Below are 192,623 nucleotides of genomic sequence, written 5' to 3' on the forward strand. Positions count from 1 at the left end.
CGATTCATGACTGTCGCGAGCTGATCCAGGAACAGTTGATCGACTATATCCGCGCCACCCTGGTGCATGCGGGCGGCATCACTCATGTGCGGCGTATTGCCGACTTTGCGGCGTTGTATCAGGTACGCACAGGCTTTCATGGTGCTACCGATCTGTCGCCAGTGTGCATGGGTGCAGCACTGCATTTTGATACCTGGGTGCCCAATTTCGGCATCCAGGAACACATGCCGCACGATGAGCGCATCGACGAAGTCTTTCCTCACGCCTACCGATTCGAGGACGGCCATTTTACCCCCGGCGAAACCCCGGGGCATGGCGTCGACATCGACGAGAACCTCGCTTCGAAATACCCCTACAAGCGCGCCAGTCTGCCGGTCAATCGCCTGGAAGACGGCACGCTTTGGCATTGGTAGCACGCGCCATCGACTGTTTGAGCAGGACTGATTAATAACTACAAAAAAACTTGGGCTGCACGCCCTTACAGGAGTTACCCGATGAAAGCTTTTCAGGTAAGAGCACCTTTTGAGTTTGGCCTGGCCCAAGTCGAAGTGCCCCAAGTGGCGCGGGGCGAAGTCAAGGTAGACGTGGCATTCGCCGGTATCTGCGGTTCTGACATGCACATCATTCACGGGCAAAACGCCTTTGTGCGTTTCCCCCGGGTGACCGGGCATGAGTTTTCCGGGGTGATACGCGAAGTAGGCGAGGGCGTCGAACACCTCAAGGCCGGCGACCGTGTGTGCATCGACCCGGTTATCAGTTGCGGCACCTGCTACCCGTGCCGGATCAACCGGCCCAACGTCTGCACCCGGTTACAAGTGATCGGCGTGCATCGTGATGGCGGTTTCAGTGAGCAAGTCTGCGTACCTGCCGCCAATGCGCATCGCCTGCCAGACTCGCTGTCGCTGAGCCATGCGGCGCTGGTAGAACCCTACTCGATTGCCCTCAACGTGCTTGACCGCATGCAGCCCCATCCGGGCGACAGCCTGCTGATTTACGGTGCTGGGGTGATCGGCCTGACGTTGGTGCAAATGGCCCGTGCGCTGGGGCTGACCGACATCACCGTGACCGACGTCATCGATGCCCGCCTGGAGACTGCCAAGGCGCTGGGCGCCAGCCGCACCCTCAACGGCACAAATGTCGACGTCGAGGCGACGCTGCGTGAGTTGACCCACGGCGAAGGCGTGCCATTGATCGTCGATGCAGCCTGCATTCCGGCGCTGATGCCGCAAATGGTGCGCATTGCGTCACCTGCCGGGCGCATCGGATTACTGGGTTTCAACGCGGTGCCGAGTGATCTGGTGCAGCTGGAAATGATCAAAAAAGAACTGACCCTGGTCGGCTCGCGCCTGAACAATCGCAAGTTCCCGCGGGTGATCGAACTGATTGCCAGCGGCAAGTTGCAGGTGCGCGAAATGATCAGCCATCGCGTTCAGTTCGACGACATGCCCGCCGCCATCGAGATGATCGAGAACCACCCGGAACAGACGCGCAAGGTCCTGGTGGAACTGAGTGGCGCTCACCAATAGCGCTGCGTAGATACACGTGCCCACCAAGGCACCCTCACCGAATAAACAAAAGAAACGGGAGGTTCCAATGTTTGGTCAAGGTCGTACGTTAGTCATCATCATGCTGTTCCTGGCAGGCGTCATCAATTACCTGGATCGCTCGGCATTGTCCGTCGCGGCGCCTTTCATCCAGAAAGACTACGGTCTGACGACGGGTGAGATGGGCATGATCTTCAGTAGTTTTTTCGTCGGTTACGCAGTGTTCAACTTCGTCGGTGGCTGGGCTGCCGACCGTTATGGCGCTAAAACCACGCTGTTGCTGGCGATGGTGCTGTGGTCGCTGTTCAGTGGCCTGACGGTGCTCACGATAGGTTTCGCTTCGCTGGTGTTTATCCGCATTCTGTTCGGCATGGGTGAAGGGCCGTTGAGCGTCACCACCAGCAAGATGGTGAATAACTGGTACACGCCAAAACAAAGGGCGAGAGCATTGGGTACGTCGATGTCCGGCACACCCTTGGGCGGCGCGATTTCCGGGCCGGTGGTGGGGTTTATTGCCATCAGCTACGGCTGGAAGGTGTCGTTCATCATCATTATGTTGATGGGCCTGATCTGGGCGGCAGTGTGGTACAAATTCGTCAAGGACAAGCCTGAGGGCAAAGTCGCCGATGAAATCAAGGCAGCCGAAGGGACAAGCGAAATTGCCTCTCTGCCGGTGCACCCGCTGCGTTACTACCTCAAGCAACCAACGGTGTTGTTCACTTCGCTGGCGTTCTTTTCCTATAACTACACGCTGTTCTTTTTCCTGACCTGGTTCCCCAGCTACCTGACCATGGCCCACGGTCTTAACGTCAAGGACATGAGTATCGCCACGGTTATTCCCTGGCTGCTGGGTTTCCTGGGGCTGGCGTTGGGTGGGTTCATTTCCGACTTCGTGTTCAAGAAAACCGGGCGAATGATGTTCTCGCGCAAGGTGGTATTGGTGACCTGCCTGCTGGCTTGCGCCGCTTGCATCGCCTTTGCCGGAATCGTCAAAACCCTGTACCCGGCAGTCATCCTGGTCGCCTTGGCGGTGTTCTTCCTGTACCTCACCGGCGCCATATACTGGGCGATCATCCAGGACACCGTACCTGCCGCTCGGGTCGGTGGCGTCAGCGGTTTCATGCACTTTTTGGCCAATACCTCGGGCATCATCGGTCCGACCCTGACCGGTTTCCTGGTGCAGTTCACCGGCTCGTTCACCAGTGCCTTCCTGCTGGCAGGGCTGTTGACCGTCATCGGTGCGATATGTGTGGCGCGCTATGTAAAACCGCTGTCGCCGGCAGATACCGGTGACTCGGGTGACAACATCCCGCAAACCGCTTCGGCCTTCAGCCAGTCCTGAACAGAAGGAGCTTGTCGATGCCTGTTGTGAAACATATTCCCAGCACCGGTACCGCGCCTGAAATCGGAATCGTACACCTGGGGCTTGGGGCGTTTCATCGCGCCCATCAGGCGATTTACCTGCAACGTCACCTGAATCGTCATGGCGAAAGTGAGTGGGGCTTGTGCAGTGCCAATCTCCGCTCGAATCGGGCAGTGGTCGATCAACTACGTGAGCAGGACGGCCGTTATCACGTGGCCGAATACCGCGACCGCGAGCAGGTGACGTTGCGTGAAATTTCGGTGTTACGCCAGGCCTTGTTCGTGGGTGAAGGTGGGCATGATTTGCAGCTTTTGTTGCAGCGCATGTCAGCGCCAGGCACGCGGATCGTTACGATGACGATCACCGAAAAAGGTTATTGCCTTAGCCCTGCCACTGGGCAATTGCGAGTCGAAGACCCTTTGATTGCGCACGACATTGCTCATCCGCAGGCACCGCGTTCAGCCCCCGGGATTGTGCTGGAAGCCCTGCGCCGCAGACGTGTCGCAGGCATTCCGGCGTTCACCGTGTTGTGCTGCGATAACATGCCGGACAACGGCCGGCGCACGCACCAAGCGGTGAGTGCGTTGGCGGCGTTGCAAGACGAAGCGCTGGCACGGTGGATCGACGAACACGTGGCATTTCCCAATTGCATGGTTGACCGGATTGTCCCTGCCATGGATGAGCAGTCCTTCACTCGGCTGGCGCAGCAACTGGACTGCCACGACCGTGCGGCAGTGGTGTGTGAAAGCTTCAGCCAGTGGGTGATCGAGGATCACTTTCCACTCGGTCGCCCAGACTGGGAAGTGGAGGGCGTGCAGATGGTGGACGATGTGCGTCCATTTGAAACGATGAAACTGCGCATGCTCAATGGCAGCCATTCATTGCTGGCTTACGTCGGGTTACTGGCGGGCCACACCACGGTGTTCGATGCGATCAGCGATAAGGACCTGTCGCCTTTCATCGCGCGTTACATGGCTCAGGAAGCCGCGCCTACCCTGAACATGCCTGCCGGCATCGATCTTGCGGTGTATGCCGCCGACCTGCGGTCACGTTTTGCCAACGACAGCTTGCAACACCGGCTCAGCCAGATTGCCATGGATGGCACGCAGAAACTTCCGCAGCGCTGGTTGCTCGGTGCGCAGCAACTGCTCGACGAGGGACGCAGCATCGCTTGCACCGCACTGGGGATTGCCGCCTGGATTCACTACTGCACGCAGCCATTGCATGGCAGCGTTGCGCCGGTGATTGACGATCCCCTGAGAGCAACGTTCAACGACCTCGCAGGGCGTTTCGAGGGCGCTGCGTTGGTGAATGCCTTTATTGACCTGGCAGAAGTATTCCCGGCCGAGTTGGCTGATCGCGCGGTTTTTCGCGACGCTGTGCAACACGCCTACAGCGCGCTGGTCCGCGATGGCATGGGCCGCCTCTTACACACCTTTGCAGTACACAACTGACAACCCAGGAGAAGCACATGGAACAGACATGGCGTTGGTTTGGCCCTAAAGACCCGATCTCCCTGGCGGACGTCCGCCAAACCGGAGCGACGGGCATTGTCACCGCGTTGCATGAAATCCCCAATGGCGAGGTCTGGCCGGTGGAGACGATCGCTGCGCGCAAACAGATGATCGAAGCGGCCGGTTTGACCTGGTCGGTGGTGGAAAGCATTCCGGTGCACGAAGACATCAAGCGTGGTTGCGGCCGGCGTGACGAGTACATCGCCAACTACCAGCAAAGCGTGCGCAACCTGGCGACCTGCGGTATCGATATTGTCTGCTACAACTTCATGCCGGTATTGGACTGGACCCGTACCGACCTGGCGTGGGAACTGGCGGATGGCGGTTGGGCGCTGCGCTTTGATCAAACGGCGTTTGCGGCGTTCGACCTGTTCATCCTGCAGCGCCCGGGTGCACAGGTGGAATATAGTGCCGAGGATATCCAACAGGCCAAAACCTACTTCGAGCAACTGTCGCCAACCCAGAGCGAAGCCTTGGTCAACACCTTGATCGCAGGTCTTCCTGGCGCCGAAGAGCATTACAGCCTGGAAGATTTTCGGGCCTTGCTGCGTACCTATGCCGACATCGACGAGGCGAGGCTGCGCGAACACCTGGGCTACTTCTTGCGGGCACTGATTCCGGTCGCCGAAGAGGTCGGTGTACGCATGGCGATTCACCCCGATGATCCTCCTCGCGCGTTGCTTGGCTTGCCGCGCATTCTGTCCACTGCCGAAGACGCCCAATGGCTGCTCGATGCAGCGCCAAGTCCGGCCAATGGCCTGACCTTCTGCACCGGTTCCTACGGTGTGCGCGAAGACAATGACCTGGTGGCGATGGCCAAGCACTTTGCGCCGTTCATCTACTTCACACACCTGCGCTCGACCCGCCGCGAAGCAGATCCACGCAGTTTCCACGAAGCGCATCACCTGGACGGCGATGTCGACATGGTCGGGGTCATCGGTGCCCTGGTGGCAGAGGAACGCAGGCGTGAACGCGAAGGTGGCCCTCGACTGCCGCTGCGACCGGACCACGGGCATCAACTGCTGGATGATCAGCACCGTAAAAGTAACCCGGGCTATTCGCTGATCGGTCGTCTCAAGGGCCTGGCAGAAATCCGCGGTGTAGAACTGGCGGCGCGCCGGCAGTTAGGCTGATGGCCTGAACAAACTCAACCCCGTGGCGAGCCGAAGTACCGGCTCGTCAGGGGTTTTGTGGCTATGCGTTTACCGGTAAACCACGACTGGCCAGGCGCGTCGACAGCACCACTGACGTTTCGGTTCTGCCGTAGGCATCGAAGGAGGCGATCAGGGTTTCCAGTGTCACCAATGACGGCGCTACCACCTTGAGCACGAATGAAGCGTCGCCCGTGACGTGATGTGCCTCGCGCACCTCGGGCATTCCCTCTATCACCGACAGCACCTTGGCGTAGTCTTGCGCCGCGACATACAGCCTGATGAATGCGCTCACGGGATAGCCAATGGAGTGGCTGTCGAGTTCGGCTCGATAACCGCGCAGCACGCCTCGCTCTTCGAGCTTGCGCACTCTTTCGGCCGCGGCGGGCGTTGATAAGCCGACACGACGACCCAACTCGGCAAAGCTCAAACGAGCATCTACCTGAAGCTCTGCCAGCAGGCGCCTGTCGAGGCGATCCAGAGGTTTGTCGGTCATGGGTGATCGGTGCCTTAAAAAGATCAATCGTTAAGTTGCGAGGCCTGCGAAGCGTCGAATCGGCATGGAGCCGTTGTGGTCAAGCTATCCAAAATAGCGTATCCACAAAAGAGAGCGCCACCATGTTACTCAAAGGAATATTGCTCGGTTTGGCCATTGCAGCACCCGTCGGACCGATAGGCTTGTTAAGCATCCAGAACACCTTACGCAGGGGATTCAAGGCCGGGTTCATCACCGGGATGGGGGCTGCTACAGCCGATGCCGCCTATGCCGTGGCGGCTTTATTCGGACTGGTCGGCGTCATCGCATTCATTCCGGAACCACGTTATTTACGCGTGGCAGGCGCTATCTTTTTTGCCTGGTTGGCCTGGAAAACCTGGAAAACAAATGATCAAGCCACCGCCGCGCCATCCACTGCGCGTAGCGTGTGGGGAATGTACTCGACAACTTGCCTGCTGACCCTGTCCAACCCGATGACGATGCTGGGTTTCGTCACTCTTTTTGCAGGCCTGGGTGTCGGTCAGTCAGGCACGGCGGCGGGGATGTAGTGGTGGGGGTTTTTCTGGGCTCTTCGCTATGGTGGGCTACGCTGGCAGGAGCCTGTTCGCTGATGTCGAAAAAATTGCCCGCCCGTTGGTTGCGATGCGTTGATTATGCGTCGGCGCTGCTTCTATTGGCTTTCGCAATAGCGCTGTTGTATCAAGCGTTCCGAACGTGACATTTCGTGGCCTGAGCCGTACATTTTCAAGCCGTGTCGCGCATCCCTCGCCTGTTTGGCAAGCATTGCGCCCTGAGAGAGACCGTCATGACTCAAAAGGTATTTTGGGATGATCCCTATCAAACTCAGCTGACGACCCGTGTCAGCGGCGTCAGTGGCCAGCAGGTGCGGCTTGAACACACCATTTTCTTCGCCTTCTCCGGCGGTCAGGAAAGTGACACCGGCACCATTGGTGCGTACGCCGTTCTGGAGGCGAGCAAGCAAGGACTTGATATCGTCTACACGCTCCCCGATACGCATGATCTTTGCGTCGGTGATGTGGTGGAGGTACGCATCGATTGGAGTCGTCGATACCGGCTGATGCGTTTGCATTTTGCGGCTGAAATGATCTTGCAGTATGTCTATCGATATTGCCCGGGCATCGAGCGAATCGGCGCCCACATAGCAGAAGACAAATCGCGTATCGACTTCGCACGGGACGGCAGCATCGCCGAATTTTTCCCTGAATTGCAGCGAGAGGCCGCAGCGCTTGTCGATGCGGCAAGCCCCATTGTCACAGCGTTTGAAGATGAGCCAAACCAGCGCCGATTTTGGAAGGTGGATGGCTTCGCGCAAATGGCCTGTGGCGGCACGCACCCTCGCACCACGGCTGAAATCGGTGAGATAAAACTCAAGCGCAAGAACATTGGCAAAGGCAAGGAAAGAATAGAAATCACGCTGGCCAGTCCTCTCTGAGGAAGGATGTTTTCATGTTGGGTATCGTCCAGTTCCCATTGTTCGTGTTAGCCGTGATTGCCCTCAACGCAACGCCGGGACCGGACGTGGCGTACGTTGCAGGCCAAAGCATGGTGCATGGACGGCGCGCAGGCATTCTTTCGGCGCTGGGTGTGGCGTTGGGCGGATGCTTGCACACGATTTTTTGTGCGGTTGGGCTCACGGCCCTGCTGGCCGCATCACCTTCAGCCTTTATCGCTATCAAGTACCTGGGGGCTATTTACCTGGTTTATCTGGGTGTGCGCACGCTGCTCGCTAAAGCGACTGCGGATGACCTGCGTCCCGTGGCGCTTGAACTGAACAATCGGACACTGCTGTTTCGTGGCTTTTTAACCAACGCCTCCAACCCCAAGGTGTTGTTGTTTTACGTCGCCTTTTTTCCTCAGTTCGTCACGCCTGACAGCGCCGACCGTGCTGCTGCGTTTCTGGTGCTTGGCGTGGTGTTCGTTGTGCTGGGGCTGATCAATGACGTGGCTGTTGCCTGGTTAGCCGCGAGGGCTGCACGCGCGGTTGGTGGCCGGCCACACATCAGGAAGTGGATCGACCGGGTGATCGGTATCACCTTCATCGGATTGGGCGTGAGACTTGCGATGACTCCCAAGTAGCACGCCCAAAACCTCGCAAAGGGTTACGCTGCAGCCAGCCGCCCCAGGCGCAGCCAGCCAATCAGTACCGCTGCAATCAGCAGGAAGCCCAGGTAGCCAAACAGCGGGTAGACCTGTCCCACCAGACTGATGAAGCCGATCAGGCTGCCGACGAAAGCCAGCGCGCCGGCGGCCGCAGAACCGATGCGGAATGCGCGTGTGCCGGCTGGCAGCAGGCGTGCCGAGAACGAGTAGAGCGTGCCGACTGCGGTGTTGAGGATCATGCAGAAGATGATCACCGCCATCAGCAGGCCGAGTGCCGGCGAGATCTCGTTGGCAATGAACAACATCGGCATCGGTAGATCTGCAACGCTGTCCAGACGCGACAACAATCCAAGGCTCATGGCGAGCATCAGCAGCCCAAGCAAGGCTCCGCCGATGATCCCGCCCCAGATTGCTTGTTTTTCCGATTTGGCCGCACCGCCCATGATGGCCAGGATCGGCACCCCGGCGACAATGTTGTACGACACGTACAACAAGGCCCCCAACAACCAATGGCTGGCGCCGGCCTGTTGCTGGCTGGCCAGTTGATTGAGCTCGGCAAAGCTCTGATCACGTGTGGCGGCGCCATAGAGCGCCACGGCCACAGCAGCCAGGATCAAAAAAGGCGTAGCCGCGCCGATGAGGCCGATGACCTTGTGTACGTCCAGGCACACGATGGCGACGACAATAACCGTCACCAGAACGCTGCCAAGCATGGAGGGTATGCCGAACTGCTGCTCCAGCAATGCGCCGCCACCCGCCAACATGACCACGGTCACGGCGAACATGAAGAACGTGATCATCAGGTCGACGAAAATTCCCAGGTGCCGACCGCACAGCGCATACACCACATCTTTATGCGAGTTGGCGCGCAAGCGACTGCCCATGCCTGCCAACGCCATCCCGAGGAAGGTGAAGAGGGCGGCGCTGACCGCTGCCCCGAGCAATCCCCAGACGCCGAAATCGACGAACATCTGCAACAGCTCTCGGCCGGACGCAAACCCCGCGCCGACGATCACGCCAACAAATGCACCGGCTATCTTCAGACTTTCTTTCATGACGATTTCCCTCGAACTGTTTTTGTTATGGGTGGTTGGGAAGGGCGTTGTCCATCGCCCTCCCAGGGCATCGCAGTGGCGGTTGGCAGGGTGCAATCAGCTGTTTTCGCCGACCCACGCCTGAACTTCGATTTCGACGTCGACGTCCAGCGCCAATTTGGCGCTCACCGTCGAGCGCACCGGATAACCGTTTGGAAAATGGCGCGCATACACTTCATTGAAACCGGCGAAATGCTGCATGTCCGACAGCCAGACCGTGGCCTTCACAACGTGATCAAAACCGACGCCGCACTGGGCCAGGGTTTCGCCGATGCGGGCCATGGCCGCTTCGGTTTGCACTCGGATATCACCGCGCACCACTTCACCTTCAGCGGTCATCGGCACCTGTCCCGAAAGAAACAGAAAACCGCCGACACGAATCGCTTTGGAGAACGGGTAAGGCAGGTGGCTTGGGTAACGCTTTAGAGCTTCAGACATGGCAAGGAAACCTCTTGGGGGTTGGATGTTTAGCGCAAACGGGCTGGAAGCAGGCGTCGGGGATCAACCCCTTGGCAACGCAGTTCTTCCGGCAACGGTTGATCGAGTAATTGGGTGCAGGCCAATTGCGAAACGCCCGCAGCGGACTGGATGCCATAACCGCCCTGGGCCGCGAGCCAGAAAAACCCTTCGCACTTGTCGTCCCAGCCGACCACCAGGTCGCCGTCGGCAACGAACGAGCGCAGCCCGGCCCAGCTGTGTCGAGGGCGGCGAATGGTCAGTGAAGTAGCGGCTTCGATGTGATAAATCCCGGTGGCAATGTCCAGCTCCTCCGGCATTACATCCTGCGCAGCAACGGGGTCGGCATTGGCCGGGGAGCCCAGTAGCTGGCCGGCGTCGGGCTTGAAGTAGAAACTTTCGTCAATGCCGATCACCGCAGGCCAGCGGGAGAAATCCACGTCGTTCGGGCCTTCGAAGGTGAAGGCCGTGCGCCGGCAAGGCTGCAGGCCGATGGGCGCTGCGCCACAGACTTGCGCCACGTGATCAGCCCAGGCGCCCGCGGCATTCACCAATTTGCGCGCGTGCAATAGGCGCCCATCGCTGAGTACCAGGTTCCACTGACCGTTGACGCGAGTGGCGCTAGTGAGTTCGGCGTCACAGTGCAGTACGCCGCCCGCACGACGCATGGCCCGCAAAAATCCTTGGTGCAGCGCGTGCACATCGAGGTCGCGGGCGTCGGTCTCCAGCATGGCCCCGGTGATGACCTCCGGGCGCAAGCAGGGCACTAATACCCGGGCTTGTTCGATATCAATCAGGGACACATTTGCCGAATGCGCGCGGTTGGCGTCGAACGTGTTTTTCAGCAAATGCTGCTGCTGTGCGTCGGCGACGTACAGGCAACCACGCGGTTCCAGCAGCGCATGTTCAGTGAACTCTTCGGGAGGTTGTTCGTAGAACGCGCGGCTGGCACGGGTCAGCGCTTGAATCTGTGGCGTGCCATAGGCTTCCATGAACATCGCGGCAGAGCGTCCGGTGGAGTGATAACCCGGTTGTGATTCGCGTTCGAGCACTAATACGCTGGCATGTTCCGCCAAGCGATAGGCCAGCGATGCCCCCGCAATACCGCCACCGATGATCACGAAATCGAACACTTCACTGTGGTGCATGTTCAAGTACCTCCATTAGACGATGGGAAGGAAGCAGGGCTTCTTCGCTGGATTACTAAATTCTCACATAAGAGAAATGTAAGATATGAGAATTTTTCGGTCAACCCATTGCGTGAGGTAATATTCGGTCAGCGTCGGGTCGGGTGCCGCCACCGTCCGCCATTTTTTGCCTGACAGAGAGACCGCATGAGTTCCAGCCCGTCACCATCTGCTTCAAGTGCCCAAGCCCATCCGCTGATTGACCGAGACCAGGTGGGTGCGCGCCTGCGGGCGATTCGCAAGGCTCAGAAACTTACCCTCAAGCAACTCTCTGAACGCTCGGGAGTGGCGCTGTCGACGTTGTCGAAGATGGAGTTGGCGCAAGTGTCGGTGAGCTACGAAAAACTTGCGGCGGCGGCACGCGCCCTGAGTGTCGACATTGCCCAATTGTTTCGCCCGGCAACGATGGCGTTGGATTCCACCCAGCCGACCGTGGTCAGCACCGCCATCGATACCGCCGCCGGTTACAGCACCGGCAACTATGACTATCACCCCATGGCCGGTGACTTTCCGGGGCGCAGCATGACGCCCATGTACGCCCGTATCTTTGCCCGCGAATTGACTCAGTTTGACGACTACATCCGCCACCCCGGCCAGGAGTTTGCGTTGGTGTTGTCGGGCCGCGTGCGTATCCAGTTTGAAACAGGCGAGTCCATCAGCATTGGCTGCCGCGAGACCGCTTATTTCAACAGCAGCATTGGGCATATCTACCTGGCGTTAGGCGATGATGGCGCAGAGGCTGAGGTGATGGTGGTGATGTCGGAGCGTTAAACGTACCGTTGTTCTCGCGGCCTTTGCGTGTTTAATTCGTGTATCGACACTGTTTGAGTCCTGACATAATCTGCCGGCGATTCACATCATTATCGATAGGCTGCGGAAACCATTAATGCGGGATTTCAAGGAACTGTGCGCTTACCTGAAGGAGGAGATTGCCACCAAGGAAGATGGCAGCGTCAAGATGAGCACGCTGTTAAACAGGGTTCTGGCAAAGGAGCGGTATCATTACGTCTTCTGGTTCAGGATTGCCCAGTACCTGCATCACAAACCTCGTGGCTTCTGGAACTACAAAAAGTGGGCGAAGCGGATCAATCGCAAGTTGATTCGAGAGCACAACATTGACGTAGGGTTGTCCGCGCAAATCGGCCCCGGAATCTGTTTTTCCCATCGCATCGGGATTGTGATTACCCACCGCGCAATCATTGGCAGAAACCTTCGGCTACGACAAAACACGACGATTGGCTCGAAGGATTATAAAAACGGCCATTTGCGTATCGGCGACAACGTCGAGATCGGGGCCAACGTCTGTATCGTCGGCGAGATCAACATAGGCAATAACGTGACAATTGGTGCTCAAGCGTTCGTCAATAAAGACATTCCGGACGACACGATTTACTACACCGAATATCGCCCGACCTACAAAAGCAAAAACAAGTAATAGCGCTGGCCAGCGGCCACGGTTGGTGAATGGGCTGAACGTGGGAGCCGGCCTGACGTTCGTCGCATCGGGCGTGTCGATTGCAGCGCTCAGCCAAAAATAAAGGTTGCCGCTCATTCGCCAATGCCTAGGACCTTTCAGCCAGGGTTGAGTGAGTTTTCAATTCTTCTTCGATAAACGCGGCGATCATGGCCCTGTAAACCTGCTCGACGACATTCGCAGAGGCACCGCAATCGTTGGCAATGCTGCGCACCTTGGCGATGACCTGTTCGACGCGGGCCGGCGCGCGAACATCGTCTGTGGTTTTCTTGAAGGCGGCTGCTTGGGTGACGAGATTGCCGCGTTGCGCGAGCAGCGCCACCATATCGCGGTCTATGTGATCGATGCGCAGGCGAACACCTTCGATCGATGTGCAAATTACGTCCATGTGCAACTCCTTGTGATGCGCGCTGCCAACCCGGAACGCGCAGTTGTCATCAAGGATACTCACGCCATTCCGGCCTTTCAACGGCGCGTGTAGACCACCATCAGAATGGCCCCGCTGACCGAGCCCGCACCGTGCACCGCGTCGGGCGCGCGGCAGCAGTAGTCGCCGACGTTCAACGTTCGGTGCTGATCATGGAAAGACCCTTGCAGCACGAACACTTGCTCCAGTTCCCCTGCATGGGTATGGCTGCCGACGTGCGCACCGGCGTCAACTTTCATCAGCAAGGTTCTTTCGCCGCGCTCGCGGTCCTCGAACAGCGGTTTGATCCAGAACCCTTCATCCTCGGTCGGCAACCAGTCGACGGACGAGGAGGGATGATATTGCGAGCCGCTTACCGGCCCCTGGATGCCGGCCTTCACTGAGGCCGGACGCTTATTTTTCTGCATGCGTTTGCCACCTGCGCAAAAGGTTTTTTTACAAGTCCTTGACCAGTCTCAGGGCATCGTAGATCGCCGCGTGAGTGTTACGCGCCGCCACGGCATCGCCGATCCGGAACAGCTGGAATTTACCGTGTGGATGAGTGATGACGTGTTGCGGGTTGCCGACGATCAGGTCCTGCTGTTCAACCACGCCGCCATTGCTGGAGGTGGGTTTGAGCTCGAAATACAACTCATCGAGCGGACGTGTGCCATGGTTGATCACCACTTGATCGACGCGTCTGACCTTGCGTGCACTACCGTAGTCGCTGTCGATGGTGGCCAGCAACTCGTTGCCTTCACGCTCTACGCCAAGCAAGCGGAAAGTCACGGTGAACGTGGTGTCCAACGCTTGCAGCGAGCGCATGTAGGGCACCAGATTCATTGCCATGACTTCGGGGGCAAAGGTGCGGTCCGGGGTCATGATTTCAATTTTTGCGCCACTTTTGGCGATCAGTTCTGCGGCCTGCAGCCCCGCATGATCACCCGCGTCATCGAACAGCAAAACATTACGCCCGAGTTTCACATCGCCTGCAATGATGTCCCAGGCCGACACCACCAACTCATTGCCAGTGGTGAGAATGTCAGTGTGCGGCAGGCCCCCGGTGGCGATGATGACCACGTCCGGGCTTTCGTCATGCACGGTGCTCGACTCGGCCCAGGTATTGAAGTGAAAGGTCACGCCGCGCGCCATGCACTGCGCCATGCGCCAGTCGACGATGCTGATCATCTCGCGTCGCCGCTCAGATTGCGCGGTCAGTCGGACCTGGCCGCCCGCCTGATCAGCCGCCTCGAATACCACCACTTCATGACCGCGTTCGGCGGCGACTCGCGCTGCTTCCAGCCCGGCGACACCGGCACCCACAATCACGATTTTGCGTCGGTTCGCAGCCTTCGGAATGTCATGCGGCATGCTGGTTTCACGCCCGGTCGCCGGGTTGTGAATGCAGTACGCGGCACCGCCCTGATAGATGCGGTCCAGGCAATAGTTGGCGCCGACGCAGGGCCGAATGTCTTCTTCGCGACCCTCGATGATCTTGCGCACGATATGCGGATCGGTCATGTGCGCGCGGGTCATGCCGACCATGTCGACCTTGCCCGAGGCAATCGCGTGACGGGCAGTGGCGACGTCCGGAATCTTTGCGGCGTGGAACGTCGGGAAATCGGTGGCGGCGCGAATTTCCCCGGCGAAATCCAGGTGCGGTGAATTGCGCATGCCCTGGATCGGGATCACATCGGTCAGCCCGGCATCGGTGTCGATATGGCCACGGATAACGTTGAGAAAATCGACCATGCCGCTGTCTTTCAAGCGCCGGGAAATGTCCAGCCCGTCGGCCGGTGTCAGCCCGCCGGGTATTTGTTCGTCGCCGGTATACCGCACACCGACGATGAATTCATGGCCTACACGCTGGCGGATCGCCTTGAGCACCTCAAAGGTAAACCGCAGCCGGTTGTCGATGGACCCGCCGTAAGGCGCGTCGAGGTCGTTGGTCAGCGGCGACCAGAACTGGTCCATCAGGTGCCCGTACGCCTGCAACTCGATGCCGTCCAGGCCTGCAGCTTTCATGCGCTCGGCGGCGTCGGCGTAGTCCTTGATGATGCGTTCCACGTCCCAGTCTTCCATTTTCTTCGGGAAGGAGCGGTGAGAGGCCTCACGCTCGAACGACGGTGACACCACGGGCAGCCAGTCACCCTTGTCCCAGCGTGTGCGGCGCCCCAGGTGGGTGAGCTGGATCATCACCGCAGCGCCATGTTCATGGCAGGCGTCGGTCAGGTCTTTCATCCAGCCGACCACCTCATCCTTGTACGCCAGGATGTTGTTGAATACCGGTGGGCTGTCTCGGGAAACTGCCGCCGACCCGGCCGTCATGGTCAGGGCCACGCCAGCCTTGGCGCGCTCTACGTGATAGGCGCGGTACAACTCCTTGGGCATGCCGTCCACGGGATAAGCCGGTTCGTGAGCAGTGGTCATGATGCGGTTGCGCAGCGTCAGGTGCTTCAACTGATAGGGCTGGAGGAGCGGATCGTTCAACATCGTCAAGACTCTCCGGAACAGGGCATCAGACCACGGGTTGAAATTACGTTAGGGTGAAATGTACACCTGTGTCAACACACTAGACACAGGTGTACATTTTGCTTGCGCAGTGTTTAATGAGCGTCTAGGATCGAGCCATGAACGAACTCACCAAAACAGTAGAAACAGGCTGGAGAGGGTCACTGGAAGGGTGGCTCGACGCGGCCTATGAAAGCCTCACCGAATGTGGCGTCGACACTGTTCGGGTGATGCCACTGGCAAAAAAACTCGGCCTGTCGAGAACCAGTTTTTACTGGTTTTTCAAGGACCGCGAAGAGCTGCTTGCGGCGTTGATCGAGCGTTGGCGGGTGAAGAACAGCGGCAACCTGATCACCCAGACCGAGTGCTATGCCGAGAGCATTGCCGAGGCGATGCTCAACGTGTTCGATTGCTGGTTGAACCCGGAGCTGTTCGATTCACAGTTCGAATTTGCCATGCGCAGTTGGGCCTTGCAGTCCGCCGAGGTGGCGGAGCATATACGGGTCGCGGACATTGCCCGGCGCGAAGCATTGATCCGCATGTTCGTGCGCTTCGATTACGCGTTTGACGCCGCCGATGTACGGGCGCGGACGATTTACCTGACGCAGATTGGCTACATCAGTACCAACACCCGAGAGGATGTCGGGGAACGAATGCGGCGAATTCCCGAGTACGTGAAGATATTCACTGGCCAGGAACCTCTGGAGCGTGAGTTGAAACGCTTTTACTCCCGCCATGGCTACGTGATGGATGACGGCTCATCGGTCACAGCAGACTGAAAAAGGCAGGTTCACATGTTCGAGAAACCCACGGTAGGCATTATCGGTGGATCGGGATGGCTTGGCCGCTCGATAGCCCAGGCCATGCTCGACAAGGCGTTCATTGGCCCGGGTGCATTGGTGCTTTCGAACCGTTGCGCAAGCAATCCATTAGCAAACGGTCAGTGGTCGCAGGTCAGCGTCACCGGCGACAACCAGGCGTTGGTCGACCGCTGTGAAGTGATCATCGTCTCGGTGCGTCCTGAGCAATTTTCCGAGGTGCAGATTGCTGCGCCAAACAAACTGGTCATTTCATTGATGGCCGGTGTGTCGCTGGAGAGTTTGATTGAGCGCACCGGCAGCCGGCAGGTGATTCGCGCCATGGCCAACGCCGCAGCAGAAATTGGCAAGTCCTATACGCCCTGGCTGGCATCGCCGCAGGTCACCACCGAGCAAAAGGCTTTTGCGCAGCGCTTGTTCGAAACGTTTGGCGGTGCCGATCAAGTCTTCAGCGAAAGCCATTTGAACTACCTGACAGCACTCTCGGGAACAGGGCCGGCGTACCCGGCATTGTTGGCGCGCAGCTTGCTCGAACATGCCTTGAACAGTGGCTTGCCGCCCGCCATTGCGCATCGCGCGGTAGATGCGGTGGTCAAGGATGCCAGCCAGTTGATCGGCACTGGACACAGTGTCGACGACCTCTTGCTGGCACTTGTCAGCTATCGCGGTGTGACAGCGGCGGGGCTGGAACAGATGATCACCGACGGCTTCGACAAAACAATAAAAACAGGTATGGATTCGGCGGTGTCGGCCGCGTGTTCCATGCGTTCATTTGCCCATTCTGCTGACACGAAAGAAGGTCCAATGACGCGGTAGTTGACCCTTCTTAACTCTTGCCGCAATCGAGGGTGCGTTTATGAATATAAAGTCTTTCTCGAACACGGGACTGGCGCTCGGAATCGTCGCATTCAGTGGTTGGGTGTCGGCGGCCGAGTGTGGCGACGTCACGATCGCCAACATGAACTGGCAATCGGCCGAGGTGATGGCCAACGTCGATAAGCTGATCCTTAATGCAGGCTACGGTTGTAATGCGGATCTGGTGTCGGGCGATACGGTGCCAACCATCACCTCCATGGCCGAAAAGGGCCGCCCCGATATTGCCCCGGAAGGCTGGATTGACCTGGTGCCCGAGGTCGCGAAAAAGGGCCTTCAAAGCGGTAACCTGGTTCAAGCCGCAAGCTCGCTCTCCGACGGCGGTTCTCAAGGCTGGTGGATTCCCAAGTACATCGCTGACGCTCACCCGGACATCAAGAGTTTTGAGGATGTGAAGAAGCATCCCGAGCTGTTCCCGGCCCCGGATGACAAGAACAAAGGTGCGATCTACAACGGCCCGCAAGGTTGGGGCGGCACGGTGGTCACCAGCCAGTTCTACAAAGCCTACAACTTCGAGAAAGCAGGTTTCGTGCTGGTGGATACCGGCTCGGCAGCGGCGCTGGACGGCTCCATCGCCAAGGCTTACGAGCGCAAGGCGCCCTGGTTGGGTTTCTATTGGGAGCCGACAGCCTTGTTGGGCAAGTACCCCATGGTGAAACTGGACAATGGCTTGCCTGTCGATGCGGCGGAATGGAAACGCTGCAACACGGTGGCCGATTGTCCTGATCCAAAACCCAATGGCTGGCCGATCGACCGGGTTTATACCCTGACGACCAAGTCCTTTGCCGCTCGTTCACCCACCGTCATGGCGTACCTGAACAAACGCGCCTGGTCCAACGAGACGGTGAACAAACTGATTGCCTGGATGACCGATAACCAGGCAACGGGTGAAGAGGGCGCCAAGTACTTCCTGAAAAACAACGAAGCCTTATGGAGTCAGTGGGTCACCCCTGAAGCCAACAGCAGGATCAAGGCTGCGCTTTAGTTCGCCGGGCCAATGCAGTGCTTCGCCAAAGGCTGCATTGACCCTCGCGCAGACAACAATAAAAACACCCAAGTATTGATATGACCTGCCAGCGTTCTACGGTCTTCTACAAAAGGGGAATGTTATGGAGTGGCTATTCAGCTTTCCACACATGGAGGACGAAAACCTTCGGGCTCTGAAAAAGTCCATTGATGGTGCCTTTCGTCACTTCACCAGTACCTACGGCGATAGCTTCGAAGCGTTTTTCCAACCGCTGCAGTATTTCCTGAATCAATCAGAGCGGTTCATGACCACCACGCCGTGGCCGATCATCATTCTGATTGTCGCCCTGATCGCCTGGCTCGCCAGTCGCAGCTGGCGCATCGTCCTGGGTTGCGTGTTCACGCTGATGGCAATCGGTTACCTCGACATGTGGTCCGATACCATGAAAACCCTGTCGATGATTTTCGTTTGTACCGTGATTTCAATCGTCATCGGGTTGCCGACCGGCATTGCCATGGCCCGCTCCAACCGCCTGCAAAACCTTGTCAGCCCGGTGCTGGACGTAATGCAGACGCTGCCCAGTTTTGTGTACTTGATTCCGGTGGTGATGCTGCTCGGTATCGGCAAGGTTGCCGGGTTGATTGCGGTGGTTGTCTACGCCTTGCCGCCGATGATCCGCCTGACCAATCTGGGAATCCGTCACGTCGATGCCGAAATGCTGGAAGCCGCCGACGCCTTTGGCTCGTCCAGTTGGCAGAAGCTGAAAAACGTTCAGCTACCGCTCGCATTGCCGTCGATCATGGCCGGCATCAACCAGACCATCATGATGGCGCTGGCCATGGTGGTCATCGCCTCGATGATCGGTGTTCAAGGTCTGGGACAACCGGTGCTCAAGGCCATTTCCAACCAGTACTTCACCCTTGGCATGTTCAATGGCCTGGCCATTGTCGGCATCGCGGTGATTTTCGATCGGGTCAGCCAGGCCTACGGCAGAAGGTTGCAAAAGCATTTGGAGAGGGTTCATGGCCACTAATATGACCAATGATTTTGGCATCGAAATCAGGCACCTCTACAAGATCTTCGGTTACCAGGCGCACGCCAGCATCGAACGGGTCAAAAAGGGCATGAGCAAGGCCGAACTGTTGAGTAATCACAGCCACGTGCTGGGGTTGAAAGACATCAACATCAGCATGCCGTCGGGCGGTATCCAGGTGATCATGGGGCTTTCCGGGTCTGGCAAGTCGACCTTGATCCGGCATATCAATCGTTTGATCGACCCCACGGCCGGCGAGGTCATTGTCGGTGGCGTCGACGTACTGAAAATGAGCCCCGGTGATTTACGGGAATTTCGCCGGCATCAGATTTCCATGGTCTTTCAGAAATTCGCGCTGCTGCCAAACCGCACTGTCCTCGATAACGCGGTGTATGGCCTGGAAATCCAGGGCTTGCCCCGCAACAAGCAAGTCGATATTGCGATGGGCTGGCTGGATCGAGTCGGGTTGAAAGGCTATGAAAACCACTATCCGAATCAGCTGTCGGGCGGCATGCAACAGCGCGTCGGCCTGGCCCGGGCATTGGCCAGTGATGCGCCAATCTTGTTGATGGACGAAGCCTTCTCGGCACTTGATCCGCTGATCCGTATGGACATGCAATCGGTGCTGCTGGACCTGCAAAAAGAAATCAAAAAAACCATTGTGTTCATTACCCACGATCTCGATGAAGCCCTGCGTATCGGTGATCGCGTGGCCATCCTGCGCGATGGAGAAGTGGTGCAACAGGGCACTCGACAAGAAATCGTCATGAGCCCGGCTGACGATTACATCGCCAACTTCGTCAAGGAAGTGAACCGGGGAAGGGTGATCAACGTGGAAGCGATCATGCGCCCGTTTGTTCGGGTGAAGGCCGGTGCAACGTTGAGCGTGCCGCTTGGGACCTCACTGGAGTCGGCGGTTAAACAATTGGTTGAGGCCAGCCTTGATGAGTTGGTGGTGACTAATGAACAAGGTGTGCCGGTCGGGCAACTGGCGCTCAAGTCGATTATCGCGACAATGGTGACATCGACTGTCAGCGAAGCGCCGCAGGTCGTTCAGCTTAGAGCTGCACCCAAAACGTGACGTCGCGGTTGCAGGATCGTTATCGCGCCGTTCGTCCAAAACGCGGCACTCGTTGTTGAACGCTACCTCTGAACTTAATGCACGGATATTCCGTGCAGCAGAAATGGAGAGTCGGCATGAACATCAATGAGAACGCACCCGGCAATATGTCGCAGAAGGGCGTATCGGGTGGCACGGATAATGAGACTGGCTTTGATTCGGGGCGGGATAAAAAACAGACGCCGCTGCAGGCGGATGACGACGCGGCGATTGATGAAGACATGTCCGATGTGGAGGCCAATAACTCCGTGTCGAGTGAACACCCAGAATCTTGAGCGCCGCGTTTGCTAAAACCCCCGGTTACCGCATCGTAATGTTAAAGGCGATGTCCATTGGTTGTGGCGAGGGGATTCATCCCCGTTGGGTCGCGAAGCGGCCCTTAGCGCTCATAAAAACGAGCCTGATCCTCTATTTTTACGGCTACTTCGCAGCCGATCGGGGATGAACCCCCTCGCCACGTAGAAGTGTATTTTTTTACTGAACGGTACGCGGGCACGGCATTGGGCTTTTTTCAGGGCAACTCCTCCCATCGAACCTTCGTCACGCCCAGTTCCTGCGCGCGCTCGCGAAAGGCATCGAAGCTTTGCTCATGAATGAACGCATATAAAAGCTCAATATTTGCGTGCAGGCAGGCGTAATACCACGCATCGGCATCGGTCATGTGCGAATCCGGTTGTACGAAGACCTGCTTCTTGTCGCTGAGGCAGTATCTGATTTCAAAATGTCGAGGGCGGATCATCCTGATCTCCTGGGTGATGCCACTACGACATTAATGGCTCAGTGCCAGTTCATTTTTATTTCCCGTGAAGTCTGCACAAGCGCATCTTGCGTATTAATCCTCTTGGTCCCTGTCCATTCTCTTTGGTCTTAAACGACCTGTTTACATTGGACGCCGCTATGCGCGCCTGTGATTCTGAGTGTCCGCCTTCAGCGGCATTTCTCGAAGATAAGGACGTCAGGATGCTCGGTTACTACGCTCAATACAGTCATCAGTACATCACCACGCTCATGATTCTCACGACACTGTTTTTCGCACTGCCGATCTTTATCGCGCCGATTGCGTGGGCCCGAGCGATGCGCTGGACGATTCCAGAGCATCAACACCTGGCCATTTACTTTGGCCGCTGCCTGGGAGCGTTTATCCTGGTGGTTGAAGCTGCAGCATTGCGCTCTGCAACCACAGGCACCAGTTACAGTTACGCGTTCGATATTCTGTATTTGGTGTTCGCGTTGATGCTTGCGGTTCATGTTTACGGCGCGGTGAAACGTATCCAGCCCATCACCGAAACCCTGGAAATCGGCTTCTGGATGATTCTTTTGGTGCTCAACACGCTGTTCTATCCGCAGCCGTTTATTACCCTGTGAAGGCAGTCGTGGAAGGCCGCTGTTGCTCCGACGGGTTTTGCCTGATATTCAGGTGGTTTTTCCAGGCCGAATCAAACAGGTGCACCCATGCAGAATTCTCCTCCCGACGGCTTGCCGGTTTATCGGATCCTCACCGGCAAAGATGACGCTTCCTTCTGCCATCGAGTGTCCGAAGCGCTTGCACTGGGCTACCAGTTGTATGGGTCGCCTGCCGCCACCTTCAACGGCGAGTTCGTTGTCGTGGCGCAGGCGTTGATCTGGAATCAGGGTCAATAAGTTGAAGTCATTGCAACGGTATCAAGGCGCATGCGGCCGATGATCAATAGGTTGTAAAGCTTTGCACTACATCGCCCTTGAAACGAATAGGTATCTCGGCGAGGAGGGTCGCCCAGCCATGGCTGGGCGACCTTGGCTTTCAGCCAGTGTGGTGACTTGCCGCAAGGGCGTATACGGAGGTGTCGAGGCCTTCGAAGCGCGCCTTTAACTGCAGCGCCAAGTACAGCGAATAATGCCGTGATTGGTGCAGGTTGCCGCCGTGGAACCACAGGTTTTCCTGCTGTGTTGGCTTCCACATGTTGCGCAGTTCGCCCTCGTACGGGCCAGGATCATTCGTGGTTCCAGAGCCCAGGCCCCAGCAACGGCCAACCTTGTCTGCCACTTCCTGGGAAATCAGCTTCGCCGCCCAGCCATTCATCGAGCCATAGCCCGTGGCGTAGACGATCAAGTCTGCCGGTAGTCGGCTGCCATCATTGAGTACCACGGCATCGGCTTCGATGCGTTCAACACCAAGCCCCGGCGCACTCTTGAGCTTGATCGTGCCGTTGGCGATCAGTTCCGAGGCACCGACGTCGATGTAGTAACCAGACCCACGACGCACGTACTTCATGAAAAGCCCCGAGTCGTCATCACCAAAGTCGAGCATGAAGCCGGCATTGGACAAGCGCTCGTAGAAGACCTTGTCACGCTCCTTGATCATGTCAAAGACTGGCTGATGAAAACCAGGCATCACCTTGTAGGGTATCGAGGCGAACAGCATGTCGGCCTTGTCGGTGGTCAACCCCGTTTCCAGGGCGTCCTCTGAGTAGAGCCCGCCGAAGACGAGATCCATCAAGCTGTCGGAGCGCACGATGTGGGTGCTTGAGCGTTGCACCATGGTCACCTCGGCGCCGTTCTCCACCAGATCGGCGCAGATATCGTGGGCCGAATTGTTAGCGCCGATGACCACCGCGCGTTTGCCACGCCATGCGTCGCCGCCGGGATGGCGACTGGAATGATGTTGCTGGCCGTTGAAAGTCTCGGCACCCGGATAAGTGGGGACGTTAGGTACACCAGACATGCCCGTAGCGAGGATCAACTGGGTCGGCTGTAAGGTGAGGCGCTCGCCATCACGCTGCACTTCAACGCGCCATGTTCCACTGTGTTCGTCGAAGTTGGCGCTCACGCATTCTGTACGCGGCCAGTAATTGAGCTCCATGACTTTGGTGTACATTTCCAGCCAGTCGCCAATCTGGTCTTTAGGGGTGAAAACCGGCCAGTGATCGGGGAAGGGCAGGTAAGGCATATGGTCATACCAGACCGGGTCGTGCAGACACAGCGACTTATAGCGGCCGCGCCACTGATCGCCAGGACGCTCGGCCTTGTCGACGATCAGCGTTGGCACGCCCATTCGTTTAAGCCGCGCGGCAAGTCCCAGCCCACCCTGGCCCCCGCCTACGATCAGGCAGTAGGGTTGGGTCGTGACACCCAGGGACGCTTCTTCATCGCGTCGGCGCTCCAGCCAGTTGCGTTTATCGGCGTAAGCGTGGCCATGATTGGCACCCATCGGACGACGGCGGCCACTGGGTTCTTCAAAACCTTTGAGTTCGCGCAGGGTCGTCAGCAGTGTCCAGCACAGGCCTTCCTTGAGTCGCACGTAGCCTTTACCTCGGGCCGTGGCGGTTTCCACGCTGATCCAGCCTTCGAGTACCCCGTCGTTCAGCGTCGCCTCACCTTCAACTTTCCACTGCTCAGGGCCCGTTTGGTCGAGGCGTGTTTCCAGCATGTCGCGGATGGCGGGCTTGCCTTCAAGGGTGATCAGATTCCAGCTGAAAAGCAGCAGGTCACGCCAGTAGCACTCTTCGGCGAACAGTTCGAGTGCGCCGTCCAGATCACGTTGGGCGAGACGCTCACCGAGGTTGTCGACCCACGCTGCGAGCTGGGCAGTGGGCGTGTGCAGAGGTGTTTCGATAGCGATGTTCATGGGGCTTCTCCCGATCTTGTTGTTTTTGTAACAACTTACCCTTGAGCAAGGCTCGGGCCATCTTCGTCAAAGCCCCGTTGCAGAACGGCTGCAGCCATTTTTATCAGGTTTTGCCCCGGCGCTATGTCACGTTTCCGGGAATGACGGATGACAGAGTGTCACTCGGTGCAAAAAGCGCTCGACGCCTTCTTTTCATATAAGCTGCGAACAATCCCGTGTCCTGACCGTAGCGGAGAACAAGAACAATGAAGCCGGCCTTGATCAACGCCCACGCACAACAAGTGCTACAAGCAGTGCAGGGCAGTCCTGCAAGCCAAGGTCCTGTTGCTGACCTGGCCATCACACGGTCCTGGCGCCGTTGCCTGGATCAGCATCAGCTCGATCCCGCCAGCCGCCGCGCACCTAATGTGGTTGAGCATCCCCGTTTGCAAGACCACCGCGCGCCACTGGAACACATCATGGCCGTGGCTCGCTGGCAGATGAACAGTTTGCATCAACAACTCGGGCGTGACGGGCACGTAGTGCTGCTCACCGATGCTCGCGGTGTGGCAATCGACAGCGTATTCAACGATTCGGAGCGAGCCGAGTTCCAGCGCTCAGGGCTGTGGCTTGGCTCGGTCTGGAGTGAGGATTGCGAGGGCACTAATGGGGTCGGCACCTGCCTGGTCGAGCGCCAGCACGTCACCATCCGTCGCGATGAGCATTTCAGTGGTAAACACGTTGGCTTGACCTGTTCCGCCAGCCCGATATTTGATGCCGCCGGAGAGTTACTTGCCGTGCTCAACCTATCGTCTGTGCGGGAGGAACACAGCCTTCAGCAACACTTCCAGGCGATGGCGTTGACCAATCTGTCGGCCAAGTTGATCGAGAGCTGTTTTTTCCTGGGCCATGATCCGCAGCAATACTTGCTGCGTTTTCACCCTGAGGCAGGCTTCGTTGGGCTGCTGGGTGAAGGCCTGCTCAGTTTCGACGAGAATGCCTGCATTCGTTCAGTCAATCATGTAGCGCTGGATCTGCTGGGCCTCAGTCGCGACCAAGTGGTGGGGCAATCGCTGACGAGGCTTCTGCAAACGCCTATCGAACAGGTGGTGAGTCAGGCCAGCGCGCATCCGAGTGTGTGTTGGCCAATGCGCCTGGTCGACGGGCGTTTGTTCTATGGACAGTTGCGAGAACCCCAACGCCACGCGCCTTTAGCCACGCCTGCAATCCCCACAATCAACGACCTGCGTGTGTGCCTGGAAGACCCTCGCTTACAGCGCGGCTTTGTTCGCGGGTTGCGGGTTCTGGAGCGTGATGTTCCGGTATTTTTACAAGGCGAAACCGGTACCGGCAAAGAAGCTTTTGCAGCGGCACTGCATCGCGCCAGCTCACGGGCAAGCAAGCCTTTTGTGGCGATCAATTGTGCGGCTATTCCAGAAACGCTGATCGAAAGCGAGCTGTTCGGCTATCGCGGCGGTAGTTTCACCGGTGCACGCAAGGACGGGATGATTGGCAAGTTGGAACAGGCCAACGGGGGTATTTTATTCCTTGATGAAATCGCCGACATGCCACTGCCATTACAAACTCGCCTGCTGCGCGTGCTGGAGGAACGGCAGGTGGTGCCGTTAGGCGCCGCGACGCCCATTGCGCTTGATGTACGCCTGATCAGTGCCAGCCACCAGAATTTACAGGACGGTGTCGCCGAAGGGCGCTTTCGCGAAGATCTTTTCTATCGCATTGCCGGGTTCACCGTGCAACTGCCACCGCTGCGTGACCGTACCGACAAAGGCAGTTTGCTCGACATGCTGCTCCGCGAGGAGACAGCAGGTGCCAGGATTCGGCTAGAGGCGGGTGTCAGAGAGCGCTTGCTGGCGCAACCATGGCCGGGCAATGTCCGGCAGTTGCGTACGTGCCTGCGTACATTGGTGGCGTTGGCGCTGGAGGAGCGTGTCACCCTGGATGACTTGGCCGAGTTGCTTGCGCCCGTGCAGGCGCCAGTCGCTCTCGCTGAAAATCCCCTGGGTGTGTCGGAGCGGCAGACGCTGCTCACGTTGATTGAGGCGGAGCACTGGCATATTGCCCATGTTGCTGCCCGCTTGGGGATTAGCCGCAATACGCTTTATCGAAAACTGCGTCATCACGGTATTTCACGACCTGGCTGAACGCTCGAAATCCTCGTTTGCTCGGGGCAGGTGGGCGCGGCGTTACCGGAAAAAGTGCGGCATTCTGCCAAGATCCATTTTAAATTGAATGGCTATGTAGGGAAAAAACATGTCGGTTTACTCAGTTACCATCCCCTGCTTCGCGCAAATGCTACGAGCGTTATCGTCTCTTTTATCCAAGGGCGAGGCCGCAGCGTTAGAGCGCGGTTACGATCCGCAAATTCTGCTTGGGTCTCGGCTGGCACCGGATATGAATGATCTGGCCAAGCAAATTCAGTACGCCTGCACCCAAGCGCAGGAGGCTGTTCAGCGACTGACACAACAGCCGCTGCAATCGCTCACTCCCCCCGAAAATTTGGCAGCCGCGAAGGCGCTGATCGAACGAACATTGGCAATTCTTGATTCGGCAGATCGCGCTCTGATAGAGGAGGGGGCAGAGCGCGTAATCGCCATTGAATTACCCAATGGCATGGCGTTCGATATGACCGGCAATGAATACGCTGTGAACTGGGCCACTCCCCAGTTCTACTTTCACCTGGTCACGGCCTACAACATCCTGCGTCATAACGGTGTGCCTCTCGGCAAAGCCGACTATGTACAACACATGTTTGCCTATTTGCGACAGTAACTTCCCCGCTTGAACTCCGGTAAATCACCCAAGCCCGATGCTGGTGAGGGCTTGGTGGCGAAAAAAACAGGCAAAAGCACGCGCAAACGACCACCGCGGCATGGAACTGATTTCTCAAACCCCAGAAACGACAAAGCCCTGAATAATCAGGGCTTTGGCGGTACAAATATGGCGGAGGCGATGGGATTCGAACTCATGGACCTGTTACAGTCGACGGTTTTCAAGACCGATATTTAAAGCCCCAGAAATCGGGGCCTGTAGCTCATTTTCGTTACATTACTTTTGTTTTGCGGCACCTCTGGACCCCGCATTCTACAAGGGTCGAAGTTTGAGTTTTATAACGCTTTTTCCGCCTATTTTGACGGCTTCGCGATGGCCCCAATTCGACGGTAAACACGCTCGGTGATATCGCCTTTGGTGTGACCCAAGAGCAAGCTTGCGTCACCGACGTCAAGGATTTCAGAAGCGGCTTTTGGCCTGATATCACGGAACTGGAATCCACTGATTTTGGTAGCGAGTAACTCGTCGCCGATTTCAATCGCGGCCAACTTTGCTTTCTCGCGCGCCAGGTCCCAACGTTTTCTCAGCATCGTCGCGCTCATCCGCTTCCCGTGCTTGCTAACAATCAAATAGTTCGAAACGTGATGAGCGTTGCGCGCTGAGATTTCAGCAATCAGACGGCCGAGGCTGTTTGCTTCGGTCCCGGTGGTCATCTGTATACGAAGCTTCTTGTGAGTCTTGTTCTGCTGCACCCTCAGATAGCCGCCCTCAACATCATCCTTTCGCATGACCAAAACATCTGCCGGACGTTGCCCGGTCAGATAAGCAAGGTCCATCGCGTCTTTCAGCTCTTGAGCAGCCTTCTTGTAAACGGCATCCCAAACCACATCATTTGCGTAATAGTCCCGCGGCGTTTCCTTGTTTTTGCGCACACCCTGGCAGGGATTTTCTTTAATCGTCAGGCCCCACTCTCGTGCAATGTTGAAAACATGGGATAGCGTCGCGATCTCGCGGTTCGCTCGGACTTTCGCAGATCGCGCATCTCGGTAGCCGGCAATCGTCGCCGGCGTGATCGAGTCAATGGGGGCGCTGTCGAACATCGGTCGAAGTTGTTTAATCTCCGACAGGTTGTCCCGCTGAGTGCGCGGCGCTTTCTTAGACACGATGTCTCTAATGTACCTGTCGAAGATCCCTTTCATGGTGCGCAGGTCGAGTGGTTTTTCCTTGGCTTCGAGCTCTGCCCATTTGATCCTGGCCAAGTCTAGATCTTTACCCAGAGGGATCGCCTTGCCGGTAAGGTCCAGGTAGTAGTAGGCGATCCAGTCCTTTCCGCTTTTTCGTGGCCGCGTCCACTGGTACATCCGAGGCGGTAAATTGCGTGTTTCGGCCTTGCGGGGGCGCATATCAGTTCACTCGCGAGAAATCAGGCGTCCATACCGGCTCAGCCGGCGGAGGGTTTGGATCAGCAATGGTCGGCGAGATGATGCCCAGTTTCATGCGAGCGTACATCCGGCCAACGAGTGGCCGCTTTCCGCGACTTTCGATAAAGACCCATTGGCGATCCACCAGCCAGCGCCGCTGGTAGGCCCTGGCTTTATAGCCGGTGAGTTCTGCCAGTTCTTCGTCTGAGAGGATTTCAGTTTCCATAGCAATGCTCCATGCCGCGCGTGGCGGCAGAAGGTGGTTATTGGGCGGCGTTAGCGATCGTTTGCTCGAAGCGCGAGGCGAGTCTGGCGTTGACCTCGGCTTTCTCCATGCTTTCGGCGGTGCCCTTGACGCGATGCAACTGCTCGTATCGACGCAGGGTAGCGGCAGCCTCCTGAAGGTCGGCCAGCAATTCGTCGCGCTCGGCTGTAAGCCTGATCGCGTGCTGGCGTAGGTTGTCGGCATCATCCATCCATTCCTGAGCCATGATTTCGAAGTGTTCAGCGGGCTCCCACGGCGAGGGGATTACGTTCGTTATCCAGTCGCTCCACATCTCGACGCTTTCGCCGCGGGCAATACGCTCGGCTTTCATCTGGTCGCCACATTCACGAATTTCTTTCGCGCGCCGCTCTGCATCCTCCCTGTCCATGCAGGGGTATTCTTCTCCTGGCCCTACGCTGTGAATTGCCCAGAGTTGCAGGGCAGGTTCGGCAAGGATGCCGCGCAGTTTGAGGATGTTGCTGGAACACGCGCCCGTTTGTTCGAGCGCTGCTAGGCTTTGCTCCGCCAGGGCGCGGGGAATTGAGACAACCTCAATCGCAGGAGCCGACGGCGCTGTGAGGATCGCGATTTGTTCTTCAATTGTGATCACAAGAATTCCTCGCCCGCCGTTCACCGGCAGGGTGGTAGGGGAATGGAGTAATAGCCTTTTGCCCAGATTCCTTGGGCATCAGAATGGGTGTAAAAGTGAGGGTTCATTCGCTACATCTTCGGTGTACACGTGTCACACAATCTGGATGTGCCGATCCCATATGAATACCGAGGCCAGACAGTTTTCCTCAAGTTCATCTGGAAGAGACCGAACGACCTGGTGCCCGAATCAGCCAAGATCATTGAGCCTGCGCAGGTCGACGGTATGGGCGAAGTAGCTGCTGAGCTGTCAGGCCCTTGGACTGATTATCCGTCAGCCTTGGACGAAGCTATGTCTGCTGCGGAGCGTTGGGTTGATAGTCATTTGCCTTAACGGGTTCACCGCCAGGCTCGTAGTCGAAGGGGGGTTAGATCGATCCGCTACTACGCTCCGCCAGATGCGGAAAAAGTAATTGCGACTGTTTTAGCTTTCTGATCAGGAAAGGGAGTACAACTGGGAGTCAGCCCTTTGATAACTGTGAAACGAAATGCATCCGCTAAAGCAGCGACAGCGAGTTTTCTGGGAGTGGTCGGATTGCGCGCTGCACACCCGTTGTCACGACGGGATCTTCGAAGACGGGGGTCAGCTCGACGTCCAGGTTCGGACATCCCGTACTGGTGTAGTACAGCTTTTTATCGGTGTTTACTTGGGTTCCGGAGCAATGAAGTTCGAGGAGTACTACAAGGATCGTGTGGATGAAACTATGACCCAAGCGCTGGAGTGGGGCATCGAACGTGCATTGACTTTGACTTCCAGCAAATTAATGCCGCTGTCGTCATCGCCGACTCTCAGCGTTTACCACGATGCTTGAGATGTAAGCATTACAGTGGCCCCTTGTAGATGAGCCCGGCCATATAGGCGAGGGCATAGAATAGGATGATCATGGCGCCACATTCCGATTAGGAGTTGTAGCGGTTGATTGGCTGGCGCTTGGGACGATTACTCCGCTGCGCTGGCTGAAGCAATGGCAACCGCTGAGCAGTGGATCGGCAGTCAGCTTCCTTAAATTGAAGTCGATCGTCATTCCAATTGACTCAGACCATACGAGTAATGTCAGAATGCACCAAAAGGAAAATCGGCTCTATTCGGTGCCGGGCCTAGTACAGGTGTGTCGCTCCGATGAGCAACCTAGATGAGTTCCGCTTTCATTCCCATCACCTCCTGCTTGAACTTGACGCAGCTACCAATCGTTTAATGATGTTGGTGTCGGCGCGAGATGTGATCGGCTATCCATGGGATCAGGCTGTTAAGCGCCAAAAGCTGGCTTACGAAAAATGGGCCGCTTTTCTCTGTGCGCCTGCACTTGCGCTTGAACTCGACCCAATGCCGTCTCTTGATGCGCGGGCGGCGGGAAGTTTCGGTCCAGTGGCTGACTGACAATTCACCCATCAATACCTGCTCAAAGGAATTCACAACGGGTGGGCGGGCTTCATTGCCTCATCTGCTTGAACTCGACGGCCCATACCCAGGGGTTGGCGTCCCAGTCGCCGCCGACGGATTGCCATAAGTCGCGGAATGCGGGCACTGGGTACTTGTGACAGGCACCGCCTTCGTCGCTCGCACACCATTCACGCAGCGGACCTCTGTGAACCCCTTCGGCTGCGGCCTGCTCGTAAGTGATGTCCTGCAACCGTTCGACACGCACGTCGGTGATCTCCAGCAGGATGCGGCTGTGCCGGCGGAACATGTGAATGGCTGGCGTCCACTTCTTGACTTGGCAGTGGGCGCCATCATCGGTGTCGGCGCGGTAGGTCAGGCGGCAGCCGATATCGGCATGGGTTTCGCGCACCCACAGACGGTCGCCACGCCGGCCATGCGGACATTGCGCATACACCGGATTACGCGAAAGCGGGCCATCACCTTCAGTCCAGCTTGCTTTGCCGACATCTTTTGAGCGGGTGCTGTCGAGAACCCAGCCTCGCCATTTATGGCCTTCTGGTGGCTGGGCTTTGATGGCGCGCCGCGTGACCGTCTTCCGGCCTTCCAGGATGGCGCGCACCATCGGGCCCGAGAACAAGATCGGCCGTTCCTTTATCTCAGACATGGGAATCCTTTGCCGCTATAGCGGCTGACTTTGAAGGGGGAGTTAGGGAAATTGGTGCGGTGACATGCAATGCGTAAAAGGTCAGCTAACGTTTAATCGTCCACCTCACCCATTGCAGCTCAATCAGTTCGTCCCTGATGCGATCGGTGAGGCGGTTTTTTTTGTTCAATAACCAAGAGCTAATGCGACAAACCCATAGATTAGAGCTAATGTCCTACTGCTCTCCCCGCCAATGAGCCTCCCCCGCTCATTTACCCCCAATGTTTTAATGGCCGGGGAGAGCAACTATTCCTAACTTCATCACCGTGGCCCCGAGTAGATGAGCCAGCCATGTAGGCGAGGGCAGAGACTGAGATGATCATCAGTAATCCCCCCAGCCTAAGCCCTGAATGTATTCGCTCGGTATAGTCACGGCCCCGACCGGAATCGCGCTTTCAACTTCAAGGTTGCCGAAGTAGCCGATAGCCGCCAATGCCCGCTCCGTCGCCAATTTCGCATGCCGAAGCTGCCATGACTTACGCGCCTTGTAAGAGCGCAGTGCCAGTGCCTTGTCGGTGTAGGCGAAGCGGCGCCCCCAGCTTCCACCCTCTTTCAGTACGCGATTGCGCCGCTTCTTCACGGCTTCGGTGGTCCAGCTGTATTGCGGGCCGCTGACCAGGTCGCAGGTATGCTTGTCGCCGATGTAGTAGCACTGGGCTGTCTCGCCGATCACCTTATAGGTGAGGCAGTGCACCTCAAGACCATTGGGCCCAATGGTGTCGATGTAGCGATAGTGCTCCGGCCAAGCCTTCTTCATTTCTTCAGGCATAGCGATTCCTTTGCCGCTATAGCGGCTGACTTTGAAGGGGGAGGAAGTTACAGAAGGGATGTGTGACTTTTGATTATATCTGCGCAGGGATGAGCCAGCTTTTAAGTTGGGAGGTAAAAAGTACCTCCCATTATTAACCTGAAATCAGTGGAATACGCCGCTTTCTTCCGCGCTTTCCAGCTTATCGGCATGCGGGTTCTTTTCGAACTGCGCTACTTTTTTGTAAATTATGCGATTCTTTTCGTTGCTTTCATTTGCATAAGTGAAAACTTCAAGTGTGTCGCTATCAAGAGCTTTAATGTGCATTGCTGATTTGCTTTCATCATCCCAAAACTCAACATAACCGACTCGCTCGCTTTGTCGTGAGTAAAGCTCGTATGGCATGATCCGAACTTGTTCTTTGTCGTATTTGTATTTATTCATTCCAAAGTACAATCCGTTGACTGCGCGGTCGCTTGTCGCAGTTGGAACTGGGTTTGGGATTGCCGTGATGGTGAAGCCAGTCCCATAATCTGCAACCCACTTATAGCCACTAATTATTTTATCAAGCGTTTTGATTTGAGCGCCATAATCTCTGCTGGATCTATCCCGAGGTAGTTCTTGATACTGAAAATCAAGCTTGGCGAAAGCAATACTTGAAACGCCGAGCAGGCAGCTCAGAGCTACAGCAAACTTTAACTTCATTCCATTTTTCCCTGTTGAATGCGGCTGCATCAGAGCGATAGCCAATCGCCATTCTTGCCTATGAGGTGGCGATTTTCAATGTCGATGCCAGATCATGGTTCCCGAACTAGTCCAAGAAGATGCGGTCTCTGAAATCGCTCGTTAAGGTTCATGGCAGAATGCCATAATCTGATACATTCAGACGGGTCGGCGTACTGACATGAACCTACAGGAGTAATTTCGCGTGTTCGACACCAAATACCGGGACCAACGCGGCAAGATTCACGGCAGTGAGCAACACGCCGAGGAAGCCAACACTGGATACGTGCAGGAAGAAAAGCGACTCAATGAGGGTAATTTGTGCCGCGCTGATATTTTCATCGTTATCGCATTGCTGATCCTGTCCCTAGGGATCTTTATTGGGATTCCAAAGGCGATAGGTAGAAATCAGACGATGATGGCATTTCAAATGTTCCTGGTGCTCATCGGCAGTTGGGGCGCATGGGGCTTGATGGTTTGGAAAATCCCTGTGTTTATACGTTTGCCGCTTTACATCGTGGTATTCGTTGGCGGCCTGTTTTACCTGAGCACCCGCTAGGCTCCGCACGAAATTCATCCGAGCTCGCTCATGTCGGGTTGAGCAGGCTCGGAATGCTCATTGACCAGCACCTTTGAGGATGGGGCGTCCTATGCCGGGTCATGCCCGGGCGGTGGAGTAAGTTATGCGGCGAGGCGCTGGTAGAGTTCGATGATGTCGGCGGCGTTTGCTGAGACGAGTGCTTCGGCTTCGTCCGGACAGACGCTGTTGCCGATCAGCCGGACCTGATCTGTCTTGTTGATGTCCCGCCATTCTTCGGCACCGGTTATCGAGTCAACAAACAGCCCTCGGTCGATGATGTAGTCCTTGTGGAAACCTTGCGCCGCTTTCAGCTCCGGCGGTTGCAGCATGCGCAGTGTGATGTCCACCAGCACATAGCCGCCGACCATGACCATCTCGGCCGGGTCCTTAAAGTGCTCGGGCAGGTGTTCGTGCATGAAGGCGGCGCAGCGCCGGGCGCCTTCCATCTGTTCCGGCGTCAGCGTGTCCGGCACCTGCACAACCTCGACCAGTGCAACACGATCTTTCGTTGGCAGGGTATGCATCGGCTCGGTGAGCGAAATACCGTCCTTCTCGTTGCCGTAGTACTTCACCAGGTAGGCGTTGGCCAGTCGCTGATTGGCGCCCGACTGGCAGATGGTCGAGGTTGGTTGATACGCCGATCGACCGTCACCTTTGTAGAAGCCGCCATTCGCCTGCTCGAAGAACGCCGCCGTCACCGCGTGGTGGCCGGTACTGGTGGCGACCACAGCCAGTGGCCCGTCAACATCCGCGCCTACCGAACCCTTGCGCAGCGTGACCATGTTTGCGGCGACTATCCCGTGGCGCGCCGCACCTGCCAGCACAGTCTGCGTAGGATCATCAGGCGAGCTTCCCACGGCGTTCTGCCCGAAGGCGGTCATGTGCCCACAGACGATGGCCTGCTCGCCGCGATTGGCGCCGGTGACCGTGCGCGCAGACTCGTCCGGCGAGTAGCCGCTGCGCTCCCCGTGGTGCGTGAGGTGGGTCAGGTGACACGCTGCCATAGCGAAGTGGCCTCCTTTTACCTGTGCAACCTGAGTCCTGAGCGCCTCTTGCACGTCGAAGTTGCGCTGCGATGATCCGTTGGCGCATTCGGTGAGAAAAGGTGCCGCCACGGGCTGCACCAGGGCGTGATGGGTGCCTCCGGCGCTGATGGTCGAAACCGATTCATCCACGCCGTGGGTGCTGGTATGCGCTTCTGACGTCCCGCGCATCGGCACAATAAATGGCTTCTCACTGGTAATGACGTGGCGCCACATGCCTTTGGCCACCCGGCGTCGGGTATTCAGTGCCATGGGCTTGTCCCTGAAGATCGTCTTGCCCAGGTTGCTCCAGTCAATGCACTCGGCTGCGGGAGGGCGGCGTGATCGTGATTCCGTTCGAGTGGGAATCACAGCGCGGCAAGGAGGGATTTTGATGATCATTATTCCACAAGGATCTGTTTTGCACATTCACTCGCCGCGAGGGATATACGTCGCACAGGTGCGCCGATTGTTCGAGCGAAAGTGGACCCAGGTCGGTGGCGAATTCTCTGAAAAACATCGTGCTCAGGGTATGGCAGCTCAAAACATGGTTGGCGAGTTCAAGCGTGCCCGCGTTCTGTTCTGTGCTGAATGCTACGACCCGATCATTGTCATGGAGGCCTCCGTATGACCGACAAGACCGAACTGAAGCAAAGAGCCGAAGAGCTGATTGAGCTTGAGCGGGTTTCTCCATGCGGCTCGAAGCGCGTGATGCTGATTGATCCCGAAACGGTCGCGGCCCTGATCGCCGAGAATGAAGTCTTGTCCGGCCTCCTCAAGTGCTTCGTGGATGGCGAGCACGATCAGAACGAGAACCAGGCTGAGCGGCACATGTACTTCACCGAAGCCCAGTCGCTGTTGGCGCTGGTGAGTGGCGAACTCGAAGCGCACACCATCGTTCCAGATTCGGCAATCAGGGCAATTCACACCGAGCGCGACCAGCTCAAGGCCGAGAACGAGGCGCTGCGTAACGATGCCGAACGGTATCGATATCTGCGTGATTGTTGTGGGTTGGTGGAATACAAGCGCATCGCCGGCTCTATTGGCCCGGGAATGCTGCCGTCTGGCGAGAGGCTGGATATCACTGTCGATGCGGTTATGGGTAGGAGGGCTCCCCATGGCTGAACTCGCATTGATCCGCACCGCCCAAGGCTTGGTGCCGGCCACAGAAGCTGACCGTGAAACCGTCCAGAAGTGGAAGGCTGGCCAGATCGTTCACGGCAAGTTCACCCGCATGCGAAACGGCAAGTTCCACGGAAAGTTCTTTTCGATGCTCGATCTGGCCTGGGAATACTGGGAGCCCGTCGGCGGCCTGATCCCGCGCCAGGAGATGCGCGGCATTCAGGGGCTGGCCAAGTTCTTCGAAGCGCAGAGCGGAAAGCCTGGTCAGCTATCGGACGCCGTCGCGGCGTACGTCGCAGGCCTTGAGACGACTCGCGCCGAGCGCTTTCCGGCGGTGGACAAGTCTCGTGAAGCTTTCCGTGAGTGGGTGACGATCGAGGCCGGCCACTTTCACCTGGTTCATACGCCTGAGGGAATCCGTAAGGAGGCCAAGTCGATCAGTTGGGCGAACCTGGATGACACTGCGTTCGAACCGCTTTACCGCGACGTCTTCAACGCCTGCTGGCGGCTGGTGCTGTCTGCCCACTTTGAGAATGAAGCTGATGCGCTTTCTGCAGCCGATCAGTTGGGGAGTTATGCATGAGCCTCAGATCGAGTAAGCCGAAACCAAAGAAGTGCAAGAACCCTGCGTGCGGGATCAGCTTCCCGCCGCAGCGACTCGGGCAGGCCGTGTGCAGTCCGACGTGCGGCCTGGCCATCAAAGACGTAAACCGCGAGAGGGCGCGCAAGTCGCTGGCCCAGATCGAGCGCAAAGAGATCAAGGTCCGCAAGGAGAAGCTGAAGAGCAGGGCGGATCAGTTTCCCGCGTTGGGCAGCGAGAAAGGGGAGGAGGCTGCACGCTTCGCCGTCCCAGGGCAGCGCGTCAGCATCAGCGAAACCCGGAGAACATCTGCCGGCCGGTCAACTGCCCGCGCTGCGCACTTGGCAACAATCGGCAAAGTACTGCGGGCCATTGATACGCTTCCATTTCAGGTGCAGCAGTTCGGGCACTACTTGTATCACCCGGCGATGAACATGAAGCACTTGCTGAATGCTGTGCTGCTGATTAACGCGAAGGCTGCGCTGCCAGATCTGACATCAGCCAAGCGCGTAAAGGCGCAGTACTTGGTTACCTTGGCCCTGCAATCGTACAAGGGAGAGGTTGCAGGATCGGCTGAGTGGGGGCCGGCGCGGGTAGCCGCTGAGATGAACGCGTTCTTTGGAGTATCCATCGACCCGAAGAATTGGACACGCGACTGGCTTGATTTGTGGGAATCCCTGAAAAAGGTGATCGCTGAAGTGGATATACAGGCCCAACAACCAATTTGGCAGGTGATCCACTCGGAAAAAGATGAAGAGGCGGCATAATCATATTGACATGACGGGATTTTGCGCGTACTTTCCCCATAGTGCACAAGTAACGCGAAACGCACACGAAACCATGAACCCCGCCACTCAGCCGGGTTTTTGACTTATTAAGTGTGATAAAGCTGTTTTTCCTGCGGCCACTGTATTGACATCACGATTGAGAGTGGCGAAGGTTAGTGAAATCACATTGGATCCATTTATGATCAAGGCAATCGCACTCGCTCTATCTCTTTTCGCTACCTCGGCGCTCGCGGATGATATTACCGGTAAGGTCACTCTTACCGAGGTGCACGTGACCAATAAAGGGTTGATTACGGCAGTCGAAGGTGTGTTGAAGAACACTACTGGGACTACTTTAAAAAACGTGTTCGTGACGTTCAAACTTTATAATACTGAGGGAGAGGTTGTAGGAACCGCCCTCAATCGCGGTCAGGACATTGAGCCCGGCGAGTCGTGGCGGTTCTCTGCGCCGTCTACTGTAAAGTTCGAAAAGGCGAAGCTTTCAAAGGTTGAGATGTACTGATTAACAGGCCCAGCCATCGCGCTGGGCTTTTTCGTTTTCGGCTCTACCGCACACCTTGTTCTGGCTACCCAGCGTTGAACTGGTCACTGCGCTCTTTTTTTCGATCCCCCATCCATCAAGACTGTAATGGAAAATTAACAGGCTAATGGCTACTATTCTGCGGATTGAAACTATCTACCCCATGGATGAGCGCGATGAGTGATCAGAAAAAAATGCATACGGATTTGAACGGGAATGAACACTTTCAAGCTTCAGAGGCGGAATGGGCTGACAGAGACATTCGACGTAAACGCGCGAAGGGAGGAAGTGAAGGCGGTTCAGCAGGCGAAATTATGATTGTAGCCTGTGGGATTCTGGTCTACTCGTGCTACAAACTGATGGGCTATATCACTAAGTCTGTGGAAAATTTTGGACTTTCTCACGGTGTTTCAGATATCGTCGGGAAGGTTATCGCAGGAGCTGTTCTGCTTTTCCTTCTCTCGTCCATCTATTTCGCCGGCAGTCCACGCAACCAGTTTGGGATGTGCCTTTTTTATCTGATCATCGCCGTTACAGTCATTTTCATCTTTTTCTAGTCTGTTGCAGAATCATCATCAACCCGGTCTTTCAGCCGGGTTTTTTGTGCGCGAAAGAAATGTAACTGCAGCCAGGGCGGCCTCACGGAAGGCCTGGACACTGATAGGCGCGAACCCAAGACCATAGCAGCTACCATATTGCTAATAGCGAGTCGTTCGATAATGATGTCGTTTTAGTATCTAACTGGACGAGATATGAACAGGACTGTCTGTTTCGCTGCATTATCGTTGGTTATGGTCAATCTTTCTGGGTGCGTTGACATTTTAGCGGGCGCCATCTCGCAAGCTTCTTCCGAGAATGAAACGCCAGAAAGCGTAGGCTTGGCGCCCGCTAACTTTCGCGGCAAAACTTGTGTTGAGCTTGCCCTTAATCGAGAGCGAGCAGACTCCGAGATCACATATACAGGTGAGTACACTGATTATGTACGAAAACAAGGGCGTTGGCGGCTTGCGTCGGTCGAACAGGTTGAGCAAGAGCAGGGCTGCCTAGCGGGTATCACTTCCAGCCAGGCATCAGCTGTTGAATATGTCGCGAAGCATCCCGAGGCGGCAAAAGAACTCGAGTCTAAGTTACCACCGGCAGCGCGTTCTCGCTCCAGCGATGCTGCCGCGCCTTCAGCCAATTCTAGTTCGCCCGCTGTAACGGCAGATCAACCGAAAACCTCATCTGTGACGTCGCCTCCCAGCTTTGCACCTGGCTTCGGATCAACATCGCTTGTTTCTGGCCTGCCGCAGACATCGCTTGCCCAGTGGATTGCTCAAGAAACACCGGAGAAATATAAAGGTAAGTCCTGTGAATACCTTCGCCAAGCATATGCTCGTAGCAATGAAATGTTAGCTGTAGATACGCCGGAAACGCAGGTTTGGGGAGCTAGCAAGAAAACTGCTATCGATCAGGTTTTGAGCGGTAAAGATTGTCCGCCTCTGGTCACTGCTAGCCGAGGACGAATTGGTGTCACTATCGGAAGCCTTGATCCTGTGAAAGCCGCGCGCCTCGGCATGCCGCTTAAGGGCACATCCATAGAAAAGGTGGCGCCGGGCGGTAACGCTGAAAAAGCCGGTCTGAAATATGCTGACGTGATAGTGAGCGTCGATTCAACCTCCGTAGGCGACGACATTGAATTTTTAATCGCCATGGGCAAGGTCTCGATCGGCTCCAATGTATTGCTTAAAGTCTGGCGCAAGGATGCTTTTATCGATATTCCTGTATTAGTTGGCCCACCTACATAGACGTCCACCCTAGCCAATAACTTCCTGATGGACCATGTAATGAGTGGGGCAGGGTTCGTTATTAGGTGGAGTTTGGCATCAGTACTGGCCTCTACATTTTAAGCCTCGGCATTCGCCGGGGCTTTTTCGTATTCGGCTCCTCCACACCCTTCGCTACGGCTGGGAGTGCTGTGGGGGCTGATCCAAATCAACAGGTTCTGGAGTTGAGCATGAAGAGTGAATACCGCCAGGCCGTTGAGTCGGTCATTGCGCAGGAGGCGAAGCTGGCAAAGGTGGCCAAGCTGCACGCTGATGCAGCGGCCCGTGAGAAGCAACTTTCTGAGGCTCTACGGCTTAACCAAGAGACGCTTGAACTGTACGAGAGCCGAGTTGGTGAGTTGGAGGTGGTCAGCATAGAGACCGCTGAGTCTGGGTTGCAAAGCGAGATCAAGGAGATCAACGCTTCACTGAAGTTTCTGTGCCGTGAGTTCATGCGTCCAGAGGCTTAAAATCCCACCTGCTTTGTGATGAGCTGAACGCCTATCGACAAAGCTTGGTTTAACGCTTCGGATGCTGCGTGCCGTGCTCCGGATTTCGTAGCAGCAGATAGTTTTTCACCAAGGGTTTCCGTTCCTAGGCTGGGTTTTGGGACATGCTTCAACGCCTGAAGTCCATACGTCGTCAGTACATATTTGCGTTTACCACCGTTCGATGGCTTGGGCGAAATGAATCCGGCTTGAGCTAGCCATTCAAGAGTGGAGTAGAAAAACTGAGTCTCTGGATCTATTTGTCCCAAGACTATCTCAGCCTGCCCGGTTGCCGGGTCGTATTCGCCATGTTTGACGACGCTTAACCCAGCAACCTCAGGGCTCACTGATTTATGAATTGGGAAGTTGTCGTAAAGGAAGGCGAGGATATCTGCACGTATCCGAGTTCGGGAAGATCTGCGCCAAGTTTCCCCACAAGGCCAGAGAGATCGTTACCGGCGCCTTCGAGGCTGTCGCCACCGATTGCTTCGTCACGATTGAATCGACGGCGGAGGGCAGGGCGGGCTACTTCTTCGACTACTCACAGAGCGCGGAGCGTCAGCAGCTTGCCGGTGTGCCGCTCGGCCTGCTGGATTGGAAGTTCTTTTTCTTCAGTTGGTGGAAGAACAAGGCCTACTGGCTTGACCCCACTGAGGTGGTTATCCCGCAGCGCCTGACCGACTACTTCAACGAACTGCACGCCAAGCACGGGATCGTCGCTAATGACGGCCAGCGCGCATGGTACGCGGCCAAGGAGAAGACGCTCGGCGATGACATGAAGCGGGAATACCCGTCGATACCGGTCGAAGCCTTCCAGCAGTCAGTCGAGGGTGCTTACTACGCGCAGCAACTGACCAAGCTATACGCCCAGCAGCGTATCGGCGTAATTCCGAACAACAGCCATCTGCCGGTTATGACCTTCTGGGACATCGGCGTCGGCGACTCCACGGCCATTTGGTTCGTGCGCCAGGTTGGCACCGAATACCACGTCATCGATTACTACGAAAACTCGGGCGAAGGCCTGCGGCATTACATGAAGGTGCTCAAGGACAAGGGTTACACCTACTCCGAGCACTGGGGGCCGCACGACATCGACAACCGTGAGTTTGGCAGCGATGCCAAGACCCGCCGCGAACTGGCCCGTGAGGGTTACGACATCGACGGACAGAAGTACTGCATGACGTTTCAGGTCGTCCCGAAGATCGGCATCAACGACGGCATCGAGCAGGTCCGGGAAATCCTCCCTCTCTGCGTGTTTGATGAGTCGAAGTGTGAGCAGGGCATCAACTGCATCGAGAACTACCGCAAGGAATGGGATGACAAGCGCGGCTGCTGGAAAGACAGGCCGCTTCATGACTGGACCTCTCACGGCTCCGACGGTTTCCGGTACTTCGCAGTGGCGAAGAGTGCCAGGAAGCCGGCTACCTCTATCAGAATGGGATACGCCCGATGAGCAACGACGTCTCCTTCAAGCGGGCGGACTACATCGAAGTGCTGGAACGCTGGGCGACCGTCCGCGACGTCTGCGCGGGCCAGCACCGCGTGGTTTCTCGGCTGTCGGCTTAGGCATCGAGAATGTCGACGGAGTACTCCAGAGCCAGTTTCTGGTAAGTGCCGACCGGTTTGCCATCGTCAACACCATTGCAGGCGGGGCGACCTCGGTCCCCTTCGCTGTACAGAACGGCCAGGCATTCCTGAACTCGGCTTTCATATTGGACGGCACCATCACCAACGCCAAGATTGGCAGCTACATCAGCTCGACGAATTACATCCCCGGCCAGCAGGGCTGGATTCTCAACAAGGACGGGACGTTGGAGATCAACGGCATCGTTCCTGGCCAGGGCCGGCTGGTCATCAACTCGCTCAACGTGTCGGTGTACGACGCCAACAATGTGCTGCGTGTGCGGCTTGGATATCTGGGGTAAACCATGGCTTATGGAATGCGGGTCTGGGGCGGCGATGGTGCGCTCCAGATCGATGAGAACTCGTTCACCATGCGAGTTGTGTTATCGACGATTGTGACGTTCCCGACCGCTGGAAAGACGACTCAGGATTTTTCGGCGCCAGGTAGTGATGCTTCGAACTCAGTCGCAATCGTGGTGCCTGTCGGCCCTTATAACGAAAGCAGCGCGCGGCAATTTGAAACAGAAATGTTGTCGGGTGTTGCACGTGTTTACAACTACACGCGCACGTTCGCAGCCAGTCTTGCTACTAGCGGGACCATGCGCTTAATGGTCATAAGGTTTGCCTAAATGAGTTACGGACTGACCTTTATCAACAACAGTAACCAGGTGGTGATCGACTCAGAGTTTGCGCGCCTCAGCGTTATTTGCAGCGGGCGTTACGCGCCGACGCAAGAGTCCGGGCTTGGATCGACAACCTATTTTCCACGCGTCATCACGAGTCAGGAGCCGCCGTTGGTGTTCTGCCGGCCCGATACTGGCGGGATCGCTGGGCTGACGGCAATGCAGGTAATTGGTTCGGCAGGCAACTGGGTGGGGTTCTACGTGCGGGCGTATGACGTAAACACCAATCAGCCTAACGGCCGCTACTTTGCGGCCACGTTTGGCGCTCAGCCTGTCTCCCCTTATGGTATGCGCTTGTGGGATGGGGCCGGAAAGTTGTTGTTCGATTCCGGCACGCCTGCTGCGTTGTTCACAAGAGCATTTCAGAATTGGACCTATGTTCGTTCCGAGACCTCGCAGACCGGTAGCACTCGGAGCTTTTACACAGTTCCGTTCAACTTTCCAGAAAACGAATATCTGCTGATCAATAACTTCGGCATGAACATGGTAACCGGATCGGCTGCCGGTCGACTGCTCAAAACCCTTTGGAGTTTTTCGACCGGAACCCTTTATGCAGTGACTGACGGCTTCTCAAACCCATTCGCTTTTTTCCTGCCTGCAGTCTTCGCAAAGATCGCCGTTTAATCAAACTCAAAAAGGAAGTGATCCATGTCCTGGTACAAATCGGGAACGGTTTCTGTCGCCCAAAATTCGAATGCAGTTATCGGTACAGGCACCGCGTTTATTCTCAATGGGCGGGTTGGGGATGCCTTTGTCGGGCCTGATGGTGAGATGTATGAGGTAGCGAACATCGCCAGCGATACGGCCTTGGCAATCTCTACTCCGTATAAAGGCCCAACAATCGCAGTGGGCCACTTCGCGCTTATACCGATTCAGGGCTACGTGAAGGACACCGCCGATGCACTTCGACAGGCGTCTAATCAGATCGCTGATTCGATTGATGGGCTTGAAGAGAGTGTCCAGGAGGCGGCTGATTCTGCAGCGGCGGCCACGGCTTCGAAGAACGCAGCCGCAACTTCCGAAAGCAATGCCAGCCAGTCGTCGGAAGCGGCTCTTGCTTCAAAAAACGCGGCCAGTACATCCGCTACGAACGCAGGTAATTCAGCCTCCGCGGCATTAGCGTTAAAGAATGCGGCAGGTACGTCGGCAACAAATGCTTCAGACTCGGCCGCTGCAGCGCTCGCGTCGAAAAACGCGGCAGCAATATCTGAGCAGAACACGGCCAACAAGGCAGCGAAGGGTGCTAACAGCGACATCACTTCGATTACTGGCCTAACAACGGCTCTGGCGGTAAATCAGGGCGGCACTGGCGGAAACACTCAAGCGCTGGCGCGGGCAGGCCTCGGGCTGAAATCTGCTTCTACGGCAGACACCATCGGTACAGTTTCCCAAGCGGCGGGAGTTCCAACCGGCGCATTGATGGAATACGGGACCAATGCCAATGGTGAGTTCTGGAAGTACGCCTGCGGGATGATGGTGTGTACCAGACTAGTTGATATAAATTCAACTATCACTACAGGACTCAATGGCGGTTTTTATAACCCCGGCTTGAACAACCTTGGCGTCCCCTCACAAGACATGCCTGCAACTTTTTCCACCCTTCCAAAAATAAACATAACCATTACCTGTGACGACGCTGCAGGCACTACGGCATGGATCGGGGGCGCCAGCGTCCAAACGGTTAGTAAGTGGCCGCGCTGTTATCAGATGGAGTTGTTTTCAAGGACAACCGTACAAGTTTATCGGATTAGCTATACAGCAATAGGGAGGTGGTTCTAATGAATATTTTGTTGAGCCCGTTTAGCAGCGAGTCAGTGCTTGAAGTTAAAAAGAACGGTGACACGCTTGAAATCAATGGCGAGGTCTTCGACTTCTCGCCTATGAAAGATGGTGACACACTGCCTTTTTTCGCGATTACTTCAGAATGGATTACCCAAGATGTAGAACGCGTAGATGGCCAAATTCAAGTCACCTTGCGGTTTCCCAATCCCATCAATGCTAGTCCAGAACAACGCTTCCCGATGCCGCTACTGAATGCCCAGGATGGCCCGGTCGCATTACCTCAACCAATTCCGATGGACGTGTTTATGGCGGACAAAGAGGCAGCTACCAATGAGTAATATCGACTGGAGCAAGCTGATTACCAAAGAGGCCAAGGATGCCGATCGAGCTGCGCAGGTTTTGGATCAGATGGTGGCCGGTGAGCTTTCCTGGCGAGTCGTGGAGCTTGCGGCCATTGCGCGTCAGCTTGAAGCCATCGAAGAAGATGAGGCGGACGAAACACCGTCCGACCTGCTGCCAGGCACTCGCAAGTTGTGGCTGAAGTATCGCGGCCTGGTTAGCAACTGGAAGGAAGGTGCCGAATCATTCCCCGACATCGCTCATCGTCCTGTCCGCCCGTCCTAACGAAACATCTGCACCTGTCGGCCCGCGATTGAGCGGGTATTTTTTTGCCTGGAGAAAAGTGATGCCTGCAAATGAAACTCGCGGGGTTCGCAATCGTAACCCCGGAAACATTGACTACAGTCCGACCAACCAGTGGCAGGGCCAGCTCAAACTAGACCCCGCTATCGAGAAGCGGTTTGCGAGATTCGATGTACCGGAAAACGGTATTCGTGCTTTGGGCAAGGTGCTGCTGACATACAAGCGCAAACACGGGCTGAAGACCGTGAAGGCGATCATAAGCCGCTGGGCGCCCTCGGTAGAGAACGACACCGCCGCTTACGTGCGAGCTGTCGAAGCCAATACCGGCACTAAGCCTGGTGCCGAGATCGATCTGACTAGCCCCACTGTGATGCTGGGTTTTGTCAAAGCCATTATCCATCACGAGAACGCCGGCTATGCCTATCCGGATTCGGTATTGGCCGAAGGTGTGCGGAGGGCGCTGACGTGAGCGGTACCGGCTTTACCAGGTTGTCGCGGGTGCTGGCTCAGGCCAAGGAGGGCGATCTTTTCTTTGAGTGCCCTGGGTGCGACATGGTCCACGGCATTTCCACTGGGGTTGGAACTGGTCCTCGCTGGGGCTACAACGGCAATGCAGAGTCACCGACGTTCACGCCGTCGGTTCTCGTCCGATACAACTGGTCGGACGGCCCGAGGGTTTGCCATTCGTTTGTGACCGACGGCCGCATCCAGTTCTTGGGTGACTGCACGCATGCACTGGCCGGCTATACCGTCGACCTGCCTGATTGGGAGGATGAGGCATGACTTCCATCTGGCTGCGCATCCTTCCTTATGTAGCTGCGCTGCTGATCGGGACGGCTGGCGCATGGATGTGGCAGGCCAACAGCTACCGTCAGATCATCGCGACCAATGAGGCGAGTCGTCAGGCAGATCTAACGAAGATCGCCAATGCTGGCGCCACTCAGGCTAGGCAGGCAGTTGAAAAACAGCAGGCCGCCGAACAAGCACTTGCCGCCCTCGACCAGAAGCACCAAAAGGAAAAAACCGATGATCTCGCCGAAAACGAAAAACTGCGCCGCGCTGCTGCTGACTCTGCTCGCCGGCTGCGCATCGCGGGAAGTTGTCGTGCCAGTAATAGGAACGTGTCCGGCACCGCCAGTGCCGCCAGCCTGGGCGATGCAGGAACCGTCGAACTCTCTGCAGCTTCTGGATCAACTGTTTTCGATATCCGCGCCGGGATCATTGCTGATCAAGCAGCCTTGAAGGCGCTCCAGCGTTACGTGGCCGAAGTCTGCAGTCGGTGAGCGCGAGCTAGGACGGGATTATCGACCGGACTCATTCCGAGCTTCGCGTGCTGCCTTCTCCTTTTTGTGGTTCTTCAAGTCCATTCTGGCGCCTACGGCAACGACGACAACTCCGAAGACGACCAACAAAACCATTAGACTGATAGGCATATTCAGCTCCCTGCAAAGAAACGCCCATTGAACCCGCTACCGCTGTCTGTGCCAAATCGGTGAGGTAACAGAATGTTTCACTGAGGCTTGGGCTATCCTTCTCGATGTTTTGCAGCTGAATCCGCATCTGCAGCCATCAAATCGATCTGGTCCAATGAACAAGCAACTCGCTGGACTCTCGTTCTTGCTGACCCTCACCTGGGTGATCGTCGTAGTATCGGTGATGTATTGGATGTCGCAGTGAAGGTAGGGGAACGCTTCGCGCCGCCAGTGTGCCCACCAATCCCGACTGGGGCATGCGCCGGGAAATGATGAGTCAGAGCTACACGACCAAGCTTGACCAGTTATGGAAGGTGTCATGTGTTTGATGGAGCGCTGCTAGGGCACGACATAATCCGGCTAGTGAACGTTTCCGACCCTTTGTTGACGTTCAATAACTGGCTGAGCGACTAATATTCTGCGGATGAATACAGCTCAATGCGCTGAACGCGTTGGTCTGCAGGAGTGGTGGATCGTCCGCGTAAGCTCTCTTTATTTGGAAAGACAGGCGAACGGTCAGAAATGACCGGCGGTGTGGGTAGGGTTCCTGAATGATTCGCTCGGGGCAGCAATGTCTCAGCCACCACCCCGCATCCGCAAGGAACTTATATAATGGCTATACCCGCCATCCTGCAAGAAGGTCTGCAGATTCCAGTCATTGCCGCGCCAATGTTCCTCGTATCAAGTACTCGGCTGGTAATTGAAACCTGCAAGCAAGGCATCATTGGTACCTTCCCTGCTCTGAATGCCAGGACGCCCACTCAGCTTGACGACTGGCTTAACGAAATCGAGAGCGCGTTGGGCGGAAAGGCTGCCGCCAAATTCGGTGTCATGCTGGTCATGCATAAGTCGAATGAGCGCTTGGAGACAGATCTCAACACCATCATTCGGCACAAGGTACCCTTGGTCATCACTGCCGTGGGCCATAGACCTGAGGTAGTTGCGGCAGTGCATTCGTACGGTGGACTGGTCTTTCACGACGCCATCAATATGAAACATGCGATGAAAGCGATTGAAGCAGGTGTTGATGGCATCATTCCGATTTGCGCGGGCGGTGGCGGCCATGCAGGAACACTCAATCCCTTCACCTTTGTCAGCCAGCTACGGGCGAAATTTAAAGGCTGCATCGCCCTCGGTGGCGCTATGGGCGACGGCCGTCAAGTCCGTGCGGCCAAGGTGCTGGGCGCCGACTTCGCTTACATGGGCACTCGCTTTATTGCCACAGAAGAAGCTAATGCCGACCCGCGTTTCAAGCAGATGATCCTTGATGCGCAATCAACCGATGTAATTTACACCAACAAGGTGACCGGAATTGGGGCTAACTTTTTGCGGGAAAGCCTGATTCGGTCCGAGCTGGACTGGCGTGAAGGAGTGCCTACCCCTGAGATTTCGGTCGAACATGAAGAAAAAATGGTCGCTTGGCGCGACATCTGGTCGGCTGGCCACGGCGTCGGACTAATCGACGATGTGCCCCCGGTTGCCGAGCTGGCGCGGCGCCTGAAAGCTGAGTACGCCGAGGCACTCAAAAGTTGATGAGCATGGGGCTCCACAGAGTTTAGCGGATCTCAGCTCGACATAGCGCAAGGTGCATAAATGCTTGGCGCAGGTCGAAACTGAAAGTAACGCAATGACTGCTTTTGGCCGATTTCTGTCTGTTGCGAAAGGCTAAATCGACCTAGAGCCGCCCTTTGTGAAGCGCGGCTTTGGATTGGAAAACGGCTATACGATGTATCTCATCAGTTACTGCGCAGGTAAGGTTTTCCAAGATCCCAACGCGATTGCCAGTGTGCAATATATTGGCGGGAAACCTCTGGCATATCGCGAATGACTACAACATTTTCGGAGTTGGATGTTTCTGCGGACGTCGCGAAATTGAAGGAGCCCGTTTCGACGATATTTCCGTCGACCACGATTGTCTTATCATGATGAAGGTGAAACTGGTCGTTGGTCCGCAACTCCACTCCTTTGCCGGTCACAAAATTCATGGCCGCTTTGCTTGTCTTGCCTAAGTTGCGTTTCTTGTCGATCACTATGCGTACGTCTACTCCACGGTCCTTTGCCTCCACCAGTGCTTGCATTATGTCGGGAGCCTGAAACGCATAGGCCAGCATCTGGATGCTGTGCTTGGCACTTGTAATCGTTTCAATAACCAGTGTTCTCGCCGTGCCTTCCGGAGAAAAACCAACCTGGATATTGGGTTCTGCACAAGAAAGTGATGGGAAGCTGAGCAGGGCGGTCAGTGCTATGTATTGCCATCTCATTGTTCGAAAAGACCTTGTGTCGTGTGCTCAGGCACCCATTTGTACCTGCTAAACCTGAGGTTACCTGAGTTGCCGCCTGAGGCAAATTGAACGAGTTTTCCAAGTGCGTCCGACTGACTGCTTCTGGCCGCTGCTGGCCGTTCTCTACCTATCGTGACAGGCAGCAGTCGACCCAAAGCGGACATTGATAAGGTGATCTTTTGATTCGTCACTGTCTTTCATATTGCTGCCCTTCAATCAGAATCCATATCCGTGATAGCGCTCAAATTGGAAGCTCCCAGGAAGTAGAACATTCCACCTGCAACAATGAAGAGCGCAAGCATATAGAAGATGTAGTGGGGAGGCTGAGTCGCCAATACGATTCCGCAAAGCACCGGCCCCAGCGCCGCGCCAAGGTTGGACAGGTTTTGTGCTCCGTAATACATGCCGCGCAGGTTGTCCGGAGCGATCTTGTCGATGAACATGTACTCGGCGGGGAATACGATGATCTCGCCGACCGTAAAAATGGCCATGGAAATGACCCAGAGCAGGATAGAGGTCGACAGGGCAAAACCCGCCAACCCCATCATGAACATACTCAGTCCCGCGACCAGCCACAGATTCAGATGCCTGTGAGAGATCTTCCTGCCTATGGAGTATTGCAAACTGATCACCATCAGCGCATTGGTCGCCACAACTGTACTGATGATCTGGTAGGTGGATTCTGGTGTCGTAGTGACCACCAGATACTGCGAGAGGTAAGCGGTGAACTGGCCAAAAACTACCGCACTTAGCAGCCCACCAAGAGTGAAACACACCAACCGATAATCCTGGAGTAACAATTTTCCTACGGCCAGAAACGGTACTGGTTTCTGAGCTGAATCGGTGGCGTTCAGGTCTCTATTGCCCCAAACGAAATAGATGAAGAAGAATCCTGCTCCAAGCCCGGCTGATAACAGGAATGGCAAGCTGATATCCAGTTTGGCCATGCCAGCGCCAAGAAACGGGCCGACGGCATACCCGATGTTGGTCAGCGTATATTTGATCGAGAAAACTTCGCCGCGATCAGTGACGGGAAGCAGGCTGCCAAATCCTGATTTAACCGAGATATCAATGACCGCATAAGCCAGGTTGATCAGTACCAGGCAGCTGTAGAACAGCCAAAGGTCGCGAGCCAGAAACGTCCCGAGAAACCCCAGCGTGAACACGCCACTGAAGGCCAGGATCAGCCGGTAACTGGATATCTTGTCGACCAGAAAACCACCGTAAAGACTCAATAACGACCCAATGATCAGTGTGCTGCCTATAACCAGGCCGACATCGGCGACACTCAGGCTGAAACTGCCGGAAAGGTAAATGACCAGATAGGGTAGGGTGATTGCTCGCGCCAGGGTCAATATCAGGGACGCCGATAGCAGCAAATTTATTGTTGTCGGATAGTTTTTTAGCGTGGTCAGCATCCTTGCCTCATCTTTCAGCAGGTTGTTTTTTATGGTGTTTGTCAGTCGCAAAGTGGTGATTGATGCGCGAGTCAAGCTTACTGGGGAATTATGTTCTCATTTATGATGTTTTTTATCGTATCGACAGAACTCAATTCATGAATGCGGGGCGTCCATGTTTTCCTCCGAACGTTTAAAGGGCATTGATGTATTTGTCTGCGTTGCCGACTCTGGCAGCTTTAGAGGCGCTGCCGAGCGGATGAGTCTGACGGCTTCGGCAGTCAGCAAAGGAATAGCTCGATTGGAGAGCAGGCTTGGGACTCGGTTATTCCATCGAACAACTCGAAGCTTGTCACTGACGGATGCGGGGATTGCGTTCTATCGCACATGCACAGGCGTGCTGGCTGAGCTCGAAGAGGCTGAGCTATCCCTACTTGCCGAAAACACTGAGCCTCGTGGCAGGATCCGCATTGACATTCCAGGTGCATTCGGCCGCCTGCAGGCACTTCCGATTATCCTGCGATTTGCCCAGGAACATGCGCTGCTGCTGCCGCACATTTCTTTTTCCGACCGTTTCATCGACCCTATCGAGGAAGGTGTCGATATCGTCGTGCGCATCGGTGGTTCGGACGTTTGGCCCGCCACATTGGGGCACCGCTATCTGGGCAGTGAGTGGCATATCTTTTGTGCGTCTCCCGCATATTTGAGTAAGCACGGCACGCCCTTGACCGATCGCGACCTGGAACATCATCAGTGCATCGCTTACGGCTGGGCGGATGGTACGGTTAGCCCTTGGAGTTTTTCAGGAAAGCATCCGGGTGAAATTGAACGCAGGGCGATAGCCGCAAAATTCGTTGTTGGAGATGGCGAAGGTCTGGCGATCGCGGTATCGGCGGGATGCGGGATCGCGCAGTTACCGTCATGGTTGATCGAACGTCAGCTTGAAGAGGGGACATTGGTTGAGGTGCTTCCCCAGTTGGCAACCGATGGCCAGGCGATCAATTTGATTTGGCTAAAGAGCCGTCAGGCGCTTCCTAAGGTCAGTGCATTATTGGAAGCTCTTGCCGCTGGTTTGGTGCCGTTTGCTAGAAAAATCCAATGACCGCTTATGGCCGATTTCAGCCTGTCGCGACCGGCTTAAAACGACCCATAGTGGACATCTCGTCTAGGTCACGGTATTCGACGGTGCGGATAGGCAAGGAAAGTATTTTGCCAAATCGGTGTGACTCGACCCTTTAAAGCGGCCGGTTGAGCAGCAGTAAACGGGTCGCCAGCGCTATCATTACCGCAGCGAAGCCATAAGCACCAAGGCGTTTAGATATCATGCCTTTGCTGAGGCGCCCATGCAGCCGTCCGGCGCAAAATCCGATCAGGGAATGGAAGATCAATGCGATCAGCGCAAGCAACAAACCTAAGAACATCAATTGCGAGGTGACGCTGCTGGCACCTACGCTGACGAACTGCGGCAGGAATACCATGAAGAACAACAGCGCCTTAGGGTTTAACAGACTGTTGAGCGTGGCTCGGGCAAGGATCTTCCGAAACGAAGCCTGTATAGCTTGAGTATCAGTGTCCGCAGGAGGGGTCTTCAATGCCTGCCAGGCCAGCCACATCAGATAACAAGCCCCAGCCCACCGTAGCAAGTCAAACGCCGGCGCCCAACTCATCACCAGCGCACCGAGACCTGCGCTAACCATGACGGTCATCAGAACATCGGCCAGGGTTATTCCTAGTGCTGCGGCGAGGCCGGCGCGCCAACCGTGGGCAACTGCATGGCTGCTGACGATAGCCATGTTAGGGCCAGGCACGATCAGTAACATCAAGGCGGCGGCAATGAATAGGTAGAGGTTAGTGGCGTCCGGCATAGAGCAATACTTCCTTGGGTGAGGAGTGATGCTAACCGGTAGTAGTTAGGCAGAAGCAGATACAGTGGGGATGGATTTGGCCGCAACAGTATGGTGTGGAGAGGCAAAATCCGTTCGACAGCATGGTGAAAAAAGTTCGAGCGGCTGCTATTGGCCGATTGCGGCCTGTCGCGAATGGCAGCTATCGACCCAATGATCATGCATTTAAGATGGCAGCCGAGTTTCCCCCGATCACTTTTACTCTCCATTCATCACTGCTAGGATTCTGCCTCATGCACATGAGGAAGCGGGATGCCGACAAAGCATGCTTTAGCAGAAATAATTGAACGCTTGCACACTAACCAACGAGGCTTTGACGGGGCTCTGCAGGGGCTACTGACCATTGTTGAAAAATTTGGTGGAGTTGAAGCTGTCAAGCGCATTCGGGACACGTTAAAGGCTGTTCAGGACATCACTTCGGAGATTGATGAAGCTTATAAACAGGCAAGTGTGACCAGGCAGGCGTCTAGGGAAATTGTCGGAACGGGCCCAAGCACTATTGGCAGTCGGTTACGTGAGGAGCGTGTCAAGCTGAAGATGACTCAACAACATTTTGGAGCCGTTGGTGGCGTGAATATTGATGCTCAGTATAAATATGAGCGAGGAGTGCGAATCCCCAAAGCCGATTATCTGGCAAACATAAATTCCTTGGGGGCTGACATTCACTACATTACTACGGGTGCTCGATTACATACTGCCAATCACATTGAGTGAATGACTTTATGAAGAAAAGTCCGGTCAGTTCCGAAATCAACTCGGAAAAAACAACGCGTATGATTGTATTCAGTAGACCCCTAATTGTCATTGAATCAATTAATTATCAAGGGCTATATCGTCTATCTAGGTTAAAAAATTGGGCTCTGTCTTGGTCGCTGCCATATTCTAAAGACGTTGGAAAATCATTTTATAGCAGGGGTGTAGGGGAGTTTTTATTGGCTGACCTCACAGCCGATATAGTAACTGCTCGTGGAAAAATGCTTAGGCCTAACAAAGGTTCTATAGCAGATAATGGAACGTTTAGTCTTGAAAGCTGGGTCGAAGAGCAAGGCTCAGCAGTTTTCAATGTTTTTGATTGCAAGGGTGATCCAATCATTATAAAAAAGCTGACGGCATCTATTGTAGATAGTGGTGTTTCAAGAAATGGGAGGTTCGCGTTTTGTAAGACCAACTTTAGCGCGGTGAAAGATCTAACCGGGCATGCGGATAAGATTTTTCTTTTCGATCTAGAAAAAGGGGCTGAGTTATTCTGCGTGACACCAGAAATGGATGTCGTGAACAGCTACAGCTTTGATGAGGTAGAAAAACTTCTAATTGCTCATACCAAAGGTGGACGAAAATTAATTTATAATGAAGATGGAGTTCTGGTTACTTAACGAATATTGACAGGAGTGGGTATCGTTTTAGCCACCTACAGTCCTATGTGAATACGCCCGAATGGCCGCTGCTGGCCGTTCTCTAGCTATCGTGACAGGCAGCAGTCGACCCTAAGCGGTCATTCACCGTTAACCGGGCACATGGCCTGGAATGCCTAGGGCAGTCAGCTTGTTCTAGATCAATGGCAACTCAGACATCTCTACCAGCAGTTGCCCAAATGCATCGGCCGCAGGCGTCTTTCCTGCGGTATTCCAGATCAGTCTGAAGTCAGCATCCAACAACGCTGGCAGGCCATATTGACCGTCGATGACGACCATGCCGGGCTCTAGATCTCCCAGCGGTAGTGCAGTGACGGCAAGCCCCGCCAAAACCGCTGCGCGCAGTCCTTTTTGACTGGGAGAGGTAAAGGCGACCCGCCAATCCACGGTGGAATGCTCCAATGCTTCTATGGCCACTTGGCGGTGCACACAGGGCGCGGGTGCAAACGCCAGCGGCAACGGGGAGTCGCCGGTAAAGTCGAAACTCTGCGCCGCGGCCCAGACAAACTGGGTTTCGCGCAACACGGTACCGCCGGCCGGACCGCCGGGTAATGCCATGACCACGGCCAGATCGAGCCCGTCGGCATCGACCAGCGCGCGCAGATCGAGGTAGGTGCCAACGGTTACATCCAGACGTACTGCGGGAAATTGTCTGGCGAACCGACTTAACAACGGCGGCAGGCCGTCGCCGATAAAGTTTTCTGGCACGCCGAAGCGCACGGCCCCGGATACCGATGACGCTTCGAAACGCTTGGAGAGCGCATCTTGCGCTCTGAGGACGTGTTCGGCATGGCGCAGAAAATCTTCGCCATCTTCTGTCAGCGTCAAACGTCGAGTGGTGCGCACCAGTAGCGTGGTACTTGCCTGTTCTTCCAGACGGCGGATCTGATGACTGATCGCTGACTGGCTCAAGTGCAGCCGCTCTGCGGCCCGAGTGAAACTACCGGTTTCCTTGATTGCAACAAAAGCACGCAACAGAGCGGGATCGAAGTCCATTTAGCCAACTCATGACGAATATTAATAAAACTTACGAAATTAAATCACTTCTGTCATTTTTTAATTACTTCCAGAATGCGCCCGGTCACTTGGAATTTATGTCTGGTAACGCTGGCGATGCTGTCGTGTCTGCCCCCTGATAGTGCTCAGAGTGGTCTTGCCGGTGCCCATCAACTTGATCTGGAAGATCACTATGCAGTTCTCTTCTTCGCAAAAAGATGTTTTCACAATAGCCGCCGTTTGCCTGGCATCGCTGATGTTCGGCCTGGAAATCTCGAGCGTGCCGGCAATCCTGCCCACACTTGAATCGGTTCTGGGCAGCGATTTTAACGATATGCAGTGGATCATGAATGCCTACACCATCGCCTGCACCACGGTGCTGATGGCCACCGGCACGCTGGCGGATCGGTATGGGCGCAAGCGGGTTTTTATCATTAGCCTGGTGCTTTTCGGTATGGCCTCTCTGGGCTGTGGCTGGGCGAACAGCGCCGATGTGTTGATCGCCAGCCGATCCCTGCAAGGTATGGCCGGTGGAGCCATGCTGATCTGTCAGGTGGCCGTACTGTCTCACCGATTCCAGTCGGGAGCTGCGCGCAGCAACGCGTTCAGTGCCTGGGGAATCGTGTTCGGTATTGGTTTGGGGTTTGGGCCGATTATCGGCGCTGCCATCGTGGCAATGTCGAGCTGGGAATGGGTGTTTCTGGTGCATGCGCCCATTGCGGTGCTCGCGCTGGTGCTGGTGAGCACCGGTGTCGATGAATCACGCGATCCGCAGCGTCGCAGGCTGGATGTGTTGGGCATTATTTCGCTGTCGCTGGCCGTGCTGGGTCTTTCCTGGTTCATCACTCAGGGAGCCGGAATGGATTTCACCGGCGGTTCGGCGATCACCGGCCTGATTGTGGCAATGGTTAGCTTCATCGTCTTTGTCGTTGCGCAGCGACACTGTGTTGATCCCATGTTCGACTTCTCTGTATTGCGGATACGCCGCTTTTCGGGTGCTTTGCTAGGGTCGGCAGGCATGAACTTCAGCTTCTGGCCATTCATGGTCTACCTGCCTCTGTATTTTCAAAATGGCCTGGGCTACGCCAGTGTCGGCACCGGTCTGGCACTGTTGGCGTATACGTTGCCGACGCTGGTTGTCCCACCGTTAGGCGAACGGCTGGCGTTGCGCCATCGACCTGAAGTGGTGATTCCCGCAGGTTTGTTCACCATAGGTCTGGGGTTCCTGCTGATGAAATGGGGCAGCAGTGTCACGCATGCCAGCTGGCTGACGATGCTTCCCGGCTGCCTGATCGCGGGGATTGGACTGGGGCTGACCAACACGCCTGTTACCAATACCACCACCGGATCAGTACCTAGTGAACGTGCTGGCATGGCCTCCGGCATTGATATCAGCGCCCGTATGATCAGTCTTGCAGTCAATATTGCGCTGATGGGATTCATCTTAGTGGAAGGCATTCTGTCTTCATTACGCAGTCAGTTACCAGGCTCGCCCGATGACGTGCAATTGAGGTCGCTGGCGCAGAGTCTCTCTGCCGGCAACGCTGCCGTGCTAACGCAGACTGGCCAGAGGACTGCGATTGCGGTCGATGTCGCTAATACAGCTTTGGCGCATGGGTTTGGCTGGGTGATGCTTTATGGCGGTATCGCTGCTTGGCTGCTCGTGGCGGCGAGCTGTTGGGTCTTTCATTCGAGCAAGGCCGTTCATTCTCAGTAATGACGGTTATCCGGGCGGCTGCTTTTGGCCGAGCGTGTTGAAAAAGTCGGTCCTTCCAGACTGCCCCCCTTACTGACTGCTGAAAACGCCCTTTTTTTGCGCGCAGCTACGCGAAATCTTAGCTCGGAACCCTCGCTCAAAGTAAAGACTTCAATCTCTAGCGCGTACTTTTCTGCCGTGGAAACCATGGCCGACTTTTTCAACAGAATCGGCCGAAAGCATTCCCTGAGGAACGACAGCTTTCGATATTGTGGCGGACATGGGCGAACTGACCATGTCCGCTCCGAAATGGGCAGCGAATTTTGTGCTACTGAGCACATTACCTACTACAGCATTGGAAGCATTTTCGGATTGAACACGATCTCCCACAAATGCCCATCCGGATCAGCGAAATATGCTGCATATCCTCCATAAAACGTTTCTGCCGGCAGCTTGACTATCTTTGCTCCGGCTTTCCTCGCTTCTTCTAGAACCGTATCGACCTCATCCTTGGAAAACACATTGTGTCCGATCGTTGAGCAAACATTCCCTGCCTGAAGCGGTAATCCGGTATCCGAGGCAATGCTTTTCGTCGGCCACAAGGCAAGTTTAATTCCACCGTGCAGATCGAAAAACGCAACAGCACCGTTCTCGAACTCAGTACCAATAATGCCTTCCGTGGCTAGGCCAAGCCCGTCGCGGTAGAACCTGACGGAGCGTTCGAGATCTTCCACGCCGAGGGTAAGAACAGAAATTCTAGCCTGCATGACGCTCTCCAATTTAAAGGAAGTGAACATCACCAAACGGGGTCGCCGTGGAGCGGACACACGACCACCATCCCGAGCTCGCTAATTTAGGTGAAGGTCGTGGGGTTGGACTAATGCCAACGCAGAACTCCCGAGGGAACAGCCGGACTAACCATACCGGCCCGTCTTTTCGACATTTGGATGCTACATCGCATTTAACACTTTGTATGCTTTTGGCCGATAGCTGCCCGCAGCCCTTTACTCCGGCGTCATCATTACGGCGAGCGTCATTTTGATGAACTCTTCGTTATGACCGATGGTGTACAGGGCGCCTCTTACATTTCCGCCAACCTCTGTCGCGCCGCTTTGCTCGGCCCGAAGCGTCAGCTCCATGATCGCTGCTTCGAGGGCGAGCTGGTTTTCGTAGATCTTGGAGAGCAGGGAAGGGAGTAGGTCTGAATGTGAGTTTGGCAAGGTGAAATCCTCCGTTAAGAGGTGAGGGTAGCATCGAGTTACATGAAGGAGATTTTATGATCGGCAGGACGCCGGGAAGGGGGCAAATCAGAAAAGTTTTGTAACGGTTACCAAAAAGTTTTGTAACGCATGCAAAAAAACATGAATTTCCCCAAACCCCAGAAACGACAAAGCCCTGGATAATCAGGGCTTTGTCGGTACAAATATGGCGGAGGCGATGGGATTCGAACTCATGGACCTGTTACAGTCGACGGTTTTCAAGACCGTTGCCTTAAACCACTCGGCCACACCTCCGTTGCGTTGCGGGCGCCATAATACCTGAATGAAACACACTGTCAAACTCTCTGCATAGCTTGTTACAGAGCGTCTGTTATGATCTTTGCGACTGAACGTTACAAACCAACAGGAGTGTCGCCATGCGCGAACAGGATTACGCAGTTAATAACGGCGTGCAGGCTGAGCAGCTAGAGGTTAGCCGCGTCCTGCGCAACACTTACGGCTTACTCGCTCTCACCCTCGCATTCAGCGGCGTGATGGCGTTCGTGGCCCAGCAGATGCGTGTCGGCTACCCGAATATTTTCGTGGTGCTGATCGGCTTCTACGGGCTTTTCTTCCTTACCAACAAACTTCGCGATTCCGCTTGGGGCCTGGTGTCGGCATTTGCCTTGACCGGTTTCATGGGTTTCTTGCTTGGCCCGATCCTCAACCGCTATTTGGGTATGCAGGGCGGCGCTGAAGTTGTCAGCTCGGCGTTCGCGATGACGGCGCTGGTGTTTGGCGGTCTGTCGGCCTATGTGCTGATTACCCGCAAGGACATGAGCTTCCTCGGCGGTTTCATCACGGCAGGCTTCTTCGTGCTGCTGGGTGCCACGCTGGCGAGCTTCTTCTTCCAGATCAGCGGTCTGCAACTGGCAATCAGCGCAGGTTTTGTGCTGTTTTCCTCGGTCTGCATTTTGTTTCAGACCAGCGCCATCATTCAGGGCGGCGAGCGCAACTACATCATGGCAACCATTAGCCTGTATGTATCGATCTACAACCTGTTCATCAGCTTGTTGCAGATCTTCGGCATCATGAGTCGCGATGACTGATCGACATGCTTGAAATGAAAAACCCGCTTCGGCGGGTTTTTTTTCGTCTGCGATTTGATTATCACTCACGCCATGGGCGGCAATCGTCGTTTAACCGGTGTTTTCTTGACGATGGCGGTGTTGGTTTCCGCGTGGGTATTAAGGCGGTCGAGCAGGGTGTCCAGCTGTTCCATGGAGCGCACATGCAGACGGGCGATGAAACAGTCATCGCCGGTCACCTTGTCGCATTCCGTGAACTGCGGGATGGCCTGAATCTGCCGCTCCACTTCCTGTAACTGCCCCGGCAGTGGACGAATGCGCACGATGGCCTGAAGTTGATAGCCAAAGCTCTTGGGATCGATCTCGACGGTGTAGCCCTTCAATACACCACGCTCCTCGAGGCGACGCAGACGCTCGGCGACACTGGGCGACGACAACCCGCTGACGTGCGCCAGGGCCTTAAGCGAGCGTCGCGAATCTTCCATCAATGCGCTGATCAGCACCTGATCGATGTCGTCAGTCATGGCAAAACCTCTATTAGGCAATTGATCAAAAAAACCTTGATAAAAAAGGCAGAAAACGAGTTTAACCTGATTTTTGCGCTGGAGAACGCTCCGCCCCGATTGTCATACTTTGCGCTCTAAAACAGGAGTCTGAGCAATGGATAACACCTTGCGACGCGGGTCATTCGAGATGACCGCCGCCATGTTGATTTCCGGCACCATCGGCTGGTTTGTGCTGGTGTCCGGGCAGCCGGTGCTGGACGTGGTGTTTTGGCGCTGCGTATTGGGTGCTGGCACTTTATTGCTGATTTGTGCGGCATTCGGTTTTCTGCGCAAGGGTATTTTGACTCGCAGCACGTTCTTGTTGGCCGTGCTCAGCGGCGTGGCGATTGTCGGCAACTGGGTGCTGCTGTTTGCGTCTTACTCCCGAGCCTCGATTGCCATCGGCACCGCGGTCTACAACGTTCAACCGTTCATGCTGGTGGGGCTGGCAGCCGTGTTCCTCAATGAAAAAATAACCCTGCAAAAACTATTCTGGCTGGGCGTTTCATTTGTCGGCATGTTGGCAATTGTCAGTGCCCATGGCGGGCAGGGCGAGAGCGGCGGTGATTACCTGATGGGCATCGCCCTGGCGTTGGGGGCTGCATTTCTTTATGCAATTGCAGCGTTGATGATCAAACGTCTGACCGGCACGCCACCGCATTTGATTGCCCTGATTCAGGTCTGCACCGGTGTTTTGCTGCTCGCGCCGTTTGCGCACTTCTCGCCGTTACCCGAAGCGCCGAGTGCGTGGGCCAGTTTGATCACCCTGGGTGTCGTGCACACAGGTTTGATGTACGTGCTGCTCTACGGCGCAATTCAAAAGCTGCCAACGGCATTGACGGGAGCGCTGTCGTTTATTTACCCGATAGCGGCCATTTTCGTTGATTGGTTTGCGTTCGGTCATCGCCTGCAGCCGCTGCAGTGGATAGGCGTGGCGGCGATCTTGTTGGCTGCCGCCGGCATGCAACAGGGCTGGGGGTTGAAAAGTCGTCGGATTATTGCACCATAATTAGCTGAATGTATGGATGCCAAACGCATTTTCGATGGCGGCCAGTTTGTCCCCGGTGACCCGGTGAGTGGAGTAGTAACCCTCGCTGCCGAGGGCATTGAATACCTGCGCTTTTTCGCTATTGGCGATAAATACGCCACTGGACTCAAGCCATCCTGGAGCGTTCCTGATATCTGTTGGCGCCATGTTCCACTCCGCGGAACAATCTTTTTTGAATAAAAGAAATATTTCTATTTGCTGCTCGTCCAGCACCCGCATGTAAGGGGTTGTGCTGATGTTGTGATGTGCCAGCAGATTCAGGCATACAGCCTGTAGTTGAGCTGCCGCCTGCGGCCAGCAGGCTTGTTGTAAGTCGATGCTTTGTCGGACGGTGGGCAGGTACCAGTTCAGTGAGTCAGCACCGTGGCGCTGATCATGCTCAGGTGCATGGGCAAATAGAGGAAGCGAAACATTGCCCGGAATGTATTGGAAATGAGGCATATTTTTGTCGGAACTGGCTTCGAGTGAGTTCTGCACGATGAAGTCGCCAGGGCTGCCTGATTGACTCAGGTATTCAATCATTTCATTGAAGTACTCCGTGCGGTTATGTGTTCGCATGTCGCTGCGCCGATGGGATTCGTGCGCGTTAACGGAATGGTTATACGACTCCAGCTCCCTGATGGGTTGTTCATCAAAGTAAAGCTCGCTGTCGTCTCTGAATTTGCATTGCAGCAGGTCGAGCTTGATTGCATTTTGTTGATGCTGCGGTCTTAGGAAGTCAGGGGTAATGATTTTTTGATTAAAAAAGTAAGGGCTGGTGGGCTCCTGTTCCATAAAATGCGAGCCGTTTAATAACAGCGGGCGTGGTGCTGTGTGATTGTAAAATCTGGAATTTGATTCTCGATCCGACTGCAGTTTAGTCATGCGTTGTTTTTTCTGTGTGTCATCAATCCCCAAACTATCAAGAAAGCGCTGCCTGGGAGCTTGCAAGACTTTTTCGGCAAATATTACTGCTGATGTTTCGCCTAATAAATCGATCATATACGGTGAAAGGTTATCTGCCTCGCCGGGCGTGGCGAGTGGGTGAGTCATCTTTTCAATGCCTCCTCCCGCGCCTCGCACACTATTCATGGCAGTAAAGCTTTCGTCGCTCTTTTTATGGGTGAGTTTTGCTGTGTGCGGCTGGTCGCTCACGGTAAGTGTATTAAATCCGTTTACAGTATACCTGTAGTGTGTGCTTATCATCGTGTCAAAGTCAGAAGTGTGGAGTGAGCGACCATATTCTAGGGGTTAGTTCGCCTCAGTCGATGAGACTGTCATTCAACAGGCGATGAGTGATGAAATGTTGCAGGATCATTGGTTTTGCGAGATTTATCGAGTTAAGTTGAGTTAAGTCAATGTCGACATTGCTGTCGGACAGCAGTTGAGTGACGCCGGCGAGGTCATCGATCATATAGTAGATAAAGAGCAGAAGTGTTTGGTGAGTCTCCGGCAGAGTCGCCCGTAATGGCAGCTGGCTAATATACTCATTCGCCAATGCTGCCCTGCTGTTAAATAAGTTAATATTTTTGTTTTCAGGGGAGGCTATTTTTAGTTGTGCAGTATGGTCCTCGTAGAAGTCATGAAGATTGCTGACCGTTTTGATAAGCGTGTCCATCGTGAGCAGATAATTGGGGCGGGAACTGAAAACGACCTGCTCAAGATCGCGCCTCAGTGGGCCGTGAAATGCCTCATTGGTCCTTTCTCTGATTTGAGTGCGGGCAGGAAAGGCTTTATTCTCGGAACAGTCCGGTTTTAATTCTGCATTTTGATCGAAGTTCATTAACAGCGGAACGATTTCCAGCACGGTATCTTTACGCCACGCACTGTCCTGGATCAAGCGAGGGATCTGCTCAATGACCTGAGGTAGTTTGTCGTAAGTATTCATTTGCTTTTCAAATAAAGCAGGGTTTTTAACGACGTTACCTGAGCTGTTGAAAAGTGCCGCCGTAATGCTGTCGAGTGCCTTAACGCTGTTGCGGTCGATAAGGTCTCTGATCTGTGAGTTTAACGCTCCCTTTTCTAACGTCATAAACTCCATGAATTTTTCCGGTGTGCTGGCTCTAAATCCACCTAGCACAAAGTTTTGCAAGGGTGAGAGATGGCCAGCGGTTTCAAGTTCCTGAGGTGAGAGAAATGGCTGGCAACGTTCCAGGCCATGAAAAGTCATCAGCTCTGCACTCCTGGACTCACCCGTATCCAGCCCATCCTTATTACTCGCCGAGCGATGATGTGCGATCATTTCGGTACGAATGCCGGTTTCTATCGGTGTATTGCTATCCGGGTTTTTAATAACGATATATCGCGCTCCTGGAACATCACGAAATTCCTGTTCCAGATTTTCCAGGGTCGGAAATTTTGTGGCAGCTTCGGAGCTGGTAAACCGGATGGTTTGGTGAGTTTCATAGGGGAAAGCTGCTAAACACTGTTCTGTGTTTGATTCCAAGGTGCCGGTTATACGTGTGGTAATAAGTTTGAATTCGGCGGCGTAATTACTGTTGTCAACGTGGAACATCCACTCTCTATACTTCCCATCGTCTTTGCTTGCCGGATTGTCCATGAAGCGAAAATTAGAGACGGCGGGAATATCACCCAATTGAAACGCCGCTTTAAATAGTTGCAGTGGCGTTAATTTGGCATCAAGGCAGCGAGGGTCTGTGATGTCAGGTTTTATGTTTTGGGTGGCAAAGTCGACTTTTGAATAATCAGGTTTGACCACGGCGTGGCAGGCCATTACTTCATCGTAAAAAGGCTTGAAAGCGATGTAGGAGGGCATGTCTACTTCGCTTGCGGAGACGCCAAAGGTTTCCCATTCTTTGAGAATTAATTCAACCTGAGGTCTTAGGTCGTGGTCAATGAGCGATGTAAGATTAAGACGCAAGGTTTGTGTTTGATCAAGGTTGGACAGCTGTTTGTAGTGGGTGCGCTCAGAGCTGTTTAAATCAGTTATGGCGCGAAATCGATTAGGGATCGACGTGCTTGAATTGAACTGAGCAATAATGGTGCCGGTAAGGTTGGGGTTTTTTGTCATCTCTGTCGTACAGTGAATCATACGATCCACGCAGCGTATGCCCATTGTTCGCGCCGCATGCATACTCAGTGGTTTAAGTTCAAACAGGGGTGCTGTCGTGTTATGAGTGGCCTGAAGTACATAAAGTATCTTGTTTGTAGCGTCCAGGACAAAACGTTTTTTTTCTTCGGCTGTATGCGCTTCTATATATGTAAATGATCGCGAAGGGGGGGTAAAGCTGCAAATGTTAGTGTTGGGCATCCTTTAATTCCTTTGTGGGTGTTGCTCCTTTCTTGAATGAGTGATTTTAGGGGTTGGTATAAGGTCGGCTATCAGATAAAGCTCATAGCGTTAGTTTAAAATTTTCTTTCAATAAACATTATAGTTTGCTGTGTGTGATCGTATGTTTAGCTTACAGACTCAGATATTCCATCTCGGCGCCGTCTTAGCCAATCGCTGGCGCATCTCGCTGATATTCGCCGCGAACTGCAGGATCAATAAACGGTAACCGTCCAGCGGACTGTAGACCGGTGCGTCCAGACTTGAATCTGGCGGGAGCTCGATCGGGCGATTGAGGCGTTGCGAAGCGCCAGTTTTCAGTGCTCGGGCCATCCCGATCAGTTGCACCCGAATCATTCGGTGTTCGGCTTTGAAGGTCGTTTGCAAATTGGCCATCGCGTCGGGATCGTTGGCGTCCGGTCGGGTGTTGCCGAGAATTTCCAGGGTACTGACGCACATCCGCAGATTGCGTTGAATGGCATCCAACTCGGTCATGGAGATCTTCACTTCCTTGGACACCGACGGCATCAATGATCGCAGTTGCACCATCACCGTATTCAGGCGACCCGTCAGTTTGTGGTGCTCGTCATCGGTCACGGGCTGGCCGTTGATGATGCGTCCATAGAGGGTGGCGCAATCGCGCAATGAGTCGGCCAGGTTGTAGCGCCAGGAATACACCGCGTACAACGGCAAGGCGAACGAAAAGGCCAGGGCGAGGGCGATGCCGATCAGAATATCGACGCTGCGCCACAACCCATCGGTTATCTGATTGTCGCCGTGGCCCGCCACGATAAACACGGTGATTGCTGACAGCAGCGCCGTGTAACCACCCTTGCCGATGGCGTGATAGGAGAAAAATCCGCACACCACTGACATCGCGAAATAAGTCAGCCATGGCATGCCGATCCAGGCTTGTTGCGCTACCAGCAGCAGCCCGACACCGGCACCGATCAAGGTGCCGATGGCGCGCTCGGCAGCTTTTTTGCCGATGTTGCCATGATGTTGCAGACCGCCAATCACCACCAGCATTGTCACCGACGCCCACTCACCGTGAGGCAGATTGATGCCGGTGGTCAGCAGGATTGTGGCCAGCAATCCAAGCGACACGCGCACCGCGTGAATCAATTTGGCGTGGCGATAGCGCCGATACGGGTCCAGCAACGGACGTAATATTCGACGCAGCAGCGGTGGCAGTCGATTGGTTTTGAACATGCTCAGGCGTGGGCCCTCAGAAGATGTAGTCGGTGGTCAGGAACGTTGAGTCGCGCCCGCGAATGATTTCGCTGATCAGCGCTTTGTTGCTTTCCTGGAACTTGGTGGCCACCAGCGTGCGAATCGAAAACACCCGCAATGCATCATGTACCGACAGTGTGCCTTCGGCGGAGTTCTTGCGCCCGTTGAACGGATAGGTGTCCGGGCCGCGCTGGCACTGGGCATTGAGGTTGATGCGTCCGACCTGATTGGCGAACGTATCCACCAGCCTGCCGACTGCGACCGGATTGGTGCCGAAGATACTCAGTTGCTGGCCGAAGTCCGATTCCAGGACGTAATCGATCACTGTGTCCAGGTGACGGTAAGGCACGATCGGCACGACGGGGCCAAATTGCTCTTCCTGGTACACGCGCATCTGCGGCGTCACCGGGTACAGCACGGCGGGGTAGAAGAACGAAGCACGCGCTTCACCTCCGTTCGGGTTGACCACGGTCGCGCCTTTGCTTTCGGCATCGGCCACCAAGGCATGCAAATAGTCGACCTTGCCCGACTCCGGCAATGGCGTCAGCGACACGCCGCTTTCCCACGGCATACCCGGTTTGAGCGTGGCGAGTTTGGCGTTGAATTTCTCGATAAACGACTCGACCACGTCCTCGTGAACAAAAAGGATTTTCAGTGCGGTGCAACGTTGCCCATTGAAGGAAAGAGAACCGGTGACCGCTTCGTTGACCGCATTATCCAGATCCACCTCGGGCAGCACGATGCCGGGATTCTTCGCGTCCAGACCCAATGCGGCACGCAAGCGGTGAGGCTTCGGGTGCAGTTTTTTCAGGTCGCTGGCAGCCTTGTTGGTGCCGATGAACGCAAAGATATCGATTTTGCCACTGGCCATCAGCGCGCTGACCGTCTCGCGGCCGCTGCCGTAGATCACATTGATCACGCCCGGCGGGAAGCTGTCGCGGAACGCTTCCAGCAGCGGACGAATCAGCAGCACGCCGAGCTTCGCCGGTTTGAACACCACGGTATTACCCATGATCAATGCCGGAATCAACGTGGTGAAGGTTTCGTTCAGCGGATAATTGTAAGGCCCCATGCACAACGCCACGCCCAGTGGTACGCGACGGATTTGGCCCAGTGTGTCCTGCTCAAGTTCGAACCGGCTGGAGCGGCGGTCGAGTTCCTTTAGGGCGTTGATGGTGTCGACGATGTAATCGCAAGTACGGTCGAACTCTTTTTCCGAGTCCTTGAGGTTCTTGCCGATTTCCCACATCAGCAACTTGACCACGGCTTCACGTTGTTCGCGCATCCGGCGCAAGAACGCTTCAACGTGCTGAATGCGTTCGGCTACACGCATCGTTGGCCACAAACCCTGGCCTCGATCGTAAGCGCGCACCGCAGCATCGAGTGCGGTGAGGGCGGTGTCGGCATCCAGCAGTGGCGTGCTGCCGAGGATGACTTGTTCATCGCCGTGTTCGCCTCTCAGGTAAACCGGGCTGCGTACTTGGGCGAGCGGCCCGGACCAGGTTCTGAGTTCGCCATCGACCAGGTAGTCACGTTGCTCGGTCTGACCTTCGATACGGTACTGCTGTGGAATGCTGTCGGCGTCAGGAAACAGGTTGCCAAGGATAGGTGCTGTGGTCATCTCGCTACTCCGTGTGATGTAAGCCATACGCTGGCGGCTTGCAGTTCAGAATTCACTTCACAGGTTATACGCCTTATTACCCTGACTTTTTAAGTGCTGAGTCGCTCTACTGCGCGATCTTTTGACCTGGCGACACACAATGGGCAAGGCTGCGGGTAAACTTCGCGCCTTTCTTAAGGAGTTGACATGAGTTATTACCAGCCGGGCATCCTCGCCACACCCGTTCCGCCTCAAGCCCGTCACCTGTTCTTTGCGCTGGAGTCCGTCGAAGCGTTGCCGGCTGCACTCGATAAGCTGCTGCAACTGGTTGACGGAAAATCGGTGGTGGCTGGTTTTGGCGAGTCGCTGGTCAAGGCCATGCACGCTCAAATCGACGGTCTGCGTGCGTTTCCGGCGCTGGTCGGTGTTGGCGTCGATAACCCTTCGACGCAGCACGCGATGTGGTGCTGGTTGCACGGCGACGACCGTGGCGAATTGCTGCATCGCAGTCATGCTATTGAGGCAGCCCTGGCACCGGCTCTGCGATTGGTACAGATGAACGAAACCTTCCGCCACCTCACCGGCCATGACCTGACAGGTTACGAGGACGGCACCGAGAACCCGCACGACGAAGCCGCCGTGGCTGCTGCGTTGTTGAGTGAGGGTCCAGAGGGCCTGGTCGGTGGCAGTTTTGCTGCGATCCAGCAGTGGCAGCACGATTTGAAGGGCTTCAGCGCGATGTCGCCCCATGAGAAGGACAACATCATGGGCCGTCGTCTGATCGACAACGAAGAAATCGACGACGCGCCGATCTCAGCCCACGTCAAACGCACCGCTCAGGAAAGTTTTGCCCCCGAGGCGTTTGTGGTGCGGCGTTCGATGCCGTGGATCGAAGGTGATCGCGCCGGGCTGATGTTCCTCGCGTTCGGTTTTTCGCTTGACGCCTTCGAAGCTCAACTGCGCCGCATGAGCGGTCTGGAAGATGGCATCACCGACGGTTTGTACCGCATGAGCCGCCCGATCACCGGTGGCTATTACTGGTGTCCGCCGCTCAAGGACGGGCGACTGGATTTGCGCGCACTGCGTATTGGCTAACGCGTAGCGGCTGCCGAGCGGGCTCGGCAGCTGCAGCGTTTCTGGCAATCTAACCTTATGCATAAACGGTATTTCTCAAGCGCCAGATCAACGCAATAAGATCACGTCATAACTCGTTATGACAAGTGATCCTCCATGACTGATAACGTTCTTTCCCTCGCCAGCGTCCCGCTGCACACTCAACTGCGAGACGTGCTGCGCGCCCGCATCCTCGATGGTGAATACCCGCAAGACAGCCAGATGCCTTCTGAGAGCGAACTGGGCGCGCTGTTCAAAGTCAGCCGTATCACCGTGCGCCAGGCGCTCGGTGATCTGCAAAAAGAAGGGCTGATCTTCAAAATCCACGGCAAAGGCACGTTTGTCGCCAAGCCAAAAACCTTCCAGAACGTCAGCACGTTGCAGGGCCTCGCCGAGTCCATGACCGGTCGAGGCTATGAAGTAATCAACCGCTTGCGCAGTTTCAAATTCATCGCTGCAGACAAACTCGTTGCTGAACGTTTGCAGGTCGCTGAAGGCGAGATCGTGGCGCAGATCAAGCGAGTGCGGCTGATCAACCGTGAGCCGATATCGCTGGAAATAACCTACCTGCCCAAAGCCATCGGCGAACGCCTGGAGAAGGCTGATCTGGTCACGCGTGACATTTTCCTGATCCTCGAAAACGACTGTGCGCTGGCGCTCGGTCACGCAGACCTGGCGATTGACGCGGTACTCGCCGACAGCGACCTGACCCAGGCCCTGAACGTTGAGGCCGGCTCGCCGATCATGCGCATCGAGCGTCTGACCCATGACGTCGAGGGTCGCCCCGTGGATTTCGAACACCTGTACTACCGTGGCGATGCGTTCCAGTACCGCTTGCGGATCGATCGGCAAAAAGGGGATCAGGCATGACCCACAGCACCGTCACCAACAATTGCATTGATAGAAAGACGCTCGAACAGGAATACGACATCGTTGTGATCGGCGGCGGCACGGCGGGCCCGATGGCCGCAATCAAGGCCAAGGAACGCAATCGCGATCTGCGTGTGCTGCTGATCGACAAGGCCAACGTCAAGCGCAGCGGCGCGATCAGCATGGGCATGGACGGCCTGAACAACGCGATCATTCCGGGCCATTCGACCCCCGAGCAGTACACCAAGGAAATCACCATCGCCAATGACGGCATCGTCAATCAGGCTGCGGTCTACGCCTACGCGACCCACAGTTTCGAAACCATCGAGCAACTGGACCGCTGGGGTGTGAAATTCGAAAAGGACGAGACTGGCGATTATGCGGTGAAAAAAGTCCACCACATGGGTGCCTATGTGCTGCCGATGCCGGAAGGGCATGACATCAAGAAAGTCTTGTATCGCCAGTTGAAACGGGCGCGGGTGAGCATCACCAATCGGCTGGTTTGCACACGCTTGCTCACGGATGAAGCGGGCGCCGTCAACGGCGTGATGGGCTTCGATTGCCGCACCGCTGATTTCCACGTGATCAAGGCCAAAGCGGTAATCCTGTGCTGCGGTGCCGCCGGCCGCCTGGGCCTGCCATCCTCGGGTTACCTGATGGGCACCTACGAAAACCCGACCAATGCTGGCGACGGCTACGCGATGGCGTATCACGCCGGCGCCGAACTCTCAAACCTTGAGTGCTTCCAGATCAACCCGCTGATCAAGGATTACAACGGGCCGGCCTGCGCTTACGTCACCGGCCCCTTGGGTGGTTACACCGCCAACAACAAGGGGGAACGCTTTATCGAGTGCGATTACTGGAGCGGCCAGATGATGTGGGAGTTTCACCAGGAACTCGAAAGCGGTAACGGCCCGGTGTTCCTCAAACTGGACCACTTGGCCGAGGAAACCATTCAGAACATTGAACAGATCCTGCACAGCAACGAACGCCCCAGCCGTGGCCAGTTTCATGCCAATCGCGGTACCGATTACCGCACGCAAATGGTCGAGATGCACATTTCTGAAATCGGCTTTTGCAGCGGGCACTCAGCGTCCGGTGTGTGGGTCAACGAAAAGGCCGAGACCTCGGTCAAGGGCTTGTACTCGGCGGGCGATATGGCGGCAGTGCCGCATAACTACATGCTCGGCGCGTTTACCTATGGCTGGTTTGCCGGTACCAACGCGGCGGATTTTGTCGAGGCGCGTGAGTTTTCAGCACTGGATGCTGCGCAAATCGAAACAGAAAAGGCCCGGGTGTACGCACCGTTGGACCGCGAACATGGACTGCCGCCGGCTCAGGTCGAGTACAAGCTGCGACGCTTTGTGAACGATTACCTGCAACCGCCGAAGGTGACCAAGAAGATGCAGATCGGCCTGCAGCGTTTCAGCGATATCCAGCGTGATCTGGATCAGATCAAGGCGCACAACGCCCACGAGCTGATGCGCGCCATGGAGGTCAGCATGATCCGCGACTGCGCCGAAATGGCCGCGCGAGCGTCGTTGTTCCGTGCTGAAAGTCGCTGGGGGCTTTACCACTATCGGGTCGATCATCCGCAACGCAACGACAGTGACTGGTTCTGCCATTGCCACCTGAAAAAAGATGAAAACGGCCAGATGAGCAGTTTCAAAAAAGCCGTCGAGCCTTACATCATCCCGCTCGATGCCGAAGAAATGCAGGCTTACGACCGGCTTCGGGTCGGCACCTTTGCGGCCTGAGCAACACCTAAACAGAGAGACCGAAAATGGCCTATCAACCTCAGGAAATCTTCTTCCGTTCCAATGCGCCGGTCACCGTCGATGAAGACCTGTGCATCGCCCACAAGGGCTGCACCGTGTGCGTGGATGTTTGCCCCATGGACTTGTTGGCGATCAATCCGGCCACGCAAAAGGCCTACATGGCGTTCGACGAATGCTGGTACTGCATGCCCTGTGAAAAGGACTGCCCGACTGGCGCGGTGAAAGTGGAAATCCCTTATTTACTGCGGTGACTGAAAGGACGCCATCGCTGGCAGGCCAGCTCCCACAGGGGATTTGCAGTGAGACACAATCTTGCTGGCAACCGAGAACCTTGTGGGAGTGAGCCTGCTCGCGATCGCGGTGGGTCAGTCGACATCAATGCTGAAAATTGGATCGCCATCGCTGGCAGGCCAGCTCCCACAGGGGATTTGCAGTGAGACACCCATTTCGCTGGCAACAGAGATTTTTGTGGGAGCTGGCCTGCCAGCGATGAGGCCCGCCCAGGCCCCCCAAAGCCATCCGGCAACCCCGGACGCTTGCTTCAAAACACCCCTCGTTTCCCACCGCGCCCTGATCGTGGCGGAGACGAACATCCTATAAATGATTCGAGGGGATATACCCATGGTTTTGCCTACTTCGCTGCGTGCAGCATTGGCCGGTCTGGTACTGGCTTCATTCACTTTATCGGCCTCGGCCAACACCATCCGCATCGCCATCGGCACCCAGGACACCACCATCAACTGCGCCGCTGGTGGCCTGTTGATCCGCGAGCTGGGCCTGCTGGACAAATACTTGCCTCACGACGGCCAATATAAGGACGCCAAGTACGATGTGCAGTGGAAGAATTTCACCAGCGGTGCGCCACTGACCAACGAGATGGTCGCCGGTAAGCTCGACTTTGGTGCCATGGCCGATTTCCCCGGTGCGTTCAACGGTGTCGCGTTCGAAACAGCCGGCAAGCACAGCCTGTTTATCAGCGTGCTGTCGGGCAGTATCAAAGGCAGTGGTAACGGCATTGTGGTGCCGAGCGCATCGGGCGTGCAGTCGCTGGCCGAGCTCAAGGGCAAGACCATTTCCGTACCCTTTGCCTCGACCGCCCACGGCATGTTGCTACGCGCCGTGGCAGCGCAGGGCTGGGATCCGTTGAAAGACGTGAACATTATTGCGCAGCCGCCGGAAGTTGCGGGCTCTGCGTTGCAGGCTGGAAAAATCGATGCGCATGCCGATTTTGTGCCGTTCGCCGAACTGTTTCCGAGCCGTGGTTTCGCGCGCAAGATCTATGACGGCTCCCAGGCCAATACGCCGACCTTTCATGGTGCCCTGGTGGACCAGGCGTATGCGAAGCAGTACCCGGAAATTGTCGTGGCGTACCTGCGTGCCAGCATCGAAGCCAATCAATTGCTGGCGGCTGAACCTGAGAAGTACAGCGAGCTGATTGCCAAAGTCACCGGGGTCGATGCCGAGGTCAATTACCTGTTCCACGGGCCACTCGGCGTACAAACCCGCGACCTTAGCTGGAAACCTGAATACCGTCAGGCCGTCGGCACCGCCATCGACACCCTGAAGTTGTTGAAGAAGGCTGATCGCGGCCTCGACCTCAACACGTTTATCGATGACCAATACATTCGCGCCGCGTTCAAGGCTTCGAAACTGGATTACACCGCGCAACTGGCCAACTACGGGCAGGCGCCGTTGACGGCCGTCGATGCGCTCAGCGGTAATGCCATCACGGACTTCACACACGTGGCCGAAATCTGGGTACGCGGCGAGCCGAAAGTCCGGCAGTACGCCTCGGCTGAGTCGGCATTCAGCGCACTGGCCGGTTTGAAGGCCGAAGGTAAAAACATTCGGGCGGTGTATGCCCAGGCGAGTGACAGCGGTATCAAGTTGTTGGCGGATCAGGCGTGGTTCGCCAGTGATGCCAAGGGGCGTCTCAGCGCCTTCCTGCTCAAAGGCCAGGCGCAACAGTTTGCCACGGCGCAGGGCGGCAAGGTTCTCGACTTTACCGACGCCACGACCCAGGCCGTTGCCGTCCGCTAACCTCCAACACCGCTCGGTCAACGGTGGGCGCGAGCCTGCTCGCGAAGGCGTACTGACATTCAATATCGATGTCGAGTGACCCACCGCTTTCGCGAGCAGGCTCGCTTGCACCGTGATCGGGTTGAGAGAGAAATTATGTCCAGACCATACATACGCTGGATCCCGCGGGCAGCCTCACTGCTGCTCTGCCTCGTCTTCTGGCAACTTGCCGCCAGCCATCACTGGAACCTTGGCCTGGTCACCTTCGCCAATGTTCCGACCCCGGTGGCCGTGGTTGACGCGGCATTTGGCCTCGGCGACTCCGGCAAACTCGCGCGACATCTAAGCAGCAGCCTCAGCCGGGTGTTCGCCGGTTACCTCGCCGCACTGATCATCGGCATCGCGTTGGGCCTGGCCATCGGGCGCTCAAAATGGGCCGAAGATTTGTTGCTGCCGCCACTGGAAGTGTTGCGCCCGATACCCGCGGTTGCGTGGATACCCTTGGCCATCCTGATGTTCCCGTCCTCTGAACTGTCGATGGTGTTCATCACGTTTACCGGCGCCTTGTTCCCGATTTTGCTTAACACCGTGCACGGCGTCGAAGGCGTCGATCCGCGCCTGATTGCCTCAGCCAGAAGCCTTGGGGCCGGGCGTCGGGCGATTTTGCTGGAGGTGATCCTGCCGGGCGCGGCACCCAGCATCATTACCGGTCTTGCGATCGGCATGGGCACTTCGTGGTTTTGCCTGGTGACCGCTGAAATGATCTCCGGCCAGTACGGCATCGGTTATTACACCTGGGAGTCCTACACCATCCAGAACTACGCCGACATCGTGGTCGGCATGTTGCTGATCGGCGTGCTCGGCATGGGCAGCAGTTGGCTGATCAAACGACTTGGCGCTGTATTCACGCCTTGGCATCGACCACGAGGAAAAGCCTGATGAGCGTTTTTCAACACCCTGAAGGGCGCATCGATATTCATGATTTGTCGATCAGCCTGGGGCAGGGCAGTGCAGCGTTTGAAGCGGTGCAAGGTCTTGACTGCCAAATTGAACCCGGGCAATTCGTGTGCATCCTCGGGCCGTCGGGCTGCGGTAAATCGACGTTGCTCGGTGCGTTGGCCGGGCACCTGCAACCGCGCTCCGGCACGCTCAAAGTCGATGGGGCCGAGGTCTCTGGACCCTCGCCTCAACGCGGCATGGTGTTCCAGCACCACACGTTGTTTCCTTGGCGAACCGTGCGCGACAACGTTGCGTTCGGTCTGAAAATGCACGGTATCGGCAAAGCGGAGCGCCACGCAGCCGCCGACGAAATGCTCGCTTCGGTCGGTCTGCAAGGTTTTGCCGAGCGCTGGCCGGATCAGTTGTCTGGTGGCATGCAGCAACGGGTGGAAATCGCCCGGGTGTTGATCAATCGGCCGCGACTGTTATTGATGGACGAGCCGTTCGGCGCGCTCGATGCACTGACCCGGATGAACATGCAGGAACTGCTGCTGGATATCTGGACCCGAATTCGCACCACCGTGGTGTTCGTCACCCATGACATCGACGAAGCACTGTTCCTGGCTGATCGGCTGCTGGTGATGAGTTCGCGTCCCGGGCGGATCATCGAAGACTTGCGCCTGGACTTCACCCGACCGCGTACGACAGCGCTGGTGACCCGTCCTGAGTTCTCCCATTTGAAACGTCATTGCCTTGAGTTACTGCGTCACGAAGACGGTCGGCAATTACCACGCCTGAACCCTCTCGGACTTCCCCTTGAAAATAAACTGCCGCGATTTGCCTTATGACCTCTCTATTCGATGTAACCGATAACAACGACATTCTTGCTTTGCAGCCGCGCCTGACTGACGAAGATCCTGGCGTGCGTCGCATCGCCTTGATTGAGCTGGCCGATCTTGAAGAACCCGACGGCTTGCTGTGGCTGGTGGACCGACTGGCAGTCGATCCGGCTGAAGAGGTGCGGGCCGAAGCCGCACGACTGCTCGAAGCCTGGGAGGATCAGCCCGTGGTCGAGGCGTTATGCCAGGCGCTGACGGACCCCTCGTTGGCAGTGCAAGCCGCTGCCGCGCAAAGCCTTAGTTTGCTTAAAAGCGAAGCCGCGGGGCGGGTGATTTTGCCGTGGACCGGGCATGCCGACATCAGCGTGCGTATCGCAGCGTTCAGGGCGTTGCGCGAGTTACGATTTGCCGATGCTGCGGCGGCGGCATCTGAGGCATTGAATGATGAAGACGCCGGTGTTCGTCGTGAGGCGGTCGGCGTGCTCGGCTGGCTAAAACAGCTTGATGCCTTGCCGGCACTGGCCAAACTGGCCAGCAACGATCCAGACACCGAGGTGCGTCGTGCAGCCACCGGCGCACTCGGCCTGGCGTGTGACGTGCAGGTCTTGCCGGCGCTGCGTCAGGCACTGCAAGACCGCGCCTGGCAAGTGCGTGAGGAGGCTGCCACCACGCTGGGCAAGGTCGGGCAAGTGGAGGCGGGTTCAGCATTGGTCGCAGCCCTGCGCGACGATTATTGGCAAGTCCGGCTGCGCGCCACCCGCAGTCTGGGTCGTTTGCGCTATGCCCCGGCACTGGAGGCATTGATCGAAACCCTCGGCCACCGCATCAGTAACTTGCGCAAAGAGGCTGCATTGGCCCTCGGCGAATTGAATGATCGAGGCGCCATCGCACCGTTGTTGGCAGCCCAGGACGACGGCGATCCGGAGGTGCGTAAAGCGGTGCGCATTGCCTTGAGCCAATTGCAATGAACCCGGTGGCGATTGGCAATTCTCAACGCAGGCAACAGCTGCGATTGAACTGGCCGGACGGTCGTGAGCAGTTACTGGATCACGTCGAGTTGCGCCGCCAATGCCCCTGTTCGCAATGCCGCGCGTTTCGGCTCAAAGGCTCGGCGCCCCTGGTCGATGCGCGAGTGCGAGTGACGGCACTGAACGACCAGGGTTACGGCTTGCAACTGGTTTTCAGCGACGGCCACGAGCGCGGAATCTACCCGTGGCCCTATCTGTCAGCACTCATCCCGTCGATATAAAGCCTCGCTTGCCTACGATGGCGTCTTCGGAATCGCCATCACCGGCAAGCCGGTTTCCTACGGGATGTGTGTCAATTACATCAATCGCGGTGTCACCACCGATCCGTAGGAGACTGGCTTGCCAGCGATGGCGCCCGTGAGATCGCCATCACCGGCAAGCCGGTTTCCTACGGGATGTGTGTCAATTACATCAATCGCGGTATCACCACCGATCTATAGATGCGCTGGCTTGCCTGCGATGGCGTCAACTTCTGCAGCCCTGGAATATATCCAGCGCGGGCTGATAGACGCCGGTCTTCACCTCAAACAATCCCAGCACCGAATGAAACAGGTTGTCGTGGCTCAAGTCAGGTTGCCCGGTCTTGCCTTGCAGGCAGCCTTGATCTATTCCCAATCCAGGCAGGGTGCCGGCGCCAAACCACATCACCATCGGCACGTGCGTCTGGGCCTGTGGCGCAAGTGCGTACGGCGCCGCGTGCAGGTACAAGCCGTTTTCGCCGAGGGATTCGCCATGGTCGGAAACGTAGAGCATTGAGGTGTCGAGCTTGCCTTCATTGTGTTTAAGCAACGTTACGACCTTGGCCAGGAAGTGGTCGGTGTAGAGAATGGTGTTGTCGTACACGTTAACCAATTCCTGCGTGCTGCAACTGCCCAACTGGTTGGTGTGGCAGATCGGTTTGAAGCGTTCGAGGGCTTTGGGATAGCGCTCATAATATTCCGGGCCGTGGCTGCCATCGGCATGCAGGACGATGATCGCATGGCCCTTGAGACTGTCGATGTAGTCCTGCAGACCGACCAGCAGCGCTTCGTCGAGGCAATTGTTGCCATCGCAAAAGGGTCCCGGCTGATTCTTTGGGATGTCACGGTGCGGCACGCGCAGGCAAGTTCCTTTGCAGTCGCTGTTGTTGTCCAGCCACAGCACTTGCACGCCGGCCCGCTGCAGAATATCCAGCAAGCCCTGGTAGGTTTTGCCCTTTTTGTCGCTGTAATCCTCGCGTGGGAACATCGAGAACATGCACGGCACCGACACTGCGGTCGAGGTGCCACAGGAGTGCACCTGGGTGAAATTCAGGATGTCCAGTCTGCTCAGTTCAGGATTGGTGTCGCGGCCATAGCCGTTCAGCGAAAAATGATCGGCGCGCGCGGTTTCGCCAACCACCAGCACCATCAGCGATTTTTTTTCGCGCCCGGCGGCCTTCGCGCTCATCACCGCGTCTTCGCCAATGGCCTGCACCAGCAGATTCTTTTTGATCCCCAAACGCTGCTTGGTGTATTTGCCGATGGCGTAAATGTAATTGGTCGGGTTGATAAAATGGGTGAGCTTTTCTTCTTCGCGAAAGATCGGTGCGTAGGTTGAGTAAAACGCTCCCACCGAGACGGCGATCACCAGCAGGCAACCGATAATCACCAACACCTTGTTCAACAACCCACGCAAAAATGGTCGATACGCCACAGGCCACCGCCAGATCACCAGTGTCGGCAATACACCGAGCACCAGCACATACACCAGCCATCTTCCATTGAGCAGGGCCGAGGCTTCTTGCGGGTTGGTCTCGAACACGTTTTGCACCATCACGGTGTCGATGGTGATCCCGTATTCGTTCATGAAATACGCCGCGCAGGCCGACACAAGAGCCACCACCGTCAGCGCTGGCTTGAGGGTCCAGCGGAACGAAACCAGCGTCAGCAGCAAGGTAAAAGCGGCCCACAGAAACAGCCCGAACGACAGCATGAAGCCCGCTCTGTACGCGCCTTGCAGGGTGATCAGCGTACCAAGCGCCTTCCAGGTCGCCAGGTTGTACAGCGCGACCAGCGCCAGGGAAAACAACAGCACCAGCCGGGTCGATGTGATGGGTGGAAAACGCAGTCCTTTGCTTGAAATCATTAACGTTGCATCCCTGGTTCAGGTGAGAAGCTCTCGTGGAGTTTTTCTGACAATAAAAGAACATTGGGATAGTGCCGTCAACAACCTCGACATCCTTGTCTTGGCCGCGTCAGAACGATTTGCTGATACTGGCGACTACGGTTGCGCTGCACACGTCTTTGAAGCCCCAGTTGCTTTGGCACTGACTTTTCGACAGGTCGGTATCGATGTAGCTCAGGCCCAGCATGACGCCGGCCAGTTCATGGGTCAGCTTGGCCTCCCATTCGTGGTACGTGTCTTCGGCGTGGCCGTTGGTGGAATAGAGGTGCGGGTCTTTGAAATCCATCTCGCCGTAACGCAGTTTCAGTCCAATGCCGTAGGGCAATTCTTTTTCATAGCCGACATAGCTGTAGAGCGAACTCTGTTTGCTGTCGATGCCTGGCGCATCCGATGAGTAATACGCCGCGAGCTTCACCCCGTAAGCGCTCAGCACCGCATACGTTTCACCTTGGTTGAACTGACTTTCTTTGGGGTAGGCGTATCTGATGTAGCCCACGTCCAGGCTGACCGCATCGGTGGCTTGCCACAGCCAGCCAGCGTAGTAATCGACTTCCTGACGGGTTTTCAGGCCACCGCCAAAATCGACGTTCGAACTCCAGGCACCAAGGTAAAGACCGCTGCTGTGGGCCAGCGTCAAACCGGCCTGCAGCGCCGGGTCGTTCTGGGTTTGCGAAATGCCGCGAGTGCGGTAGTCGCTGGCGAGGGTCACGTCCACCAGCACGGCGAAGTCGTCATTCAAGGGCACCGCTTGGCTGCTCAGCGGCAGCACGCTCAAGGATCCGAGGGCGAACAAAGTGAAAGCTTTCATGGGTAGCGTCCCGATATTGTGGTTGTTATGGGCAGTTTTTTCAGGGCAAAGCTGCGCCGAACCCCGACGACGGACGCGGGGACGGGCAGTGGTTACAGGTGATTTTTGTTAGAGGGCGGGCGCGTAGACTTCGCGACCTGCAAACCAGGTTTGCAGCACTTGGGTGTCGTGCAGGGCTTTGTTATCGACGGTGAATACATCGCGGTCCAGCACGATGAAGTCGGCTTGCTTGCCGGGGCTCAATGAACCGATCTGCTTCTCCAGGCCAATGGTGCGGGCAGCATTCAGGGTGTAGGCGTAGAACATGGTTTCGCGGTCCAGGCGTTCATCGGCATTGAGCACGCCCAATGGGCCGACGCGGGTAATGGCTTGGGCCATGGCATTGAACGGGTTCGGTGACGACACCGGCCAATCACTGGCCCCCGCGATGGTTGCGCCCTGTTTCAACAAGGAATGCGCCGGGTATTGATAACGAAAGGCGAGCGCGCTGACGTACGGCTTGATCATGTCCAGCGTGTAGTCGTCGGCACTGGCCCAAAGCAGTTGCATCGAGGCAATGACGTTCAGCGGCTTGAACCGTGCGAACTCTTTCGGGTTGACGATTTGCAGGTGGGTGATCGAGTGTGTCACGCCGCTCTGGCGATCCTTGCGCGCCTGCTCGATCCCGTTCAGCGATTCGCGTACCGCACGGTCGCCGATGGCGTGAATGTGCACCAGCCAGCCGCGTTGGTCGATGGCACTCACCAGTTCGCCAAAATGCTGGGGGTCGATCAGCAATTCGCCCTGTTTATGCGAATTGGTATACGGGTCGATCATTGCCGCGCTCTGCGCCGGGTATTCGATCACACCGTCGGCGAAGATTTTGATACCAGGCAGGGTCAGGTTCTGAATCCCCTGAAACTGCTGACGAACCTTGTCCAGCGTGTCGAGATCGGCCGGAACACTTTTCGGGTTGGCCACCAGCAGCGCGGCAACGTGCACGCTCATGTCGCCGGTTTCAGACAGTGCTTTATAAGCCGGCAGCACACCCACGGTTTTTTCCGTGGGCTTGAGCGCGAATACCGGTTCACCGGGCGCGGCGTTGGCGGCGGGGTCCATCCAGGCCGTGATGCCCAGGCTGTTGTTGTAGCGCATGGCCGATTGCGCGGCCTTCAACATATCGGCGGCGCTCGGCACTGGCATCTTCGAGGCCACCCGATCCCAGCCCGCATCGACCAGAAAACCGTTAGGGCTGCCGTCGGCGCGTTGGCCGATGGTGTCTTTTTCAGCCGCGGGCAATGACTTCAGCAGCGCCGCATCAATGCCGGCACGTTTGAGCATCACAGTGTTGGCCCACGCGGTGTGGTGATCGCTGCCGGTAAATACCACGGGCACGTCGGCCCATTCACCGCTGTTGAACTTTTTGCCGAGCGCGTCGGCTTGTGCCCAATAGGCCGAACTCATACCGGCCACACTCAGCACGTCGCCATGTTTGGCCTTGCCGTCGTCACGCCATTCACGCAGGCGTTTTTCCAGTTGATCCAGGTCGACAACTTCATCCTCCATGTTCGCCGACGCCATCTCCAGGCCGCCGAAGATGGCGTGGGAATGGCTGTCGATCAGACCGGGCATCAGGGCTTTGCCGCCCAGGTCGACCACTTTGGTGTCGGCGGCGATCAAGGCTTTGATCTGCGCATCGCTGCCCACTTGCAACACTTTGCCGTCTTCTACCGCCAATGCCTGCGCCTTCGGTTGGCTGCGGTCTGCGGTGAAGATCTTGCCATTGAACAGCACCAGATCAGGCGCGGCCATGGCTTCCATCGAGGCAAAACTTACGGCGGCCACCAATAGATTCGGGATGAATCTTTTCATTGAATGTTTCCTTGTTATTGCGTCTGATGGCCAGATTAGTGGCTTGTCACGCCGAGCAGAATGCCCGGGTCACGAAAAACATTTTTGCCTGAATGGAAAAAGAATGGACAAGTTGGGTGCATTGAAAATGTTCGTGGTCACGGCGCAACTGGGCAGTTTCAGTCGTGCCGCCGAGCAACTCGGCAAGACGCCATCGGCCTTGACCAAAGCGGTCAATCATCTGGAGACGGAACTCGGCGCCCGGCTGTTCGAGCGCAGTACCCGACGAATTCGGCTGACGGAGTCCGGTCGGCTTTACCTGGAAACCGCGCGTCAGGTGTTGCAACGGCTGGACGAGGCGGGCGATGAAATCGAACAGCTGCAACATGGCCTGCGCGGCAGCCTGAAAATCACCGCGCCGCTGGCGTATGGGCAGGCTTTTCTGGACCAGGTCTGTGGTGGCTTTCTGGAGCAATACCCGCAGATCAATCTGGAAGTGGACCTGTGCGATGAATTCGTCAACCTGCTGGAAAGTGGCTACGACTTGGCCTTGCGCGAAGGTCATGACGATTTGCCGGGGCTGATTGCACGCGTCGTCGGCAGTAATCGTCTGGCGTTGTGCGGCAGCCCAGAATACCTGGCGCGCAAGGCGTTGCCGGTCACCCCGCAAACCCTTGAAGAGCACGAATGGCTGCTGTACCGCCACCCGTTATTGAGCCGTGAATTTTGGTGGGCTGAACGTGATGGGCAGCGTTTGAGCCTGCCGCAACCCCGGACACCGCGATTGCGCAGCGATAATTACGACCTGTTGCTGGCCAATGCGCTGGCCGGACGCGGTTTGTTGCATACCCCGCTGTGGAGTGCCGCGCCGTACATTGCCGAGGGGCGACTGGTGCGGTTGATGGCCGATTACCAGATCGACCCGGACAGCTTTGGCGAGCACATCCTGGCCGTGTACCCGAGCCATCGGCGGGCGACGGCCAAAGTCGTGGCGTTTATCGATTACATCGCAGGCTTTCTGGCCGCCCGTGGGCTGAGCTGACTGGCGGCGCTTGTCAGGTAAAACGCAAAAGAGTACAAATGTACTCCATGACGACTTTGACTCCCCGCCGTACCGCCATCCTGACGTTTATCCGTGATCGAATCGCGGAGCACGGTCAGTCCCCGAGCCTCGCTGAAATCAGCGAGGCGTTCGGTTTTGCCTCCCGCAGCGTGGCGCGCAAGCATGTGCTGGCGCTGACCGACGCCGGTTTCATTGAGGTCAACCCACATCAGGCTCGTGGCATTCGCTTGCTCGGGCAGCCTGCGCGGCCTGAATTGCTCGACATTCCAGTATTGGGCCGGGTAGCGGCGGGTGCACCGATCGGCGCCGATGCCGAGGTTCACAGCCGCTTGCTGCTTGACCCATCGATCTTCTCCCGGGTGCCGGACTACATGCTGCGGGTGCAGGGTGACTCGATGATCGAGGACGGCATTCTCGATGGCGATCTGGTCGGCGTGCACCATAGTGCCGAAGCGTTGAACGGCCAGATCGTCGTGGCACGGCTCGACGGGGAAGTCACCATCAAACGTTTCGAGCGGGTCGGCGAGGCTGTTCGCCTGCTGCCGCGCAACCCGGCGTATAAGCCGATCATCGTCGAAGCCGATCAGGACCTGGCCATCGAAGGGGTATTTTGCGGTCTGGTGAGGCAAGGGTGATGGGGGCCGTCGTTGCGCTGGACACGCTGTTCAATGGCGGCCAGGTCTGGAAGGGCCGGCCTGCGCCGCCGACTGTCAGCCCGCAACCCACCGGGCATGCGGCGCTGGATGCGGCGTTGCCTACGGGCGGCTGGCCGGAAGCGGCACTCACCGAAATCCTGCTGGCCGGGCAGGGCGTCGGCGAGTTGCAACTGGTATGGCCGGCGCTGGCGCGCTTGTCCGCAGCGGGTGAGCGCATCGTGCTGGTGGCACCGCCGTACGTGCCGTATCCGCACGCCTGGCAGAGCGCCGGGGTTGATTTACGCCAGTTGTCGATCATTCAGGCCAGTGAGCGCGATGCGCTGTGGGCGGCGGAACAATGCCTGCGTTCAGGCAGTTGCGGCGCGGTGTTGTGTTGGCCGCACAAGGCCGATGATCGGGCATTGCGCCGCTTGCAGGTGGCAGCGGAAACCGGTTCGACCCTGGCATTTGCCTATCGCTCGCTCAATGAGGCCATCAATCCTTCGCCAGCGGCGTTGCGCATTGCCATTGATGCCAAACCTGCGCAATTGCGGGTGTTGAAGTGTCGGGGCGGGTTGGCGCGTTCAGCGCCGATTGCCTTTGCCGTGGGGCATTGAGGTTGCCATGCGCTGGGTGTGCATTCTTTTCCCGCAATTGGCGCTGGACGCGGTACTGCGTCAACGCTGCGATCCCGAGGCGCCGCTGGCACTGTTGACCGGCCCGGCCCAGCGTCGGGTGTTGCAAGCGGTCAATGCGTCGGCGCGTGCATTGGGTTTGCGTCCGGGCCAATCGATGACCGCCGCTCAGGCCTTGAGCAAAGGCTTTGTCACGGCTGAATACGACGCCGCTGAAATCGAGCAGTGGCAGCAGTTTCTTGCCGCGTGGGCCTACCGCTTCAGCTCTCAGGTCAGCGTGCATTACCCGCGCGCGGTGGTGTTTGAAATCGAATCCAGTCTTGGCCTGTTCGGGTCGTGGCCACAGTTTGAGGCGCGGTTGCGCACCGAGTTAAGTGAGTTGGGGTTTCGCCATCGAATAGTCGCCGCGCCGAACCCGGTGGCGGCCCGGATACTGGCCAATGCTTATGACGGGCTGGTCGTGCCCGACGATCAAGCCTTGCAGCATCATCTTGGGCAATTGCCCATCGACCGTGTCGGGCTGGAGGCCAATGTCGCCACAGCGCTGTCACGCATGGGGCTGCGTACCCTGAATCAGGTGCAGGCGTTGCCTCGTCATACACTGGCGCGACGTTTCGAGGCCCAGGTGCTCAAGCATCTGGATGCGTTGTTTGGCGCGCGACGCTTGGCGTTGTCGTTCTACTTGCCGCCAGACCGGTTTGACGTGCGCATCGAACTCAATTTTGATGTTCAGTCGCATCAGGCGTTGTTGTTTCCATTACGCCGGTTGACCGGCGACTTGTCGGCATTCCTGTGCGGGCGAGACAGCGGCGTGCAGCGTTTCGACCTGCATCTGGAACACGCAGGCCTGCCGGACAGCGTCATCAAGGTTGGCCTGCTCAGCGCCGAACGCGATCCGGCCATGCTGTTCGAATTGGCACGGGGGCGACTGGAGCACGTCACGGTCGAGGCGCCTGTGCGCGGTTTTCGCCTGTGCGCCGAAGACTTGCCGACCTTCGTTCCGCAATCCCAGGAACTGTTCGACGACCGTCCACAGCAGTCGTTGCCCTGGGAACAGCTGCGCGAACGCTTGCGTGCGCGGCTCGGGGACGAGGCCGTGCACGGTTTGCGCTTCCAGGCCGATCACCGGCCGGAATGTGCGTGGCAGGCGCATGTCGACCCTCAGCTCTGTGCCGGACTACCGGGTACGCAACGTCCGGGCTGGTTGCTGACGGAACCTTTGGCGGTTCATGAAGGCTCGACACGCATCCTGATGGGCCCGGAACGCATCGAATCCGGCTGGTGGGACGGCGCCGACGTGCGCCGCGATTACTACCTGATCGAAACCCGCGCCGGCCAGCAAGGTTGGGCCTATCGTGCGGTGGGTGAGGGCGGCCCATTGTGGCTGCAAGGCTGGTTCGCATGAGCGTCGGGTATGCCGAGCTGCACTGCTTGTCCAACTTCAGTTTCCAACGCGGCGCTTCCAGTGCGCTGGAACTGTTTCAGCGCGCCAAAAAGCAGGGTTATCAGGCCTTGGCGATCACTGATGAATGCACCTTGGCCGGGATTGTCCGTGCCTGGCAAGCCGCAAAATCCGTAGAGCTGCCGCTGATCGTCGGCAGCGAAATCCGCATCGAGAACGGCCCGAAACTGGTGCTGCTGGTGGAAAATCTCGAGGGTTACCAGCACCTGTGCCGACTGATCACCCGAGCCCGGCGGCGCACGCAAAAAGGTCAGTATCAGGTGCTGCGCGAAGACTTTAGCGAGCCTCTGCCGGGGCTATTGGCATTATGGGTGCCGGACACGGTTGATGACCTGGCGAGCGGTCATTGGCTAAAACACGCCTTCACTGAAAAACTCTGGATGGCCGTGCAGTTGCATCGCGGCCAGGACGATACCCGGCGACTGGCTGCGCTACTGGCGCTGGCCGGCACATTGGCGATCCCGGCGGTGGCCAGCGGCGATGTGCACATGCATGCCCGTGGCCGTCGTGCCTTGCAGGACACCATGACCGCCATCCGTCATCACCTGCCGGTGGCCGGCGCCGGTTTGCGCTTGCACCCCAATGGCGAGCGACATGTGCGCAGCCTCGATGTACTGCACTCCATTTATCCGCAAACGCTGCTCGATGAAACGTTGACCATTGCCCGGCGTTGCACGTTCGACCTCAGCCAGTTGCGTTATCAATACCCTCGCGAGTTGGTGCCCTTGGGGCATAACGCCGCATCGTGGCTGAGAGAGTTGACCGAACGCGGCATTCGCGAACGCTGGCCTCAAGGCGCCAGTGACAAGGTGCGCAACCTGATCGACAAGGAACTGAAACTGATCACCGAACTGGGCTACGAAAGCTATTTCCTGACGGTTCAGGACATCGTTGCCTTTGCCCGGCGGCAAAAAATTCTGTGTCAGGGACGGGGTTCGGCGGCCAACTCGGCGGTGTGTTTTGCCTTGGGCATCACCGAGATCGATCCTGACCGGATGAACATGCTGTTCGAGCGCTTTCTTTCCAAGGAGCGCAACGAACCGCCGGATATCGATGTGGATTTCGAGCACGAACGGCGCGAAGAAGTCTTGCAGTACGTATTCCAGCGTTATGGCCGTACCCGTGCGGCGCTGACGGCGGTGGTCAGCACGTATCACGCGGCCGGCGCGGTGCGTGATGTGGCCAAGGCGTTGGGTTTACCGCCGGATCAGATCAACGCCCTGGCTGATTGTTGCGGACACTGGAGCGATGAAACCCCGCCCGTCGAGCGTTTGCGTGAAGGCGGTTTTGATCCCGAGAGCCCGGTACTGCGTCGGGTGCTGAGCCTGACGCAACAGCTGATCGGTTTCCCTAGGCACTTGTCCCAGCATCCTGGCGGCTTCGTCATTTCCGAGCAGCCGCTGGACAGCCTGGTGCCCGTGGAAAACGCCGCCATGGCGGAGCGCACCATCATCCAGTGGGACAAGGACGACCTCGACGCGGTCGGGCTGCTCAAGGTGGATATTCTGGCCTTGGGCATGCTCAGCGCGATTCGCCGCTGTTTCGATTTGCTGCGCCGCCATCGTCATCAGGACCTGAGCCTGGCCACCGTGCCTCCTGAAGATTCGCAAACCTACGACATGATTGGCCGTGCCGACACCATCGGCGTGTTCCAGATCGAATCACGGGCACAGATGTCGATGTTGCCCAGGCTCAAGCCGCGCACCTTTTATGATTTGGTAATCGAGGTCGCCATCGTGCGCCCGGGACCTATCCAGGGCGGCATGGTGCATCCGTATCTGCGACGGCGAAACAAGGAAGAGCCCGAAACCTATCCGTCCCCGGAACTGAAGGAGGTTCTTGAACGTACCTTGGGCGTGCCGCTGTTTCAGGAGCAGGTGATGCAAATCGCTATCGTCGCTGCCGATTACAGCCCCGGTGAGGCCGATCAGTTGCGCCGTTCGATGGCGGCCTGGAAACGCCACGGCGGGCTGGAACCGCACAAGAAGCGGTTGGCTGCCGGAATGGAAAAGAACGGCTACTCGGCTGAATTTGCGGCGCAGATCTTCGAGCAGATCAAAGGCTTTGGCAGCTACGGTTTCCCCGAGTCACATGCCGCCAGTTTTGCGTTGCTGACCTACGCCAGTTGCTGGTTGAAATGCCACGAACCCGCGGCGTTCGCCTGCGCGCTGATCAATAGCTGGCCGATGGGTTTCTATAGCCCCGACCAGATTCTGCAGGACGCGCGCCGGCATCACTTGCAGATTCGCCCGGTGGACGTGCGCGCCAGCGACTGGGATTGCAGCCTGGAACCGATCGCCGGCGCGCAACCAGCGATTCGTATGGGTTTGCGCATGATCAAGGGCTTTCGCGAAGACGATGCCCGGCGTATCGAAGCGGCGCGCTCGCGGGGTGGATTTGTCGACATTGCCGACCTCGGCGAGCGGGCGCAACTCGATGCCCGCGCCCAGGAACAACTGGCCGATGCCGGTGCATTAAGAGGGTTGGCCGGCGACCGTCATCGGGCGCGCTGGGAAGTGGCGGGTGTGCAAAGGCAACTCGGTTTGCTCGCCGGTTTACCGAGCCAGGAAGAAGACGCGGTGTCGTTGCCAAAACCCACGGTGGGCGAAGACTTGCTGGCCGATTACAACAGTGTCGGCACCACGCTCGGGCCGCATCCGCTGGCATTGTTGCGCACTGAATTGAAAGCCCTGCGCTGTCGCAGCTCAAAAGAGTTGATGACGGTCGACCATGGGCGCCCCGTGAGCGTCGCCGGTCTGGTCACTGGCCGACAACGCCCCGGCACCGCCAGTGGCGTGACCTTTGTCACCCTTGAAGACGAGTTCGGCAACATCAACGTCATCGTCTGGCGTGACCTCGCCGAGCGGCAACGGCAGGTGTTGGTTGGCTCGCAATTGCTCAAGGTCGACGGGCGCTGGGAAAAACAAGGCGAAGTCCGGCATTTGATTGCCGGACGCCTGAGCGATTTAAGCCCAATGCTGGACGGCATCAGCGTGCGCAGCCGGGATTTCCATTGAGGGTGTGCTTGTGGAATGCGGTTAACACCGTTTTGGTAGGAGGCTGGCTCCCCAGCGATGGCGTCTTTGGCATCGCCATCACCGGCAAGCCGGTTTCCTACGGGATTTGCGTTAACGACATACATCCGGGGCTCACCACCGATCCGTAGGAGGCTGGCTTGCCAGCGATGGCGTCTTTGGAATCGCCATCACCGGCAAGCCGGTTTCCTACAGGATTTGCGTTAACGACATAAATCCGGGGCTCACCACCGATCCGTAGGAGACTGGCTTGCCAGCGATGGCGTCATTGGAATCGCCATCACCGGCAAGCCGGTTTCCTACGGGATTTGCGTTAGCACCACACATTCCGCATCACCACCGATCCGTAGGAGACTGGCTTGCCAGCGATGGCGTCTTTGAAATCGCCATCACCGGCAAGCCGGTTTCCTACGGGATTTGCGTTAACGACATACATCCGGGACTCACCACCGATCCGTAGGAGGCTGGCTTGCCAGCGATGGCGTCTTTGGAATCGCCATCACCGGCAAGCCGGTTTCCTACGGGTTTGTGTAGGGCTTGGAATTACTTGGGGGCAGGCCAAAACCGTTCGCCGCCGCCAGGCGTTTCCGTCCAGGACTGCAACGAGCGGGTCGGCAAATCAAAATAGTCCCTTGTGCGTGCGTACCCATGCCCACCCATTCGGCCAATCGCGTCGAGCCCTAACTGATCGATGTACAGGGTTTTTGGGTCAATCAACTCGTCCCGCACATGCGCCATTAACACTTCGCCGAAAATAATCTCGCGCGATTGCCCGATGGACAACGCCATCATTCGTCGGCACTCCAGCGCGACCGGCGCTTCACCGATACGCGGGCATTTGACTGCAGTGCCGGGGATGGCCGTCAGGCCCGCGGCCGTGAGCTCGTCGAAACCGGGCGCGAAAGGCACGGCGCACACGTTCATGGCTTCTACCAGGGCATCGCTGACAATGTTGACGGTGAATTCCTGATTAAGCTGGATATTGCGTGTGGTGTCCTTGGGGCTTTGGTCACCGTAGTTTTCGACGCCCAAGGCAAGGATGGGCGGGTCGGCGGACAGCGCATTGAAAAAACTGAACGGTGCGGCGTTGATACGACCTTCGCCATCGATGGTGGTCACCAATGCAATCGGACGAGGCACTACGCTGCCAATCAGAATTTTGTATTTGTCCCGCGCGCTCAGTTTGCTGAAGTCGAAGCTTTGCATAGGCAGAAGTCTCTAAGAAAGTGGATCAATTGCGCTCAGTGGCGCGTGCGCGCTGTAGTCGTCAGCAAAGGGTATGGCCGGTTTGAACAGGCCTTTCCAGTCCGGTTGGCCAAAGGCCCGGTCGCTGTGACTGCGCATCAGTTTTTCGAATTGTTGTTGAGCCTGGCGCTGCAAGGCCGGGTAATCGACGCCTTGCACCTGGCCGTCCTGCATCACGCAGCGGCCGTCGATGTAGCTGGCGATGCAATCATCACCACGACCGGCCAGCATCAGATTTTTCAGCGGGTCGAACAGGGGCCCCAAATGCTGACCTCGAAGGCTGAACACCGTGATGTCAGCCTTGGCTCCCGGTGCGAGTCGGCCGAGGTCATCTCGGCCCAGGGCTTTGGCGCCGCCGAGGGTGGCGGCGTTGTAAAAATCCAGGCTGCTGGTCAAGGCACCGCCGCCCTCCATTAATCGGGCAATGTTCAGGCCTTGGCGCATGTTCTCCAGCAAATCGGCCGGCCAGGTGTCGGTGCCCAAGGCGAAGTTGATGCCCTTGGCGCGGTAACGGCCAAAGGAGTTCAATGCCTCGCCATCACGGGCAAACACGACCGGGCAATGCACCAGGCTCGCGCCGCCGTCCACCAGCCGTTGCAGGTCGTCATCGCCTGTGGTGTAGATGCCATGGGGCAGCAGGCTGCGCGGGGTCAACAGGTCCAGTTGGGCAAGCCAGGCCAAGGGTGAGACGCCGCGAAGCTGCGTCACCATCTCCACCTCGCCCAGCCCTTGGCAGCAATGCAAGCGCATCGGTGCATCCAGCTCCCGGCTGAGCGCAGCGGTGCGTTGCAGCAGCGTCGGGGTGCAGGTTTGAATCCGGTCTGGCAGCAGCGCACCGCGAATCAATCCGGCATGTGCGCCATCAAAATCATTGAAAAACCTGACGGCAGCGTCGAGCCCGGACAGGCCCCGGGGTTCATCCCAGTGATGGCCAAGGGTTCCATTCGCGCGCCAGTAACTCATGCCGCTCATGTAGCAAGGGCCGAGGTACGTTCGCAGGCCCAACTCAGCCGCGACGTCGGCTACGGCGGCAAACTCGTCGTAGGTTTCAGCCCATTCGCGGTAGTACATCGAGGTGATCGGCATCGCTGTGGTGATGCCGTTGCGAATCAATTGGGTGAAGGCGTAGCGGTACTTGAAAACTTCTTCGTCGGCGCTGTAACTCTCCTTCGGGCCGGATCGCAAATAGTCTTCGGACCACATGCGGCCCATGTCGCGCTCATCGCCGTTGTCGAGTGTCAGCACCGTGGAATCGAGATCGCCCAACGCGTCCAGATCAATGAATCCCGGGCCGATCAATGCATTACCGTAGTCAATCCATTGATCAACTGGCGCCGTATAGCCACGGCCGACGAACACGATGCGTGAGCCTTCGAACACCACTTCGCCGTCGCGCCACAGCACATGTTGTGTGCCATCGAAGCCGACGACACACGTGGCTTTAAGGCCAATGCGCTTCACAAACGGCTTTCCAGCAGTCGGCCATTGGCCGCGATCAACTGGCCGCCGCGATAGACCTGGCGCAGCGGACGGGAGACCACAGCTTCGCCCAGCGTTTGCACTGGCATCAACAAAAAGTCTGCGGCGCGCCCGACTTCCAGGCCATAACCCTCACAGCCCAATGCACGTGCACCATTGACCGTCGCCGCTTCGAAGGCAGCGGCCAATTCGTCGTCCTTGTTCAAGTCAAAACGGAACGCCAACAGCATCGCCCGTTCAAGCATGTCGCCATTGCCCATCGGCGACCAGGCGTCACGAATGCCGTCTGAGCCCAGGCACACGTTCACGCCTGCCTCGCGCAGCGCAAGGAAGGGCGGCACGGCGCAGTCGGCGGGGGCGGAACTCATCAAGGAAATTCGCAGTGCCGCCAAGCGTTCCGCCAGTGGTTTGACCTGGCTCCACGGCAGCATTCCCAAGCAGTAGGCGTGGCTGATCATTACCCGGCCCTGAAGCGCAAAGCGTTCGGTGTAGTCGGCAATCAGCGCAATCTGCCACAGGCCCAATTCACCTTTGTCGTGCAGGTGAATATCGACACCTCGGTCGAACTCACTGGCCAGTTTGAACACGAAGTCGAGCTGGGCGACCGGGTCGTTATCGATGCCGCACGGATCCAGGCCACCCACGTTTTCCACGCCCAGCGCCATGGCTTCACGCATCAGTTCGCCGGTGCCAGGACGGCTGATAAGCCCGGTTTGCGGGAACACCACCAATTGCAGGTCGATCAGGTCGCGGTAGGTTTCGCGCAACTGCTGCAGCGCTTCGACGTGACGCAAGCCGAATTCGGGATCGATGTCGACGTGGCAGCGCAGGGTCAAAGAGCCTCTTGCGATGCAGTTTTCCAGCAAGGCACCGGCCCGTTGCGCAATCGGCGACTCGACTTCGCGCAGCACGCGGCGTTCGTTGGCGATGTAATCCTTCAGCATCGGACCGGCACTGTTCGGGCGCCAGGGTTGGCCCCACAGGGTTTTATCGAGGTGGACGTGGCTTTCGACCAGGGCGTCGGTCATCAGCTGGTTCTGGCCGTCGATGTCGGTTGCCGCCAGCGGTGTGCTGGAGGCAGGGCGCCGTTGGGTGAATCGGCCGTTTTCAATCAGCAGGTCTTCGGCGGTGGAATCGTAGGGCCGCACATTGCGCAGCCAGCGGGATTGGGTCATACGAACCTCATTCAGGTCTTCTATGTTGTGTTGCCTGGGCGGGCCCCTTCGCGGGCAAGCCCGGCTCCCACGGGTTTTGTGTGTGGATCACAAGGTCATGACAACCTGTGCTCCCACAGGTTTGTGTGTGGATCACAGGTTCAGGGCAATCCCGATTCCTGTGGGAGCTGGCTTGCCGGCGAAGGCCGTGACCCGGTAGTGGATCAACCCTTGAGCTTCGACCAGATCCGGTCCTGCAGCTCGCGCGCCTTGTTGCTGCATTCCTTTTCCGGGCGCAGGCGCGAGGCGAATTCGTCGGGCATGTTGATGGCGTCCATCACCTTCCATTTCGCGTCGAGCAACTGATCGCTCTGGATGCCATTGGCATACGCGATGGCGTTGGACACCGCTGCGGCGTTCTCCGGCTTCATCATCCAGTCGATGAAAATCTTCGCGTTGCCGGGGTGCGGTGCACTTTTGGGTACGGCGAAGTTGTCCTGGAACATCGCCAGGCCTTCGCGCGGGTAAACATATTTGATGGTGCTCTTCTGCAACGTGGCCCGGGCCGTTGAGCCGTTCCAGTTTTGCATCATGATCACTTCGCCAGAGGCCATGCGGTCGACGGTATTGTCCGAGCTGTACATCTTCAGGAACGGTTTCTGCTTTTGCAGCAATTCAAGAATGCGCTTGGCGTCCTGCGGATTTTCACTGCACTCATCGACATTCAAGTAATGACTGGCGGCGTTGATGACGCTGCTCGACGTATCGAGCGCGGCCAGTTGTCCTTGCAGCTCTTTGCGGGGTTCGAAGAACTCTTTCCACGAATCGTCCAGTTTGCCGCCGGGTACCCGTGCGCTGTCATACGAAAACCCGGTAGTACCCCACAAATACGGCGCAGAGAACTTGCGGCCAGGGTCGAACGTCGGGTCGCGAAAGGCCGGTTTCACGTACTGGAAGTTAGGCAGTGTCGGCGTGTCGATCTCAAGCAACAGATCCTGATTGATCAGGGTGCGCATGATCGACTGCGACGGCACGATCACGTCATACGCCGCGCCACCGGCCTGCAGTTTGGCCAGCAGCGTTTCGTTGCTGTCGTAGCCGTCCATTGTGACCTTGATTCCGGTTTCCTTTTCGAACTTGGCCAGCAGGTCGACCGGGTAGTAATCGGTCCAGTTGTAGAAAAACAACTCTTTGGGCTCGTCGGCGTGTGCAGTGAACACGGCGAAGCAACTGAGGGCCAGACCGGCGACGCCGTAACGCACGTTTTTTATTTTCATAGAGGAACGCTCCAGACTCATTGGTTTTTGCCGCGCTGTCCCAGCCAGAAGGCCAGCACCACCAGCACGATGGAAATCACCAGCATCAAGGTCGAGATCGCATTGATCTCCGGTGTCACGCCGGCCTTGATCGCCGAGAAGATGTACACCGGCAACGTGGTGGAACCGGGGCCGGCCACAAAGAAAGTCATGATGAAATCATCGAGGCTGACCACGAATGCCAGCACCGAGCCGGACAACACCGCCGGCCACAACAGCGGCAACGTCACCCGGCGAAACACCTGCCATGGGTTGGCGTACAAATCGTTGGCTGCCTCCAGCAAACTTTTGTCCAGGTCGTTGAGCCGTGCGCGTATCGGCAAGTAGGCGAAAGGAATGCAGAAGCCGACGTGCGCGACAATCACGGTCAGCAGACCGAGCTTGATCCCAAGCGACATGAACAGCAGGAGCGTGGCCACGGCCGTGACGATTTCCGGCAGGATCAGCGGCAGGTTGATCCCGCCCTCGACCATTTTCTGTCCGTAGAACGGCCGGTAAGTCGCCAATGCGGCCAGCAGCGCAATCGCAGTGGCGCAGACCGTGGCGATGCTGGCGACAATGATCGAGTTCAACGCGGCAGTCTGGATCGACGGGTTTGCCAGGATTCGCCCGTACCAGGCAAAGGAGAACTCGGTCCATACCGTTGCCGAGCGGTTGGCGTTGAAGCTGTAGGCGATCAACACCAAAATCGGCACGTACAGGTACGCCAGGATCAGCAGGCTGACTTCGCGGGTCAGTGGCAGTTTTTTCAGGTGCAGGGCAATCATGTTTTGGCTCCCCGACGCAGGTTTTTGGCGGCATTACGGCTATAGAGGGCGTACAGCACCAGCGACAGCAGCAAAATGCCCAGCAGCAAGAACGACAGCGAACTGCCCAGTGGCCAGTTGCGCGCGGTGCCGAACTGTTGCTGGATCAGGTTGCCGATCATCAGTGTCTTGCCTCCACCCAGGATGGCCGGCGTGATGAAAGCTCCAAGGCTTGGCACGAACACCAGCAACGCGCCGGCAATCACGCCGGGCATCGACAGCGGCAAAATGATCCGCCGCAGTGCGTGCCAGCGGTTGGCGCCCAGGTCATAAGCCGCCTCGACCAGGCGCCAGTCGAGTTTTTCCAGGGTTGAATAGATTGGCAAAATCATGAACGGCAAGAAGCTGTACACCAGCCCGACGCTGACCGCGAAGTCGTTATAGAGCAGGGTGATGCCGCCGGCCTGGGGCAGCAGTGCGTTCAAACCCTGCGCCACCCAGCCTTGTTCACGCAGGATGATCAACCACGCGTAATTGCGGATCAGCAGGTTGGTCCAGAACGGAATCGTGATCAGCAACACCATCAGGTTGCGACGGCGCGGGGTCAGGCTCGACATCCACAGGGCCACCGGGAATCCGAACAGGAAACACAACACGGTGGTGCCACCGGCCTGGAATACCGAGCGCAACAACGCTTGCGCGTAAACCCAATTCAGCTCCAGTTCACCGTCGAATCCTTCCTGATAAAACAGCTGCACGTAGCTTTGCAATTGCCAATTGGCTTGCCAGTCGACGCCGCCATACACATTGCGCGGCAACAGGCTGATGTAGCCCATGATGCCCAGCGGAATAGCGATCAACGCCAGCAAAGTCAGAACCACCGGGCTGAGCAACAGCGCACGGTTGAGGGCGGGAGAAGTGCTGCTGACGCTCATCTCAGGCCTCCATCAGCAAACAGGCGTGAGGCGGCAGGTTGACTGCCACGCGATCACCCACTACCCGGCCATGGTTCAGGCCTTCGTTGTTCTCGCGCAGCATGACTTTGATGTCGTTGTTCAAGCGGCATTGGTACAGCGTCGCGGTGCCGACATACAGCACCGCTTCGATCACCCCACGCAGGTGATGCGGCTGCGTCGGGTCAACCAGTTGCGAGCGCTCGGGGCGGAACGCCAGTTGCACCCGCGCGCCGTCGAAGCCTTGGGCCGGGCAGGGGATTTCGACCGGCATGCCGCTCGGTACAAAGAGGTTTTCGTTCTGTTGGCCGCGTTTCAGGTGCCCGGGAATGAAATTGATATCGCCGATGAACTGCGCGACGAACTGATGCTGTGGCCGTTCATAGATATCGTTCGGGGTACCGATCTGCAGGATTTTGCCAGCGGACATCACGGCAATGCGATCCGACAACGTCAGGGCTTCTTCCTGATCGTGGGTGACAAAAATGAAGGTAATCCCGGCTTCTTTTTGCACGCGCTTGAGTTCGACCTGCATCTCCTTGCGCAGCTTGAGGTCGAGCGCCGACAGAGGTTCATCCAGCAACAGCACCTTCGGTTTCGGCGCCAATGCCCGGGCCAGCGCCACGCGTTGCTGTTGGCCGCCCGACAGCTCGGCCGGTTTGCGCCCGGCCAGGTGCTGCATTTGCACCAGCGCCAGCATCTCATCGACGCGCTGGGCCGTTTGCTTGTGATCAAGACCCTGCATCTCCAGGCCGAAGGCGATATTCTGCGCGACACTCATGTGTGGAAACAGTGCGTAGCTCTGGAATACCGTATTGACCCTCCGCTTGAAGGGCGGCAGGTGATTGACCGGCTCGCCTGCGAGGCGGATCTCGCCTTCGCTGACGTGCTCGAAGCCGGCGATGGTGCGCAGCAAGGTGGTTTTGCCGCAGCCGGAGGGGCCGAGCAGGGTGAAGAATTCGTTATCGGCGATGTCTACCGATACGGTGTCCAGCGCGGGAGCTTGCGCTGGATCGTCGGAATATCGCTTTGAAACATTACGCACTTCGATCGCTATTGGTTGACCCATAATGGTGCAATCCTCTAATTATTGTATGCAATATCTGGATGCAATTTAGAAATACCCGGATTAATCTGCTGGTGCAACCCCCTTTTTCAATGGCCGCACATCGCCAGGGGCTGGTTGTTAAGCGCTAAAGGAGTGTTCAGATGACCGATAAAAAACTCGAAACCACGGTGAATCGCGTCTACCAAGGGGTTTACGAGGCGATCAGCAAGCGTTCATTGCGCCCCGGCATGAAGCTTGGCGAAGCGTCGCTGGCCGAACTTTTTAATGTCAGCCGGACTTCGGTTCGTGCTGCGCTCAAGCAATTGGAGGCTGACGGACTGGTCACTACCGAGCCCAATAAAGGTGCATCGGTGTCATTGCCGAGTGACGAAGAAATTCGTTCGCTGTTCGAAACGCGCCGCTTGATCGAGATCGGTATCGTCAGCGAGCTATGCCGCAGGCGCGATACGGCGGTGACTCAGGACCTGCGCGATCACTTGCTGCTGGAAGATGAAGCGCACCGCAGTGGCGACCATGAACGGCTGATTCATCTGTTGGGCGAGTTCCACATCAAACTGGCGCAAAGCCTTAACAATCCGGTGCTGCTGGACTGGTTTCAAAAACTGATTTCCCGTGCCTCGCTCTACGCTGCCGCGCTCGATGACGACAGCCATGAAGCGTGCCGCGACGACGAACACTTGCGCTTGATCGAGTACATCGAAGCTGGAAATCAAAGCGCCGCGATTGAACTGACGTGCATGCACCTGAACGGCATCGAGAAGGCCATTCTCGACGTCGCCGCCACACTCAAAACTGGTTACCATCCGCTCAAGCACCTGATTGAGGTTTAGCGCGAATCAGCGCGACCTTCATGAAACCATTGGCGTGCGTAATGCTCGAAACAAACGGGTGTCATTACAGGAACACAGAGTCAGCCAATGCAGTTTCTATCTGATAGCCACGGGTGTTCCGGTTGGCGCGGCGAAATGGCCGGGCGCATCTGCGCATTCGACTGGAGTGCCACCGAGCTGGGTGGCATCCAAACCTGGCCCAAAAGCCTGTGCAGCGCGGTGCAGTTGCTGCTGGCCTCGCCGTTGCCGATGGTGATGTTGTGGGGCCGGGCCGGTTACATGATCTATAACGATGCCTATTCGGAGTTCGCCGGCGGCCGTCATCCCTACCTGCTGGGTTCGCCGGTAGAGCTGGGTTGGCCGGAAGTCGCCGAGTTCAATCGGCACGTGGTGGATACCTGCCTTGGCGGCGATACGCTGTCTTTTCGCAATAAAGAACTGGTGCTGTTGCGCGACGGCGTTCCTGAAGACGTGTGGATGGACCTGTATTACAGCCCGGTTGCCAACGACGAAGGGCAACCCGCCGGGGTCATGGCGATGGTGGTGGAAACCACCGACCACGTTATTTCCGAACGCCGACGCCAAGCTGCCGAAGACGCCTACCGAGCCGATAACGAGCGGGTGCGCCTGGCGCTGAATGCCGGCGCCTTGCTGGGTTCGTTCGTGTGGGACGTCAAGTCTGGTGTGTTATCGGGTGATGAGCGTTTCGCCCGGACATTTTCCTATCCCGCCGATCAAGACCTGACGGACCTGCAGGCGTCTGTCGCCGAATCGCGGATTCATCCCGATGATTTGAGCTGGGTGCAGGAGCAGGTTGAACAGTCAGTAAAAAACCGCGAACCCTATAACGCCGAGTATCGCGTGTTGCGCGCTGACGGCAGCTATCTGTGGGTACTGGCCAGCGGCGGTTGCGAGTTCGATGAACAAGGCGAACCGTTCCGGTTTCCGGGTGTGTTGATCGACATCCATGAGCGCAAGATCGCTGAAGAATCGTTGCTCAAGTTCACCCGTAATCTGGAGCGACGCGTTACCGATGAAGTCGAGGCGCGTTTGGCGGCTGAAGAACAACTGCGTCAAGCACAGAAACTGGAAGCCATCGGTGGTTTGACCGGCGGTGTGGCCCACGACTTCAATAATCTGTTGCAGGTGATCGCCGGCAATCTGCACTTGCTGGCACGGCATGAACCCGACAACCCCAACGTGCAGCGCCGGGTCAGCGCGTCGATTGCGGCGGTTGAGCGTGGTGCCAAATTGTCCTCGCAGTTGCTTGCATTTGCCCGTCGCCAACCCTTGTCGCCAGCGGTGTACAACCCACAGCAGATTTTTGAGGGCGTGGGGGAGTTGCTGCAGCGGGCATTGGGCGAAACCATCCAGATTGATGTGCGGATGGCACCTCAGTCGTGGCACATCAACGTGGATCGCAACCAACTGGAAAACGCCATCCTCAATCTGGCGATCAACGCCCGTGACGCGATGCAGGGCGAAGGGATGATCGAGTTGGCTGCCGAAAACGTAGTACTTGACCGCAAATTTTGTGCGGGCAAAGGCATCACGGCCGGCGAATACGTACGCGTCGCGGTGGCCGACAGCGGCGCGGGAATGACTCGCGAGGTGCTGGCGCAGGCGTTCGAACCGTTTTTTACCACCAAGGCCGACGGCCAAGGCACCGGGTTAGGCCTGAGCATGGTGTTCGGCTTCGTCAAGCAAAGCGGCGGCCATATCGACATCTCCAGCGAAGTGGGGCAGGGCACTCGCGTGCAGCTGTATTTCCCACGGTGCCTGCGCCCGCTGCCCGGCGAAACAACTGCGCATGACGGTCAACATCGCGTCGGCCATGAAAAGATTCTGGTGGTCGAAGACAACGAAGCCGTGCGCGGTACCGCCGTAGAGTTGCTGCGCGAGGAAGGCTATCAAGTCCTGACTGCCGCCAATGGCGACGCTGCGATGCAGATGTTGCTGGACGGCGAGCCGGTCGACCTGATTTTCACCGACGTGGTAATGCCTGGCCTGATCAAAAGTTCGGACCTGGCCGCGTGGGCCAAAGTGCAAAACCCACCCGTGGCGGTGCTGTTTACCTCGGGGCACACGCGCGACATCATTTCGCGCAATCACCAACTCAGTCCCGATACCTTCCTGTTGAGTAAACCTTACGGACCGCAAGCCTTATTGAGCATGATCGGTTCCGTGCTTGGCAGCTGAATATCTACCGACCTTTCAAGGCTAACCATGACTTCCAGGCATACGGCAAATCCTCCTTCCAGCATGGTCAGGGTGCGCGGTGCCCGGGAACACAACCTGAAGAATGTTGATGTCGACATTCCCCGGGATGCCTTGGTGGTGTTTACCGGCGTATCCGGTTCGGGCAAGTCGTCACTGGCATTCTCGACCTTGTACGCCGAAGCGCAGCGCCGCTATTTCGAATCGGTGGCGCCGTACGCGCGGCGCCTGATCGATCAGGTCGGCGTGCCGGACGTGGATTCAATCGAAGGCCTGCCGCCCGCGGTGGCGTTGCAGCAACAGCGTGGAACGCCGAGTACGCGATCTTCGGTGGGCAGCGTCACGACCTTGTCGAGCCTGGTCCGCATGCTCTATTCACGCGCCGGCAGTTATCCGCCGGGGCAGCCGATGCTCTACGCCGAAGACTTTTCGCCGAATATGCCGCAAGGCGCTTGCCCTGAATGCCATGGTTTGGGCCGGGTGTATGAGGTTACCGAAGCACTGATGGTCCCGGACCCCAGCCTGACCATTCGCCAGCGCGCGGTCGCTTCGTGGCCGACGGCGTGGCAAGGCCAGAACCTGCGCGACATCCTGGTGACCATGGGCTACGACGTCGACAAGCCGTGGCGCGATTTGCCGAAAAAGCTGCGCGACTGGATTCTGTTTACCGAGGAGACACCGACAGTTCCGGTGTACGCCGGTCTCACGCCGGAAGAAACCAAAGTAGCGCTTAAACGTAAAATGGAGCCCAGTTACCAAGGCACGTTTACCGGTGCCCGGCGCTATATTCTGCATACCTTCAGCCATTCGCAGAGCGCGCTGATGAAGCGGCGTGTCGCGCAGTTCATGCTCGGCAGCCCATGCCCGTTGTGTGACGGTAAACGGCTGACGCGTGCCGCGTTGTCGGTGACATTCGCCGGGTATGACATCGGTGAGTTGTCGCAGATGCCGCTGTTGCAGGTGGCCGAGGTTTTGAAACCGGTGGCGGCTCATCGTTATGTCGAGGACAGCGACCAGGTGAACGGGTCAACCTTGTCGGTGGAAAAACGCCTGGCAGCACAACGCATTGCACAGGACTTGCTGGAGCGGGTCAGCACCCTGACCGATCTGGGGCTTGGCTACCTGGCGCTGGAGCGCAGTACGCCGACGCTGTCTTCCGGCGAGTTGCAACGATTGCGGTTGGCAACTCAATTGGGTTCGCAATTGTTTGGCGTGATTTACGTGCTGGATGAGCCGTCGGCCGGCCTGCACCCCGCCGATGGCGAGGCATTGTTCGACGCGTTGCAACGCCTGAAAGCGGCTGGCAACAGTCTGTTCGTGGTCGAGCACGACCTGCAAACCATGCGCCGCGCCGACTGGCTGATCGACGTTGGCCCGGAGGCGGGGGAGAACGGCGGTCAGATTCTCTACAGCGGTCCGCCCTCCGGTTTGGCTAGCGTGACCCAGTCGCAAACCCGCGCTTACTTGTTTGCCGAGCAAGCCCCGGCGCCTCGCGTGAGCCGTCAACCCAGTGACTGGTTGCGCCTGACGGGCATCACCCGCAACAACCTTAATGACCTGAACGCCGAGTTCCCGCTGGGTTGTTTTACCTCGGTGACCGGCGTTTCGGGATCGGGTAAATCGAGTCTGGTCAGCCAGGCTCTGCTGGAACTGGTGGGTGCGCATCTTGGGCGCACGGCGAGTGAAAGCGAGCCGGAAGAACCGAGCCTTGAGGATGATGCACCGCAAGTCAGCGGTGGCCAGGTGACTGACGGATTGGCGTCGATCAAGCGATTGGTGCAGGTTGATCAGAAACCAATCGGCCGTACGCCTCGTTCGAATCTGGCGACCTACACCGGCCTGTTCGATAGCGTGCGCAAACTGTTTGCCTCCACGCCAGAGGCTCAGGCTGAAGGGTATGACGCTGGCCAGTTTTCTTTCAACGTGGCCAAGGGACGTTGTCCCAATTGTGAAGGTGAAGGCTTTGTCAGCGTTGAATTGCTGTTTATGCCAAGCGTCTACGCGCCGTGCCCAACCTGTCACGGCGCCCGTTATCATCCGCAGACGTTGTCGATTACCTGGCAAGGCCTGAACATCGCTCAAGTATTGCAACTGACGGTGGATGAAGCGGTTGAGGTATTCGCCGCGCAACCCGGCATTTACCGCTCGTTGCAAGTGCTGCACGACATTGGTTTGGGGTACTTGCGACTCGGGCAACCGGCGACGGAATTGTCCGGCGGCGAAGCCCAGCGGATCAAACTGGCCACCGAGCTGCAACGTAATCAACGCGGCGCGACGCTGTATGTGCTGGACGAGCCCACCACGGGTTTGCACCCACGGGATGTGGACCGTTTGCTGGCACAGTTGAATTCGCTGGTGGCGGCGGGGCACACGGTCATCGTCGTCGAACATGAAATGCGCGTGGTGGCGCAAAGTGACTGGGTGATCGATATCGGGCCCGGTGCGGGCGATCAGGGCGGTAAAATTGTGGTGGCGGGAACACCGCAGAAAGTGGCAAAAAGCAAAAAAAGCCGCACCGCACCGTTCCTCGCCCAAACCCTTGGTATGGTGTGAACCGGGGGAGCAGCACATTCAACATTCACGTTGCTGACACTCCCCTATCGCGAGCAGGCTCGCTCCCACAGTTGATTGGTGTCTGTCACAAAACCAGGTAATGGCGAATATTCCCGATGGGAGCGAGCCTGTTCCGGGCGGCATTCTGACGATAGGGGAGTGTCATACCCCATCGAGCGTGCGCCGTACCTTTTCCAGCAGTTCGTTGATCTGGAACGGTTTGACCAGCATTTCCATACCTTCGCCAAGAAACACCTGACGGTTGATGGCCGTTTCGGCGTAACCGGTCATGAACAGGATCGGCAGCTTTTCTCGCCAGCCTCGCGCTATATCGGCAAGTTCACGGCCGTTCATGCGGGGCAGGCCGACGTCGGTCAGCAACAATTCGATCGTGTTGTCGTTCTGCAAGCGCTCCAGCGCGCCTTCGATGTCGCCCACTTGCGTGCAACGGTAGCCGGCATCCACCAACACTTCGGCAACGAACATGCGCACCGCCGGCATGTCCTCGACGATCAATACGTGCTCGCCGTCGCCCTGGGCGTCGACGCTGGCCGGCGTGGTTTCGACGGTGGTGGGGTCGGAACTGGCCGGGAGCATGATCGTCACTTCAGTGCCGCGCCGGGCGACGCTGCGGATGTGCGCGTCGCCGCCTGATTGACGGGCAAAACCGTAGATCGTCGATAACCCCAGGCCGGTTCCCTGGCCCAGCGGTTTGGTGGTGAAGAACGGATCAAACACCTTGTCGATCACGTTGTGCTCGATACCGGTGCCGTCATCGCGCACCGACAACGCGACATAGGCGCCATCGGCCAGATTGGGGTCACCATGGGAATACGCGGCATAGGTGTTGACCCAGATATTGCCACCCTGCGGTAGCGCATCACGCGCGTTGATCACCAGGTTGAGCACTGCGCTTTCGAGTTGAATCGGATCGACCAGCGCAATCGCAGATTTATTGGTCAGTTCCAATTTCAGGGCGATGCGTTCACCAATGGTTCGCACCAGCAGTTCTTCGAGCCCGCGAACATGCTCGTTGATGTCGACGGGCCGGGTATCGAGAGGCTGTTGACGGGCAAACGCCAACAGGCGATGGGTCAGCGCCGCCGCGCTCATGGCCGAGTTCAGCGCCGCTTCGGCGTAGAACTGGACTTTGTCGGTGCGAGAATCCGCTACCCGTTTCTGGATCAGTTCCAGGCTGGTGATGATACCGGTCAGCAAGTTATTGAAATCGTGGGCGATGCCACCCGTCAGCTTGCCCAGCGCGTCCATTTTTTGCACTTGCAGCAGTTGCGCCTCGGTGCGAACGCGTTCGGCCACTTCCTTGGCCAACTGCGTGGTGGCATCGTCCAGCCGCGCCAGGTGCGAGCGCTCTCGATGACGGTGTTCGGTCACGTCCTCGACGAACACCAGGCTCAGTTCCGGCGTACGGTAAGGCGAAATCTGCCACTCGGTTTCGCGAATTTCGCCCTGGACGCGCATGCTCAGCGTGCCTTTCCAGCGTTCGCCGTAGGCCAGGCGCAAGCGCAACTCGTCGATGATTGCGCCTTGATCCACTGCAAAACATTCACTCAGGGTGTCTTGTGCCTGGTTGTCCTGGATCAGTTGCGCGAACGCATGGTTGCACTCATGCACTTTCAATTGCGCGTCCAGCACGGCAATCGGCGCCGAGACATTGACAAAAATTTCGCGGAACCGCGCCTCGCTTTCACGCAGTGCGTTTTCGGTGTCACGCACGCGCAACAACGTGCGCAAGGTAGCGAGCAGCACGTCCGGGTCCACCGGGTGAATCAGGTAGGCATCGGCGCCGGCATCGAGACCGGTGATGATGTCGCCGGTTTGAATCGAGGCTGCCGACACATGAATCACCGGCAACAGCGCTGTGTCGGCTTCGGCGCGCAGTTTGCGCACAATGTCAAAACCACTCATGTCCGGCAGGTTGACGTCGAGAATCAGCGCGTCGATGGCCGCACTGCTGATCAGCGCGAGGCCTTCGCCACCGGTACCGGCTTCGAGCACTTCGTAACCATGGCGTTCCAGACGCCGGCGCAGCGCATAACGAGTGGCGACGTTGTCGTCGACGATCAGCAAGCGGATTTCACGTTTCATCGGCAGGCTCCATGGCGATGGCCAGCGGGATGATCACAAAAAAGGTCGAACCCTCGCCGGGAACGCTCTGTAGCCCGACCTCACCACCCAGCAGCGCCGCGAAGCGTTTGCACAGTGACAGCCCGAGTCCGGTGCCCCGAAGGCGTTTTTGCAGCGGCGAGTCGACCTGAGAGAAGTCCTCGAACAATGCGCCATGCAGCTCCGGGGCGATACCTATTCCTGTGTCGCTGACCGCAAAGCGCACGCGATTATCGCCTTCCAGTCGCGTCGAGACCCGCACTTCGCCGCGTGTGGTGAATTTCAGCGAGTTGGAAATAAAGTTGCGCAGGATCTGCGCGAGTTTCTTGTCATCGGTGAACAAGCGCGGCAGGCCTACCGGTTCTTCGAAAATCAGGTCTACGGCGGTGGCATCGACAATGGGCCGAAACATGCCGCGCAACGCCGCGAACAGATCAAACATATCGAACCAGGCTGGCGAAATGGTAATTCGCCCGGCTTCGATTTTTGCCAGGTCCAGCAGGTCATCAACCATGTCGCTCAGTTCGCGCGCGGCGTTACTGACGAAAGCCACTTGTTTGTGCTGCTCGTTGCTCAACGGGCCGTCGAGCTCGTCGGTCAACAGGCTGGCAATGCTCAGGATCGAGCCCAGTGGCGTGCGGAACTCATGGCTCATGTACGACAGGAAACGGCTTTTCAGGTCTGAGGCCTGGCGCAGTTGTTCGGCCTGGGTGTCCAGCTCGGCATACAACGCCAGAACGCCTTGATTGGTTTCGTCCAACTCCTCGCGCAGCGCGTTGGCTTCGCTTTGCAACTGCGCGACCAAGGCTGCCTGCTCGTCTGTTTGACTGTCGGTTAACTCAGCCATGAGGCGTCTCCAGAGCAATGACCAACACCGTGACATCGTCGCGTGCGCGACAAAAATCGCGGTGCAGGATGGCAGCGATTACGGCGGGATGGCGGTGCACCAGGCCGGGGTAATCTTGCAGGTTCCAACGCGATTGCAGGCCGTCGCTGTACATGATCAATAGGTGTCCGTTCACATGAGCATAGTCAAAGGGTTGCGCCTTCCTGTATTGCCCGCCGACGATGCCTGGATGTGAGGCCAGGCCACGGGATTTTTCCGGGGCGATCAGGCAGGCGCCAATGTTACCGATGCCGATGAATTTCAGGGCATTGGCGTCGCTGTCGAATTGAGCAATGGCCAGCGCTCCGCCGCGTGTGCCGATCATGTCGCGGTGAATGTCTTCCAGCAACAGCACCGGCGAATCGAACGGTGAGCGTGCGAAGGCTGTTTCACCGGCGCGGGCGGCGCGCTCGGCTTCTTCGCCATGGCCCAGACCATCGATGACCAGCGCACTGATACGCGCCCCGTCGAAAGCCAGGTGCCAGACGTCACCGCACGCCGGGTCATGGTGCAATGCATGCTGGCTGATGCCGACACGCAGGTCCGCAGCCTTGTCGGTACGCGGGTACAGCCGGGTCAACAACACCGCACCACGCGCATCGGCGTACACATCGAACACCTCGGTCTGGCGCGACACCGCGCCCAGTCCTATGCCTTGAGTGCCTCGAGTCGAAAAACCATCGGCCAGGCAGGCCTCCAGGTCAAAGCCTTTAGCCCGGTCAATCGCCAGCATTTCGATGCCGGCGCCGGCCACGCGGGGCAGCACACGCAAGTGCAGTTCGCCGTGGCTGGCGTGCTTGAGAATATTGCTTGCAAGCTCGGTGGCCACCAATGCCACACGCCCGGCATCGGTTTGGTCAAAGCCGTTTTTTTCCGCGAGTTGCTGTGCGGTACGGCGTGCATGTCCGATCTGGCTGCTGTCTTCGATGATGAGTACCTGCGTCATCGAACCGCTGATACTCATGCCCATCGGGTAATCGTTATTCGAGTGCCTTTGCCGGGCTCGGTGTCCAGCTCGAACTCTTCCACTAGCCTTTTGGCTCCGGTCAGGCCCAGTCCCAGGCCATTGCCGGAGGTCCAGCCATCGGTCATCGCCAGTTTGATATCTGGAATGCCGGGACCTTCGTCACGGAAAATCAGGCGCAAACCGGTGCGTGAATTTTCGTCGAGGATTTGCCAGTCCATGTCGCCGCCACCGCCATAGACCATGGTGTTGCGCGCCAACTCGCTGACGGCCGTCACCAGTTTGGTCAGGTCGATGAGACGCATGCCGCACTCGGTTGCCAGTTTGCGCGCAGTCTGCCGCGCGAGTACCACGTCCTGTTCAATGTGAATGGGTTGGCTACCGCTGCTGCGCACGGTCATTGTTCGCGTACTCGGTCCTGCAGCAGTTTCATTCCGCGCTCGACGTTCAGCGCGGTGCTGACGCCCGGCAATGTCAGGCCCAGCTCGACCAAGGTGATGGCGACGGCGGGTTGCATGCCGACCAGCACCGTTTGCGCGTCCATGATTTTCGACAGGCCGGAAATGGTGCCGATCATCCGGCCAATGAACGAGTCGACCATGTCCAGCGCGGAAATATCGATCAGCACGCCACGGGCAGACGTTCTGCTGATGCGCTCGGACAAGTCGTCTTGCAGTGTCAGGGCTAGCTGGTCATGCATGTCGACCTGAATGGTCACGAGCAGAAAGTCGCCCATTTGCAAAATCGGAATGCGTTCCATGGGTTTAATTCGCCTTGCTGACGGTGATCCCGAGTCGGGTCAGTGCCAGCTTCAACGCATCGGCAAGGTTGGCTTTGGTGACCACGCCTTGCAGGTCCAGGCCCAAGTGCACGATGGTTTGAGCGATCTGCGGACGCACGCCACTGATGATGCAATCAGCGCCCATCAAGCGAATGGCAGTGACGGTTTTAAGCAGATGTTGGGCGACTAGCGTATCGACCGTCGGCACGCCGGTGATGTCGATGATGGCAATTTCCGAGCCGGTGTCGACGATTCGCTGCAGCAGCGATTCCATCACCACTTGGGTACGTTGTGAGTCGAGTGTGCCGATCATTGGCAGCGCCAGTACGCCGTCCCACAACTTGACCACCGGGGTCGACAGTTCCAGCAACTCTTCCTGCTGACGCTTGATCACCGCTTCACGGGATTTCTGGAAGGTGCGGATGGTGTGCATGCCCAAGGCATCAAGCAATTCGGAGACTTCCCAGAGCTGCTCGGCCAACAGCGACGGGTTGTCCTGGTAATGATTTTGTAACAGCGTAAACAGCGGCCCCTTGAGCGAGAAAATGAAGCTGGCGGTCTGGTGCGAGTCCTGGCCAAGCATCGCACGGCTGTGGGAGAGTTTTTCGAGGAACTGGCGAATCTCGTCCCAGCCCTGGGCTGCGACGTTTTGACCGTTGCCTTGTTCAAGGCCTGTGATGATCAAGTGCAGGAACTCAGAGGTCTGCTGTTGCAGATCATGCTCTTTAAGGTTGCGCGTGGCACCGGTGGCTTCAAGGCCCTTGGTCCACTCGGCAAGCAGTTGCGTCTGGTTTTTTTTCATCGCATCGAGTGTGCTGGTTTGCAGTGCTGCCATGTGCATCAACTCCTGGGTAGTAGGCGCCGATTCCCCGGTTATTGACCGGCGCATTCCAATGACATTTGCCGAGCGAAATAGTTGTTCGCGCAGGCAGGATATTTTCATATGCCAGGCAAATACTAGTAGGCGCAGCCCAAGAGGGTGATCTTTTGGAACGTTGACTGGCGCAAAGCTTCAAAACAGTAAGGCCTGGCTACCAAGCCGCGTACTTGCAGTGACAAACGAGGTACTTATGAAAGATGAAGCGATGAATACCCAACGAGACCCATCTGGCGCGCCGCTCGATCGCAACGATCCGGCGATTGACCCGCAGGTTCCAGGCGAAGGTGGTACTCAACAACAGCCGCCCACCACGCCACCCGACAGCGCCAGCAAAGGCGTGGACCAGAAGCAGGTCAATACCGACAACGACAATGAGTTCAGCCCCGGTTTCAAACCCGAGCCAGATCGGCCCAAACCCGGTGAAGATACGGATGCCGATATTGATACCGATGGCGGCTAATCCCGACCCTGAATAAAAAAGACCGCCTCCATGGAGGCGGTCTTTTTATTAAACCCAGGTTTTACTTGCTCGGATGGGCCGCTTGCAGTTCTTTAGCCGCGCTCAAGTGTTTTTCCAGAGCTGGCAGCATTTTTTGCGCAAAGGCTTTTAAATCCGTGGCACCCGCGGTCCTGTCATCGGTCACGGTGTCGGCCTCTTTCTTGAATAGTTCGATGGTTTCTTCGTGCGCCTTGACCTGATTGTTGGCATACGCGGCATCGAAGGATTCATCGCGCATGTCGAGAATTTTTTCTTTTGCCTGTTTTACCAGCGTGGTGCTGTCTGGAACCTTGATGTCATGCTTTTTCGCTATTGCCGCCAGTTCATCGTTGGCCTTGGAATGATCGGTAATCATCATGTTGGCGAAAGTCTTGATGTCGGCGGAAGCGCTTTTTTCCAAGGCAAGCTTGCTGGCTTCGACTTCCGCGATACCGCCGGCCGCCGCGTTATCAACGAAATCATTGGAAGTGGCAGCAACAGCGGCGCCCATGCTGGTGCTTAATGCGAGTGCCAGAACGAGGTGGCGCAGGGTGAATCCGTCCATTGGTATTTCTCCACACTGATTTTTATGGGCGATCTCATTGATCGTTATTCAGTGGAGGCCGAGCCTGGGATAAAGGTTTTATCGCGTTTGCAACAGGACGACGAACGGGCACCGCTGGTCTGATAGGCGGTCGACAGAACCGCTGAACCGAGGCCATTCTGATAGTTGGTGAGCGCAATCGACCGCGTTTGCCACCGATTATCAAACGGAGGTGTTCCATGCCGGTGCCACACGATTTGTATCAGGACCTGAACTTTTCAAAGGAAGACATCCAGCAAAAACGCTCCAGGGATCCGTTGCTTGATTCGCTGATCAACAAGTACTCGCAGGCGGACGCCGATGTGGTCAAGGCTGAAACCGCCAGCTCCGACGCTCCCAGTGATGACACGCTGAAGAAGCTCAAGGAGCGGCGTTTGCAGGTCAAGGATAAAATCGTCAAACAATTGCAGGCGCCGTCCTGAGCACCGACGACCGGTGACATGATATTTGGAACGGCGCTAAATACGGGCACCTCGAATGATTAGAGTCCGACTTCACGGCTCCATGCGAGGTGCCTCATGAATGACCCCAAATTCCCCAGTGAACAGCAGGGCGGGTACGACCCGATCCCGACCCATCCCGAACCGTTGAGCCCCGGCCGTACCACGATCAACCCCGAAGACGAGCCGGGCATCGACCAACTCCCCGATAACGAAGGTGCCGTGCCGATGGACGATGATTTGTCCACGGCCATGGACCCGGAGCGAGTGCTGGAAGAAACCGGCAATGCCGTGCGCGATGGTGAGCTGGATCCGCGCTGATCGCTGGCCCATCGTTGGAACGCCGCCCCAAAATTTGCGTTAACACCACACATTCCTACATCACCACCGACCCGTAGGAGACTGGCTTGCCAGCGATGGCGTTTTCGGCATCGCCATCACCGGCAAGCCGTTTTCCAACGGGATCTGCGTCAACGACATAAATCCGGGATTCACCACAGACCCGTAGGAGACTGGCTTGCCAGCGATGGCGTTTTCGGCATCGCCATCACCGGCAAGCCGGTTTCCTACGGGATCTGCGTCAACGACATACACCTGGGATTCACCACCGACCCGTAGGAGACTGGCTTGCCAGCGATGGCGTCTGCGCAATCGCCATCACCGGCAAGCCGGTTTCCTACGGGATCTGCGTCAACGACATAAACCTGGGATTCACCACAGACCCGTAGGAGACTGGCTTGCCAGCGATGGCGTCTGCGCAATCGCCATCACCGGCAAGCCGGTTTCCTACGGGATTTGCGTCAACGACATAAATCCGGGATTCACCACAGACCTGTAGGAGACTGGCTTGCCAGCGATGGCGTCTTCGGAATCGCCATCACCGGCAAGCCGGTTTCCTACGGGATTGCGCTGGGGCCTGAATTATTGCTGCAGCGCGCCGCTCAGCGGCATCCTCGCCATGTGGTCCGCTTTCAATGACCCGAAGTACAACCATTCCCCGTACTCGCGCACCGTGGTAATCGGCGAGTAATTACCGGCGCTGGCATCCTGTAGATTGGCGATCACCTGACCGTTCACATCCAGCCCCAATGCGAACGCTCGTTTCTCTATCGGCTTGGGCAACACGGTCATTGCCCGCACGATCATCTTGCGCACGAAGGGATACCCGGCCGTCGCGTCGAGCAAGGCGTTGCGCGGTGCATACAACGCCACCCAGAAACGGTCCTTTCCATTGAACGCGAGGTTGTCCGGCAAGCCTGGCAAATTGTCGATGAACAGGTCGTGGGTGCCGGCCTTCGGCCCGCTCAGCCAATAACGAGTGATGCGATAGGCGCCGGTTTCATTCACCAGCACAAAGGCATCGTCCGGCCCGAGGGTGACCCCGTTGGCGAATTCCAGCGTGTCCAGCAGGACCTCGGTTTTGCCGGTCTGGAAGTCATACCGCAGCAAACGGCCGTCACCCCCGTGTTCGATGATCGCTTCGCCGTCATGGCCATAACCAAAGCGGCTGGATGCATCGCTGAAATAGGCGTAGTGCCCGTGCGTGTCGATGGCCACGTCGTCAGTGAAGCCAAATGGCACCCCGCCGGCGCTGGTGGTCAACGCAATCAACTGGCCTTGAGCATCGAGTGACAGCAAGCCTTTGACCCCGTCAGCGATCACCAGCAAGCCGTTGGGGTGTCGCGCCAGGCCCAATGGCCGGCCACCGGTATCCGCCAATACCTGGGTGGCTGTGCCGTCGACGCGGGTGCGAATCAGCCGACCGTCATGCAGCCCGGTGATTAAAAAGTCGCCCTCCAGCAATAATGCTTCCGGCCCTTCGATGCCGGCAGCGCCCACGGGTTTCAAGCTTTTGAGGCGCTGGTTGTCGGCGTAAATCCCCGAGGTGAGGGAGGGCGCCGGTGCAGGTGACCAGGCCACGGGTTTGACCTTGGTCGGCATCAGCAGCAAGAAGGCGCCGATGGCGACGATGACCAGCAACACGGCCTGCCGACCTTTCACACCTCGATTCATGCGTTAACGCCTGTTCGGGTCAGGTGCTGCTGCGCCTTCTCGCGCAAGGCCCGCAGCGACGTCGCCGATTCATGGTCGATACGCCGCTTGAGCAGCAGGCGGTTGGCAATGCGCATTGCCACACCGCTGAACTGATAATCCAGTGTGCGGACAAACCGCGTGCCGCCGTCGTCCAGCGCCTCGCACTCATAGGTCACCACCAGCGACAGCCCTTTATCGCCCACGGCTTGTGCACTCCAGCGACGCCCCGGCAGATACTCGTCAACCCGCCAGCTCAGGTGCCCGTCACGGCCACCGGCCCGGATGTCTTCTTCGAACCTCGACCCTGCGTGCAACGGTCCGCCCTGGCCATCGACCTTCAGCGACGACGGATGCCACTGCGGCCAAAGGGTCACGGTGCTGGCGTACGCGAGCACTTCAATCGGATTGCCGGCAATGTCGATCTGATGCTGCATGCGGGTCATGGGCGTTCTCGCAAGGTAGGGTGAAGAGTGCTCAGGCTCCCAGTAGAGGGTGCCGAACAGGTAGTCCATCAGCGGGAAAACGATGTTGAAATTGCGCTCTTGCATCATTTCGCGGCGGTGATGCAATTCGTGCAACCGACGCATCTGGCGAATCCATGGCAAGCGCGTCAGCGGGTTTTCCGGCGGCAGGTGTTCACAGGCATGGAACACTTCATAGGCCAGGTAGCCCAGCACCATGCAGCCGCCGAACAACCCGGCCACGTTGGCATCGAACTGCCTGAGCAGCCACCACAATGGCAGCGTAATAACGAGGGTGTGCAGCACGATCAGCCACGCCGGAAACAAAATCACTCGCCAGTCGCGGGCGTTGTCATAACTCATCTGGCCGGGGGCGAAAAAACTGTGATGGTCGCCGGCATGGCGCGCATAAAACATCCGTGCAAAGCTTTTTTTATGATGCCCGAGGTGGCGGTGCACCATGTACACGCCGAAGTTGAACAGCAGCAACGTCAGCGGCACTGTCAGCCATGCAAGCGGCGGTACCTGGTGCACCGTGCTCCAGAATGCTGCGATGGCCAACAGGCCGAACAGCAACACAAAGGTGCCGTGCAGCCATGGGTTGTAGTGCGGATGAATGTCGGCGCGGTAGCGGCTGCGGAATGATTCGGTGGTCTGCCTCACTGCAATCACCTCTCCTTTTTGTTATCTCCAGCAGCGTAGCCGATCCGGGCGGATTTTCAGCGCAACTTGCTGCAATGATGGCAAAAATGCCATCAGTCGTTGCGAGCCGGGTTCAGGTCAGTGGATTCCAGCGTTGTGACCAGTCTTCGTCGCTGGCGATGACCTCGCGCAACAGGTCAAAGGCGCGTTGCAAGGTCTCGCTATCGCGGTCGCGGGAGTACACCAGGTACGTCGGGTAGCTGAACTCCGGGGCTTTGGGTACTTGCTCCAGCACGCCGCTTTCCAGGTAACTCTGCACCACACGGGTACGGAAGTAGCCGCTGCCACCGTTCTCCAGAATGAACTGCAAGCCCAGCGGGCCGAGGTTGAAACTCAGCGCTGCCTTGGCTTTTTCCGGTAGGGCTGCATCATGCTGGCGGCGGAAATCCGGTCCCCAATCGATATACACGTAAGGGTCGGGCCGGCCAGACAAGCGCACCAGCACCAGTTTTTCTTCCAGCACCTGTTCCACTTGCAAGCGCGGCCAGTACTCAGGCTGATACACCAGCGCGGCATCCAGCACCCCCAGCTCCAGTTGTCGCAGCAGGTTTTCGCCGTCGCGGATTTCCATCCGCAGTGCATGGCTGGGAATTCTATCGCGCAGTTGGCCGGCCCAACTGAGCATCAGAGGGTTGCACAAGCTGACTTCGCCACCAATGTGCAGCACGTCGCGGTAGCCCTCGGGCAATGGCAAGTCCCGGCGTGCGGCTTCCCAGGTTTCCACCAGTTGATTGGCGTACACCACAAAGGCTTCGCCATTGGGCGTGAGGCGCGCGCCGGCACGGTTGCGAACAAACAATGTGCTGCCAAGCTGACTTTCAAGCTTTTGCACGCGCGCGGTAATCGCCGTCTGGGTGACGTGCAGTTTTTCGGCGGCAGCAGCGAGACTGCCGTGGCGGACGATTTCGAGGAACGTGCGGGCGAGGTCAATGTCCATGGGGCGGCCGGTGGTGTCAGTGTGCGCATTGTAAACGGATACCTGGCCACGACAGGCAGTATTCAGTTCCTCGACGGGCTGAGGCACTACACTGCAGACGTCTCTGTGCAGTGGAACCTCTTATGACGGTCAAACCCGATGCGAACATTCTCGATACCACTGAAGGCCTGCGACTGGCCGGAAGCGACGCCGAGGCGTGGCGCGAATGGGGGCCCTATCTGAGCGAACGTCAATGGGGCACGGTGCGCGAAGACTACAGCGCCGATGGCGATGCGTGGCGCTATTTCCCCCACGATCACGCTCGCAGCCGCGCTTATCGCTGGGGTGAAGATGGCCTGGCAGGCTTTAGCGACAAGGCGCAGCACTGGTGCCTTGGGCTGGGGTTATGGAACGAGCATGACCCGATCCTCAAGGAACGCCTGTTTGGCCTGAATAACAGTGAGGGCAACCACGGTGAAGACGTCAAGGAACTCTATTTCTACCTCGACGGTGTGCCGAGCCATGCCTACATGCGCATGCTCTACAAATACCCTCAGGCTGCATTTCCCTATACCGATCTGAAAGCCGAAAATGCGCGCCGTGGCTTGGCCGATACCGAATATGAAATCCTCGACACCGGCGTGTTCGACGACGACCGTTATTTTGATGTGACGGTGGAATACGCCAAGCACACCGTCGACGACATCTTCATGCGTGTCACTGTGCACAACCGCTCCGACCAACCCGCACGCTTGCACGTTTTGCCGCAACTGTGGGCACGCAATACCTGGAGCTGGGCAGGTGATGCGCAATTGCCGAGGCTAATGCTCGACAGTGATCACATTGTGGCCCGGCACCCGCAACTGGCCGACCGCCAGGCCACAGCCGGGGGCGAAGAAGAGTGCCAATGGCTGTTTTGCGAGAACCAAAGCAACTTCCCAAGGCTCGACGGCGTGGCCGCTCAAGGCCCATTCAAGGATGGGATCAACGACTGGCTGGTCGATGGCGACAGCGGTGCGATTCGGCGCGACGCAGGGACCAAGGTCGCGGCGCATTTCGCGCTGGCATTCGAGGCAGGTCAAAGCCGCAGCGTTTATTTGCGTTTCGCCCCGGCGGGCGCGGCGCAGGTCAGTGCCAGAACAGTGTTTGAAAAACGCCGCGCCGAAGCCGATGACTATTACGCGGCGTTGCAGCACGCCAATACCGACCCGGACGCTCGCAATGTTCAACGCCAGGCGCTGGCCGGTTTGCTGTGGTCCAAGCAGCTGTATTACTTCGACGTCAATCAGTGGCTCGATGGCGACCCGGCGCAGCCTGCACCGCCGGCCACGCGCGCGCATATTCGCAACACGCACTGGCGGCACCTGTCCAATTTCGACATCGTGTCCATGCCTGATACCTGGGAATACCCTTGGTACGCTTCTTGGGACCTGGGCTTTCAGGCCGTGGCGTTCGCGCTGATTGATCCGGCGTTCGCCAAGCATCAACTGTTGCTGCTGGTGAAAGACCGTTTCATGCACCCCAACGGCCAATTACCGGCTTATGAATGGCGCTTCGACGATGCCAATCCTCCGGTGCATGCGTGGGCCAGTTGGCGCGTGTATCAGCAGGACAAGGCGTTGACCGGCACGGGTGACATGGATTTCCTCGAACGGATTTTCCACAAACTGCTGCTCAATTTTTCATGGTGGGTCAATCGCAAGGACGCCGAGGGTCGCAACCTGTTCCAGGGCGGCTTTCTGGGGCTGGACAATATTGCGCTGTTCGACCGGTCGGCGTTGTTGCCGCCCGGTTATCAACTGGATCAGGCCGATGGCACGGCGTGGGTCGCAGCCTACGCGCTGGACCTGATGCGCATAGCGCTGGAGTTGGCCAAGCGTAACCCTGTGTACGTCGACATTGCGGTCAAGTTCTTTGAGCACTTCCTTTACATCGCCGGGGCGATCAATCGGGTCGACTCCGATGCCGAGGGTTTGTGGGACGAGCAGGACCAGTTCTTCTACGACGTGCTGCACCGTCCCGACGGCGTCAATGAACCGTTGCGCTTGCGTTCGATTGTCGGCTTGATGCCGCTGTTTGCCGTGCAAGTGCTGGAGCAGCACGAGCACGAAGGGTTGCCGGGGCTACGTGATCGTTTGCTGGGCTTCATGCGCCACCGTCCCGACCTCGCCAGCCTGGTTTCACGCTGGACCGAGCCGGGTGAAGGCAACCGCATGCTGCTGGCGCTGCTGCGCGGCGAGCGCACCAAGGACTTGCTGAAACGCATGCTGGACGAAAGCGAATTTCTTTCGCCGTACGGTATCCGGTCACTCTCCAAAGCCTTCTCCGAGCAGCCGTTCGGGTTGCAAATCAACGGCAATCAACTGTGCGCGCATTACGAACCGGCGGAATCCGAATCGCGGTTGTACGGCGGCAACTCCAACTGGCGGGGCCCGGTGTGGATGCCGATCAACTACATGCTGATTGAGTCGTTGCGCGAATTTCACCGGTATTACGATCAGGATTTCTCGGTGGAATACCCGACGGGTTCTGGGTTCCTGGCATCACTTGAGGAAGTTGCCGACAGCCTCAGCCAGCGCCTTACCCGATTGTTTTTACGCGACGAGGAGGGTAATCGCCCTTCAATGGCGGCGTACCCACAGCTGCAGGCGGACCCGGCCAGCCGCGACCTGGTTTTGTTTCACGAGTATTTTCACGGCGAAACCGGACGCGGTCTGGGCGCCAGCCATCAGACAGGCTGGACCGCACTCGTGGCGTTGCTGCTGCAGCCATGACCTCAAGCCGTCAGCGGTAACGCAGCGCTTCCAGCAGCAAGGCAAATGCCGGTGATGCCTGGCGTCGGCTGGGGTAGTACAGGTGGAAACCGGCAAACGGTGCGCACCAGTCCTCAAGCACCGGCACCAGGCGCCCGGCCGCGATGTGCGGCGCCACCAGGTCTTGCGGGATATAACTCAAGCCGACGCCATCGAGCGCCGCATTCAGCAAGGGGTACACGCCATTGAACGTGACCTGGCCTGAGACCTTCACATTCAGTGCTTGCTGGTCTTTCTTGAACTCCCAGCTGTACACGCCACCGTGGGTGGGCAGGCGCAGGTTGTTGCACCGATGCCCGGTCAGGTCGCGAGGTGTCAGCGGTTTCTCGCGGTTGGCAAAGTAACCCGGGGAGCCCACCACCAGCATGCGCATGTCCGGACCGATGCGGGTGGCGATCATGCCTTGGGCTACGTCCTCGCCCAGGCGCACGCCGGCATCAAATCCCTGCGCCGCAATGTCGACGAAACCGTAGTCGCAGCACACCTCCACCGAAATGTCGGGGTACTTGGCCAAAAACGGTTTCAACACCGGCCACAGGATGAATTCCAGTACGTGGTCCATCGCATTCAGGCGAATGTTACCCGCAGGCCGGTCACGCAGGTCACTGAGCGCCGCCAGTTCAATCTCGATCTCTTCGAAGTGCGGGCCGATGGTTTCCAGCAAGCGCTGGCCGGCCTCGGTGGGCGAAACACTGCGCGTGGTACGGGTCAGCAAACGCAAACCCAACCGAGCCTCCAACCCGCGGATGGTATGGCTTAGCGCGGATTGGGACACCCCGAGTTTACCGGCAGCCTTGGTAAAGCTCCGCTCGCGGGCAACCGCAAGGAAAGCGAGCAGATCGTTGGCGTTTTCCCGGAGCATTCATGAGTCTCCCTCATAGGTTTAACCCGATTCTAGTGGCTAATCAGAAGAGCGTGTAGCGGGTAAATTGAAGTTGATTACACATTACTTACCGGGAGAAGCCATGAACAACCTCGCCGCCACAGCGCTGTCGCTTTCACTGATGGCCTTCGATTCCCACGCTCAGGAGACTCCGATGCTGACAGTCACGCCAAACGGTTCACAACCATCGGCCAAAGGTCCTGCCGATTATTTCACCGGCACAGTGCGGGTGGATGCTCCCTTCAAAGGCACTGAACCTGCAGCCGTGAGTGGCGCCACCGTAACGTTTGAACCCGGCGCACGAACCGCATGGCACACGCACCCGCTGGGGCAAACATTGATCGTCACCGCAGGCAGCGGCCTGGTGCAGGAGCACGGCCAACCGGTGCAGTCGATCAAACCTGGCGACACGGTGTGGATCCCGCCCCACGTGAAGCATTGGCACGGCGCTACCGCGACCACCGCAATGACTCACATTGCCATTGCAGAAATACACGACGGTAAAGTGGTGGACTGGATGGAACAGGTCAGCGAACAGCAATACGCCAGCGCACAGCGCTGATCAGCATCGGTCCGATGCGTTCAAATCATGGGCGGCAGTGCGTGCAGGATCTTGTCCAGAGTAATCGGGTACTCCCGAACCCGCGCGCCAGTGGCGTTGTAGATTGCGTTGGCAATCGCTGCACTGACACCACACAGGCCTAATTCTCCGACACCTTTGGCTTTCATCGGCGACGACATCGGATCGGTTTCGTCGAGGAAAATCACCTCTTGATGCGGAATGTCGGCATGCACCGGCACTTCGTATCCCGCCAGGTCATGGTTGACGAAAAAGCCCCGGCGTTTGTCCACCACCAATGCTTCCATCAATGCCGCGCCGACGCCCATGGTCATCGCCCCGATCACCTGACTGCGGGCCGACGTCGGATTAAGGATCCGTCCCGCAGCGCACACCGCCAACATCCGTCGCACGCGAGTTTCGCCGGTGGCGCTGTCGACGGCGACTTCGACAAAGTGCGCGCCGAAGGTCGATTGCTGGTACTTCTTGGCCAATTGCTCAAATTCGATTGAATCTTCGGCGACGATTTCGCCGTCCTGCGCGGCGCTGCCCAATGGCACAATTTTTCCGCCGACGCGTACTTCGCTATCGATAAACACGGCTTGGTCCGGGCTCACGCCGAGGCGCTGCGCGACCGCCTCGCGCAATTTCACGCAGGCTGCGTACACCCCGGCTGTCGAGCAATTGGCGCCGAACTGGCCACCCGATCCGGAGGACACCGGAAAGCTTGAGTCACCCAGGCGCACGACGACATTGGCAAGAGGCACACCCATCATCTCTGCAGCCGTCTGGCCGATGATGGTGTAGCTCCCGGTGCCAATGTCGGTCATGTCGGTTTCCACGGTCACGATGCCCTGGTCATTCAGGCGCACGCGAGCCGCGGATGTCACCAGGTTGTTATTACGAAAGGCGACCCCGACGCCCATGCCGATCAACCAGCGACCTTCGCGCTGCGTGCCGGGTTGCGCATGGCGTTTGCTCCAGCCAAAGCGGTTGGCCCCGGTGCGCAGGCATTCGATCAGTTGCCGTGTGGAAAATGGTCGGTCGGGATGGGTTGGATCGACCTGCGTGTCGTTGCGGATCCGAAATTCGATGGGGTCCAGGTTGAGCTTCTCGGCCATTTCGTCCATGGCGATTTCCAGCGCCATCAGCCCGGGCGTTTCACCGGGCGCACGCATGGCGTTGCCTTCAGGTAAATCCAGGGTCGATAGCCTCATTGTGACCAACCGATTCTCACCGGCATACAGCAGTTTACTGGGCTGCGCCGCGCGTTCGACCTTGCCGCCCGGCAAGTCACCAGACCAGCCTTCATGGCCGATGGCAGTGATTTTGCCCTCGTGAGTCGCGCCAATGCGAAGGCGTTGAATGGTCGCCGGCCGGTGCGTGGAATTGTTGAACATCATCGGCCGTGCCAGCGCAACTTTTACCGGTTGGCCGGCCAATCGTGCACCGAGGGCTGCAAGCACCGCGTCGGCACGAATGAACAGTTTTCCACCAAAACCGCCGCCGATGTAGGGCGATATCAGCCGCACGTTTTCTTTGGGCACACCGAGGGTGGTGGCCAGGTCGCTGACCGACCAGGCGATCATTTGATTGGAGGTCCACAGCGTTAACTGATCGCCGTTCCAGGAGGCCATCGAGGCGAAGGGCTCCATCATGGCGTGGGCTTGATCGGGCGTGGTGTAGGTGGCGTCCAGTTGCACGGGCGCCGCCGCGAACGCCTTGGCAAAATCACCATGACGGGTGTCGGGCATTTCTTCGGTTGGCGCGCCGGCATCACGCACGCTGGCAAGATCAAATGAGCCGCTTTCGCTGACATAGTTAACGTTGACGCGTTGCGCGGCGGTTCGCGCCTGCTCGAAGGTCTGCGCTATCACCAGTGCCACGGCCTGGTGGTAATGCTGGATCTCAGGCCCGGCGAGCAATGTTGCAGTGTTGTATTTGCCGAGGCCGAGCTTACCGGCGTTTTGTGCGGTGACGATGGCGATCACGCCGGGTACGGACTGTGCATCCGTCAGGTCCATCGAGGCGATGCGCCCCTTGGCGATGGCCGAGCCGACCACCACACCGTAAGCCTGATTCGCCACCACGTCATGGTGTTCATAGGCGTAGGGCGCCGTACCCGTGGTTTTCAGCGGGCCTTCAATACGGGTAGTAGGTTTGCCAACCACTTTCAACTGGTCGATCGGATTGGTCGTGGCGGGCGTGTCGAATTTCATGCCTGAACCCTCGCTTGTGCCATGACCGAGGCGAGCGTGCGCTCGACCAATGTCAATTTGAACGCGTTTTGATCGGTGGGCGTGGCGCCCGCCAGCAACTGCTCAGAAACCGCTTTTGCGCCTTGGTTCATGGCCGCTTCAGCGGCCTCCATGCGCCATGGCTTTTGCGCGACACCGCCCAGTGCAATCCGGCCGGAGCCGTCCTGCTGGATCACTGCAGCGACCGAAACCAGGGCGAATGCATAGGACGCGCGATCACGGACCTTTTGATAAATGTGCGTGCCGCCGATGGGCGCCGGCAGCGTGACACCTGTGATCAGCTCATGTGTCGCCAGTGAGGTTTCGATGTTTGGCGTGTTGCCTGGTAGCCGATGAAAGTCGGCCATCGGAATTACCCGGGTCGTGCCGTCCGCCCGCACCGTTTCAACCTGTGCATCGAGGGCACGCATGGCCACCGCCATGTCGCTGGGGTGCGTTGCGATGCAGGCGTCGCTGACCCCGATAATGCCCAGCGGCCGGCTGAATCCGCCGATGGCTGCACAACCGCTGCCAGGCTGCCGTTTGTTGCAGACTTGATTGGGGTCATAAAAGTACGGGCAGCGTGTGCGTTGCAGTAAATTTCCTGCGGTGGTCGCCATGTTGCGCAGTTGGCCGGAAGCACCGGCGAGCAGGGCGCGGGAGAGCAGGCCGTAGTCTTTCCTGATCCGTGCGTCGGCCGCCAGGTCGGTGTTGCGCACCAGCGCACCGATTCGCAAACCGCCCTCTGGCGTGGCTTCGATGCGGTCCAGTGCCAGCCCGTTGACGTCGATCAAGTGCGATGGCGTTTCGATTTCCAGCTTCATCAGGTCCAGCAAATTAGTGCCGCCTGCGATAAACCGGGCATCGCTGGCCTGTGCTGCCAGCGCGGCTGCTTCAGCCGGAGATTGTGCACGCAGATAGGTAAAGGGCCTCATGCGCTGGCCTCCGCGACTTCGGTGATCGCCTCGATAATGTTGGAATAGGCACCGCAGCGACAGATGTTGCCGCTCATGCGCTCTTGCAACTCGCTGGCAATCAACTGGGGTTGATCGGTCAGGCTCACGCTTGCGTGGCTGGGAATTCCATCGCGGATCTCACCGAGTACCGCGACCGCCGAACAGATCTGCCCTGGCGTGCAATACCCGCATTGATAGCCGTCATGCTTGATGAACGCCGCTTGCATCGGGTGCAACGCGTCCGGCGTGCCAAGGCCTTCGATGGTGATGATGTTGGAGCCTTCGTGCATCACCGCAAGCGTCAGGCAGGAATTGATGCGTCGACCATCGGCGATCACCGTGCAGGCGCCACATTGACCGTGATCGCAGCCTTTTTTAGTGCCGGTGAGTTGCAGGTTTTCGCGCAGCGCATCGAGCAGCGTGGTACGCGTGTCGAGGTCCATGTCACGCGGCTGGCCGTTCACCGTGATCGACAGTTTCGATTTGACCGGGTGCGCAGCAGCGTTGGCGGCCGAGGCTTGAGCACAAATGAACGGCGGCAACGCCAGCGCCGTCGCGGTGACGACGCCAACAATCAGGAACTTACGTCTGGAGAGTGACTGTGGGTCATGGTTGTCCATCGTTTCGATTCCCGTGGAATAGTGGCCTGTCCATCCTTCATCAAGAAAGTGACCGCCGCGCTGGCGGAATGTTTTTGCGTTATTCGTCTATAGAGTTATGCGTGTGGCTCATGAGTCGCGTGAGTCCACCACCCATGGCTCTTGGTAAAGCGCAGTCCTTTAAAAACCAGCCGCTGAGCGGCGTCAGTGCGTCGGGCCAGATCAGGAAGCGCATGGCGGTGCTTGCTTGATCAACTCATTGCTCTCGGTTATTTGCTCGCCGGCGCGCTCCAGCAGCGGGTAGGCGAGGGCGGCGATGTGGTGATGCACACGGCGATAATCACGCAGCACGCGCTGGAAAATGTCGCCGGATTCGGCCCAGGTATTTTTGTCCTCCTGCAGCTTGCGAAAGTGTTCGCGGCTGGCCGTGGCTTCGAGTCTTCTGACGACTTCCTTGCGGTGGACCAGATGATGCGCGGTGGCAATGTCTTCGCGCAGGAACACGGTGATCGCCAGGCTCAGGCTCGCCAGCAGCGCCTCGTGCAGCGGTGCAATGTTGCGCAGTTCGAACACCGTGAAGTGTTCGCCGCGACGCAAGCGTCGCATGGCCAGTTGCGCCAGGCTGCTGGACAGGATGTCCGCCGCGTGTTCGAGGTTGATCACGAACGCCAGGATTTCCTGGGAGCGATCGGCATCGTTGTCGCTGATGCCCTCGTGACCAATGTCCGCCAGATAAGCGCGAATAGCGGCGCTCAGTCGGTCCAGCGACTGGTCGATGCGTCGCAGTTCGTCGACATGCCTGGGCTGCGAGGTGTGGAACAGCTGCAGCATCCGTTCCTGCATCGCCGAGAACATGTCGGCCATACGCAGGGCTTCGCGAGCCGCGTTGGCGAGGCCGATGTTGGCCACGGCAAGCCCGGTTTCGTCCAGGTACTGCGGCATGCCGGGATCGACATCGCGCACAGGTGCCGGCAACCAGCGAGTGAGCAGCCGTGCCATGGGTTCGGTCAGGCCAATGAACGCCAGCGCCAGCCCCAGGTTGAAACCGGTGTGCAGGTACATCACCAGCGCGGTGGGGGCGACCGGAATCTGCGCCAGCCACCCGGCACAGGGTAATAAAAGCGCCGCGCCGAGGGCCCGGATCAGCAGATTGCCCAGCGGCAAGCGCCGGCCCACATTTGTGCCGGCGTTGATCACCGACGGCAATGCACCGCCGATGTTTGCCCCGAGTACCAGCGCCACCCCCGTGGTCGGCGACAGCAGGCCCGTGGCGGCCAGCGAGACGATGAGCAGCACGACGGCGACGCTGGAATGGCACATCCAGGTGAGAATCAGCGCCACCAGCAGGGCAATCAACAGATCTCCGTCCAGGCTTTGCATGATTATCCGGAACACCGGGGTGCTTTCGACATTCATCAGCGTGACGCCAAGCAGGTGCAGGGCCATCAGCATCAGTGCGAGGCCAATCAGGGCGCTGCCGATGCTTTCAAAGCGTGAATCGTCGCGCAGGCGAAAGATGACCACGCCGGCCAGTAACGCCATGGGGCTGAGCAGCGACACATCGACGCTGAGCAGTTGCACCACCAGCGTCGAACCAACGTTGGCGCCCAGCATCACTGCCAGAGCAGGGGCCAGGCCCAGCGTGCCAGCGGCGGTAAAAGAAGTCGCCATCATGCTGACGGCGGTGCTGCTTTGCAAAATGCCGGTGATGCCGATACCCGAGAGCAAGGCCAGCCAGCGGTTATTCAGGTTGTGCCCCAGCCATTGGCGCAGTGGCGTTCCAAAGCCGCGCAGCAGGGCCGAAGAAATCATGTGCGTGCCCCATAGCAAGAGTGCGATGGCGCCGGTGAGGTTGATCAGTAGAGTCGTTCCCGACATGAGAACTCTCCTTAATTCGGTGTGGCATTGATCGAAGTCCCGCAGGCCGGATCGTTATGTTGCGATGCACACATAACCTGTGGGAGCGAGCCTGCTCGCGATGGCGCTGAGTCAGCCAACCTGTCGGTTGAATATGAGCGCCTCTTCGCGAGCAAACTCGCTCCCACAGTCAGCTGTGGGTTCAGTTGCTTAACTGATCGTTATCAGAACCACTGCTTGAAGCGGCGGATGTAGAGGGTTTTCATCACTTGGGCGACTACGCAGTAGCTCAGCAGCGTGCCCACCAGCCAAGGGAAGTATTCCCATGGCAACGGCACCAGGCCGACCATTGTGCCCAGCGGCGAGAACGGGATGTAGATGCCCAGGCAGATCACCAACCCGGTCATCAGGATCACCGGCAACGCGGCGGTGCTCTGGAAAAACGGGATCTTCTGGGTGCGCAGCATGTGCACCACCAGTGTCTGGGACAGCAGCCCTTCAATGAACCAGCCAGACTGGAACAGGCTCTGCATTTCCACGCTGTTGGCGGCGAACACGTACCACATCAGGGCGAAGGTGGTGATGTCGAAAATCGACGAGGTCGGCCCGATCCACAGCATGAAGCGGCCAATATTTTTCGCGTCCCATTTGCGTGGTTTGCGCAGGAACTCCTTGTCCATCTTGTCCCACGGCAGCGCCAACTGAGAAACGTCGTACATCAGGTTTTGCAGCAGCAGGTGGATCGACAGCATCGGCAGGAACGGAATGAACGCACTGGCCACCAATACCGAAAACACATTGCCGAAGTTGGAGCTGGCGGTCATGTTCAGGTACTTCATGATATTGCCGAAGGTTTCGCGGCCTTTGAGCACGCCTTCTTCGAGCACCATCAGGCTTTTTTCCAGAAGAATGATGTCGGCAGATTCCTTGGCAATGTCAGTGCCGCTGTCCACCGAAATCCCGACATCGGCATCGCGCAGTGCTGGGGCATCGTTGATCCCGTCGCCGAGGAAACCCACGGTGTGGCCGTTGGCTTGCAAGGCTTTGAGCACCCGGGATTTTTGCAGCGGCGTCAGCTTGGCGAACACCGTGCGCTCTTCAACCCGCAGCTTGAGCGTGGTGTCGTCCAGTTGCTCGATGTCCTGGCCGAGCAACGGGGTACCTGGATCGAGCCCGACTTCACGGCAGATCTTGCAGGTGACCACGGCGTTGTCGCCGGTCAGCACCTTGACGGTCACGCCCATGTCGCGCAGTGCGGCGATGGCCGGCCCGGCGGTTTCTTTCGGTGGATCCAGGAACGTCAGGAAGCCGCGAATCACCAGTTCGTGTTCATCGCCGGTGGTGTACTGGTTTTTGCTTTGAGCTTTGGAAATCTCGCGGGTGGCGACCAGCAACACCCGGAAGCCTTCCTCGTTGTACTCGTTGGCCAGGGCCAGCAAGTCTTTGCGGCGTTGTTCATCCAGCGCCACGATGTCGCCATTTTCATGGACGTGGCTGGCGATGGCGAGCATTTCCTCGACCGCACCTTTGCACACCATCAGGTGATCGTCGTGGCTGTCCTTGACGATAATTGACAGGCGTCGACGGACGAAGTCGAACGGCAGTTCATCGACCTTGCTGTAGGCGAGCGGAACAAGGAACTTCGGATTCCGGTTGGCGAACTGTACAACGGCCTGGTCCATCAGGTTTTTCAGGCCGCTCTGGTGATGGCTGTTGAGCCAGGCCAGTTCAAGGATCGAGTCGTCGCGCCGGCCATGGCTGTCGACGTGGTGTTCCAGAATGATCTTGTCCTGAGTCAGGGTGCCAGTCTTGTCGGTGCACAGCACGTCCATCGAACCGAAGTTCTGGATCGCATTGAGACGCTTGACCACCACTTTGCGCTTGGCCATGGCCATGGCGCCTTTGGCGAGGTTGGCGCTGACGATCATCGGCAGCATTTCCGGGGTGAGCCCGACCGCGACCGCCAAGGCAAACAGGAACGCGTCGCCCCAATCACCTTTGGAGAAGCCGTTAAGCAGGAACACAATCGGCACCATCACCAGCATGAAACGGATCAGCAGCCAGCTGACGCTATTCACCCCACGGTCGAACGCGGTTTGTACGCGGGAGCCGACAATCGCCTTGGCCAGCGAGCCGAAGTAAGTCCGCGAACCGGTGGCCACGACAACAGCCTTGGCCGTGCCGCTGACCACGTTGGTGCCCATGAAGCAGATGTTCGGCAGGTCCAGCAGGTCCGACTGATTGGCAGCCTCGCTGGTCGCCGACTTCTGCGCGACGTTGCCCAGGGTGTCGTATTTTTCCACTGGCAACGCTTCGCCGGTCAGCACGGCCTGGCTGATGAACAGATCCCGCGATTCGATCAGTCGAATGTCGGCGGGGATCATGTCGCCGGCGCTGAGCTGAACGATGTCACCGGCCACCAAGTCGCGCATCGGCACTTCACGCAGCACCGATTTGCCGTCCCGATGCTCGCGACGCAGCACGGTGGCAGTGGTGCGAACCATCGCCTTGAGCGCTTCGGCGGATTTGGCCGAGCGGTATTCTTGCCAGAACCGCAACAGGCTGCTCAGGCTGACCATGGTCATGATAATGATGACTTTGGTCAGGTCGGCGTCGTGCGCTTCACCGTTGCTGATCGGCAACCAGTAGTCGGTGAAGAAGCTGATGCCGGCCAGTGTCAGCAGCACGTAGATGAACGGGTTATTGAGGGCTTTGAGTAGTTGGATAAGGGCGTGAGGTGGCTTGTCGTGGGCCACTTCGTTGTAGCCGTTGCGGGCCAGGCGGCCTTCGGCTTCGAGTTCGGTCAGGCCGTCGGTGGTGGCGTTGAGGTTGGTCAGGGTAACGGCCAGGCCGTTTTGCGCTTCCCGGGCGGCACGCATCGACAGTTTCGCGTTGTCGCTGGTGACGCCCCGGGTGGTTTTTTTTGCGGTGTTTGCAAGGGTCATTGTTGTGCTCCTGCCGCAGGCGTGCGGCACGACGCACAGGCCACTCAGCTAATCAAAGACGAGCGCACGTAGGTCGAGCCGCCAATAAGCGGTCGATTCTGATAGTTACGTTTTTTATGGGTTAATGTTCGCTGCCCGGGCACATGAAAGTGGCAGGCAGCGAACCGTCTACTGGCTTCGTCCATATTTAAATCCAATAATTTTATTAATTAACAGGCAGCAGTTAGTTGTCGAATTCCCATGGTGGGAAACCGTTGAAAGAAGAACGTTGAAGTTCTTTCAGATCAATTAAACGAATATGTTCCAAGGTTCAGGCCGAGGAGCATGCGTGCGATGCTCCAACTCTGTGGATCCTGGCTGTCGTCCATGCTCCAGCGTTGTTGGAGCTGACCCGTCATCGGGCAGACGCGCCAGTGGGCACGGGGCTGTGCCTTGGCAGGGAAAGAAGGGCTGGTAAATGGCGCACAGGCCCGGGCCGAGGCGAGACGCTCACGGCAGAGCTTGACCCGCAGGGTCGAGGCGAAGGCGCGTACGCCTGGCATTACTGTGGTTGTGAAGTTCATAACGTACCTCTGCACCGGACTGTCGTCGGCGAGGCAAGTTACGGTGGAGCATCAAGCTCTAGCGCAGCTCACCCGACCGAAAAGTCGAGTCCCGTGATGTTCTGGGTTATGTGCCAGATTCTGCTTTTTTGCAGCAATCCGACAGCGACTAGATACTGTGTCCATTGGCTTCTTTTGTGAATTGAAGAAAGGCCTGTGTAACCGGCCCGGGCAATTTACTCAGGCGAGTAGGTGAAGTCAACCTTAAATGTCGGGTTAATAGCTGTTTCATACAGAAAAAACCGGATCGGATAGTTGAGTTGGCAAGTGGTTCAGGTGAATGACAGTTAGTTATCAATCAATGCAGGCTTATCGTATTTATATCGAATATACAAACACCTTGCAGGAGACTGGCTTATTAGCGATGCCGTCCGTGAAATCGCCATCACCGCCAAGCCGGTTTCCTACGGAATTTGGGTTAACCACAACAATCCGGCATTCACCGCCGATCCGTAGGAGTCTGGCTTGCCAGCGATGGCGTTTTCAGCATCGCCATCACCGGCAAGCCGGTTTCCCGCAGGGCGCGTTATGATGAGCGGGTCCGTTTTCAACATCAGAGCCACAATGCACCCGATCAGTCATTTCCAGACCCCAGTTCCCGAGCACATCAATAGCCAGATTCTGCAGTTGGTTGTCGATAACCTCAGCGACATCAGCATGGTCGCGATACCACCAAGCAACCTGCTGTACAACGTTTACCAATATGCGATCGGGTTCGAAGTGCACCTGTACCTGGAGGCGCTGGGCGGTGAAAAAGGGATTGCCGTGGAATTGATCGTCGCCACCGACGAGGATGACCCGCAAAAGGTCATCGGCTTTTTGTTGTACCTGCCGGTCAAGGATGATGGCCAGGCGTGTGGCGTTGCTTATATGGCCGTACAGAATGGTTATCGGCGCCAAGGCGTGGCCCGCCGACTGCTGCGTGAGATGGTCGGCCGTTATCCGCATGCCGAACTGACGTGCTCCGTCGCCAAGGTGCCATGGTTTGAGGCGATGGGTTTTCAGGTGATCGGCGTGCGGGGCACCCAAGTGCTGATGAACACTCGCGATCACAGCAGTGACGGCTTGATGGGGCTGCTGGATGTGGCACCGATCTACAGCTCTTTGGAAGTGCGGCAGATCCACACGTACCTACTGCAAAAACACGGTAAGCGCGCGATGCTCGACGCCGAGAAGCAGCGTGACCGGCACCTCGATCAGCTGACGCACAAAGCCCGGGAGTTTGTGCGCCAGCGCAATCTTTGACGCCTCAGAGGTCGCGCATCATCAGGTATTGGTCTTTGTCCCAAGCCTGAAAACTTTCCAGTAGCGTCCACCCGCGCTTCGCGTAGTAAGCGCTTTTGTCCTGCGTGTGCAGATAGATCCGGTGTGCGCCGCTGTCTTTGGCTTGCGCGCAAACCCCTTCGATCAAACGTTCCGCCAGGCCCTGGCCGCGCGCCTGGGGAGTAACGAACACGCACGCCAGCCACGGGCCCAGATCGGGCCGATGCGCCAGGTCTGCCCTGGCCAGCGCCGCACCACCGACCAATTGACCATGATCCAGCGCTATCAGGCACTTCCAGTCGCCGTTGGCCTGGCCTTCGGTGAACTCGCGTTGCCACTCCGCCAAGGGTTGATCGGCGTACTCGTAATGAAATTGTTGGTGGATCCATGAAGCAAAAGTGTCGCTATGCTCCAGGTGATTGGCGAGCCAGTCGAGATGAAGCGTCATTGCGGTGAGTCCTTTCAAAAAATGGGTGGCCTATAAGAGCCGATTCATTGGGTATCGGCAATCCCCGAGCGACTTCTCGAGGCTGCCTGACTGCGCCGCCACGCTGCTGGTGGGGCGCCGAATTCACGGCGAAAAGCACGGCTGAACGCGGTGTCGGTCTGGTAGCCGACTTCTTCGGCAATGCGTGCCAGCGAGGCATTGCTGCGGCTCAGCAGATTGGCTGCCAGCATCATCCGCCACTGTGTGAGGTACTGCATGGGCGAGCTTCCGACCAGATGTTGAAATCGCTCGGCCAATACTGACCGAGAGGTGCCGGCGGTGCGCGCCAACTCTTCCAGGGTCCAGGCCTTTTGCGGATGCGTGTGCAAGGCATTCAATGCGCCGCCGACGATCCGGTCACCGACGCCTGCCAGCCAGCCGGTGCGACCGACGCCGTGCTCGTTCATGTACAGGCGCAGCACTTCGATGAACAACACTTCGGCCAGTTTGGCCAATACGCCTTCACCACCGGGCCTCGGCGAACGGGCTTCGGCCAGCGCATAACGCAACGAAGATTCCAGCCAGATGCCGGCATTGGAGCCGCGCACATTGACCTTGACCACGGTCGGTAACCCCGTCAATAACAGGCCCGCCAAACGGGTGTCGCAGGCCAGGTAGCCGCACACCAGTCGCGTTACGGCACCGCCACCGCCATAACTCAACTGCCTCGGCCGGCGTGCCAGTACCGCATGCAAGCGCGCGCCCGTGGCAGGCGCGACACCGGGTTCAGAGCACATGCGGTGCGCATCGCCCAGAGGAAACACCACCGCGTCGCCCGCCTTCAGCCGCAACGGCGGATCATCACCCAGTTCGACGTAGCATTCGCCTTCGGTGATCAGGTGGAAGATCACCACCCGTTCTGCGCCCGGTTCCAGGAAGGGCGCTGCGGTGTCGGCGGTGGGCGATTGGTAGCACCACGGCGCGGTGAATCTGGCACTGATGAAAATGGCACCGACCAAACGCACCACGCGCAGGGTTTGCGACAGGGCATCCATGGTGATTTCCCGTGTTGGCAGCGGTGTGTTGATTGTGAACTCGATGGTGTGCCGCGCGTAATCTCCGGACGATCGGACAAGCTTGACCGACGATCGGGCAGGACGCCGCCGATCACCGGCGCGATAGTGAGCCAACAGGGTCATCGGGCCCTGTGATCAATAACAAAAATGAGAGGTTGCCATGCCGAAATTCGTCATCGAACGAGAGATACCGGGCGCTGGAACACTGTCAGAAAGGGATTTGAAAGCGGCTTCGCAAAAGTCCTGCAAGGCCTTGCGTGAGGTGCCACAGGTGCAGTGGCTGCAGAGCTATGTCACCGAAAACAAGTTGTACTGCGTGTTCATCGCACCGGATGAGGAATCGATCAGGGAACACGCCAGGCAAAGCGGATTCCCGGCCAATAGCGTCTCCCGGGTCGTGACCGTCATCGACCCCACCACGGCAGAATGAGCCGGGCTGCGTTTTCAATCCTCAATGGAGCAAACGTAATGAGTACACCCATTGATTTTACTGCCCTCAAAACCCGTCAGATGGCCGCGTGGTCCAGCGGCGATTACGCGGTGATTGGCACTACCTTGCAGATTGTCGGTGAGCAATTGGCCGAAGCCTGCGACTTGCTGTGCGATGAGCGCGTGCTGGACGTTGCCGCTGGCAATGGCAACGCGACACTGGCGGCCGCGCGGCGTGGCTGCCATGTCACGTCCACCGACTACGTGGCAGCGCTGCTTGAACGTGGCGCAGAGCGAGCCAAGGCTGAGCGCCTGGAGGTGACCTTTCAGGTGGCCGACGCCGAAGCGCTGCCCTTTGCCGACGAGTCCTTCGATGCCGTGCTCTCGACGTTCGGTGTGATGTTTGCGCCCGACCAGTCACGGGCGGCAGCAGAACTGGCGCGGGTGTGTCGCCGGGGAGGCCGGATTGGCCTGGCCAACTGGACGCCAGAGGGTTTCGTCGGCCAGATGTTCAAGATCCTTGGTCGCCACTTGCCGCCAACGCCGGGGGCGCAATCACCCTCGCTGTGGGGCACAGAAGCCTGGTTACATACGCACTTTGACGAGCACGATTTCTTGCTGCAGGTGACTCGCCGAACCTTCAATTTTCGCTATCGCTCCACCGAGCATTTTATCGACGTGTTTCGCCAATGGTACGGCCCAACCCACAAGGCATTCGCCGCCTTGCCGCCGGATGGCGCGGCGGCGCTGGCGAGTGACATGGCCGACTTGCTGCACCGGTCGAATCGCGCGGGCGAAAAATCACTGGTGGTGCCGAGTGAATACCTGGAAGTGGTAATCACCCGACGTTAGGCACCGCTGCCGCCAGCAAGATCGCGCTAGCCGTGACGTGCGCCATCGAACCACTCAAGCGCGGTACGCCAGATGCAGATGCCCAGGAAGTAGGCCGACATCAGCAACCAAAGCCCCATCACCATCGGATTGATCACCGGGTGGTTGACCACCAGCGACAGGCTGCACAACAGCCAGACGGCTGTCACGGCGATGTTGATCGGCATGAATTTACGCACGCGAAATGGGTGCAAAAACTTCATGCGGGTCACGGTCAACAGCGCCAGGCCGATCACGGTGAGCAACGTTATCCAGGGTGATGGGGCAATAATGTAAAGGCACAGCGCAACCACGTTCCACGCCGCAGGGAAGCCCTGGAAGTAGTTGTCTTTGCTTTTCATGTTGACGTTGCAGAAGCAAAACAGCGACGACACCAGAATCAGCGACACAGTCAGCAGCAACGTGTACTCGGGCAAGGGGATGTAGCGATAGATGAACAACGCCGGGATGAACACATACGTCAGGTAGTCGATCACCAGATCGAGAATCGAACCGTCAAAACTCGGCAGCACCGATTGCACGTTGACCTTGCGCGCCAAGGCACCGTCCAGACCGTCGACGATCAACGCGACCCCCAGCCACAGCAGACAATTTGTGGGCTGGTTTTCCAGCAGGGCCAGGGTTGCAAGGAAGGCTGTGACCACGCCAGTCGCGGTAAAACCATGGGCGCCCCATGCTTTTAGCCTGGCAATGTGTAGGGTCGATATCACAGGGGCGTTCTCCAAAATTGTGAAGCAAGCCAGTCATCACCCTCGTGATCGAGGGCGGCGGCAAACCGGGTCGGGTTGCAGGTATCGACCGGAAATTCGCGAATAAGGTTCACCGTCTGTAAATCTTAGCTGCGTGGTAAAAAAATACCCCGTAAAAATCACACTTCCACGCCATCAAACTCCTCGCTCAGGGTGTTTGATCAAATGGGCCATTTCTTCAACATGCGCCGCAACCGGGGTGACCCACCAGAATTACCAGCCCACGCCACGCCCGGTAAGCGTTGTGTCAGCCCAACGGTGGTGGCGCAATTGCCCTCAGGGACTATCTTTTCCTCACTGTAATGCCTCTTAAAACAAGGACATCATCATGAACACCAGCGATCTGCTCGAACAACTGTTGCGGGCCGGGCAGGGCTCGACGGCACAACAAGGTGGCGCAGGTGCTTCGGCATCGGGTGGCTTGGGTGGTCTGGGCGGGTTGCTCGGCGGCCTGTTGGGCGGCGGGGCAGGTGCCAGTGCCGGTGGCGGCGGGTTAGGCGGTTTGCTCGGTGGGCTACTGGGTGGCGGCGCCGCGACGGGTGGTTCGACCCAGGCTCGCACGGGTGGCGGCACTAACTACGCAGCGTTGGCCTCGCTTGGCATGATGGCTTTCCAGGCGTACCAGGCTTGGCAACGCAATCAGGCTTCTGCACCGCAGGAAGCACCGCGTACCGCCAATCTTTTGTCCGGTCCGGAAGTGGAGGCACACAGCCACGCGGTGTTGCGTGCGTTGATCGCGGCGGCCAAGGCAGATGGACGGATCGATGATAACGAGCAGCAGATGATCAGCGCAGAACTCTCCAAACACACCGATGATCCGCAACTGCAACAATGGCTGGATGACGAAGTCGCCAAGCCACTGGACGCCGCTGAGGTGGCGCAGTCGGCCACCGATCCGGCCATTGCGGCAGAAATGTACCTGGCCAGCGTCATGGTCGTGGACGATCAGCAAGACGCCGAGCGTAGTTACCTGGATGAACTCGCGGCGGCGTTGAAGATTGATCCGCAGTTGCAAGTGCATCTGGAGCAACAGGCCAAAGGCACCGCCGCCGTCTGACAACGGCGCGGGCACGTTAACGGCGGGTGTCCACGAATAACTATTCATCGCCTTTGTTATCGTCGGCGATCTCCCGATCAATGAAGACTCGGCGCTGCCTCGAATGCGCAGGCTGGCCGAGGGTATAAGCCCTGCATACAAGGCTCGTCATTGACTATGGCCGGGCCTGCGCAATTGGCATTTGCCTGATTCATGAGCCCGTCCGTCTGGGCAATTTCAACCTCGATTGAATTTTTGTCCGGGCAAATCGCTCTGCAGTTGTAGAGACGTGCTGATCCAGCGTCCTGCCACTGGCCTCAGAACGAGAGATGCCTCCATGACTGCCCTGACACCACTTCAAACCCGACCTGCTCTTGAGCACCGGATTCCACCGGCCAGCAGCATCAAGCAGGCTTACGAGCTGCTATTGACCGGAGGCAGCGCTGAGCAGCGGCAAACGCTTGGCCGAGCCTTTCTTGAAGCGCAGCTGCAGCAAGCCGCGGATCTGCCCGAGGAAATGCCGCAAGACCTGCAGGCATTGCAAGGATTTGTCGAGCAACACAGTGCCGACGTCGCCAGGCAGTACGCCGATTACCTGCAACGGCGTAAGGCTGGCGAGCCACGTCGGTTTTTCAGCTGCAAGGCGCACGCACTGTTCTTCCTCCAAGCGGTTGCCCCCACCAAGTTAGTGGACGGTGCATGGCTGTTCGGCCTGTTGCAGCATTGGCGCGACCCGCGCTTTGACGGCCTGATTTGTACTTATCTGGAGGAGCTGGGCGACGGCAATCCCGCGCAGAATCATGTGGTTATTTACCGCAAGCTACTGGCCGAGAATGGCCTGCAAGAGGCGAGTCCCGTCGCCGACGAGTACTACCTGCAAGGCGCTATTCAACTGGCATTGGGGGAGTGCAGCGATGACTTTCTGCCAGAAGTGGTCGGGTATAACCTTGGCTACGAGCAACTGCCGCTGCACCTGCTGATCAGTGCTTATGAACTCAGCGAGTTGGGCATTGATCCGTATTACTTCACGCTGCACGTGACCATCGATAACGCCAGCACCGGCCATGCGCAAAAAGCCGTGCAAGCGGTGTTGCAGCTGTTGCCGTTAGAAGGTGATCGCGACGCGTTCATGCGCCGGGTAGCGGCGGGTTATCGGCTGAATGACCTCGGGTTGGGCAGTCGCGCAATCATCGAGTCATTCGACCTGTACAGCGAAATGTTGGGGATGCTCGAGCGTAAGCGCCCGTTCGCTCAGCACATGCATTCCGACTACTGCCGTTTCGAAGGCAAGACGGTCAATCAGTGGTTGTCGTCGCCCGGGCAGTTACCCGACTTTTTACGCGCCATGGAAAACAAAGGCTGGATCAAGCGGCACCAAGACCCACAGGACAGTCGCTTCTGGCAACTGATCGAGGGCGATGGCGCGGCCATGTTCGGTGTATTCAGTCCCTATGAAAAACAACTGCTGCACGACTGGATCGCCGGTGATTGGCTGCCTGAACATCGCCACATGCCACCGCGTCGTGCGGTCAGCGCACCCACCGCGCCGTTGCTGCCAATCAATGATCCGGATGTACAGCGCGTGCACACAGCGCTGGGCTCGCTGCACCCGCATGAGCAAATCCAGGCACTTATCCCGTGGCTCAGCGCGCATCGACATGCTCATCCTGCCGGACTGTTGGCTACGCGGCGCTTCATCGAACTCAAATCCGGCCTTCGATAGGGAGTAATGCATGAGTCAGGAAGCACAGCTGGATGCCAACCAATTGGCTTTATTGCAACTGGGCCGCCGTTTGCAGGCTGACGACTATCGGTTTATCACGCCGACGCCGCTGACACACCAGCGGGTTATCGATCGAACCGCGAGGCAGCAGGCGCAGACCCTGCGCGATGTATTCGGGTGGTCGCGTCCCTTCGAACCGGGCTTGTTACCCCTGCAGGAACAACAGCAGTTACAACACGCAGGCGTGCTCGAAGAAAGCAACGGTCACCTGAAAAGCTGCGTGCGCTGGTCGAGCCTTGATGACCTGTTGTTTGTGCATTCGAGGTTCCCCACCGATGACGCTGATTCGGTGTTTTTCGGCCCCGACACCTACCGTTTTGCACACTTGATACAGGACCATTTGCAGCATGATCTAGCGCCGATCAGGCGTGCGGTCGACATTGGCTGTGGTGCCGGGGTCGGTGCGATTGTGATCGCCCGTGCCCGACATGAAGCCGATGTGCTGGCGGTTGACATCAACCCCGCAGCCTTGCGTTTGACGGCGGTCAATGCCGCGCTCGCCGAAGTCAGCAACGTCACAACCGAGACCAGCGATGTGCTGCAAGACGTTGATGGTCATTTCGATTTGATCGTCGCTAATCCGCCCTACATGGCCGATCCCGCCGAGCGTGCCTATCGCCATGGCGGGGGCGCATTCGGCGCAGAACTGTCGATACGAATCGTCGAGCAGGCGTTAAACCGACTGGCACCGGGTGGCTCGTTGGTGTTGTACACCGGAGTTGCAATGATCGAGGGGCGCGACCCATTTCTTGAGGCCCTGACCCCGCTTCTGATTTCGCCACTGTTTGGCTGGACCTATCGCGAACTGGACCCGGACGTCTTTGGTGAAGAACTGCTGAACCCCGGTTACAAACGGGTAGAGCGCATTGCTGTAGTGGCGCTGGTGGTGACGCGAATCGGTCCGGGTATCGGGGGCAGCGTCAGAACGGCAGCAGGGGAATGAGTCATGAACAGGAACCTCGACGATTACAACCGCATGCGCGATTTTTCGGCGACCTCGGAACCGGCCGCCGTCAAGCGTTCCAGCAAAAAAAATGGCAAGGACCATGCCTTGCAGTTTTGCATCCAGAAGCACGATGCCTCGCGCCTGCATTATGATTTTCGTCTGGAACTCGATGGCGCCCTGAAGAGCTGGGCGGTACCTAAGGGCCCGTCGCTGGACCCTAAGGTCAAGCGTCTGGCGGTTCATGTCGAGGACCATCCCATCGACTATGCAACGTTCGAAGGCAGCATTCCCGAAGGGCATTACGGTGCCGGAGATGTGATTGTCTGGGACCGTGGCGTGTGGATTCCGCAAGAGGATCCGGCCAAGGCCTACGCCAAGGGCAAACTCAAATTCGAATTGCAGGGTGAAAAACTCGCAGGCCTGTGGAATCTGGTGCGCACGCACATGCCGGGCAAGCAGGAGCAATGGTTTCTGATCAAGCATCAGGACGGCGCGGCCAAACCGGAGAGCGATTACGACGTGGTCAGCGCCGAGCCGGACAGTGTGCTCAGTGATCGAACCCTCCCGGCTAAAAAGTCTAAAACCGCAGCGGCGCCCAAAGCGCTGAAAAAGCCTGCGCGCAAGGTTGCGCAAAAAGCCCCCTCGGCGCAGTTGACCGGCGCCCACAAGGCCAAACTGCCCGAACAGCTAAAACCGGAGCTGGCGACGCTGGTCGAGAAAGCCCCGCAGGGCGATTGGAGTTACGAGATCAAGTTCGACGGTTACCGGATCATGGCGCGCATTGACCATGGCGAGGTCAAACTCTTCACGCGTAACGGTCATGACTGGACCCATAAGTTGCCCGGGCAAGCCAAGGCGTTAGCCGCACTGGAGCTGGAGTCAGCCTGGCTGGACGGTGAAATGGTGGTGGCGGACGAGCAAGGCGTGCCGGATTTTCAAGCGCTGCAAAATGCCTTCGACGCCAACCGCAGTGACGCGATTGTGTATTACTTGTTCGACATGCCTTACCTCAATGGGGTGGACCTGCGCGAGGTGCCGGTAGAGGAACGCCGGGTTGCGCTGTCGACCGTGCTCAGGACAAGTAAAGAGCCACTGCTACGGTTTTCGGATTCATTTGCCGAAGCGCCGGACGCCTTGCTCAACAGTGCTTGCCAGATGCAGATGGAAGGGTTGATCGGTAAGCGGTTGGGGTCGCCCTACGTGTCACGGCGCAGCAGTGACTGGATCAAGCTCAAGTGCAAGCACCGCCAGGAATTTGTGGTGGTGGGGTACACCGACCCAAAAGGTTCGCGCAATGCGTTCGGTGCCTTGTTGCTGGGCCTGCATGACGCCGACAGCGGCAAGTTGAAGTACGCGGGCAAGGTTGGCACAGGTTTCAACGAAGCCACGCTCAACAGCATCTACGAACAGCTCAAGCCACTGCTGAGTAAAAAGCCTTCGGTGGTCAACCCTCCCACTGGTTTCGACGCCAAAGGCGTGCACTGGCTAAAACCGACGCTGCTGGCCGAGATCGCGTTTGCTGAAATGACCAAAGAAGGCTCTGTTCGCCACGCCGTGTTCCATGGCCTGCGCGATGACAAACCGGCGAAGAACATCACCGAGGAGCAACCCACAGTGGTGGAGAACAAAGACAGAAAACCAGGCGCATCCGCGAAGAAGACAGCTGCCGAAAAGAAAGAGACAACTGCCGAAAACACGGCACCGTCCCAAACCGGACTGGATCAGGGCAAGGTGCGCATTACCCACCCTGAGCGGGTGATCGACGCCAGCAGTGGCACCACAAAAATGCAGTTGGCAGAGTATTACGCCAGTATTGCGCAGTGGATCCTGCCTGAGTTGAAAGACCGGCCCGTAGCGCTGGTGCGAGCCCCCGATGGCATTGACGGTGAGTTGTTTTTCCAGAAAAACGCCGAACACCTGGCGATCCCGGGCATTACCACGCTCGACAAGAAACTCACCGGGCAACCGATGATGATCATCAACAACGCCGAAGCCCTGATAGGCGCGGTACAGATGAGCACGGTGGAGCTGCACACCTGGAACGCCACGTCGGACAAACTCGACAAGCCCGACCGCTTTGTTCTCGACCTTGACCCGGACCCGGCGCTGCCCTGGAAAAGCATGGTCGAGGCGACACAACTGACGCTCTCGGTACTTGATGAACTGGGCCTCAAGGCATTCCTCAAAACCAGCGGCGGCAAAGGCATTCACCTGTTGGTGCCGCTGACGCGAAAACTCGGTTGGGATGAGGTTAAGGACTTCAGTCACGCCATTGTCAGTCACATCGCCAAACTGCTGCCAGAGCGATTCTCCGCAGTCTCCGGCCCGAAAAACCGGGTAGGGCGAATCTTCATTGATTACCTGCGTAACGGTTTGGGTGCGACCACCATCTGCGCCTATGCCGTGCGTACCCGCGAAGGCTTGCCGGTGTCGGTGCCGATTTTTCGGGACGAGGTCGGAGAACTCAAGGGCGGTAACCAGTGGACGTTGCACAACGTGCATGAGCGACTGGCTGAAGTAGGGGATGAACCTTGGGCGGACCTGAAGAAAACCAGGCAGACCATCACCGCCGACATGCGCCGGCGGGTCGGTATGAAGCCGTGATCAGTAGGCCGGTGGCTTGCTGATGAAGGCCTGCAAGTCGATGCCCAGCTTATCGATCGCCACTTTGAAATCCTTGGCGGTGATTTGCTGACTGGCATTGTCCAGCACGTTGCCGAACACCTTGCGCACCACTTTGGCTACGGTCTGGTTGGTTTTGGCGTCGATGAATTCAGCCTCAATATAGAGTTCGCTGTTTTGATCACGGTGCCCGCTGGCCGCTGACACCCCGCCCACGACGGCGGCGACCGGAATAATTTCATACCACTTCATGCCCTCGTTGGACGCGCTGACGCCCGTGATGGCCGCTCGCATGATCAAGGTTTTTGATCCGGCAGGCGCTGAATGGGTGTTAGTGACCACCCGGTATTTCTGCCCCAGTGTGCCTTTGGCCTTGTTGGTCATGTAACTCTGGATCTCGTCCAGCGTCTGGCGATTCACGCGTTCATCTGGCTTGGGTGCTGGATACAGCTCCAACCGGTTGAACACCACGGTGTCGTACGCATTCGGGTTCCAGGATGGGCTGATCCAGCGCATGGCGGTGCCACCGCTGGGCGTGCTGGCCTCTTGCAGGTTGTTGTAATTGGAGAGGTAACCGGAATACTGGGTTTGCTCCGTTACCTTGGAGGTGCAACCGGCGAGTAACAGGCTGGCGAGGGCCGCGCCTGCTAATAATTTTCGGGACAGGTTCATAGTGTTGAGTGCTCCGTGGGATGAGTCGTACTCAGGGTGTCGATGGCGTCAAAAGCGCCAGGTCATGTTGCCGGTCACGGCTTGTATCCAGGCATTGTCGAACTGACCGGAGGTTCGATCACCTGAAAGGTTTTTAGTCTGGTCGACGGGCATGTCGCCCAACCAGACCAGCGCCCAGCTGACGTTGATATCCGTGTCTTTATTCAGCGCATAGGTCGCGCCTGTTCCCAGGCGCCATGAGTCGTTCATCGGCGCATTGAGTGTTCGATTACTGTCGGAGACTGCTGCGGTGTCGTAAGCGAGGCCTACGTTCCACAGCAGTTGAGGCGTGGCCTGGTATTGGGCGCCCAGTGCCAATTGGTAGGTGTCTTTGTAATGCGCATTGATGCTCGTTGATTGTGCCCCGGCCGCATTGGTGTCGACTTGCACCCCGACATCGCCGAATTGCGACCAGTCCTGCCAGTTGACCGTCGCCAGCAGTGCCCACTTCGGATCAAGTTGCTGGAACAGGCTGAGTGTCACGGTTTGCGGCACTTGCATGTCGAGTTTGGTGTTCAGCCCATTCAGGCGGTCGGACACTGGACCAGTACCTTTGACGTCCAGGCGATCTTCGAAATCAAGGTCGACCTTGCTGGTATAGGCCAAGCCGATGCGCGTGCCGGGTTGTGGGGCATATATGACCCCCACGTTTGCACCGTAGCCCCAGGTGGTGTCTTCGTATTTGTACTGGCCGTCACTGCGGTCGGTAAGGCCAAACGGGCTACGGTCGATTGCAGTCTGGGTTTGCAACTTGCCGTACATCGCTTTGACGCCGACCCCGACCGACCACTGATCGTTAAAGCGGTAAGCCACGCTAGGCACCAGCGATAAACCGGCAATGCTCGCGTTTTGTGCGAAATAGCGCCCTGACCAATCGTTATCGTAGTTGGCCGCCAGACCGAAATCGCCGTACGCGCCGAAGCCGACACTCCAGTGATCGTCCAATTGATGGCTGATGAAGAAGCTGCCGCCCGGAATCGGGTCCAGCGCATTGCCGCTGCCACTGCCGGAGACGTTGGTGTTTGAATCACGATTGAAGGTGAGATCGCCGTAAAGCACCTGCAAGCCACCGGTTATTTGCGTGCCTTGCAGGTAAGTCATGCCTGCGGGGTTGCTGGCGATGGTGGAGGGCCCTTGAGCCCGTGCCGCCGCCCCGGCATTCGCCAGGCCGACGTTATCGGTACCGATTTCATACAGCATGATGCCGCCCGCATGCGCTTGCTGACAGCACAGTGCAAGCACGGTCAGGGCGGGTAGAGCAGATGATATTTTGTTCATGAGGTCAGCTCGGCAAGTGTCCATGTCGAATTCGGGTGGCCAACGCGGACCACCCGGTCCCTCGATCGCTTACTTGGCCATGGCCGCTCGTGCCGCCGCGATTTTCTCCTTGACTGCATCCAGGTTGAAGCTCGCGCCTTTTTGCATTGGCGGGAATTCAATGGCGGTCTTCGCCAGTTTCATCACTTGATCCTGCACAAACACAAACCGCCAGAACTGGAACTTGAACCACTGGAAATATTCCAGAGAACCGCTGGCAGCCTGGTCTTCCGGCCAACCCATGCGCTCAAACGGGTCGAGTCGCAGGTTCGTCAGGATTGGCATGTCCAGCCCCACCTTGGCGCCCAGCCAACCGCCCGGTTGATCGATGAAGCGGTATTTGAAGTCATCAATACGAATGGCGCCCAGCGTGCTCTCGCCGAAGTAGAAAATCTCATGCCGGTTGGAGGGACCTTTGCCGGTAATCATCGGGGTCTGGTCGTAGCCGTCGAGGTGCACCTTGTACGTGGTATCGCCCAGTTGCTTGCCCTTGAGCAGCTCCTCGGTAATGTTGGGGTTGCCCGCTGCGGTGACGAAGGTCGGGAACCAGTCCATGCCCGACATGATGCCGTTGGCCACGGTATTGGGTGGAACCTGGCCTGGCCAGCGAACGATCGCCGGCACCCGGAAACCACCTTCCATGACCGTGCCTTTGCCCATCGCAAACGGTGTGGTGCCGCCGTCCGGCCACGTGAAGTTTTCTGCACCGTTATCCGTGGTGAAAACGACAATGGTGTTGTCGTCCATGCCGTCTTTTTTCAGTTTGGCCATGACGTCACCGACGATATCGTCGAGTTGTGCCATGCCCGCTTCCTGCTCCGACCAACCATTTTCAGCGTTGCGCAGGGCCTCATATTTGTCGGAAAGGTGGGTGACGATGTGCATGCGCGTAGGGTTCAGCCACAGGAAAAACGGTTTATTGTCCTGTTTGGCCTTGTCGATGAAGGCGAACGCCTTGGCTTGAATCTCGTCGTCGACGGTTTTCATCCGATCCGGATAAAGCGTGCCGGCGTCTTCGATTTTCTGTTTGCCGACCTTGCCCCAACGCGGCATCACCGTGGTGTCATCGGTGGTGGTCGCCCAACTGTGGACCATGTTGCGTGGGCCGACAGTGTCCAAAAGTTCTTTCGGATAATTGGGGTGCGCCGGGTCTTCCATGGCGTCCAGGTGGTAGAGATAGCCGAAGAACTCGTCGAAACCATGCACGGTAGGCAAGAATTCATTCAGGTCGCCCAAGTGGTTTTTGCCGAATTGACCCGTGGCATAGCCCATGGCTTTGAGGGTTGTGGCGATGGTGACCGCCTCGGGAGGAATGCCGATAGGCGAACCCGCCTGGCCGACCGTGGTCATGCCGGTGCGAATCGGCAATTCGCCGGTAATGAAGTTGGCTCGCCCGGCCGTGCAACTGGCTTCGGCGTAATAGTCGGTAAAGCGCATGCCTTCGTTGGCAAGTTGATCGAGATTCGGTGTGCGGCCGGCCATCATGCCCTGGTTGTACACGCCGATATTGGACCAGCCAATATCGTCTCCCATGATCACCACAATGTTGGGGGGTGGCTTGTCCGCGGCTTGAGCAACCAAGGGAAGAACCATTGCAGACAACAGAACAGATACAGCGAATAGCCTGGGGATATTTGTCCGGTTCATGTCGAGATCCTGTGGCATTGCGTTAGCTCACAAGGACTTCCCCCAGATGTCCCTTAATTTGGATCCCCCGCGAATAGCGTAGGTACTAACTGTGAAATATCCAGTAATACGTTTAATTCGGGCTCACTGTTTCATGACGTTTACAAAGGGGCGGCTGTGCAAGCCGCTCCGACCCCGTTTTTACTTTCAACTGATCTTGCGCGTCGAATCTTTCCAATATTTTTCCCGAACCTGTCGCCGTAACACCTTGCCGACCACCGAGGTTGGCAATTCATCGACAAATATCAATGATTTCGGCGCCTTGTAGCCCCCCAGCCGGGAGCGGGTCTGGGCAATCAGCTCGTCTACCGACACGGTTTCACCCTGACGCAAGATGACTTCGGCGTGCACCGCTTCCCCCCATTCCGGGTGCGGAATGCCTACCACGGCAGCCATCATGACGGCTGGATGCGCCGCCAGGGCTGCTTCGACTTCCACGGCATAGACGTTGAATCCACCGCTGATGATCATGTCTTTCAGCCGGTCGACGATGTATAGGTAACCGTCGGCGTCGATGTAACCCAGGTCGCCGGATTTCCATGCGCCGTCGTCGAATTCCGCCGCCGTTGCTTCCGGGTTCTCGTAATAGCCCTTGATGATGGCTTTGCAGCGAATGCGGATTTCACCGGTTTCGCCGATCGGCAACGGGCTACCGTCCTGGGCGGCAATAAACACTTCGACACCGGGAGTGGGGCGCCCGGCCGATGACAAATGTTGCAAAGCGGCTGTATTGCCAGGCTCATGCGCGGCCTTGTCGAGGGCCGAAATCACCATTGGCGCTTCAGTCGCCGCGTAGCCCTGAACAAAGATCTGCCCGAAGCATTCCACCAATTCGCCAAGCTTGCCCGGGCTCATTGGCGCGGCGCCGTAGATCAGCGTGGTGAGCGATGAAAAATCCTTGGGCGCGGCGCGTTGCATTTCCAGCAGACGGTAAAGAACAGTCGGTACCAGGAATGAGTGCGTTACACGCTCCTGCTCAACCTGCTGGCGCCAGGCTTCCATGTCCAGCTGGTTCATGGTGAGGTTGGTGCCACCGCCATACACCGTGGGGATGAACAGCATCAAAGTGCCATGGGACAGCGGCGATACATGCAGCAATCGCGTGGCGCTGTTCACTCCCAGGTCGGTATTGATAAACGCGGCGTCGCGGCAGGCCATCCAGTTGTCGATGGAGTACATCGCGCACTTGCCCTTGCCAGTGGTGCCACCGGTGAAGCGCAACATGCAGATGTGCTGGTCGGTATCGAGCGTCACGTCGTTGTCTGCATCGGACGCGGCTTCCACCATCGACCAGAAGCTGTGCACACCGGGCAGGGTGGCCTGTTCGGCGGTGGCCGGGTCCATCACGACGACTTCGCAGCCGCGGCTGCGCAGCATGCCGTAGTACGAATCCAGCAGACGCGTTTCGATAAACACCACCCGGGGTTTGACCAAATCGATCTGCCGCGCATGCTCATCCAGCGGATCGCGCAGGTTGGTCATGACCACCGTGCCTTCCTGCTTGAAGGTACTGGGAAACATCATCAGGCTGAGGTTGTCGTTCTCCAGGATCAGCATGAAACGCTCGCCGGAGCGCACCCTCAGCATGGAGCGCAGCACATCGGCGATGCGGTTGGTCAGCAGGTGATATTGCTCATAGGTGTAGCGGCGATTGCGCTCGACGTTGACGATGGCTTCCTGATCGCGGTGACGCAGCGCCAGCAAGCGCATGATTCGGCTGAAGTTCATGTTCATGATGGAGGGCTCCCCTGGTTCAGCGGGCACGCATGCGCGAGGCGGCGTCGAGACGGATGGTCTCGCCATTGACGTAGGCGTTCTCGATCAGGAAGGCGCAGCAGTGGGCGAACTCACGCATGTCACCCAAGCGTTTCGGGGCTTCCATCTGCTCCTTCAGCGAATTGAGGATTTTTTCGTCGAGCCCCGCCACCATAGTGGTCAAGAACAGGCCCGGTGCGATAGCGTTGACCCTTACGCCAATGGCGCCCAGCTCGCGGGCCGCCGGCATGTTCATGCCGATCACACCAGCCTTGGTGGCGGCATAGGCACATTGGCCGACCTGGCCTTCATACGCGGCACCGGACGACACGTTGATCACAACGCCGCGCTCTTCGCCAGCTTCGGCTTCGTTGTTGGCCATGTGCTCGGCGCACTTGGACATGACGTTGAACACACCATTGAGGTTGATTGCGGTGGCCAGGGCGAATTTCGACAGTGGGGCAGCCTTGCCTTCTTTGCCCAGCACCTTAAAACCGTTGGGTACCGCAGCGCCGTTGATGCAGACGTGGATAGCGCCGAATTTGCCGATGACGGCGTTCACCGCGTTCTGTACCGACACTTCATCGCTGACGTCGGTCTGCACGAACATCGCTCGGTCCGCGCCCAACTCGGCAACCGCTTTTTCGCCGGCTTCGATATTGAGATCGAAAATCGCCACGCGGGCAGCTTTTTCGCTGGCCATGTAATGCGCCGTGGCCAGGCCCAGGCCAGAAGCACCGCCGGTGATTACGATAACCTTGTCTTGAATACGCATGTGTGTGTCCTTGTTCGTTACCCGGTCCACGATGGCCGGGTTGTTATTGTTAGGAGCCGAAACTGACAGGTGATCAGAACGCGTTAACCCCGGTCAGGGCGCGGCCAATGATCAGTTGTTGAATCTGAGTGGTGCCTTCCGGAATCGGCACGATGATGGCTTCTCGGGCGAGTTTCTCGACCAGGAAATCGGTGGTCACGCCTGCGCCGCCGTGAATCTGTACTGCTTGGCGGGCAACCGTCACGGCAGATTCGCAAGCGAAATACTTGGCCATGGCGGCTTCCATTTCTGCCGGGATACCAGCACCGATCATTTCGGCAGCGCGGTAGGTCAACAGGCGTGCGGCGTCAACGTTGGTTGCCATTTCCGCGAGCATCGCGGAGATCAATTGGTGGCCAGCAATCAACTTGCCGTGTTGTTTGCGTTCCTTGGCATAACGCACGGCTTCTTCCAGTGCGCGACGGCCGATGCCCAGGCCTTGAGCCGCGACAAACACGCGTGAACGCTCAAAGAACGACAGCGTATTTTTCAGCGCCTCACCTTCGTTGCCGATGATGTTGCTGGCCGGAACCCGCACGTCGTTGAGGAAGATCTGCGCGGTGGACTGGCTGTTCCAGGCCATTTTGTGAATGTTCTGTACTTCGTAAGGGTGTTCTTTGCGGTCGAGCAGGAAGTGCGTCAGGCCCTTGCGCGGGTCATCGCCAGTGCGGCAAGTGCAAATCAGGAAGTCGGAGTAGGCACCGTTGCTGATCCAGGTTTTTTCGCCAGTGATGATGAAGGCATCACCGTCGCGGCGGGCACGGGTCTTGATTTCCAGCACGTTGGAGCCAACGTCCGGTTCCGAAATGCCGACGCTGACGAACGAATCACCACTGACCAGCCCTGGCAGGTAACGTTCGCGCAGATGCTCGGGAGCAAGTTTTTCGAGCATTTGTGCGCCGAAGGAGTTGATGACCACCGGCGTCGACAGGTCTACCGAGCAGGCGGCGACCTCTTCGAACAGCATGGTCATGGTTGGCCAGTCCAGACCCAAGCCACCGTTGGCCTCGCTGACGGCGCCCGAGACCATGCCGAACTCCGAGAGCTGGCGCATCATTTCGGCCATTTTCTCTTTGGGCATGAACTTGTCGCGGTATTCCTTGTTGAATACCGGGTCGATCTTGTCGGCCAGGAAACGACGGAAACTTTCGACCGCTTCGAGTTGTTCCGGGGTGCGCATGACGTGTCCCATGGGGTTCTCCTTAAATATGTTTGTTGGCGAGAATGTTGACGGCGACCACGGCTTCTTCGATGCCGAAAAGGCCACCGCCGTTTTCCTGAATGGCGATATGCGCACCTTCTACCTGGCGCTTGCCGGCTTCACCGCGCAATTGGGTGACCAGTTCGTGGATTTGCCCCAAGCCTGTTGCACCAATCGGGTGGCCCTTGGATTCGAGGCCGCCGGACGGGTTGATCGGCATGCGGCCACCGACCGTGAAATCTCCGCGCTCGGCCGCGGGGCCACCTTCGCCGAATGGCACCAGCATCAGCGATTCAGCGTTGAGGATTTCACCGATGGCCGAGGCGTCATGCACTTCAGCGACGTCAACGTCGGATGGGTCGATACCGGCCTGTGCGTAAGCTTTTTTAGCCGCCAGGTGCGCGACAATTTTTTCCGGCTCGTCGAGGCCTCGGTGACTGCCGGTCTGTACCACGCTGGCCAGTACCCGAACGGCTCGGTCACTGGCGTTTTTCAAACGGTTCAGACCTTCTGCGGTGCACAGCAGTACGGCTGCTGCGCCGTCACTGATCGGCGAGCACATGAGCGTGGTCAGCGGGTAGCAGATGGCTGGCGACCCCAGCACCTCATCAATGCTGAACGCTTGCTGGAACTGGGAGAGCGGGTTGTGCACGGAGTGTTGATGGTTCTTCGCAGCGACGGCGGCGATCTGCCGTTGGGTGGTGCCGTAACGCTGCATGTGATTGCGCGCAATGGAGGCATACACGTCCATGAACACGCTGTATGGGCGTTCGGAAACGCTGCCCGGCGGCGGCACGATGCCTTCGCCCATGGCCAGCAATGTGTGCTTGTTTTGTTCGACCGTGGATACGTCCCAGCCACCATCGAACACGGCGAACATTTTGGCTTTGTCCGGCACGTTCATCTTCTCGGCGCCCACCGCCAGGGCGATGTCACATTGGCCGGCACGCAGTGCGAGCGTGGCGAGGTTGAACGCTGAGGAGCCTGATGCACAGGCATTCTCGACCGAAAACACCGGCACGCTTTCGATGCCGATACGGCGCATGGCGATGGGCCCCGGAATGCCGGTTTGTCCCTGCAACATGCCGTTGGTCATGGTGCTGTAATACACCGAGCCAACATCGGTCGTGGTAGCACCGGCATCTTTGAGCGCCAACCCGACGGCTTCCTCGACCATGTCGTAAACGCTGCGCTCAAGCAATCGCCCGAACGGCGTCATGCCCACGCCTGCGATGAAAATATCGTTCATTGTCTGTTCCTGATGATCCGGAGAAGGTTGCGACCTAGCGGCCCTTGAAGTTCGGTGCGCGTTTTTCACCAAAGGCGTGCAAGCCTTCCTGGAAATCGGCGGTGCGCAGGTGCTGGCGCAGCATCACTTGCTCGTGCTGCAACGCGTCATCGCGGGATTTATCGGAGGATGCGCGGGCGACTTCTTTCATGCGGCGTAGCGCAATGGGGCTCTTTTTCGCGATCTGGTTGGCCAGCGCCAAGGTGGCGTCCGCGAGCTCGGCATCGGGGTGCACTTCACACACCAGGCCATATGCTTTCATTTCGCTGGCTGTCAGCGACTTGCCGGTCAACAGCAAATACATGGCGATGTTCAGCGGGATCAGCCGTGGCAGGACTGCCGCACCGCCAGCGCCAGGGTAAACACCGAAATTGGCGTGGGCGTCGGCCAGGGTCGCGGTGTGCGCGGCGACCACGATGTCGGCACACATCGCCAGCTCCAGGCCGCCGGCCATGGTCACGCCATTGAGTGAGGCGATCACCGGTTTTGGAAAATTACGTAACTGACCAAACACCTGATTGGCGCGGTCCAGGAAGTCTGCTTCGCCTGCCGGAAGGCTCGAGCCCGCCAGCACCTCTTTCAGATCGGCCCCGGCGCAGAAGGCCGGGCCATTGCCGGTGAGGATCACCACGCGCAATTCGTCATTGCCGGCGATGTCGTTCAGTCGGCGTTCGAGTTCGGCGAGTGTCGCAAGATTCAAGGCATTCATGGCTCGCGGCCGATTGAGCGTCAGGCGCGCCACCGGGCCGACGATTTCATACAGCAACACATCTTCACTCATGACAACTCCCCTTATTGTTAGCGCTCTATTGGCGTCGTTGATGGGGCTGATAGTAGGAATGCAGATCAACGCTGCGCAGGTCATTGCAACGAAAGCGCTTGTCCGCAGGGGAGGGATACACACAGGCATTCACCCGCAATGGCGCCCGTGAGACTGCCATCACCGGCAAGCCACCGGTGCCTGCGAAGACTGTTGAATTGATTGAGATGACCAGCAGCCGGGCACTACTTGCTTGCACCATCGCAACGCCATTCAAATAACAATCAGAGAGAGTCCGGGCGATGAAAAAACTCCGTGTAGTGCTGACGGTGTCAGTGTTGGCCGCCAGCATAATCGGTGCGATTCAGTGGTCGCGAGGTCAGGCCAGCGCACATTGGCAAACAGTCGATAACAGCGCGGGTCAGGGCGGCCAGAAAGCCGCAACGGCGGCGACCATAGCGGTTAACGCCGCCACCGCGCACGCCATGCCACCCGAGGACAGGGAAGTGCTGGCCGATATTCAACGAGGCTTCATTGCAAGCATTCCCGACGCCGAAACCTCAGCGGCCGACGGCCATGTGGTGTACAGCCTCAAAGGCTATGAGTTTCTCGACGCCAGTGATGCACCCGCGACGGTCAACCCAAGCCTGTGGCAACAAGCCCGAAAGAGCATGTCCAATGGTTTGTTCAAGGTCACTGACGGTTTTTACCAAGTGCGCGGCCTCGATCTGACCAACATGACCATCATCGAAGGCAACACCGGCCTGATTATTGTTGACTGCAACCTGGCAACTGAAGTGGCGCATGCCGCGCTGGAACTGTACTACCAGCATCGGCCGAGAAAACCGGTGGTGGCGGTGCTCTACAACCACAGCCATGTCGATCACTTCGCGGGCATTCGCGGCATTGTCGATGAAGCGGACGTGAAGGCCGGCAAGGTTCAGATCATTGCCCCTGCGGGGTTCATGGCAACCGCGGTGGCAGAGAACGTCATGGCAGGCAACGCCATGAGCCGACGCGCCGAGTACCAGTTCGGCACGACTTTGCCCCGCAGTGCACAGGGGCAAATCGACCTGGGTGGCGCGAAAGCCTTGTCCAACGGCACCATTACCCTGATCCCGCCGACCATCGAACTCAGCCAGCCTATTCAGACGCTGACCATTGATGGTGTCGAGATCGTCAACATGCTGGCCCCCGGCACTGAGGCGCCCGCCGAGTTCATTCATTATTTTCCTCAATTCAAAGTACTCGACACCGGTGAGCTGGCGTTGCCCACTCAGCACCAATTGCTGACGTTGCGTGGGGCAACCATCCGCGACGGGTTGGCCTGGTCCAAATACCTCAACGAAGCCCTGCACCAATTCGCCCCGAGCGCCGATATTTTGGTGGGTCAACACGGCTGGCCAGTGTTTGGGCATGAGCGTGTGGTCAACTATTTGTCCAAGCAACGCGACATGTACAAGTGGTTGCACGATCAGTCACTGCGCTTGATCAACAAGGGCTACAAACCGGTGGAGATTGCCGAGTACATGCGCGATCACGTGCCGGCGAGCTTGGCCAGTGAAGCGTTCACCCATGGTTTTTACGGTTCGGTGCAACGTAATTCCAAGGCCGTTTATCAGCAGTACATGGGTTGGTACGACTCCAATCCGGCCAATATGGATGCGTTGTCCGACGGTGATTACGGCAAAAAGTTTGTGGAATATGGCGGCGGCGCCGATGCGGTGCTCGCCCGAGCACGCACCGATTTCGCCAACGGTGAATACCGCTGGGTAGCACAAGCCATGAGCCATTTGGTGTACGCCGAACCGGACAACCACGCAGCGCGTGAATTGGCTGCCGATGCCCTGGAGCAGTTGGGCTACCAAGCGGAGTCTGCGGTGGAGCGCAACAGTTATCTGGCGGCCGCCATGGAGCACCGCAGCGGCGGCAAGAAGCTTGCCTCACCACTGCGCACCGCCAGCCCAGACATGCTGAAGGCGCTGACCATCGACAATATCTTTGATTACCTGGGCGTGCGTCTGAAGGCACCGGACGTGGAGGGTAAACACATTGTCCTGAACTGGAACTTCACTGACATCGGCACATCGGGCAGGCGTTATACGCTCAACTTGGAGAACTCGGCATTGACCTACATTGCCGATTACAACGCCGATAACGCCGATGCCACGCTGACCCTGACGCGCGAGACGCTGAACTCGATTCTGGCGGAGAAAGTGTCGCCCATCGAGGCGGTGTTCAAGGGCGACCTGAAAATTGATGGCAGCAAAATGGCGGTCTATGACGTGCTGGGTTCGCTGGACAAGTTTTCCCCGGACTTTGAGCTGGTCGGGCCTAATGCACCTGCACGATAGGAATGCCGATATGAACTCGTCGCTGCACGATTCACTCGCAGGTGACGCCGCGCAAGCGGATGTCATGTCGGCCTGCGGGCGAGTAGCCGCTGTACTGGCTCGCCAGCAAGCCGCCTCCCTCGCCGAGGGACCACCGTCGGCAGAACGGCGTATCGAACGTATAAACCGCGTGATCAAGTTACTGCTGGATAACCAGCAACAACTTTGCGAAGCATTGGCCAAGGACTTTACCTGGCGCAGTCACGACCAATCGCTGATGGCTGATGTGTTGTTGCCATTGCAGGGGCTTAAATATGCGCGTGATCATGTTCGACGCTGGATGCGTCCCGAGCGTCGAAGGGCCGAACTGGGAAGCGGCTGGCTGGGCGCCAGGGCGGCCATCCATTTTCAGCCACTGGGAACCATCGGCATTATTTCCCCCTGGAACTTTCCCATCGCCATCGCTTTGGGTCCACTGGCCGAAGCGTTGGCGGCGGGCAACCGCGTGATTTTGCTGTTCTCCGATCAGTCGCCGGCGACCGCGAGCCTATTGATTGAATTGCTGGCCGGGCAGTTTGCTGACACAGAAATTGCCGCTTTTATTGGCGGTGCCGACCTGGGCGCGGCATTCAGCGCAATGCCGCTCGATCATCTGGTGTTCACCGGCAGCCCAAGGGTAGGGCGGCTGGTGATGCGTGCCGCAGCGCAACACCTGACACCGCTAACGCTGGAGTTGGGCGGCAAATCACCGACCATCATTGGTCGTGGCGCTGACCTGCAAAACGCCGCCCGACGTATCTGGGGCGGCAAAGGTGTGAGTGCGGGTCAGGCCTGTATCGCGCCGGATTATGTGTGGGTGCACGAAGATGACCGCGAACGATTGCTCAATTGCATGCAAGTCGAGTTACGACGGATGTTTCCGACCCTGTTGAACAATCCCGACTACACGGCAATGGCCACGCCGGGGCAATACCGGCGAATGCAAGCCTGCGTGCAAGACGCCCGGGACCAAGGCATTCGTGTGATCGAGATCAACCCGTGCAACGAAGACTTGAGCGCTTCACGCAAGATCGCACCCACGCTGCTGGTTGAACCGCCGGATTCGAGCCTGGCGATGCAGGAAGAAGTGTTCGGGCCGCTGTTGCCGATTCGAAGCTACCGCGACATCAACCAGGCCCTCGAATACATTAATGCGCATGCCCGGCCACTGGCGCTGTACTACTTCGGTGATGACCGTGTGGAAGCAACGCATGTGCTGCAACGCACCCATTCCGGTGGGGCCTGCATCAACGAAGTGATGCAGCACTTGTTCCAGACTGATTTGCCCTTTGGGGGCTGTGGTGCCTCGGGTTTCGGTCGTTATCGCGGCGGGTATGGCTTCAAGGCATTCAGTCTTGAGCGGTCGGTTTTCACGCCTGCGTATTGGGACGTCATGGGCCTGTTGCGCCCGCCCTATGGTGCGCTGTTTGGGCGGTTGATCGGCGCTCTGCTCAAGCCTTGACGCTGCAGAACATACCGCTCCCGGAAAGAAGGAAACTGTGAATGACTGCGTTAAAACCGCTTGTTTTGGCGATGTGTTGTCTCGCCTTTGGACCGCACTGTGTGGCTGCGGCCAAGCCCCCCAATATTGTGGTGCTGGTGGCCGATGACTGGGGGTTCAGTGATGTGGGTTCATTTGGCAGTGAAATAGCCACGCCGAACATCGATACCCTTGCCCGTGAAGGTGTACGTTTTTCTGATTTTCACGTCACTGCGTCGTGTTCGCCGACGCGTTCGATGTTGCTGACGGGCGTCGATAATCATCGTAACGGCGTGGGCAACATGCCGGAAACCATGCCCGACGAACACTTGGGCAAACCCGGTTACAGCGGCGTACTCAACGATAATGCGATCACCGTGGCCAGCCTGCTACAGGACGGCGGCTACGACACCTACATCACCGGCAAATGGCATTTAGGCAAGACCCGGGACACGTTGCCGAACAACAGAGGCTTTGATCGTTCATTTATCCAGGCTGACAGTGGTTCGGACAATTGGGAGGAACGCCCTTATGCGCCGCTGTATGACAAGGCTGCCTGGTTCGAAAACGGCCAGCCAGCGCATTTACCGAAGGACTATTATTCGTCGACGTTTATCGTCGACAAAGTCCTTGAGTACATCGCAATGGATCGGCAGGACGGGAAACCCTTTTTCGCCTATCTGGGCTTTCAAGCCAACCATGTTCCGGTACAAGCGCCCAAAGATGTCATTGATAAATACCGTGGTCGCTATGACCAAGGCTGGACTGCATTGCGCGAGGCGCGTCGCGAACGGGCGGTCGAGCTGGGCCTGATTCCGAGCGGCGCGGGCATGCAAACGATGGCCAGCACCGCCGACTGGGAAGCTCTGGATGAGCACGAAAAACGCTACGAAGCGCGGCGTATGGAGGTCTACGCCGGCATGGGCGAAACCATGGATCGGGAAATCGGTCGATTTATCGCACACCTGAAAGCGACCGGTGAGTATGACAACACAGTGTTCGTGTTTTTGTCCGATAACGGCAGCGAGCCCACCGATCCCTACACCATTCCCGCCGTCAGGTTGTGGCTGGAAATGAACTACACCCGCCAACTGGACCGGTTGGGTAGCAAAGGGGCGTTTACCAGCATCGGTCCGAGTTGGGCCAGTGCTGCTGCCTCACCGTTGAGTGGTTATAAGTTTTTCGCCGGTGAAGGCGGGTTGCGTACCCCGTTGATCGTCTCGGGCGTGCCGGGTATCCAGGCCAACCGGATTTCCAAAACCTTTACGCATGTCACCGACATTGTTCCAACCTTGCTTGAGGTGGCCGGGGTCAAACCGCACGACGGGCATTTTCGGGGCAAAGCCGTTGAGCCGATGATCGGCAGCAGTCTGGTACCGGTATTACGGGGCACCGCCGAGCGCGTCCACCCGCAAGATCAGGCGATCGGCTATGAGCTGTCTGGCAGTGCAGCGTTGTTCAAGGGTGATTACAAACTGGTGAAAAGCCTGAAACCGGTGGGCAATGAGCAATGGCACCTCTATAACATCGCCACTGACCCGGGTGAAGTGCTGGATTTGCAGGCGCAGATGCCGGAGCGCTTCCAGAGTATGCAGGCCGACTACGCCGCGTACGCGCAAGCCAATGGCGTGCTGCCAATGCCCGTCGGTTATGACTACATGCACCAAGGACAAATGTACGCCTTGAAGCACGTGGTGATACCCAAGCTCAAAGCCGCGGCGCCGCCCGTTATCGCGATCATCGTGTTGGGGCTGGGCGTGTTTGTGTGGCTACGACGTCGCAGAGCGAACGCCAAGCCATGAGATAACGCAACGTGTGACAGGCCATCATTCGATACCGGTTACACGTTGCGCAACGTCAGCCTTGTTGAGTTGATCAGGTGACTATCAGTTGCTCAATCAAGGCGTCGCTCAAACCTGCTTTTCGCAGGATTTGAGCGCTGTGTTCACCACGCTTGGGCACAGGCCCGGCGGACGAAGGCGTGGTTGAGAATCGAGGTGCGGGTGCTGCTTGAAGGACACCGTTGTGGCGCGAATAAACGTTCCGTTCGGCCATGTGCGGATGCGTCATTGCTTCGACCGGCGTCAATACCGGGGCGAAGCACGCATCGCTTCCTTCCAGCAGGTCTACCCAGTGCTGGCGCGGCTGCGTGATAAACACTGCCGCCAGCCGCTCGCGCAAGGCACCCCACAAGCGAGGGTCGTAGGCTTGCTTGAAATCCGCATCGTCGCCCAGGCCGAGCAACTTCAACAACAGCGCGTTGAACTGCGGTTCGAGCGCTTGCACGCTGATGAACAAGCCATCCGCGCAGGCATAGGTTTGCGCCCAGTGAGCGCCGTCGAGCAACCCGCAACCGCGCTGCATCGGCTGCTGGCCGGCGGAGTGAGCTGACAGCAGCAGGTTCATCATGTTGGCGCTGCCATCGACAATCGCTGCGTCGATGACCTGGCCGATACCGTTGGTGCTGGCGTTGATGATCCCGGCCAGAATACCCATCGCCAAGTACAGCGCACCGCCGCCCAGATCACCCACCAGCGTCGGCGGTGTCATCGGTGGTTGACCCGGCTCGCCGCTGAACCACAGGGCGCCGGACAGCGCGATGTAGTTCAGGTCATGGCCAGCCGCTTGAGCCAATGGGCCGTGTTGTCCCCATCCGGTCATGCGTCCGTAAATCAGCCTGGGGTTACGTGCCAGGCACACCTGCGGGCCCAGGCCCAAGCGCTCCATCACGCCGGGGCGCATGCCTTCGATCAGCGCATCGGCACCCTCGATCAAACGCAACACGGCTTCGATGGCGTCCGGGTTTTTCAAGTCAAGTGCTATCGACTTTTTGCCGCGATTGACGATGGCGTTCTGGCCTAGGTCATGCATGCCGGCGCCTTTCGCGCCCGCACGTTCGACCAGGATTACTTCCGCGCCCATGTCCGCCATTAACATGCCGCAAAACGGGCCCGGTCCGATGCCAGCGATTTCGACAATGCGAACGCCGTCCAATACGCCCATGCGGGTACTCCTTCGGTTAGATAGAAATGTGAGGGGGGCAGATCAGAAAACGCGCTCACGACGCAGCAACAACGCCGCCATCGCGGCGTGAAAGACAACCGCCGGCCACAGCAACAGTCCGCTGCTGACGAACACGCCCATGTAGGCCAGGTACGGCGCCACTGCCGCGTTGTAGAACTGCATCGAACGCAGCGCGGCCATGTTCTGCGGCGTTGGCCAGCAAGCAATCCCGACTGCAATCAGGGCCAGGCCAAGGAACCGGGCAAACGCATTGGTGACCTCGGTTCCGGTGATGCCCAGCAGCAGGTTGCTCACCAGGGCGGGCATCAACACCAGTGCCAGCCCGGTGGCGAGTTCCACGACGGCGGCTGCCCCAAGCAGCTTAAGCATGGTGATTGAGCGTGCTGCATTCATGATCGTTCTCCGATGAATCAGGGACGCTGGCAGCGCGGTCCTGATGAATGAATTCTGCGGCTTTTTCACCAATCATCACCGTCGCAGCCGTGGTGCTGCACCCAATGATAGTTGGCATGATCGAGGCATCGACCACGCGTAAACCCTGCAAACCATGAACCTTGAGACGCGCATCGACCACCGCCATGGCATCGGAGCCCATTTTGCAGGTGCCGACCGGGTGGTAAAGCGTGTCGGAACGCTCGCGCAGGACCTTTTCAATCTGCGCGTCGGTGTTCATCGGCGTATCCAGCACGTCGCGCGGGTTGTAGACCTTGAAAGCTTGGGTCGCCATGACTTTCTGGATGACTCGATAGCCCTCGATCAGCGTTTTGATGTCGTCCGGGTGAGTCAGAAATGCTGGATCAATCAGCGGCGCAGCCAGCGGGTCGGCACTCGCAAGCGTCAGTTGCCCCACGCTTTTGGGGTGCAGCAGGCAGGCATGCACGCTAAGGCCGTGACCGCGATACAGCGTGCGGCCGTGGTCCGCAAACATGGCGATGGTCAGTGCCAGTTCGATGTCTGCCTGAACCAACCCGGGGGAGGTTTTGACAAAAGCGCAGGCCTCGGCAAAGTTGCTGGTCAGCGGGCCACTGCGATGGCGCCAATAACGGATTCCCGCCTTGAACATGTCCCACAGTCCCGTCAGCGATAACCCCAGCAACTGACGGGATTCAACCCGGTAGGAATGGACGTAATCGATGTGGTCCACCAGGTTTCGGCCCACGCCCGGCAAATCGTGAACCACTGCAATATCGAGCTTCAGCAGGTCGCTGGCCGGGCCGACGCCGGACAACAGCAGTAGCTGTGGCGAGTTGAACGCACCTGAACTCACGATCACTTCCCGTCGCGCGTGCACGGTGCGCTTGACCCCGTTCTGCACGAACTCGATGCCCACGGCACGCTTGCCTTCGAAGACAATTCTGGTGGCCTGTGCGTGGGTTTCAATGTGCAGGTTCTGTCGGTGTCTATTGGGCGTAAGGTAGGCTTTGGCCGCGCTGCAGCGCTGCCCGTCCTTTTGCATCACCTGCACCCGTCCAAAACCTTCCATGCTTGCGCCGTTTTGATCGGGGCAGGCCGGGTAACCTGCCTGAATGCCGGCCTCGACAAAGACTTCGCCAAACGGGTTGGGCGAAGAGTGGAAACGCACGTTGAGTGGGCCGTTCTGGCCGTGCAGCGGGTCTTTGAAGTGTTCGTTGTGTTCTGCACGCTTGAAGAACGGCAGCACTTGGGCATAACTCCAGCCGGGGTTGCCGAGCGCCGCCCAGCGATCAAAGTCTTCTGGATGGCCACGGTGATAGGCCATGGCGTTGATCGACGAGCTGCCGCCCAGGGTCTTGCCGCGCGGCTGGTAACCGGTGCGACCGTCAAGGCCCGATTGCGGCACGGTCTGGTACTGCCAGTTATTGATCGAAGTCGGGACCATCGCCGCGACGCCGGCCGGCATATGAACCAGCGGATGGGAGTCCGGGCCACCGGCCTCCAACAAACACACTGACACAGCCTGGTCTTCTGACAATCGGCTGGCAACCACACAGCCAGCAGCGCCAGCGCCCACTACTATGTAATCGAATTGCGTGATCTCGTTCATGCGTTCTTCTCTTTATTCGATGCACAACTTGAGCGCATTGTGAGCACATGGCCGGATCATCACTGGTCAATTGGATGAATTCGTTGGTCAGTGCGACAGGTGACTATCGCGCCAAGCAATGGAACATCAGGCACAGGTACTCGTCTGTGCATTGACCGATGCACAATCGATTGCGAGTATCGCGCCTCGCACCCCTATCAGGCAGGCCCATGTCAGGTTCGAAAATGGATACGCCCGGCACCGAAGCATCGTTAAACGAAGAAGCACTCCAGCCTTCTACCATCGGTAGTTACACCGTCGCCATTGCCCGGGCGCTGGACGCCAGTGGCGTGGACAGCAAACGGATTTTCAACGCCATCGGCATTCCGCTGGCGCTGTCCACAGACCCGATGACCCGTTTACCGGCCGCGACGATGACGCGCCTGTATCGAGCCTGTGTCGATGTGACCAACAACCCGTATTTCGGGCTGGTCGTCGCCAAGCATATCCATCTGACGCACATGCATGCCTTGGGTTATTCGTTGGCCGCCAGCGGCTCGCTGATGGATTTTTGCCGACGTCTGGAGCGCTACTTCCGGTTGGTATCCCAGGTCGCCAAGGCCAGCTTCGCCGAGACTGAAGGGCAGGTGATGATGCGATTCGATCACTTGCTCGAGCTCAGCAGCGAGACCGAAGACGCTTTTTTTGGCTTTCTGATCCGCACCATGCGTTTGCTCTACAAGCAGGAGTTCAAGCCTGTGCGGGTAGAGATGTGCCGCCCCGTGCCCCATGAAGGCCCCGGGCCTTATGAAGCATTGTTCCGGGCGCCGGTGTTGTTCAGCCAAAGCGCGAGCTTGCTGGTATTCGATAAGTTCGACCTGGTTCAGCCGCTCAGCGGTTCGTGCCCGGAATTGGCGCAGGTCAATGACAACATCATCATCAGCTACCTGTCCCGTCTCGATAAGAGTGACGTGATCACTGGCGTGACTCAAAAAATTATCGAGTTCCTGCCTGACGGGGATTGCACGCGAGACAAAGTCGCCAGCGCCCTGTGCATGAGCCCGACCAAGCTGCAGCTCAAGTTGTCCCAGCGTGGTACGAATTTTCAGCAGTTACTGGACGATACTCGCAAAGAGCTGGCGTGTAGCTACCTCAGCCAGGCCTCTCGCCCGGTGACAGAAATCACCTTCCTGCTGGGCTTCAGCGATACCAGCAACTTCACCCGTGCCTTCAAACGCTGGACCGGGTTTTCCCCGACGGATTTTCGTCAGCAAGCGTGACCCTCTGTTCGTCCTCTGACCTTCGATGACACCCACGCCCATGCATCGCGGCGTGGGCACTTTGTCGCGCCCACGTTGTGCTGACCGATGATTTGGCCCAATTGACCGGCGACCTACCCAAAGCTCGCGATACAACAGCCTCGACCGATTCGCCATGCATTCCTTAGAGCAGGGTGCAGCACCAGAATCGGCATTTTTTTGAATGACTTTTCGTGAAACCACAGAGAAGGCGAGCACGCTAGATGAATAACAACAATAAGATCTGCCATCCAAATCTGCGGCGCGGGCTTCTGGCATCGGCGATTCTGGCCGGGCTGGGGACGATGCCTGTTCAGGCCGTCGAGCTTGATACCGGCAACGATGACCTGTCGGTTCGCTTCGATAACACGTTGAAACTCAACTACGCCCAACGGGTCGAGAACGCCAACTCCAAGCTTTCCAACACGTACAACAGTAACGACGGCAACCGCAATTTCTCAGCCGGCAGTCCGGTCTCCGAGCGTATTGATGTGCTGTCCGAGCTGGACGTTGTGTTCAAACAGAACATGGGTTTTCGGGTCAGTGCCAACAGCTGGTACGACCATGCCTATGAAGGTGTCGGCAGCACCAACCCGTCGACCAACCAACTCGACAATGGCAAGCCTTCGGCGAACCATCAGAGCGGCTATGTCGATCGTTACTACAACGGACCATCGGCGGAGTTTCTCGATGCGTTTGTATTCGGCAGCACCGAAATCGGTGACGAATCGTTGCTGAGCGGCAAACTCGGCAAACACAACGTCTACTGGGGCGAAAGCATTTTGGCGTTCGCCCATGGCAACAGTTATGGCCAGGCGGGACTTGACCTGACAAAAGCCCTGACGGTGCCGGGAACGGAAGCCAAAGAACTGTTTATTCCACGCAAACAGTTATCCACTTCGCTGACGGTCAATCCTGAACTGACCTTGGCCGCGCAGTACTTTTTCGGTTGGGATGCCGCGCGAATTCCCGAGTCTGGAACTTACCTTGGCTTTAACGATGGCATCCAGAATGGTGGGCATGACATTTCGCTGATCGGCGGGGTCAACCCGTTTTTTGGTGCGCCGGGCCCCGTGGGCGCCAATCAGTTCCTGCGATTGAACAACGGTCATACCTTCACGCCAGACCAAAGCGGCGACTTTGGCTTGATGGCCAAGTGGAGCCCCGCGTGGCTGGACGGCACGATGGGTTTCTACTACCGCAAGACCTCCGACATCCTGCCTAACATTGCGCTGCAACCCACCACCGTCGGCCCTGCTCAATTGGTCTCGGGGCTCGCTGGCAGCTACAACCAGTTTTACGTGGACGATATCGACATCTACGGCATCAGCCTGGCGAAAAATATTGCCGGGGTCAGCTTCGGGATGGACTTGAACTATCGCCACAACATGCCGTTGTCGAGCGTGGTGGCCACCGTTAATCCTTCGCCTGCAGCGGCGGGGCAGCCGGGTGTTATCAGCAGTTTCAACGGCGAAAATGGCGTCGCTCGAGGCAATACCGTGCACGCGGTGATTAACGGCCTGACCACGTTTGGCCCGACACCTGTCTGGGACACCGCGCCATTGCTGGTCGAAGTGGCTTACAGCCGTTGGCTGGACGTGACCGAGAACAAGCAGTTGTTCAAAGGTGAGGGCTGGTACAACGGCATCGATAAAGTCACCAAAGACAATTACATCATGGGGATGAACTTCACCCCGACCTGGTATCAGGTTTTCCCCGGCATCGATATGTACCTGCCGGTCAGCTACAACGTGGGTCTGGCAGGCCAGTCTTCAGTGCAACTGGGAGGCAACAAAGGCACCGGCAGTTACTCCATTGGGGTTGGCATGGATGTGCGCACCCAGTATCGCTTCGACCTGAAGTATGTCGATAACTTCGGTGACTTCGACACCTGCAATGCGCCGAATGAAGGTGCCATTGCGGGCACCAAGTGCGCTCCCGGTCAAGCCACCTCGTTTGCCGGTATTCCAGCGCAGCTCAAAGATCGCGGCATGGTCGCGCTCACGTTCAAAACCACTCTTTGATTCCAGCGCCGTGCGTTAACAGGAGACACCCCATGAGATTCGTCAAAACACTGTTGGCTACGACCATGTCGCTGGTCATCACCGGTGCCGCTTACGGTGCCGTATCCCCAGAGCAGGCTGCCAAACTGGGCACCAGCCTGACCGCCGTCGGTGCGGATAAAGCCGCCAACGCCGATGGCAGTATTCCGGCCTACACCGGCGGTTTGAGTACCCTTCCGGCCGGGTTCAAAACCGGTGATTCATTTCGCCCGGACCCTTACGAGGCAGAAAAGCCGCGACTGGTGATCACTACCAAAAACCTGGCCGAACAAAAAGATAAGCTCACCGCCACCACCCAAGCGCTGCTGAGCCGGTATCCGACGTATCGGCTGGATGTCTACCCGACCCACCGTACCGTAGCGCTGCCGAAAGTGGTGCTGGATAACACCTCGAAAAACGCGTTGAGCGCCAAGACCACGGACGGTGGCCTGGGCCTGGAAAACGTCTTGCCCGGCGTACCGTTTCCGATTCCGGCCGATGGCAACGAAGCGATGTGGAACCACTTGCTGCGCTATCAAGGCGTGGCCATGACCAACAAATACGACTCCTGGAACGTTGACGCATCCGGTGCCGCGTCGTTGAGTTCCACGGGCGTATTTTTCATTGAATATCCCTTGTATGCAGCGGCGCGCCCGGTCGGCCCGGTGGCTCCCGATGAGACGTTCTACAAGATCAAGTTGACCTACACCGGTCCCGCCCGTCGTGCCGGGGAAGCATTGTTGCTGATGGATTCGGTGAACCCGCTGAAACAGCCACGCCGTGCCTGGCAATACCTGCCTGGGCAACGTCGAGTGAAACTGGCGCCGGACCTGGCTTACGACACGCCAAACCCCGGTACTGTCGGTGCGGCTACTTACGATGACGCCTTTTTGTTCAACGGTGCGATGGACCGTTACGACTTCAAACTGGTCGGCAAAAAAGAGCTGTATGTGCCGTACAACACCTACAAGCTGAGTTATCACAAAGACGCTGCCGATGTGATGAAAGCCAACCACGTCAACCCCGACCTGTTGCGCTGGGAGCTGCATCGGGTGTGGGTGGTGGAAGCCACGCTTAAACCGGGTAAACGCCACATCTACAGCAAACGCACGTTCTACCTCGACGAGGACAGCTGGATTGCTTTGGCCTCCGACGAGTACGACGCACGCGGCCAGCTCTACCGTGGCGGCTTCTCGCACCTGACCTACAGCTACGACGTGCAAGCGCCGGACACCATCAACCACATGCTGTATGACCTGGTTTCCGGGGCCTACAACGTCAATGGTTTTTACGGCCCGTACGGTGGCTTGAAGTACATCGATCCTCTCTCCAAGGCGCAATGGTCTGCTGAGTCGCTGGCCGGTGCGGGTATCCGTTAAACCCGGCAATCCAATGGGGGAGCGGTATTGCTCGCGAGGGTGGCAAGTCATTCAACACGGATGTCGACTGATACATCGCCTTCGCGAGCAAGCCCGCTCCCACACGGGGGCCGAGGTGTGCACAGAGATAATAATAATGACAATGATCAAATGGTTTCTGCTGGCCGCGTTGTCGGCAGCGATCGCCGTTCCATTTACCCGCCCGGTTATTGCCGGCGAGTTTGTCGACGTACTCGACAGCCCGTCGCTGCCCAGCCCGATCGCGGAACAGTCGACGCTCACCGGGTTGACCCTGGCCGGCAAGCGACTCGTCAGCGTGGGCCAGCGCGGCCACATTCTGTACTCCGATGACCAAGGCCAACACTGGCAGCAGGCGCACGTGCCGGTCAGCTCGGACCTGGTTGCCGTGAACTTTCCGAGTGCCGATCAAGGCTGGGCCGTCGGGCACGACGGCGTGGTCCTGCACAGCAGTGACGCCGGTCAGACCTGGACTCGCCAACTCGATGGGCGTCAGGTCGGCCCGATCCTGCTTGAGCACTATCAAGAGCTGCTCGCGCAAAAGCCCGACGATGAGAAGCTGCAGTCGCGGCTCACCGAGGCGCAGCGCATGGTCGAGGAGGGCGCGGACAAACCCTTTCTCGATGTCTGGTTCGAGAGCGCTCAGGTGGGCTACATCGTCGGCGCCTTCAACCTGATTTTGCGCACCGATGATGGCGGTCAACGCTGGACGCCGCTACTGGATCGAACCGAGAACCCCAGTGCACTGAATCTCTATGCGATTCGCCCGGTGGGCGACGATTTGTTCGTCGTCGGCGAGCAAGGGTTGGTCATGAAACTGGATCGTCCGAGCGGCCGCTTCAATGCCATGCCCACGCCCTACAACGGCAGCTTTTTCGGCATCACCGGTAAACCTGGCGTGGTGTTGGTCTACGGCTTGCGCGGCAACGTCTGGCGCAGCACTGACAGCGGTGCGAACTGGGCACGGATCGACCTCGGCCTGCCCTTGAACATCACCGCCGCTAGCGTAACGGCCGATGGTCGAATCGTACTGGTCAGCCAGGCCGGTCATGTATTGGTCAGCAGCGACGACGGGGCGAGTTTCCAGACGCGCGCACCTGCAACGTTGGCACCGGTGGCGGCCGCGCAAATCACCACGGGTGATGTTCTGGTACTGGCGGGCACCCGTGGCCTGCGTCAGTTACCCCTCGAATAAGCCCAGCATTACACAGAGAACACCATGATGGGTCACTACGAACTCGAAACAATGCCGGTCATCCGTGAGCTGAAGGGGTTTGATGCCCGTTCTGGCAACACCCTCGAACGGCTGATCTTCAATCATCGCCTGTGGGTGGTGATGGCTTGCCTGCTGGCCACTGTCGCGTTGAGCTACTGTGCGATCACGCGTTTGACGCTGAACGCCAGCTTCGAAAAAATGCTCCCGCAGAGTCAGCCTTTCATCAAGAACTACCTGGAAAACCGCCAGGCTTTGCGCGGCTTGGGCAACGCGGTACGGGTGGTCGTCGAGAGCAGTAACGGTGATATTTTTGATCCGCATTACCTGGATGCCCTGAAGGAAATCAACGACGAACTGTTCGTCACGCCAGGCGTCGATCGGGCCTGGATGAAGTCACTGTGGACTCCTGCAGTGCGCTGGACCGAGGTCACTGAAGAAGGTTTTCAGGGCGGGCCGGTAATGCCCGACTCCTATGATGGCTCGGCGCAGAGCGTGCAGCAGTTACGGCAAAACATCGCCCGTTCCGGCATTGTCGGCAGCCTGATCGGTAACAACTTCAAATCGAGCATGATTTTCGTGCCGCTGCTGGAGAAAGACCCGATCACGGGGCAGGGGATCGACTATCACCAGTTTTCGATAACCCTTGAGGAAAAACTGCGCAACAAATACGAGTACGAAGGTCGTGTGCGCGTTGCAGGTGAGGAGGGCAAAGGCCCGATCAAGATTCGTGTCATCGGCTTCGCCAAACTGGTCGGTGACCTGATCGATGGCTTGATGCAGGTGATGCTGTATTTCGGCGCTGCTGCATTGATCGCCACAGCCATCATCTTTTACTTCACGCGGTGTGTGCGCAGCACGGCGCTGGTGATTATGTGCTCGGTAATTGCGGTGGTCTGGCAACTGGGGCTGGTCGCGTTATTGGGTTTTGCCCTCGACCCGTTTTCGATTCTGGTGCCGTTTTTGGTGTTTGCCATCGGTGTGTCGCATGGCGCGCAGAAGATGAACGGGATCATGCAGGACGTCGGACGTGGCACGCATCAGCTGATCGCTGCGCGTTACACCTTCCGCCGTCTGTTTCTGGCGGGGTTGACCGCTTTGCTGGCAGACGCCGTGGGATTTGCGGTGTTGATGCTGATCGATATTCCGGTGATCCAGGACCTGGCAATCACCGCCAGTATCGGTGTTGCGGTATTGATCTTCACCAACCTGGTGCTGTTGCCGGTGTTGCTGTCCTACTGGGGCGTCAGTCGCAAAGCCGCCGCCCGCAGCTTGCGCGCCGAGAACAAAGCGCTGCGCGGCAAAGGTTTTGGCGCGGTCTGGAGCTTCCTGGACAAATTCACCGAGCGTCGCTGGGCGACGGTGGCCGTGGTGGTCGCGGGCATGTTGGCGGTCGGCGGCGTTGTTGTCAGCCACCATCTGAAGATCGGTGACCTTGATCCTGGCGCCCCGGAGCTTCGTGCAGACTCACGCTACAACCGAGACAACGCCTACATCACCGCTAACTACTCGCTGTCCAGCGACCAGTTTGCAATCATGCTCAAGACGCCCAGCGAAGGCTGCCTGAAATACCAGAGCCTGGTAGAGGCTGATCGGTTGGGTTGGCTGTTGCAGCAACAACCGGGCGTGCAAACCACGGTGTCGCTGGTGAATGCGGTGAAGCAGATCACGGCGGGATCATACGAAGGCAACCCGAAATGGCTGACCATCGCCCGCAATCAGAATGTGCTGAATTATGGCGCGCAGCAGGCCTCGGTCAGCAGCCCGGACCTGTTCAACAACGATTGTTCGATGATGCCGATTGTGGCCTACCTCTCCGACCACAAGGCTGAAACCCTGGACCGCGTGGTGCAAGTCGCCGAGACCTTCGCCCGTGAACACAGCAATGGCGAGCGCCAATTCATGCTTGCCGCCGGCAGCGCCGGTATCGAGGCGGCGACCAACATCGTGGTGCGCGAGGCCAACCGGACCATGCTGCTGTATGTGTATGGTGCGGTGATTGTCTTGTGTTTCATCACTTTCCGCAGTTGGCGCGCGGTGGTGGTGGCGGTGGTGCCGTTGATGCTCACGTCGATTCTCTGCGAGGCGTTGATGGTGTGGCTCGGCATGGGCGTCAAGGTCGCGACCTTGCCGGTGATCGCGCTGGGTGTCGGGATTGGCGTGGACTACGCGCTGTACTTGCTGAGTGTGCAACTGGCGCAGCAGCGTGCCGGTCTGTCACTGACCGAGGCCTACCGCAATGCCGTGGCGTTCACCGGAAAAGTGGTGGCCCTGGTTGGCATTACGCTGGCTGCCGGGGTGATTACCTGGGCCTGGTCGCCGATCAAGTTCCAGGCAGACATGGGCATCCTGCTGACCTTCATGTTCATCTGGAACATGGTCGGTGCCTTGGTGCTGATCCCTGCGTTGTCGCACTTTCTGTTGCGCAAAGTGCGATAGGTGAAACCTTGTCGAGTGCACTGCTCGGCGCCGTTGCGGCTCAAGCGTCGCGCAACAGGTCGTTGGCGTTGAGCAGTTCGTAGGCGACTTCGGGGCGTTTTTCCAGACCGCGGCGAATGGCGGCCGGTATCGATTGGCGGGTCTTGCGGCACAGGCCCGGTAATTCGCTGATGGTAATACCGATGCCGCGCATGGTTCGTACTTCGTTAAAACCGGGGACGATGTCCACGCGAATGCCCAATTGCTGGTACATCCGCTGCTGCAGGCGTTCAAGATCGCTGAGGCTTTGCAGGTTTTCCAGGCGTTCGATCAGGCGCTTTTCTTCGGCACGCGTCAGAAACAAGATGCGCACGTCTGCCCCCGGTGTTTCCAGCAACGGGTCACGCCCGCAGTCGCAGGCACCGGGCGGGCAGGGTTGGCGAATCGGAGGCGTGGTGGTCATGGGCTCCAATCATAGAGGTCTATGACCGGATTTGCCCATAGGGTTCTGGATGTAACACGCAACGCCGGTAGGAAACGGCTTGCCGGTGATGGCGATTTCGAGGGCGCCATCGCTGGCAAGCCAGGCTCCTACGGATCGGTGGTGAATTCTCGGTCTCAGGTATCAACAAAAAACCTGTAGGAAACCGGCTTGCCGGTGATGGCGGTGTCGGGGACGCCATCGCTGGCAAGCCAGGCTCGATTTACCTCACTTCAATACCAGCAAGCTGTAAACCCCGTCCTCTGCCTCAATCCCGTGCGTGTCATGGGTGAAGCCCGGGAAGGATTTGTCGAAGCTTTCCAGCGCCTTCAAATACGCCAGCAATGGCCCGTCCGCAGGCCCTGCGTTCTCGCCGGGCATCAGCAATGGAATGCCGGGTGGATAGGGCACGATCCCGGTGGCGACAATCCGCCCGGCAGCCTGTTCCAGCGTCACCAGTTCTACATCGTTCCTCACCAGTTTTTCGTAGGCTTCCACCGGGCTGAACTGGACTTGGGGCAGCATGCCGAACGCCTGGGCCATGGTTGACGTGGTTTTGTTTTTCTTCATCGCGGCGAAGATGTCATTGGCCAGGTCTTTCAGGCCCATGCCGGCGTAACGTTGCGCGTTGGCCGACAGCAGATCTGGCAGGCACAGCTCCAGTTCCACGTTGTCGTCATAGTCGCGTTTGAAGTCGAGCAGGGCATTGACCAAGGTGCCCCATTTGCCTTTGGTGATGCCGATGGAGAACAGGAACAGAATGGTGAAGTCGGTGGTTTTCTCGACGACGATGCCCAGTCGGCCGAGGTAGGCGGTGAGCACGCAGGCCGGGATACCGAAGTCGAGCAGGTTACCGTCATCGCCCATGCCGGGGCTGAGCACCGAGACTTTGATCGGGTCGAGCATGCAGTAGCCTTCCTCGATGTCGCCGAAGCCGTGCCATACCTCGTTCGGGTGCAGGACCCAGCAGTCTGGCTCGGTCTTCAGCATCACCGGGTCTACTTCGTGGAACGGTACTTGCGCGCCGCCAACGTGCACGGTCGGTGGCTGCCAGCAGGTGAAGAACCACTCATCCTTGCTGAGCATTTCGTGGTGCATACGCGAGATGACCTGACGGAACGCGATGGCTTCCTCGATGGATTCGTTGGTCAGGATGTGCCCGCTCGGCGCCTCCATCATGGCCGAGCTGACATCGCACGACGCCATGATCGCGTAATTGGGCGAGGTCGAGGCGTGCATCATGAACGACTCGTTGAAGCGTCCGTGCGGGATCGGATTGCGGCCGTTGCGCACGTGAATCATCGAGGCCTGCGACAGCGCGGCCAGCAACTTGTGGGTCGACTGCGTGGCGAATACGGTTGGCCGCGATTCATCATGGTCGTCCGGGCTGCCGTGCATGGCGAAGCGGTCGCGGTACAGCGGGTTGAACCGCGCATAACCGTACCAGGCCTCATCGAAATGCAGACGATCGACACTTTGCCCGAGCAATTGCTCGACGCGGGTGACGTTGTAGGTCAGGCCGTCGTAAGTGGAGTTGGTGATGATGGCGTGAACCGGCGTCGGATCAATGCCTTCCTTCACCAACGGATTATTGGCGATGGCGGCCTTCACGGCCTCGGCACTGAGGGTTTGCGGCAGGATCGGGCCGATGATGCCGTAGCGGTTGCGGGTCGGCACCAGGTACGTCGGAATCGCACCCGACAAGGTCATCGCGTGTTCGGCGGATTTGTGGCAGTTGCGGTCGCACAACGCGATCTGATTGCGCGTGACGCTGGCCATCAGGATCACCCGGTTCGAGGTCGATGAACCGTTGGTGACGTAGTAGGTACGATGGGCGCCGAACACTTTGGCGGCGTACCGCTCACCCTGGCCGATGGGGCCGCTGTGATCGAGTAGCGAGCCGAGTTCACCGACTGAAATCGACAGGTCGGAGCGCAGCAGGTTTTCCCCGAAGAACTCGTAGAAAGCACGCCCGGCAGTACTTTTCAGGAACGCGGTGCCACCGGCATGACCTGGGGTGTGCCACGAGTACTCATAGGTGCGGGAGAACTTCAGCAGCGCGCCGAACATCGGCGGCAGGACGGCCTGACGATAGCGCTCGATAGCAGCCATGATGCGCCCGCTGAGGAAGCGGCTGGTGTCTTCAGGCAGCCAGATGAAGTCGTCGGCGTGCTGCATTACCACCAACGGAATGCTCGACGCGGTACTGCGGTCGCTGATCAGGAACACCGGTACGCGGGTATTGCGTTCGCGCAGGTTGGTCAGCAGTTTGATGCATTGCGCGTGGCCTTCGCTGTCGTCCATTTCCCAACTGAGCAGCACACACTGAATGGCCGGGTCCGAATGCAGGATCGACGTCGCGTCGCTCAGGCTTTCCGACACCAGTACGCTGATGGAGCGTTCTTCGACATCGGTGATCAGTTGGTTCAGGGCGCGACCGAAGACGGTTCGTTTATCCGGTGGGCTGCTCACCAACAGCGTGAGCATGCCGAGCAAGTGCTTATATTCCGTCATGATTGAGTCTCCAGAGTGGCTTTTTGCAGATTGTTCACCGGCACTGCCTCGCCGCTGATGTGCTGCGCGCTGACGGTTTGTGTTGGCACGCTATTGTTAAGCGCTTCAAGGCGAATCAGGCGGTTGTTGACGAAGCCGAACAGCGTGTAGCCGAAGATCGTCGCTACGCCGCCCAGCATCAGTGCCTGCGCGCCAGAGCTGTACAACGCCAGGTAACTGTAAGCCGCTGCGATCCAGGCAATGATGTTGGTGGCCAGCGCCTTGCCTTCCGGCACATTGGACACCTTCTGCATGGTCATCAACGCGGCCATGGACAGGATGTACGGCACCAGGTTGGTGACCACCGCCAGGTTGACCAGAATGTCGAACTGCTTGCTCAGGTCAGGGCTGATGGTCAGGAAACCCAGTGCGGTCTGGCCTGCCAGCAGTATCAGCATGCCGATGATCGGCGTGCCAGCCTTGTTGGCCTTGGCAAAGATAGGCAGGAAGTAACCGGTGTCTGCCGAACTCTTGAACACCTGGGCGATGGTGAACTGCCAGCCCAGCAACGAACCGATGCAGGCCAGCACCATCATCCCCATCACGATATCGCCGATCAGCGGGGTGAACATTTTGGCGAACACCAGCCCGAACGGCGCCGTGGAGGAGGCGAGTTCCGGGTTGTCGACAATGCCGGCGATAACGTTGGTGGAGACGATGTAAATCACCGCCGCGCCAAGGGTGCCGCCGAGTACCGCGATGGGTACGTTCTTTTCAGGGTTCTCTACGGCGTCGGTGTTGGCGCACGCCGATTCCAGCCCGAGGAATGCCCACAAGGTGATGGCCACCGACGCGCCTGCCGCTTCAAAGATGCCCATGTTGTGCGGGTTCCAGCCAGCGGCGTAAACACTGCTGTCGAACCAGAACCAGCCGATGGTGGATACCAGCACCACGGGCGCGATAACGCCCCACACGGTAACGGCGCCGATCCTGCCGGTGATTCGCGCGCCACCGAAGTTGGCAAATGTGGTGATCCACAGTAAGGCGATAGTTGCGAGGCCTACTTGCAGCGAATCGAGTTTGACGTCGAACAACACCTGTATATAGCCGACCGCCGTAATACTGATTGCCACGTTGGCAATTAATAGCGAAACGCCATAGGTGTAGTTGGTCAGGTAGTTGCCAGCCTTGCCGAAGGTGTATTCCGCGTAACCACCCATGCCCCCGGTTTTACGGCTGAGCATCCCGCAACGCGCGAAGGCGTAGGCCAATGCAAGCGACCCGGTCGCCGTGATCAACCAGGAAAGAATCGAGATACCGCCGACTTCGGCGAGTTTGGTTGGTAGTAGCACAATGCCTGAGCCCAACATGTTGACGGCCGTCAACATTGTCAGTTGCCCCACTGTCATTTTCTTTGCGACTGACATTCCGTTGCCCCACTTAAGAACATTGAGAGTCTTAGCTATAGCTAAGGATTGAAATGTAGCAAGAAATGTATTGCTGGTAACGAGAAATATTCTCAAAAGCCAGTCAAGGCATTATGCTGGCCCCCAAACGTCCGAACATTGACCAAAATCAATTTATATTCAATTGGTTAGGATCTAATGCAAATGCGGACTGTGTTGATCACGCTAGTGTCTTGCGGGCTGGCGAGCGTTGCAGCGTCGGTCGAGGCGAAACAACTGGTAGCAAACGATAAATACATGTGCAGTTGGGGGGCGGGCACGGCGGCGAAAGCACAGGAACTGAAACTGGCGGGTGTGTCGTTGTATGCCGCGCGTCAGAAACTGCACACCTACAAGTTCAGCAAGCCATGGATGCACATGATGGCCATGGGCATCACCGAGCAAACCTACGACAGCCCATCACGAATCAAACCGGCGGCCATCCGTCAGAGCTTCTACGAAGATTGCGTGCGCTACAAAATGGCGCGTAGATAGGACGATTGAGGTCGACTCGCCAGGCACCGCTATTCACGTTTGCAGCGCGCTATCAGCGCTGCGGCGACGGTCAGTCCGCTCGCCACGCCAAACGTGATGTGCAGGGCGCTGGCGACTGCGGCGGGATGTGCCGAGGTCAGCTCAACGGCGTTCGCGGCCCACGCGAATACGGCTCCCAGCACCGAAGCACCGGTGATCAGGCCCAGGTTGCGTGACAGGTTAAGCAGGCCCGAGATTACGCCACGTTGCTCGGTTGCCACGTTGGCCATCACGGCGCTGTTATTAGCTGTCTGGAACAGCACGTAGCCAAACGTCAGCACCACCATCGCAACCACGTAGCCGCCGATGCCCAACGCGTCCGGCGCCAGCGCCAGCGCACCGCACCCGATCGCCATCATCACTGTCCCCGCTCGGGTAATGCGTTGTGCACCCAAGCGGTCGGCAATACGTCCGGCCGGCACGCCCATCAGCGCTGCAACCAACGGCCCGATTGCCAGTATCAAACCCACTCGAACGGCATCAAGTCCCAGCGCTTGTGCAAGGTAAAATGGCCCGACCACCAGCGTTGCCATCATCACGGTCGCCACCAGCGCGTTCATGGCCAGGCTGGCGCTTAGCACCGGATCGCGCAACAGTGCCAGGCTCAGCAACGGGCGGGCGGTGCGGGCCTGAGTGAGCACGAACAACCCGGCCCCGACGGCAGCGAGCACCAACAGCCCCAGGTTGAGTACGCCGAAACGAGCGCGTCCCAGAGTCGTCGCCAATGCATAGGACGCCAGACTCAACGCGAGCACTGATGTGCCCAGCCAATCAAATCCTGCGAACGGCGTTCCGGACATCGGGCGGTCTGCGGGCAAACAGCGATGCGCCAGCGCCAGCGTTAGCAGACCCAGTGGAACACTGATCAAGAAAATCACTCGCCAACCCATCCCCGCGATCAACACGCCACCCAGCGAGGGACCCATCGCGGTGCCTATCGCCGACATCGTGCCCAACAAACCCATGGCGCTGCCGGTTCTGTCTTTCGCCACCGTCTCGCCGACAAACGCCAGGGTCAGCGCCATCATCACGGCGGCGCCCACACCTTGTAGCGCCCGGGCGCCAATCAACAGTGCCAGCGTCGGCGCCACGCCACACAGTGTCGAGGCCACGGTGAACAGGCAAATGCCGCTCAGCAGCAAACGTCGCCGGCCGATGGTGTCGCCGAGGCGTCCTACGCTGACGATCAATGTGGTGATCGCCAGCAGGTAAGCGATGACCACCCATTGCACCTGCTGGAAGGACGCACCGAAAACGTCGGCCAGCGTCGGCAGGCCGACATTGGCGATACTGGTCCCAAGCGATGACAGCAACGTGCAAAGCGAAAGACTTACCAAGGCCCCGCGAACTGACGGTGTGTGCGGCCCACTCTCGACACCTGCAATAACCGTTTTCATGGCGTTGTTCCCCGATCAGCCGCGCCCGTGGCAGCACTGTCGAAAACTTAAACTCGCGCCTAATATGGCGCAAGACGCACGGCTTACAGTTATTACGTGCAGCAAACGCCATGTCACTACGAGAGAACGCATGCCAATTCCCGATCTGAATTTGCTGGTTACCCTGGATGTGTTGCTGGCCGAAGGCAGTGTTGCCCGAGCGGCCCAGCGCTTGCGGTTGAGCCCGTCGGCGATGAGTCGAGCGCTGGCACGCCTGCGCGAGACCACCGGTGATCCGCTGCTGGTCAGGGCGGGGCGCGGGTTGGTGGCGACACCTCGTGCGCTCGAATTACGCGAGCTGGTAAGTCAACTGGTGCAGGATGCCGAGGCAGTGCTGCGGCCAGTCGGGCAGCCTGACCTGGCACAACTCAGCCGTACATTTAACCTGCGTACCAGCGAAGGTTTCGTCGAAAATTTCGGCGCGCAATTGCTGGCGCGTATAGCTGAACAGGCGCCCCGGATTCGCCTGCGCTTCATGCATAAACCAGACAAAAACAGTGCTGCATTGCGTGACGGCACGGTCGATCTGGAAACGGGTGTCGTGGGCAAAAATGCGGGCCCTGAGTTACGCACGCAAGGCCTGTTTCGGGACCGGTTCATGGGCGTCGTACGCAGTGGACATCCATTGAGCGAAGGCGACATCACGCCTGAGCGGTATGCCGCCGGCGACCACATCAGCGTTTCCAGGCGAGGGCTGGATCGAGGACCGATTGATGAGGCGCTTGGGCCGCTGGGTGTGCAGCGAAATGTCGCGACAATCGTCGCCGGTTTCTCGACCGCGCTGGCGTTGGCGCGGACCACCGATTTGATCGCCAGTGTGCCAGAGCAGCACACCGCCAATCTTCGTGCAGGCATGCACAGTTTTGCGCTGCCATTCGAGTTGCCTGAGTTTACCGTTGCAATGCTTTGGCATCCGCGTCTGGAGGCTGACCCGGTACACCGCTGGCTGCGGGGCTGCGTTCGAGACGTCTGCGCACAGTGAGCCGTTCTACATGACGGCATCCTTTTTTGGCATAGGCTGGCGGTACCAGCAGGGTTGCCCGTTGATGTTCGGGAAGCCAAGGCTGAAAACAGTCAGGCTGCCGGGCATGCTTTTCACCTCGGCGGTTCCCTGATGCAGGCTCATGATGGAGCGCACGATGGCCAATCCAAGCCCGGTGCCCCCTTCGGCACGCGAACGGCTGGCATCGACCCGGTAAAAACGATCGAATAGATGCGGCAGGTACTGCGGTTCGATGCCTGTGCCCGGATTGCCAATGTGCAGTGAGACTTGCGTTGCCTGGCTCTCAACGACGATTGCAATGGACTGGCCCGCGGGGCAATGGCGTATCGCGTTGGACAACAGATTGGAAATTGCGCGCTGAATCATCAACCGGTCGCCGATGGTTTTGCCACTTCCAGTGACGCTCAGCCTGATGTTTTTTTCTTCCGCCGACAGTGAGAACAGATCCGCCACTTTGACCGCTTCATCCTCAAGGGTAATGGTTTCAAACGGTACCAGTGTCGCCGGGTGACTGACCTGGGCCAGGAACAGCATGTCCGAGACAATCCGCGTAACGCGCCCGAGTTCTTCGGTGCACGATTCCAGTACAGCCTTGTACTCCTCGGTTGGCCGCTCTCGCGACAGCGTGACCTGCGCCTTGCCCATCAGATTGGTAATCGGGGAGCGCAGTTCGTGGGCCAGGTCGTCGGAGAACTGCGCCAGTTGCGCGATGCCGCTGTCGAGCCGATGCAGCATGAAGTTGATGCCATGTGCCAGCTCACTGAGTTCCTGCGGCATCTTGACCACGGACAACCGATGGCTGAGGTCTTGCGCCGAAATCATCGCGGTCACTTTGCGGAACTCCCGTAGCGGCGCCAGCCCACGGTGCACGACGGCCCAGGCGCTGATGCCGATCAGAACCAGCAACAACGGCAGGGCGATGACGGTCGAGCGCAGGTAAGCGCTGAGCAGTGCGTCATCGTTTGCACAATCAACCGACAGCAGCACGGCCACGCTCGTACCGTCCTTGAGTTGGATCAGCCGGGTGGCGGTCAGAAAGTGTCGACCCTCATCGTCGGTACTTCGCGAATACTTCAACGTATCGCTGGCCGCTGTGGCGGCCTTCAATTCCACTCTGGGGTTGCCCAGGCCCGCACCAAACTTCAACAGCGGTGTGCGCAGGTATTCGGGGTTATAGAGGGTCAGGTTGAGGTTGTCATGCCCCATCACCTGATCAAGCAAGAGGTGGGGTTCGGTGCTGATGTCGCGGCTGTTCCCATAAAGGGTCAGGCTGTGTTCTATCTGCTGCATTTTGCTTTGCAGGCTGGCTCTTGAAAGCTTGTCCAGCTCATGGGTCAGCGCGATAAACGCCAGCACCGCCAGAAACACCACCAGCAATGCCCCCAGAATACTCACCGTCAAACCCAGCCGCATCGACAGGCTGGCAGGCTTCATTCCCGAGCCTCCAGCACATAACCAACGCCGCGCAGGGTGTGGATCAGTTTATTGTCGAAGGGGTCGTCGATCTTGGCGCGCAGGCGCCGGATAGAGACTTCGACCACGTTGGTGTCGCAATCAAAGTTCATGTCCCAAACCAGAGAAATAATCTGCGTGCGCGACAGCACTTCACCCGATTGGCGCATCAGCAAGTGCAGCAAGGCAAACTCTTTGGTCGTAAGGTCAATGCGCTGCTCGCCACGAAAGGCGCGATGGCGACCCTGGTCGAGTTCCAGGTCGGCGACCTTCAGCACGCGCGGAACCGGAATGTGCTCGCTGCGGCGCATCAATGTTCGCACCCGTGCCAACAATTCCGGAAACTCGAAGGGCTTGACCAGGTAGTCGTCGGCGCCCAGGTCCAGCCCTCGGATCTTGTCCGCCAGGCGCCCTCGGGCCGTCAACATCATCACGCGGGTATTGCTGGTTTGGCGCAGGTGTTCAAGAACGCCCCAGCCATCAAGTTCGGGAAGATTGACATCAAGTATTACCAGATCGTAAACCTGTTGCCGGGCCAGGTGCAGTCCATCGGAACCGGTGGCGGCGCGATCAACTACGTAACCACTTTCAGTCAAGCCCTGATGCAAGTACTCGGCAGTTTTAGGCTCGTCCTCTACTACAAGGATTCGCATGGTAGTTCACCTTATTAAATAACAATTAACATGATTAAAAAGTCAGAAAGTTATTTTTGTTGTTGGTGTTTTCTGGTCCCGATACCGGCAATCTAAAGTCTGTAGTCACTTCAGGGTCAAGCTGGGGGCTCGGTCTTGAGCGTTAAAATAGCGGGTTGCGACACTGTGTCGCGGTCCGCACATGTGCCAAACATGAATAAAAATTCCTTGCAAGTGTTGTACGGCAGATAACCCGCTCACAAGTGTGTCGTCACATTTCAAATGCTCGGTTGATTGAGCACGGATTGTATTTTAGTGCAAGGAAACTGCTCTAAGCGCTGGATAACGTATTTGTAATTATTCAGTCACCTTGTTGATAAGCGCGAAGTTCTACCTTTAAGCCATGGCCATTATCAGCGCATTAAAGGAAGTACTAAATTGCATCGGCAGAGCGTGTTGGATAGACCGTTGAACATCATTTTGTCCTTGCGAATAATCGCTTTAACGTGCGCAGCTTCACTGCTAAGCGTCAGCGCCAACGCGGCCTCCACACAGGCATTGACCCTGGATCAGGCGCTGCAAACAGCGTTTGCCAACAACCCCGACCTGGCTGCCGCGCAATGGGACATCGGCATCACTCAGGGCGATCGACTGCAGGCGGGTTTGATGCCCAACCCAGAGGTTTCCTGGGAGGCAGAGGACACACGGCGAAATTCGCGAACGACCACGGTGATGATCAATCAGGCGATCGAAATCGGCGGCAAACGCGGCGCCAGGATCGACGTCGCCAGCCGCGCGCAAGAGGCGGCGGCCATCGAGTTGGAACGCAAGCGCAATGTGTTGCGCGCCGACGTGATTCAGGCGTTCTACAGCTCATCCACCGCGCAGCAGAAATTGCTGTTGTCGCGTCAGTCGCTGGCCCTCGCGGAGCGTGGTTTACGGGTTGCCGAAGGCCGCATCGACAGTGGCAAATCATCGCCGGTAGAAGGTACGCGTGCGCAGGTTCAATTATCCGAAGTACGCCTGGCAGTGCGGCGCGCCGAACGCGACGAAGCCAATGCGTATCAGCAACTGGCGCAAATGATGGGCGCGCCGTTGCCGACCTTTGCACGCGTGGGGGATGCCGACTTGCCGTTGCCTGCGGTGCCCGAATCTGCACGGCTGTTGGCGCGCCTCGGTGATACCGCCGAGTTGCGTCTGGCCAAGCTGCACATCGATCAGCGTGAGGCCTCGCTGGGGTTGGAGAAAGCCCAGCGCATTCCTGATTTGACGGTGAGCGTGGGCAGCCAGTACAGCGAGCTGGAACGTGAACGAGTGAATGTCGTTGGGCTGTCGATGGCCATTCCGTTGTTCAATCGTAACCAGGGCAATGTCCTGGCCGCTGCTCGCCGCGCCGATCAGGCCCGCGACCTGCGCAATGCCAACGAATTGCGCCTGCGCTCGGAAATCCAGGCCAGCCTCGATCAGTGGTCGACGGCCAATACCGACGTCCAGTCGTTCAACAAGACCATCCTGCCGGCCGCGCAACGTGCGGTCGATACCGCCACGCGGGGCTTCGAAATGGGCAAGTTCAACTTCCTCGATGTGCTCGATGCGCAGCGCACGTTGATCGCCGCGCGTAGCCAATACATTCAGTCCATTGCCGAGACGACAGACGCCTGGGTGCGCCTGGAACGCATTTTCGGCGACGTCAGGCAGCTCACGCGCACCCCTTGAATTTCACATCACGAATTTACGCTGCTCGGCAGGTACAGCGAGCGGCGCAGGGAGTTTTCATGGAAAAAAAACACAGGCTCGTCATCGCACTGTTGCTGACGACGGGTATCGGTATCGGTTCGTGGTGGGTGTTCAGCACGCCCGCGCCGTTGGCCGTGGCGCAGGAGTCATCGGGGCATGACGATCACGGCAACGAAGGTGACGCCAAGGATTCATTGGACGGCGCGCATGCCGAAGGCGAGGCCGAAGAAGGGCATTTGGCGCTCAGCGACGAGCAGATCACGGCGGCCGGTATTCTGCTGGCCGACGCCAGGGCCGGGGATATCAACCTTTCATTGTCGTTTCCCGGTGAAATCCGTTTCGATGAGGACCGTACTGCGCACGTGGTGCCGCGCGTCGCCGGCGTCGTGGAATCGGTGCACGTCAATTTGGGGCAGTCGGTCAAGAAAGGTCAGCTGCTGGCAGTGATCGCCAGTCAGCAGATTTCTGATCAGCGCAGCGAACAAGCTGCCGCTGAGCGTCGTTTGGAGTTGGCGCGCACCACGTACGCCCGTGAACGTCAGTTATGGCAGGACAAGATCTCTGCCGAACAGGACTTTTTGCAGGCACGCCAAGCGCTACAAGAAGCTGAAATAGCCTCGAATAATGCCCGGCAAAAAATCAGCGCACTGAGTGGTAGCTCTGTCGCCAGCGGCGGCAATCGCTACGAATTGCGTGCGCCGTTTGACGGCAGCGTGGTTGAAAAGCACTTGGGCCTCGGTGAAGTCGTTAATGAAACCACCAATGCGTTTACGCTCTCGGACTTGTCGCGGGTGTGGGTGACATTCGGCGTTTCACCCAAGGACCTGAACAAGGTGCTGGTTGGCAAATCGGTGATGGTCAGTGCATCGGAACTGAACGCCAAGGTCGCCGGAACGGTGGCGTACGTCGGCAGTTTGTTGGGTGAACAAACCCGCACGGCAACGGTTCGCGTCACCCTGCAAAACCCTCAAGGTGCCTGGCGTCCCGGCCTGTTCGTGAGCGTCGCGGTAGACACCGAAACCCGTCAGGCCAATGTCACTGTGCCGGACACGGCGGTCCAGACCGTGGAAGACAAACCCACCGTGTTCGTTCGAACCGACGACGGCTTCAAGGCCCAGCCTGTGGTGATCGGCAGCCGTGCGCCGGGGCTGATCGAAATCACCGAGGGCCTTGAGCCCGGCGTGCAGGTCGCAACCGTTGGCAGCTTCATTCTCAAATCCGAGTTGGGTAAAGCCTCGGCTGAACACGCCCACTGATCCGCCATTGCCACCAGAAGGTCCTCATGTTTGAACGCCTGATTCAATTTGCTATCGAGCAGCGCATTATCGTGCTGCTCGCGGTTTTGCTCATGGCCGGCCTCGGTATTGCCAGCTATCAAAAGCTGCCGATTGACGCTGTGCCCGATATCACCAACGTCCAGGTGCAAATCAACACAGGCGCGGCGGGGTTTTCACCCCTGGAAACCGAGCAGCGCATTACATTCCCCATCGAAACCGCCATGGCTGGTCTACCGGCGCTGGAGCAGACTCGATCCTTGTCACGGTCCGGCCTGTCGCAAGTCACGGTGATCTTCAAGGAAGGCACCGACCTGTTCTTCGCCCGGCAACTGGTCAACGAGAGATTGCAGGCGGCCAGGGAGCAATTGCCCGAAGGGGCGGAGGCGGTGATGGGGCCGGTTTCCACCGGGCTCGGCGAGATTTTCCTGTGGACGGTCGAAGCGCAGGAGGGTGCCGTCAAAGAGGACGGCACGCCTTACACACCGACCGATTTGCGCACGATTCAGGATTGGATCATCAAGCCACAGTTGCGCAACGTTCCGGGTGTCGCCGAGATCAACACCATCGGTGGGTTCGCCAAGGAATATCAGATCGCGCCCGACCCCAAGCGTCTGGCGGCGTACAGGTTGACCCTGACCGATCTGGTGACGGCGCTGGAGCGCAACAATGCCAACGTCGGCGCCGGTTACATTGAGCGCAGCGGCGAACAACTGCTGATTCGCGCACCGGGCCAAGTTGCGTCCATCGATGACATCGCCAATATCGTCATGGCCAATGTCGATGGCACGCCGATTCGAATCAGCAATGTCGCGACCGTGAGTATCGGCCGAGAATTGCGCACCGGGGCGGCCACCGAAAACGGTCGTGAAGTGGTGTTGGGCACGGTGTTCATGTTGATTGGCGAGAACAGCCGCACCGTGTCTCAAGCCGTCGCCAGCAAGCTTGAGCAAATCAATCGTTCACTGCCCAAAGGCGTGGTGGCGGTCACCGTGTATGACCGTACCGATCTGGTGGACAAGGCGATTGCCACGGTCAAGAAAAACCTGATTGAAGGCGCGATTCTGGTGATCGCGATTTTGTTCTTGTTCCTCGGCAACATTCGCGCAGCGTTGATCACCGCCATGGTGATTCCGCTGGCCATGCTGTTTACCTTCACCGGTATGTTCGCCAACAAAGTCAGTGCCAACCTGATGAGCCTCGGGGCGTTGGACTTCGGCATCATCGTGGATGGCGCGGTGGTAATTGTTGAAAACGCGATACGACGCCTGGCGCATGCACAACAGCGTCACGGCCGCATGCTCACGCGCACCGAACGTTTTCATGAGGTGTTCGCGGCTGCCCGGGAGGCACGCCGGCCACTGATTTTCGGTCAGTTGATCATCATGGTGGTTTACCTGCCGATTTTTGCCCTTAGCGGCGTCGAAGGGAAAATGTTCCATCCGATGGCATTTACCGTGGTTATCGCCTTGCTCGGTGCCATGTTGCTGTCGGTCACTTTCGTGCCAGCGGCGATTGCGATGTTTGTCACGGGTAAGGTCCAGGAGCAGGAAAACCTGGTCATGCGCGCTGCACGCCGGGTGTACGCGCCGGCTCTTGCGTGGGTGATGCGTCATCGGTCGTTGGCATTTGCCATGGCGCTGTTTGTAATCGGCGCGAGTGGGGTAGTCGCCAGCCGCATGGGTAGCGAGTTTGTGCCCAGCCTCAGCGAGGGTGATTTCGCGCTGCAAGCCTTGCGAGTCCCGGGCACGAGCCTGACGCAGTCGGTAGAAATGCAGCAGCGCCTGGAGCAGTTACTGATGGAAAAGGTGCCGGAGGTGCAACGCATTTTTGCGCGTACCGGCACCGCGGAAATTGCCTCTGACCCGATGCCGCCGAACATCTCCGACAGCTATGTGATGCTCAAGCCGAAAGCTCAATGGCCCGATCCGAACAAGTCCCGCGAGGCGTTGATGGCTGATATTCAGAATGCTACGGCGCTGATGCCGGGCAGCAACTATGAGTTATCGCAACCGATTCAATTGCGCTTCAACGAATTGATTTCCGGTGTGCGCAGCGATGTGGCGGTCAAGGTCTTTGGCGATGACATGGCGGTGCTGAACAGCACGGCTGCGAAGATCGCCGCGTCCATGCAAAAGGTCATCGGCGCTTCGCAGGTCAAGGTCGAACAGACAACTGGCCTGCCGGTGCTGACCATCAATATCGACCGGGAAAAAGCTGCGCGATACGGCCTTAACGTTGGCGATGTGCAAGACACCATTGCGGTAGCGGTCGGTGGGCGTCGGGCCGGAACCTTGTACGAGGGTGACCGGCGTTTCGACATGGTGGTGCGTTTGTCCGACGCCATGCGCCAGGACGTAGCGGGTTTGTCTGCGCTGCTGATCCCGGTGCCGGCGTTACTCAATGGCAAGGCAGACCAGATCGGTTTCATTGCGCTGTCGGACGTGGCAACGCTGGATCTGGTGCTCGGGCCTAATCAGGTCAGTCGCGAGAATGGCAAACGCTTGGTGATCGTCAGCGCCAACGTACGAGGGCGCGATATCGGCTCGTTTGTGCAGGAGGCAAGCGAGGCGATCGAACAGCAAGTGCAGATACCACCGGGTTACTGGATTGGCTGGGGAGGGCAGTTTGAGCAATTGCAATCAGCTGCCAAACGCTTGCAGATCGTGGTGCCGGTCGCTTTGCTGCTGGTGTTCGCGCTGTTGTTCATGATGTTCAACAACCTTAAGGATGGCTTGCTGGTGTTCACCGGCATTCCGTTCGCCTTGACCGGCGGCGTCATGGCGTTGTGGCTGCGCGATATACCGCTGTCGATTTCAGCAGGCGTCGGATTCATTGCGCTATCGGGTGTGGCCGTATTGAACGGCCTGGTGATGATTGCGTTCATCCGCAACCTGCGAGAGGAAGGGCGCTCACTGAATAATGCGATCAACGAAGGCGCGCTGACCCGCCTGCGTCCGGTGTTGATGACAGCGTTGGTGGCCTCGCTTGGCTTCATACCGATGGCGCTGGCCACCGGCACCGGGGCAGAAGTACAGCGACCACTGGCGACAGTGGTGATCGGCGGCATTCTGTCGTCGACAGCATTGACCTTGTTGATATTGCCGGCGCTTTATCAATGGGCACACCGCCGCGAAGAGGAATAAGTTGTTACTGATTATTAGTAGGTGAGCAACATAACGAATATGTAATTTGCGCGCCACCGTGTTGATAGGTTCGGGTTGATAACCTGTGAGCATTCTTAATATGAGGTGCCAAAAATGAAACTTTCCAAACTCGTTATTATTGCAGGTGCGTTACTTGTTTCCTCGATGGCGATGGCTGAAGGCGGCGGTGACAGGACCTTTGAACGCATGATGGTGGCCAATGAGCAGGCGATGCAGAATTTCGCAATGAGAGAAGCCAAGCGTGATCCCGTGGTAACGACCGATGCCAAGGATGACAAGACTGAAAAGATGTAACTGCTCGGTTAGAACAAACCCGTCATCAGCAGTTGATGACGGGTTTTTTTATGGGCGTATTGATTGTTTATAAGTTGGGTTATATGAAGTTAAGTACGCTCATACGAAGATTCAGAAGGCCAGTTGAACACCCTCAAACACACCGTGGCTGACGAGTGCCGCCATTGCGGGAGCGAGCCTGCTCGCGATGGCGGAGTGTCAGGCGCTACGGATTTTGAATGTCGAATCGCCATCGCGAGCAGGCTCACTCCCACAGGGAATTGTGTGGAGTGCAGAGGCTGTGGCCAATGCCAATCCCACAGGGAATTGTGTGGAGTGCAGAGTCTGTGGCCGGCGCCTATCCATTGTGGGAGCGAGCCTGCTCGCGATGACGGAGTGTCAGGCGCTACGGATTTTGAATGTTGAATCGCCATCGCGAGCAGGCTCACTCCCACAGGGGATTGTGTGGAATGCAGAGTCTGCGACCAATACCAATCCCCCACAGGGGATTGTGTGGAGTGCAGAGGTTGTGGCCAATGCCAATCCCTACAGGGAATTGTGTGGAGTGCAGAGGTTGTGGCCAATGCCAATCCCTACAGGGAATTGTGTGGAGTGCAGAGGCTGTGGCCAATGCAAATCCCTACAGGGAATTGTGTGGACTGCAGAGGTTGTGGCCAATGCCAATCCCCACAGGGAATTGTGTGGAATGCAGAGTCTGTGGCCGGCGCCTATCCATTGTGGGAGCGAGCCTGCTCGCGATGGGGGAGTGTCAGGCGCTACGGATTTTGAATGTTGAATCGCCATCGCGAGCAGGCTCACTCCCACAGGGAATTGGGCAAAAAAAGGCGTCCCGAAGGACGCCAAAAATTCACCTTTTTCCAAAGGAGCAAGGAGCTTCTAAAGGTGAATGTACAGATTCAACCGTGCAGCAGGTGTTACAGAATCGCTAACGGGTATTCGACGATGACGCGCACTTCATCCAGGTCTGACTCGAACGCGGTGGCACGGGTGTTGGCTTGGCGCAGGCGCAACGACAAGTCTTTCATCGAGCCGCTCTGCACCACGTATTTCACCTCGATATCGCGCTCCCAGCGCTTCTGATCCGTCAGCGGATTACCCTCGGCATCGCGGCGCATGTACACCGCGTTTGCGTTGGAGTAATCGGCGTCAGTGCCACGGCCATATCGGGTCATGAACGACAAGCCAGGCACGCCGTACGGGCTCATGTCGAGGTCGTAGCGGACCATCCATGAGCGTTCTTTCGGCGAGTTGAAGTCGCTGTACTGGATGGAGTTGTCGAGGAAAATCGAGTCCGATTGGCGCAAGTAGTCAAAGTCGTCGTTGCCGTTGTTGCGCTGGTGCGACAGTGCCAACGAGTGCGCACCCAGTTTTACCCCGATGCGACCACTCCAGATGTTGTTGTCGAACTCGCCGAGCAGTTGCTTGCCCTCATCGACCGCTTTGTAATAGTTCAAACCACCAAACAACGAGAGTTCTTCAGTGAGTGCATAGTTCAGCGCAGTGCCAGCATAGTATTGATTCCAGGCGTCTTTCAGACGGCTTGAATACAGGCTGAAGCTGACATTCCTGTTCAGCGCGTAGTCACCCCCAAAGTACCCCACCCACGGTGAATTGACCGGTCCGGCATAGAACGTCGCGAAGTTTTCGCGCATGTTGCTCGATACCGGTTGGCTCATGGCATGCAAGCGACCGCCCTGAACCGTCAAGCCTTCAAGGCTGGTGTTGGTGGCGGTGACACCGCGAAAGCTTTCGGGCAACAGGCGGGAATCGCCGGCAGCGACCACAGGCGTGGACGGGAATACATCACCGACCTTGAGTACCGTATCAAAGGCTCGAACTTTGGCCGCGCCGCCAAACTTGGTGTACTCGTCGCGCGCTTCACCCTGACTATTGACCGGCAATACATCGAATGAACTACGGCCCCCGTTGCGCCCATCGCCGGTATCGAGTTTCAAGCCAATCATGGCGAAGGCATCCACACCGACGCCAACCGTGCCTTGGGTAAATCCGGATTCGAACTTGCTGATAATCGCGTGCGCCCATGCTTCGGAATAGCCGTTACCGGTCGGGCTGGACTGGCCATTACGATGATCGCGATTAAAGTAAAAATTTCTGTTCAGCACGGTAAGGCTGCTGTCTTCGACAAACCCCCCGGCCTTTTCTTCTGCCAGCGCCATGGACGGCCCTGAGCTGACAACCATTGCTAAAGCCGCCATCGAAAACGTTGTGTTGTTAACCATCAATCACTCCTTGGGTTCGGCAGAACTGGAACGTTCTTCGGCTGTTGTTTTATTTTTCTGCACCAAAAGGCGTTGCCCTTGCTGCAGATTCGCCGAGTTCTATCGTTGCAATCCGTAGATAACGTGGAGGTGATCGGGCGATTACAATTTTGTAAGACGCTTAACGGGCACGCCGAAGGAGACCCATTACTGGCTTGTTGAAGTGATTGTCGGCAACTGACAGGAGGGCGTTGGTCTGCACCTATACTCAGCGTTGAACAATTCAACTCCTGAGAACCACGACCTTGAACCTGCGTTCGCTGATCGTCGTCGTGTTGTTGGTGTTGGCGGGGTGCGCCACGTCTTCGCGCGCGCCGGTATCGGCACCGCCAGTGGTGATTTCCCACAGCACCTGGCAGCAAGTCGACAGGGAAATCGTGACGGCGTCTCGCTCGGCCACCGAGCAAGCCAAAGTGTTTGCGCGCGGCTCCATGGACCACTGGCGCACGCGGGTTTACGAGCAAACCGAACAAAACTTTATTCCATGGTTCAGCAGCTACTGGACACAGGAATGGCTGTCGATGAAGGTCAGTTGGTACACCATCAGCGCGAGCGGCGAGAAAGACGCCTCGGAAAAACGCCTGGCGGCGTATTTGCTGGAGCAATATCAGGAACGCGTGCTGGCCCCGGTGGCGCTGGAAACCAGCCCGGATGCGATTCTGCATCAGGCCACCGAGTTTTATATCCAGATCATCAGCCAACAGCTTCAGGTCATCTCCCAACGCTATAACGTGCCGATGGATCAGCTCAGCAACCGGATCAACAAAATCCCGGCGATTGCGCTGGGGCCTCCTGCCGCCCGGGACGCGTCGCTGTATCAAGTCATTCACACCGATTTGAACACGCTACCGGCGTATTCAGCGCTGATCGACAAAATCCACACTGCGGGCGGCGACAAAGGCGTGGACTCGACCGACACCGCAATGGCGCCAGTGGCGAAACGCGCGAGTCAGCGGATGGAAGCCGAGATGGCCCCCAGAGGCGCGGCCAGTGCGGTGGCTGCGGCAGCGGGGAAACTGGCCGGAGGCTTGATCACCGTGGGCGTGGCCGGCATTCGCGCGATTATCGAGGCCAGTGACCGCCCGGACAGTGAGGCGCTGATTCGCAGCAGCCTGGGCAACACCTTCGATAAAGCCTGGCTGAAGTTGGTGCAGAACCCGACCACCGGTGTGATGGCAGGAACGTTGTACATGGCCGCGCAAGTTGAGGGCAGTTTGGCGGGAAGCGCTGACGTACCGTCGGTCAGTTCCGGCAATGGTGCTGTCGATTGGAGCCCGCCGGAAACGACCATTCAACAGCTAGACCCTTTATCCCCAGCAGGAGAATGACCATGTCCTACGTTGATGGCTGTGTCTTTGCCGTGCCGACGGCAAACCGCGACAAATTCAAGCAGCACGCCGAATCCGCGGCCGTTATTTTCAAGGAAAACGGCGCGCTCAGTATCGTTGAATGCTGGGGCGACGATGTGCCCGACGGCAAGGTGACCTCGTTCCCGATGGCCGTGAAGCTCAAGGCAGACGAAACCGTGGTCTTCTCCTGGATCGTCTGGCCGGACAAGGCCACACGCGATACTGGCATGCAAAAAATGATGGCTGATCCGCGCATGCAGCAAGACGTGAATCCGATGCCGTTCGACGGTCAGCGTATGGTGTTCGGTGGTTTCAAGGTGATCGTGCAAGCCTGACGACTCACGCAGGGTCACTCCGACGGGGTGATCCTGCAGCTCTTGCGATTCTGGATTTCACTGTCTGTGGGCCTTTCCCGCACAAACTCGAAACGCGGCTCGCCTTCGCTGTAGTGAACCAGCCAGCCCCATTCCAGCTCTGACTCAGCCTGACCAGGTTGCGGTGGCATCGCCCACCACGGCTCTTTGCTGATGATCTCGCGCATGGCCTTGTCCCGTTGATTGCATTGCCTTCAACTATAGGCCGCCCACAAAAAAAGGCGCCCGAGGAGGGCGCCCAATTCACCATGACCGAGGGAGCCAGGTGAGGCCGTTCATGAGAGAGGTGCAGCGGTGGTAAGGCGCTGCGTGAACGGAAAACAGTAAAGCGGACATCCATGTTGAATGTGATGGCTTTATCGTCGGGTGAATTACTTACCCAGCTTCACCCGCGTCCAGCCGCGTGTCATCACGCGTTGAATGCCAATCGGCAGATCGGGAATCGCGTACAGCGTCGCCATCACTTCCTGTGATGGATACGAGCCCGGGTCATCGCGAATGGCCTCATCCACCAGCGGCGTCGCTGCGGCGTTGGCATTGCTGTAGCCAATGTTATTGGTGATCTCGGCGATGATGTCCGGGCGCATCAGGAAGTTCATGAACAGGTAAGCGTTGTCGACGTTTGCGGCATCCCTCGGGATTGCGACCATGTCGTAGAAACTGCCCGCACCCTCCTTCGGAATGCTGTAGTCGATTTTCACCGTGTCGCCGGCCTCTTTCGCGCGGGCTTTGGCCTGCAGCACGTCGCCGGAGTAACCGACCGCCACGCAAATATTGCCGTTGGCCAGGTCTGAGATGTACTTCGAGGAATGGAAGTACGCCACTGACGGCCGAATTTTCATGAACAGCGCCTCGGCTTCGGCGATCTGTGCCTTGTCCTGCGAGTTAACCGGATAGCCCAGGTAGTGCAGGGCGGCCGGCAACATCTCGGTCGGCGAATCGAGGAAACTGATACCACACGCTTTCAGTTTGGCAGCGTTTTCAGGCTTGAACAGCAAGTCCCAGGAGTTGGTCGGTGCATTGGCGCCGAGCACTTCCCGAACCTTGTCCGGGTTGAAACCGATGCCGATCGAGCCCCACATGTACGGGAACGCGTGTCCGTTGTCCGGATCGCTGGCAGACGCATTTTTCAGCAGCACCGGGTTGAGGTTTTTCCAGTTCGGCAGTTTTGACTTGTCCAGCGTCTGATAAACCCCAGCCTTGATTTGCTTGGCCAGGAAACTGTTGGATGGCACCACGATGTCGTAGCCGGATTTACCTGCAAGCAGGCGTGCTTCGAGGGTTTCGTTACTGTCGAACACATCGTAGGTCACGCGGATGCCGGTCTCGTCCTCGAACTTCTTGACGGTGTCCGGCGCAATGTAATCCGACCAGTTGTAGACGCGCAGTACTTTGTCATTGGCCTGGGCGCCGGTTGCTATAGCGCCCAATAAGGACAGTGTCAGCAGAGTCCTGCCAAACATTTTCATCGGTACAACTCCAATTCTCTTATTCAGATTACGCAAAGCAAAAATGCTGTGAATGTAAAACGTGTGGCAAAGGACCTCTTTGAAGTGAGGAGCGTTTGTGGCGAGGGGATTTATCCCCGTTGGGTTGCGAAGCGACCCTAAAACCTGCGGCCGAGGTACATCATGTGCACCGGGCTTACGGTATTTACGACTGCTACGCAGCCGAACGTGGATAAATCCCCTCACCACAAAAGCACTCTCACGGCATGGCTGTTAAGCCGTCGCTTCGACCATTTGCTTTTTAGGTTGTTGCCAGGATTCGCTGGCGGTCTGGTCCATTGCTTCCTGGATCGCGCGTTTACGGGTGGCTTCGGCGCGGCGGCTGAAATACCAGACCATGAACGTCACGATCGACACCGCCAACAGAATCAGGCTAGCCACAGCGTTGATCTCGGGTTTAACCCCTAGACGCACTGCCGAGAACACTTCCATCGGCAACGTTGTCGACCCCGGGCCGGAGACGAAACTTGCCAGCACCAAATCATCCAGCGACAGGGCAAACGACATCATGCCGCCGGCTGCCAATGACGGCGCGATCATCGGAATGGTGATCAGGAAGAACACCTTGAACGGTTTCGCCCCGAGGTCCATGGCCGCTTCTTCGATGGACAAATCCAGCTCGCGAAGGCGGGCGGAGACTACCACCGCGACATAGGCGGCACAAAACGTGGTGTGGGCGATCCAGATCGTCACAATGCCACGCTCCATCGGCCAGCCGATCAACTGCGCCATCGCCACGAACAACAGCAACAGCGACAGGCCGGTGATCACTTCGGGCATCACCAGCGGCGCGGTCACCAGGCCACCGAACAACGTGCGGCCCTTGAAACGCGTAACGCGGGTCAGCACGAACGCGGCCAACGTGCCCAACGCTACGGCTGCAACCGAGGTATAGCAGGCGATTTCCAGCGAGCGTCCCACCGAGCCCATCAGTTGGGTGTTGTCCAGCAGGCCGACGTACCACTTCACGGACCAGCCACCCCAAACGGTGACCAGTTTGGAGGCGTTGAACGAGTAGATCACCAGAATCAGCATCGGCAGGTAGATAAACAACAAGCCGAGCACCAGCATCATTTTTGAGAAACCGAAACGCTTCATCCCCGTGCCTCCATCTCTTTGGCCTGGCTGCGGTTGAACAGCAGAATCGGCACAATCAGAATCAACAGCATCACCACCGCCAGCGCAGAAGCTACCGGCCAGTCGCGGTTGTTGAAGAACTCTTGCCACAGCACACGGCCGATCATCAGGGTTTCCGGGCCACCGAGCAGTTCCGGAATCACGAACTCACCCACCACCGGAATGAACACCAGCATGCAACCGGCGATGATTCCGTTCTTGGCCAGCGGCACGGTGATCTTCCAGAAGTTGTTGAAGTTGCTCGAACCCAGGTCCGACGCGGCTTCCAGCAGGGTGCCGTCGTGTTTCACCAGGTTGGCGTACAGCGGCAGCACCATGAACGGCAGGTAGGCGTAAACCACGCCGATGTACACCGCCGTATTGGTGTTGAGGATTTCGATCGGGTGCGACGTCAGGCCGGTCCACATCAAGAATGCATTGAGCAAACCGTTGTTGCTGAGGATGCCCATCCACGCATAAACGCGGATCAGGATCGCAGTCCAGGTCGGCATCATGATCAACAACATCAGGACGTTTTGCGTTTCTTTGCTGGCCTTGGTGATCGCGTAAGCCATTGGGAAGCCGATCACCAGGCACATCAGCGTGCTGAAAAACGCGACCTTGAGTGAGCCCAGGTAAGCCGAGAGATACAGCTCGTCATCGGTCAGCAACAGGTAGTTGCCGACGTTCAAAAACAGCTGGAATTTCTGCTCGGCGTAGGTGTAGATCTCGGAGTAAGGAGGAATGGCCAGCGCCGCTTCCGAGAAGCTGATCTTCATCACCAGGAAGAACGGCAACAGGAAAAACAGGCAAAGCCACAGGAACGGAATCCCGATGACGAGCTTTCGACCACTCGGCATCAGCCGCATGAACTGCTGATTGAGTGTTTTCATGAGCGCAGTACCACGCCGCTGTCGTCTTCCCACCACACGTAGACTTTGTCGTCCCAGGTAGGGCGCGCGCCACGGCGTTCGGCGTTGGCCATGAACGACTGGACGATCTTGCCACTCGGTAATTCGACGTAGAACACCGAGTGCCCGCCGAGGTAGGCGATGTCATGCACTTTGCCTTCGGACCAGTTGTAGCGATGCTCTGGCTTGACCGTGCTGACCAGCATTTTTTCCGGACGTATCGCGTAGGTGATCGACTTGTCCTGCACCGAGGTGCTGACGCCGTGACCCACGTAGATCTTCTGCTGCAGATCCTTGCTGTGAATGATCGCGTGACCTTCCAGGTCTTCTACAACGGTGCCTTCGAAGGCGTTCACGTTGCCGATGAACTCGCAAACCATGCGGCTGACCGGTGCTTCATAGATATCGACCGGGCTACCGATTTGCGCGATCCAGCCCAGGTGCATGATGGCGATGCGTTGGGCCATGGTCATGGCCTCTTCCTGGTCGTGAGTCACCATCACGCACGTCACGCCGACGCGCTCGATGATTTCTACCAGTTCAAGCTGCATCTGCGAGCGCAGTTTTTTATCCAGCGCGCCCATCGGTTCATCGAGCAGCAACAACTTCGGGCGTTTGGCCAGGGAGCGGGCGAGGGCGACACGCTGGCGCTGGCCGCCGGACAGTTGATGCGGTTTGCGTTTGGCGTATTGGGTCATGTGCACCAGGCGCAGCATTTCGTCAACACGGGCATCGATTTCACTGGCAGACAAACGATCCTGCTTCAGGCCAAAGGCAATGTTTTGCGCCACGGTCATGTGTGGGAACAAGGCGTACGACTGGAACATCATGTTGATCGGCCGTTCGTAGGGCGGCATGTCGGTAATGTCCACGCCGTCGAGCAGAATCCGGCCTTCGGTCGGGCGTTCGAAGCCTGCGAGCATGCGCAGCAGGGTCGATTTGCCAGAGCCGGAACCGCCGAGCAGAGCAAAGATTTCGCCTTGATAAATCTCTAGCGACACATCGTCTACGGCGGTGGTTTCGTCGAATTTCTTGGTGACGCGGTCGACTTTCACCAAGACCTTTTTCGGTGCCTGGTGACCTTCAAGAGCCTTCCTGTAAATGCTGGAGGCGTTTGCCATGTGAAACTCCCAACAGGTTTCAGTCGTCGGGCCAACGCGGCCTGACTTAATAGTTGATTGCAAGCCCGGGGCGTGCGGTACCGGTCAATCAAAACGCGGTCCTTTGCAGGTGCGACTGTGGCGAGGGGATTTATCCCCGTTGGGTGGCGTAGCCGCCCCCAAATCTTCGGCCTGCTTTGCAGACCAACGGGGATAAATCCCCTCACCACAACTCACTCCCACAGGGATTTGCGTCTGAGTAACTGGCCCCTTCCAATCGGGCTTATTCGGCGCCGCCATCCTGGCTGCCTTGTGGTACTTGTTGTTATCGCGGTGTGTCGTTTTCGTGAGTCACGGATGCGCAAAAACGCACCCGCCAGACTCGCGGGGGCAGAAAGTGGATGTAGGGTTTTTAATTCAGCGTGATTGGCGCAATACGGCCCGTCGCCGGCACGCATCGCCGAACGCCTGGAAAATACTCAGATAGGGCGGATTCGACAGCACCTGCCATTCCGGGTGCCACTGCACGCCTACGGCAAACGCCTGGCTGTGTTCCACCGAGACCGCCTCGATCAAACCGTCCGGCGCAATTGCTTCGGCGCGCAGGCCGGGAGCGAGGCGATCAATGCCTTGGCTGTGAATCGAATTGACCATGAACTCGGCCGGCAACCCCAGTGCTTCAAACACGCCGCCAGGTTGCACAGTCACGGCATGCGCCGGTGCGTATTGCACCGCCAGCTGCGGGCTGTCAGCTTCGCGGTGATCGAGCATGCCAGGCAGCTCATGCACTTTTTGATGCAGGCTGCCGCCAAACGCCACGTTCATTTCCTGAAAGCCGCGGCAGATGCCCAGCACTGGAATGCCCGCCGCAATGGCTGCACGCAATAAAGGAAGGGTGGTGGCATCCCGCGCCGGATCATGATCGGTGCCGGGAGCACTGGCCGTGCCTTGATAGTGGAACGGTTCCACATTCGACGGCGAGCCGGTCAGCAGCAAACCGTCGAGGTGCGCGAGCACATCGTCGATCTCGGTCAGTTCGGCCAGGGAAGGAATGACGACGGGTAGCCCTGCTGCCGCAACGCTGACAGCACGCAAGTACTTGTCGCCGCTGATGTGGTACGGGTGCAGACCTATCTGTTTGACGCACGCTGTAACGCCGATCAATGGCTTGAGTGCCATTTTTATCACCTCGAAGTTTCACACTTGAACGAGCTTTTCCGGAGCTTAGCCTTGTTGATTTTAATTAACAACTCTCATGTAAAAAATTCTAAACGCCGCACGTCTGATCGTGAGGATTTACGCGGTGCGCGTGGGTTATTTGGTACTCTCGTGCCCCTGCAAGGCCCGAAAATAAAGGTTGAAAGGCCAAGTGTTCGCTATTGACTTCACTTTGCCGTTCGGGTTGACTGGGCTCGCAACAAGGTAGTGAACATAATAATTAACAGCTAATAGGTGCATCATGTCGGTCCCTCTGCGTGCCGTTCAACTCAACGAAGCAAACGCATTCCTTAAGAAATATCCTGAGGTTTTGTACGTCGACCTTCTGATTGCGGATATGAACGGTGTGGTGCGCGGTAAGCGCATCGAACGCACCAGTCTTCATAAGGTTTACGAAAAAGGCATCAACCTTCCGGCGTCATTGTTTGCTCTGGACATCAACGGCTCTACGGTGGAAAGCACCGGCCTGGGTCTGGACATCGGCGACTCTGACCGAATCTGTTTCCCGATTCCCAACACGCTCAGCATCGAGCCATGGCAGAAGCGCCCGACCGCGCAACTGTTAATGACCATGCACGAACTCGAAGGCCAGCCGTTCTTTGCCGACCCGCGTGAAGTACTGCGCCAGGTGGTCAGCAAGTTCGATGACATGGGCCTGACCATTTGTGCAGCCTTTGAACTTGAGTTTTATCTGATCGACCAGGACAACGTGAACGGTCGTCCGCAATCGCCACGCTCGCCGGTGTCCGGCAAACGTCCGATGTCGACTCAGGTGTACCTGATCGATGACCTGGACGAATACGTCGATTGCCTGCAGGACATCCTCGAAGGCGCGAAAGAGCAGGGCATTCCTGCCGACGCCATCGTTAAGGAGAGCGCCCCGGCGCAATTCGAAGTCAACCTGCATCACGTCTCCGATCCGATCAAGGCCTGCGACTACGCGGTACTGCTCAAGCGTCTGGTGAAGAACATCGCCTACGACCACGAGATGGACACCACGTTTATGGCCAAGCCCTATCCGGGTCAGGCGGGTAACGGCTTGCACGTGCACATTTCGATTCTCGACAAGCAAGGCAACAACATCTTTGCCAGCGAGGATCCCGAGCAGAACGCCGCGCTGCGTCACGCGATCGGCGGTGTGCTCGAGACCCTGCCGGCGCAGATGGCTTTCCTGTGCCCGAACGTCAACTCGTACCGTCGTTTCGGCGCGCAGTTCTACGTGCCGAATTCGCCGAGCTGGGGCATCGACAACCGTACCGTTGCCGTGCGTGTGCCGACCGGTTCGCCGGACTCGGTGCGTATCGAGCATCGCGTCGCTGGCGCCGATGCCAACCCGTACTTGCTGATGGCGTCGGTGTTGGCCGGTATTCACCATGGTCTGACCAACGAAATCGAGCCAGGCCCACCGGTTGAAGGCAACAGCTACGAGCAGAACGAGCAGAGCCTGCCGAACAACCTGCGTGATGCATTGCGTGAGCTGGACGACAGCGAAGTGATGGCCAAGTACATCGACCCGCTGTACATCGACGTCTTCGTGGCGTGCAAGGAAAGCGAGCTGGCCGAGTTCGAGAACTCCATCTCGGACCTTGAGTACAACTGGTATTTGCACACCGTCTAAGGCGAACAACACCGATCAACTGTGGGAGCGAGCCTGCTCGCGATAGCGGCGCATCAGTCAGCATTGATGTTTCCTGATTAACCGCCATCGCGAGCAGGCTCGCTCCCACAGGGGATTGCATTCAAGTTTTAACTGACGATCACTTATTCCCCTGCGTCGAGTCACAATAATGACAAACACTCGCAGCGACTGGGAGCAACGCTTCCAGTCCCTAACACTCGAAGGCCGCGCCTTCATCGACGGTCAATACCGCGACGCACTCAGCGGTGAAACCTTCGAATGCATCAGCCCGGTCGACGGCCGCTTTTTGGCGAACGTTGCCAGCACCGATGAAGCCGATGCCAATGCCGCTGTAGCGGTTGCCCGGCAAACGTTCGACTCCGGCATCTGGGCCCGTTTGGCGCCCGCAGAACGCAAGCGCATCCTGATTCGTTTCGCCGACCTGATCCTGGCTAACCAGGAAGAATTGGCCCTGCTCGAAACCCTCGACATGGGCAAACCGATCAACGATTCGATGAACATCGACATCCCGGCGACCGCGAATGCGATCCGCTGGAGCGCCGAAGCCATCGACAAGCTCTACGACGAAGTTGCCGCCACGCCACACGACCAACTCGGCCTTATTACCCGCGAACCTGCCGGTGTGGTCGCGGCCATCGTGCCGTGGAATTTTCCGCTGATCATGGCCAGTTGGAAGTTTGCCCCGGCATTGGCGGCGGGTAACTCGTTCATCCTCAAGCCGTCGGAAAAGTCGCCGCTCACAGCCATCCGCATTGCGCAGTTAGCGCTGGATGCCGGCATCCCGAAAGGTGTGTTCAACGTGCTGCCGGGCTACGGTCACACCGTTGGCAAAGCGCTGGCGTTGCACATGGACGTCGACGTGCTGGCCTTCACCGGCTCGACCGCGATTGCCAAGCAACTGCTGATCTATGCCGGGCAAAGCAACATGAAACGCGTTTGGCTCGAAGCGGGGGGGAAGAGCCCGAACGTGGTGTTTGCCGATGCGCCGGATTTGCGCGCGGCAGCACACGCGGCGGCTGGGGCGATCGCGTTCAATCAGGGCGAAGTCTGCACCGCCGGTTCGCGGTTGTTGGTGGAGCGTTCGATTCGCGAGCAGTTTATTCCGCTGCTGGTGGAAGCGCTGCAAGCCTGGAAACCCGGGCATGCACTGGACCCGACAACTACGGTCGGCGCGGTGGTTGATCAGCGCCAACTGGACAACGTGTTGCGCTACATCCAGGTCGGCAAAGACCAGGGCGCGCAACTGATCGCGGGCGGCAGCCGCACGCTGGAAGAAACCGGTGGCCTGTACGTGGAGCCGGCGATTTTCGACGGTGTGACCAATGCCATGACCATCGCCCGTGAAGAGATTTTCGGCCCGGTGCTGTCGCTGATTACTTTCGACACCGTCGATGAAGCGCTGGCCATCGCCAACGACAGCATCTTCGGCCTCGCTGCAGGCGTCTGGACCAGCAACCTGAGCAAGGCTCATACCTTCGCTCGCGGTTTGCGCGCCGGGAGCGTCTGGGTCAATCAATACGATGGTGGCGACATGACCGCGCCGTTCGGTGGCTACAAGCAATCGGGTAATGGTCGGGACAAATCGCTGCACGCGTTCGACAAGTACACCGAACTCAAAGCGACCTGGATCAAGCTCTAACACTTTTACAACGGCGGCCGCCGGCCATGTCAGCGGCCATCGGGGAAACCTATGAAACAGACTCATGTAAACAGCTACTACGCCGCAACCCGCAACTTTACCGGCGACTTTCCGGTACTTGAACAAGCGGTGGACTGCGACGTGTGCATCATCGGCGCCGGCTACACCGGTTTGTCTTCGGCGCTGTTTCTTTGCGAGGCCGGCTACAGCGTGACCGTGCTCGAAGCCGCGAAAGTCGGGTTCGGCGCCAGCGGTCGTAACGGCGGTCAACTGGTCAACTCCTACAGCCGCGACGTTGATGTGATCGAGGCGCGCTACGGCGACAAAACTGCTGAAGTCCTCGGCAGCATGATCTTCGAAGGTGCCGACATCATCCGTCAGCGCATACAACACTACGACATCCAGTGCGACTACAAGCCGGGTGGCATCTTTGCCGCGCTGAACAAAAAGCAACTTAAAGGCCTGGCCGAGCAAAAAAGCAGCTGGGAACGCTACGGCAACAAGAACCTGAAGATGCTCGATGCGGCGGACATCAAGCGCGAAGTCGGTTGTGACAATTACGTTGGCGGCCTGCTGGACATGCAGGGTGGCCATATCCATCCGTTGAACCTGGCCCTCGGCGAAGCGTCGGCCATCATCGGTCTGGGCGGCAAAATCTACGAACAGTCGGCAGCGGTAGAAATCACCTACGGCGAACCGATCACCGTGCGCACCGCCAAAGGCGTGGTTCGCGCCAAGTACCTGCTGATCGCCGGTAATGCTTACCTGCCACAAGACCTCGACAACCGTGTGACGCGCAAGAGCATGCCGTGCGGCTCGCAAATCGTCGTCACCGAGCCGTTGTCGGAAAAGGTTGCGCGCAGCCTGATCAAAAACAACTACTGCGTCGAAGATTGCAATTACCTGCTGGATTACTACCGACTGACCGCCGACAACCGTTTGCTGTACGGCGGCGGCGTGGTGTACGGCGCGCGTGAACCGGACGACATCGAACAACTGATCAAGCCCAAGATCCTCAAGACCTTCCCGCAACTGAAGGATGTGAAGATCGACTACCGCTGGACCGGCAACTTCCTGCTGACCATGTCGCGCATGCCGCAATTCGGCCGCATCGAGAAAAATGCCTATTACATGCAAGGCTACAGCGGGCACGGCGTCACGTGTTCGCACCTGGCTGGCAAGTTGATATCGGAAATGATTCGCGGCGACGCCGAACGCTTTGACGCGTTTGCTTCCTTGCCGCACATGCCGATGCTCGGCGGCCGCACGTTCCAGGCGCCACTCACGGCTATGGGCGCCGCGTATTACGCACTGCGTGATCGTTTCGGTATCTAACCCTGACGCAAAACCCTGTAGGAGCAGAGCCTGCTCGCGAAGACGCCATGTCAGCCGCCATCAATGTCGCTTGACACGCCGCTATCGCTAGCAGGCTAGCTCCCACAAGGAATCCAGGACGGACACATAACCCGTGACCAACACGGACCAAACTGTGGGAGCGAGCCTGCTCGCGATGAGGCCATATCAGTCGATATCAATGTCGCCTGACACACCGCTATCGCTAGCAGGCTAGCTCCCACAAGGAATCCAGGACGGACACATAACCCGTGACCAACACGGACCAAACTGTGGGAGCGAGCTTGCTCGCGATGAGGCCATATCAGTCGATATCAATGTCGCCTGACACACCGCCATCGCTAGCAGGCTAGCTCCCACAAGGAATCAAGGGCCGGCACGTAGCCCGTGACCAACACGGACCAAAGTGTGGGAGCGAGCCTGCTCGCGATGGGGCCACATCAGTCGATATCAATGTCGCCTGACACACCGCCATCGCTAGCAGGCTAGCTCCCACAAGGAATCCAGGACGGACACATAACCCGTGACCAACACGGACCAAA

General features: G+C 57.8%; 181 protein-coding genes and 1 tRNA gene (1 of these 182 running past the window's edge). 98 read left to right on the forward strand and 84 right to left on the reverse strand.

The window, feature by feature from the left end; translation table 11 throughout:
• The 5 genes from manD to uxuA form a co-directional block, all read left to right on the forward strand.
• Positions 1 to 413, forward strand: the 3' portion of a protein-coding gene (manD, locus tag ACQR3R_RS04460; protein ID WP_428270802.1) for a D-mannonate dehydratase ManD. It extends 799 nt beyond the left edge of the window; the window shows 413 of its 1,212 coding nt (coding positions 800–1,212); its start codon lies off the left edge, out of view; the stop codon is at positions 411 to 413.
• 81 nt (positions 414 to 494) lie between these two features.
• Positions 495 to 1,526, forward strand: coding sequence for a Zn-dependent oxidoreductase (locus ACQR3R_RS04465; RefSeq protein WP_428270803.1), 1,032 nt, complete (start codon positions 495 to 497; stop codon positions 1,524 to 1,526).
• A 67-nt stretch (positions 1,527 to 1,593) separates the two neighbouring features.
• Positions 1,594 to 2,886 carry an MFS transporter gene (locus ACQR3R_RS04470; RefSeq protein ID WP_428270804.1) on the forward strand — a complete coding sequence of 431 codons (1,293 nt, stop codon included), beginning with the start codon at positions 1,594 to 1,596 and terminating at the stop codon, positions 2,884 to 2,886.
• 17 nt (positions 2,887 to 2,903) lie between these two features.
• The gene (locus ACQR3R_RS04475; protein ID WP_428270805.1) at positions 2,904 to 4,361 is read left to right on the forward strand and encodes a mannitol dehydrogenase family protein; all 1,458 of its coding nucleotides are present in this window, start codon (positions 2,904 to 2,906) and stop codon (positions 4,359 to 4,361) included.
• Between the two features lie 17 nt (positions 4,362 to 4,378).
• Entirely contained in the window at positions 4,379 to 5,554 is a 1,176-nt protein-coding gene (gene uxuA / locus ACQR3R_RS04480) for a mannonate dehydratase (RefSeq protein WP_428270806.1), read from the forward strand.
• A 61-nt stretch (positions 5,555 to 5,615) separates the two neighbouring features.
• Here uxuA and ACQR3R_RS04485 read toward each other — a convergent pair whose 3' ends face one another.
• Complete coding sequence (locus ACQR3R_RS04485) at positions 5,616 to 6,068, reverse strand: AsnC family transcriptional regulator (protein ID WP_428270807.1); 453 nt, start codon at positions 6,066 to 6,068, stop codon at positions 5,616 to 5,618.
• A gap of 122 nt (positions 6,069 to 6,190) precedes the next feature.
• On the opposite strand from ACQR3R_RS04485, the gene ACQR3R_RS04490 reads away from it, so the two are divergent.
• The 3 genes from ACQR3R_RS04490 to ACQR3R_RS04500 all read left to right on the forward strand — a co-directional run bounded on the left by ACQR3R_RS04490 (position 6,191) and on the right by ACQR3R_RS04500 (position 8,165).
• Positions 6,191 to 6,616, forward strand: coding sequence for a LysE family transporter (locus ACQR3R_RS04490; protein WP_428270808.1), 426 nt, complete (start codon positions 6,191 to 6,193; stop codon positions 6,614 to 6,616).
• A 257-nt stretch (positions 6,617 to 6,873) separates the two neighbouring features.
• On the forward strand, positions 6,874 to 7,521 hold the full coding sequence (locus ACQR3R_RS04495; RefSeq protein WP_428270809.1) for a hypothetical protein: 648 nt from the start codon (positions 6,874 to 6,876) through the stop codon (positions 7,519 to 7,521).
• Between the two features lie 14 nt (positions 7,522 to 7,535).
• The gene (locus ACQR3R_RS04500) at positions 7,536 to 8,165 is read left to right on the forward strand and encodes a LysE family transporter (protein WP_428270810.1); all 630 of its coding nucleotides are present in this window, start codon (positions 7,536 to 7,538) and stop codon (positions 8,163 to 8,165) included.
• Between the two features lie 23 nt (positions 8,166 to 8,188).
• Here the strand turns inward: ACQR3R_RS04500 and ACQR3R_RS04505 are convergent, their stop codons facing one another.
• From ACQR3R_RS04505 to ACQR3R_RS04515, 3 genes are all read right to left on the reverse strand, one after another.
• Complete coding sequence (locus ACQR3R_RS04505; RefSeq protein WP_428270811.1) at positions 8,189 to 9,244, reverse strand: YkvI family membrane protein; 1,056 nt, start codon at positions 9,242 to 9,244, stop codon at positions 8,189 to 8,191.
• Between the two features lie 96 nt (positions 9,245 to 9,340).
• Positions 9,341 to 9,721 (reverse strand): Rid family hydrolase, encoded by a 381-nt coding sequence (locus ACQR3R_RS04510; protein WP_428270812.1) that lies wholly within the window; start codon positions 9,719 to 9,721, stop codon positions 9,341 to 9,343.
• Between the two features lie 29 nt (positions 9,722 to 9,750).
• Positions 9,751 to 10,887 (reverse strand): FAD-dependent oxidoreductase, encoded by a 1,137-nt coding sequence (locus ACQR3R_RS04515; protein ID WP_428270813.1) that lies wholly within the window; start codon positions 10,885 to 10,887, stop codon positions 9,751 to 9,753.
• A 186-nt stretch (positions 10,888 to 11,073) separates the two neighbouring features.
• Here ACQR3R_RS04515 and ACQR3R_RS04520 point away from each other — a divergent pair, with 186 nt between their 5' ends.
• Positions 11,074 to 11,697 (forward strand): helix-turn-helix domain-containing protein, encoded by a 624-nt coding sequence (locus tag ACQR3R_RS04520; RefSeq protein WP_428270814.1) that lies wholly within the window; start codon positions 11,074 to 11,076, stop codon positions 11,695 to 11,697.
• A 115-nt stretch (positions 11,698 to 11,812) separates the two neighbouring features.
• Positions 11,813 to 12,361 carry a serine acetyltransferase gene (locus tag ACQR3R_RS04525; RefSeq protein ID WP_428270815.1) on the forward strand — a complete coding sequence of 183 codons (549 nt, stop codon included), beginning with the start codon at positions 11,813 to 11,815 and terminating at the stop codon, positions 12,359 to 12,361.
• Positions 12,362 to 12,488: 127 nt separating this feature from the next.
• Here ACQR3R_RS04525 and ACQR3R_RS04530 read toward each other — a convergent pair whose 3' ends face one another.
• From ACQR3R_RS04530 to ACQR3R_RS04540, 3 genes are all read right to left on the reverse strand, one after another.
• Entirely contained in the window at positions 12,489 to 12,788 is a 300-nt protein-coding gene (locus tag ACQR3R_RS04530; RefSeq protein WP_428270816.1) for a chorismate mutase, read from the reverse strand.
• Positions 12,789 to 12,865: 77 nt separating this feature from the next.
• A complete protein-coding gene (locus ACQR3R_RS04535; RefSeq protein ID WP_428270817.1) occupies positions 12,866 to 13,234 on the reverse strand; it encodes a cupin domain-containing protein in 369 nt (122 codons plus the stop codon).
• 28 nt (positions 13,235 to 13,262) lie between these two features.
• On the reverse strand, positions 13,263 to 15,299 hold the full coding sequence (locus ACQR3R_RS04540) for an oxidoreductase (RefSeq protein WP_428270818.1): 2,037 nt from the start codon (positions 15,297 to 15,299) through the stop codon (positions 13,263 to 13,265).
• A 137-nt stretch (positions 15,300 to 15,436) separates the two neighbouring features.
• Here ACQR3R_RS04540 and ACQR3R_RS04545 point away from each other — a divergent pair, with 137 nt between their 5' ends.
• From ACQR3R_RS04545 to ACQR3R_RS04570, 6 genes are all read left to right on the forward strand, one after another.
• On the forward strand, positions 15,437 to 16,096 hold the full coding sequence (locus ACQR3R_RS04545) for a TetR family transcriptional regulator (protein ID WP_428270819.1): 660 nt from the start codon (positions 15,437 to 15,439) through the stop codon (positions 16,094 to 16,096).
• Positions 16,097 to 16,111: 15 nt separating this feature from the next.
• Positions 16,112 to 16,951, forward strand: coding sequence for a pyrroline-5-carboxylate reductase dimerization domain-containing protein (locus ACQR3R_RS04550; RefSeq protein WP_428270820.1), 840 nt, complete (start codon positions 16,112 to 16,114; stop codon positions 16,949 to 16,951).
• A 40-nt stretch (positions 16,952 to 16,991) separates the two neighbouring features.
• The gene (locus ACQR3R_RS04555) at positions 16,992 to 17,993 is read left to right on the forward strand and encodes a glycine betaine ABC transporter substrate-binding protein (protein ID WP_428270821.1); all 1,002 of its coding nucleotides are present in this window, start codon (positions 16,992 to 16,994) and stop codon (positions 17,991 to 17,993) included.
• A gap of 124 nt (positions 17,994 to 18,117) precedes the next feature.
• Complete coding sequence (locus ACQR3R_RS04560) at positions 18,118 to 19,008, forward strand: ABC transporter permease subunit (RefSeq protein ID WP_428270822.1); 891 nt, start codon at positions 18,118 to 18,120, stop codon at positions 19,006 to 19,008.
• Positions 18,998 to 20,089 carry a betaine/proline/choline family ABC transporter ATP-binding protein gene (locus ACQR3R_RS04565; protein ID WP_428270823.1) on the forward strand — a complete coding sequence of 364 codons (1,092 nt, stop codon included), beginning with the start codon at positions 18,998 to 19,000 and terminating at the stop codon, positions 20,087 to 20,089. The genes ACQR3R_RS04560 and ACQR3R_RS04565 overlap by 11 nt, the downstream gene beginning before the upstream one ends.
• A 116-nt stretch (positions 20,090 to 20,205) precedes the next feature.
• Complete coding sequence (locus tag ACQR3R_RS04570) at positions 20,206 to 20,403, forward strand: hypothetical protein (protein WP_428270824.1); 198 nt, start codon at positions 20,206 to 20,208, stop codon at positions 20,401 to 20,403.
• Between the two features lie 236 nt (positions 20,404 to 20,639).
• On the opposite strand, the gene ACQR3R_RS04575 is transcribed toward ACQR3R_RS04570, so the two are convergent.
• On the reverse strand, positions 20,640 to 20,867 hold the full coding sequence (locus tag ACQR3R_RS04575) for a DUF6555 family protein (RefSeq protein WP_428270825.1): 228 nt from the start codon (positions 20,865 to 20,867) through the stop codon (positions 20,640 to 20,642).
• A gap of 221 nt (positions 20,868 to 21,088) precedes the next feature.
• On the opposite strand from ACQR3R_RS04575, the gene ACQR3R_RS04580 reads away from it, so the two are divergent.
• Both ACQR3R_RS04580 and ACQR3R_RS04585 read left to right on the forward strand, forming a co-directional pair.
• Entirely contained in the window at positions 21,089 to 21,493 is a 405-nt protein-coding gene (locus ACQR3R_RS04580; protein WP_428270826.1) for a hypothetical protein, read from the forward strand.
• Between the two features lie 87 nt (positions 21,494 to 21,580).
• Complete coding sequence (locus ACQR3R_RS04585; protein ID WP_428270827.1) at positions 21,581 to 21,769, forward strand: DUF1737 domain-containing protein; 189 nt, start codon at positions 21,581 to 21,583, stop codon at positions 21,767 to 21,769.
• 139 nt (positions 21,770 to 21,908) lie between these two features.
• Here the strand turns inward: ACQR3R_RS04585 and ACQR3R_RS04590 are convergent, their stop codons facing one another.
• Entirely contained in the window at positions 21,909 to 23,732 is a 1,824-nt protein-coding gene (locus ACQR3R_RS04590) for an NAD(P)-binding domain-containing protein (RefSeq protein WP_428270828.1), read from the reverse strand.
• Positions 23,733 to 23,977: 245 nt separating this feature from the next.
• Between ACQR3R_RS04590 and ACQR3R_RS04595 the strand changes: the two genes are divergently transcribed.
• From ACQR3R_RS04595 to ACQR3R_RS04605, 3 genes are all read left to right on the forward strand, one after another.
• Positions 23,978 to 25,873, forward strand: coding sequence for a sigma 54-interacting transcriptional regulator (locus ACQR3R_RS04595; RefSeq protein WP_428270829.1), 1,896 nt, complete (start codon positions 23,978 to 23,980; stop codon positions 25,871 to 25,873).
• Positions 25,874 to 25,982: 109 nt separating this feature from the next.
• On the forward strand, positions 25,983 to 26,501 hold the full coding sequence (locus ACQR3R_RS04600) for a DUF1993 family protein (RefSeq protein ID WP_428270830.1): 519 nt from the start codon (positions 25,983 to 25,985) through the stop codon (positions 26,499 to 26,501).
• A 9-nt stretch (positions 26,502 to 26,510) separates the two neighbouring features.
• Positions 26,511 to 26,738, forward strand: a complete 228-nt coding sequence (locus tag ACQR3R_RS04605; RefSeq protein WP_428270831.1) for a hypothetical protein — start codon at positions 26,511 to 26,513, stop codon at positions 26,736 to 26,738.
• 116 nt (positions 26,739 to 26,854) lie between these two features.
• Here ACQR3R_RS04605 and ACQR3R_RS04610 read toward each other — a convergent pair whose 3' ends face one another.
• From ACQR3R_RS04610 to ACQR3R_RS04620, 3 genes are read right to left on the reverse strand one after another with little or no spacing between them, the layout of a single operon-like run.
• Positions 26,855 to 27,904: a tyrosine-type recombinase/integrase gene (locus ACQR3R_RS04610; protein ID WP_428270832.1), complete on the reverse strand. Its 1,050-nt coding sequence runs from the start codon at positions 27,902 to 27,904 to the stop codon at positions 26,855 to 26,857.
• Position 27,905: 1 nt separating this feature from the next.
• On the reverse strand, positions 27,906 to 28,148 hold the full coding sequence (locus tag ACQR3R_RS04615; RefSeq protein ID WP_428270833.1) for a DUF4224 domain-containing protein: 243 nt from the start codon (positions 28,146 to 28,148) through the stop codon (positions 27,906 to 27,908).
• Positions 28,149 to 28,185: 37 nt separating this feature from the next.
• The gene (locus ACQR3R_RS04620; protein ID WP_428270834.1) at positions 28,186 to 28,797 is read right to left on the reverse strand and encodes a hypothetical protein; all 612 of its coding nucleotides are present in this window, start codon (positions 28,795 to 28,797) and stop codon (positions 28,186 to 28,188) included.
• A gap of 700 nt (positions 28,798 to 29,497) precedes the next feature.
• Between ACQR3R_RS04620 and ACQR3R_RS04625 the strand changes: the two genes are divergently transcribed.
• Together ACQR3R_RS04625 and ACQR3R_RS04630 are read left to right on the forward strand one after the other, a co-directional pair.
• Positions 29,498 to 29,647, forward strand: a complete 150-nt coding sequence (locus ACQR3R_RS04625; protein ID WP_428270397.1) for a hypothetical protein — start codon at positions 29,498 to 29,500, stop codon at positions 29,645 to 29,647.
• A 308-nt stretch (positions 29,648 to 29,955) separates the two neighbouring features.
• The gene (locus ACQR3R_RS04630) at positions 29,956 to 30,213 is read left to right on the forward strand and encodes a hypothetical protein (protein WP_428270835.1); all 258 of its coding nucleotides are present in this window, start codon (positions 29,956 to 29,958) and stop codon (positions 30,211 to 30,213) included.
• 52 nt (positions 30,214 to 30,265) lie between these two features.
• On the opposite strand, the gene ACQR3R_RS04635 is transcribed toward ACQR3R_RS04630, so the two are convergent.
• From ACQR3R_RS04635 to ACQR3R_RS04645, 3 genes are all read right to left on the reverse strand, one after another.
• Complete coding sequence (locus tag ACQR3R_RS04635; protein WP_428270836.1) at positions 30,266 to 30,880, reverse strand: hypothetical protein; 615 nt, start codon at positions 30,878 to 30,880, stop codon at positions 30,266 to 30,268.
• A gap of 361 nt (positions 30,881 to 31,241) precedes the next feature.
• Positions 31,242 to 31,688: a hypothetical protein gene (locus ACQR3R_RS04640; RefSeq protein WP_428270837.1), complete on the reverse strand. Its 447-nt coding sequence runs from the start codon at positions 31,686 to 31,688 to the stop codon at positions 31,242 to 31,244.
• Positions 31,689 to 31,832: 144 nt separating this feature from the next.
• Positions 31,833 to 32,417, reverse strand: coding sequence for a hypothetical protein (locus ACQR3R_RS04645; RefSeq protein WP_428270838.1), 585 nt, complete (start codon positions 32,415 to 32,417; stop codon positions 31,833 to 31,835).
• 178 nt (positions 32,418 to 32,595) lie between these two features.
• On the opposite strand from ACQR3R_RS04645, the gene ACQR3R_RS04650 reads away from it, so the two are divergent.
• Positions 32,596 to 32,949: a hypothetical protein gene (locus ACQR3R_RS04650; protein ID WP_428270839.1), complete on the forward strand. Its 354-nt coding sequence runs from the start codon at positions 32,596 to 32,598 to the stop codon at positions 32,947 to 32,949.
• A gap of 122 nt (positions 32,950 to 33,071) precedes the next feature.
• On the opposite strand, the gene ACQR3R_RS04655 is transcribed toward ACQR3R_RS04650, so the two are convergent.
• A complete protein-coding gene (locus ACQR3R_RS04655; protein ID WP_428270840.1) occupies positions 33,072 to 34,265 on the reverse strand; it encodes a hypothetical protein in 1,194 nt (397 codons plus the stop codon).
• Positions 34,266 to 34,386: 121 nt separating this feature from the next.
• On the opposite strand from ACQR3R_RS04655, the gene ACQR3R_RS04660 reads away from it, so the two are divergent.
• From ACQR3R_RS04660 to ACQR3R_RS04755, 20 genes are all read left to right on the forward strand, one after another.
• Positions 34,387 to 34,623 (forward strand): hypothetical protein, encoded by a 237-nt coding sequence (locus ACQR3R_RS04660; protein ID WP_428270841.1) that lies wholly within the window; start codon positions 34,387 to 34,389, stop codon positions 34,621 to 34,623.
• On the forward strand, positions 34,620 to 35,117 hold the full coding sequence (locus ACQR3R_RS04665) for a hypothetical protein (RefSeq protein ID WP_428270842.1): 498 nt from the start codon (positions 34,620 to 34,622) through the stop codon (positions 35,115 to 35,117). Before ACQR3R_RS04660 ends, ACQR3R_RS04665 begins: the two co-directional genes overlap by 4 nt.
• Positions 35,110 to 35,697 carry a DUF1367 family protein gene (locus ACQR3R_RS04670; RefSeq protein ID WP_428270843.1) on the forward strand — a complete coding sequence of 196 codons (588 nt, stop codon included), beginning with the start codon at positions 35,110 to 35,112 and terminating at the stop codon, positions 35,695 to 35,697. Before ACQR3R_RS04665 ends, ACQR3R_RS04670 begins: the two co-directional genes overlap by 8 nt.
• The gene (locus ACQR3R_RS04675; RefSeq protein WP_428270844.1) at positions 35,694 to 36,461 is read left to right on the forward strand and encodes a recombination protein NinG; all 768 of its coding nucleotides are present in this window, start codon (positions 35,694 to 35,696) and stop codon (positions 36,459 to 36,461) included. Before ACQR3R_RS04670 ends, ACQR3R_RS04675 begins: the two co-directional genes overlap by 4 nt.
• A gap of 199 nt (positions 36,462 to 36,660) precedes the next feature.
• A complete protein-coding gene (locus ACQR3R_RS04680) occupies positions 36,661 to 36,984 on the forward strand; it encodes an FxLYD domain-containing protein (protein ID WP_428270845.1) in 324 nt (107 codons plus the stop codon).
• 194 nt (positions 36,985 to 37,178) lie between these two features.
• Complete coding sequence (locus ACQR3R_RS04685) at positions 37,179 to 37,559, forward strand: hypothetical protein (protein ID WP_428270846.1); 381 nt, start codon at positions 37,179 to 37,181, stop codon at positions 37,557 to 37,559.
• A gap of 195 nt (positions 37,560 to 37,754) precedes the next feature.
• On the forward strand, positions 37,755 to 38,789 hold the full coding sequence (locus ACQR3R_RS04690) for a PDZ domain-containing protein (RefSeq protein ID WP_428270847.1): 1,035 nt from the start codon (positions 37,755 to 37,757) through the stop codon (positions 38,787 to 38,789).
• 209 nt (positions 38,790 to 38,998) lie between these two features.
• Entirely contained in the window at positions 38,999 to 39,277 is a 279-nt protein-coding gene (locus tag ACQR3R_RS04695) for a hypothetical protein (protein ID WP_428270848.1), read from the forward strand.
• A 376-nt stretch (positions 39,278 to 39,653) separates the two neighbouring features.
• Positions 39,654 to 40,748: a hypothetical protein gene (locus ACQR3R_RS04700; RefSeq protein ID WP_428270849.1), complete on the forward strand. Its 1,095-nt coding sequence runs from the start codon at positions 39,654 to 39,656 to the stop codon at positions 40,746 to 40,748.
• 151 nt (positions 40,749 to 40,899) lie between these two features.
• The gene (locus ACQR3R_RS04705) at positions 40,900 to 41,220 is read left to right on the forward strand and encodes a phage tail tip fiber protein (protein WP_428272594.1); all 321 of its coding nucleotides are present in this window, start codon (positions 40,900 to 40,902) and stop codon (positions 41,218 to 41,220) included.
• A 3-nt stretch (positions 41,221 to 41,223) separates the two neighbouring features.
• Positions 41,224 to 41,547, forward strand: a complete 324-nt coding sequence (locus ACQR3R_RS04710) for a hypothetical protein (protein ID WP_428270850.1) — start codon at positions 41,224 to 41,226, stop codon at positions 41,545 to 41,547.
• Positions 41,548 to 42,225 carry a hypothetical protein gene (locus ACQR3R_RS04715; protein ID WP_428270851.1) on the forward strand — a complete coding sequence of 226 codons (678 nt, stop codon included), beginning with the start codon at positions 41,548 to 41,550 and terminating at the stop codon, positions 42,223 to 42,225.
• A gap of 24 nt (positions 42,226 to 42,249) precedes the next feature.
• Entirely contained in the window at positions 42,250 to 43,380 is a 1,131-nt protein-coding gene (locus ACQR3R_RS04720) for a hypothetical protein (protein ID WP_428270852.1), read from the forward strand.
• Positions 43,380 to 43,721, forward strand: coding sequence for a hypothetical protein (locus ACQR3R_RS04725; protein WP_428270853.1), 342 nt, complete (start codon positions 43,380 to 43,382; stop codon positions 43,719 to 43,721). Before ACQR3R_RS04720 ends, ACQR3R_RS04725 begins: the two co-directional genes overlap by 1 nt.
• Positions 43,714 to 44,007, forward strand: coding sequence for a hypothetical protein (locus ACQR3R_RS04730; protein WP_428270854.1), 294 nt, complete (start codon positions 43,714 to 43,716; stop codon positions 44,005 to 44,007). Before ACQR3R_RS04725 ends, ACQR3R_RS04730 begins: the two co-directional genes overlap by 8 nt.
• Positions 44,008 to 44,068: 61 nt before the next feature.
• Positions 44,069 to 44,494, forward strand: coding sequence for a hypothetical protein (locus ACQR3R_RS04735; protein WP_428270855.1), 426 nt, complete (start codon positions 44,069 to 44,071; stop codon positions 44,492 to 44,494).
• Entirely contained in the window at positions 44,491 to 44,808 is a 318-nt protein-coding gene (locus ACQR3R_RS04740; protein WP_428270856.1) for a ubiquitination-like system serine protease family protein, read from the forward strand. The genes ACQR3R_RS04735 and ACQR3R_RS04740 overlap by 4 nt, the downstream gene beginning before the upstream one ends.
• The gene (locus ACQR3R_RS04745) at positions 44,805 to 45,308 is read left to right on the forward strand and encodes a lysis system i-spanin subunit Rz (RefSeq protein WP_428270857.1); all 504 of its coding nucleotides are present in this window, start codon (positions 44,805 to 44,807) and stop codon (positions 45,306 to 45,308) included. Before ACQR3R_RS04740 ends, ACQR3R_RS04745 begins: the two co-directional genes overlap by 4 nt.
• Before the next feature lie 377 nt (positions 45,309 to 45,685).
• Positions 45,686 to 45,826 (forward strand): DUF4113 domain-containing protein, encoded by a 141-nt coding sequence (locus ACQR3R_RS04750; protein ID WP_428272595.1) that lies wholly within the window; start codon positions 45,686 to 45,688, stop codon positions 45,824 to 45,826.
• A gap of 283 nt (positions 45,827 to 46,109) precedes the next feature.
• Positions 46,110 to 47,030 (forward strand): nitronate monooxygenase, encoded by a 921-nt coding sequence (locus ACQR3R_RS04755; RefSeq protein ID WP_428270858.1) that lies wholly within the window; start codon positions 46,110 to 46,112, stop codon positions 47,028 to 47,030.
• Positions 47,031 to 47,233: 203 nt separating this feature from the next.
• Here the strand turns inward: ACQR3R_RS04755 and ACQR3R_RS04760 are convergent, their stop codons facing one another.
• Positions 47,234 to 47,758 carry a phospholipase D-like domain-containing protein gene (locus ACQR3R_RS04760; protein WP_428270859.1) on the reverse strand — a complete coding sequence of 175 codons (525 nt, stop codon included), beginning with the start codon at positions 47,756 to 47,758 and terminating at the stop codon, positions 47,234 to 47,236.
• A 233-nt stretch (positions 47,759 to 47,991) separates the two neighbouring features.
• Entirely contained in the window at positions 47,992 to 49,197 is a 1,206-nt protein-coding gene (locus ACQR3R_RS04765) for an MFS transporter (protein WP_428270860.1), read from the reverse strand.
• Positions 49,198 to 49,351: 154 nt separating this feature from the next.
• Between ACQR3R_RS04765 and ACQR3R_RS04770 the strand changes: the two genes are divergently transcribed.
• Positions 49,352 to 50,278, forward strand: coding sequence for a LysR substrate-binding domain-containing protein (locus ACQR3R_RS04770; RefSeq protein WP_428270861.1), 927 nt, complete (start codon positions 49,352 to 49,354; stop codon positions 50,276 to 50,278).
• Between the two features lie 133 nt (positions 50,279 to 50,411).
• Here ACQR3R_RS04770 and ACQR3R_RS04775 read toward each other — a convergent pair whose 3' ends face one another.
• Entirely contained in the window at positions 50,412 to 51,041 is a 630-nt protein-coding gene (locus ACQR3R_RS04775) for a LysE family transporter (RefSeq protein WP_428270862.1), read from the reverse strand.
• Positions 51,042 to 51,332: 291 nt separating this feature from the next.
• Between ACQR3R_RS04775 and ACQR3R_RS04780 the strand changes: the two genes are divergently transcribed.
• Positions 51,333 to 51,794, forward strand: a complete 462-nt coding sequence (locus tag ACQR3R_RS04780) for a helix-turn-helix domain-containing protein (RefSeq protein WP_428270863.1) — start codon at positions 51,333 to 51,335, stop codon at positions 51,792 to 51,794.
• Between the two features lie 8 nt (positions 51,795 to 51,802).
• Complete coding sequence (locus ACQR3R_RS04785; RefSeq protein ID WP_428270864.1) at positions 51,803 to 52,453, forward strand: hypothetical protein; 651 nt, start codon at positions 51,803 to 51,805, stop codon at positions 52,451 to 52,453.
• 174 nt (positions 52,454 to 52,627) lie between these two features.
• Here ACQR3R_RS04785 and ACQR3R_RS04790 read toward each other — a convergent pair whose 3' ends face one another.
• A complete protein-coding gene (locus tag ACQR3R_RS04790) occupies positions 52,628 to 53,488 on the reverse strand; it encodes a LysR family transcriptional regulator (protein ID WP_428270865.1) in 861 nt (286 codons plus the stop codon).
• 175 nt (positions 53,489 to 53,663) lie between these two features.
• Here ACQR3R_RS04790 and ACQR3R_RS04795 point away from each other — a divergent pair, with 175 nt between their 5' ends.
• Complete coding sequence (locus ACQR3R_RS04795; RefSeq protein ID WP_428270866.1) at positions 53,664 to 55,205, forward strand: MFS transporter; 1,542 nt, start codon at positions 53,664 to 53,666, stop codon at positions 55,203 to 55,205.
• Positions 55,206 to 55,531: 326 nt separating this feature from the next.
• Here the strand turns inward: ACQR3R_RS04795 and ACQR3R_RS04800 are convergent, their stop codons facing one another.
• The 3 genes from ACQR3R_RS04800 to ACQR3R_RS04810 all read right to left on the reverse strand — a co-directional run bounded on the left by ACQR3R_RS04800 (position 55,532) and on the right by ACQR3R_RS04810 (position 56,698).
• Positions 55,532 to 55,951 carry a VOC family protein gene (locus ACQR3R_RS04800; RefSeq protein WP_428270867.1) on the reverse strand — a complete coding sequence of 140 codons (420 nt, stop codon included), beginning with the start codon at positions 55,949 to 55,951 and terminating at the stop codon, positions 55,532 to 55,534.
• 237 nt (positions 55,952 to 56,188) lie between these two features.
• Positions 56,189 to 56,404: a hypothetical protein gene (locus ACQR3R_RS04805; RefSeq protein WP_428270868.1), complete on the reverse strand. Its 216-nt coding sequence runs from the start codon at positions 56,402 to 56,404 to the stop codon at positions 56,189 to 56,191.
• Between the two features lie 206 nt (positions 56,405 to 56,610).
• Positions 56,611 to 56,698, reverse strand: a tRNA-Ser gene (locus ACQR3R_RS04810).
• 122 nt (positions 56,699 to 56,820) lie between these two features.
• On the opposite strand from ACQR3R_RS04810, the gene ACQR3R_RS04815 reads away from it, so the two are divergent.
• Entirely contained in the window at positions 56,821 to 57,492 is a 672-nt protein-coding gene (locus ACQR3R_RS04815; protein WP_129393287.1) for a Bax inhibitor-1/YccA family protein, read from the forward strand.
• 65 nt (positions 57,493 to 57,557) lie between these two features.
• Here ACQR3R_RS04815 and ACQR3R_RS04820 read toward each other — a convergent pair whose 3' ends face one another.
• Positions 57,558 to 57,995 carry an Lrp/AsnC ligand binding domain-containing protein gene (locus tag ACQR3R_RS04820; RefSeq protein ID WP_428270869.1) on the reverse strand — a complete coding sequence of 146 codons (438 nt, stop codon included), beginning with the start codon at positions 57,993 to 57,995 and terminating at the stop codon, positions 57,558 to 57,560.
• A gap of 136 nt (positions 57,996 to 58,131) precedes the next feature.
• Here ACQR3R_RS04820 and ACQR3R_RS04825 point away from each other — a divergent pair, with 136 nt between their 5' ends.
• Positions 58,132 to 59,025, forward strand: coding sequence for an EamA family transporter (locus ACQR3R_RS04825; protein ID WP_428270870.1), 894 nt, complete (start codon positions 58,132 to 58,134; stop codon positions 59,023 to 59,025).
• Here the strand turns inward: ACQR3R_RS04825 and ACQR3R_RS04830 are convergent, their stop codons facing one another.
• The 4 genes from ACQR3R_RS04830 to ACQR3R_RS04845 form a co-directional block, all read right to left on the reverse strand.
• Positions 59,026 to 60,198 carry a hypothetical protein gene (locus ACQR3R_RS04830; protein ID WP_428270871.1) on the reverse strand — a complete coding sequence of 391 codons (1,173 nt, stop codon included), beginning with the start codon at positions 60,196 to 60,198 and terminating at the stop codon, positions 59,026 to 59,028. It lies immediately after the preceding gene.
• A gap of 106 nt (positions 60,199 to 60,304) precedes the next feature.
• On the reverse strand, positions 60,305 to 62,314 hold the full coding sequence (locus tag ACQR3R_RS04835) for a hypothetical protein (protein WP_428270872.1): 2,010 nt from the start codon (positions 62,312 to 62,314) through the stop codon (positions 60,305 to 60,307).
• A 159-nt stretch (positions 62,315 to 62,473) separates the two neighbouring features.
• A complete protein-coding gene (locus ACQR3R_RS04840) occupies positions 62,474 to 63,544 on the reverse strand; it encodes an FUSC family protein (RefSeq protein ID WP_428270873.1) in 1,071 nt (356 codons plus the stop codon).
• A 16-nt stretch (positions 63,545 to 63,560) separates the two neighbouring features.
• Positions 63,561 to 65,186 (reverse strand): aldehyde dehydrogenase family protein, encoded by a 1,626-nt coding sequence (locus ACQR3R_RS04845; protein WP_428270874.1) that lies wholly within the window; start codon positions 65,184 to 65,186, stop codon positions 63,561 to 63,563.
• A gap of 186 nt (positions 65,187 to 65,372) precedes the next feature.
• On the opposite strand from ACQR3R_RS04845, the gene ACQR3R_RS04850 reads away from it, so the two are divergent.
• From ACQR3R_RS04850 to ACQR3R_RS04890, 9 genes are all read left to right on the forward strand, one after another.
• Complete coding sequence (locus ACQR3R_RS04850) at positions 65,373 to 66,260, forward strand: Dyp-type peroxidase (RefSeq protein WP_428270875.1); 888 nt, start codon at positions 65,373 to 65,375, stop codon at positions 66,258 to 66,260.
• Positions 66,261 to 66,395: 135 nt separating this feature from the next.
• Positions 66,396 to 67,148: a UTRA domain-containing protein gene (locus ACQR3R_RS04855; RefSeq protein WP_428270876.1), complete on the forward strand. Its 753-nt coding sequence runs from the start codon at positions 66,396 to 66,398 to the stop codon at positions 67,146 to 67,148.
• On the forward strand, positions 67,145 to 68,905 hold the full coding sequence (locus ACQR3R_RS04860; protein ID WP_428270877.1) for a fumarate reductase/succinate dehydrogenase flavoprotein subunit: 1,761 nt from the start codon (positions 67,145 to 67,147) through the stop codon (positions 68,903 to 68,905). Before ACQR3R_RS04855 ends, ACQR3R_RS04860 begins: the two co-directional genes overlap by 4 nt.
• A gap of 26 nt (positions 68,906 to 68,931) precedes the next feature.
• Positions 68,932 to 69,177 (forward strand): 4Fe-4S dicluster domain-containing protein, encoded by a 246-nt coding sequence (locus ACQR3R_RS04865; protein ID WP_007946457.1) that lies wholly within the window; start codon positions 68,932 to 68,934, stop codon positions 69,175 to 69,177.
• A gap of 370 nt (positions 69,178 to 69,547) precedes the next feature.
• Positions 69,548 to 70,966, forward strand: a complete 1,419-nt coding sequence (locus ACQR3R_RS04870; protein WP_428270878.1) for an ABC transporter substrate-binding protein — start codon at positions 69,548 to 69,550, stop codon at positions 70,964 to 70,966.
• A gap of 135 nt (positions 70,967 to 71,101) precedes the next feature.
• Complete coding sequence (locus tag ACQR3R_RS04875) at positions 71,102 to 71,884, forward strand: ABC transporter permease subunit (RefSeq protein WP_428270879.1); 783 nt, start codon at positions 71,102 to 71,104, stop codon at positions 71,882 to 71,884.
• Positions 71,884 to 72,732 carry an ATP-binding cassette domain-containing protein gene (locus ACQR3R_RS04880; RefSeq protein ID WP_428270880.1) on the forward strand — a complete coding sequence of 283 codons (849 nt, stop codon included), beginning with the start codon at positions 71,884 to 71,886 and terminating at the stop codon, positions 72,730 to 72,732. The genes ACQR3R_RS04875 and ACQR3R_RS04880 overlap by 1 nt, the downstream gene beginning before the upstream one ends.
• Positions 72,729 to 73,691: a HEAT repeat domain-containing protein gene (locus tag ACQR3R_RS04885; protein ID WP_428270881.1), complete on the forward strand. Its 963-nt coding sequence runs from the start codon at positions 72,729 to 72,731 to the stop codon at positions 73,689 to 73,691. Before ACQR3R_RS04880 ends, ACQR3R_RS04885 begins: the two co-directional genes overlap by 4 nt.
• Positions 73,688 to 73,972, forward strand: a complete 285-nt coding sequence (locus tag ACQR3R_RS04890; RefSeq protein WP_428270882.1) for a gamma-butyrobetaine hydroxylase-like domain-containing protein — start codon at positions 73,688 to 73,690, stop codon at positions 73,970 to 73,972. Before ACQR3R_RS04885 ends, ACQR3R_RS04890 begins: the two co-directional genes overlap by 4 nt.
• 244 nt (positions 73,973 to 74,216) lie before the next feature.
• Here ACQR3R_RS04890 and ACQR3R_RS04895 read toward each other — a convergent pair whose 3' ends face one another.
• The 3 genes from ACQR3R_RS04895 to ACQR3R_RS04905 all read right to left on the reverse strand — a co-directional run bounded on the left by ACQR3R_RS04895 (position 74,217) and on the right by ACQR3R_RS04905 (position 78,555).
• Entirely contained in the window at positions 74,217 to 75,857 is a 1,641-nt protein-coding gene (locus ACQR3R_RS04895) for a phosphoethanolamine--lipid A transferase (RefSeq protein ID WP_428270883.1), read from the reverse strand.
• 109 nt (positions 75,858 to 75,966) lie between these two features.
• Positions 75,967 to 76,704: a TorF family putative porin gene (locus tag ACQR3R_RS04900; RefSeq protein ID WP_428270884.1), complete on the reverse strand. Its 738-nt coding sequence runs from the start codon at positions 76,702 to 76,704 to the stop codon at positions 75,967 to 75,969.
• A gap of 108 nt (positions 76,705 to 76,812) precedes the next feature.
• On the reverse strand, positions 76,813 to 78,555 hold the full coding sequence (locus tag ACQR3R_RS04905; protein ID WP_428270885.1) for an amidohydrolase family protein: 1,743 nt from the start codon (positions 78,553 to 78,555) through the stop codon (positions 76,813 to 76,815).
• A gap of 103 nt (positions 78,556 to 78,658) precedes the next feature.
• Between ACQR3R_RS04905 and ACQR3R_RS04910 the strand changes: the two genes are divergently transcribed.
• From ACQR3R_RS04910 to ACQR3R_RS04930, 5 genes are read left to right on the forward strand one after another with little or no spacing between them, the layout of a single operon-like run.
• Positions 78,659 to 79,576 carry a LysR substrate-binding domain-containing protein gene (locus ACQR3R_RS04910; RefSeq protein ID WP_428270886.1) on the forward strand — a complete coding sequence of 306 codons (918 nt, stop codon included), beginning with the start codon at positions 78,659 to 78,661 and terminating at the stop codon, positions 79,574 to 79,576.
• 47 nt (positions 79,577 to 79,623) lie between these two features.
• The gene (gene lexA / locus ACQR3R_RS04915) at positions 79,624 to 80,232 is read left to right on the forward strand and encodes a transcriptional repressor LexA (RefSeq protein WP_428270887.1); all 609 of its coding nucleotides are present in this window, start codon (positions 79,624 to 79,626) and stop codon (positions 80,230 to 80,232) included.
• Positions 80,232 to 80,849, forward strand: coding sequence for a translesion DNA synthesis-associated protein ImuA (gene imuA / locus ACQR3R_RS04920; protein ID WP_428270888.1), 618 nt, complete (start codon positions 80,232 to 80,234; stop codon positions 80,847 to 80,849). Before lexA ends, imuA begins: the two co-directional genes overlap by 1 nt.
• Before the next feature lie 7 nt (positions 80,850 to 80,856).
• Entirely contained in the window at positions 80,857 to 82,272 is a 1,416-nt protein-coding gene (locus tag ACQR3R_RS04925) for a Y-family DNA polymerase (RefSeq protein WP_428270889.1), read from the forward strand.
• Positions 82,248 to 85,346 (forward strand): error-prone DNA polymerase, encoded by a 3,099-nt coding sequence (locus ACQR3R_RS04930; protein WP_428270890.1) that lies wholly within the window; start codon positions 82,248 to 82,250, stop codon positions 85,344 to 85,346. The genes ACQR3R_RS04925 and ACQR3R_RS04930 overlap by 25 nt, the downstream gene beginning before the upstream one ends.
• A gap of 561 nt (positions 85,347 to 85,907) precedes the next feature.
• On the opposite strand, the gene ACQR3R_RS04935 is transcribed toward ACQR3R_RS04930, so the two are convergent.
• The 7 genes from ACQR3R_RS04935 to ACQR3R_RS04965 all read right to left on the reverse strand — a co-directional run bounded on the left by ACQR3R_RS04935 (position 85,908) and on the right by ACQR3R_RS04965 (position 93,326).
• Positions 85,908 to 86,570: a flavin reductase gene (locus ACQR3R_RS04935; protein WP_428270891.1), complete on the reverse strand. Its 663-nt coding sequence runs from the start codon at positions 86,568 to 86,570 to the stop codon at positions 85,908 to 85,910.
• A 12-nt stretch (positions 86,571 to 86,582) separates the two neighbouring features.
• The gene (locus ACQR3R_RS04940; RefSeq protein ID WP_428270892.1) at positions 86,583 to 88,070 is read right to left on the reverse strand and encodes a chlorohydrolase family protein; all 1,488 of its coding nucleotides are present in this window, start codon (positions 88,068 to 88,070) and stop codon (positions 86,583 to 86,585) included.
• The gene (locus ACQR3R_RS04945) at positions 88,067 to 89,263 is read right to left on the reverse strand and encodes an amidohydrolase (protein WP_428270893.1); all 1,197 of its coding nucleotides are present in this window, start codon (positions 89,261 to 89,263) and stop codon (positions 88,067 to 88,069) included. Before ACQR3R_RS04945 ends, ACQR3R_RS04940 begins: the two co-directional genes overlap by 4 nt.
• A gap of 203 nt (positions 89,264 to 89,466) precedes the next feature.
• Entirely contained in the window at positions 89,467 to 90,519 is a 1,053-nt protein-coding gene (locus ACQR3R_RS04950) for an extracellular solute-binding protein (RefSeq protein ID WP_428270894.1), read from the reverse strand.
• A gap of 17 nt (positions 90,520 to 90,536) precedes the next feature.
• On the reverse strand, positions 90,537 to 91,325 hold the full coding sequence (locus ACQR3R_RS04955) for an ABC transporter permease subunit (RefSeq protein WP_428270895.1): 789 nt from the start codon (positions 91,323 to 91,325) through the stop codon (positions 90,537 to 90,539).
• Positions 91,322 to 92,239, reverse strand: a complete 918-nt coding sequence (locus ACQR3R_RS04960) for an ABC transporter permease subunit (protein ID WP_428270896.1) — start codon at positions 92,237 to 92,239, stop codon at positions 91,322 to 91,324. Before ACQR3R_RS04960 ends, ACQR3R_RS04955 begins: the two co-directional genes overlap by 4 nt.
• A 1-nt stretch (position 92,240) precedes the next feature.
• Complete coding sequence (locus tag ACQR3R_RS04965; RefSeq protein ID WP_428270897.1) at positions 92,241 to 93,326, reverse strand: polyamine ABC transporter ATP-binding protein; 1,086 nt, start codon at positions 93,324 to 93,326, stop codon at positions 92,241 to 92,243.
• A gap of 140 nt (positions 93,327 to 93,466) precedes the next feature.
• On the opposite strand from ACQR3R_RS04965, the gene ACQR3R_RS04970 reads away from it, so the two are divergent.
• The 3 genes from ACQR3R_RS04970 to ACQR3R_RS04980 all read left to right on the forward strand — a co-directional run bounded on the left by ACQR3R_RS04970 (position 93,467) and on the right by ACQR3R_RS04980 (position 98,926).
• Positions 93,467 to 94,156, forward strand: coding sequence for a GntR family transcriptional regulator (locus ACQR3R_RS04970; protein ID WP_428270898.1), 690 nt, complete (start codon positions 93,467 to 93,469; stop codon positions 94,154 to 94,156).
• An 87-nt stretch (positions 94,157 to 94,243) separates the two neighbouring features.
• On the forward strand, positions 94,244 to 96,355 hold the full coding sequence (locus ACQR3R_RS04975) for an ATP-binding protein (protein ID WP_428270899.1): 2,112 nt from the start codon (positions 94,244 to 94,246) through the stop codon (positions 96,353 to 96,355).
• 27 nt (positions 96,356 to 96,382) lie between these two features.
• Entirely contained in the window at positions 96,383 to 98,926 is a 2,544-nt protein-coding gene (locus ACQR3R_RS04980; RefSeq protein ID WP_428270900.1) for an excinuclease ABC subunit A, read from the forward strand.
• Positions 98,927 to 99,088: 162 nt separating this feature from the next.
• On the opposite strand, the gene ACQR3R_RS04985 is transcribed toward ACQR3R_RS04980, so the two are convergent.
• From ACQR3R_RS04985 to ACQR3R_RS05010, 6 genes are read right to left on the reverse strand one after another with little or no spacing between them, the layout of a single operon-like run.
• Positions 99,089 to 101,032 (reverse strand): response regulator, encoded by a 1,944-nt coding sequence (locus ACQR3R_RS04985; RefSeq protein WP_428270901.1) that lies wholly within the window; start codon positions 101,030 to 101,032, stop codon positions 99,089 to 99,091.
• Complete coding sequence (locus tag ACQR3R_RS04990) at positions 101,022 to 101,897, reverse strand: ATP-binding protein (RefSeq protein WP_428270902.1); 876 nt, start codon at positions 101,895 to 101,897, stop codon at positions 101,022 to 101,024. The genes ACQR3R_RS04985 and ACQR3R_RS04990 overlap by 11 nt, the downstream gene beginning before the upstream one ends.
• The gene (locus ACQR3R_RS04995; RefSeq protein ID WP_428270903.1) at positions 101,890 to 102,906 is read right to left on the reverse strand and encodes an ATP-binding protein; all 1,017 of its coding nucleotides are present in this window, start codon (positions 102,904 to 102,906) and stop codon (positions 101,890 to 101,892) included. The genes ACQR3R_RS04990 and ACQR3R_RS04995 overlap by 8 nt, the downstream gene beginning before the upstream one ends.
• Positions 102,897 to 103,301, reverse strand: coding sequence for an ATP-binding protein (locus ACQR3R_RS05000; protein ID WP_428270904.1), 405 nt, complete (start codon positions 103,299 to 103,301; stop codon positions 102,897 to 102,899). Before ACQR3R_RS05000 ends, ACQR3R_RS04995 begins: the two co-directional genes overlap by 10 nt.
• Positions 103,298 to 103,660 (reverse strand): STAS domain-containing protein, encoded by a 363-nt coding sequence (locus ACQR3R_RS05005; RefSeq protein WP_217870352.1) that lies wholly within the window; start codon positions 103,658 to 103,660, stop codon positions 103,298 to 103,300. The genes ACQR3R_RS05000 and ACQR3R_RS05005 overlap by 4 nt, the downstream gene beginning before the upstream one ends.
• 4 nt (positions 103,661 to 103,664) lie before the next feature.
• A complete protein-coding gene (locus tag ACQR3R_RS05010; RefSeq protein WP_428270905.1) occupies positions 103,665 to 104,516 on the reverse strand; it encodes an STAS domain-containing protein in 852 nt (283 codons plus the stop codon).
• Positions 104,517 to 104,751: 235 nt separating this feature from the next.
• Here ACQR3R_RS05010 and ACQR3R_RS05015 point away from each other — a divergent pair, with 235 nt between their 5' ends.
• A complete protein-coding gene (locus tag ACQR3R_RS05015) occupies positions 104,752 to 105,021 on the forward strand; it encodes a hypothetical protein (RefSeq protein ID WP_428270906.1) in 270 nt (89 codons plus the stop codon).
• Positions 105,022 to 105,082: 61 nt separating this feature from the next.
• On the opposite strand, the gene ACQR3R_RS05020 is transcribed toward ACQR3R_RS05015, so the two are convergent.
• Complete coding sequence (locus tag ACQR3R_RS05020) at positions 105,083 to 105,604, reverse strand: DUF4142 domain-containing protein (RefSeq protein WP_428270907.1); 522 nt, start codon at positions 105,602 to 105,604, stop codon at positions 105,083 to 105,085.
• Positions 105,605 to 105,822: 218 nt separating this feature from the next.
• Between ACQR3R_RS05020 and ACQR3R_RS05025 the strand changes: the two genes are divergently transcribed.
• Together ACQR3R_RS05025 and ACQR3R_RS05030 are read left to right on the forward strand one after the other, a co-directional pair.
• The gene (locus ACQR3R_RS05025) at positions 105,823 to 106,065 is read left to right on the forward strand and encodes a DUF465 domain-containing protein (protein WP_428270908.1); all 243 of its coding nucleotides are present in this window, start codon (positions 105,823 to 105,825) and stop codon (positions 106,063 to 106,065) included.
• Between the two features lie 96 nt (positions 106,066 to 106,161).
• Entirely contained in the window at positions 106,162 to 106,404 is a 243-nt protein-coding gene (locus ACQR3R_RS05030) for a hypothetical protein (protein ID WP_428270909.1), read from the forward strand.
• A gap of 60 nt (positions 106,405 to 106,464) precedes the next feature.
• Here ACQR3R_RS05030 and ACQR3R_RS05035 read toward each other — a convergent pair whose 3' ends face one another.
• From ACQR3R_RS05035 to ACQR3R_RS05050, 4 genes are all read right to left on the reverse strand, one after another.
• Positions 106,465 to 106,734 carry a hypothetical protein gene (locus ACQR3R_RS05035; RefSeq protein WP_428270910.1) on the reverse strand — a complete coding sequence of 90 codons (270 nt, stop codon included), beginning with the start codon at positions 106,732 to 106,734 and terminating at the stop codon, positions 106,465 to 106,467.
• A gap of 270 nt (positions 106,735 to 107,004) precedes the next feature.
• Positions 107,005 to 108,096 (reverse strand): SMP-30/gluconolactonase/LRE family protein, encoded by a 1,092-nt coding sequence (locus ACQR3R_RS05040; RefSeq protein ID WP_428270911.1) that lies wholly within the window; start codon positions 108,094 to 108,096, stop codon positions 107,005 to 107,007.
• Entirely contained in the window at positions 108,093 to 109,241 is a 1,149-nt protein-coding gene (locus ACQR3R_RS05045) for an SRPBCC family protein (protein WP_428270912.1), read from the reverse strand. The genes ACQR3R_RS05040 and ACQR3R_RS05045 overlap by 4 nt, the downstream gene beginning before the upstream one ends.
• Positions 109,242 to 109,353: 112 nt before the next feature.
• Positions 109,354 to 110,217, reverse strand: coding sequence for a LysR family transcriptional regulator (locus ACQR3R_RS05050; protein WP_428270913.1), 864 nt, complete (start codon positions 110,215 to 110,217; stop codon positions 109,354 to 109,356).
• Between the two features lie 122 nt (positions 110,218 to 110,339).
• On the opposite strand from ACQR3R_RS05050, the gene ACQR3R_RS05055 reads away from it, so the two are divergent.
• Positions 110,340 to 112,970 (forward strand): MGH1-like glycoside hydrolase domain-containing protein, encoded by a 2,631-nt coding sequence (locus ACQR3R_RS05055; protein WP_428270914.1) that lies wholly within the window; start codon positions 110,340 to 110,342, stop codon positions 112,968 to 112,970.
• Positions 112,971 to 112,980: 10 nt separating this feature from the next.
• Here the strand turns inward: ACQR3R_RS05055 and ACQR3R_RS05060 are convergent, their stop codons facing one another.
• Entirely contained in the window at positions 112,981 to 113,871 is an 891-nt protein-coding gene (locus ACQR3R_RS05060) for a LysR substrate-binding domain-containing protein (protein WP_428270915.1), read from the reverse strand.
• Between the two features lie 103 nt (positions 113,872 to 113,974).
• Between ACQR3R_RS05060 and ACQR3R_RS05065 the strand changes: the two genes are divergently transcribed.
• The gene (locus ACQR3R_RS05065) at positions 113,975 to 114,454 is read left to right on the forward strand and encodes a (R)-mandelonitrile lyase (protein ID WP_428270916.1); all 480 of its coding nucleotides are present in this window, start codon (positions 113,975 to 113,977) and stop codon (positions 114,452 to 114,454) included.
• A 20-nt stretch (positions 114,455 to 114,474) separates the two neighbouring features.
• On the opposite strand, the gene paoC is transcribed toward ACQR3R_RS05065, so the two are convergent.
• From paoC to ACQR3R_RS05095, 6 genes are all read right to left on the reverse strand, one after another.
• The gene (gene paoC, locus ACQR3R_RS05070; RefSeq protein ID WP_428270917.1) at positions 114,475 to 116,670 is read right to left on the reverse strand and encodes an aldehyde oxidoreductase molybdenum-binding subunit PaoC; all 2,196 of its coding nucleotides are present in this window, start codon (positions 116,668 to 116,670) and stop codon (positions 114,475 to 114,477) included.
• Positions 116,667 to 117,623 carry an FAD binding domain-containing protein gene (locus ACQR3R_RS05075; RefSeq protein ID WP_428270918.1) on the reverse strand — a complete coding sequence of 319 codons (957 nt, stop codon included), beginning with the start codon at positions 117,621 to 117,623 and terminating at the stop codon, positions 116,667 to 116,669. Before ACQR3R_RS05075 ends, paoC begins: the two co-directional genes overlap by 4 nt.
• Complete coding sequence (gene paoA, locus ACQR3R_RS05080) at positions 117,620 to 118,264, reverse strand: aldehyde dehydrogenase iron-sulfur subunit PaoA (protein WP_428270919.1); 645 nt, start codon at positions 118,262 to 118,264, stop codon at positions 117,620 to 117,622. The genes ACQR3R_RS05075 and paoA overlap by 4 nt, the downstream gene beginning before the upstream one ends.
• Positions 118,265 to 118,465: 201 nt before the next feature.
• Positions 118,466 to 120,121 (reverse strand): Na/Pi symporter, encoded by a 1,656-nt coding sequence (locus ACQR3R_RS05085; protein WP_428270920.1) that lies wholly within the window; start codon positions 120,119 to 120,121, stop codon positions 118,466 to 118,468.
• Positions 120,122 to 120,324: 203 nt separating this feature from the next.
• Positions 120,325 to 123,045: a magnesium-translocating P-type ATPase gene (gene mgtA, locus ACQR3R_RS05090; RefSeq protein ID WP_428270921.1), complete on the reverse strand. Its 2,721-nt coding sequence runs from the start codon at positions 123,043 to 123,045 to the stop codon at positions 120,325 to 120,327.
• Between the two features lie 284 nt (positions 123,046 to 123,329).
• Positions 123,330 to 123,608 carry a hypothetical protein gene (locus ACQR3R_RS05095; protein WP_428270922.1) on the reverse strand — a complete coding sequence of 93 codons (279 nt, stop codon included), beginning with the start codon at positions 123,606 to 123,608 and terminating at the stop codon, positions 123,330 to 123,332.
• 603 nt (positions 123,609 to 124,211) lie between these two features.
• Between ACQR3R_RS05095 and ACQR3R_RS05100 the strand changes: the two genes are divergently transcribed.
• Positions 124,212 to 124,892 carry a GNAT family N-acetyltransferase gene (locus ACQR3R_RS05100; protein WP_428270923.1) on the forward strand — a complete coding sequence of 227 codons (681 nt, stop codon included), beginning with the start codon at positions 124,212 to 124,214 and terminating at the stop codon, positions 124,890 to 124,892.
• A 4-nt stretch (positions 124,893 to 124,896) separates the two neighbouring features.
• Here ACQR3R_RS05100 and ACQR3R_RS05105 read toward each other — a convergent pair whose 3' ends face one another.
• Positions 124,897 to 125,358, reverse strand: a complete 462-nt coding sequence (locus tag ACQR3R_RS05105; RefSeq protein ID WP_428270924.1) for a GNAT family N-acetyltransferase — start codon at positions 125,356 to 125,358, stop codon at positions 124,897 to 124,899.
• Between the two features lie 44 nt (positions 125,359 to 125,402).
• Positions 125,403 to 126,392 (reverse strand): cupin domain-containing protein, encoded by a 990-nt coding sequence (locus tag ACQR3R_RS05110; RefSeq protein ID WP_428270925.1) that lies wholly within the window; start codon positions 126,390 to 126,392, stop codon positions 125,403 to 125,405.
• A 181-nt stretch (positions 126,393 to 126,573) separates the two neighbouring features.
• Between ACQR3R_RS05110 and ACQR3R_RS05115 the strand changes: the two genes are divergently transcribed.
• On the forward strand, positions 126,574 to 126,843 hold the full coding sequence (locus ACQR3R_RS05115; RefSeq protein ID WP_428270926.1) for a nickel-binding protein: 270 nt from the start codon (positions 126,574 to 126,576) through the stop codon (positions 126,841 to 126,843).
• A gap of 38 nt (positions 126,844 to 126,881) precedes the next feature.
• Complete coding sequence (locus ACQR3R_RS05120; RefSeq protein WP_428270927.1) at positions 126,882 to 127,694, forward strand: methyltransferase domain-containing protein; 813 nt, start codon at positions 126,882 to 126,884, stop codon at positions 127,692 to 127,694.
• A 26-nt stretch (positions 127,695 to 127,720) separates the two neighbouring features.
• Here the strand turns inward: ACQR3R_RS05120 and pcsA are convergent, their stop codons facing one another.
• Positions 127,721 to 128,443, reverse strand: coding sequence for a phosphatidylcholine synthase (gene pcsA, locus ACQR3R_RS05125; RefSeq protein WP_428270928.1), 723 nt, complete (start codon positions 128,441 to 128,443; stop codon positions 127,721 to 127,723).
• Between the two features lie 367 nt (positions 128,444 to 128,810).
• Here pcsA and ACQR3R_RS05130 point away from each other — a divergent pair, with 367 nt between their 5' ends.
• From ACQR3R_RS05130 to ligD, 4 genes are all read left to right on the forward strand, one after another.
• On the forward strand, positions 128,811 to 129,539 hold the full coding sequence (locus ACQR3R_RS05130) for a DUF533 domain-containing protein (RefSeq protein ID WP_428270929.1): 729 nt from the start codon (positions 128,811 to 128,813) through the stop codon (positions 129,537 to 129,539).
• Between the two features lie 316 nt (positions 129,540 to 129,855).
• Positions 129,856 to 131,241 carry an iron-containing redox enzyme family protein gene (locus tag ACQR3R_RS05135; protein ID WP_428270930.1) on the forward strand — a complete coding sequence of 462 codons (1,386 nt, stop codon included), beginning with the start codon at positions 129,856 to 129,858 and terminating at the stop codon, positions 131,239 to 131,241.
• Positions 131,242 to 131,251: 10 nt separating this feature from the next.
• Positions 131,252 to 132,244 carry a methyltransferase gene (locus tag ACQR3R_RS05140; RefSeq protein ID WP_428270931.1) on the forward strand — a complete coding sequence of 331 codons (993 nt, stop codon included), beginning with the start codon at positions 131,252 to 131,254 and terminating at the stop codon, positions 132,242 to 132,244.
• Between the two features lie 3 nt (positions 132,245 to 132,247).
• Positions 132,248 to 134,851, forward strand: coding sequence for a DNA ligase D (gene ligD, locus ACQR3R_RS05145; protein ID WP_428270932.1), 2,604 nt, complete (start codon positions 132,248 to 132,250; stop codon positions 134,849 to 134,851).
• Here the strand turns inward: ligD and ACQR3R_RS05150 are convergent, their stop codons facing one another.
• From ACQR3R_RS05150 to ACQR3R_RS05190, 9 genes are all read right to left on the reverse strand, one after another.
• Positions 134,852 to 135,541 carry a DUF3313 family protein gene (locus ACQR3R_RS05150; RefSeq protein ID WP_428270933.1) on the reverse strand — a complete coding sequence of 230 codons (690 nt, stop codon included), beginning with the start codon at positions 135,539 to 135,541 and terminating at the stop codon, positions 134,852 to 134,854.
• A gap of 48 nt (positions 135,542 to 135,589) precedes the next feature.
• Complete coding sequence (locus ACQR3R_RS05155; protein ID WP_428270934.1) at positions 135,590 to 136,858, reverse strand: outer membrane protein transport protein; 1,269 nt, start codon at positions 136,856 to 136,858, stop codon at positions 135,590 to 135,592.
• Between the two features lie 69 nt (positions 136,859 to 136,927).
• Positions 136,928 to 138,562 carry a sulfatase-like hydrolase/transferase gene (locus tag ACQR3R_RS05160; protein ID WP_428270935.1) on the reverse strand — a complete coding sequence of 545 codons (1,635 nt, stop codon included), beginning with the start codon at positions 138,560 to 138,562 and terminating at the stop codon, positions 136,928 to 136,930.
• 168 nt (positions 138,563 to 138,730) lie between these two features.
• Positions 138,731 to 140,317 carry an AMP-binding protein gene (locus tag ACQR3R_RS05165; protein ID WP_428270936.1) on the reverse strand — a complete coding sequence of 529 codons (1,587 nt, stop codon included), beginning with the start codon at positions 140,315 to 140,317 and terminating at the stop codon, positions 138,731 to 138,733.
• A gap of 19 nt (positions 140,318 to 140,336) precedes the next feature.
• Positions 140,337 to 141,113 carry an SDR family NAD(P)-dependent oxidoreductase gene (locus tag ACQR3R_RS05170; protein WP_428270937.1) on the reverse strand — a complete coding sequence of 259 codons (777 nt, stop codon included), beginning with the start codon at positions 141,111 to 141,113 and terminating at the stop codon, positions 140,337 to 140,339.
• 73 nt (positions 141,114 to 141,186) lie between these two features.
• Entirely contained in the window at positions 141,187 to 142,344 is a 1,158-nt protein-coding gene (locus ACQR3R_RS05175; RefSeq protein WP_428270938.1) for an acyl-CoA dehydrogenase family protein, read from the reverse strand.
• 10 nt (positions 142,345 to 142,354) lie between these two features.
• Complete coding sequence (locus ACQR3R_RS05180; RefSeq protein ID WP_428270939.1) at positions 142,355 to 143,602, reverse strand: thiolase C-terminal domain-containing protein; 1,248 nt, start codon at positions 143,600 to 143,602, stop codon at positions 142,355 to 142,357.
• Positions 143,603 to 143,636: 34 nt separating this feature from the next.
• On the reverse strand, positions 143,637 to 144,422 hold the full coding sequence (locus ACQR3R_RS05185; RefSeq protein ID WP_428270940.1) for an enoyl-CoA hydratase-related protein: 786 nt from the start codon (positions 144,420 to 144,422) through the stop codon (positions 143,637 to 143,639).
• Between the two features lie 25 nt (positions 144,423 to 144,447).
• Positions 144,448 to 144,663 (reverse strand): hypothetical protein, encoded by a 216-nt coding sequence (locus ACQR3R_RS05190; RefSeq protein WP_428270941.1) that lies wholly within the window; start codon positions 144,661 to 144,663, stop codon positions 144,448 to 144,450.
• 40 nt (positions 144,664 to 144,703) lie between these two features.
• Here ACQR3R_RS05190 and ACQR3R_RS05195 point away from each other — a divergent pair, with 40 nt between their 5' ends.
• From ACQR3R_RS05195 to ACQR3R_RS05205, 3 genes are read left to right on the forward strand one after another with little or no spacing between them, the layout of a single operon-like run.
• Positions 144,704 to 146,755 carry an alkyl sulfatase dimerization domain-containing protein gene (locus ACQR3R_RS05195; protein ID WP_428270942.1) on the forward strand — a complete coding sequence of 684 codons (2,052 nt, stop codon included), beginning with the start codon at positions 144,704 to 144,706 and terminating at the stop codon, positions 146,753 to 146,755.
• Between the two features lie 10 nt (positions 146,756 to 146,765).
• The gene (locus ACQR3R_RS05200; protein WP_428270943.1) at positions 146,766 to 148,235 is read left to right on the forward strand and encodes an aldehyde dehydrogenase family protein; all 1,470 of its coding nucleotides are present in this window, start codon (positions 146,766 to 146,768) and stop codon (positions 148,233 to 148,235) included.
• 41 nt (positions 148,236 to 148,276) lie between these two features.
• Positions 148,277 to 150,055 carry a sulfatase-like hydrolase/transferase gene (locus ACQR3R_RS05205; RefSeq protein WP_428270944.1) on the forward strand — a complete coding sequence of 593 codons (1,779 nt, stop codon included), beginning with the start codon at positions 148,277 to 148,279 and terminating at the stop codon, positions 150,053 to 150,055.
• A 73-nt stretch (positions 150,056 to 150,128) separates the two neighbouring features.
• Here the strand turns inward: ACQR3R_RS05205 and ACQR3R_RS05210 are convergent, their stop codons facing one another.
• Genes ACQR3R_RS05210 through ACQR3R_RS05220 form a run of 3 tightly spaced genes read right to left on the reverse strand, consistent with a single transcriptional unit; the run spans position 150,129 to position 153,300 of the window.
• Complete coding sequence (locus ACQR3R_RS05210; protein ID WP_428270945.1) at positions 150,129 to 151,256, reverse strand: CoA transferase; 1,128 nt, start codon at positions 151,254 to 151,256, stop codon at positions 150,129 to 150,131.
• A 42-nt stretch (positions 151,257 to 151,298) separates the two neighbouring features.
• Positions 151,299 to 151,670: a hypothetical protein gene (locus ACQR3R_RS05215; protein WP_428270946.1), complete on the reverse strand. Its 372-nt coding sequence runs from the start codon at positions 151,668 to 151,670 to the stop codon at positions 151,299 to 151,301.
• On the reverse strand, positions 151,639 to 153,300 hold the full coding sequence (locus ACQR3R_RS05220; protein ID WP_428270947.1) for a GMC family oxidoreductase N-terminal domain-containing protein: 1,662 nt from the start codon (positions 153,298 to 153,300) through the stop codon (positions 151,639 to 151,641). Before ACQR3R_RS05220 ends, ACQR3R_RS05215 begins: the two co-directional genes overlap by 32 nt.
• 209 nt (positions 153,301 to 153,509) lie before the next feature.
• Here ACQR3R_RS05220 and ACQR3R_RS05225 point away from each other — a divergent pair, with 209 nt between their 5' ends.
• The 5 genes from ACQR3R_RS05225 to ACQR3R_RS05245 all read left to right on the forward strand — a co-directional run bounded on the left by ACQR3R_RS05225 (position 153,510) and on the right by ACQR3R_RS05245 (position 161,668).
• Positions 153,510 to 154,559 carry an AraC family transcriptional regulator ligand-binding domain-containing protein gene (locus tag ACQR3R_RS05225; protein ID WP_428270948.1) on the forward strand — a complete coding sequence of 350 codons (1,050 nt, stop codon included), beginning with the start codon at positions 153,510 to 153,512 and terminating at the stop codon, positions 154,557 to 154,559.
• Positions 154,560 to 154,801: 242 nt separating this feature from the next.
• On the forward strand, positions 154,802 to 156,601 hold the full coding sequence (locus ACQR3R_RS05230) for a DUF1302 family protein (protein ID WP_428270949.1): 1,800 nt from the start codon (positions 154,802 to 154,804) through the stop codon (positions 156,599 to 156,601).
• A gap of 32 nt (positions 156,602 to 156,633) precedes the next feature.
• Positions 156,634 to 157,998 carry a DUF1329 domain-containing protein gene (locus ACQR3R_RS05235; RefSeq protein ID WP_428270950.1) on the forward strand — a complete coding sequence of 455 codons (1,365 nt, stop codon included), beginning with the start codon at positions 156,634 to 156,636 and terminating at the stop codon, positions 157,996 to 157,998.
• Positions 157,999 to 158,134: 136 nt separating this feature from the next.
• The gene (locus tag ACQR3R_RS05240; protein ID WP_428270951.1) at positions 158,135 to 159,211 is read left to right on the forward strand and encodes a YCF48-related protein; all 1,077 of its coding nucleotides are present in this window, start codon (positions 158,135 to 158,137) and stop codon (positions 159,209 to 159,211) included.
• Positions 159,212 to 159,235: 24 nt separating this feature from the next.
• Positions 159,236 to 161,668: an MMPL family transporter gene (locus ACQR3R_RS05245; protein ID WP_428270952.1), complete on the forward strand. Its 2,433-nt coding sequence runs from the start codon at positions 159,236 to 159,238 to the stop codon at positions 161,666 to 161,668.
• Positions 161,669 to 161,708: 40 nt separating this feature from the next.
• On the opposite strand, the gene ACQR3R_RS05250 is transcribed toward ACQR3R_RS05245, so the two are convergent.
• The 3 genes from ACQR3R_RS05250 to potE all read right to left on the reverse strand — a co-directional run bounded on the left by ACQR3R_RS05250 (position 161,709) and on the right by potE (position 166,048).
• Complete coding sequence (locus ACQR3R_RS05250) at positions 161,709 to 162,110, reverse strand: hypothetical protein (protein ID WP_428270953.1); 402 nt, start codon at positions 162,108 to 162,110, stop codon at positions 161,709 to 161,711.
• 246 nt (positions 162,111 to 162,356) lie between these two features.
• Entirely contained in the window at positions 162,357 to 164,642 is a 2,286-nt protein-coding gene (locus ACQR3R_RS05255; RefSeq protein WP_428270954.1) for an Orn/Lys/Arg family decarboxylase, read from the reverse strand.
• On the reverse strand, positions 164,639 to 166,048 hold the full coding sequence (potE, locus tag ACQR3R_RS05260) for a putrescine-ornithine antiporter (protein WP_428270955.1): 1,410 nt from the start codon (positions 166,046 to 166,048) through the stop codon (positions 164,639 to 164,641). The genes ACQR3R_RS05255 and potE overlap by 4 nt, the downstream gene beginning before the upstream one ends.
• A gap of 183 nt (positions 166,049 to 166,231) precedes the next feature.
• On the opposite strand from potE, the gene ACQR3R_RS05265 reads away from it, so the two are divergent.
• Complete coding sequence (locus tag ACQR3R_RS05265; RefSeq protein ID WP_428270956.1) at positions 166,232 to 166,561, forward strand: hypothetical protein; 330 nt, start codon at positions 166,232 to 166,234, stop codon at positions 166,559 to 166,561.
• Positions 166,562 to 166,590: 29 nt separating this feature from the next.
• On the opposite strand, the gene ACQR3R_RS05270 is transcribed toward ACQR3R_RS05265, so the two are convergent.
• Positions 166,591 to 167,997 (reverse strand): MFS transporter, encoded by a 1,407-nt coding sequence (locus ACQR3R_RS05270; protein WP_428270957.1) that lies wholly within the window; start codon positions 167,995 to 167,997, stop codon positions 166,591 to 166,593.
• Positions 167,998 to 168,127: 130 nt separating this feature from the next.
• Between ACQR3R_RS05270 and ACQR3R_RS05275 the strand changes: the two genes are divergently transcribed.
• Positions 168,128 to 169,018 (forward strand): LysR substrate-binding domain-containing protein, encoded by an 891-nt coding sequence (locus ACQR3R_RS05275; protein ID WP_428270958.1) that lies wholly within the window; start codon positions 168,128 to 168,130, stop codon positions 169,016 to 169,018.
• 6 nt (positions 169,019 to 169,024) lie between these two features.
• Here ACQR3R_RS05275 and ACQR3R_RS05280 read toward each other — a convergent pair whose 3' ends face one another.
• On the reverse strand, positions 169,025 to 170,473 hold the full coding sequence (locus tag ACQR3R_RS05280) for a heavy metal sensor histidine kinase (protein WP_428270959.1): 1,449 nt from the start codon (positions 170,471 to 170,473) through the stop codon (positions 169,025 to 169,027).
• Positions 170,470 to 171,144 (reverse strand): heavy metal response regulator transcription factor, encoded by a 675-nt coding sequence (locus ACQR3R_RS05285; protein WP_428270960.1) that lies wholly within the window; start codon positions 171,142 to 171,144, stop codon positions 170,470 to 170,472. Before ACQR3R_RS05285 ends, ACQR3R_RS05280 begins: the two co-directional genes overlap by 4 nt.
• Before the next feature lie 447 nt (positions 171,145 to 171,591).
• On the opposite strand from ACQR3R_RS05285, the gene ACQR3R_RS05290 reads away from it, so the two are divergent.
• From ACQR3R_RS05290 to ACQR3R_RS05305, 4 genes are all read left to right on the forward strand, one after another.
• Positions 171,592 to 172,839, forward strand: a complete 1,248-nt coding sequence (locus ACQR3R_RS05290; protein ID WP_428270961.1) for a TolC family protein — start codon at positions 171,592 to 171,594, stop codon at positions 172,837 to 172,839.
• A 59-nt stretch (positions 172,840 to 172,898) separates the two neighbouring features.
• The gene (locus tag ACQR3R_RS05295) at positions 172,899 to 174,116 is read left to right on the forward strand and encodes an efflux RND transporter periplasmic adaptor subunit (RefSeq protein ID WP_428270962.1); all 1,218 of its coding nucleotides are present in this window, start codon (positions 172,899 to 172,901) and stop codon (positions 174,114 to 174,116) included.
• A 26-nt stretch (positions 174,117 to 174,142) separates the two neighbouring features.
• Positions 174,143 to 177,280 carry a CusA/CzcA family heavy metal efflux RND transporter gene (locus ACQR3R_RS05300; protein WP_428270963.1) on the forward strand — a complete coding sequence of 1,046 codons (3,138 nt, stop codon included), beginning with the start codon at positions 174,143 to 174,145 and terminating at the stop codon, positions 177,278 to 177,280.
• A gap of 114 nt (positions 177,281 to 177,394) precedes the next feature.
• Positions 177,395 to 177,595, forward strand: coding sequence for a co-regulatory protein PtrA N-terminal domain-containing protein (locus tag ACQR3R_RS05305; protein WP_428270964.1), 201 nt, complete (start codon positions 177,395 to 177,397; stop codon positions 177,593 to 177,595).
• A gap of 914 nt (positions 177,596 to 178,509) precedes the next feature.
• On the opposite strand, the gene ACQR3R_RS05310 is transcribed toward ACQR3R_RS05305, so the two are convergent.
• Positions 178,510 to 179,835: an OprD family outer membrane porin gene (locus ACQR3R_RS05310; protein ID WP_428270965.1), complete on the reverse strand. Its 1,326-nt coding sequence runs from the start codon at positions 179,833 to 179,835 to the stop codon at positions 178,510 to 178,512.
• A 284-nt stretch (positions 179,836 to 180,119) separates the two neighbouring features.
• Here ACQR3R_RS05310 and ACQR3R_RS05315 point away from each other — a divergent pair, with 284 nt between their 5' ends.
• Together ACQR3R_RS05315 and ACQR3R_RS05320 are read left to right on the forward strand one after the other, a co-directional pair.
• On the forward strand, positions 180,120 to 181,202 hold the full coding sequence (locus ACQR3R_RS05315) for a hypothetical protein (RefSeq protein ID WP_428270966.1): 1,083 nt from the start codon (positions 180,120 to 180,122) through the stop codon (positions 181,200 to 181,202).
• Positions 181,203 to 181,204: 2 nt separating this feature from the next.
• The gene (locus ACQR3R_RS05320) at positions 181,205 to 181,558 is read left to right on the forward strand and encodes a DUF1428 family protein (protein WP_428270967.1); all 354 of its coding nucleotides are present in this window, start codon (positions 181,205 to 181,207) and stop codon (positions 181,556 to 181,558) included.
• 14 nt (positions 181,559 to 181,572) lie between these two features.
• Here ACQR3R_RS05320 and ACQR3R_RS05325 read toward each other — a convergent pair whose 3' ends face one another.
• The 6 genes from ACQR3R_RS05325 to ACQR3R_RS05350 form a co-directional block, all read right to left on the reverse strand.
• The gene (locus tag ACQR3R_RS05325; RefSeq protein WP_428270968.1) at positions 181,573 to 181,764 is read right to left on the reverse strand and encodes a hypothetical protein; all 192 of its coding nucleotides are present in this window, start codon (positions 181,762 to 181,764) and stop codon (positions 181,573 to 181,575) included.
• A 204-nt stretch (positions 181,765 to 181,968) separates the two neighbouring features.
• Positions 181,969 to 183,066, reverse strand: coding sequence for an extracellular solute-binding protein (locus tag ACQR3R_RS05330; protein ID WP_428270969.1), 1,098 nt, complete (start codon positions 183,064 to 183,066; stop codon positions 181,969 to 181,971).
• Positions 183,067 to 183,318: 252 nt separating this feature from the next.
• Positions 183,319 to 184,203, reverse strand: a complete 885-nt coding sequence (locus ACQR3R_RS05335) for an ABC transporter permease subunit (protein ID WP_428270970.1) — start codon at positions 184,201 to 184,203, stop codon at positions 183,319 to 183,321.
• Complete coding sequence (locus ACQR3R_RS05340) at positions 184,200 to 185,114, reverse strand: ABC transporter permease subunit (protein ID WP_428270971.1); 915 nt, start codon at positions 185,112 to 185,114, stop codon at positions 184,200 to 184,202. Before ACQR3R_RS05340 ends, ACQR3R_RS05335 begins: the two co-directional genes overlap by 4 nt.
• Positions 185,111 to 186,253, reverse strand: coding sequence for a polyamine ABC transporter ATP-binding protein (gene potA / locus ACQR3R_RS05345; RefSeq protein ID WP_428270972.1), 1,143 nt, complete (start codon positions 186,251 to 186,253; stop codon positions 185,111 to 185,113). The genes ACQR3R_RS05340 and potA overlap by 4 nt, the downstream gene beginning before the upstream one ends.
• 396 nt (positions 186,254 to 186,649) lie before the next feature.
• Complete coding sequence (locus ACQR3R_RS05350) at positions 186,650 to 187,411, reverse strand: gamma-glutamyl-gamma-aminobutyrate hydrolase family protein (protein WP_428270973.1); 762 nt, start codon at positions 187,409 to 187,411, stop codon at positions 186,650 to 186,652.
• A gap of 280 nt (positions 187,412 to 187,691) precedes the next feature.
• Here ACQR3R_RS05350 and ACQR3R_RS05355 point away from each other — a divergent pair, with 280 nt between their 5' ends.
• The 3 genes from ACQR3R_RS05355 (at position 187,692) to ACQR3R_RS05365 (ending at position 192,063) form a co-directional block, all read left to right on the forward strand.
• Positions 187,692 to 189,068 carry a glutamine synthetase family protein gene (locus tag ACQR3R_RS05355; RefSeq protein ID WP_428270974.1) on the forward strand — a complete coding sequence of 459 codons (1,377 nt, stop codon included), beginning with the start codon at positions 187,692 to 187,694 and terminating at the stop codon, positions 189,066 to 189,068.
• Positions 189,069 to 189,237: 169 nt separating this feature from the next.
• Entirely contained in the window at positions 189,238 to 190,728 is a 1,491-nt protein-coding gene (locus ACQR3R_RS05360; RefSeq protein WP_428270975.1) for an aldehyde dehydrogenase family protein, read from the forward strand.
• A gap of 51 nt (positions 190,729 to 190,779) precedes the next feature.
• The gene (locus ACQR3R_RS05365; protein WP_428270976.1) at positions 190,780 to 192,063 is read left to right on the forward strand and encodes an FAD-dependent oxidoreductase; all 1,284 of its coding nucleotides are present in this window, start codon (positions 190,780 to 190,782) and stop codon (positions 192,061 to 192,063) included.
• Positions 192,064 to 192,623 lie beyond the last annotated feature (560 nt).

The organism is Gordonia sp. IEGM753 (assembly GCF_050321825.1).
In the GTDB taxonomy this organism is placed as follows: domain Bacteria; phylum Pseudomonadota; class Gammaproteobacteria; order Pseudomonadales; family Pseudomonadaceae; genus Aquipseudomonas.

Excerpts from the sequence above, each read along its gene's own strand:
- ACQR3R_RS04465 (WP_428270803.1), top strand. The coding sequence starts at position 495 with ATGAAAGCTTTTCAGGTAAGAGCACCTTTTGAGTTTGGCCTGGCCCAA.
- ACQR3R_RS04470 (WP_428270804.1), top strand. The coding sequence starts at position 1,594 with ATGTTTGGTCAAGGTCGTACGTTAGTCATCATCATGCTGTTCCTGGCA.
- ACQR3R_RS04475 (WP_428270805.1), top strand. The coding sequence starts at position 2,904 with ATGCCTGTTGTGAAACATATTCCCAGCACCGGTACCGCGCCTGAAATC.
- uxuA (WP_428270806.1), top strand. The coding sequence starts at position 4,379 with ATGGAACAGACATGGCGTTGGTTTGGCCCTAAAGACCCGATCTCCCTG.
- ACQR3R_RS04485 (WP_428270807.1), bottom strand. The coding sequence starts at position 6,068 with ATGACCGACAAACCTCTGGATCGCCTCGACAGGCGCCTGCTGGCAGAG.
- ACQR3R_RS04490 (WP_428270808.1), top strand. The coding sequence starts at position 6,191 with ATGTTACTCAAAGGAATATTGCTCGGTTTGGCCATTGCAGCACCCGTC.
- ACQR3R_RS04495 (WP_428270809.1), top strand. The coding sequence starts at position 6,874 with ATGACTCAAAAGGTATTTTGGGATGATCCCTATCAAACTCAGCTGACG.
- ACQR3R_RS04500 (WP_428270810.1), top strand. The coding sequence starts at position 7,536 with ATGTTGGGTATCGTCCAGTTCCCATTGTTCGTGTTAGCCGTGATTGCC.
- ACQR3R_RS04505 (WP_428270811.1), bottom strand. The coding sequence starts at position 9,244 with ATGAAAGAAAGTCTGAAGATAGCCGGTGCATTTGTTGGCGTGATCGTC.
- ACQR3R_RS04510 (WP_428270812.1), bottom strand. The coding sequence starts at position 9,721 with ATGTCTGAAGCTCTAAAGCGTTACCCAAGCCACCTGCCTTACCCGTTC.
- ACQR3R_RS04515 (WP_428270813.1), bottom strand. The coding sequence starts at position 10,887 with ATGCACCACAGTGAAGTGTTCGATTTCGTGATCATCGGTGGCGGTATT.
- ACQR3R_RS04520 (WP_428270814.1), top strand. The coding sequence starts at position 11,074 with ATGAGTTCCAGCCCGTCACCATCTGCTTCAAGTGCCCAAGCCCATCCG.
- ACQR3R_RS04525 (WP_428270815.1), top strand. The coding sequence starts at position 11,813 with ATGCGGGATTTCAAGGAACTGTGCGCTTACCTGAAGGAGGAGATTGCC.
- ACQR3R_RS04530 (WP_428270816.1), bottom strand. The coding sequence starts at position 12,788 with ATGGACGTAATTTGCACATCGATCGAAGGTGTTCGCCTGCGCATCGAT.
- ACQR3R_RS04535 (WP_428270817.1), bottom strand. The coding sequence starts at position 13,234 with ATGCAGAAAAATAAGCGTCCGGCCTCAGTGAAGGCCGGCATCCAGGGG.
- ACQR3R_RS04540 (WP_428270818.1), bottom strand. The coding sequence starts at position 15,299 with ATGTTGAACGATCCGCTCCTCCAGCCCTATCAGTTGAAGCACCTGACG.
- ACQR3R_RS04545 (WP_428270819.1), top strand. The coding sequence starts at position 15,437 with ATGAACGAACTCACCAAAACAGTAGAAACAGGCTGGAGAGGGTCACTG.
- ACQR3R_RS04550 (WP_428270820.1), top strand. The coding sequence starts at position 16,112 with ATGTTCGAGAAACCCACGGTAGGCATTATCGGTGGATCGGGATGGCTT.
- ACQR3R_RS04555 (WP_428270821.1), top strand. The coding sequence starts at position 16,992 with ATGAATATAAAGTCTTTCTCGAACACGGGACTGGCGCTCGGAATCGTC.
- ACQR3R_RS04560 (WP_428270822.1), top strand. The coding sequence starts at position 18,118 with ATGGAGTGGCTATTCAGCTTTCCACACATGGAGGACGAAAACCTTCGG.
- ACQR3R_RS04565 (WP_428270823.1), top strand. The coding sequence starts at position 18,998 with ATGGCCACTAATATGACCAATGATTTTGGCATCGAAATCAGGCACCTC.
- ACQR3R_RS04570 (WP_428270824.1), top strand. The coding sequence starts at position 20,206 with ATGAACATCAATGAGAACGCACCCGGCAATATGTCGCAGAAGGGCGTA.
- ACQR3R_RS04575 (WP_428270825.1), bottom strand. The coding sequence starts at position 20,867 with ATGATCCGCCCTCGACATTTTGAAATCAGATACTGCCTCAGCGACAAG.
- ACQR3R_RS04580 (WP_428270826.1), top strand. The coding sequence starts at position 21,089 with ATGCTCGGTTACTACGCTCAATACAGTCATCAGTACATCACCACGCTC.
- ACQR3R_RS04585 (WP_428270827.1), top strand. The coding sequence starts at position 21,581 with ATGCAGAATTCTCCTCCCGACGGCTTGCCGGTTTATCGGATCCTCACC.
- ACQR3R_RS04590 (WP_428270828.1), bottom strand. The coding sequence starts at position 23,732 with ATGAACATCGCTATCGAAACACCTCTGCACACGCCCACTGCCCAGCTC.
- ACQR3R_RS04595 (WP_428270829.1), top strand. The coding sequence starts at position 23,978 with ATGAAGCCGGCCTTGATCAACGCCCACGCACAACAAGTGCTACAAGCA.
- ACQR3R_RS04600 (WP_428270830.1), top strand. The coding sequence starts at position 25,983 with ATGTCGGTTTACTCAGTTACCATCCCCTGCTTCGCGCAAATGCTACGA.
- ACQR3R_RS04610 (WP_428270832.1), bottom strand. The coding sequence starts at position 27,904 with ATGCGCCCCCGCAAGGCCGAAACACGCAATTTACCGCCTCGGATGTAC.
- ACQR3R_RS04615 (WP_428270833.1), bottom strand. The coding sequence starts at position 28,148 with ATGGAAACTGAAATCCTCTCAGACGAAGAACTGGCAGAACTCACCGGC.
- ACQR3R_RS04625 (WP_428270397.1), top strand. The coding sequence starts at position 29,498 with ATGAAGTTCGAGGAGTACTACAAGGATCGTGTGGATGAAACTATGACC.
- ACQR3R_RS04630 (WP_428270835.1), top strand. The coding sequence starts at position 29,956 with ATGAGCAACCTAGATGAGTTCCGCTTTCATTCCCATCACCTCCTGCTT.
- ACQR3R_RS04635 (WP_428270836.1), bottom strand. The coding sequence starts at position 30,880 with ATGTCTGAGATAAAGGAACGGCCGATCTTGTTCTCGGGCCCGATGGTG.
- ACQR3R_RS04640 (WP_428270837.1), bottom strand. The coding sequence starts at position 31,688 with ATGCCTGAAGAAATGAAGAAGGCTTGGCCGGAGCACTATCGCTACATC.
- ACQR3R_RS04655 (WP_428270840.1), bottom strand. The coding sequence starts at position 34,265 with ATGGCACTGAATACCCGACGCCGGGTGGCCAAAGGCATGTGGCGCCAC.
- ACQR3R_RS04660 (WP_428270841.1), top strand. The coding sequence starts at position 34,387 with ATGATCATTATTCCACAAGGATCTGTTTTGCACATTCACTCGCCGCGA.
- ACQR3R_RS04665 (WP_428270842.1), top strand. The coding sequence starts at position 34,620 with ATGACCGACAAGACCGAACTGAAGCAAAGAGCCGAAGAGCTGATTGAG.
- ACQR3R_RS04670 (WP_428270843.1), top strand. The coding sequence starts at position 35,110 with ATGGCTGAACTCGCATTGATCCGCACCGCCCAAGGCTTGGTGCCGGCC.
- ACQR3R_RS04675 (WP_428270844.1), top strand. The coding sequence starts at position 35,694 with ATGAGCCTCAGATCGAGTAAGCCGAAACCAAAGAAGTGCAAGAACCCT.
- ACQR3R_RS04680 (WP_428270845.1), top strand. The coding sequence starts at position 36,661 with ATGATCAAGGCAATCGCACTCGCTCTATCTCTTTTCGCTACCTCGGCG.
- ACQR3R_RS04685 (WP_428270846.1), top strand. The coding sequence starts at position 37,179 with ATGAGTGATCAGAAAAAAATGCATACGGATTTGAACGGGAATGAACAC.
- ACQR3R_RS04690 (WP_428270847.1), top strand. The coding sequence starts at position 37,755 with ATGAACAGGACTGTCTGTTTCGCTGCATTATCGTTGGTTATGGTCAAT.
- ACQR3R_RS04695 (WP_428270848.1), top strand. The coding sequence starts at position 38,999 with ATGAAGAGTGAATACCGCCAGGCCGTTGAGTCGGTCATTGCGCAGGAG.
- ACQR3R_RS04710 (WP_428270850.1), top strand. The coding sequence starts at position 41,224 with ATGGCTTATGGAATGCGGGTCTGGGGCGGCGATGGTGCGCTCCAGATC.
- ACQR3R_RS04715 (WP_428270851.1), top strand. The coding sequence starts at position 41,548 with ATGAGTTACGGACTGACCTTTATCAACAACAGTAACCAGGTGGTGATC.
- ACQR3R_RS04720 (WP_428270852.1), top strand. The coding sequence starts at position 42,250 with ATGTCCTGGTACAAATCGGGAACGGTTTCTGTCGCCCAAAATTCGAAT.
- ACQR3R_RS04725 (WP_428270853.1), top strand. The coding sequence starts at position 43,380 with ATGAATATTTTGTTGAGCCCGTTTAGCAGCGAGTCAGTGCTTGAAGTT.
- ACQR3R_RS04730 (WP_428270854.1), top strand. The coding sequence starts at position 43,714 with ATGAGTAATATCGACTGGAGCAAGCTGATTACCAAAGAGGCCAAGGAT.
- ACQR3R_RS04735 (WP_428270855.1), top strand. The coding sequence starts at position 44,069 with ATGCCTGCAAATGAAACTCGCGGGGTTCGCAATCGTAACCCCGGAAAC.
- ACQR3R_RS04745 (WP_428270857.1), top strand. The coding sequence starts at position 44,805 with ATGACTTCCATCTGGCTGCGCATCCTTCCTTATGTAGCTGCGCTGCTG.
- ACQR3R_RS04755 (WP_428270858.1), top strand. The coding sequence starts at position 46,110 with ATGGCTATACCCGCCATCCTGCAAGAAGGTCTGCAGATTCCAGTCATT.
- ACQR3R_RS04760 (WP_428270859.1), bottom strand. The coding sequence starts at position 47,758 with ATGAGATGGCAATACATAGCACTGACCGCCCTGCTCAGCTTCCCATCA.
- ACQR3R_RS04765 (WP_428270860.1), bottom strand. The coding sequence starts at position 49,197 with ATGCTGACCACGCTAAAAAACTATCCGACAACAATAAATTTGCTGCTA.
- ACQR3R_RS04770 (WP_428270861.1), top strand. The coding sequence starts at position 49,352 with ATGTTTTCCTCCGAACGTTTAAAGGGCATTGATGTATTTGTCTGCGTT.
- ACQR3R_RS04775 (WP_428270862.1), bottom strand. The coding sequence starts at position 51,041 with ATGCCGGACGCCACTAACCTCTACCTATTCATTGCCGCCGCCTTGATG.
- ACQR3R_RS04780 (WP_428270863.1), top strand. The coding sequence starts at position 51,333 with ATGCCGACAAAGCATGCTTTAGCAGAAATAATTGAACGCTTGCACACT.
- ACQR3R_RS04785 (WP_428270864.1), top strand. The coding sequence starts at position 51,803 with ATGAAGAAAAGTCCGGTCAGTTCCGAAATCAACTCGGAAAAAACAACG.
- ACQR3R_RS04790 (WP_428270865.1), bottom strand. The coding sequence starts at position 53,488 with ATGGACTTCGATCCCGCTCTGTTGCGTGCTTTTGTTGCAATCAAGGAA.
- ACQR3R_RS04800 (WP_428270867.1), bottom strand. The coding sequence starts at position 55,951 with ATGCAGGCTAGAATTTCTGTTCTTACCCTCGGCGTGGAAGATCTCGAA.
- ACQR3R_RS04815 (WP_129393287.1), top strand. The coding sequence starts at position 56,821 with ATGCGCGAACAGGATTACGCAGTTAATAACGGCGTGCAGGCTGAGCAG.
- ACQR3R_RS04820 (WP_428270869.1), bottom strand. The coding sequence starts at position 57,995 with ATGACTGACGACATCGATCAGGTGCTGATCAGCGCATTGATGGAAGAT.
- ACQR3R_RS04825 (WP_428270870.1), top strand. The coding sequence starts at position 58,132 with ATGGATAACACCTTGCGACGCGGGTCATTCGAGATGACCGCCGCCATG.
- ACQR3R_RS04835 (WP_428270872.1), bottom strand. The coding sequence starts at position 62,314 with ATGCCCAACACTAACATTTGCAGCTTTACCCCCCCTTCGCGATCATTT.
- ACQR3R_RS04840 (WP_428270873.1), bottom strand. The coding sequence starts at position 63,544 with ATGTTCAAAACCAATCGACTGCCACCGCTGCTGCGTCGAATATTACGT.
- ACQR3R_RS04845 (WP_428270874.1), bottom strand. The coding sequence starts at position 65,186 with ATGACCACAGCACCTATCCTTGGCAACCTGTTTCCTGACGCCGACAGC.
- ACQR3R_RS04850 (WP_428270875.1), top strand. The coding sequence starts at position 65,373 with ATGAGTTATTACCAGCCGGGCATCCTCGCCACACCCGTTCCGCCTCAA.
- ACQR3R_RS04855 (WP_428270876.1), top strand. The coding sequence starts at position 66,396 with ATGACTGATAACGTTCTTTCCCTCGCCAGCGTCCCGCTGCACACTCAA.
- ACQR3R_RS04860 (WP_428270877.1), top strand. The coding sequence starts at position 67,145 with ATGACCCACAGCACCGTCACCAACAATTGCATTGATAGAAAGACGCTC.
- ACQR3R_RS04865 (WP_007946457.1), top strand. The coding sequence starts at position 68,932 with ATGGCCTATCAACCTCAGGAAATCTTCTTCCGTTCCAATGCGCCGGTC.
- ACQR3R_RS04870 (WP_428270878.1), top strand. The coding sequence starts at position 69,548 with ATGGTTTTGCCTACTTCGCTGCGTGCAGCATTGGCCGGTCTGGTACTG.
- ACQR3R_RS04875 (WP_428270879.1), top strand. The coding sequence starts at position 71,102 with ATGTCCAGACCATACATACGCTGGATCCCGCGGGCAGCCTCACTGCTG.
- ACQR3R_RS04880 (WP_428270880.1), top strand. The coding sequence starts at position 71,884 with ATGAGCGTTTTTCAACACCCTGAAGGGCGCATCGATATTCATGATTTG.
- ACQR3R_RS04885 (WP_428270881.1), top strand. The coding sequence starts at position 72,729 with ATGACCTCTCTATTCGATGTAACCGATAACAACGACATTCTTGCTTTG.
- ACQR3R_RS04890 (WP_428270882.1), top strand. The coding sequence starts at position 73,688 with ATGAACCCGGTGGCGATTGGCAATTCTCAACGCAGGCAACAGCTGCGA.
- ACQR3R_RS04895 (WP_428270883.1), bottom strand. The coding sequence starts at position 75,857 with ATGATTTCAAGCAAAGGACTGCGTTTTCCACCCATCACATCGACCCGG.
- ACQR3R_RS04900 (WP_428270884.1), bottom strand. The coding sequence starts at position 76,704 with ATGAAAGCTTTCACTTTGTTCGCCCTCGGATCCTTGAGCGTGCTGCCG.
- ACQR3R_RS04905 (WP_428270885.1), bottom strand. The coding sequence starts at position 78,555 with ATGAAAAGATTCATCCCGAATCTATTGGTGGCCGCCGTAAGTTTTGCC.
- ACQR3R_RS04910 (WP_428270886.1), top strand. The coding sequence starts at position 78,659 with ATGGACAAGTTGGGTGCATTGAAAATGTTCGTGGTCACGGCGCAACTG.
- lexA (WP_428270887.1), top strand. The coding sequence starts at position 79,624 with ATGACGACTTTGACTCCCCGCCGTACCGCCATCCTGACGTTTATCCGT.
- imuA (WP_428270888.1), top strand. The coding sequence starts at position 80,232 with ATGGGGGCCGTCGTTGCGCTGGACACGCTGTTCAATGGCGGCCAGGTC.
- ACQR3R_RS04925 (WP_428270889.1), top strand. The coding sequence starts at position 80,857 with ATGCGCTGGGTGTGCATTCTTTTCCCGCAATTGGCGCTGGACGCGGTA.
- ACQR3R_RS04935 (WP_428270891.1), bottom strand. The coding sequence starts at position 86,570 with ATGCAAAGCTTCGACTTCAGCAAACTGAGCGCGCGGGACAAATACAAA.
- ACQR3R_RS04945 (WP_428270893.1), bottom strand. The coding sequence starts at position 89,263 with ATGACCCAATCCCGCTGGCTGCGCAATGTGCGGCCCTACGATTCCACC.
- ACQR3R_RS04950 (WP_428270894.1), bottom strand. The coding sequence starts at position 90,519 with ATGAAAATAAAAAACGTGCGTTACGGCGTCGCCGGTCTGGCCCTCAGT.
- ACQR3R_RS04955 (WP_428270895.1), bottom strand. The coding sequence starts at position 91,325 with ATGATTGCCCTGCACCTGAAAAAACTGCCACTGACCCGCGAAGTCAGC.
- ACQR3R_RS04960 (WP_428270896.1), bottom strand. The coding sequence starts at position 92,239 with ATGAGCGTCAGCAGCACTTCTCCCGCCCTCAACCGTGCGCTGTTGCTC.
- ACQR3R_RS04965 (WP_428270897.1), bottom strand. The coding sequence starts at position 93,326 with ATGGGTCAACCAATAGCGATCGAAGTGCGTAATGTTTCAAAGCGATAT.
- ACQR3R_RS04970 (WP_428270898.1), top strand. The coding sequence starts at position 93,467 with ATGACCGATAAAAAACTCGAAACCACGGTGAATCGCGTCTACCAAGGG.
- ACQR3R_RS04975 (WP_428270899.1), top strand. The coding sequence starts at position 94,244 with ATGCAGTTTCTATCTGATAGCCACGGGTGTTCCGGTTGGCGCGGCGAA.
- ACQR3R_RS04980 (WP_428270900.1), top strand. The coding sequence starts at position 96,383 with ATGACTTCCAGGCATACGGCAAATCCTCCTTCCAGCATGGTCAGGGTG.
- ACQR3R_RS04985 (WP_428270901.1), bottom strand. The coding sequence starts at position 101,032 with ATGAAACGTGAAATCCGCTTGCTGATCGTCGACGACAACGTCGCCACT.
- ACQR3R_RS04990 (WP_428270902.1), bottom strand. The coding sequence starts at position 101,897 with ATGGCTGAGTTAACCGACAGTCAAACAGACGAGCAGGCAGCCTTGGTC.
- ACQR3R_RS04995 (WP_428270903.1), bottom strand. The coding sequence starts at position 102,906 with ATGGGCATGAGTATCAGCGGTTCGATGACGCAGGTACTCATCATCGAA.
- ACQR3R_RS05000 (WP_428270904.1), bottom strand. The coding sequence starts at position 103,301 with ATGACCGTGCGCAGCAGCGGTAGCCAACCCATTCACATTGAACAGGAC.
- ACQR3R_RS05005 (WP_217870352.1), bottom strand. The coding sequence starts at position 103,660 with ATGGAACGCATTCCGATTTTGCAAATGGGCGACTTTCTGCTCGTGACC.
- ACQR3R_RS05010 (WP_428270905.1), bottom strand. The coding sequence starts at position 104,516 with ATGGCAGCACTGCAAACCAGCACACTCGATGCGATGAAAAAAAACCAG.
- ACQR3R_RS05015 (WP_428270906.1), top strand. The coding sequence starts at position 104,752 with ATGAAAGATGAAGCGATGAATACCCAACGAGACCCATCTGGCGCGCCG.
- ACQR3R_RS05020 (WP_428270907.1), bottom strand. The coding sequence starts at position 105,604 with ATGGACGGATTCACCCTGCGCCACCTCGTTCTGGCACTCGCATTAAGC.
- ACQR3R_RS05025 (WP_428270908.1), top strand. The coding sequence starts at position 105,823 with ATGCCGGTGCCACACGATTTGTATCAGGACCTGAACTTTTCAAAGGAA.
- ACQR3R_RS05030 (WP_428270909.1), top strand. The coding sequence starts at position 106,162 with ATGAATGACCCCAAATTCCCCAGTGAACAGCAGGGCGGGTACGACCCG.
- ACQR3R_RS05040 (WP_428270911.1), bottom strand. The coding sequence starts at position 108,096 with ATGAATCGAGGTGTGAAAGGTCGGCAGGCCGTGTTGCTGGTCATCGTC.
- ACQR3R_RS05050 (WP_428270913.1), bottom strand. The coding sequence starts at position 110,217 with ATGGACATTGACCTCGCCCGCACGTTCCTCGAAATCGTCCGCCACGGC.
- ACQR3R_RS05055 (WP_428270914.1), top strand. The coding sequence starts at position 110,340 with ATGACGGTCAAACCCGATGCGAACATTCTCGATACCACTGAAGGCCTG.
- ACQR3R_RS05060 (WP_428270915.1), bottom strand. The coding sequence starts at position 113,871 with ATGCTCCGGGAAAACGCCAACGATCTGCTCGCTTTCCTTGCGGTTGCC.
- ACQR3R_RS05065 (WP_428270916.1), top strand. The coding sequence starts at position 113,975 with ATGAACAACCTCGCCGCCACAGCGCTGTCGCTTTCACTGATGGCCTTC.
- paoC (WP_428270917.1), bottom strand. The coding sequence starts at position 116,670 with ATGAAATTCGACACGCCCGCCACGACCAATCCGATCGACCAGTTGAAA.
- ACQR3R_RS05075 (WP_428270918.1), bottom strand. The coding sequence starts at position 117,623 with ATGAGGCCCTTTACCTATCTGCGTGCACAATCTCCGGCTGAAGCAGCC.
- paoA (WP_428270919.1), bottom strand. The coding sequence starts at position 118,264 with ATGGACAACCATGACCCACAGTCACTCTCCAGACGTAAGTTCCTGATT.
- ACQR3R_RS05085 (WP_428270920.1), bottom strand. The coding sequence starts at position 120,121 with ATGTCGGGAACGACTCTACTGATCAACCTCACCGGCGCCATCGCACTC.
- mgtA (WP_428270921.1), bottom strand. The coding sequence starts at position 123,045 with ATGACCCTTGCAAACACCGCAAAAAAAACCACCCGGGGCGTCACCAGC.
- ACQR3R_RS05095 (WP_428270922.1), bottom strand. The coding sequence starts at position 123,608 with ATGAACTTCACAACCACAGTAATGCCAGGCGTACGCGCCTTCGCCTCG.
- ACQR3R_RS05100 (WP_428270923.1), top strand. The coding sequence starts at position 124,212 with ATGCACCCGATCAGTCATTTCCAGACCCCAGTTCCCGAGCACATCAAT.
- ACQR3R_RS05105 (WP_428270924.1), bottom strand. The coding sequence starts at position 125,358 with ATGACGCTTCATCTCGACTGGCTCGCCAATCACCTGGAGCATAGCGAC.
- ACQR3R_RS05110 (WP_428270925.1), bottom strand. The coding sequence starts at position 126,392 with ATGGATGCCCTGTCGCAAACCCTGCGCGTGGTGCGTTTGGTCGGTGCC.
- ACQR3R_RS05115 (WP_428270926.1), top strand. The coding sequence starts at position 126,574 with ATGCCGAAATTCGTCATCGAACGAGAGATACCGGGCGCTGGAACACTG.
- ACQR3R_RS05120 (WP_428270927.1), top strand. The coding sequence starts at position 126,882 with ATGAGTACACCCATTGATTTTACTGCCCTCAAAACCCGTCAGATGGCC.
- ACQR3R_RS05130 (WP_428270929.1), top strand. The coding sequence starts at position 128,811 with ATGAACACCAGCGATCTGCTCGAACAACTGTTGCGGGCCGGGCAGGGC.
- ACQR3R_RS05135 (WP_428270930.1), top strand. The coding sequence starts at position 129,856 with ATGACTGCCCTGACACCACTTCAAACCCGACCTGCTCTTGAGCACCGG.
- ACQR3R_RS05140 (WP_428270931.1), top strand. The coding sequence starts at position 131,252 with ATGAGTCAGGAAGCACAGCTGGATGCCAACCAATTGGCTTTATTGCAA.
- ligD (WP_428270932.1), top strand. The coding sequence starts at position 132,248 with ATGAACAGGAACCTCGACGATTACAACCGCATGCGCGATTTTTCGGCG.
- ACQR3R_RS05150 (WP_428270933.1), bottom strand. The coding sequence starts at position 135,541 with ATGAACCTGTCCCGAAAATTATTAGCAGGCGCGGCCCTCGCCAGCCTG.
- ACQR3R_RS05155 (WP_428270934.1), bottom strand. The coding sequence starts at position 136,858 with ATGAACAAAATATCATCTGCTCTACCCGCCCTGACCGTGCTTGCACTG.
- ACQR3R_RS05160 (WP_428270935.1), bottom strand. The coding sequence starts at position 138,562 with ATGCCACAGGATCTCGACATGAACCGGACAAATATCCCCAGGCTATTC.
- ACQR3R_RS05165 (WP_428270936.1), bottom strand. The coding sequence starts at position 140,317 with ATGAACATGAACTTCAGCCGAATCATGCGCTTGCTGGCGCTGCGTCAC.
- ACQR3R_RS05170 (WP_428270937.1), bottom strand. The coding sequence starts at position 141,113 with ATGCGTATTCAAGACAAGGTTATCGTAATCACCGGCGGTGCTTCTGGC.
- ACQR3R_RS05175 (WP_428270938.1), bottom strand. The coding sequence starts at position 142,344 with ATGGGACACGTCATGCGCACCCCGGAACAACTCGAAGCGGTCGAAAGT.
- ACQR3R_RS05180 (WP_428270939.1), bottom strand. The coding sequence starts at position 143,602 with ATGAACGATATTTTCATCGCAGGCGTGGGCATGACGCCGTTCGGGCGA.
- ACQR3R_RS05185 (WP_428270940.1), bottom strand. The coding sequence starts at position 144,422 with ATGAGTGAAGATGTGTTGCTGTATGAAATCGTCGGCCCGGTGGCGCGC.
- ACQR3R_RS05190 (WP_428270941.1), bottom strand. The coding sequence starts at position 144,663 with ATGGTGCAAGCAAGTAGTGCCCGGCTGCTGGTCATCTCAATCAATTCA.
- ACQR3R_RS05195 (WP_428270942.1), top strand. The coding sequence starts at position 144,704 with ATGAAAAAACTCCGTGTAGTGCTGACGGTGTCAGTGTTGGCCGCCAGC.
- ACQR3R_RS05200 (WP_428270943.1), top strand. The coding sequence starts at position 146,766 with ATGAACTCGTCGCTGCACGATTCACTCGCAGGTGACGCCGCGCAAGCG.
- ACQR3R_RS05205 (WP_428270944.1), top strand. The coding sequence starts at position 148,277 with ATGACTGCGTTAAAACCGCTTGTTTTGGCGATGTGTTGTCTCGCCTTT.
- ACQR3R_RS05210 (WP_428270945.1), bottom strand. The coding sequence starts at position 151,256 with ATGGGCGTATTGGACGGCGTTCGCATTGTCGAAATCGCTGGCATCGGA.
- ACQR3R_RS05215 (WP_428270946.1), bottom strand. The coding sequence starts at position 151,670 with ATGAATGCAGCACGCTCAATCACCATGCTTAAGCTGCTTGGGGCAGCC.
- ACQR3R_RS05220 (WP_428270947.1), bottom strand. The coding sequence starts at position 153,300 with ATGAACGAGATCACGCAATTCGATTACATAGTAGTGGGCGCTGGCGCT.
- ACQR3R_RS05225 (WP_428270948.1), top strand. The coding sequence starts at position 153,510 with ATGTCAGGTTCGAAAATGGATACGCCCGGCACCGAAGCATCGTTAAAC.
- ACQR3R_RS05230 (WP_428270949.1), top strand. The coding sequence starts at position 154,802 with ATGAATAACAACAATAAGATCTGCCATCCAAATCTGCGGCGCGGGCTT.
- ACQR3R_RS05235 (WP_428270950.1), top strand. The coding sequence starts at position 156,634 with ATGAGATTCGTCAAAACACTGTTGGCTACGACCATGTCGCTGGTCATC.
- ACQR3R_RS05240 (WP_428270951.1), top strand. The coding sequence starts at position 158,135 with ATGACAATGATCAAATGGTTTCTGCTGGCCGCGTTGTCGGCAGCGATC.
- ACQR3R_RS05245 (WP_428270952.1), top strand. The coding sequence starts at position 159,236 with ATGATGGGTCACTACGAACTCGAAACAATGCCGGTCATCCGTGAGCTG.
- ACQR3R_RS05250 (WP_428270953.1), bottom strand. The coding sequence starts at position 162,110 with ATGACCACCACGCCTCCGATTCGCCAACCCTGCCCGCCCGGTGCCTGC.
- ACQR3R_RS05255 (WP_428270954.1), bottom strand. The coding sequence starts at position 164,642 with ATGACGGAATATAAGCACTTGCTCGGCATGCTCACGCTGTTGGTGAGC.
- potE (WP_428270955.1), bottom strand. The coding sequence starts at position 166,048 with ATGTCAGTCGCAAAGAAAATGACAGTGGGGCAACTGACAATGTTGACG.
- ACQR3R_RS05265 (WP_428270956.1), top strand. The coding sequence starts at position 166,232 with ATGCGGACTGTGTTGATCACGCTAGTGTCTTGCGGGCTGGCGAGCGTT.
- ACQR3R_RS05270 (WP_428270957.1), bottom strand. The coding sequence starts at position 167,997 with ATGAAAACGGTTATTGCAGGTGTCGAGAGTGGGCCGCACACACCGTCA.
- ACQR3R_RS05275 (WP_428270958.1), top strand. The coding sequence starts at position 168,128 with ATGCCAATTCCCGATCTGAATTTGCTGGTTACCCTGGATGTGTTGCTG.
- ACQR3R_RS05280 (WP_428270959.1), bottom strand. The coding sequence starts at position 170,473 with ATGAAGCCTGCCAGCCTGTCGATGCGGCTGGGTTTGACGGTGAGTATT.
- ACQR3R_RS05285 (WP_428270960.1), bottom strand. The coding sequence starts at position 171,144 with ATGCGAATCCTTGTAGTAGAGGACGAGCCTAAAACTGCCGAGTACTTG.
- ACQR3R_RS05295 (WP_428270962.1), top strand. The coding sequence starts at position 172,899 with ATGGAAAAAAAACACAGGCTCGTCATCGCACTGTTGCTGACGACGGGT.
- ACQR3R_RS05300 (WP_428270963.1), top strand. The coding sequence starts at position 174,143 with ATGTTTGAACGCCTGATTCAATTTGCTATCGAGCAGCGCATTATCGTG.
- ACQR3R_RS05305 (WP_428270964.1), top strand. The coding sequence starts at position 177,395 with ATGAAACTTTCCAAACTCGTTATTATTGCAGGTGCGTTACTTGTTTCC.
- ACQR3R_RS05310 (WP_428270965.1), bottom strand. The coding sequence starts at position 179,835 with ATGGTTAACAACACAACGTTTTCGATGGCGGCTTTAGCAATGGTTGTC.
- ACQR3R_RS05320 (WP_428270967.1), top strand. The coding sequence starts at position 181,205 with ATGTCCTACGTTGATGGCTGTGTCTTTGCCGTGCCGACGGCAAACCGC.
- ACQR3R_RS05325 (WP_428270968.1), bottom strand. The coding sequence starts at position 181,764 with ATGCGCGAGATCATCAGCAAAGAGCCGTGGTGGGCGATGCCACCGCAA.
- ACQR3R_RS05330 (WP_428270969.1), bottom strand. The coding sequence starts at position 183,066 with ATGAAAATGTTTGGCAGGACTCTGCTGACACTGTCCTTATTGGGCGCT.
- ACQR3R_RS05335 (WP_428270970.1), bottom strand. The coding sequence starts at position 184,203 with ATGAAGCGTTTCGGTTTCTCAAAAATGATGCTGGTGCTCGGCTTGTTG.
- ACQR3R_RS05340 (WP_428270971.1), bottom strand. The coding sequence starts at position 185,114 with ATGAAAACACTCAATCAGCAGTTCATGCGGCTGATGCCGAGTGGTCGA.
- potA (WP_428270972.1), bottom strand. The coding sequence starts at position 186,253 with ATGGCAAACGCCTCCAGCATTTACAGGAAGGCTCTTGAAGGTCACCAG.
- ACQR3R_RS05350 (WP_428270973.1), bottom strand. The coding sequence starts at position 187,411 with ATGGCACTCAAGCCATTGATCGGCGTTACAGCGTGCGTCAAACAGATA.
- ACQR3R_RS05355 (WP_428270974.1), top strand. The coding sequence starts at position 187,692 with ATGTCGGTCCCTCTGCGTGCCGTTCAACTCAACGAAGCAAACGCATTC.
- ACQR3R_RS05360 (WP_428270975.1), top strand. The coding sequence starts at position 189,238 with ATGACAAACACTCGCAGCGACTGGGAGCAACGCTTCCAGTCCCTAACA.
- ACQR3R_RS05365 (WP_428270976.1), top strand. The coding sequence starts at position 190,780 with ATGAAACAGACTCATGTAAACAGCTACTACGCCGCAACCCGCAACTTT.